Origin of the sequence: Novosphingobium sediminicola (assembly GCF_014196525.1) — a bacterium.
GTDB classification, from domain to species: Bacteria; Pseudomonadota; Alphaproteobacteria; order Sphingomonadales; family Sphingomonadaceae; genus Novosphingobium; species Novosphingobium sediminicola.
Window position 1 is genome coordinate 1 of record NZ_JACIDX010000006.1, and the last position, 230,686, is coordinate 230,686.

Annotated in this window: 194 protein-coding genes, 1 tRNA gene, 1 other RNA gene and 1 pseudogene; 103 read left to right on the forward strand and 94 right to left on the reverse strand. The window is 63.7% G+C overall.

Annotated elements, in window-relative coordinates; all coding sequences use genetic code 11:
• Positions 1–52 precede the first annotated feature (52 nt).
• On the reverse strand, positions 53–637 hold the full coding sequence (locus tag GGR38_RS08710) for a recombinase family protein (RefSeq protein WP_183624610.1): 585 nt from the start codon (positions 635–637) through the stop codon (positions 53–55).
• Positions 638–685: 48 nt separating this feature from the next.
• On the opposite strand from GGR38_RS08710, the pseudogene GGR38_RS08715 reads away from it, so the two are divergent.
• The 3 genes and pseudogenes from GGR38_RS08715 to GGR38_RS08725 form a co-directional block, all read left to right on the forward strand.
• Positions 686–1,294, forward strand: a pseudogene (locus GGR38_RS08715) (NAD-dependent deacylase); the annotation flags it as partial.
• Positions 1,294–1,950 carry an Eco57I restriction-modification methylase domain-containing protein gene (locus GGR38_RS08720; protein WP_183624612.1) on the forward strand — a complete coding sequence of 219 codons (657 nt, stop codon included), beginning with the start codon at positions 1,294–1,296 and terminating at the stop codon, positions 1,948–1,950. The pseudogene GGR38_RS08715 and the gene GGR38_RS08720, both read left to right, overlap by 1 nt.
• Positions 1,947–2,816: a hypothetical protein gene (locus GGR38_RS08725; protein WP_183624613.1), complete on the forward strand. Its 870-nt coding sequence runs from the start codon at positions 1,947–1,949 to the stop codon at positions 2,814–2,816. Before GGR38_RS08720 ends, GGR38_RS08725 begins: the two co-directional genes overlap by 4 nt.
• Here GGR38_RS08725 and GGR38_RS08730 read toward each other — a convergent pair.
• Positions 2,813–5,245 carry a zinc-dependent metalloprotease gene (locus tag GGR38_RS08730; RefSeq protein ID WP_183624615.1) on the reverse strand — a complete coding sequence of 811 codons (2,433 nt, stop codon included), beginning with the start codon at positions 5,243–5,245 and terminating at the stop codon, positions 2,813–2,815. The genes GGR38_RS08725 and GGR38_RS08730 overlap by 4 nt on opposite strands.
• A 171-nt stretch (positions 5,246–5,416) precedes the next feature.
• Between GGR38_RS08730 and GGR38_RS08735 the strand changes: the two genes are divergently transcribed.
• The 4 genes from GGR38_RS08735 to GGR38_RS08750 all read left to right on the forward strand — a co-directional run bounded on the left by GGR38_RS08735 (position 5,417) and on the right by GGR38_RS08750 (position 10,879).
• Positions 5,417–5,911, forward strand: a complete 495-nt coding sequence (locus GGR38_RS08735; protein WP_168605029.1) for an Lrp/AsnC family transcriptional regulator — start codon at positions 5,417–5,419, stop codon at positions 5,909–5,911.
• 97 nt (positions 5,912–6,008) lie between these two features.
• Positions 6,009–6,218 carry a hypothetical protein gene (locus GGR38_RS08740; protein WP_183624617.1) on the forward strand — a complete coding sequence of 70 codons (210 nt, stop codon included), beginning with the start codon at positions 6,009–6,011 and terminating at the stop codon, positions 6,216–6,218.
• Between the two features lie 83 nt (positions 6,219–6,301).
• Entirely contained in the window at positions 6,302–9,274 is a 2,973-nt protein-coding gene (locus GGR38_RS08745) for a TonB-dependent receptor plug domain-containing protein (protein WP_343059047.1), read from the forward strand.
• A gap of 18 nt (positions 9,275–9,292) precedes the next feature.
• The gene (locus tag GGR38_RS08750; protein ID WP_172341758.1) at positions 9,293–10,879 is read left to right on the forward strand and encodes an amidohydrolase; all 1,587 of its coding nucleotides are present in this window, start codon (positions 9,293–9,295) and stop codon (positions 10,877–10,879) included.
• 97 nt (positions 10,880–10,976) lie between these two features.
• Here the strand turns inward: GGR38_RS08750 and GGR38_RS08755 are convergent, their stop codons facing one another.
• The 4 genes from GGR38_RS08755 to mutM all read right to left on the reverse strand — a co-directional run bounded on the left by GGR38_RS08755 (position 10,977) and on the right by mutM (position 15,383).
• A complete protein-coding gene (locus GGR38_RS08755) occupies positions 10,977–11,741 on the reverse strand; it encodes a HesA/MoeB/ThiF family protein (RefSeq protein WP_183624618.1) in 765 nt (254 codons plus the stop codon).
• A gap of 408 nt (positions 11,742–12,149) precedes the next feature.
• Positions 12,150–13,694: a chromosomal replication initiator protein DnaA gene (gene dnaA / locus GGR38_RS08760; RefSeq protein ID WP_183624620.1), complete on the reverse strand. Its 1,545-nt coding sequence runs from the start codon at positions 13,692–13,694 to the stop codon at positions 12,150–12,152.
• A gap of 443 nt (positions 13,695–14,137) precedes the next feature.
• Positions 14,138–14,398 carry a 30S ribosomal protein S20 gene (gene rpsT, locus GGR38_RS08765; RefSeq protein WP_172341756.1) on the reverse strand — a complete coding sequence of 87 codons (261 nt, stop codon included), beginning with the start codon at positions 14,396–14,398 and terminating at the stop codon, positions 14,138–14,140.
• Positions 14,399–14,567: 169 nt separating this feature from the next.
• Positions 14,568–15,383: a bifunctional DNA-formamidopyrimidine glycosylase/DNA-(apurinic or apyrimidinic site) lyase gene (gene mutM, locus GGR38_RS08770; RefSeq protein ID WP_183624622.1), complete on the reverse strand. Its 816-nt coding sequence runs from the start codon at positions 15,381–15,383 to the stop codon at positions 14,568–14,570.
• Between the two features lie 174 nt (positions 15,384–15,557).
• Here mutM and GGR38_RS08775 point away from each other — a divergent pair, with 174 nt between their 5' ends.
• From GGR38_RS08775 to dut, 5 genes are all read left to right on the forward strand, one after another.
• Entirely contained in the window at positions 15,558–16,307 is a 750-nt protein-coding gene (locus tag GGR38_RS08775) for a class I SAM-dependent methyltransferase (protein ID WP_183624624.1), read from the forward strand.
• A 5-nt stretch (positions 16,308–16,312) separates the two neighbouring features.
• On the forward strand, positions 16,313–17,869 hold the full coding sequence (gene ubiB, locus GGR38_RS08780; protein ID WP_183624626.1) for a 2-polyprenylphenol 6-hydroxylase: 1,557 nt from the start codon (positions 16,313–16,315) through the stop codon (positions 17,867–17,869).
• Positions 17,836–19,002, forward strand: coding sequence for a hypothetical protein (locus GGR38_RS08785; RefSeq protein WP_425497048.1), 1,167 nt, complete (start codon positions 17,836–17,838; stop codon positions 19,000–19,002). Before ubiB ends, GGR38_RS08785 begins: the two co-directional genes overlap by 34 nt.
• Before the next feature lie 260 nt (positions 19,003–19,262).
• Positions 19,263–20,450, forward strand: coding sequence for a bifunctional phosphopantothenoylcysteine decarboxylase/phosphopantothenate--cysteine ligase CoaBC (gene coaBC / locus GGR38_RS08790; protein ID WP_183624628.1), 1,188 nt, complete (start codon positions 19,263–19,265; stop codon positions 20,448–20,450).
• Positions 20,431–20,907: a dUTP diphosphatase gene (dut, locus tag GGR38_RS08795; protein WP_425497049.1), complete on the forward strand. Its 477-nt coding sequence runs from the start codon at positions 20,431–20,433 to the stop codon at positions 20,905–20,907. Before coaBC ends, dut begins: the two co-directional genes overlap by 20 nt.
• 59 nt (positions 20,908–20,966) lie before the next feature.
• On the opposite strand, the gene GGR38_RS08800 is transcribed toward dut, so the two are convergent.
• The 4 genes from GGR38_RS08800 to secB all read right to left on the reverse strand — a co-directional run bounded on the left by GGR38_RS08800 (position 20,967) and on the right by secB (position 25,028).
• Positions 20,967–21,626, reverse strand: a complete 660-nt coding sequence (locus GGR38_RS08800) for a DUF4136 domain-containing protein (protein ID WP_246404389.1) — start codon at positions 21,624–21,626, stop codon at positions 20,967–20,969.
• Positions 21,627–21,840: 214 nt separating this feature from the next.
• Entirely contained in the window at positions 21,841–22,857 is a 1,017-nt protein-coding gene (gene trpS / locus GGR38_RS08805) for a tryptophan--tRNA ligase (protein ID WP_183624634.1), read from the reverse strand.
• A 5-nt stretch (positions 22,858–22,862) separates the two neighbouring features.
• On the reverse strand, positions 22,863–24,440 hold the full coding sequence (gene murJ, locus GGR38_RS08810) for a murein biosynthesis integral membrane protein MurJ (protein WP_183624635.1): 1,578 nt from the start codon (positions 24,438–24,440) through the stop codon (positions 22,863–22,865).
• Positions 24,441–24,509: 69 nt separating this feature from the next.
• Positions 24,510–25,028 (reverse strand): protein-export chaperone SecB, encoded by a 519-nt coding sequence (secB, locus tag GGR38_RS08815; RefSeq protein ID WP_172341748.1) that lies wholly within the window; start codon positions 25,026–25,028, stop codon positions 24,510–24,512.
• Positions 25,029–25,311: 283 nt separating this feature from the next.
• On the opposite strand from secB, the gene GGR38_RS08820 reads away from it, so the two are divergent.
• The 3 genes from GGR38_RS08820 to GGR38_RS08830 all read left to right on the forward strand — a co-directional run bounded on the left by GGR38_RS08820 (position 25,312) and on the right by GGR38_RS08830 (position 27,896).
• The gene (locus GGR38_RS08820; protein ID WP_183624637.1) at positions 25,312–25,971 is read left to right on the forward strand and encodes a Tim44/TimA family putative adaptor protein; all 660 of its coding nucleotides are present in this window, start codon (positions 25,312–25,314) and stop codon (positions 25,969–25,971) included.
• 102 nt (positions 25,972–26,073) lie between these two features.
• Positions 26,074–27,312: a murein transglycosylase A gene (mltA, locus tag GGR38_RS08825; RefSeq protein WP_183624639.1), complete on the forward strand. Its 1,239-nt coding sequence runs from the start codon at positions 26,074–26,076 to the stop codon at positions 27,310–27,312.
• Positions 27,309–27,896: a Smr/MutS family protein gene (locus tag GGR38_RS08830; RefSeq protein ID WP_183624641.1), complete on the forward strand. Its 588-nt coding sequence runs from the start codon at positions 27,309–27,311 to the stop codon at positions 27,894–27,896. Before mltA ends, GGR38_RS08830 begins: the two co-directional genes overlap by 4 nt.
• Before the next feature lie 256 nt (positions 27,897–28,152).
• Here the strand turns inward: GGR38_RS08830 and ahpF are convergent, their stop codons facing one another.
• The 4 genes from ahpF to aroC all read right to left on the reverse strand — a co-directional run bounded on the left by ahpF (position 28,153) and on the right by aroC (position 32,432).
• Positions 28,153–29,736, reverse strand: a complete 1,584-nt coding sequence (gene ahpF, locus GGR38_RS08835) for an alkyl hydroperoxide reductase subunit F (RefSeq protein ID WP_183624643.1) — start codon at positions 29,734–29,736, stop codon at positions 28,153–28,155.
• Positions 29,737–29,984: 248 nt separating this feature from the next.
• Positions 29,985–30,548, reverse strand: a complete 564-nt coding sequence (gene ahpC, locus GGR38_RS08840; protein ID WP_183624645.1) for an alkyl hydroperoxide reductase subunit C — start codon at positions 30,546–30,548, stop codon at positions 29,985–29,987.
• A gap of 167 nt (positions 30,549–30,715) precedes the next feature.
• The gene (locus GGR38_RS08845) at positions 30,716–31,294 is read right to left on the reverse strand and encodes a hypothetical protein (protein ID WP_183624647.1); all 579 of its coding nucleotides are present in this window, start codon (positions 31,292–31,294) and stop codon (positions 30,716–30,718) included.
• 55 nt (positions 31,295–31,349) lie between these two features.
• The gene (gene aroC / locus GGR38_RS08850; protein WP_183624649.1) at positions 31,350–32,432 is read right to left on the reverse strand and encodes a chorismate synthase; all 1,083 of its coding nucleotides are present in this window, start codon (positions 32,430–32,432) and stop codon (positions 31,350–31,352) included.
• 60 nt (positions 32,433–32,492) lie between these two features.
• Here aroC and GGR38_RS08855 point away from each other — a divergent pair, with 60 nt between their 5' ends.
• The 5 genes from GGR38_RS08855 to GGR38_RS08875 are packed head-to-tail and all read left to right on the forward strand — an operon-like array spanning position 32,493 to position 34,869.
• Positions 32,493–32,786, forward strand: coding sequence for an antibiotic biosynthesis monooxygenase family protein (locus tag GGR38_RS08855; protein ID WP_343059049.1), 294 nt, complete (start codon positions 32,493–32,495; stop codon positions 32,784–32,786).
• The gene (locus tag GGR38_RS08860) at positions 32,783–33,418 is read left to right on the forward strand and encodes a hypothetical protein (protein WP_183624653.1); all 636 of its coding nucleotides are present in this window, start codon (positions 32,783–32,785) and stop codon (positions 33,416–33,418) included. Before GGR38_RS08855 ends, GGR38_RS08860 begins: the two co-directional genes overlap by 4 nt.
• Positions 33,415–33,762 (forward strand): arsenate reductase, encoded by a 348-nt coding sequence (locus tag GGR38_RS08865; RefSeq protein ID WP_183624655.1) that lies wholly within the window; start codon positions 33,415–33,417, stop codon positions 33,760–33,762. The genes GGR38_RS08860 and GGR38_RS08865 overlap by 4 nt, the downstream gene beginning before the upstream one ends.
• A gap of 19 nt (positions 33,763–33,781) precedes the next feature.
• Entirely contained in the window at positions 33,782–34,354 is a 573-nt protein-coding gene (pnuC, locus tag GGR38_RS08870) for a nicotinamide riboside transporter PnuC (RefSeq protein ID WP_183624657.1), read from the forward strand.
• Complete coding sequence (locus GGR38_RS08875) at positions 34,351–34,869, forward strand: AAA family ATPase (protein ID WP_183624659.1); 519 nt, start codon at positions 34,351–34,353, stop codon at positions 34,867–34,869. The genes pnuC and GGR38_RS08875 overlap by 4 nt, the downstream gene beginning before the upstream one ends.
• A gap of 185 nt (positions 34,870–35,054) precedes the next feature.
• Here the strand turns inward: GGR38_RS08875 and ubiG are convergent, their stop codons facing one another.
• A complete protein-coding gene (ubiG, locus tag GGR38_RS08880) occupies positions 35,055–35,783 on the reverse strand; it encodes a bifunctional 2-polyprenyl-6-hydroxyphenol methylase/3-demethylubiquinol 3-O-methyltransferase UbiG (protein WP_183624661.1) in 729 nt (242 codons plus the stop codon).
• A 79-nt stretch (positions 35,784–35,862) separates the two neighbouring features.
• Here ubiG and GGR38_RS08885 point away from each other — a divergent pair, with 79 nt between their 5' ends.
• Positions 35,863–37,116 carry an aspartate kinase gene (locus tag GGR38_RS08885; RefSeq protein WP_425497050.1) on the forward strand — a complete coding sequence of 418 codons (1,254 nt, stop codon included), beginning with the start codon at positions 35,863–35,865 and terminating at the stop codon, positions 37,114–37,116.
• A 245-nt stretch (positions 37,117–37,361) separates the two neighbouring features.
• Here GGR38_RS08885 and rnhA read toward each other — a convergent pair whose 3' ends face one another.
• The 3 genes from rnhA to ispH are packed head-to-tail and all read right to left on the reverse strand — an operon-like array spanning position 37,362 to position 39,777.
• A complete protein-coding gene (rnhA, locus tag GGR38_RS08890; protein WP_183624663.1) occupies positions 37,362–37,805 on the reverse strand; it encodes a ribonuclease HI in 444 nt (147 codons plus the stop codon).
• 10 nt (positions 37,806–37,815) lie between these two features.
• Entirely contained in the window at positions 37,816–38,790 is a 975-nt protein-coding gene (gene thrB / locus GGR38_RS08895) for a homoserine kinase (protein ID WP_183624665.1), read from the reverse strand.
• A gap of 12 nt (positions 38,791–38,802) precedes the next feature.
• Entirely contained in the window at positions 38,803–39,777 is a 975-nt protein-coding gene (gene ispH / locus GGR38_RS08900) for a 4-hydroxy-3-methylbut-2-enyl diphosphate reductase (RefSeq protein ID WP_172341733.1), read from the reverse strand.
• Positions 39,778–39,850: 73 nt separating this feature from the next.
• Here ispH and GGR38_RS08905 point away from each other — a divergent pair, with 73 nt between their 5' ends.
• The 9 genes from GGR38_RS08905 (at position 39,851) to tatC (ending at position 47,437) form a co-directional block, all read left to right on the forward strand.
• Entirely contained in the window at positions 39,851–40,525 is a 675-nt protein-coding gene (locus tag GGR38_RS08905; RefSeq protein WP_246404390.1) for a hypothetical protein, read from the forward strand.
• Positions 40,526–40,586: 61 nt separating this feature from the next.
• The gene (gene argS, locus GGR38_RS08910; RefSeq protein ID WP_183624667.1) at positions 40,587–42,344 is read left to right on the forward strand and encodes an arginine--tRNA ligase; all 1,758 of its coding nucleotides are present in this window, start codon (positions 40,587–40,589) and stop codon (positions 42,342–42,344) included.
• Positions 42,345–42,347: 3 nt separating this feature from the next.
• A complete protein-coding gene (locus GGR38_RS08915) occupies positions 42,348–43,379 on the forward strand; it encodes an SPOR domain-containing protein (protein WP_183624669.1) in 1,032 nt (343 codons plus the stop codon).
• 63 nt (positions 43,380–43,442) lie between these two features.
• On the forward strand, positions 43,443–44,459 hold the full coding sequence (gene nagZ / locus GGR38_RS08920; RefSeq protein ID WP_183624671.1) for a beta-N-acetylhexosaminidase: 1,017 nt from the start codon (positions 43,443–43,445) through the stop codon (positions 44,457–44,459).
• Positions 44,420–45,265: a segregation and condensation protein A gene (locus tag GGR38_RS08925; RefSeq protein ID WP_183624673.1), complete on the forward strand. Its 846-nt coding sequence runs from the start codon at positions 44,420–44,422 to the stop codon at positions 45,263–45,265. Before nagZ ends, GGR38_RS08925 begins: the two co-directional genes overlap by 40 nt.
• Positions 45,262–45,867: an SMC-Scp complex subunit ScpB gene (scpB, locus tag GGR38_RS08930; RefSeq protein ID WP_183624675.1), complete on the forward strand. Its 606-nt coding sequence runs from the start codon at positions 45,262–45,264 to the stop codon at positions 45,865–45,867. Before GGR38_RS08925 ends, scpB begins: the two co-directional genes overlap by 4 nt.
• A gap of 78 nt (positions 45,868–45,945) precedes the next feature.
• The gene (locus tag GGR38_RS08935) at positions 45,946–46,179 is read left to right on the forward strand and encodes a twin-arginine translocase TatA/TatE family subunit (protein WP_172341726.1); all 234 of its coding nucleotides are present in this window, start codon (positions 45,946–45,948) and stop codon (positions 46,177–46,179) included.
• Positions 46,180–46,220: 41 nt separating this feature from the next.
• Positions 46,221–46,643 (forward strand): Sec-independent protein translocase protein TatB, encoded by a 423-nt coding sequence (gene tatB / locus GGR38_RS08940; RefSeq protein WP_425497051.1) that lies wholly within the window; start codon positions 46,221–46,223, stop codon positions 46,641–46,643.
• 2 nt (positions 46,644–46,645) lie between these two features.
• Complete coding sequence (gene tatC / locus GGR38_RS08945) at positions 46,646–47,437, forward strand: twin-arginine translocase subunit TatC (protein ID WP_183624677.1); 792 nt, start codon at positions 46,646–46,648, stop codon at positions 47,435–47,437.
• Positions 47,438–47,662: 225 nt separating this feature from the next.
• On the opposite strand, the gene GGR38_RS08950 is transcribed toward tatC, so the two are convergent.
• Together GGR38_RS08950 and GGR38_RS08955 are read right to left on the reverse strand one after the other, a co-directional pair.
• Positions 47,663–49,381, reverse strand: a complete 1,719-nt coding sequence (locus GGR38_RS08950) for an amidohydrolase (protein ID WP_183624679.1) — start codon at positions 49,379–49,381, stop codon at positions 47,663–47,665.
• Positions 49,378–50,286: an NAD(P)-dependent oxidoreductase gene (locus GGR38_RS08955; RefSeq protein ID WP_183624680.1), complete on the reverse strand. Its 909-nt coding sequence runs from the start codon at positions 50,284–50,286 to the stop codon at positions 49,378–49,380. Before GGR38_RS08955 ends, GGR38_RS08950 begins: the two co-directional genes overlap by 4 nt.
• Positions 50,287–50,423: 137 nt before the next feature.
• On the opposite strand from GGR38_RS08955, the gene GGR38_RS08960 reads away from it, so the two are divergent.
• From GGR38_RS08960 to GGR38_RS08975, 4 genes are all read left to right on the forward strand, one after another.
• Complete coding sequence (locus tag GGR38_RS08960) at positions 50,424–51,674, forward strand: threonine ammonia-lyase (RefSeq protein ID WP_183624682.1); 1,251 nt, start codon at positions 50,424–50,426, stop codon at positions 51,672–51,674.
• Between the two features lie 227 nt (positions 51,675–51,901).
• The gene (locus GGR38_RS08965) at positions 51,902–52,801 is read left to right on the forward strand and encodes an arginyltransferase (protein ID WP_183624684.1); all 900 of its coding nucleotides are present in this window, start codon (positions 51,902–51,904) and stop codon (positions 52,799–52,801) included.
• Complete coding sequence (locus tag GGR38_RS08970; RefSeq protein WP_183624686.1) at positions 52,695–55,052, forward strand: autotransporter assembly complex protein TamA; 2,358 nt, start codon at positions 52,695–52,697, stop codon at positions 55,050–55,052. Before GGR38_RS08965 ends, GGR38_RS08970 begins: the two co-directional genes overlap by 107 nt.
• Entirely contained in the window at positions 55,052–59,263 is a 4,212-nt protein-coding gene (locus GGR38_RS08975) for a translocation/assembly module TamB domain-containing protein (RefSeq protein ID WP_183624688.1), read from the forward strand. Before GGR38_RS08970 ends, GGR38_RS08975 begins: the two co-directional genes overlap by 1 nt.
• Before the next feature lie 331 nt (positions 59,264–59,594).
• Here GGR38_RS08975 and glnA read toward each other — a convergent pair whose 3' ends face one another.
• From glnA to GGR38_RS09000, 5 genes are all read right to left on the reverse strand, one after another.
• Positions 59,595–61,004: a type I glutamate--ammonia ligase gene (gene glnA, locus GGR38_RS08980; RefSeq protein ID WP_183624690.1), complete on the reverse strand. Its 1,410-nt coding sequence runs from the start codon at positions 61,002–61,004 to the stop codon at positions 59,595–59,597.
• 141 nt (positions 61,005–61,145) lie between these two features.
• Complete coding sequence (locus tag GGR38_RS08985; protein WP_168605132.1) at positions 61,146–61,484, reverse strand: P-II family nitrogen regulator; 339 nt, start codon at positions 61,482–61,484, stop codon at positions 61,146–61,148.
• 340 nt (positions 61,485–61,824) lie between these two features.
• Complete coding sequence (gene argC / locus GGR38_RS08990; RefSeq protein ID WP_183624692.1) at positions 61,825–62,751, reverse strand: N-acetyl-gamma-glutamyl-phosphate reductase; 927 nt, start codon at positions 62,749–62,751, stop codon at positions 61,825–61,827.
• Entirely contained in the window at positions 62,748–63,080 is a 333-nt protein-coding gene (locus GGR38_RS08995; protein WP_183624694.1) for an SH3 domain-containing protein, read from the reverse strand. Before GGR38_RS08995 ends, argC begins: the two co-directional genes overlap by 4 nt.
• 81 nt (positions 63,081–63,161) lie before the next feature.
• Complete coding sequence (locus GGR38_RS09000; RefSeq protein WP_183624696.1) at positions 63,162–64,592, reverse strand: leucyl aminopeptidase family protein; 1,431 nt, start codon at positions 64,590–64,592, stop codon at positions 63,162–63,164.
• Positions 64,593–64,705: 113 nt separating this feature from the next.
• On the opposite strand from GGR38_RS09000, the gene GGR38_RS09005 reads away from it, so the two are divergent.
• Positions 64,706–65,533 carry a DUF4163 domain-containing protein gene (locus GGR38_RS09005; RefSeq protein ID WP_246404393.1) on the forward strand — a complete coding sequence of 276 codons (828 nt, stop codon included), beginning with the start codon at positions 64,706–64,708 and terminating at the stop codon, positions 65,531–65,533.
• A gap of 60 nt (positions 65,534–65,593) precedes the next feature.
• Complete coding sequence (map, locus tag GGR38_RS09010) at positions 65,594–66,418, forward strand: type I methionyl aminopeptidase (protein ID WP_183624698.1); 825 nt, start codon at positions 65,594–65,596, stop codon at positions 66,416–66,418.
• A 42-nt stretch (positions 66,419–66,460) separates the two neighbouring features.
• Here map and GGR38_RS09015 read toward each other — a convergent pair whose 3' ends face one another.
• Positions 66,461–67,285 carry a sulfite exporter TauE/SafE family protein gene (locus GGR38_RS09015; protein ID WP_183624700.1) on the reverse strand — a complete coding sequence of 275 codons (825 nt, stop codon included), beginning with the start codon at positions 67,283–67,285 and terminating at the stop codon, positions 66,461–66,463.
• Positions 67,286–67,443: 158 nt separating this feature from the next.
• A complete protein-coding gene (gene katG, locus GGR38_RS09020; protein ID WP_183624702.1) occupies positions 67,444–69,630 on the reverse strand; it encodes a catalase/peroxidase HPI in 2,187 nt (728 codons plus the stop codon).
• Positions 69,631–69,826: 196 nt separating this feature from the next.
• Here katG and GGR38_RS09025 point away from each other — a divergent pair, with 196 nt between their 5' ends.
• The gene (locus GGR38_RS09025) at positions 69,827–70,831 is read left to right on the forward strand and encodes an NAD(P)H-dependent flavin oxidoreductase (RefSeq protein ID WP_246404395.1); all 1,005 of its coding nucleotides are present in this window, start codon (positions 69,827–69,829) and stop codon (positions 70,829–70,831) included.
• Positions 70,831–71,166, forward strand: a complete 336-nt coding sequence (locus GGR38_RS09030) for a hypothetical protein (protein ID WP_183624704.1) — start codon at positions 70,831–70,833, stop codon at positions 71,164–71,166. Before GGR38_RS09025 ends, GGR38_RS09030 begins: the two co-directional genes overlap by 1 nt.
• Here the strand turns inward: GGR38_RS09030 and GGR38_RS09035 are convergent.
• From GGR38_RS09035 to GGR38_RS09060, 6 genes are all read right to left on the reverse strand, one after another.
• Positions 71,163–71,948 (reverse strand): glutathione S-transferase family protein, encoded by a 786-nt coding sequence (locus GGR38_RS09035; protein WP_246404397.1) that lies wholly within the window; start codon positions 71,946–71,948, stop codon positions 71,163–71,165. The genes GGR38_RS09030 and GGR38_RS09035 overlap by 4 nt on opposite strands.
• On the reverse strand, positions 71,948–72,712 hold the full coding sequence (locus tag GGR38_RS09040) for a glutathione S-transferase family protein (protein ID WP_183624706.1): 765 nt from the start codon (positions 72,710–72,712) through the stop codon (positions 71,948–71,950). The genes GGR38_RS09035 and GGR38_RS09040 overlap by 1 nt, the downstream gene beginning before the upstream one ends.
• Entirely contained in the window at positions 72,709–73,068 is a 360-nt protein-coding gene (locus GGR38_RS09045) for a hypothetical protein (RefSeq protein WP_183624708.1), read from the reverse strand. The genes GGR38_RS09040 and GGR38_RS09045 overlap by 4 nt, the downstream gene beginning before the upstream one ends.
• Positions 73,068–73,472, reverse strand: a complete 405-nt coding sequence (locus GGR38_RS09050; RefSeq protein WP_183624710.1) for a c-type cytochrome — start codon at positions 73,470–73,472, stop codon at positions 73,068–73,070. The genes GGR38_RS09045 and GGR38_RS09050 overlap by 1 nt, the downstream gene beginning before the upstream one ends.
• Entirely contained in the window at positions 73,469–75,046 is a 1,578-nt protein-coding gene (locus tag GGR38_RS09055) for an FAD-binding protein (protein ID WP_183624712.1), read from the reverse strand. Before GGR38_RS09055 ends, GGR38_RS09050 begins: the two co-directional genes overlap by 4 nt.
• Before the next feature lie 164 nt (positions 75,047–75,210).
• Positions 75,211–77,610: a TonB-dependent receptor gene (locus GGR38_RS09060; RefSeq protein ID WP_183624714.1), complete on the reverse strand. Its 2,400-nt coding sequence runs from the start codon at positions 77,608–77,610 to the stop codon at positions 75,211–75,213.
• A 220-nt stretch (positions 77,611–77,830) separates the two neighbouring features.
• On the opposite strand from GGR38_RS09060, the gene GGR38_RS09065 reads away from it, so the two are divergent.
• Positions 77,831–78,358, forward strand: a complete 528-nt coding sequence (locus GGR38_RS09065) for a MarR family winged helix-turn-helix transcriptional regulator (RefSeq protein ID WP_183624716.1) — start codon at positions 77,831–77,833, stop codon at positions 78,356–78,358.
• Here the strand turns inward: GGR38_RS09065 and GGR38_RS09070 are convergent.
• On the reverse strand, positions 78,343–79,044 hold the full coding sequence (locus tag GGR38_RS09070; RefSeq protein WP_183624718.1) for a nuclear transport factor 2 family protein: 702 nt from the start codon (positions 79,042–79,044) through the stop codon (positions 78,343–78,345). The genes GGR38_RS09065 and GGR38_RS09070 overlap by 16 nt on opposite strands.
• A gap of 89 nt (positions 79,045–79,133) precedes the next feature.
• Here GGR38_RS09070 and GGR38_RS09075 point away from each other — a divergent pair, with 89 nt between their 5' ends.
• Positions 79,134–80,063, forward strand: a complete 930-nt coding sequence (locus tag GGR38_RS09075; protein ID WP_183624720.1) for an SDR family oxidoreductase — start codon at positions 79,134–79,136, stop codon at positions 80,061–80,063.
• Positions 80,064–80,317: 254 nt separating this feature from the next.
• Here GGR38_RS09075 and GGR38_RS09080 read toward each other — a convergent pair whose 3' ends face one another.
• Genes GGR38_RS09080 through GGR38_RS09095 form a run of 4 tightly spaced genes read right to left on the reverse strand, consistent with a single transcriptional unit; the run spans position 80,318 to position 84,672 of the window.
• Positions 80,318–81,109 (reverse strand): CmcJ/NvfI family oxidoreductase, encoded by a 792-nt coding sequence (locus GGR38_RS09080; protein WP_183624722.1) that lies wholly within the window; start codon positions 81,107–81,109, stop codon positions 80,318–80,320.
• Positions 81,110–81,121: 12 nt separating this feature from the next.
• Positions 81,122–81,619, reverse strand: coding sequence for a DUF3237 domain-containing protein (locus GGR38_RS09085; protein WP_183624724.1), 498 nt, complete (start codon positions 81,617–81,619; stop codon positions 81,122–81,124).
• Positions 81,620–81,631: 12 nt separating this feature from the next.
• Positions 81,632–83,809, reverse strand: coding sequence for an outer membrane protein assembly factor BamB family protein (locus GGR38_RS09090; protein ID WP_183624731.1), 2,178 nt, complete (start codon positions 83,807–83,809; stop codon positions 81,632–81,634).
• On the reverse strand, positions 83,806–84,672 hold the full coding sequence (locus GGR38_RS09095; RefSeq protein ID WP_183624733.1) for a DUF8021 domain-containing protein: 867 nt from the start codon (positions 84,670–84,672) through the stop codon (positions 83,806–83,808). The genes GGR38_RS09090 and GGR38_RS09095 overlap by 4 nt, the downstream gene beginning before the upstream one ends.
• A gap of 153 nt (positions 84,673–84,825) precedes the next feature.
• Between GGR38_RS09095 and GGR38_RS09100 the strand changes: the two genes are divergently transcribed.
• The 3 genes from GGR38_RS09100 to GGR38_RS09110 are packed head-to-tail and all read left to right on the forward strand — an operon-like array spanning position 84,826 to position 86,439.
• Positions 84,826–85,215, forward strand: a complete 390-nt coding sequence (locus GGR38_RS09100; RefSeq protein ID WP_183624735.1) for a nuclear transport factor 2 family protein — start codon at positions 84,826–84,828, stop codon at positions 85,213–85,215.
• A 19-nt stretch (positions 85,216–85,234) separates the two neighbouring features.
• Positions 85,235–85,669 (forward strand): nuclear transport factor 2 family protein, encoded by a 435-nt coding sequence (locus tag GGR38_RS09105; protein WP_183624737.1) that lies wholly within the window; start codon positions 85,235–85,237, stop codon positions 85,667–85,669.
• A gap of 14 nt (positions 85,670–85,683) precedes the next feature.
• Complete coding sequence (locus tag GGR38_RS09110; protein WP_183624739.1) at positions 85,684–86,439, forward strand: SDR family NAD(P)-dependent oxidoreductase; 756 nt, start codon at positions 85,684–85,686, stop codon at positions 86,437–86,439.
• 64 nt (positions 86,440–86,503) lie between these two features.
• On the opposite strand, the gene GGR38_RS09115 is transcribed toward GGR38_RS09110, so the two are convergent.
• The 3 genes from GGR38_RS09115 to nov2 are packed head-to-tail and all read right to left on the reverse strand — an operon-like array spanning position 86,504 to position 90,465.
• Positions 86,504–87,973 carry an aldehyde dehydrogenase gene (locus GGR38_RS09115; RefSeq protein ID WP_425497053.1) on the reverse strand — a complete coding sequence of 490 codons (1,470 nt, stop codon included), beginning with the start codon at positions 87,971–87,973 and terminating at the stop codon, positions 86,504–86,506.
• Between the two features lie 17 nt (positions 87,974–87,990).
• A complete protein-coding gene (locus tag GGR38_RS09120) occupies positions 87,991–88,947 on the reverse strand; it encodes an SDR family oxidoreductase (protein WP_183624743.1) in 957 nt (318 codons plus the stop codon).
• A gap of 3 nt (positions 88,948–88,950) precedes the next feature.
• The gene (nov2, locus tag GGR38_RS09125) at positions 88,951–90,465 is read right to left on the reverse strand and encodes a lignostilbene-alpha,beta-dioxygenase NOV2 (protein ID WP_183624745.1); all 1,515 of its coding nucleotides are present in this window, start codon (positions 90,463–90,465) and stop codon (positions 88,951–88,953) included.
• 196 nt (positions 90,466–90,661) lie between these two features.
• On the opposite strand from nov2, the gene GGR38_RS09130 reads away from it, so the two are divergent.
• Positions 90,662–91,537: a dienelactone hydrolase family protein gene (locus tag GGR38_RS09130; protein ID WP_183624747.1), complete on the forward strand. Its 876-nt coding sequence runs from the start codon at positions 90,662–90,664 to the stop codon at positions 91,535–91,537.
• A 39-nt stretch (positions 91,538–91,576) separates the two neighbouring features.
• Here the strand turns inward: GGR38_RS09130 and GGR38_RS09135 are convergent, their stop codons facing one another.
• Complete coding sequence (locus tag GGR38_RS09135; RefSeq protein ID WP_183624749.1) at positions 91,577–94,087, reverse strand: TonB-dependent receptor; 2,511 nt, start codon at positions 94,085–94,087, stop codon at positions 91,577–91,579.
• A gap of 205 nt (positions 94,088–94,292) precedes the next feature.
• On the opposite strand from GGR38_RS09135, the gene msrB reads away from it, so the two are divergent.
• Both msrB and GGR38_RS09145 read left to right on the forward strand, forming a co-directional pair.
• Entirely contained in the window at positions 94,293–94,709 is a 417-nt protein-coding gene (msrB, locus tag GGR38_RS09140; RefSeq protein ID WP_183624751.1) for a peptide-methionine (R)-S-oxide reductase MsrB, read from the forward strand.
• A 169-nt stretch (positions 94,710–94,878) separates the two neighbouring features.
• A complete protein-coding gene (locus GGR38_RS09145; RefSeq protein ID WP_183624753.1) occupies positions 94,879–96,933 on the forward strand; it encodes a transglycosylase domain-containing protein in 2,055 nt (684 codons plus the stop codon).
• 322 nt (positions 96,934–97,255) lie between these two features.
• Here GGR38_RS09145 and GGR38_RS09150 read toward each other — a convergent pair whose 3' ends face one another.
• The 3 genes from GGR38_RS09150 to hflK all read right to left on the reverse strand — a co-directional run bounded on the left by GGR38_RS09150 (position 97,256) and on the right by hflK (position 101,000).
• The gene (locus tag GGR38_RS09150) at positions 97,256–98,788 is read right to left on the reverse strand and encodes a Do family serine endopeptidase (RefSeq protein WP_183624755.1); all 1,533 of its coding nucleotides are present in this window, start codon (positions 98,786–98,788) and stop codon (positions 97,256–97,258) included.
• A 146-nt stretch (positions 98,789–98,934) separates the two neighbouring features.
• The gene (gene hflC / locus GGR38_RS09155; protein ID WP_183624757.1) at positions 98,935–99,807 is read right to left on the reverse strand and encodes a protease modulator HflC; all 873 of its coding nucleotides are present in this window, start codon (positions 99,805–99,807) and stop codon (positions 98,935–98,937) included.
• Positions 99,804–101,000 (reverse strand): protease modulator HflK, encoded by a 1,197-nt coding sequence (hflK, locus tag GGR38_RS09160; protein WP_183624759.1) that lies wholly within the window; start codon positions 100,998–101,000, stop codon positions 99,804–99,806. Before hflK ends, hflC begins: the two co-directional genes overlap by 4 nt.
• A gap of 155 nt (positions 101,001–101,155) precedes the next feature.
• Between hflK and GGR38_RS09165 the strand changes: the two genes are divergently transcribed.
• From GGR38_RS09165 to hemH, 3 genes are read left to right on the forward strand one after another with little or no spacing between them, the layout of a single operon-like run.
• Positions 101,156–102,166 carry an Mrp/NBP35 family ATP-binding protein gene (locus tag GGR38_RS09165; RefSeq protein WP_183624761.1) on the forward strand — a complete coding sequence of 337 codons (1,011 nt, stop codon included), beginning with the start codon at positions 101,156–101,158 and terminating at the stop codon, positions 102,164–102,166.
• 7 nt (positions 102,167–102,173) lie between these two features.
• Complete coding sequence (locus GGR38_RS09170) at positions 102,174–104,441, forward strand: molybdopterin cofactor-binding domain-containing protein (RefSeq protein WP_183624763.1); 2,268 nt, start codon at positions 102,174–102,176, stop codon at positions 104,439–104,441.
• Positions 104,442–104,449: 8 nt separating this feature from the next.
• Entirely contained in the window at positions 104,450–105,463 is a 1,014-nt protein-coding gene (gene hemH, locus GGR38_RS09175; RefSeq protein ID WP_183624765.1) for a ferrochelatase, read from the forward strand.
• An 18-nt stretch (positions 105,464–105,481) separates the two neighbouring features.
• On the opposite strand, the gene GGR38_RS09180 is transcribed toward hemH, so the two are convergent.
• Positions 105,482–105,673 (reverse strand): DUF1674 domain-containing protein, encoded by a 192-nt coding sequence (locus GGR38_RS09180; RefSeq protein WP_183624767.1) that lies wholly within the window; start codon positions 105,671–105,673, stop codon positions 105,482–105,484.
• A gap of 54 nt (positions 105,674–105,727) precedes the next feature.
• Between GGR38_RS09180 and GGR38_RS09185 the strand changes: the two genes are divergently transcribed.
• Complete coding sequence (locus GGR38_RS09185; protein WP_183624769.1) at positions 105,728–106,966, forward strand: RsmB/NOP family class I SAM-dependent RNA methyltransferase; 1,239 nt, start codon at positions 105,728–105,730, stop codon at positions 106,964–106,966.
• Between the two features lie 9 nt (positions 106,967–106,975).
• Here the strand turns inward: GGR38_RS09185 and GGR38_RS09190 are convergent, their stop codons facing one another.
• Positions 106,976–107,281 (reverse strand): hypothetical protein, encoded by a 306-nt coding sequence (locus tag GGR38_RS09190; protein WP_183624771.1) that lies wholly within the window; start codon positions 107,279–107,281, stop codon positions 106,976–106,978.
• 98 nt (positions 107,282–107,379) lie between these two features.
• Positions 107,380–107,910, reverse strand: coding sequence for a peptide-methionine (S)-S-oxide reductase MsrA (gene msrA, locus GGR38_RS09195; protein WP_183624773.1), 531 nt, complete (start codon positions 107,908–107,910; stop codon positions 107,380–107,382).
• A 97-nt stretch (positions 107,911–108,007) separates the two neighbouring features.
• Here msrA and aguB point away from each other — a divergent pair, with 97 nt between their 5' ends.
• The 3 genes from aguB to GGR38_RS09210 all read left to right on the forward strand — a co-directional run bounded on the left by aguB (position 108,008) and on the right by GGR38_RS09210 (position 109,484).
• The gene (gene aguB, locus GGR38_RS09200) at positions 108,008–108,880 is read left to right on the forward strand and encodes an N-carbamoylputrescine amidase (protein WP_183624775.1); all 873 of its coding nucleotides are present in this window, start codon (positions 108,008–108,010) and stop codon (positions 108,878–108,880) included.
• Complete coding sequence (folK, locus tag GGR38_RS09205) at positions 108,864–109,382, forward strand: 2-amino-4-hydroxy-6-hydroxymethyldihydropteridine diphosphokinase (protein ID WP_246404399.1); 519 nt, start codon at positions 108,864–108,866, stop codon at positions 109,380–109,382. The genes aguB and folK overlap by 17 nt, the downstream gene beginning before the upstream one ends.
• A gap of 26 nt (positions 109,383–109,408) precedes the next feature.
• Positions 109,409–109,484, forward strand: a tRNA-Lys gene (locus GGR38_RS09210).
• Positions 109,485–109,632: 148 nt separating this feature from the next.
• On the opposite strand, the gene GGR38_RS09215 is transcribed toward GGR38_RS09210, so the two are convergent.
• From GGR38_RS09215 to GGR38_RS09240, 6 genes are all read right to left on the reverse strand, one after another.
• The gene (locus GGR38_RS09215; protein WP_183624779.1) at positions 109,633–111,930 is read right to left on the reverse strand and encodes a TonB-dependent receptor; all 2,298 of its coding nucleotides are present in this window, start codon (positions 111,928–111,930) and stop codon (positions 109,633–109,635) included.
• 277 nt (positions 111,931–112,207) lie between these two features.
• The gene (locus GGR38_RS09220; RefSeq protein WP_183624781.1) at positions 112,208–113,680 is read right to left on the reverse strand and encodes a hypothetical protein; all 1,473 of its coding nucleotides are present in this window, start codon (positions 113,678–113,680) and stop codon (positions 112,208–112,210) included.
• Positions 113,681–113,759: 79 nt separating this feature from the next.
• Positions 113,760–115,670 (reverse strand): putative bifunctional diguanylate cyclase/phosphodiesterase, encoded by a 1,911-nt coding sequence (locus GGR38_RS09225; RefSeq protein ID WP_183624783.1) that lies wholly within the window; start codon positions 115,668–115,670, stop codon positions 113,760–113,762.
• 314 nt (positions 115,671–115,984) lie between these two features.
• Complete coding sequence (locus GGR38_RS09230) at positions 115,985–118,483, reverse strand: TonB-dependent receptor (protein WP_183624785.1); 2,499 nt, start codon at positions 118,481–118,483, stop codon at positions 115,985–115,987.
• A 228-nt stretch (positions 118,484–118,711) separates the two neighbouring features.
• A complete protein-coding gene (locus GGR38_RS09235; protein WP_246404401.1) occupies positions 118,712–120,070 on the reverse strand; it encodes a HAMP domain-containing sensor histidine kinase in 1,359 nt (452 codons plus the stop codon).
• Positions 120,067–120,753 (reverse strand): response regulator transcription factor, encoded by a 687-nt coding sequence (locus tag GGR38_RS09240; RefSeq protein ID WP_183624789.1) that lies wholly within the window; start codon positions 120,751–120,753, stop codon positions 120,067–120,069. The genes GGR38_RS09235 and GGR38_RS09240 overlap by 4 nt, the downstream gene beginning before the upstream one ends.
• A 165-nt stretch (positions 120,754–120,918) precedes the next feature.
• On the opposite strand from GGR38_RS09240, the gene GGR38_RS09245 reads away from it, so the two are divergent.
• Entirely contained in the window at positions 120,919–121,920 is a 1,002-nt protein-coding gene (locus GGR38_RS09245; RefSeq protein WP_183624791.1) for a LacI family DNA-binding transcriptional regulator, read from the forward strand.
• 267 nt (positions 121,921–122,187) lie between these two features.
• Here GGR38_RS09245 and GGR38_RS09250 read toward each other — a convergent pair whose 3' ends face one another.
• The 3 genes from GGR38_RS09250 to GGR38_RS09260 are packed head-to-tail and all read right to left on the reverse strand — an operon-like array spanning position 122,188 to position 125,317.
• A complete protein-coding gene (locus GGR38_RS09250) occupies positions 122,188–122,811 on the reverse strand; it encodes a TadE/TadG family type IV pilus assembly protein (RefSeq protein WP_183624793.1) in 624 nt (207 codons plus the stop codon).
• The gene (locus GGR38_RS09255) at positions 122,808–123,395 is read right to left on the reverse strand and encodes a TadE/TadG family type IV pilus assembly protein (protein WP_183624795.1); all 588 of its coding nucleotides are present in this window, start codon (positions 123,393–123,395) and stop codon (positions 122,808–122,810) included. The genes GGR38_RS09250 and GGR38_RS09255 overlap by 4 nt, the downstream gene beginning before the upstream one ends.
• A complete protein-coding gene (locus GGR38_RS09260) occupies positions 123,395–125,317 on the reverse strand; it encodes a pilus assembly protein (RefSeq protein WP_183624796.1) in 1,923 nt (640 codons plus the stop codon). Before GGR38_RS09260 ends, GGR38_RS09255 begins: the two co-directional genes overlap by 1 nt.
• A 280-nt stretch (positions 125,318–125,597) precedes the next feature.
• On the opposite strand from GGR38_RS09260, the gene GGR38_RS09265 reads away from it, so the two are divergent.
• Entirely contained in the window at positions 125,598–125,969 is a 372-nt protein-coding gene (locus GGR38_RS09265; protein WP_183624798.1) for a hypothetical protein, read from the forward strand.
• A 114-nt stretch (positions 125,970–126,083) separates the two neighbouring features.
• Here GGR38_RS09265 and GGR38_RS09270 read toward each other — a convergent pair whose 3' ends face one another.
• From GGR38_RS09270 to GGR38_RS09280, 3 genes are all read right to left on the reverse strand, one after another.
• The gene (locus tag GGR38_RS09270) at positions 126,084–127,280 is read right to left on the reverse strand and encodes a patatin-like phospholipase family protein (protein ID WP_221227054.1); all 1,197 of its coding nucleotides are present in this window, start codon (positions 127,278–127,280) and stop codon (positions 126,084–126,086) included.
• A 55-nt stretch (positions 127,281–127,335) separates the two neighbouring features.
• Positions 127,336–128,820 carry an MFS transporter gene (locus GGR38_RS09275; RefSeq protein ID WP_183624800.1) on the reverse strand — a complete coding sequence of 495 codons (1,485 nt, stop codon included), beginning with the start codon at positions 128,818–128,820 and terminating at the stop codon, positions 127,336–127,338.
• Between the two features lie 183 nt (positions 128,821–129,003).
• Complete coding sequence (locus GGR38_RS09280) at positions 129,004–130,038, reverse strand: LacI family DNA-binding transcriptional regulator (protein WP_183624802.1); 1,035 nt, start codon at positions 130,036–130,038, stop codon at positions 129,004–129,006.
• A 229-nt stretch (positions 130,039–130,267) separates the two neighbouring features.
• Here GGR38_RS09280 and GGR38_RS09285 point away from each other — a divergent pair, with 229 nt between their 5' ends.
• From GGR38_RS09285 to GGR38_RS09365, 17 genes are all read left to right on the forward strand, one after another.
• Positions 130,268–133,054, forward strand: a complete 2,787-nt coding sequence (locus GGR38_RS09285; protein WP_183624804.1) for a TonB-dependent receptor — start codon at positions 130,268–130,270, stop codon at positions 133,052–133,054.
• A gap of 71 nt (positions 133,055–133,125) precedes the next feature.
• Positions 133,126–134,934 carry an alpha-amylase family glycosyl hydrolase gene (locus tag GGR38_RS09290; protein WP_183624806.1) on the forward strand — a complete coding sequence of 603 codons (1,809 nt, stop codon included), beginning with the start codon at positions 133,126–133,128 and terminating at the stop codon, positions 134,932–134,934.
• Positions 134,935–134,946: 12 nt separating this feature from the next.
• Positions 134,947–136,551, forward strand: a complete 1,605-nt coding sequence (locus tag GGR38_RS09295) for an alpha-glucosidase (RefSeq protein ID WP_183624808.1) — start codon at positions 134,947–134,949, stop codon at positions 136,549–136,551.
• Between the two features lie 31 nt (positions 136,552–136,582).
• Entirely contained in the window at positions 136,583–138,643 is a 2,061-nt protein-coding gene (locus GGR38_RS09300) for a glycoside hydrolase family 97 protein (RefSeq protein WP_183624810.1), read from the forward strand.
• 46 nt (positions 138,644–138,689) lie between these two features.
• Complete coding sequence (locus GGR38_RS09305) at positions 138,690–139,766, forward strand: PLP-dependent cysteine synthase family protein (RefSeq protein ID WP_183624812.1); 1,077 nt, start codon at positions 138,690–138,692, stop codon at positions 139,764–139,766.
• A gap of 34 nt (positions 139,767–139,800) precedes the next feature.
• A complete protein-coding gene (locus GGR38_RS09310; protein ID WP_183624814.1) occupies positions 139,801–141,807 on the forward strand; it encodes a M3 family metallopeptidase in 2,007 nt (668 codons plus the stop codon).
• A gap of 5 nt (positions 141,808–141,812) precedes the next feature.
• Entirely contained in the window at positions 141,813–142,886 is a 1,074-nt protein-coding gene (locus GGR38_RS09315) for an alpha-hydroxy-acid oxidizing protein (protein ID WP_183624816.1), read from the forward strand.
• A 1-nt stretch (position 142,887) separates the two neighbouring features.
• Positions 142,888–143,583, forward strand: a complete 696-nt coding sequence (locus tag GGR38_RS09320) for a Fe2+-dependent dioxygenase (protein WP_183624818.1) — start codon at positions 142,888–142,890, stop codon at positions 143,581–143,583.
• Between the two features lie 21 nt (positions 143,584–143,604).
• Positions 143,605–144,246, forward strand: coding sequence for a heme-binding beta-barrel domain-containing protein (locus GGR38_RS09325; RefSeq protein WP_183624820.1), 642 nt, complete (start codon positions 143,605–143,607; stop codon positions 144,244–144,246).
• Between the two features lie 98 nt (positions 144,247–144,344).
• On the forward strand, positions 144,345–145,514 hold the full coding sequence (locus GGR38_RS09330; protein WP_183624822.1) for a urate hydroxylase PuuD: 1,170 nt from the start codon (positions 144,345–144,347) through the stop codon (positions 145,512–145,514).
• A gap of 110 nt (positions 145,515–145,624) precedes the next feature.
• Positions 145,625–147,565 carry a potassium transporter Kup gene (locus GGR38_RS09335; protein WP_183624824.1) on the forward strand — a complete coding sequence of 647 codons (1,941 nt, stop codon included), beginning with the start codon at positions 145,625–145,627 and terminating at the stop codon, positions 147,563–147,565.
• A gap of 18 nt (positions 147,566–147,583) precedes the next feature.
• On the forward strand, positions 147,584–148,981 hold the full coding sequence (locus tag GGR38_RS09340; RefSeq protein WP_183624826.1) for a sensor histidine kinase: 1,398 nt from the start codon (positions 147,584–147,586) through the stop codon (positions 148,979–148,981).
• Positions 148,978–149,658 (forward strand): response regulator transcription factor, encoded by a 681-nt coding sequence (locus GGR38_RS09345; protein ID WP_183624828.1) that lies wholly within the window; start codon positions 148,978–148,980, stop codon positions 149,656–149,658. Before GGR38_RS09340 ends, GGR38_RS09345 begins: the two co-directional genes overlap by 4 nt.
• Positions 149,659–149,710: 52 nt before the next feature.
• Positions 149,711–151,720 (forward strand): acyltransferase family protein, encoded by a 2,010-nt coding sequence (locus tag GGR38_RS09350; RefSeq protein ID WP_183624830.1) that lies wholly within the window; start codon positions 149,711–149,713, stop codon positions 151,718–151,720.
• Between the two features lie 55 nt (positions 151,721–151,775).
• Positions 151,776–152,543 carry a molybdate ABC transporter substrate-binding protein gene (modA, locus tag GGR38_RS09355; RefSeq protein WP_183624832.1) on the forward strand — a complete coding sequence of 256 codons (768 nt, stop codon included), beginning with the start codon at positions 151,776–151,778 and terminating at the stop codon, positions 152,541–152,543.
• Positions 152,524–153,228, forward strand: coding sequence for a molybdate ABC transporter permease subunit (modB, locus tag GGR38_RS09360; RefSeq protein ID WP_183624834.1), 705 nt, complete (start codon positions 152,524–152,526; stop codon positions 153,226–153,228). Before modA ends, modB begins: the two co-directional genes overlap by 20 nt.
• Positions 153,218–153,841 (forward strand): molybdenum ABC transporter ATP-binding protein, encoded by a 624-nt coding sequence (locus GGR38_RS09365; RefSeq protein ID WP_183624836.1) that lies wholly within the window; start codon positions 153,218–153,220, stop codon positions 153,839–153,841. The genes modB and GGR38_RS09365 overlap by 11 nt, the downstream gene beginning before the upstream one ends.
• On the opposite strand, the gene GGR38_RS09370 is transcribed toward GGR38_RS09365, so the two are convergent.
• Positions 153,842–155,170 carry an amidohydrolase gene (locus GGR38_RS09370; protein ID WP_183624838.1) on the reverse strand — a complete coding sequence of 443 codons (1,329 nt, stop codon included), beginning with the start codon at positions 155,168–155,170 and terminating at the stop codon, positions 153,842–153,844.
• Positions 155,171–155,301: 131 nt separating this feature from the next.
• On the opposite strand from GGR38_RS09370, the gene GGR38_RS09375 reads away from it, so the two are divergent.
• Both GGR38_RS09375 and GGR38_RS09380 read left to right on the forward strand, forming a co-directional pair.
• On the forward strand, positions 155,302–156,669 hold the full coding sequence (locus GGR38_RS09375; protein ID WP_183624840.1) for an L-serine ammonia-lyase: 1,368 nt from the start codon (positions 155,302–155,304) through the stop codon (positions 156,667–156,669).
• A 105-nt stretch (positions 156,670–156,774) separates the two neighbouring features.
• Positions 156,775–157,506, forward strand: coding sequence for a hypothetical protein (locus GGR38_RS09380; RefSeq protein WP_183624842.1), 732 nt, complete (start codon positions 156,775–156,777; stop codon positions 157,504–157,506).
• A gap of 30 nt (positions 157,507–157,536) precedes the next feature.
• On the opposite strand, the gene GGR38_RS09385 is transcribed toward GGR38_RS09380, so the two are convergent.
• Positions 157,537–159,597, reverse strand: a complete 2,061-nt coding sequence (locus GGR38_RS09385; RefSeq protein WP_183624844.1) for a tetratricopeptide repeat-containing sulfotransferase family protein — start codon at positions 159,595–159,597, stop codon at positions 157,537–157,539.
• A gap of 348 nt (positions 159,598–159,945) precedes the next feature.
• On the opposite strand from GGR38_RS09385, the gene GGR38_RS09390 reads away from it, so the two are divergent.
• Complete coding sequence (locus tag GGR38_RS09390; protein WP_246404403.1) at positions 159,946–162,639, forward strand: TonB-dependent receptor; 2,694 nt, start codon at positions 159,946–159,948, stop codon at positions 162,637–162,639.
• Between the two features lie 69 nt (positions 162,640–162,708).
• Here the strand turns inward: GGR38_RS09390 and qhpE are convergent, their stop codons facing one another.
• The 9 genes from qhpE to GGR38_RS09435 form a co-directional block, all read right to left on the reverse strand.
• A complete protein-coding gene (gene qhpE / locus GGR38_RS09395) occupies positions 162,709–163,380 on the reverse strand; it encodes a subtilisin-like serine protease QhpE (protein WP_183624846.1) in 672 nt (223 codons plus the stop codon).
• Entirely contained in the window at positions 163,373–165,049 is a 1,677-nt protein-coding gene (locus GGR38_RS09400; RefSeq protein WP_246404405.1) for an ABC transporter ATP-binding protein, read from the reverse strand. The genes qhpE and GGR38_RS09400 overlap by 8 nt, the downstream gene beginning before the upstream one ends.
• Positions 165,050–165,066: 17 nt before the next feature.
• Entirely contained in the window at positions 165,067–166,062 is a 996-nt protein-coding gene (locus tag GGR38_RS09405; RefSeq protein WP_183624850.1) for a hypothetical protein, read from the reverse strand.
• 5 nt (positions 166,063–166,067) lie between these two features.
• The gene (locus GGR38_RS09410) at positions 166,068–167,168 is read right to left on the reverse strand and encodes a YncE family protein (RefSeq protein WP_183624852.1); all 1,101 of its coding nucleotides are present in this window, start codon (positions 167,166–167,168) and stop codon (positions 166,068–166,070) included.
• A gap of 40 nt (positions 167,169–167,208) precedes the next feature.
• Positions 167,209–167,550 carry a quinohemoprotein amine dehydrogenase subunit gamma gene (gene qhpC / locus GGR38_RS09415; RefSeq protein ID WP_183624854.1) on the reverse strand — a complete coding sequence of 114 codons (342 nt, stop codon included), beginning with the start codon at positions 167,548–167,550 and terminating at the stop codon, positions 167,209–167,211.
• A complete protein-coding gene (peaB, locus tag GGR38_RS09420; RefSeq protein ID WP_183624856.1) occupies positions 167,547–168,998 on the reverse strand; it encodes a quinohemoprotein amine dehydrogenase maturation protein in 1,452 nt (483 codons plus the stop codon). The genes qhpC and peaB overlap by 4 nt, the downstream gene beginning before the upstream one ends.
• On the reverse strand, positions 168,995–170,797 hold the full coding sequence (gene peaA / locus GGR38_RS09425; protein WP_246404407.1) for a quinohemoprotein amine dehydrogenase subunit alpha: 1,803 nt from the start codon (positions 170,795–170,797) through the stop codon (positions 168,995–168,997). Before peaA ends, peaB begins: the two co-directional genes overlap by 4 nt.
• A gap of 213 nt (positions 170,798–171,010) precedes the next feature.
• Entirely contained in the window at positions 171,011–173,194 is a 2,184-nt protein-coding gene (locus GGR38_RS09430) for a xanthine dehydrogenase family protein molybdopterin-binding subunit (protein ID WP_183624857.1), read from the reverse strand.
• Positions 173,191–173,679: a (2Fe-2S)-binding protein gene (locus GGR38_RS09435; RefSeq protein ID WP_343059057.1), complete on the reverse strand. Its 489-nt coding sequence runs from the start codon at positions 173,677–173,679 to the stop codon at positions 173,191–173,193. The genes GGR38_RS09430 and GGR38_RS09435 overlap by 4 nt, the downstream gene beginning before the upstream one ends.
• A gap of 127 nt (positions 173,680–173,806) precedes the next feature.
• Between GGR38_RS09435 and GGR38_RS09440 the strand changes: the two genes are divergently transcribed.
• The 7 genes from GGR38_RS09440 to GGR38_RS09470 all read left to right on the forward strand — a co-directional run bounded on the left by GGR38_RS09440 (position 173,807) and on the right by GGR38_RS09470 (position 179,306).
• On the forward strand, positions 173,807–174,475 hold the full coding sequence (locus GGR38_RS09440) for a TetR/AcrR family transcriptional regulator (RefSeq protein ID WP_183624859.1): 669 nt from the start codon (positions 173,807–173,809) through the stop codon (positions 174,473–174,475).
• Between the two features lie 69 nt (positions 174,476–174,544).
• Positions 174,545–175,762: an MFS transporter gene (locus GGR38_RS09445; RefSeq protein WP_183624860.1), complete on the forward strand. Its 1,218-nt coding sequence runs from the start codon at positions 174,545–174,547 to the stop codon at positions 175,760–175,762.
• 121 nt (positions 175,763–175,883) lie between these two features.
• The gene (locus tag GGR38_RS09450; RefSeq protein WP_183624861.1) at positions 175,884–177,047 is read left to right on the forward strand and encodes an amine dehydrogenase large subunit; all 1,164 of its coding nucleotides are present in this window, start codon (positions 175,884–175,886) and stop codon (positions 177,045–177,047) included.
• A complete protein-coding gene (locus tag GGR38_RS09455; RefSeq protein ID WP_183624862.1) occupies positions 177,047–177,610 on the forward strand; it encodes a MauE/DoxX family redox-associated membrane protein in 564 nt (187 codons plus the stop codon). The genes GGR38_RS09450 and GGR38_RS09455 overlap by 1 nt, the downstream gene beginning before the upstream one ends.
• Positions 177,611–177,614: 4 nt before the next feature.
• Complete coding sequence (locus GGR38_RS09460; protein ID WP_183624864.1) at positions 177,615–178,214, forward strand: thioredoxin domain-containing protein; 600 nt, start codon at positions 177,615–177,617, stop codon at positions 178,212–178,214.
• Positions 178,215–178,248: 34 nt separating this feature from the next.
• Positions 178,249–178,791, forward strand: a complete 543-nt coding sequence (locus GGR38_RS09465; protein WP_172339027.1) for a methylamine dehydrogenase light chain — start codon at positions 178,249–178,251, stop codon at positions 178,789–178,791.
• A gap of 95 nt (positions 178,792–178,886) precedes the next feature.
• Complete coding sequence (locus GGR38_RS09470) at positions 178,887–179,306, forward strand: cytochrome C (protein WP_246404409.1); 420 nt, start codon at positions 178,887–178,889, stop codon at positions 179,304–179,306.
• A 230-nt stretch (positions 179,307–179,536) separates the two neighbouring features.
• Here the strand turns inward: GGR38_RS09470 and GGR38_RS09475 are convergent, their stop codons facing one another.
• From GGR38_RS09475 to GGR38_RS09490, 4 genes are all read right to left on the reverse strand, one after another.
• Entirely contained in the window at positions 179,537–180,553 is a 1,017-nt protein-coding gene (locus GGR38_RS09475; RefSeq protein WP_183624868.1) for an inorganic phosphate transporter, read from the reverse strand.
• A gap of 15 nt (positions 180,554–180,568) precedes the next feature.
• A complete protein-coding gene (locus GGR38_RS09480; RefSeq protein ID WP_425497052.1) occupies positions 180,569–181,573 on the reverse strand; it encodes a DUF47 family protein in 1,005 nt (334 codons plus the stop codon).
• A 208-nt stretch (positions 181,574–181,781) separates the two neighbouring features.
• Entirely contained in the window at positions 181,782–182,159 is a 378-nt protein-coding gene (locus tag GGR38_RS09485) for a winged helix-turn-helix domain-containing protein (protein ID WP_183624872.1), read from the reverse strand.
• Positions 182,160–182,195: 36 nt separating this feature from the next.
• Complete coding sequence (locus tag GGR38_RS09490) at positions 182,196–183,782, reverse strand: CYTH and CHAD domain-containing protein (RefSeq protein ID WP_183624874.1); 1,587 nt, start codon at positions 183,780–183,782, stop codon at positions 182,196–182,198.
• 147 nt (positions 183,783–183,929) lie between these two features.
• Between GGR38_RS09490 and GGR38_RS09495 the strand changes: the two genes are divergently transcribed.
• Together GGR38_RS09495 and GGR38_RS09500 are read left to right on the forward strand one after the other, a co-directional pair.
• A complete protein-coding gene (locus tag GGR38_RS09495) occupies positions 183,930–185,477 on the forward strand; it encodes a bifunctional aminoglycoside phosphotransferase/ATP-binding protein (RefSeq protein WP_183624876.1) in 1,548 nt (515 codons plus the stop codon).
• Positions 185,478–185,528: 51 nt separating this feature from the next.
• Entirely contained in the window at positions 185,529–186,380 is an 852-nt protein-coding gene (locus tag GGR38_RS09500) for a tetratricopeptide repeat protein (protein WP_183624877.1), read from the forward strand.
• 12 nt (positions 186,381–186,392) lie between these two features.
• Here the strand turns inward: GGR38_RS09500 and GGR38_RS09505 are convergent, their stop codons facing one another.
• The 4 genes from GGR38_RS09505 to GGR38_RS09520 form a co-directional block, all read right to left on the reverse strand.
• The gene (locus tag GGR38_RS09505; protein WP_183624879.1) at positions 186,393–187,430 is read right to left on the reverse strand and encodes a sigma 54-interacting transcriptional regulator; all 1,038 of its coding nucleotides are present in this window, start codon (positions 187,428–187,430) and stop codon (positions 186,393–186,395) included.
• Between the two features lie 154 nt (positions 187,431–187,584).
• A complete protein-coding gene (locus tag GGR38_RS09510; RefSeq protein ID WP_183624881.1) occupies positions 187,585–188,442 on the reverse strand; it encodes a hypothetical protein in 858 nt (285 codons plus the stop codon).
• A gap of 110 nt (positions 188,443–188,552) precedes the next feature.
• Positions 188,553–189,458, reverse strand: a complete 906-nt coding sequence (rpoH, locus tag GGR38_RS09515) for an RNA polymerase sigma factor RpoH (RefSeq protein WP_183624883.1) — start codon at positions 189,456–189,458, stop codon at positions 188,553–188,555.
• Positions 189,459–189,504: 46 nt separating this feature from the next.
• Positions 189,505–190,605: an RluA family pseudouridine synthase gene (locus tag GGR38_RS09520; RefSeq protein WP_183624885.1), complete on the reverse strand. Its 1,101-nt coding sequence runs from the start codon at positions 190,603–190,605 to the stop codon at positions 189,505–189,507.
• Between the two features lie 28 nt (positions 190,606–190,633).
• Here GGR38_RS09520 and GGR38_RS09525 point away from each other — a divergent pair, with 28 nt between their 5' ends.
• The 3 genes from GGR38_RS09525 to GGR38_RS09535 all read left to right on the forward strand — a co-directional run bounded on the left by GGR38_RS09525 (position 190,634) and on the right by GGR38_RS09535 (position 192,499).
• Entirely contained in the window at positions 190,634–191,017 is a 384-nt protein-coding gene (locus GGR38_RS09525; RefSeq protein WP_246404411.1) for a M67 family metallopeptidase, read from the forward strand.
• 68 nt (positions 191,018–191,085) lie between these two features.
• Positions 191,086–191,739 (forward strand): histidine phosphotransferase family protein, encoded by a 654-nt coding sequence (locus GGR38_RS09530; RefSeq protein ID WP_183624889.1) that lies wholly within the window; start codon positions 191,086–191,088, stop codon positions 191,737–191,739.
• Between the two features lie 22 nt (positions 191,740–191,761).
• On the forward strand, positions 191,762–192,499 hold the full coding sequence (locus tag GGR38_RS09535; protein ID WP_183624891.1) for an N-acetylmuramoyl-L-alanine amidase: 738 nt from the start codon (positions 191,762–191,764) through the stop codon (positions 192,497–192,499).
• A gap of 333 nt (positions 192,500–192,832) precedes the next feature.
• On the opposite strand, the gene GGR38_RS09540 is transcribed toward GGR38_RS09535, so the two are convergent.
• Positions 192,833–195,796 carry a TonB-dependent receptor plug domain-containing protein gene (locus tag GGR38_RS09540; protein ID WP_183624894.1) on the reverse strand — a complete coding sequence of 988 codons (2,964 nt, stop codon included), beginning with the start codon at positions 195,794–195,796 and terminating at the stop codon, positions 192,833–192,835.
• 309 nt (positions 195,797–196,105) lie between these two features.
• Here GGR38_RS09540 and rnpB point away from each other — a divergent pair.
• An RNA gene (gene rnpB / locus GGR38_RS09545) (RNase P RNA component class A) lies at positions 196,106–196,519 on the forward strand.
• A gap of 412 nt (positions 196,520–196,931) precedes the next feature.
• Here the strand turns inward: rnpB and infC are convergent.
• On the reverse strand, positions 196,932–197,450 hold the full coding sequence (gene infC, locus GGR38_RS09550) for a translation initiation factor IF-3 (protein WP_168602223.1): 519 nt from the start codon (positions 197,448–197,450) through the stop codon (positions 196,932–196,934).
• A 131-nt stretch (positions 197,451–197,581) separates the two neighbouring features.
• A complete protein-coding gene (gene pdeM / locus GGR38_RS09555; RefSeq protein ID WP_183624896.1) occupies positions 197,582–198,268 on the reverse strand; it encodes a ligase-associated DNA damage response endonuclease PdeM in 687 nt (228 codons plus the stop codon).
• Positions 198,269–198,339: 71 nt separating this feature from the next.
• Between pdeM and hemF the strand changes: the two genes are divergently transcribed.
• From hemF to GGR38_RS09570, 3 genes are all read left to right on the forward strand, one after another.
• Positions 198,340–199,200: an oxygen-dependent coproporphyrinogen oxidase gene (gene hemF / locus GGR38_RS09560; RefSeq protein WP_183624898.1), complete on the forward strand. Its 861-nt coding sequence runs from the start codon at positions 198,340–198,342 to the stop codon at positions 199,198–199,200.
• 59 nt (positions 199,201–199,259) lie between these two features.
• Positions 199,260–199,793: a superoxide dismutase family protein gene (locus tag GGR38_RS09565; RefSeq protein ID WP_183624900.1), complete on the forward strand. Its 534-nt coding sequence runs from the start codon at positions 199,260–199,262 to the stop codon at positions 199,791–199,793.
• A 321-nt stretch (positions 199,794–200,114) separates the two neighbouring features.
• Positions 200,115–202,208 carry a RelA/SpoT family protein gene (locus GGR38_RS09570; RefSeq protein WP_183624902.1) on the forward strand — a complete coding sequence of 698 codons (2,094 nt, stop codon included), beginning with the start codon at positions 200,115–200,117 and terminating at the stop codon, positions 202,206–202,208.
• A gap of 83 nt (positions 202,209–202,291) precedes the next feature.
• Here the strand turns inward: GGR38_RS09570 and GGR38_RS09575 are convergent, their stop codons facing one another.
• Positions 202,292–203,137, reverse strand: a complete 846-nt coding sequence (locus GGR38_RS09575) for an XdhC family protein (protein WP_183624904.1) — start codon at positions 203,135–203,137, stop codon at positions 202,292–202,294.
• Between the two features lie 10 nt (positions 203,138–203,147).
• Positions 203,148–204,746, reverse strand: coding sequence for an alpha-glucosidase (locus GGR38_RS09580; RefSeq protein WP_183624906.1), 1,599 nt, complete (start codon positions 204,744–204,746; stop codon positions 203,148–203,150).
• A gap of 324 nt (positions 204,747–205,070) precedes the next feature.
• On the opposite strand from GGR38_RS09580, the gene GGR38_RS09585 reads away from it, so the two are divergent.
• From GGR38_RS09585 to GGR38_RS09630, 10 genes are all read left to right on the forward strand, one after another.
• Positions 205,071–207,485, forward strand: a complete 2,415-nt coding sequence (locus GGR38_RS09585) for a glycogen/starch/alpha-glucan phosphorylase (RefSeq protein WP_183624908.1) — start codon at positions 205,071–205,073, stop codon at positions 207,483–207,485.
• A gap of 13 nt (positions 207,486–207,498) precedes the next feature.
• Complete coding sequence (gene glgB, locus GGR38_RS09590; protein ID WP_183624910.1) at positions 207,499–209,670, forward strand: 1,4-alpha-glucan branching protein GlgB; 2,172 nt, start codon at positions 207,499–207,501, stop codon at positions 209,668–209,670.
• Positions 209,671–209,683: 13 nt separating this feature from the next.
• A complete protein-coding gene (gene glgC / locus GGR38_RS09595; protein ID WP_183624911.1) occupies positions 209,684–210,949 on the forward strand; it encodes a glucose-1-phosphate adenylyltransferase in 1,266 nt (421 codons plus the stop codon).
• Between the two features lie 14 nt (positions 210,950–210,963).
• Positions 210,964–212,478 carry a glycogen synthase GlgA gene (gene glgA / locus GGR38_RS09600; protein ID WP_183624912.1) on the forward strand — a complete coding sequence of 505 codons (1,515 nt, stop codon included), beginning with the start codon at positions 210,964–210,966 and terminating at the stop codon, positions 212,476–212,478.
• On the forward strand, positions 212,475–214,127 hold the full coding sequence (locus tag GGR38_RS09605) for an alpha-D-glucose phosphate-specific phosphoglucomutase (protein WP_183624913.1): 1,653 nt from the start codon (positions 212,475–212,477) through the stop codon (positions 214,125–214,127). Before glgA ends, GGR38_RS09605 begins: the two co-directional genes overlap by 4 nt.
• Positions 214,127–215,920 carry a glycogen debranching protein GlgX gene (gene glgX / locus GGR38_RS09610; RefSeq protein WP_183624914.1) on the forward strand — a complete coding sequence of 598 codons (1,794 nt, stop codon included), beginning with the start codon at positions 214,127–214,129 and terminating at the stop codon, positions 215,918–215,920. Before GGR38_RS09605 ends, glgX begins: the two co-directional genes overlap by 1 nt.
• A 68-nt stretch (positions 215,921–215,988) precedes the next feature.
• Positions 215,989–216,711, forward strand: a complete 723-nt coding sequence (locus GGR38_RS09615) for a PadR family transcriptional regulator (RefSeq protein ID WP_183624915.1) — start codon at positions 215,989–215,991, stop codon at positions 216,709–216,711.
• A 250-nt stretch (positions 216,712–216,961) separates the two neighbouring features.
• The gene (locus GGR38_RS09620; protein ID WP_246404413.1) at positions 216,962–217,360 is read left to right on the forward strand and encodes a c-type cytochrome; all 399 of its coding nucleotides are present in this window, start codon (positions 216,962–216,964) and stop codon (positions 217,358–217,360) included.
• 78 nt (positions 217,361–217,438) lie between these two features.
• A complete protein-coding gene (locus GGR38_RS09625; protein WP_183624916.1) occupies positions 217,439–218,125 on the forward strand; it encodes a TonB family protein in 687 nt (228 codons plus the stop codon).
• Positions 218,126–218,178: 53 nt separating this feature from the next.
• Complete coding sequence (locus GGR38_RS09630) at positions 218,179–218,619, forward strand: DUF2721 domain-containing protein (RefSeq protein WP_183624918.1); 441 nt, start codon at positions 218,179–218,181, stop codon at positions 218,617–218,619.
• A 388-nt stretch (positions 218,620–219,007) separates the two neighbouring features.
• Here GGR38_RS09630 and GGR38_RS09635 read toward each other — a convergent pair whose 3' ends face one another.
• The 7 genes from GGR38_RS09635 to GGR38_RS09665 form a co-directional block, all read right to left on the reverse strand.
• Positions 219,008–220,024, reverse strand: a complete 1,017-nt coding sequence (locus tag GGR38_RS09635) for a type II secretion system F family protein (RefSeq protein ID WP_172339056.1) — start codon at positions 220,022–220,024, stop codon at positions 219,008–219,010.
• 12 nt (positions 220,025–220,036) lie between these two features.
• Entirely contained in the window at positions 220,037–221,008 is a 972-nt protein-coding gene (locus GGR38_RS09640) for a type II secretion system F family protein (protein WP_183624920.1), read from the reverse strand.
• 1 nt (position 221,009) lies between these two features.
• The gene (locus GGR38_RS09645) at positions 221,010–222,296 is read right to left on the reverse strand and encodes a CpaE/TadZ family protein (RefSeq protein ID WP_183624922.1); all 1,287 of its coding nucleotides are present in this window, start codon (positions 222,294–222,296) and stop codon (positions 221,010–221,012) included.
• Between the two features lie 3 nt (positions 222,297–222,299).
• Positions 222,300–222,962 carry a CpaD family pilus assembly protein gene (locus tag GGR38_RS09650; protein WP_246404415.1) on the reverse strand — a complete coding sequence of 221 codons (663 nt, stop codon included), beginning with the start codon at positions 222,960–222,962 and terminating at the stop codon, positions 222,300–222,302.
• 12 nt (positions 222,963–222,974) lie between these two features.
• Entirely contained in the window at positions 222,975–224,684 is a 1,710-nt protein-coding gene (locus GGR38_RS09655; RefSeq protein WP_183624924.1) for a type II and III secretion system protein family protein, read from the reverse strand.
• Positions 224,685–224,700: 16 nt separating this feature from the next.
• Positions 224,701–225,819 (reverse strand): Flp pilus assembly protein CpaB, encoded by a 1,119-nt coding sequence (gene cpaB / locus GGR38_RS09660; protein WP_183624926.1) that lies wholly within the window; start codon positions 225,817–225,819, stop codon positions 224,701–224,703.
• Between the two features lie 70 nt (positions 225,820–225,889).
• Positions 225,890–226,378, reverse strand: a complete 489-nt coding sequence (locus tag GGR38_RS09665; RefSeq protein WP_183624928.1) for an A24 family peptidase — start codon at positions 226,376–226,378, stop codon at positions 225,890–225,892.
• Between the two features lie 125 nt (positions 226,379–226,503).
• Here GGR38_RS09665 and GGR38_RS09670 point away from each other — a divergent pair, with 125 nt between their 5' ends.
• Together GGR38_RS09670 and GGR38_RS09675 are read left to right on the forward strand one after the other, a co-directional pair.
• Positions 226,504–227,457 carry an alpha/beta fold hydrolase gene (locus tag GGR38_RS09670; RefSeq protein ID WP_183624930.1) on the forward strand — a complete coding sequence of 318 codons (954 nt, stop codon included), beginning with the start codon at positions 226,504–226,506 and terminating at the stop codon, positions 227,455–227,457.
• Positions 227,458–227,474: 17 nt separating this feature from the next.
• Positions 227,475–228,563 (forward strand): NAD(P)/FAD-dependent oxidoreductase, encoded by a 1,089-nt coding sequence (locus GGR38_RS09675; protein WP_183624932.1) that lies wholly within the window; start codon positions 227,475–227,477, stop codon positions 228,561–228,563.
• Between the two features lie 154 nt (positions 228,564–228,717).
• Here the strand turns inward: GGR38_RS09675 and GGR38_RS09680 are convergent, their stop codons facing one another.
• The 3 genes from GGR38_RS09680 to ccmA all read right to left on the reverse strand — a co-directional run bounded on the left by GGR38_RS09680 (position 228,718) and on the right by ccmA (position 230,456).
• Positions 228,718–228,987: a hypothetical protein gene (locus GGR38_RS09680; RefSeq protein ID WP_183624934.1), complete on the reverse strand. Its 270-nt coding sequence runs from the start codon at positions 228,985–228,987 to the stop codon at positions 228,718–228,720.
• Between the two features lie 207 nt (positions 228,988–229,194).
• A complete protein-coding gene (locus GGR38_RS09685) occupies positions 229,195–229,857 on the reverse strand; it encodes a heme exporter protein CcmB (RefSeq protein WP_183624936.1) in 663 nt (220 codons plus the stop codon).
• Entirely contained in the window at positions 229,854–230,456 is a 603-nt protein-coding gene (gene ccmA, locus GGR38_RS09690; RefSeq protein WP_183624938.1) for a heme ABC exporter ATP-binding protein CcmA, read from the reverse strand. The genes GGR38_RS09685 and ccmA overlap by 4 nt, the downstream gene beginning before the upstream one ends.
• Positions 230,457–230,686: the final 230 nt, after the last annotated feature.

Below are 230,686 nucleotides of genomic sequence, written 5' to 3' on the forward strand. Positions count from 1 at the left end.
AGGTCATCGGGGATCGAAGGGGCTTTGCGTCGTGCCATAATTGGGGATCTTTCTACCCATTATGCCGCCCCGTACACGGAATTCCTGACACTCCCACCGACAGCCATTGCGGAATGCTGTTGCTCATGGCCATCTTCGACCCTTGGCGTATGTTTTCCTTCTTTTTTGCCCATGATGCCAGTGAGCGCTTGCTCTTTTTAACGCTTTCCTCGTTGGCGACCTGTGCCTTGATGACGATGGAGAAAATGTCCATCATGTCGCCGTCGTCGCCGGATCGATAGATGTGCCGGTCATGCCAAGTGGCGACAGAAACTCCGTGCTCGTTTAGCATCCATATGAGTTGGGCAGCAGCTTTTGCCCCCTGTCGGCTTAAGCGGTCAATATTTTCGACACACAAGATCACGCCGTGGTTGAATTGACCTGAGCGTGCCTTGCGTTCGAAATCAAAAAGAGCCGCGCCTTCTTCTCGGTTTGAGCCGTCAAAGGCCGATCTGCCTTCATCCTTGATGGTCCGGCCTGCGCTGTGTTGCCAGCCCATGCTTTCAACGAAGGCGCGCCCTTCGGTAAGCTGGCGCTCCAACGAATAGCCGTCTGCTTGCTTGTCAGATGAAAAACGCGCATAAATCCAAGCTTCCATGGTGGTTAGTGTATCCGAAGGGTCCTAAAAATTCCTTTTACAACTCTACATGCGGTGGAGGATGTCGCCACCCCGGAAGCCTTCGAACGCGATCCCGCGCTGGTTCAGCGCTTTTACGACATGCGCCGCGCTGCGATCCAGACCAAGGCGCCCAATGCCGCCCATCACGCGCTGGCTCGGCTGGAGCGCGAATGGGATCGCGGTACGGTCACGCTGGTGACGCAGAATGTCGATGACCTGCATGACCGGGCGGGATCGAAAAACCTCATTCACATGCATGGCGAACATCTCTCGGCATGGTGCACCGCCTGCGATACGCGCATGGGCTGGACAGCAACGCTGATCGAGGGGCCGCCCTGTTCGTCATGCGGGGCGGCGGCGCTGCGGCCTGACATCGTGTGGTTTGGCGAAATGCCCTATCGCATGGAGGAGATCCATGACGCGCTGCGCGATTGCGATATCTTCGTGTCCATCGGCACCTCTGGCGCGGTCTATCCGGCGGCGGGCTTTGTGCGGCTGGCGCGGGAAATGGGCGCGCATTGCCTCGAACTCAATCTTGAGCGCAGCCAGGGTTCGGCATGGTTCCATGAAACGCGGCTTGGCCCGGCGGGCGATATCGTGCCTGCCTGGGTGGAGGAACTGGTCGGGCCGGATTGATGGCGTCGCTTATCCCCGATGCGCAGGCGGAGGTCGATTATGCGGCCCTCGCTGAGCCGTACCATCGCAAGGCTTTGGGGCAATTTTTCACGCCGCCGCGTCTGGCCGCGCTGATGGCCGATTGGGTGGCGGGGGCTGATCCGGCGCTGATCCTCGATCCGGCGATGGGGGCGGGGGTGTTGACCCGCGCGGCGCTGGCAAGGTGTCCGGATGCGCGCATGGTGGCCTATGAATGCGACCCGGCGATTTTGCGCGCGGCTGATGCCGGGGGTGCTGAGGTCCGGCAGGAAGATTTCCTGCGCGCCGGGTGGGAGGATTATGACGGCGTGGTGATGAACCCGCCCTATATCCGCCACCGCGAGTTGCGCGATCATGGCGCCTTGCGCGCAGAGATTGGCGCGATGGCGGGCTATGCCATTCCCAAATCGGCCAATCTCTATGTCGATTTCGTGGTTAAGGCGGCGTGTCAGTTGCGGCGGGGCGGGCGCGGCGCTTTCCTGATCCCCGGCGAATGGATGGGGGCCAATTTCGCGCGCGGGTTCAAACAATTCCTGCTGGGGCCGGGGGGTTTGCAACAGGTGGTGCTGTTTTCGCAGCGGCATGTGTTTGACGATGCGCTGACCACGGCCTCGATCCTGCTGGTTCAGCGGCCATGATTACCGGCTGGCATTGGCAGGGGCGGGGGCAGGGGGAGGGCGATTGGCCCGCCTCGCTCGACGAACTGGCGGCGGGCGCGCGGCGGGTGGAGCTGGCGCGGGCGGAACTGGCCGGGGCGGATAAATGGGAGCCGCTGTTGCAAGGCCATCGCGGCGAGGCGAGGGCCGGGTTTGTGCCTCTGGCGCAACTGGCGCAATTCCGGCGTGGGATTGCCACGGGGGCCAACGGGTTCTTCCTGCTCAATGCGCAGAAGGTGGCGGATCTGGGCATCGACCCCGCGCGCTGCCTGCCCTGTGTCGGACGGGCGACGGCGGTGCGCGGGCTGATCTGGCGGGGCGGGGGTGATGGGCTGCTGCTCAACCTTTCCGATCCGCTGACGCCGCCTGAGGCCGCCTATGTCGCGCAGGGGGAGGCAGACGGGCTGCCCTCGCGCTATATCCTTGCCCATCGCCGCCCGTGGTATGCGATGGAGCAGCGGGCGGTGGCGCCGATCTGGGGTGCGGTCTTTGCGCGGGGGGCCTTGCGCTTTATCCATAATGCGGCGGGGTGGAGCAGCCTGACCTGCTTCCATGGCATCTATCCCTTTTCGGATGATCCGCTGCTGCATCAGGCGCTGGTGCTGTGCCTCAATTGCGATTCGGTGCGTGCGGCCTCGCGGCTGCACGGGCGGGTCTATGGCGGGGGGCTCAACAAGTTTGAACCCAATGATCTCAAAGGGCTGATGGTGCCCGATCTGCGCCTGGCGGATCGCGCTTTGCTGGAGGAAATGGCCGCGCATCTGGCGCTTCTCGACGCCGCGCCTGAGGATGAGGCGCGGCGCCGAAAGGCCGATGAACTGGCCGAGGAAGCAGCCAGTCGCGGTTAGTTGTCAAACCAGCCGGTATCGCCGCCGATAGGCATGCCGGGCGGGATGGCGGGCGCCTTGCGGCCCATCTTGCCGATTTCCGCCTCCAGCGCGGGGCCGTTTTTCAGCAGCGCCGCCACCGTCTTGCCCCAGCCGGTGCCTTCGCCCAGCTTGGCGGCGGCTCCATCCAGCTTTTCCTGAAGCAGGGCGGCCACATCGACCGGCGTTGCCGCATCGCGCCGCGCTCGCGCAACCGAGAGCAGCGCGCGCAGGGCAATGCGCCGCTCCACCGGCGTGGCATTATGCTCCCACGTTGCCGCGCCCAGCGCGTCGATCATTTCGGCAAGGCCCAGTTGGCCCGGATCGCGCGCCTGCTGCAGATGAACGCGGGTCAGGCGCGTGGGGGCCAGCAGGCTGTCGAGCGTGACCTGTGCGGCTACATCGGTGGCGACCAGCGGATCGAAGGCAGCGGCCCCGGCATTGTCGAACACCTCGGTATCGAATTGCGCGTCATTGCGCCCGTTCACGCCGGAGGACAGCCAGCCCACCAAAGCATCCGGCACGGTCAGTTCGGCGGGCGAGAGGGTTTTGAGCATCGCCGCCAAAGCCGCGCGCTGCTTGGCCGCCGTCACGGGCTGGGCGGCTTTGTTGGCGTCGCCCGCCACCGCATAGGCATAATCGACCCCGCCCACCCATTTGCCGGTCGCGGCCACCTCATAACGAGCCAAGAGCCAGACCGGCACGAATTTGCGCCGCAGGTTGGACAAAGCCTCGCCCTTGCGCAGGACGCCGGGGCCGAAATTGCCCAGCGCAACGCGCCGCACGGCCAGCATATGCGCCAGCTCGGCAGGCTTGTCCTCGCCATTGTCCCACATGCTGTCATGCGGGGCGGGGCCATCGTCGGCGCGACCGTCAATGTCGGTCATATAGCGCGTGCCCTTGGCAAATTCCGCGTCCGCCAACGCGAAGGCCCATTTGTCGGCGTCCGCACCCGGTTTGGGCTGGCCATAGAGCCATTGCACGGTGAATTTGTCCCACGAACCGATGCCCTTGGCATAGGCGTCCGACAGGTCGATCTTGCCGCCTTTGAGGCCGATCAGGGGGCCGGGATAATCCATCACCGAAGTGCGGCCCTGCGTCGATCCGGCAAAGTTGTGAACGAAGCCGATGGCATGGCCGACCTCATGCGCGCCCAACTGGCTGATGCGGTCGAGTGAGACCTTGACCGGATCATTGCCGGTGCCGGTGTTGTCTTGCGCCGCGCCGACCAGCGCCTCGAAAATCTGCATATCCTGCCGCACGCGCAGCGCGCCCAGCACGACATTGCCCTTGATGATCTCACCCGTGCGCGGGTCGATGATGCCCCCGCCATAGGACCAACTGCGCGTCAAACGGTCGCCCCAGTTGACGATGGAATAGCGCGCGTCCTGCGGGTCGATGTCAGGGGTGAGGGGCTTGACCTGAAAGGCGTCGATATAGCCCGCCGTCTCGAACGCCTGATTCCACCATGCCACGCCCTTGGCCAGAGCGCCGCGAATCGGCTCTGGCGCCGCATTGTCGATGTAGAAGGTGATCGGCTTTTTGACGCGCGACTTGGCCGCCGTCGGGTCCACCTTGTCCAGCCGGAAATGGTTGGCCAGTTGGTACTGCACATCATCGCCCAGTGCCGTGCCGAAGTCATAGACCTGCGTGCCATGGCTGCCCGAGCGGATGTCGAATTTGCGCACCGCAAAGCCGGGGCCGGGCAGGCGGATCAGCGAATGGCGGATGGTAAAACTGATCTGGCGCGGATCGGCGGCGATATTGCCCACCTCGCGCCCCGGCGTGTCCGAGGCGAAGGTCTGCACCGCCTCCATCTCGATATTGTCGGGGAAGACCTTGACCGAGGTCGGGTCGGCGGCGGAGAGATTATCCGCCAGTCGGAACCCCTTGGCCTCCTGATTGAGCGCATCGGCCAGATGCATCGTGTCGCGGGTCAGGAAAGGGCTGATGTCCACCACCGTGCCCTTGGCGTCGGAGGAGATCACGTCGAGCATGGCAATGGTGCTGAAGGGGAAACTGGTCTTGGCGCCATATTGCACGGAGGCTTCGCCGGTGGCGCGAAAGCGGGGGTTTTCATAGACCACGGCCACCTTGCGCCCAAAGCGGCGAAAGGCGAGGATCTGCGTGGGGCCGAGCATCCCCCGGTCGATGCGGATCGGGGCCGAGCCAAGCCCGCTGCGGATCGCGGTGGCATAGATGAAGCGGCCCATCACCCCTTCGGCATCGGCTTTGGGCAGGGTAATCAGAATCTTGCCCGCATCGGCATCGACCCGCACCGGCAAGAGATCGCCGTCTTTGGTATTCGATACGCCGACGAGTTCGGCCATGGCCAATTGCGGCGCCAGCAACGCGATCAGCGCTGCACCTGCCAGCTTTTGGCCCAGATTCCGGCCCCTTGCCTGCTTCATGTGATGACCCTTTTCGCTTGAGATGAACGTCTTCTAGCTGGTCATGCCCCCCCGCAAAGGTGCCAGTTTGACGTATTTCCAAAGCTACCACACTCGTCGCACTCTATCTGACGAAATACGGAGCAGTTTTGCCTGCTTCTTGACGGAAATCCGTTGCAACAAGGGGCCCGCGTGACGGAAAACACTCTCACCGAATTTGATGCCACAGACTTTCGCATCATGAACGCACTGGTCGAAGATGGCCGGATGTCGGACGTGATGCTGGGGGAAAGGGTGCATCTTTCCGCAACGGCTGCGGCCCGGCGGCGCAAGCTGCTGGAGGAGCAGGGCGCGATCAAGGGCTATACGGCCGAGCTTGATCTGCCGATGCTGGGGCTTGGCATTGTGGTCATCGTGGCCATCGAATTGCGCTCTCAGGCCGATTCCGTGCTGACCGAATTTGAGGAGGCGGTCGTGCGCTGCCCCTCGGTCACCTTTTGCAGCTTTGTCTCGGGCGACACGGACTTTTTGATGATGGTCCATGTCAAAAGCTTTGAGGATTACGACCGGATCTATCGCAGCGAATTGGCCACGCTGCCCCATGTCGCGAAAATCCGCTCCAGCTTTGTCATGCGCCGCGTGACCCAGCGCAACGTGCCGCCTGCGGTCTTTGCGCGGGGCAAGTGAGGGGCGATTCGGGGTGCTGTGAATTCGGGCAAGATCAGGTGGGCATGGTTGGGAATCGGAAGTAATAATTTTAAAATGTGATGAAATGCTCGAATAATTGTCAAAAACATACCGATGTTTCGCGGAAAAAATTGAAAACTATCGTGTAGCATTTGCTGCGTCGCAAAAGGCGGATGGCCATGAATGCGGCGATAGCGAGATAAAAGGGGTCGCACCCTTTTTGGATATTCAACAGGGGGCCGATGATCCGGCCATGAAAGGGGCGAATTTGGCGCAGGACCGGCCTGGCGTCATCGCCCAATCATAAAAACGCGGCACCGGGCAATCGGGCAGCCACGACAAGGGAACAGGATCGCCGGGGAATAAACAGATAACCAATAGGGGGTTTTCATGGCGATTGATCGAACGATGAGGGAATGGACGCAATCGGCCGGCCGTAAGGCATGGCTGGGTGGAGCCGCCGTTTCGGTGCTGGCCATGATGGTGGCCACGCCTGCTCTGGCCGCAGAGGCCCCGGCGCCTGCCGCCGAAGCCGAGCCTGCCGCAGAACCGGCCAATGACATTGTGGTGACCGGCACGCGCATCGTGAAGGACGGCTTTGCCGCGCCCACGCCCGTCGCGGTACTCTCCTCGGTGGACATCAAGGCGCAGGCGCCCGCCAACCTGTCGAACTTCGTCAACCAATTGCCCGCCGTGACGCAGGGCTCCACCTCTGCCAATTCCTCGGGCAGCCTTTCGAACGGCCTTGCCGGGATCAACAGCGTCAACCTGCGCGGTCTTGGCGCCTCGCGCACGCTGGTGCTGGTCGATGGCCAGCGTTCGGTGTCGAGCGCCATGAACGGCGTGGTCGATGTCAACACCGTGCCGCAGGATCTGGTCGAGCGCGTTGAAGTCGTCACCGGCGGCGCATCGGCGCAATATGGTTCGGACGCCGTGGGCGGCGTGGTCAATTTCATCCTGAACAAGAAGTACAAGGGCTTCAAGATCGGGGTGGATCAGGGCATCACCACCTATGGCGACGCGCGCAACTACAAGGTCACTGCCTCGGCAGGCTTTGGCGCTTTTGACGATCGCCTCCATGTCCTGCTCAACACCGAATATGCCAAGCAGGACGGCGTTTCGACCATCGCGCGCGATTGGAATAATTCGGGCTATTTCACTGTCGCCAATCCCAATACGGCGGCGGGCCAGCCCAGCTGGATCGTGGGCAGCGGTATCGGCCCCTCGGGCTACACGGCGGGCGGTCTGATCACCGGGTCCACCGTCAGCTCGCTGGTCGGCAAATATTTCATGGGCGCCGGACAAGTCGGCACGCTCAATTTCGGGTCCAAGAGCAGCTCGGGCTATATGGTCGGCGGGGATTATCAGACCACGCTGGCGGGCCATGTCGGCACCAATTCGCTGATGCCTGATGAAGCGCGCTTCAGCGCCTTTGGCCGGGCCAGCTATGACCTGACCAATGACATCGAGATCTTCGCCCAGTTCGGCTGGAACCGCTATATCGGCGAAAGCTATTATCAGCAGACCCCCAGCACCGGTGTGTCGATCAAGGGCGACAATGCCTATCTGCAATCGCTTTATCCCACGGTGGCGGCCGCGCTTGGCAATTCCTCGGCCAACACGATCACCATCGGCACCAGCAATGCCGGTTATCCGGTGCCGGGCAGCCATAACACCCGCGACGTCTATCGCTATGTCATCGGCACCAAGGGCAAGTTCGACGCGCTGGGCCGCGAATGGAAATTCGACGCCTATTTCCAGCATGGCGAAACCAAGTCGCATGAACAGCTGACCAACACCTGGAACCTGACCCGCATGTCGCTGGCGCAGGATGCGGTCTATGCGCCGGTAGGCAATGCGATGGGCGTGGCGGCAGGCACGATCGTGTGCCGTTCCAGCCTGACCGCGCCGACCAATGGCTGCGTTCCCATCAACCGCCTTGGCACGACCGGGCCTTCGGCGGCGGGCCTTGCCTATATCTACGGCAATCAGCCCTGGCGCGATCAGACGTTGAAGCAGGACGTGGCCTCGGTGGCCTTGAACGGCGATCTGTTCAAGCTGCCGGGCGGCACGGCGGCGATTGCGTTCGGCGGCGAATGGCGGCGCGAAGGCATCACCGGCTATGTGCCCACCGAATTCCAGCCCACCATCAACGCCAACGGCACCACCACCAGCAACTGGCTCTATGGCAATTATCTGGCCAATACCGGCCATTACTATGTGAAGGAAGGCTTCGTCGAAATCGACCTGCCGATGTTCAAGGGCTTCAACGTCAATGCGGCGGCCCGCGGCACCGATTATTCGACCAGCGGCAGCGTGGTGACCTATAAGGCGGGCGCCACATGGCAGGTCGGTTCCATGCTCAAGCTGCGCGGCACCTATTCGCGCGACATCCGCGCGCCCAACCTTCAGGAGCTGTTCGCCTCGCCCACCGCGCGCACCAATTCGGTGGTGGTTGCCTCGGGTCAGGCCAACCAGTTCCTGCCGGGCGGCACTTATGGCTTTGTCGAAAGCACGATCGGCAACACCAGCCTGACCCCGGAAAAGGCCAATACATGGACTGTGGGCGCGGTGATTACGCCGCCCTTCATCCCCGGCTTTACCGCCAGCTTTGACTATTACGACATCAACATCAAGGATGCGATCGGCTCGATCACCTCGCAGAACACGATCGATTTCTGTTCGGCGGGCCTGACGGCCTATTGCAAGAACATCGCCTATTCGGGCGGGGCGATTTCCTCGATCACCGTCCAGCCGTATAATTTCGCCAGCCAGCACGCCAAGGGCTTTGACATCGAGGCCAGCTATCGCGCGCCGCTCTCGAAAATCAGCAGCAGCCTGCCCGGCACGCTGACGCTGCGCGGCACGACGACGCATTACATCGCCAACGTGGTCGACAACAAGATCTTCCCGGTGGACTATGCGGGCGTCAACGGCGGCAGCCTCTCGGGCAGCTATAGCTCGCCCAGCTGGGTCTATCGCATCAGCGCCTTTTATGAGGTCGGTCAGGTCAATTTCAACCTGGTCTATCGCGGCTTCTCGGACGGCGTTTACGGCAACGACTATATCGAATGCACCACCTCTTGCCCGACCGTGTCGAACCTCAATCAATATCGCACGATCAACAACAACCAGATTAAGGGCACCAGCTATCTTGACGCCTCGGTCCAGTTCAAGATCCTGACCCAGAAGGTGAAGGATGCTTCGATCACCTTTGTGGTCAACAATCTGACCAACCGCGATCCGGTCCTGATCGGCAATGGGCCCAGCGGCAATAACGTTCCGGCTTATGCCCAGACCAACCGCAGCATTTACGATGTGATGGGGCGCACGTTCCGCGTCTCGGCAAAAATCGGCTTCTGATACGGAGAAGGATCAGTCATGGATTTTGTGAAACGCAGCACTCTGGCCCTGATGGCCACGGCCGCTCTGATGGCCGGCACGCAGGCCCATGCCGCCGCCAGCCCCAAGCTGAAGGCCGAGGCCGTGGCCGGGGTGGAAGCGCAGAAGAAGGATATTCAGGTGATGGTGGATACCGTGTTCAGCTATGCTGAACCCGGTTTCCAGGAATTCCGCACGATGGAATATCTGACTGGCATTCTGGAAAAGAACGGCTTCAAGGTGACCAAGGGCGTGGCGGGCATCCCCACCGCGTTCACCGCCACCTGGGGTGAGGGCGGTCCTTTGCTGGCGTTGGGCAGCGACGTGGACAATCTGCTGGGTACCTCGCAGACGCCGGGCCTGCCCTATGTGAAGCCGATGGTCGAGGGCGCGCCGGGCCATGGCGAGGGGCATAATTCAGGTATGCCGCTGGTCGTGGCCGCCGCGATTGCCGCCAAGCAGGTGATGGAAAAGAACCACATCCCCGGCCGCCTGATGATCTGGCCGGGCATTGCCGAGGAACTGCTGGCCACCAAGGCCTATTATGTGCGCGAGGGGATGTTCAAGGGCGTCGATCTTTGCATCTTCAACCATGTCAGCTCTGATTTCGGCACCGCCTATGGCGAATTGGGCATGAACGGCATGGTGTCGGTCGAATATACGTTCAAGGGCAAGACTGCCCATGCCGCGGGCGATCCGTGGGATGGTTTCTCGGCGCTGGACGGCGTGGAGATCATGGATTCGGCGTGGAATTTCCGCCGCGAACATCTGCCCATCACCCAGCGTTCGCATTACGTCATCACCAATGGCGGGGGCCAGCCCAACGTCGTGCCCGACAAGGCCAGCGTGTGGTACTATTTCCGCGAGCGCAGCTTTGGCGCGGTGCGCAACCTGTACAACACCGGCAATGAAATCGCGCAGGCCGCCGCCAAGGCGACCGGCACCACCGTGACCTCGCAGATCCTTGGCTATGCCGCGCCCAATTTCGGCAACAAGCCGCTGGCCGAGGCCGCCTATGCCAATATCAAGACGGTGGGCATGCCCAAGTGGACCGCCGACGATCAGGCCTTCACCAAGGCGGTGCAGACGATCAACCACCGCACGGTCAAGCCTTTGTCCGACACGGTGGGCGAATTGTCATCGCCCGAAAACCGCCCGCGTTCGATCGGCGGCGGTTCGGATGACATTGGCGATATCATGTGGACCGTGCCGACCATCACGATCCGCTATCCGGCCAATATCCCGAACATGATCGGCCACAATGTGCTCTCGGCCATGGCGATGGCCACGCCGATCGCGCATAAGGGCGTCGAGGCCGGAGCCAAGGCGCTGGCCATGACGATCCTTGACGTGATGACCACGCCCAAGCTGGTGGCCGATGCCAAGGCCTATTTCACCGATGTGCAGCAGAAAACCGACAAGTACGACCCGATTCTGGGGCCGAAGGCGGCGACCTGGCTGAATGAAAAGACGATGAAGGAATATCGTCCGCAGATGGAGAAATATTACTACGACGCGGCGAAATATCCGACCTACCTCGATCAGCTCGGGATCAAATATCCCACGCTGGAGGCGCCCAAGTCGTAAATTTGTAAGTTTGTGAAAGGGACCGGATGGGCATCGACCCATCCGGACTTTTCGCGCAGGAGGAAGCAGGGTCGTCCGGCTGGGGCGGCCCTGCTTTTTAGTGAGAGGGGCAGGCCGGATCGGCGGGGATGGTGATCGTGCGCAGCGATGGCGCGAGGCCGTCGAGCAGATGCAGCCGCCCCCATTGCGGATCGGCCAGCGGCCCCGGCACGCCTGCGCCATGCAGGATCACACGAATGGCCGATTGCGCCGCCATTGTGCCAACCATGCCGACAAAGGCCCCCAACACGCCGTCGGCCGCGCATGTGTCGCAATCACTGGCATCAAACGCATCGCCGACAAAGCAGCGGTAGCAGGCATGGCCCGGCAGGTGTCCCGCGAAATTGGCGATCTGGCCCTGAAACCGGCCCACGGCGGCGGTGGTCAGAGGGATTTGCGCCGCGACGCAGGCATCGGACACGGCAAGGCGAGTGGCGAAATTGTCGCAGCCGTCGAGGACCAACGTGGCCCCGGCGATCAGCGCGGGGGCATTGTCGGCCGAGATGCGGGTCTGATGGTGGGTGACGGCGATCTCGGGGTCAAAGCGCGCAACCCAATCGGCGGCGGCCTGCGCCTTGGGCGTGCCAATATCCGCTTCGGCAAAGATCGTCTGGCGTTGCAGATTGCTGGCATCAACGCTGTCATCGTCGATCAGCGTCAGGCGGCCTACTCCGGCGGCGGCCAGATATTGCAAGGCCGGACTGCCGATCCCGCCGCAGCCGATCATCACTACATGGGCGCTGGCCAGCGCCATCTGCCCCACTCCGCCTACCTCGGGCAAAACGATATGGCGGGCAAAGCGGGAGAGGCGTTCGGGGTTCATGCGGGGGATTTAGGGGAGGTGAGGGGGGATGACAAGCAGGGGAAGGGGGCCTCCGGCGGGTTAAGGGCGGGGGCCCTTAACAATCCCAGTTTGGGGGTGGTGTGTGGTTGGCGGAGGTTTTATAGCCTGCGGCGCCTGAGCCTTGCGCTAATTGGCGCCGCAGGCTTTTCAATTCGCTGGTCGCGTCCGATGCTAAGCGCCGAACCCATCGTGCAGTGCAAACAATAACGGGATTGCAAAGGGATAAGTCCCTTTGCCCGCCGGAGGCATTTTCAGGCACCCGCCGAAGGCATAAAGCCTCATTCACCGCCTGTGCACAGCTTATCCACAGGTAGGCCAACAGGCAATGCACAGGCTTCTCTAGCCTTTATGCACCGCCCGTCAACAGCTTGTACCGGGGTTTTGAGATCAGCTTTCCAGCTGACGCAGCAGCGAGCGCACGTCGCCGTCAATGTCGGCATCGCGCGTACGCAGATCCTCGATCAGGCGCACCGCGTGGATCACCGTCGAGTGATCGCGCCCGCCGAACTTGCGCCCGATTTCCGGGTAGGAGCGCGGCGTCAGCACCTTGGAGAGGTACATGGCGACCTGACGCGGACGCACCACGGCGCGCGCGCGACGCTTGGACGACATTTCCTGACGGTCCACGCGATAGAACTGGCAGACCGTGCGTTGGATCTCGTCGATGGTGATGCGCTTGCGGTTGGCCGAAAGGATATCGGTCAACTGTTCCTCGGCCAATTGCAGGCAGACGGCCTGACCGGTCAATTGCGCATAGGCGATCAGCTTGTTGAGACCGCCCACCAGCTCGCGCACATTGCGGTTGATCGTGCGGGCGAGGAATTCGATCACATCGCCCGGCACATCGACCGAGGTGAAGCGCGCAAGGCGATGTTCGAGCACCGAGCGGCGCAGTTCAATGTCGGCCGGGATGATATCGGCCACCAGGCCCATCGACAGGCGCGAGAGCAGGCGCTGTTCAACACCGTCCAGCGCCTGAGGACTGCGGTCGGCGGCAAACACCAGCCGCTTGCCTTCGGCCAGCAGCGCGTCGATCGTGTAGAGCAGTTCTTCCTGCGCCGAAGCCTTGCCGATGATGAACTGGATATCGTCCACCAGCAGCAGATCGAAACCACGCAGGCGCGATTTGAACTCGATCATCTGGTTCTGGCGCAGAGCCTGAACGAACTCGACCATGAAGCGCTCGGCGCTGCAATAGAAGATGCGCGCGCGCGGATGGTTGGCCAGAAACGCATGGCCGATGGCATGCATCAGGTGGGTCTTGCCCTGACCCGTTGCGGCCTTGAGATAAAGCGGCGAGAACTGCGGCGCTTCAAGGGCTGCCATACGCTGGGCCGCGTTGAAGGCCAGCACATTGCTGGTGCCGGTGACAAAGGTGGGGAAGGTCAGCGAGGGGTCGAGCCCGATCGAGGCCAGCGCCAGCGTATCGGTCGCCGCGCTTGCGCCTTCGGTGGCATGGCCATGCACGCGGCCCGAATCACCCAGCACCGGGGCAGGGCGCGTGGGCGTATTGTCGCGGGCCAGACGCAGGTCGGGCATCGCGCGGCGGCCGGGCTGGGCGCTGATGCGCACATGGCGCACATCGCGCGCGATCTTCCACGCCAGCGTCAACCGGTCGGCAAAGCGATCGGCCACCCAGTTGGCCGAAAATTCGGTGGGCAGGAACAATTCGAGCGTGCCCGAATCCTTGTTGAACGCGCCGAGCTGAATCGGGCGAATCCATTGATTGAATAACTGCGGCCCAAGGTCCTTCTTCAGGCCCTGACAGATGTCAGCCCAATCAGCGGCCAGGTCGAGTGCATCCTGATCTTCGGCGGCATGCCCGGACTTACCCTTTGCAGGGCTAGCCTCGGCGCGCTTGCCGCCCCAAACGGTTCCCGTCACCCCAAATGCTCCTGATCCGCCATTAAGCCCCAACCCGCCGACAGACATGCCAACGGCCTCACCTTGCACACGGAAAACGACTCCTGCCCTGCGAAACCGGAAAGTTTCGCGAGTGTGACAGAGTGCCATATTTCTGTGAAGTTCAGCAGGCGCGAAACGCCTCGAACCCCTTCGTTTTAGGGATGATCGCGGGCGCTGCGCAAGGGCGTTATCTGCAAAAATTTTGAAATAATTGGCTTGACAGCATAACCCCAGCAAATCCGCCAAAATCGAAAAAGTCATTGAATTTTAAAGCTAAAATATCATGACAATTTGCGAATCGTTGGAATTGCAGGATTTCTTGAAGCTGTCACTTTTGCCCGGCAAAGGGCAAAACTAAAGCCAACGAGGGGCAAAGCAAAAGCCGACGGGAATCCCCATCGGCTTTGCTTACGCGCTCTTGCTTATCGCTATGCCGTGCAACCGTTTCGCACGGCCGCACGAGTCGCGAATCAGAGAGCGGCGACCGCCTTGGTCAGGCGCGAGAACTTGCGCGAGGCAGTGTTCTTGTGCAGCACGCCACGAGCAACGCCGCGAGCCAGTTCAGGCTGGGCTTCGTGCAGGGCGGCCGCAGCAGCGGTCTTGTCACCGCCGGCGATCGCAGCTTCGACCTTCTTGACGAAGGTGCGGATGCGGCTGATGCGGGCGCCATTGATTTCGGCGCGACGCTCGTTACGGCGGATGCGCTTGCGGGCTTGCGGCGTATTGGCCATGTGTGTCCTCGTATCGGGCCGATGCGGCCGGAAATTGCTAGCGAAAATCGGTATAGCAGAACCATCGGTTCCGCCAGAAGCGGCGCCCTTAACCAGCGTGAGCCGAATCGTCAAGGGAATAGGAGTCTTTATTGTTCCGCCCCGGACCTTCGGGAGCGAAGAATTTGCCTTATTTCTGACAGGCCGGACACCAGAAACTCGACCTTCCGCCCTGCGTTACGCGGGCAATCGGTGCGGCGCAGGCGTGGCATGGCTCGCCCTCGCGGCCATAGACGCGCCAGTTGGCCGCGAAATAGCCCAGCTCGCCATTGGGCTGGGCATAATCGCGGATCGTGCTGCCGCCTGCCGCGATGCTTTCGGACAGGACATCGACAATCGCGGGCACCAGCAGCGCCAGCTCGCGTTTCTTCACATCGCGCCCCAGTCGCAGCGGGCTGATTCCCGCCCGGTGCAGCGCCTCGCAGACATAGATATTGCCAAGTCCGGCCACCACCGCCTGATCGAGCAGCAATTGTTTGACCGGACTGAGGCGCCCTTTCATCCGCGCGGCCAGCAGGGCAGGGGTCAGTTCGGGCCCCAAAGGCTCCGGCCCCATCGCGGCAAAGGGCGCCCATCCGGCCAGCGCCTCATCGGCCACCAGATCGACCGAGCCGAATCGCCGCGCGTCATTCAACGCCAACCGGCTGCCCGCCTCGGTGGTCAGCACCAGATGGTCGTGCTTCTCCAAGGCATCAGGATCAATCCGCCACCGCCCCGACATGCCCAGATGGAACACCATCACAGCGCCCCGGTCGGTATGGATCAGCCCATATTTGGCCCGGCGCGACAGGGCCGTCACCGTGGCCCCCGTCATCACCTGCACAAGATCGGCGGGAAACGGGCGGCGCAGCCCCTCGCGACGGGTTTCGACACGCGCGATCCTTTGCCCGTCCAGATAGGTGGCAAGGCCGCGCAGGGTGGTTTCGACTTCGGGTAGCTCTGGCATGGGGGGGAGATAGGAGGTTTAAGCAAATAATGCGAGGGTCTCGGCCCTCGCGCTCCCATTACTGTCTTCGTCGCGCCAGGCTGGCGACGGGGCGGATTAGGGCGATGAATTTCTGCCTGCGGCGCTTGCATAAGCACCTTTTCGCAAGCGCGAAACCGTCCTAAAGCGGCGCCCATGACTCAGAGCGATCAACAGCCCGACACCGTCTCCTTTGGCTATGAGGAGGTCAGCCCCGAAGAAAAGACTGCCAAGGTTGGCGCGGTCTTTTCCGCCGTGGCCAAGAAATATGACATCATGAACGATGCCATGTCGGTCGGGCTGCATCGCTTGTGGAAGGATAAGTTCGTGCGCCGGGTCAAGCCCCAGCCGGGCGAGATGATCCTGGATATGGCGGGCGGCACGGGCGACATCGCCTTCCGCATGGCCGAACGCGGCGCCTCGATCACCGTGTCGGACATCAATCAGGACATGCTGGACGTGGGCATCGAACGCGCGATAGAGCGCGGCCTCGACGGTCTGGTCTGGAGCCGTCAGAACGCCGAGGAACTGAGTTTTCAGAGCCGGGTGTTCGACGCCTACACCATCGCTTTTGGCATCCGCAACGTCACGCGCATCGACAAGGCCCTGCGCGAGGCGCACCGCGTGCTGAAATTCGGCGGGCGCTTCTACTGCCTTGAATTTTCGACCACCGAATGGCCCGGTTTCAAGGAAGCCTATGACGCCTATTCGCACAAGCTGGTGCCGCAACTGGGCCAGATGATCGCGGGCGATGCCGATTCCTATCGCTATCTGATCGAATCGATCCGCCGTTTCCCGCCCATGCCCGAATTTGAAGGCATGATCCGCGAGGCGGGCTTCGTGAACACCCGCGTCGAACCGATCCTTGGCGGTCTGGTGGCGATCCATTCGGGCTGGAAGGTCTAAGCACCTTGTCACCCCGTAAGCATATCTGGCGCCTGCTGAGCTGGGGCCGCATTCTGGCGTCGCATGGCGCTCTGCGCGGGATCGAACAGGATCCCCATACGCCCGCCCCGGTGGCCCGCCTGTGCCGCATTGCGCGGTTTGGCGCGCGCATTCCCGATGTGCCCGATTATGCCGGAGCCTTCCGCGCGATTGGCCCCGCCGCGATCAAGCTGGGTCAGACTTTGGCCACCCGCCCCGATCTGGTGGGCGAGGAGGCGGCCAATAATCTGCTCGAATTGCAGGACAGCCTGCCGCCTGTGCCGTTTGCGGCGATCAAGGCGGAGGTGGAAAGCGCCTTTGGCCGCCCCTTAAGCGAACTCTATGCCGAATTTGAGGAGCAGCCGGTCGGCGCGGCCTCCATTGCGCAGGTCCACCGGGCGGTCACGCTCGACGGCCGCCGCGTGGCGGTCAAGGTGCTGCGCCCCGGCATTCGCGAGAAATTCGCGCAGGACATTGAGACTTACGAATGGGCTGCGGCCCATCTGGAGGCCCTTGGCGGCGAGGCCACGCGCCTGCGCCCGCGCCTCATCATCGCCAATTTCAAGCGCTGGTCGATGCGCGAACTCGACCTGCGCCGCGAGGCCGCCTCGGCCTCCGAACTGGCCGACATGATGAAGGGCACCCACGGCTATCGCATTCCCGCCATCGACTGGGACCGCACATGCGGGCGGGTGATGACGCTGGAATGGATCGACGGGATCAAGATCAGCGATACCGCTGCGCTTAAGGCTGCCGGGATCAATCTGGAATCGCTGGCCAAGCGTCTGGTGATCGCTTTCCTGACTCAGGCGGTGCATCTGGGCTATTTCCATGCCGACATGCATCAGGGCAACCTGTTCATCGAGCCCGACGGCACCATCGTCGCCATCGACTTTGGCATCATGGGCCGCATCAACCGTCAGGCGCGCATCTGGCTGGGCGAGATCCTGCATGGGCTGACCACGGGCAATTACCGCCGCGTGGCCGAGATCCATTTCGAGGCGCAATATGTGCCTTCCTATCACTCGGTTGATGAATTCACGACCGCGCTGCGGGCCGTTGGCGAACCGATGCGGGGGCGTCCGGTCAAGGATCTCTCGGTTGGGCAGATGCTCGACGGGCTTTTTGCCATCACCCGCGATTTCGACATGTCGACCCAGCCGCATCTGCTGCTGCTGCAAAAGACGATGGTGATGGTCGAGGGTCTGGCCACGCAGCTCTATCCCGACATCAATATGTGGGATGTGTCGGGGCCTTTCGTCTCCGAATGGATGCGCGACGAGCTGGGCCCCGAGGCCGCCATCGCGCGCGGTATCCATCGCGGCCTGCGCCGTCTGATCCGCATGCCCGACCTGATCGAGCGGATCGAGGAGAAGTTCCCGTTAAAGGGCGCCGCCCCCGAACAGCCGCCTTTGCCCGATATTCCCCTCATCTGGGACCGGGGGGGTAAACCGAATGCTAACCGCTGGCCCGGATATATCGGAGCCTTCCTGTTGGGGGGTATAAGCGTATGGGCGGCGTGGCATATCGGCTGGATGGGGTGAACGGGCGGGCGCCTGCGCCCTACGACCGTTTCGCCGCATGGGGCCGGTGGCCCGCGCGGTTGGCGCTGGCGGTGCTGGCGTTGTTGCTGGCGGCTTCGGCATGGGTGCCGCTGACGGTCGGGCGGGGCGAGGAGGCCAAGGCGCCCAACCTCGTCATCGCGCATAACAAGGCCGCTGAGCGTCCGCGCGACGAGGATCTCAAGCTCTATGACCGCGCCATTGCCCGCATCCTGCACGGCGAGAATTATTACGACTTCATCGTGAGCGAGCATCGCCGCGCCGATTATCCGGTGCGGCCGGGTGCTGCGGTGCGCCTGCCCACGCTGGCCTATCTGGATGCGGCGATGGGGGTGGACGGCGACCGGGCCGCGCCCATCGCCATGGCGGCGGCGGTGGCGTTGATGATTGGCGTGATTGCGGCATGGTGGGGGCGGCTGGGCGATCTGGGCGTTGATCCTTCGCTGCGGCGGATCGGCACGGCATTGGTGTTTTTCGGCGCCTCGCTTGGGCTGAACCGCTATTATTTCGTGCTGCATGAACTCTGGGCCGGGATGCTGGTGGCGCTCTCGCTGGGGCTGCATCGGCCATCTGACCGCAAGGTTTCCGGGCGATGGGTCGGTGCGGTGCTGGCCGCCGCGCTGGCGCTGTCTATCCGCGAGCATGTGTTGCCCTACGTCCTGCTGATGGGGGCGATGGCGGGATGGCGTGGGGCGTGGCGCGAGGCGGCGGCGTGGGGCGTTTTGGTGGCGCTGTTCGCGGTGGGCTATGCCTGGCATCTCCACCTGATCGCGCTGCAAACTCTGCCCACCGACCGCGTCGGGCCAAGCTGGCTGGCGCTGCGCGGGCTGGGGGGCTTTCTGTCGAACACGGTGCTATCCTCCAACCTGCGCTTTCTGCCCCACCAGATCGCCGGGCCGCTGACCATCCTGATGATCTTTGGCTGGGCCTCGTGGCGATCCAGCGCAGGGCTGACGGGGCTGTTGCTGTTTTCCGGCTATGCGCTGCTGTTCTCCATCGCGGGGCGGAATGACAATTTCTACTGGGGCGCAGTGATTACGCCGGTCATGGCTTTGGGGCTGGCGTTTGTGCCGATGGGGGTGGGAGCGTTGGTGCGGGGGGCTTTCAAGAAGTAAGTTTGCCTCCGGCGGGCAAAGGGCGGGGGCCCTTTGCAATCCCGTTAATGGGTGGTGCCAGAGTTCATTGAGTGTGTTTGGGGCTGCGTTTTAAAGCCTGCGGCGCAGTGAGGCCATTCCTGTCCGCGCCGCAGGCCTTCATATTTCTAACATCGCGTCCGACACAAAACGCCGAACCATAAGCGCCCACCCAGACAGTAACGGGAGCGCGAAGGTCTAGACCCTCGCATTATCCCTTTTCTTCCTCTAAACCCCGCCCCATGCTTGGCAAACGCATCCTTCTCATCATCGGCGGCGGCATCGCGGCCTATAAGTCCTGCGAACTGATCCGCCTGATCCGCAAGGCGGGGGGCGAGGTCACCTGCGTTCTCACGAAAGGCGGGGCGCAGTTTGTGACGCCGATGACGCTGGCGGCGCTTTCGGAAAATCCGGTGCATACGAGCCTGTTCGACCTGAAGAACGAGGTCGAGATGGGCCATATTCAGCTCTCCCGTCAGGCCGATCTGGTGGTGGTATGTCCGGCGACGGCGGATCTGATGGCCAAGATGGCCTGCGGCATTGCCGATGATCTGGCCACCACGCTGCTGCTGGCCACGGACAAGCCGGTGCTGGCGGTGCCTGCGATGAATGTGCGGATGTGGCAGCATGAGGCGACGGTGGCCAATGTCGCCACGCTGCGCGCGCGGGGGGTAACGGTGGTGGACCCGGACGAGGGCGTGATGGCCTGCGGCGAATATGGGCCGGGGCGCCTGCCCGAACCCGAAGCCGTGATGGGGGCGATTAGCGCTGCCTTGGCGGGCGAGAAGCCACTGGCGGGCCGTCATGTGCTGATCACCGCCGGCCCCACGCATGAGCCTATCGACCCGGTGCGCTATATCGCCAATCGGTCGAGCGGGCGTCAGGGCTTTGCCATCGCGCAGGTTGCCGCGCAGGCCGGGGCATCGGTGACGTTGATCGCAGGCCCGGTCGATCTGCCCACGCCCTATGGCGTTGCCCGCGTCAATGTTGAAACCGCGCGCGAAATGGCGGCGGCGGTAGAGGCTGCTCTGCCCGCCGATATTGCGGTGATGGTGGCCGCTGTAGCTGATTGGCGCGTGGCTGACGCCGGTGCGCAAAAGATCAAGAAGGATGGCAGCGGGACCGTTCCCCCGCTCGCCTTGGTCGAGAACCCCGATATTCTGGCGGGCCTGTGCGCCTCGCCCTGCCGCCCGCGCCTTGTCGTGGGCTTTGCCGCCGAGACGCAGGATGTCATCGGCCATGCGCAGGCCAAATTGGCGCGCAAGGGGGCGGACTGGATCGTGGGCAATGACGTTTCCGGTGATGTCATGGGCGGATTGCGCAACAGCGTTCATATTGTCAGCGCCGATGGGGTGGACAGCCTGCCCGATCTGCCGAAAGAAGCGGTGGCTGCCGCTCTGGTTGAAAGGATTGCCCGTGTCTTTGTCTGAACATATCCCCGTCCGTCTCAAGCGTCTGCCCAATGGGCAGGATCTGCCCTTGCCCGCCTATGCCACCAGCGGGGCGGCGGGTATGGATGTGGTCTCGGCCGAGGATGTGGTGATTGCGCCGGGCGCGCGCCATGCGGTGGCCACGGGCCTTGCCATGGCGATCCCGCATGGCTTTGAAATTCAGGTCCGTCCGCGCAGTGGTCTGGCGCTCAAGCATGGCATCACCGTGCCCAACACGCCCGGCACCATCGATTCGGACTATCGCGGCGAATTGAAGGTCATCCTCATCAACCATGGCACGCAGGATTTCGCCATCGCGCGCGGTGATCGCGTGGCGCAGCTCGTGCTGGCCCCGGTGGTGCAGGGCGGCTGGATCGAGGTTGACGAACTGGACGAAACCGCGCGCGGCGAGGGCGGGTTTGGCAGCACCGGCGGCGTGGTCGCGCTGGGCAATTAAGGCCACGAAAAAACCCGCCGCTGATGAAGGCGGCGGGTTTTTACAGAAAGTTCCGGTTCTTACTTCGCCGGCCCCTTCACCGTGGTCTTTTCAGGGGCCACCGTGATACGCAGGGTTTCGCCCGAATTGCCGGGGAAGCCGGTGAAGAAGGCTTCGACCAGATTGGGCACCAGCCAGGTCAGCTTGTTCGAGGCCGAGGCGGCTTCGGCCTTGCCTTCGAACACGCGCTTGTTGGCGCTCTTGTCGTCGATCTTCACGCTGATGCCGCTGGTGTAAACGGTATAGCTTTCGACGCCCTGATCGAACCAGGGATCATACCAGCCGTAGCCCCAGCCGCCCATCATATAGGGACGACCATAGAAGCCGCCGCCATAGAAACCACCGCGACGGAAGCCCGGCCCGTACCACGGACCCCAGAACGGATCGCGCATACCGGTCGAGCGGACATGAACGCGGCCCTTGTCCACGCCATAGGAAAAGCGCACGATCAGGTTGGCTGCATCCGGGGTGACCGCCTCGGTATAGCCCTTCTTGGTCAGTTCACCGGCGACGATTTTGGCATATTGGCCAAATTCGATCCCGCCCGCCAGCGACGGATCATCGGCCACGACCGCAAAGGTCTGGCCCTGGGGCGCGGGCAATTGCGATTGAAAGCGGGTGACCCGCGTGTCGAGCGTATCGGCACAGGCGGAAAGGCCCAGCATCAGGAGGCCAGCCATGGCTCCCTTTATGCCGCGCGAGATCCATTGAGAATTAGCGCCACTCATTCGTTTTTCTCCTCTGCATGCCGCTCTGGCCGACTATCCCTCCCCGGTTAGGGCGCAGCAGTGGTATGGTGGCGACAGGCTAGGCTGGCAAGGCTGAATGCTGGTTGAATGGTATGGGAAAAGAGACGGGCGCAAAAGGGTTTAACCCCCTTTGCGCCCGGATTTGTCAACGCACCAGACCCAGCGCGTCATAGGTGGCGGCCAGCGTCGGGGCCGAGGCGGCGCGAGCCTTTTCGGCACCCTTGCGCAGGATGGCGTTCAACGCCTCGCGGTCCTGACGCAGCGTGTTGAAACGCTCGTTGATGGGGCTGAGCTTTTCCACCAGCAATTCGCCCAGCGCAGGCTTGAACGCGCCAAAGCCCTTGCCGCCAAAATCACCAAGGATCTGCGCCACCGATTGCCCCGACATGGCCGAATAGATGCCCACCAGATTGCGCGCCTCGGGGCGGCCTTCCAGCCCTTCGGCCTCGCTGGGCAAGGCGTCGGCGTCGCTCTTGGCCTTCTTGATTTTGCTCATGATCGCGTCTGCATCGTCGGTCAGGTTGATGCGGCTCATGTCGCTGGGGTCGGACTTGCTCATCTTGGCTGAACCATCGCGCAGGGACATGATGCGCGCGGCGGCGGGCGGGATGATCGGTTCGGGCAGGACGAACAGCGGAGCGTCCTCGGCGCAGAAGTCATTGTTGAACTTCTGCGCAATGTCGCGCGCCAGTTCGAGATGCTGCTTCTGATCCTCGCCCACGGGAACGTGGGTGGCCTGATAGATCAGTACGTCGGCGGCCTGAAGCACGGGATAGGTGAAAAGCGCGACCGACTGGCCGTCCCGGTTCTTGCCCGCCTTGTCCTTCCACTGGGTCATGCGGTTCAACCAGCCCACGCGCGCCGTGCCGTTGAGCAGCCATTGCAGCTCGGCATGGGCTGGCACCTGCGTCTGGTTGAACAGGGTCGAGCGATCAGGATCGACCCCGCAGGCCACCAGTGCGGCGGTCATCTCGCGCGTGTTCTCGCCCAGAGCCTTGGGATCATGCGGCATCGAAATCGCGTGAAGGTCGGCGAGGAAGTAGAAACATTCCCCGCCCTTGGCCGTCCACTCGTCCTGCATCGCCACCCAGTTGCGGATCGCACCAAGGTAATTGCCAAGGTGAAGATTGCCGGTGGGCTGAATGCCAGAAACGATACGCATGTGTTTCACTTCTCTGCTGAAACGCGGCGACGCCGCAAAAGTTTAAGATCCTCAACGCCAAAGGCGCCAAGGGCAAAGCTGGCGAGGCCATAGACAAAAACGCCCCCGCCCACCAGCGCCCCCATCGCGGTCAGACGCACAAACCACGAGCCATGCGTATAGGGCATCAGCCAGGGCTGGCTGATCCACAGCACCGCGCCCATGGTCAGCGCCGCCACGCCCAGCCGCCATGCCCGGTGGCGCAGGCGCGAATCGAGCGCGAAATGCCCGCGCTTGACCAGCGTGGCATAGAGCAGCCAGACATTGACCGTGGAAGCAATCGCCGTGGCCAGCGGCGGCCCCATGTGGCGCAGCGGCAGGATCAGGATCAGGTTGAGCGCAAGGTTGACCCCCATGCTGATCGTGGCGAAACGCACCGGGGTTTTGGTGTCGTGGCGAGCGTAATAGCCGGGCGTCAGCACCTTCACCAGAATATAGCTGGGCAGGCCGATCGAGAAGGCGGCCAGCGCCTGCGCGGTATGGGTGGTGTCGAGCGCGGTATAGCGGCCATAGCCGAACAGCGCGGCGGCAATCGGCTCGCCGCAGAACACCAAGCCGACCGTCGCGGGCAGGGTGAGCAGCAGGGCAATTTCGAGGCCCCTGTTCTGCGTCTCCATCGCGCCCGCCTCATCGCCCGCGCCCAGCAGGCGGCTGATCGTGGGCAGCAGCACCGTGCCCAGCGCAATGCCGATCAGGCCCAGCGGCAATTGGTTTAGCCGGTCGGCCATGTAGATATAGGTCACGCTGCCATGGTCGAGCAGGCTGGCGGCAAGGGCGGTCGAGATGACAAGGTTGATCTGCACCGCGCCTGCGCCCGCCGCCGCCGGCCAGATCAGCGCCATCAACCGCTTCACCTCCGGCGTGAAACGCGGCCAGTGGGGGCGCAGCGAAACGCCGTTGCGATAGGCCGCATGGGCCAGCCATGCCAGTTGCAGCGCGCCAGACACCGTGACCGCCAGCGCCTGATTGCGCGCGGTTTCAAACGGATCGGGCGAATGGAAAAACAGCAGCGCACCGATCAGCGTCAGATTGAGCAGGATGGGCGCGGCGGCATTGACCCAGAATTTGTGCAGCGAATTGAGGATGCCGCCCAGCAAGGACACCAGCGAGATCAGCATCAGATAGGGGATCGTCAGCCGCGAAAGCTTGACCGCAAAGGCAAACTGATCGGGCGAAACCCCGTGGAAACGGCCCGACAGCGCCCATGTCACGGGCCATGCGAAAATTTCCAGCAGCACCGTCATTGCGATCAGCACCGGCAACAGCACCGAGAGCGCGGCCTCGGCAAAGGCGATGCCATCGGGCAGGCCGCGCCCCTGCGCATCGGCCACTTTCTGATTGAACATGGGCACAAAGGCACTGGCAAAGGCGCCTTCGGCAAACAGGGCGCGGAACATGTTGGGCAGGCGGAAGGCCACCAGAAAGGCGTCCGAGGCAAAGCCTGCGCCCACCATGCGCGCAAAGAGCGAATCGCGCACCAGTCCCAGCACGCGACTCATCAGGGTGAGGCCGCCGATCGTCCCCGTGGCTTTAAGAAGGTTCATGGGAAGATGGTCTTGGCTCTGGCACCCGTGGGGTAGTTGCCCGGCCCCCAACGGAGGCCGGGCGGGACATTATGCGTGGCCGGCAGGCTCGTCGCTGGCCGAGGGGCCCTGCTGGGCTTCGGCCTGCGCGGCGAGCTGCTGGATGTAGAGGCCATTGAAATCAATGGGTTCCAGCATTACCGGGGTAAAGCCTGCATCGCGCGTGGCGTCGGCGATCACGCGGCGGGCAAACGGGAAGAGGATGCGCGGCGCCTCGGCAAACATGAAGGCGTGCATCTGGGCTTCTTCCAGATTGCGCATGCCGATCAGGCCCGCATAGGTCAGATCGACGATATAGGCCACGCCCGCTTCGCTGCGCGCGTTGATCTGGATCTTCAGCTCGACCTCATGCACGTCGCCTTCGATAGCGCGGGCCTGAATGTTGAACTGGATGTCCAGCTGGGGCGAATCCTGCCACGAAAAGCTTTCGGGCGCATTGGGATTTTCGACCGACAAGTCCTTCACATATTGCGAAATCACGCCTGCGCTGGGCAGGGTGTCCTCGCCATCCAGACGCAGCGAGGAAGTGACGGTGCCATCATCGGCCATGTTTGATACTTTCCCTGTGTGGCCCGGACTGCGGGCGCATGTGGTGGTCATGGTTTGGGCAAAGCGCCTAGCATCACGGCCAGCACCGCACAAGGATCTGGGCGGACCGACAAACAGTTGCCGCGCCAGACAGTTGCGACGATTGTGTCGCACCGGGGGATTTTTTCGGGATTATATCCCCATCCATGCGTTGTTCATTTGTCAATCGTCACTATGTAAGGCACTATGAAGGGTGAAGTCTGCATGTTGCAAGACTCGCTCACAGGGATGAAAGCAAACGCAAGTGACCGTCTCGATCGTCATTCTGGCCATGATCGCAGCCTTTCTGGGCATGCGTCTCTATTCGGTGCTGGGGCGCCGCGCCGAACATGGCGAGGAGCCGGTACAGAGCCGTCTGGACGCCCAGCCCGCCGCTGCGACCCCCGCTTTGCCGCTGCCCGAACGGGCCGTGGCCGGTGCGGTTCGACCGCGCGAACTGGGCGCTGTGCTGCCGGGCGTAGAGCGCGGATTGCGCGAAATCATCGCGGTTGATCGCCGCTTTGACCCCGTGACCTTTGTCGAAGGCGCGCGTTCGGCCTATCGTATGGTGCTTGAGGCTTACTGGCGCGGTGATCGTGGGCAATTGGGCCATCTGTGCGATGCCGATGTCGCGCGCAGCTTCATTGCCGCGATTGATGAGCGCGAGGCCGCCGGCGAGACTTTCAACAACAGCCTTGTGCGTGTTGAGGAAATCCAGATCGTGGGCGCCAGCTATTCGGCTCCCTTCGCCCGCGTGGCGGTCCGCTTTGTTGCCGATATTGCCGCCGTCACGCGCGACCGCGATGGCAAGGTGATCGCAGGCTCGCTTAACGATGCGGTCGAGGTGCGCGATGTCTGGACATTCCGCCGCGATATCCACTCGGCCGATCCCGATTGGCTTCTCGAAGAGACCGACGAAGGCTAAGACCTTGTCGAAGCGGGGCGGCGCCAAGGCGTTCGCCCCGTTTGCCTGCGCCGTGGGGCGGGGCATGACATGCGCCGACAGGCGCTTCTGGTGGGGACGATTATGAATTTGAGGCAGTCGCGAATCGGCGCGGCGCTGATGGGCTTGCTGTTGCTTGAGGCTTGCGCCCGCATCATTCCCGGCCCCCGTCCCCCCGTTACGCGCCCTCCGCGTCCGGTTCCCACCACCCCCGTTCCTCCGCCAAAGCCGGTGGTGACCGCGATGGATGTCGGCGTTCATCGCGGGCCGGATCTGGCGGCCTTCCCGCTGAGCGATGGTACGGCGCAGAGCGCGCTTGCCTCCTTCCGTGAGAGCTGCCCCAAATTGCTGGCGCGCACGGATACCAGCGGGTTGACCCAGCGCGCCGATTGGCAGGATGTGTGCGCGGCGGCCTCGGGCTGGACCTCGGCCGATGCGGGGCGGTTCTTCCGCTCGCGCTTCGAACTGGCGCAGGTCAGCGACGGGGCCACCTATGTCACCGGCTATTACGAGCCCGAAATCGCGGGCAGTCGCACCCGTCAACCCGGCTATGATGTGCCGGTCTATGGCGTGCCGCGCGATCTGGTCCATGCGCGCCCCGGCGATGCGCCGATCAAGCCCAATGGCCAGACGCCCTTTGGCCGCTATGACGAAAATGGGGTGTTTCAGCCCTATTTCGAGCGGGGCGAGATCGACGATGGCAAGCTGGTCGGCAAAGGGCTGGAGATTGCTTGGACGGCCGATCCGGTCGAATTCTTTTTCCTGCAAATTCAGGGTTCCGGGCGGCTGCGCGGACCGGATGGGCGAGTGATTCGCATCGGTTATGCCGCCGATAACGGCCAAAATTACACTGGCATCGGCACGGTAATGCGCCAGCAGGGCCTGTTGGGCAATGCGCCGGGGCAATATGCCGGCTCGATGCAGGGCATCATGCAATATATCCGCGAACATCCGCAGGATGGCATGTCCTTAATGCGCCAGAACAAGAGCTGGGTGTTCTTCCGCGAATTGACCGGCGATGGACCGATCGGGGCGATGGGCGTGCCGGTGCGGCCCCATGTCAGCGTGGCGGCCGATCCGCTGTTTGTCCCACTGGGCGCGCCGGTGCTGATCGCGGCCGATCCGGCGCTGGCCAATGCGAACAAGGTCAACGGCCTGTGGGTGGCGCAGGACACCGGCGGGGCGATCAAGGGCGCTAACCGCTTTGACAGCTTCTGGGGTGCGGGCGATGAGGCGCGGCGCATCGCGGGCGGTATGCTGGCGCGTGGGCGGGCCTATATCCTGCTGCCCAAGGGGACGCTGGCGCGGCTTGGCGTGCGATGAGGGCGCCATTCGCCCTGCGCGGCGGGCGCAGGCTGACGCCGGAAGAAGAGGATCTGTGGCGCCGCGTGGCCGATACGATCGAGCCGCTGGAGCCGCGTCGCAGGGTTGAACCCACGGTGCCGCCGCCCCCTGTGGCCGAGCCGCCGCCTATGCCGCCCAAGCGTATCAAAGGCCGGGTTCCGGCGCCTTTGCCGCCGCCCGCGCCGCCGCCTGCGCCCACGCGTCCGCTGGATCGGCATGGGCTGGACGGCGGATGGGACAAAAGGCTGGGCAAGGGACAGGTGGCCCCCGATTTTACGCTCGATCTCCACGGGGCCAATCTGGAAGGGGCCTATCAGCGTCTCGATCACGGCCTTGCGCTGGCCCTGGCGCAGGGCGCGCGGGTGGTACTGCTGATTACTGGCCGTGCGCGTCCGGCCCCCGGCCCGGCGGATCGCGGATCGCATCGCGGGGTGATCCGGGCCAAGTTCCTCGACTGGCTGGTCCATGGCTCGCATGCTTCGCGCATCGCCGCCGTGCGCGCCGCGCATCCCCGGCATGGGGGCGCGGGGGCGGTGTATATTATTTTGAAGCGGGGGAAGTAAGGTTTGCCTCCGGCGGGTTAAGGGCGGGGCCCTTAACAATCCCGATAATGGGGTGGCGCTAGGTTTGCTTCGATGCGCTCATCCGCGAAGCGGTTTATATAGCCTGCGGCGCGGCAACGTAGGGCCGATTGGCGCCGCAGGCTTTCAATTTCAGACATTGCGTCCGACCCACGAGGCCGAACCCTATACTCAACAAAGACAGTCCTGGGATTGTTAAGGGACCAAGTCCCTTAACCCGCCGGAGGCATAAAACCTCTTAGGCCACCCCTTCCAGCACCGGCGCAGGTGTCCGGATCAGATAATCAAACGCCGACAGCCCCGCCGTTGCGCCCGCGCCCATGGCGATGACGATCTGCTTATAGGGCACGGTGGTGCAGTCGCCCGCCGCGAACACCCCCGGCACGCTGGTGGCGCCCTTGGCGTCGATCTCGATTTCACCGCGCGGCGACAGGGCGAGGGCGCCCTTGAGCCATTCGGTGTTGGGGACGAGGCCGATCTGGACGAAGATACCTTCGAGCTCGACCGTGTGGACCGCGTCAGTGTTGCGGTCCTTATAGGTCAGGCCCGTCACCTTGGCGCCATCGCCCAGCACTTCGGTCGTCAGCGCGCTGGTGATGATCGTCACGTTGGGCAAGGACCGCAGCTTGTCCTGAAGCACGGCATCGGCCCGCATCGCGCTGTCAAATTCGATCAGCGTGACATGGGCGACGAGGCCCGCAAGGTCGATGGCCGCCTCTACGCCCGAATTGCCGCCGCCGATCACGGCCACGCGCTTGCCCTTGAACAGCGGGCCGTCGCAGTGCGGGCAATAGGCCACGCCCTTGTTGGCATAGTCCTTTTCGCCCGGCACATTCATGTTGCGCCAGCGTGCGCCGGTGGAGAGCACGATGGAGCGCGCGCGCAGCACGCCGCCATTGGCCAGCTCGATCTGGTGATAGTCGCCTTCACGCTCCGCCGGGATCAGCTTTTGCGCGGTGGCAAGGTTCATGATGTCGACATCATAGTCCTTCACATGGCTTTCGAGCGCGGCGGCCAGTTTCGGGCCTTCGGTGTGGGAAACCGAGATGAAATTCTCGATCCCCAGCGTGTCGAGCACCTGCCCGCCGAAACGCTGCGCGGCGACACCCGTGCGGATGCCCTTGCGCGCGGTATAGATGGCCGAGGCCGCGCCAGCGGGGCCGCCGCCGACGACCAGCACTTCGAACGGCGCCTTGGCGTTGATCGCATCGGCGGCCTTGGCCTCGGCGCCTTCGTCCAGATCGGCGACGATTTCCTCCAGCGTCTTCTTGCCCGACAGCCACATCGCGCCATCCTTGAACACGGCGGGTACAGCCATCACGCCGCGCTCATCGACTTCGGCCTGATAGGTGCCGCCCTCGATCAGGGTCGCGCGGAAATTGGGGTTCTTCAGCGCGATCAGCGTCATGGCCTGAACCACATCGGGGCAGTTGTGGCAGGTCAGCGAGAAATACATCTCGAAATTGTGGGTGCTGGCCAGGCTTGTTACCTGATCCAGCACCTGTTGCGACACCTTGGGCGGGTGGCCACCGGCCCACAGCAATGCCAGGACCAGAGAAGTAAATTCGTGCCCCATCGGCAGGCCAGCAAAGCGCACACGGTCATGCGCATTGGCCACGGGGCTGATGGTGAAAGAAGGGACACGCGCGTTTGTTCCATCGAAACGCGCCGAAACTTTGTCGGACAGCGCAGCAATCGCTTCGATCAATTCGCGGGTCTGGGCCGATTTCGCATCGTCGCCAAGGCTGGCGACAAGCTCAATCGGTTCACGCAGCATGGCGAGATATTGTTTGAGTTGGGCGGACAGGTTGGCGTCGAGCATCGGATGATCCTTCGGATTTAGATATGCGAGGGGCGCGGCCCCTCATGCTCCCATAACGTCTTCCGACGAAAGGGCAGCTTATCAGGCAGCGCTATGTATAAAAGGCCCTGCGGTGCAGCAGCTATAAAAGCCTCCGGCAGTGCGATCCAAGCGCTCGGGGGCCGCGGATCGCTCATCTCTCGCCGGGAGGCGTATTGGGGGCGCAGGGGGACGAGTCCCCCTGCGGGTATTTCCAAACTTCAAACCAATCAGATCTTGCCGACCAGATCGATCGAGGGAGCCAGCGTTTCGGCGCCTTCTTCCCACTTGGCGGGGCAGACCTGACCGGGGTGTTCCTGCCAGTACTTGGCGGCCTTGATCTTGCGCACCAGTTCGGCAGCGTTGCGGCCCACGCCTTCGGGAGTCACTTCGACCAGCTGCACCACGCCTTCGGGATCGGTCACGAAGGTGCCGCGGTCGGCCAGGCCAACGCCTTCGCGCAGGTTGTTGAACTGCTTGGTCAGGTCATGGTTCTGGTCGCCGACCAGGAAATATTCGATCTTGCCGATGGCGGGCGAGGTGTCGGCCCATGCCTTGTGGCTGAAGTGGGTGTCGGTCGACACGCCGTACACTTCAACGCCCATGGCCTTGAGAGCAGCATATTCGTTCTGGAGGTCTTCCAGTTCGGTCGGGCACACGAAGGTGAAGTCGGCCGGATAGAAGAAGAACACCGACCACTTGCCCTTGATGTCGGCGTCGGTGACGTCGACGAATGCGCCGGCTTTATAGGCGGTGGCGGTGAAGGGCTGGATCGAATAGCCGATAAGCGACATGGGATAGACTCCGTCGTTTGCCCAGTTTGTATCTGGGGGTGTTGAAACTGTTGAAGCCGAGATAGGCACTGATGGCGCAAATGCGAAGTGCGGATTCCCGATTAATCATATTGGTATTCACGATAAGTCGGGGGTGATAGCTCCGGTTTGATCGATTTATCCGATCATCAATCCTGCCTGCGGATGTTCAGATCCCATGGCTTGTCGTCGCCCGATGCGCATTGCCCGGTCACCTTGCGCGCATCGCCCGACAATGTGCCGGAGCAATCGCCGCTCTGGCCACTGGCATCGACGGTATAGTGCCATGAGACATGCTGACCTTCGATCCGGCCCTTGCCCGATCCGGTCTTGGCGCCATTCTCTATCGTGTCATAGGCGATGGACTGGCCCGTCTGGGTGAAGCGAAAGCTGAAACCGTCTCCGCTGCTCCACAGGCCGGTCATCGAGGCGCCGGCATTTGGGGATGAGGCCAGCAGCGATGCGGGCGTGGGGACGGTTTCCGGGGCGGCAGAACTGTCCGGTTTGGGCGCATCGCTGGCTGAGGATTGCCCCGCCATCATCGTCGCCGCGCCAAACCCCACCGCCGAGAGCAGCAGCCCGCCAAACACCACCAGCTTTACCGAATCGCCCGAGCGGCGAAAGAAGCTGAGCGCGATCATGGCGATCACCAGCACCAGCAGCGAGAGCACGCCCAGCGGGCTGACCGCCGCTGCCGCAATCACTTTGGGAAAATCGAGATTGCCCATGGCGCATACCCCCGGCCCAAGACCGGGGGCAAGCTAACCCAAGCAGAAGCCCGGCTCAAGCGCGGGGAGCGGAAACCTGTCCACGGTCGATCAGCTTCTGATCGGCCAGAACCAGCGCCATCATCGCCTCGACCACGGGCACGCCGCGAATGCCCACGCAAGGGTCATGGCGGCCCTTGGTGCGGATTTCGGCGGCCTCGCCTTCGTTGTTGATGGTGGGCACCGGGATCAGGATCGAACTGGTCGGCTTGAAGGCCACGCGCACCACCACCGGCTGGCCGGTGGAAATGCCGCCCGCGATGCCGCCCGCATGGTTGGCCTCGAACAGGGGCCGTCCATCGGGACCGGGGCGCATCGCATCGGCGTTCTGCTCGCCGCGCAATGTGGCGGCGGCAAAGCCATCGCCGATTTCCACGCCCTTGACCGCATTGATGCTCATCATCGCGGCGGCCAGTTCGGAATCGAGCTTGGCATAAAGCGGCGCGCCCCATCCGGCGGGCACGCCATAGGCCACGCATTCGACCACAGCGCCGATGGAGGAACCATCAAGGCGCGCCTGATCCACAATCGCTTCCCAGCGCTTCGCCGCTTCGGCATCGGGGCAGAAGAAGGGGTTGGCCCGGATCTGCGCCTCGTCGAAATTAGCCATGTCGATGCGGTCATCGCCGATCTGGCTGACATAGCCCACAATCCGCACCTCGGGGATCACCAGCCGCGCCACGCCGCCCGCCGCCACGCGCGCCGCCGTTTCACGGGCCGAAGACCGCCCGCCGCCGCGATAGTCGCGGAAACCATATTTGGCGTCATAGGCATAATCGGCATGGCCGGGGCGATAGGACTTGGCGACCTCGGAATAATCCTTGGACCGCTGATCGGTGTTCTCGATCATCAGGCTGATCGGGGTGCCGGTCGTGCGCCCTTCAAACACGCCCGAGAGGATCTTGACCAGATCGGCCTCATTGCGCTGAGTGGTGAACTTGCTCTGCCCCGGACGGCGCGCGTCGAGGAAGGGCTGGATCATCTCCTCGCTGATCTCCAGCCCCGGAGGGCAGCCGTCAACAACCGCGCCCAGCGCGGGCCCGTGGCTTTCGCCCCAGGTGGTGAATCGGAAAAGGCGGCCAAATGTGTTCCAGCTCATGGCCGCGCTCTTTGGCGATTGTGGGCGGGAAAGTCCACTGTTACCCATGCGCCCATGTATATGAACGTGTTCCGCAGCCGGAAACGGGCTGATTACGATGCCGCCGCCTATGCCGCCGACGCTGCGCGCATGGACGAGCTGGCGCGGGCGCAGCCGGGCTTTCTCGATTACAAAAGCTTTGCCGCCCCCGATGGCGAGACGGTGACCATCTCGGTCTGGGAAAGCGTCGAGGCCGCGCGGGCATGGGCGCGCCACCCCGAACACCGCGAGGCGCAGGCGAGGGGGAGGGAGAAGTATTACGAGCAATTCACGATGTATGCGTGTGACGATGCGCGGGTGAGGGTGTTTCCGTGAAACGGCCCGCGCCCAAGTGGTTTTGCGCTGGGGCGCTGTTTGCCGTGACTTTGGCGGCGCCTTTGGTCGGGGCGGTCGGCGCTCTGTTCTGGACAAGGCAGGATAACCTGTCTGACGCTTTTGCCGATGACACGCTGGCCGCGCGCCGCGTTGTTCAAGGCGTATCGGAGGGCTGGGGCATACCGGATTTTGCCGGATGGCCCGCTTATAGGCTGAAAGTATGGACCCGCCCGGATACTGGCGACAAGCGTGATTGCGACAATATCCTGCGTGCGAAATATCTCGCGGGCACAGATCAGGCCGCGCGCACATTCCAGCGAATCTATGGTGCGATGCTTCATGAAGAGCAGCGCCTCGGCAAAATGGATGCCGATCTGATCGCCGAAGGGGCCTTTCGCGGCCTGCCCACGCCCGTGCTTGGCGCTTTGGCCCAATGTATAGAACACAGTCTGCTTTCGGGCGCCTGCACGATCTGGGCGCGCCATCACCTGGCGGGCGATGGCGCGGTCCGTGCCCGCATCGACGCCCAACTGCTGATCCATGCCAGATCGGGGGATGATCAGGCCTGTCTCTTGCTGGATTGGGTAAAGCCGTCTAGCGCGGGGCAAACTTTGATTGGAACCCTAAAATGACCATCACCCTCTACGGCATCCCCAATTGCGATACCGTCAAAAAGGCGCGCAAGTGGCTGGAGGGTAATGGCGTCAGCTATGCTTTCCATGATTACAAGAAGGCAGGCGCCGACAAGGACAAGCTGACCAACTGGATCATCGAGGCCGGGCTGGAAAAGATCCTGAACCGTTCGGGCACGACGTTCAAAAAGCTGCCGGAAGAAATCCGCGCGATGGTTGATGAAAATCTGGCCGTGTCGCTGATGGTCGAGAACCCCTCGATGATTAAGCGGCCTATCGTGGAATATAAGGGCGGCCTGCTGGTGGGCTTCAAGGCCAGCGAGTGGGAAACGGCGCTGCGGTAAACGCCACGGAAGGCAAGCGATGGACGAGAGCTGGTATTCGCTCCTTGAATGGGTGGCCGCCGCGCTGGGGCTGGTCAATATCGTGCTGCTCGTCCGGCGCTCGATCTGGAACTATGCCTTTGGCATGGCGATGGTCGCGATCTACGTCTTTGTTTTCTTTGAAAAGCGCCTCTATGCTGAAAGCGGGCTTCAGGTGTTTTTCTTTGCTGCCCAAGGCTGGGGCTGGTGGCTCTGGGCCAAAAGCAAGGGCGCGGCCGACAGCATCCCTGTCGGCTGGCTCAGCCCGTTCAGCCGTATCGTCTGGGCGCTGGTCACGGCCGCGCTCAGCCTCAACCTCGGCTGGGCGCTGGCGCGCTTTACCAATGCGGCGATGCCTTTTGCCGATTCGGCGGTGACGGGGGCCAGCGTTGCCGCGCAGATCCTGCTGGGCCTGCGCCGGACCGAGAACTGGGTGCTGTGGATCGCGATCGATGTGGCCTCGGTGGCGCTCTACATCAATCGCGGGCTTTATCCCACGGCGGCGCTTTATGTCGGCTTTCTCGTCCTTTCAGTGCTGGGCCTGCGCGAATGGATGAAAGCAGGGCGGGCATGATCCGCATCTGTTTCCACGGCGCGGAAAGTACCGGCAAATCGGTGCTTGCCGAGAGGTTGCGCCAAAGGTTCGGCTGGCCATGGGTGGCCGAATATGGCCGGGAATATGCCGAGACCCATGGTACGGACTTCACCATGGACGACCTGCTGGCCATGGCGCGGGGTCAGAACGAGGCGATGCTGCGCGCCGGCGAGGCGCAGCCCCCGGTGCTGATCCTCGACACCGATCCGTTGATGACCGCCGCTTGGGCGCAAATGCTTTTCGGTCGCGCTCCGCAAGAACTCTTCGCCTATCCCAAGGCCGACCTCTACCTCCTCTTCTCGCCCGATGTGCCATGGGTGGCCGACGGCACGCGCTTTTTCGGCACCGATGAGGCGAGGGCGCGTTTCGCCGCCGTTGCGGAGGAGATGCTGGTGCGGGCGGGGGTGGCCTATACGCGCATCGATGGGGATTGGGAGGAGCGTGAGGCGCAGGTGGTGGAGGCGGTGAAGGACAAGATGCCTCCGGCGGGTTAAGGGCGGGGGCCCTTAACAATCCCGATTTTGTCTATGTGGCGCCAAGGGTTCGGCCCCGCGCAACATCGCCGCGCCGCAGGCTATTAAACCGCTTCGCGGATTGGCGCTTTACCTGCGATCCCATCGCCACCCCAGTAATGGGATTGCAAAGGGACGAGTCCCTTTGCCCGCCGGAGGCCCCCCCCTTAAACCGCCTTCTTCGCCGTCAGAATATAATTCAACGCCATATCATTCGACAGATGCAGGCCCTTAAAAGGATTCCACGCGATCCCCATCGGCTGGCCCACCTGCATCCCCAGATCTTCGAGGATCAGCGCCAGCTCGGGGGGCGTGATGAAGTCTTCCCAATGGTGCGTCCCGCGCGGTACCATGCCTACGCGCTCGGCGGCCTCAATCATCAGCCATTTCGATTGCGGCGTGCGGTTGGGGGTGGAAAGGATCATCAGCCCGTCGTCCGCCATCGCCCCGATCAGCGCGCGCAGGAAGGCGGGCTTATCGGCGACATGCTCGATCACCTCCATGCTGGTGACCAGATCATAGCCGGACAGGCCCAGCGCCCCGACATCGCCGCAGACGTATTCGATGGACAGGCCGCCGCCTGCCGCATGCGCGCCGGCCGCCGCGATATTTTCCGCCGCCGCGTCCACGCCCGTCACGGCCGCGCCCAGCCTTGCCAGCGGCTCGCACAAAAGCCCCGCGCCACAGCCGACATCGACCGCCCGCCGCCCCGCCAGAGGCCGCACAGAGCGCGAATCGGCCCCGAAATGCGCATCAACCGCATCGCGGATAAATTTCAGACGCACCGGGTTCAAACGATGCAGCATGGCCGAGGAACCCTTCGGATCCCACCATTCTGCGGCCAATTTGCCAAAATGGGCGGCTTCTTCCGGGCGAATTGTCGTTGCATTGCTCATAGGACCTACCTAAAGCGCCAGCCCCAAGCGGGGCAAGTGTCTCGCGTGTAATTTTGTTTCAATTAAGGAGCCTGTGACCGTGGCCCGGATCGTCATGAAATTCGGCGGCACCTCCATGGCCGGCACCGAGCGCATCCGGCGCGTGGCGGGCATTGTGCGCCGCCAGCAAGAAGCCGGGCACGAGGTGGCGGTGGTGGTGTCGGCCATGTCGGGTGAAACCGACCGACTGGTAAACTTCTGCCGTGAAGCCAACGCGCTGTATGACCCCGCCGAATATGACGTGGTGGTGGCCAGCGGCGAACAGGTGACCAGCGGCCTTTTGGCGCTGACGCTGCAATCCATCGGCGCCAAGGCGCGTTCGTGGCTGGGCTGGCAATTGCCGATCCGCACCGATGACGCCCATGCCAAGGCGCGAATCGAAGCCATCGACACCGACGAGATCCTGGCCAGCATGGCGCGCGGCGAAATCGCCGTGATCCCGGGCTTCCAGGGCCTGACGGCGGATAATCGCATCACCACGCTGGGTCGTGGCGGTTCGGACACTTCGGCTGTGGCCGTGGCGGCGGCGCTGAAAGCGGATCGCTGCGACATCTACACCGACGTGGACGGCGTTTACACCACCGATCCGCGTATCGTCGCCAAGGCGCGCAAGCTCAAGAATGTCACCTATGAGGAAATGCTGGAACTGGCCAGCGTCGGCTCCAAGGTGCTTCAGACCCGCTCGGTCAGCCTTGCCATGAAGGAAAAGGTGCGCGTTCAGGTGCTCTCGTCCTTCATCGACGAAAACGCTCCTGCTGCTGATACACTGCCCGGCACGATGATCGTGTCCGACGAAGAACTTGAGGGCCTGGATATGGAACGCCAACTCATCACCGGCATCGCCGCCGACAAGAATGACGCCAAGGTTATCCTGACCGCCGTGCCGGACCGTCCGGGCGCCGTGTCGTCGATCTTTGGCCCGCTGGCCGCCGCCAACATCAACGTGGATATGATTATCCAGAACGTTGGCCGCGCCGATACGGACACGGACGTTACCTTCACGGTGCCCGCCGCCGACCTCGACCGCACGGTGGCCGTGCTGGAAGAAAACCGCGAAACCATCCGCTACGAAAAGCTCTCGACCGACCCCAAGGTCGCCAAGATCTCGGTCGTGGGCGTGGGCATGCGCAGCCACGCGGGCGTCGCAGCCATGATGTTCAAGGCTCTGGCTGACCGCGGGATCAACATCCAGGCGATCTCGACCTCGGAAATCAAGGTTTCGGTGCTGATCGATTCGGACGAAACCGAACTGGCCGTGCGTTTGCTGCATACGGCTTATGGGCTGGATGGGTAATCGTTTGGGGTTTTGATGCCTCCGGCGGGCAAAGGGACTTGGTCCCTTTGCAATCCCGTTACTAAAAAGCGCTCCTGCGGAAACGTGGGGGCGTTTTTTGTTGGGGGGTAAGCCGCTTCGCGGGAAGAAAAGAGGCGCCGCAGGCTTTAAAATCCCAACGCTGCGCACGACACAAAACGCCGAACCTGATGCACCCACGCAGACAGTAACGGGAGCGCGAGGGTCTAGACCCTCGCATTCATCCCTTACTTCTTCTTAGCTACCTCAACCGCCGCATCGCTGGCCAGCTTGTCCACGCGCTCATTCTCCGCGTGTCCATTATGCCCGCGCACCCATTGCCAGTCGATCTTGTGCTGCTTGGACACCAAAAGCATCTCGCGCCACAGGTCCTCGTTGGCCACGGGTTCTTTCTTGGCATTGACCCAGCCACGCTTTTGCCAACCAAACACCCACTGCGTGATCCCGTCGATCACATATTTGCTGTCGGTGCAGAGTTTGACCTCGCATGGCTGGTTCAACGCCGCCAGCGCGCGGATCACGGCGGTCATTTCCATGCGGTTGTTGGTGGTCTGCGCCTCGGCGCCTACCAGTTCCTTTTCCCGCGCGCCCATGCGCAGCAAGGCCGCCCAGCCGCCGGGGCCGGGGTTGCCCTTGCAGGCCCCGTCGGTGAAAATCTCGACCTGTTTCATGCCAGCAAACTCAAGCCCCGAACACGCCTGGATTGGCGGCATAGAATTCCAGACGGCGGGCAAAGGCCATCGGGTCTTTTTTCACCACCAGCGCATCGGGCGGGGTGTTGATCCAGTCATAGGCGCGGGTGGAGAGGAAGCGCATCGCCGCCCCGCGCGCCAGCACCGGCAGCGCGGCGGTTTCGGCATAGGAAAGCGGGCGCACCGATTCGTAGCCGCCCAGCAGCGCCTCGGAGATCTCCGAGTTGAACTCCCGCCCGTCGGACGAGAAGCACCATGCCGCATGGGTCACGGCCACGTCATAGGCGGTGATGTCATGGCAGGCGAAATAGAAGTCGATCAGGCCCGTCACCTGATCCCCCAGCATCAGCACATTGTCGGGGAACAGATCGGCATGGATAATCGAGTGGGGCAGGTCGGTGGGCCACTCGGCCTCGATGACCGCCATTTCGCGCGCCACAAGGCTCGCCAGAGAGGGATCGATGGAGGCCAGACCCTCGGCTCCGCAACCGTCGATCAGGCCCCGCCATCCGGCAAGGCTGAGGTCATTGGCGCGGCTTTGCGGGAAATCATTGGCGGCCAGATGGAGGCCCGCCAGCGCCGCGCCCACCGAGCGCGCCTGTCCGGGCGTAGGCTCGGACACCGAAACGCCGGGCAGGAATTCGATCAGCGTCACCGCCTTGTCGTCGATCCAGCGGAAGCTGGCGCCAGTGCGATCATGGATCGTGCGCGGCACCGGGCATTTCTTGTCGGCCAGATGGTCGAGCAGCCCAAGAAAGAAGGGCAGTTCGGCCACTTCGGTCCGGCCCTCGAACATGGTCAGGATAAAGCGCTGCGGCCCCGATCCGGTCCCGGTGGTTTCGATCAGCCAGTTTGAATTGGACACGCCCTCGGCAATGCCCTTGGCCGAAACCAGATCGCCCACAGAAAATTCACCGATCAGCGCAGCCAGCGCTTCGGCACCCAATTGTGTATAAACCGCCATTGCCGCCTCTATTCAGCCAGCCAGTTGGCGCGGCAGTTTGAAGATCATGTTTTCTTCGGTGGTGACCACCGTTTCTTCTTCGACCTGACGCCATTGGCCAATGCGGGCGATCACCTCGCGCACCAGTTCTTCGGGCGCGCTGGCGCCCGCCGTCAGGCCCAGCGTGTTCACCCCGTCGAGCCACGAGACGTCGATCTCATCGGCGCGCTGGACCAGCCGCGAAGGCGTGCCGCTGCGGTCGGAAACCTCGACCAGACGCATCGAATTGGACGAATTGGGCGCGCCGATCACCAGCACCAGATCGCATTGCGGGGCAATCGCCTTGACCGCCGCCTGACGGTTCGATGTGGCGTAGCAGATATCTTCGGCGCGGGGCGCGTGGATTTGGGGATAGCGGGCTTTCAGTGCCTCGATGATCTCATGCGTATCATCGACCGAAAGCGTGGTTTGCGTGAGGAAACCCAGCGCATCATCGGTGGTGAAGGGCAGGGTGGCCACGTCCTCGACCGTTTCGACCAGCGTCATATGGCCATCGGGCACCTGACCGAATGTGCCGATCACCTCGGGGTGGCCCTTGTGGCCGATGAAGAGGATATGGCGGCCCGCCTCGATCTGGCGCTCGGCCTGACGGTGGACCTTGGACACCAGCGGGCAGGTGGCATCAAGCCATTCCAGCCCGCGCGCATCCGCGGCCGCAGGCACCGCCTTGGGCACGCCGTGGGCCGAAAAGATCACCGGCACGCCATCGGGCACTTCGTCGAGTTCCTCGACAAAGATCGCGCCTTTGGCCTTCAGCCCGTCGACCACATAACGGTTATGGACGATTTCATGGCGCACATAGACCGGCGCGCCATATTTGCGAATCGCCCTTTCGACAATTTCGATTGCGCGATCAACACCGGCGCAAAATCCGCGCGGCGCGGCAATCAACAGCTTGAGCGGCTGCAAAGAAATGGAATCGGCGGGGGCGGGAAAGGCGGTGTTCATACTCCCGCCTCTAGCGCTTTGCGCCGCGCGCCGCTAGGGCAGCGAACAGGAATGTTGAAGGAACGAGTCTGTCATGCCCTTTCGTACACGCCGAATGAATGCCAAAGTCGCTTGCGGGGCGGGGCTGCTGGGCGCCATGGCTTTGCTGGCCGGGTGCAAGACGACCGGTGAACTGGTGGTGCAGGACGGCGTGGGCATCACGGCGGTGCGCTCGACCTGCCCGGCGGTGGGCATTGCCGATTATACGGGCGATATCACCACGTTCCGTCTGGGCGGCGAACAGAATGCGAGCGCCATCGACCTGACCGGCGCGATCACCAATGTGCGCAGCGCCTGCGATCCCAAGAGCAATCCGGTGCAGGCCAATGTGACCTTCAAGGTGTTGGCCACGCGTGCCGATGGCCGGGGCGAGCGGGTGGTGAACCTGCCCTATTTCATCACCGTGGTGCGCGGCGGCAATGTCGTGATCGCCAAGCGCCTTGGCACCGCCACGGTGCATTTCGCCGATGGTCAGACGCGCGGCGAGGTGATGGCCTCGGGCGGGGCGACGATCAACAAGGCCGACGCCACGCTGGACCGCGCGGTGCGCGACCGCCTGCTCAAACAGCGCAAGGCAGGCGAGGCGGACGCCGCCATCGACCCGCTGACCGATCCTGAAGTGCGCGCGGCGGTGGCCAAGGCCTCGTTCGAGGTGCTGGTAGGTTTCCAGCTCACGCCCGAACAGTTGCAGTATAACGGCACGCGTTGATTTCCGGGGGGCTTAGCGGCCCCCCTTTCGTTTCGGGCGTAAATTCGCTAGGCGCGCTGGCATGACACAGCAAGCCGATAACCAAGCCCCGATCTTTCACGCCTTTGCAGGCCATGTTGCCGCTGCGCTCGACGCGCTGGTGGCTGCTGGGCATTTGCCCGAGGGGCTGAACCGAGGCGCGGTGACGGTGGAAAGCCCGCGCGATCCTTCGCATGGCGATCTGGCCACCAATGCCGCGATGGTGCTGGCCAAGCCTGCGGGCACCAATCCGCGCGCGCTGGCGACCTTGCTGGTGGCCGAGCTGGAAAAGCTGGATCAGGTGAAAAGCGCCGAGATCGCCGGGCCGGGGTTCATCAACCTGCGCCTGTCGGATGCGGCATGGTTGGGCGAACTTGCGCTGATCGGGGCGCAGGGCGGCGATTATGGCCGCTCGGCCGTGGGCGCGGGCACGACGGTCAATGTCGAATATGTCTCGGCCAACCCGACTGGTCCCATGCATATGGGCCATTGCCGCGGCGCGGTGGTGGGCGATGCGCTGGCCAGCTTGCTGGAATGGGCCGGGCATAAGGTCATCCGCGAATATTACGTCAATGACGCGGGCGCGCAGGTGCAGGTTTTGGGCCGCAGCGCTCATGTCCGCTATCGTGAAGCGCTGGGCCATGACGTGGGTGCGATCCCTGAAGGTCTGTATCCGGGCGATTATCTGGTGCCGGTGGGTCAGGCCTTGGCCGCCGAATTTGGCGAGCAATATGTCGATGCGCCTGAGGCGGAATGGCTGGCGTTGTTCCGCGTGCGTGCGGTTGCCAAGATGATGGACATGATCCGTGACGATCTGGCGCTGCTGGGCATCGAGCATGACCTGTTCTCCTCGGAAGCCGAATTGCAGGCGGCGGGCAAGCCCGAGGAAGCCGAAGCGTGGCTGCGGTCTGTTGATCTGGTCTATGACGGCGAGCTGGAAGCGCCCAAGGGCAAGCTGCCCGACGATTGGGAGCCGGTGGCGTTGCCGCTGTTCCGCAGCACCAGGTTTGGCGACGATCAGGACCGCCCGATCAAGAAGTCGGACGGCACCTGGACCTATTTCGGCGCCGATCTGGCCTATCACTACCAGAAGGCCCAGACCTCTGACGCGCTGGTCGATATCTGGGGCGCGGACCATGCCGGTACGGTCAAGCGCATCAAGGCCGCCGTGGCCGCGATGACCGGGCGCGATGGCGCGGCGAAGCCTTTCGAGGTCAAGCTGGTGCAGATGGTGCAATTGCTGCGCGATGGCGAACCGGTGAAAATGTCCAAGCGTTCGGGCAATTTCGTCACTCTGCGCGAAGTGGTCGAGGAAGTCGGCAAGGAAGTCGTGCGCTTCACCATGCTGACCCGCAAGCCCGAGGCGATGATGGATTTCGACTTTGCCAAGGTGGTCGAGGCCAGCAAGGACAATCCGGTGTTCTATCTGCAATATGCCCATGCGCGCATCTGTTCGACGCTGCGCAAGGGGGCGGCTGAAGGCTTTGGCCCCTCGAACGAAGGGCTGGAACTGCTGGGCGAGGAAGAGCTGGCGCTGGTGCGTACCGGCGCGCAGTTCCCGCGTCTGGTCGAGGCGGCTGCCGCCGCGCGCGAACCCCATCGCATCGCCTTTTTCCTGGCCGATCTGGCCGCCGCCTTCCACGCTTATTGGAATGTTGGCAATGATCGACCCGACAAGCGTTTTATTGTGTCCGAAAACGGTACGCTTACTGGCGCGAGGCTTTTCTTGGCCTCGCAAATCGGGCAGATCATCCGCAACGGGCTTGCCATCCTTGGCGTGACCGCTGTCGAGGAGATGTAAGTCATGTCGAACGGTCAGGATGGGTTTGGTGGCGAAGGCGGCGGCCTTACCCAACCGTGGACCGATGCGACAGATGCGCAGGCGCGGGCAAGGGATCTAATCGGGCGTGCGCGCGATGCGGTTGCGGGTGGCGCTGCGCTGGGTGATGGGGCTACGCTGGCGGATAAGGCCAGCGTGCTCTCGCAAGAAGCCAGCGCGCATATGCAGGGCGCCGAGGAGCGCGCCCAGCAATGGTATCATGACGCGCGCGAGGCCTTGCCCGGCCATGACGATGCCGCGCTGCATGGCGTGGACGATGCGCTGGGCAGCACGCGCTTTGATGACCATGATCGCCTGCCCTGGCTCGAATCGGATGATGACGAGGAATATGAGGGCGTCGACAGCAAGCGTGTTGCCGTGGCGGTGGCGGCCGGTCTGGCGCTGACGGCGGCGGCGGTCGGGGGCTTTTGGTATTTCACCCATCGCCCTGACAATGGCGTGCCCGTGGCCGATGGCAGCATGATCGCCGCGCCCGCAGAAAGCTATAAGGAAGCGCCCAAGGACCCGGGCGGCAAGCAATTTGCCGGGACCGGAGATTCCAGCTTTGCCGTTTCGCAGGGGCAGGAACGCCCCGCGCAACTGGCAGCCGGCGATGCGGCAGCGACAGCCGCCAATGCAGCCGAGGCGGCGGCCTCGACGGCGGCGGCGGCAGGGGCCAGCTTTGCGGGCGGCGCGCCCGTGGCGGCTAAACCTGAAGCCGTGGCGGCGGCGGCCAAGCCCGTGGCCGCGCCCAAGCCTGCGGCGGCGGCTGATAATGGCCCAAGCGGCGGCGTGGTCCAGATCGCGGCCTATACCAGCGAGAGCGCGGCGGTGGCCGGGTGGAACCGGCTGGTGCAGGCGCATGAGATCCTGAAGGGCATGAACCACCGCGTGGTTTCGGCCAAGATCGATCTGGGCACGGTCTATCGCCTGCAACTGGTGACCAATGCCGGGGGCGGGGCTGGCCTGTGCGAGCGGCTGAAGGCTGATGGTCTGTCCTGTCAGGTTAAACATTAAGCCTCAGGTCAAGCATTAAGCGGATCTTGCGCGCAGGCACCGTTACGTGCAACGGATGGCCGCATGATACCGGCGATTTTCGGCCTTTCCGGCCTGACCCTGACTGATGATGAGCGTGCTTTCTTTCGGGATTGCGATCCGGCGGGATACATCCTGTTTGGCCGCAATGTGGAAAGCCGCGCGCAATTGCGGGCGCTGACCGATGAATTGCGCGCTCTGCATGGGCGCGATGATCTGTTCATCAGCGTGGATCAGGAAGGCGGGCGGGTCGCGCGGATGAAGCCGCCGGTCTGGGCCAAATATCCGGGCGGTGAGCCTTTTGCCCGGCTCTATGAATTGGCGCCCTCCAGCGCGATTGCCGCCGCGCGCGCCAATGCCGAGGCGCTGGGGCTCGATCTGGCCGAGGCGGGGATTACGGTCGATTGCTGGCCCTGCGTCGATGTGCGCGAGCCGGGCGCGCATGATGTGATCGGCGACCGCGCCTTGGGTGAGGAGCCGATGCGGGTGGCCGCCTTGGGCCGCGCCATCCTGGAAGGTCTGGAGGCGGCGGGCGTGGCGGGCGTCATCAAACATATGCCCGGCCATGGCCGCGCCGGGGCCGACAGCCACAAGGAATTGCCCACCGTCCATGCCGATGTCGAGGCGCTGGGGCGGGACATTGCGCCCTTCCGCGCTCTGGCCGCGCGGGCGAAGATCGGGATGACGGGGCATATCCTGTTTCCCGCATGGGACGCCGAGGCGCCCGCCACGCAATCGCCGCGCATCATTTCCGAGATCATCCGGGGGGCGATTGGTTTCGATGGTTTGCTGTTGACCGACGACATCGACATGCAGGCGCTCTCGGGCACGATCCCTGAGCGTTCGGCGCGGGCGCTGGCGGCGGGCTGCGATCTGGTGCTCAATTGCTGGGCGCGGATGGATGATATGGTGGGGATTGCGCAGGCTTGCCCGACCATGGGCGAGCAAGGCGCGGCGCGTCTGGCGCGGGCAATGGCGGGGACGTTCCTTTCGCCCGCTTTGGCGCAGGAGCGGCAGGCGGAATGCATCGCCACGCGCGATGCATTGCTGGGGCTGGTGTGAAAGAAATCCCGCTCCCGCCGGGCGAGGGCGCGGTTCTGTTCACAGCAAACGCTCTCTCGGCCTCGGGGCGAGACGCGCTGATGCTGGAAATCGAGGGGTGGGAAGGGCCGCTCGATCTGCTGCTTGATCTGGCGCGGCGGCAAAAGGTCGATCTGCGGCGGATTTCGATCCTCGAACTGGTCGATCAATATATCGCCTATGTCGAGGCCGCCGAGGCGCTCAAGCTGGAACTGGCCGCCGATTATCTGGTGATGGCGGCATGGCTTGCCTATCTCAAATCCGCGCTGCTGCTGCCCAAAGAGGAGCAGGAGGAGCCGAGCCCCGAAGAACTGGCGCTGCGCCTGCAATTGCGGCTGCAACGACTGGCCGCGATGCGTGAGGCGGCGGCGCGGCTTTTGGCGCGCGACCGGATCGGGCGCGATGTGTTTCTGCGTGGCGCGCCGGAGGGGCTGCGCATCGGCAAGAAGGCGGTGTGGCAGGCCGATCTCTATGACCTCATCGCCGCCTATGGTCAGGTCAAGGCCCGCAACGCCCCGGTGGTTCATATCGTGCGCGACCGCAAGGTGATGACGCTGGATTCGGCGCTGGCGCGTATGTCGGCCATGCTGGGGGTGACGCTGGACTGGGTGGAGCTGCGCGAATTTCTGCCCCCCGCGACGCAGGCGGAATGGAGCGATGAGCGCTTGCGCCGCTCGGCTCTGGCCTCCAGTTTTGTCGCCGCACTCGAATTGGCGCGACAGGGGCGGGTGGAGATCGTGCAGGACCATGTGTTCGGCCCCTTGCGCTTGCGGAGTTTGAACGCATGAGCCCGCTGATTCGCGCGCTGGAGGCCGCGCTCTTTGCCGCGACCCAGCCGATGAGCGTCGAGGCCATTGCCCGCCACTTGGGGCAGGGGGAGGCGGCGGTGCGTGAAGCTTTGCGCGAATTATCCGCCCATTATGCCGGGCGCGGGGTCGAACTGGTTGAGCGCGGCGGGCGCTGGCATTTCCAGACTGCGCCCGATCTGGCCCATTTGCTGCGCCCCATGCATGAGGAGCCGCGCCGCCTGACCCGCGCGGCCACCGAATGTCTGGCCATCATCGCCTATCACGAACCGGTCAGCCGCGCCGAGATCGAGGCGATTCGCGGCGTGCAGACCGCCAAGGGCACGGTGGACGTGTTGATGGAGGCCGGATGGGTGCGCATTGCCGGCCGGCGCGAGGTTCCGGGCCGCCCGGTGATCTATGCCACCACGCCCGCCTTCCTTGCCGAGTTCGGTTTGAGCAGCCGCCGCGACTTGCCCGGAATCGAGGAATTGCGGGCTACGGGCCTGCTCGATCCGGTTGATGAGGCCTATGATGCGCTGATAGGTGATCCGAAGAGTGAGGAAGCGCTACGTCAATCAGCGGATGGGCTGGCGCAGCCGTAAGAAAGTGCCTAGATAGGATCAAAATGCCCGCGCCTAGCCATGAATCTTGGCTCGGCGGGGCCACAAGGAGTTGGTATCATGGGTTTTGGGTCTGTCTGGCACTGGGTCATCGTTCTGCTGGTCGTGCTGGTGCTGTTTGGTCGTGGCCGCGTGTCCGACATCATGGGCGATTTCGGCAAGGGTATCAAAAGCTTCAAGGAAGGCATGGCGGACGAAACCACCGACCGCCCGGTAACGCCGCCTGCCCAGATCGAAGGTAAGGGCGAGCCGGTCAAGCCTGCTGCCACTGAAGAAAAGACCGGCCAGAATTGAGCCTTTCTTACCCATTCCTCGCAAGATTGGCCTGACGCACTGTGCTGTTTGATATTGCCCCTTCGGAATTTCTGCTGACGGCGGTGGTCGCCGTGGTGGTGATCGGCCCCAAGGATATGCCCCGCGCCATGCGGACCATGGGCAAATGGATGGGGACGGTGCGCCGTGTCTCGGGCCATTTCCGCTCTGGCATCGAAACCATGATCCGCGAGGCGGAAATGGAGGAGATGGAAAAGAAATGGCGCGAGCAGAATGAGGCGATCATGAAGGCCAGCCCGCCAGAGGCTTTGCCCTTGGCGGAATTGGCCGAACATGCGCCTACTGAGCCTTTGGTTGCGGGCGAATTGTCGGGTACTGAACTGCCCGTCGATCCGCATTCGGCCAGCGCGCAGGAACATGCAGCCCACCATCAGGCCCAAGCGCATGAAGGCCATGAACAGGCCGCCAAGGCCAAGGGCGAATAAAGATGGCGTTTGAAATCAAGGATATCGACGAATCGCAGGCCCCGCTGCTTGAGCATCTGGTGGAACTGCGCGGGCGCCTGCTCAAATCCATCGCTGCGCTCTTTGTGGCCTTTGGCATCTGCCTCTATTTCGTGAACCCGATTCTGGCTTTTCTGGTGCAGCCTCTGCGCGATGCGGCGGGGACCGGGGGCAAGCTGATCTATACCAAGCTTTATGAGGCCTTCTTCGTTGACCTCAAGGTGGCGTTGTTCGCCGCCTTTATGCTGGCATTTCCGGTCATCTCGAACCAGATTTGGGCCTTTATCGCACCGGGCCTCTATGCCAAGGAAAAGAAGGCGTTTCTGCCCTTTCTGATCGCCACGCCGGTGCTGTTCCTGTCGGGCGCATCGCTGGCCTATTACGTGGTGATGCCCACCGCCTTCCGCTGGATGCTGGGTTTTCAGGGCAATCGTGGCGGGATTCAGATGGAGGCGCTGCCCAGCGTCGGCGACTACCTTGGTCTGGTGATGCAATTCATCCTCGCCTTCGGGATCAGCTTCCTGTTGCCCGTCCTGCTCCTGTTGCTCAACCGCGCGGGGATCGTGACGCGCCAGCAGCTCTCGAGCGCGCGGCGTTATGTGATTGTCGGGATCACCGTGCTGGCCGCTGTGCTGACGCCGCCCGATGTGGGGTCGCAGTTGATGCTGGCCGTGCCGCTGATGATCCTGTTCGAAGGGTCGCTGATCGTGATGTGGTTTGGCGAAAAGCGTGCGGCCAAGGCTGAGGGGCAGGCAGAGGTTGAGGTTGCGGGGTAAGAAGGTTTGCCTCCGGCGGGCAAAGGGCGGGGGCCCTTTGCAATCCCGTTAATGGGGTAGTGCTCGGGGTTGGATGGTTTGAAAGCCTGCGGCGCGGAGATGGCATTCCCATCTGCGCCGCAGGCTTTATCATTTCAACGCTGCGTCCGACACTCACCGCCGAACCCATGGTGCAACGCAGACAGTAACGGGAGCGCGAGGGTCTGGACCCTCGCATCCATCCCTTCACTTCTTCCCCAACTCCCAAACCGGCTTCCCCGCCACCCAAGTCTGCAACACTCTGGTCCGCCGGATACGGTCCGCACTGTCGGTCATAGGGTCAACATCGACCAGTACGAAATCCGCCCGCCAGCCCGGCTTCAATTGCCCCAGCTTTGCCTCGGCTTGCCCGGCAAAGGCCGCGCCGGTGGTATAGGCGGCCAGCGCCTGCGTGCGGGTCAGCTTTTCCTGCGGCTGCCATCCCCCGGCGGGCTGACCATCGGCCCCTTCGCGGGTGATGGCGGCGGCGATACCGGCAAAGGGGTCGGACACTTCGACCGGCGCGTCCGAGCCAAAGGCCAGACGCGCGCCCGCTCGCAGCATCGAGGCCCAAGCATAGGCACCGTTCAGCCGGTTTGGCCCCAGCCGCGCCTCGGCCATGGTCCGGTCGCTGGTCTGGTGGATGGGCTGCATGCTGGCGATGATGCCGTTCTGGCCAAAGCGGGGAATGTCGGCCGGATCGACGATCTGGGCGTGTTCGATGCGCCAGCGCCGGTCGCCCTGATAGGTCTGCGCCACATCCTCGATGGCCGAGAGCAGCGTGGCATTGGCCGCATCGCCGATCGCATGGACGGCCACTTGAAAGTGATCCATCGCCGCGCGGCTGATCAGGTTTTTAAGCTGGGTTTCGGACAGAAACGGCAGGCCGGTGGTCGCAGCATCGGCATAGGGCGCCTTGAGCCAAGCCCCTCGCGACCCCAGCGCGCCATCGAGATAGAGCTTGACCCCATTCAGGCGCAGCCGGTCCTCATAGAGCCATGGCGTCGGCCCCGGCCCGCCGATCAGCACCGTGTTGGCGATGCCATCGCCATAGGCCATGACGCGCATCTTCAACCGGCCATAATCGCCCGCGCGGCGCATCGCCTGCCAGTCCTCGATGGAGGTGCCCATATCGGCCGCCGCCGTCACCCCGCGCGACAGGAAAAGCTCCTGCGCCTTGGCCAACGCCGCATCGCGGTCTTCCGGGCGCGGGGGAGGCACGATCTTGCCCACCAGCGCCATCGCCCCATCGACCAGCACGCCGGCGGGCGCCCCCAAAGCGGCGGGGGCCGCTGGAGCTTTCCCCGTCGCTTTGCCTGCGACCTTGCTCACCACTCTTGGCGCGGGCAGGCGTTCGATCCGCCCGCCTGTGGGGTCCTTGGTGGCCGCCGTCAAGCCAGCGGCCGCCAGCGCCTTGGAATTGGCCCAGCCCGCATGGCCATCCACGCGCTCCAGCCAGACCGGGCGATCATCCACCGCCACATCCAGTTCCCCCGCTGTGGGGAAGCGGCCCAATTGCCACAATTCCTGATTCCACCCGCGCCCGATGATCCACGGGCGGCCGGGAAATTGCGCGGCATAGGCGCGGATCTTGCCCTGCGCCTGCGCCAGCGAGGTGGTGTCGGACAGGTCCAGCGTCAGCGCCGCAAGCCCCACACCCATCACATGCGCATGGGCGTCGATCAATCCGGGCAGCAGCACCGCTCCGCGCCCATCGGCGGCAAAATCCAGCCGGGACGGGCGGGGATCATCCTCATGCAGCAATTGCAGCACGCGGCCGTCACGGTCGATCACGATGCCGTTGAAGCGCTCGACATTGCCCGCCGCATTGAGCGTCATGCCGCGAACATGGTCGACCAGCGTATCGGCATAGGCCGACCCGGAGCACAGCAATCCCGCGACCAGCGCGGCAAAAGATAATTTCATCGAACCCCTCGTTTGGGCAGGCGACGAAGAATGGCGCTGGTGTCCTGACGCCCGCCGCCCATGGCCTGAATATCGGCGTAAAGCTGGTCGATCAGCGCGGCCACCGGAAAGGACAGGCCCAGCCCGCGTCCTTCATCCAGCGCCAGCCCCAGATCCTTGCGCATCCAGTCGATGGCAAAGCCGAAGTCGAACCGCTCCTGCGCCATCGTGTGCCAGCGATTGTCCATCTGCCAGCTTTGCGCCGCGCCCCCGCTGATCGCCTCATAGACCTTGTCGAGATCGAGATGCTCGGCCTGCGCCAGACGGAAGGCTTCGGCCAGAGCCGCCGTAACGCCCGCCAGCGCGATCTGGTTGACCATCTTGGTGGCCTGGCCGGTGCCTGCCTTGCCGATATGCACGATGCGCCGCGCATAGGCGCGCATCACCGGCGTTGCTGCCTCAACAGCATCGGCCCGCCCGCCGCACATCAGCGTCAGCGTGCCCGCCTCGGCGCCCGCCTGCGCCCCGGTCATCGGCGCATCGACACAGCGGATTTCCTTGTCGCGCGCCTCCACCCCGATCTGCCGGGCGATGCGCGCCGACACGGTGGTGTGGTCGATGAACAATCCGCCCGGATGAAGCGTGGTAAACACGCCCTGCGGCCCCAGCACCACCTCGGCCAGATCATCGTCATTGCCCACGCAGGTGATGACCACATCCGATCCTTCGGCGGCATCGGCGGCATTATTGGCCTCGCGCACCGCAATGTCGGGGTTGGCCGTGCGCCACTGTTCGATCCGTTTGGGCGTGCGGTTATACAGGGTCAGACTGTGTCCGGCATGGCCCAGATGGCGGGCGATCGGCCCTCCCATCACACCAAGTCCGATGACGGCAACGCGGCGAGGAGCAGAAGCAGGGTCGGTCATGAAGGCCGTATTAGCCGGTTTATGCGCGAAGGGAATAAGGGAAGTGTAGTGCGGCACGATAAAGCCGGGGGGTGAGGTAAAATCCTCGCATAATCGCGGTTTCTTGGGAAAGGTTTTTCCGCTAGGGGCGCAGGATTATGACTGAGGCAAACATCACGCAAATCGGCGCCGCTGCGCCCCTGCTCACCATCGATGATATCCGCGCCGCCGCAGGGCGAATTGCGGGCCATGTGGTGCGCACCGACATGGACCATTCGCGGACCCTGTCGAAGATTTGCGGCTGCGAAGTCTATCTCAAGTTTGAAAACCTTCAATTTACCGCCGCCTATAAGGAACGCGGCGCGCTCAATGCCCTTTTGCATCTGACCCAGGAACAGCGCGACCGGGGCGTTATCGCCGCCAGCGCGGGCAATCATGCCCAGGGCCTGTCCTATCACGGCAGCCGCCTTGGCGTGCCCGTGACGATTGTCATGCCCAAGACCACGCCCACCGTGAAGGTGATGCAGACCGAGAGCGTGGGCGGCAAGGTGGTGCTGGAAGGCGAGACGTTCGACGAAGCCTATGCCTATGCCCGCAGCATGGAAAAGCAGTTGGGCCTGACTTTCGTCCATCCCTTCGACGATCCGCTGGTCGCCGCAGGGCAGGGGACGGTTGCGCTCGAAATGCTGGAGGATCAGCCTGATCTCGACATGCTGGTGATCCCGGTGGGCGGGGGCGGATTGTCTACCGGCATGGGCACGGCGGCGCGCGCGATCAAGCCGAGCATCGGCCTGATCGGGGTTGAGGCCGAGCTGTATCCTTCGATGTACAACCTGCTTAAAGGCACCAACTACCCCATCGGCGGCGACACGCTGGCCGAGGGCATTGCGGTGAAAGAGCCGGGCGAGTTCACCTCGAAGATGCTGGCGCAGTTGCTCGACGATTTCGTGCTGGTGTCGGAAAGCGAGCTGGAGCACGCGCTGTGCCTGTTGCTCAACATCGAAAAGACGGTGGTTGAGGGTGCGGGCGCGGCGGGTCTGGCCGCGCTGATGGCGCATCGCCATCTGTTCAAGGGCAAGAAGGTGGGCATCGTCCTGTCGGGCGGCAATATCGACCAGCGTCTGCTGGCCAATGTGCTGCTGCGCGATCTGGCGCGTTCGGGCCGTCTGGCGCGTCTGAAGCTGACGCTTCAGGATCGCCCCGGCGCTTTGTTCAAGGTGGTCGAGGAATTCAACCGCCATCAGGTCAACATCATCGAGGTCTATCACCAGCGCATCTTCACCCATCTGCCCGCCAAGGGGCTGACGGCGGACATCGAATGCGAGGCGCGCGACGGCGAACAGATCGACGCTTTGGTTAACGCCTTGCGCGCCAAGGGCTATGAGGTGGTGCAGGCCGAAGTAAGCTGAGGAAATCCACAGGGGGCCGGTTAACGCGATTGCGGCCCCCTGTGTCTATATGGGGCAATGGATGAATTTGGCGCCTATTTGCGCCGAAATCACGGTTAAAACGCTTTGACGGCGCAAACCAGCGAGGCATAAAGTTTGCCAACGGCGCGAGAGGGCCGACATGCGGGATGCAACCCGCAAGGTTAATACGCAAAGCCCCTGAGCCAGCTTTAAGGATCGCAAAAACAGTGACCGCCCCCGTTCGTTTTCCCCGGTTTTTCGTAACGGCGCCCGCGCCTTGCCCCTATCTGGCGGGCCGAACCGAACGCAAGGTGTTCACCGAACTCAAAGGCCCCCATGCCGATGCTCTGAACGATGCGCTGGGCCGGATCGGTTTCCGGCGCAGCCAGACGGTGGCCTATCGCCCCTCCTGTGTGGATTGCGCCGCCTGCGTTTCGGTGCGTGTGGTCACGGGCGAATTCGTGCCCAATTCGGCGCAGAAGAAGAATCTTAAGCGCAACAGCGATCTGGTGGCCTCGGTTTGCCATCCATGGTCCACCGCCGAACAGTTCGCCTTGCTCCAGCGCTATCTTGCCGCACGCCACCCCGGCGGGGGCATGGCCACAATGGACGAGGTGGATTATGCGGATATGGTGGAACATACGCCGGTCACCAGCTATGTGATCGAATATAGGGAGCCCTCGACCGGTTCTCAGCCGGGCCGCCTTGTGGGGGCCTGTCTGACGGATCGGCAGGGCGATGGGTTGTCGATGATCTATTCGTTCTATGACCCAGAACATGCGACACGGACCGGGCTTGGCAATTATATCATCCTTGATCACATCCGCAGGGCGGCCGGCGAGGGCATGCCCTACGTGTATCTCGGCTATTGGGTCGATGGGTCCGAGCGGATGCAGTATAAAGTCCGCTATCGTCCGCTGGAAAAGCTTGGGCGCGAAGGATGGATGCGCCTGTCTGATGAGGAACAGGACGCCCTTATCCGCAGCACTGCCGGGCGCGGCGGGGCCGAACGGGGCGCTGTTGCCGAACCTGCGGGCGCTGGATTGCGCGATGCGTCCGGGGGCGATGCAGGCAAGTTCATTGAGCGCGATCCGCAGGATTTATGGGGCCGCGGCAACCGCTTCTAAAGCCGAATGGCTGAATGGGGCCGCGCTGGCGCTGGCGTTGACGGGCGCTCTGGCGGGCGCGCCTCTGGCCGCGCAGCAGCGCCAGACCGATGATGACCTGCGCGCACTGATCCCTGATTCTGCGCTTGGCGACCCGGAAGGCTGGGCCAAGACGCAGGCGGCGAAAAAGCAGGCGGTGAAACCGGCGGCCTCTGCCGCGCGTGCCGCCTCGGCGGCTGCGCCTTTGGGCGATCTGAGCGTGCTGATTCCCGATTCGCCGATGGATGAAATCGCCGGGCTCGACCTGCCCTGGCCCGAACCGGGCAAGGAGGAGGCGACGATCCCGATCCCCCCCGCTTTGGCCGCGCAGGAGGATGGCGAAATGCTGGCCGCCGCGATGGAGCGTGTGCCGCCGCCCGGCGCCACACGCACGGCCGCGCGCAATCCGGTGGCGGAGGGCACCAAGACGCAGGAGCGCGAGACTATAATGGCTTCGGGGCGGGCGCGGCTGGTCTGGCCGGCCGATCCGGCCGCCATGCCTGAGCGCGAGGCGTTCGAGCGCCGTTTTCGCGACCTGTCCGCGCTCCAGGGTCTGGGGCCGCATGATGCCGATGCGCTGGCCCAATTGGTGGTGCGCGGCAGCAGCGACCGCAAGCTGCTGGAAAAGCTGTTCAAGGTCTATGGCTATTACGATGGCGAGGTGACGCAATCGCTGATCGGGCCGGAGCCGGGAGCGGACGGCAACAGCGCTCCGCCCAGCGGGGTGCGCTTTGATATGGACCCGGGGGCGCGCTATCACATCGGCGTGGTCACCACCGGGCGGCTGGATGAAACCGGCAAGGATTTCGACAAATTGCGCGCCGCTTTGGCGATCAAGACCGGCGATCCGCTCGATCAGGACACGATCACCGCGCGCACGAGTGATCTGGCCAAGCTGCTGGGCGAGGCAGGCTATCCCTTTGCCAAGGTGCCTGCTGCCTCGCTCACCATCGACCATGCCAGCGATGAGGGCGACGTTGATGTGGCGGTCCAACCGGGCGGGCAATATCGTTACGGGGCGATCACATCGGCGCTGCCGCGGGTGATGTCGCCAAACCATCTGGGTGATATTGCGCGGTTCAAGCCGGGACAGGTGTGGAACCAGAAGGACGTTGAGGACCTGCGCCGCGCGGTGCTGGCCACGGGCCTTGTCGCGGGGGTCAATGTCACCCCGCGCGAAACCACACCGCCCAAGGATGGCCAGCCCGGCGTGGTGGCGCTGGACGTGGCGATGAGCAAGGCGCCGGTGCGCACGGTGGCGGGCGAAGTGGGCTATGACACCGGGCAGGGCGCGCGGGTCGGGGCAAGCTGGGAAAACCGCAATCTGTTCCCGCCCGAAGGCTCGCTGAAACTGCGCGGCGTGGTGGGCACGAATGAGCAATTGGCCGGGGCCACGTTCCGCCGTGCCAATTTCCTGGGCCGCGACCGGCAATTGACGGTCGATCTTTATGCCACGAACACCACGCTGACCTCTTATGCCGCGCGAAAGGTGGCCTTTGCCACCAGCTATGAACGGCTCACCAACCTGCTGTTTCAAAAGCCGTGGACATGGTCGATGGGGCTGGAAGTCGAAGCCTCGGAGGAGCGCGAGGGCGTGCCCAGCGGCGTGACCACTGGGCGCATCCTGTATATCACCACCGCGCTGCCGCTGCGCGCGGGGATCGACAGCACGGACAATCTGCTCGATCCGACCAAGGGTCATCGCGCTTCGCTGCGCATTTCGCCGGAACAGAGCTGGGCGCGTGAGACGCAGTCGCGCTATGCCCGCATTCAGGCCGATGCCAGCTTCTATCGTTCGCTCGACAAGGTGGTGCTGGCCACGCGGGTGCGGCTGGGCACGATGCCGGGGACGGACATTGATTATGTCGCCCCCTCGCGGCGGTTTTATGCGGGCGGCGGGGCCTCGATCCGGGGCTTTGGCTATAATCTTGTCGGCCCGCGCAACGCTCTGGGCGAACCCAAGGGGGGCCGCTCGCTTTATGAATTTTCGATCGAGGCGCGGGTGAACACGCGCTTCTTTGGCGGGGCGCTGCAATTGGTGCCCTTCCTCGATGCGGGCGGGGTTGAGGCGGGTACTGTGCCCAAATTCAACGACTGGCGTTATGGCGCGGGTCTGGGTATCCGCTATCGCACCGGCTTTGGCCCGATCCGCATTGACGTGGGCACCCCGCTCAATCCAAGGGCGGGGGACAGCCGGATCGGCGTCTATGTCGCGCTGGGACAGGCATTCTGATGACGCAGGGGGCGGACATTCAGGATCAGGAACAGCCAAAGCAAGAGATGCCCCGCGCGCGCAGCGGTCTGGGCTGGCGTAAATATGCGCTGGGCCTGCCGCTGGGGATTGTGGGCGCTGCGGCGGCGCTGCTGGTCGGGCTGGATACGCCGGTGGGCCATCGGCTGATTGCCGATGTGATCGCGGCCAATGAACTGGACAATGGGCTGCGCGTTTCGATCGGGCGGATCGAAGGGTCGATCTATGGCCGGGCGCGGCTGTCGGGCATTGTGCTGCGCGACACGCACGGCATTTTCCTGCGCGCGGGCGAGGGCGTGTTCGACTGGCGCCCGATCAACTGGTTCTCCTCGGGGCTGGATATTCGCGAGGTGGTGCTGCGCCGCGCCACGTTGCAGCGCGTGCCCGAATTTCGCGCCACGGCGGCCGATGCCAAATTATGGCCGGATTTCGATGTGCGGCTCGACCGGGTGGCGCTGGAAAAGCTGGTGATCGCCAAGCCGGTGCTGGGGGCCGAGCGGCGGATTGATGCGCAGGGCAGCCTGCGGGTGGCCAAGGGCCTTGCCGCGATCCGGCTGGACGGGCGGCTGGGGGGCGAGGATCGGCTCTCGCTGGTGCTGGACGCGCATAAGGCGGGCGACCGGTTCAACCTTTCGCTGGATTACAATGCCCCCAAGAATGGCCTGCTGGCCGCGCTGACCCGCAGCCGTGCCGCGCGCGAGGTCAAGGCGCAGGGCAAGGGCAGTTGGAAGGTCTGGTCGGGCTGGGTCAAGGCGCGGCAGGACGGGCATAATGCCGTGGCGGTGGATTTCGCCAATAGCGACGGCGCGGTCCGGTTCGACGGCAAATTGTGGAGCGATCCGGCGCTGCCAGAGGGGCTGCGCCATACGCTGGGCGGCGGGGTGGTGGCGCTGGCGGGCAAGGGCGTGGTGGCCGAGCGGCGCTTTACGGGCGACCTGTCGGCCCGCGCGGCCAATATAAGCGCGCAAGGCAAGGGCGTGCTGGATCTGAAACAGCAGAGCTTTGTCGATTGGGCGCTTCATCTCAAGGGCGGGTCGAGCCTGCCGCTGGGCAAGGATGACGAATTTGCCGGGCTGACGGCGCAGGTGTTGATGAACGGCGCCTTTGCCGCCCCGCGCGCGCATATCGTCGCCCAGACCGCCCGCTGGCGCAGCCAGAAGACGATGTTTGAGGGCATGACGGCCGATGGCAACCTGCGTCGCGAGGGTGGGCGCTGGGTGTTGCCGGTGCAATTGACCGCCGCGCAGATCCGCACGCAGGATGGCACTTTTGACCCCGAATTGCACCATGTTCGCGCGGCGGGCACGCTGGCGCTGGACGGCATGCGGCTGACCAGCCCGGACGTGGCGCTGGCGATCCCCCATGGCACCGCGCGCGCCAGTCTGAGCGCCGATCTGGCGCGGGGCGACTGGGTGGTGCAGGGCAAGGCGGGGCTGCATGGCTGGCCCCTTTCGGTCGGGGCCGCCGATGCGCAGGGACAGGTGCGGGTCAGCGGGGCACGGGGTGCACCATGGCGCGTCAACGCCGATGTCACGGGCAGCATCCCGCAACTGACCAGCCACAGTCTGGAAAATCTGACCGGCGGGGTCTTGCGCTTTGCGGGCCATGTCGATGTGGCGCAGGGCAATCAACTGGCCGTTACCCGCGGGCGGATTGATGCGCCGTCTTTGCAGATGGTGCTGGAAGGCGGGCGCGGTGGCGATGGCCGGATCGCGTTGAACGCGCGGGGACAGCAGGAGCGCTATGGCAGCTTTGCCGGTGAATTGAGCATAGGCGAGGACGGTCCGCGCGGTCAGGTCCGGTTGCAGGACCCGTTGCCCACGCTGGGCGTCAAGGATGTGTTGGTGGTGCTGACGCCCGAGGCCGAAGCCTTGCGGATTGAGGCGCGGGGCAATTCGAACGTTGGCCCCTTTGTCGGGACGGCCGGGTTGATCATCCCCAAGGGTGATGGCAGGACAAGGCTGGAATTGCGCGATTTTCTGCTGTCCAGCACGCATGTCACCGGCTCGGTGATGCTCGATGATGATGGGGCCGACGGGCATCTGGCGGTGTCGGGCGGCGGGGTGTCGGGGCTGATCGCTCTGGCCCCGCGCGGGGGCGGACAGAGCGTGGATGCGGCCATCGAGGCGCGCAATGCCCATTTCGAAGGCGATCGCCCGCTGACCATCGCTGCCGGGCGGTTGAAAGTCAGCGGCCAGTTGCTGAAGCAGCATACGACCCTGTCGGCCGACCTGTTCGCGCAGGGGATCGGCAAGGGCAAGCTGTTTATCGGGCGGCTGGGGCTGGCGGCGCGGCTCAACGACGGCAATGGCACGATCAATGCCACGATGGGCGGGCGCAAGGGCAGCCGGTTCGACCTTCAGGTGAGCAGCGATATTGCGCCCGGCAAGGTCTCGCTGCTGGCCGGGGGCAGCTTTGCCGGGCAGAAGATCGCCATGCCGCGCCGCGCAACATTCACCGTGGAAAGCCGCGATGGCGCGCCGGGCGTGTGGCGTCTGGCGCCTAGCCAGATCGATTTTGGCGGCGGGCGCGTGGTGGCGCAGGGGTTGATCGGCAATGGCTCGACCGAGCTGGACCTTGGGCTGGTGTCGATGCCGCTGTCGCTGGCCGATGTTGTGGTGCCAGATATTGGGCTGGGCGGCAAAGTGTCGGGCAAGCTGACCTATGTGCAGCGTCGCGAGGCTTTGCCCGAGGGTGAGGCGCGGGTGATCGTCAAGGGGCTGACGCGTTCGGGGCTGATGCTGACCTCGCGGCCGGTCGATGTGGCGGTGGTTTCGCGGCTGGGTGCGCGTGCGCTCGATCTGCGCGCGGTGGCCAGCGAGGGGGGCGCGGCGCGCGGGCGTTTGCAGGCGCGGATCGACCAGTTGAGCGATACGGGCGGGGTCAGCGAAAGGCTGGGCGCGGGGCGGCTGGCGGCGCAGATGCGCTATGCCGGGCCTGCGGATGCGCTGTGGCGGTTGATGGCGCTCGATGCGTTCGACCTGTCCGGGCCGGTGGAGATTGCAGCGGATATGAGCGGGACGCTTGATGATCCCAGTATCCGCGGGTCGCTGGCGGGCAAGGGGATGCGGTTGCAGAGCGCGGCCTCGGGCACGGATATTACCAATGTCGATGTCAAAGGCGATTTTGATGGCTCGGCGCTCAGCCTTGGCACCCTGTCGGGGGTGGCGCCGGGCGGCGGGCTGGTGACGGGCAGCGGGCGAGTTGATTTCGCCCAGATGGGGCCGGGACGCGGGCCGTCCATCGATGTGGCGCTGGCCGCGCGGCGGGCGCAATTGATCTCGCGGCCCGATATGGCGCTGAGCGCGACCGGGCCGATCCGCATCATTTCCGACGGCATGACCGGCACGATTGCCGGGCGGCTGAACATCGACGCGGCGCGCTGGCGGCTGGGTCAGGCCAGTTCGGCGGCCGATCTGCCCAACCTGCCCACGCGCGAGATCAACCGGCGGGCTGATATTGCCCCGGCCACCGAGCGCAACATGCCATGGCGATTGATGGTGGACGCCTCGGGTGGGAATATTCGCCTGTCCGGGCTGGGGCTGAACAGTTTGTGGAATGCCGATCTGAAATTGCGCGGGGCGTTGCAGGAACCCTCCATCAGCGGGGCAGCCACGCTGGTCGAGGGCAGTTATGACTTTGCCAGCAAGCATTTCGACCTGACGCGCGGACGGATCAGTTTTGACGGATCGACCCCGGTGGACCCGAGGCTGGATATGGCCGCGACCGCGACGGTCAACAATCTGACTGCGACGGTGACGGTGCGGGGCACGTCGCTGCGGCCGGAAATCGCCTTTTCCTCGGTGCCTGCTTTGCCGGAGGAGGAATTGCTTTCACGCATCCTGTTCGGCGATTCGATCACCCAGATTTCGGCGCCTGAGGCCCTGCAACTGGGGGCTGCGCTGGCCGCGCTGCATGGCGGGGGCGGGCTTGACCCGATCAACAAGCTGCGCAGCGTGATCGGGCTGGACCGGTTGCGGTTCGTGTCCGCCGATGCGACCATCGGGCGGCAGACGGGCGTGGCTGTGGGCAAATACCTCGGGCGGCACATCTATGCCGAGATCGTCACCGACGGGCGCGGCTATTCGGCCACCAATGTCGAGTTTCGTCTGACCAGTTGGCTGGCGTTGCTGGGGACGGTGGCGAGTACGGGGCGGCAGAGTGTGAATGCCAAGGTGTCGAAGGATTATTGATTTCGGGGGAGATTTTGCCTCCGGCGGGCAAAGGGCGGGGGCCCTTTGCAATCCCGTTACTGTCGGCGTGGTGTGATGAGGGCGACCTCTGGTTTTGTGGTGGCGTTTGAATGATAAAGCCTGCGGCGCCCAGCGCTACTTCGCCGCGCCGCATGCTTTCTGACCCACTGCCTTTACCACCCGGCTGTCGACCATGTGCAACCCCATAATGGGATTGCAAAGGGACTGAGTCCCTTTGCCCGCCGGAGGCACAAACTTCCTGTAAACCTCAAAAGAAAAGGCGCCCGGTTTCCCGGACGCCCTTCTTGTACCTTGCAGCAGACCTGAAAGATCAGGCGCTGTAGTACATGTCGAACTCGACGGCCGACGGCGTGGTTTCCCAGCGCAGCACTTCGGGCCACTTGAGTTCGAGGTAGGAGTCGATCTGGTCCTTGGTGAACACGCCGCCTTCGAGGAGGTAGTCGTGGTCAGCAGCCAGCGAGTCCAGAGCTTCGCGCAGCGAACCGCAAACGGTGGGGACTTCGGCCAGCTCTTCAGGCGGCAGATCGTACAGGTTCTTGTCCATGGCTTCGCCGGGGTGGATCTTGTTCTTGATACCGTCAAGACCAGCCATCAGCAGAGCGGCATAGCACAGGTAGGGGTTGGCCATCGCGTCGGGGAAGCGGAATTCGACGCGCTTCGCCTTGGTGCCGGCACCGTAAGGGATGCGGCACGAGGCCGAACGGTTACGGGCCGAGTAAGCCAGCAGAACGGGGGCTTCATAGCCCGGCACCAGACGCTTGTAGCTGTTGGTGGTCGGGTTGGTGAAGGCGTTCAGCGACTTGGCGTGCTTGATGACGCCGCCGATGAAGTACAGGCAGGTTTCCGACAGACCGGCGTAGCCGTTGCCGGCGAACGTGTTCGCACCCTTATCCCAGATCGAGATGTGGGTGTGCATGCCGCTGCCGTTGTCCTTCATGATCGGCTTGGGCATGAACGTGGCGGTCTTGCCATAGGCATTGGCGACCTGATGCACGACATACTTGTAAACCTGCATGCGGTCGGCGGTGGTCACCAGCGTACCGAAGGTCAGGCCCAGTTCGTGCTGCGCTGCGGCCACTTCGTGGTGGTGCTTGTCGCAGGGCAGGCCCATGTCGAGCATGGTCGAAACCATTTCGCCGCGGATGTCGACCAGGCTGTCGACCGGAGCCACGGGGAAATAGCCGCCCTTGGCGCGCGGGCGATGGCCCAGGTTGCCGCCTTCATACGACTTGTTGGTGTTGGTCGGCAGTTCGATATCGTCGATCGAGAAGCCGTTGCCATTGTAGCCGTCGTAGAACTTCACGTCGTCAAACACGAAGAATTCGGCTTCGGGGCCGACATAGACGGTGTCGCCAAGGCCGGTCGACTGCACGAAACCTTCGGCGCGCTTGGCGGTCGAACGGGGGTCGCGGGCATAGAGTTCGCCGGTCGAGGGTTCGACGATGTCGCAGACCAGGATCAGCATCGGGGTGGCCGAGAACGGATCGACATAGATGGCATCGAGGTCGGGCTTGAGGATCATGTCCGATTCGTTGATGGCCTTCCAGCCTTCGATCGACGAACCGTCGAACATCAGGCCGTCTTCCAGCTCGCTTTCACCCAGGACCGAGGCGACCATGGTGAGGTGCTGCCACTTGCCCTTGGGGTCGGTGAAGCGCAGGTCGACCCACTCGATTTCCTCATCCTTGATCCGCGCAAGGATGTCTGCTGCAGTTGCCATTCCGATAGTTCTCCGCATTGTGGCCGGGGTCGACAGGTTCGAACCTCCGGCAAAGATTTCAAATTCAGCTATGTAAGGCGGCCCGCCTTGAATGCCTGCGCCCTGCGCCCGATCCCTGACGGGGCAGGGACGGGCAAGGGATCAGACCGCGTCGTTGTCGCGTTCGCCGGTGCGGATACGCAGGGCGTTGTCGACGGGGATCACAAAGATCTTGCCGTCGCCAATGCGGCCGGTCTGGGCCGCGCCTGCGATGGCTTCGACCACGCGGGCGGCCAGATCGTCGGCCACAACCACCTCAAGCTTAACCTTGGGCAGGAAATCGACGACATATTCCGCGCCGCGATACAGTTCGGTGTGACCCTTCTGGCGGCCAAAACCCTTGGCCTCGGTTACGGTGATACCGGACACGCCCACTTCGTGCAGCGCTTCCTTCACCTCATCCAGCTTAAACGGCTTGATGATCGCCTCGATCTTTTTCACGCCTGCACCATCCCTCATTGGCGGGGCCAGAGTGACCACCGCAGTGCGCACTTACGCCAGCATCCGGACCGCGATGGCCGGACCTGATACGGTTGACGCTGGTAAGGATCTAACAAGATTCGTGCCAGAGTCGATTGGAAGGGGATAGGACAAAGGAAGCCTGAGGAAAACCTCTGAAATGCGGCTTTGTGCGAAAGATTTTCCGGAAAACCGGGGGTGTGCGGGCAGGATAATGACTCAAACTGCCAATTTCGCGATCATTTTTTAGGCAGCGCTGCCTACATTTTGGGCATAGGCGCTCAAGAGGCTCTTTCCCGCCGGAAAGAGCCCCCAAACAGGATCAGAGCGCGAGGCCCGCCGTTTCGGGCAGACCCGCCATCAGGTTGAGGCTCTGGACCGCAGCGCCGCTTGCGCCCTTGCCCAGATTGTCGAGCACGGCGACAAGGCGCGCCTGCGTGCCATCGGCGCTGCCGAAAACATGCAGCGTGAGCGCATCGGAAGGCGCCATCGAGGCGCGCAGCAGCATTTCGGCAGGCGTTCCCGCCTCGGCCACGCGCACGATCAAGCCATCGGCATAAAACGCCGCCAGCCCTTCGCGCAGCGCATCGACCGAAGCCGCGCCGGGGATCGCGGCCAGAGGCAGCGGTACCTCGACCCACATGCCGCGATGGGCCGGAATCACGCTGGGGGCAAAGACCGGGGCATGGGCAAGCCCGGCATAGCGCGTCATTTCGGGCACATGCTTATGCCCCATGCCCAGACCATAGGCGCGGAAAGCGATGTCGCGGTCTTCTTCAAACCGCTCGATCAACGCCTTGCCGCCGCCCGAATAGCCCGACACGGCATTGACGGTATAAGGCCAGTCGGCAGGCAGAAGTCCGGCGCGCACCAGCGGCGCGACCAGCGCGATAAAGCCGGTGGGATAGCAGCCCGGATTGGCGATCCGGTCCGCGCCCGCCACTGCCTCACGCCCGACGATCTCGGGGAAGCCATAGGTCCAGCCCGGCGTTACGCGATGGGCGGTGCTGGCGTCGATGATGCGCACCTTGGACCCTTGCGCCATCTCGACGGCTTCACGCGCGGCATCGTCATGCAGGCACAGGATCGCGAAATCGGCGGCGTGCAGCGCTTCCTTGCGCGCGCTGCTGTCCTTGCGGCGCGTGTCATCCAGAATGATCAGGTCGAATTCCGACCGTCCGCCCAGCCGGTCGGCGATTTCCAGGCCCGTGGTGCCCGCGGCACCATCGATGAACACGCTCAGGCTCATGCCAGTTTCTCCAGTTGATCGGCGGCGATATAGCCGACCATGCCGCCGGGAATCTCGCCCCACGCATGGCCGCCTGCCAGATCGAGCACATCAAATTGCGCGCCCGAACTCAGGCTGGCGATGGCCTCGCCCCCCGGAGCACGCAAAACCTTGGTTTCGCCCATGGCGCGATGCGGCATAGGCACCACATAGTGGGGCACAAACACCTGTCCCGCCAAGCGAATATGCGCAACATCGCCGCGCACCGGGACATGGGCCGGATCGGGTTTGGCCGCAGGGCCGCTCAACGCGAAAGAAGCGCCCAAAGCCGGAACCTGATTTTCAAACATAGACAAACTCGCCTGCCCCCCGGAACGGAAAGGCGCGCGCTTAGCGGGAAGGCGAGAATTCTGCAAGTTTTGCGGGAAAATTCACCCAAAACGCGCCCGCAGCATCGCCCATGCCGCGCGCAGGCCCAGCGCGTCGCCGCCCTTGGGGCGTCCCGGCTTGGCGGCGGGGCGCCATGCGAATGTGTCGAAATGCGCCCAGTCGATCCCTTCGCCCACGAAACGGTCGAGGAACAGCGCGGCCACGCTGGCGCCGGCAAAACCGCCGGCGGGGGCGTTGTTCATGTCGGCAATGTCGGATTTGAGCCATTCGCGATAGCCATCATACAAAGGCAGCCGCCAGACCGGATCATCGCAGGCCAGTCCGGCGTCCAGCAAAGCCTGCGCCGTATCGTCGGCCCTGGCAAACATAGCGGGCAGATCCGGCCCCAGCGCCACCCGCGCCGCGCCCGTCAGCGTGGCGAAATCGAGGATCAGGTCGGGCTTGCCCTCGCTGGCCCGCGTCAGAGCGTCGCCAAGGATCAGGCGCCCTTCGGCATCGGTATTGCCGATTTCCACCGAGAGGCCTGCCCGGCTGCGCAGCACGTCGCCGGGGCGGAACGATCCGCCCGATACCGCATTCTCCACCGCCGGGATCAGCAGGTGCAGCCGCACCTTCAGCCCGCTCTCCATCACCAGCCGCGCCAGCGCGAGGGCATGGGCCGCCCCGCCCATATCCTTCTTCATGATGAGCATCGCGCTGGACGGCTTGATGTCCAGCCCGCCCGAATCGAAACACACACCCTTGCCGACAATGGCGAGGCGAGGGGCTTTCTCATCGCCCCATTCGATCTCGATCATGCGCGGGGCGTGGCTGCGCGCGGCGGCGCGGCCCACCATATGGACCATCGGAAAATCATGCTCCAGCGCCTCGCCGCGCGTCACGCGGATTGTGGCGCGATGGGCCTTGGCGATCAATTCAGCCTCATGCTCCAATTCGGCGGGGCCAAGATGTTCAGCGGGCGTGTTGACCAGATCGCGCACCAGCGCCACCGCCGCCGCCTCGGCCATAGCGGGCGCGATGGCCTTGACTTCGCCGGTCAGCAGGATGCGCGGCGTCTCGCTGTTGCCATCCTGACGATAGCGGTCATAGCGATATTGGCCAAGCGCCCAGCCGATGAAGGCGGCCCCGGCGCGGCATTTGCCGAAAGGCGCGAGGCGATAGAACCCACCGGGCAGAACATCGCCCAGTTTGCCAAGGCACCAACTGCCCAGCACCTCGACCTTGGCCACGCCCGCCGCCACGGCAAAGCCGTCGCCATCTGGGATGATCGCATGGCTGCCCGCCTCGCCCTTGAACTTTTGCCCGGCCAGAGCGGCGCGCTGCATCGGCGTGCGGGCTTTGAGCCATTCCTCGTAAGAAGCCTTGTCCACCAGATGGATGGGCGTTGCGGCCTGCTGGCGGTCGGGCTGGACCAGATCAGCCTGATTCTGGCCTGAATGCGAAGGGTCGGCGGTGTTGTGGGTCTTGGACATGGCCCCCTTATGGCCCCAAGCGGGGGGCGGCTTCAATCCAGATAATCATCCAGCTTGCATGGGGGCGAGGGGGCTTTATCCTTGGCCGTGAATGACATTTGGAGTTGGCAGGTATGATAAAGGCACGGGCGATTTTGATGGCAGGCATGGCCCTGTCCTTGCCCCTGTCTCTGGCCGGCTGCGGCGGGGCGGGCGATGCGCCCTCGCAAGGCGCCAGTGCGGTCCCTGGAACAGCGCCTACCCATGCCGCCACCCCGGCGCCCACCCCCGGTGAGGCGCGCAAGGTCAAGATCGCCAATGACTTCTTCGAATTCGACTATAGCTATCCTGCCGCGGCGGCGGGCATACCGGGCCTGAAGAGCTGGCTGGAGGCGGACATCGGCAAGCAGCAGTCGCGGTTGGCCAAGGAGGCGCGGGCGGCGGCGAAGGAAGCCAAGACCGACAATTTCCCCTTCCGCCCATGGGCCGTTGGCGTGGACTGGAAAGTGGTCACCGATCTGCCCGGCTGGCTCAGCCTTTCGGCCACGCTTTATGAAGATTCGGGCGGGGCGCATCCCAACCATGGCTATGCTGCACTGCTGTGGGACAAGAGCGCGGGGCAGCAGCGCAAGGCCGAGGATCTGTTCACCGACAAGGCGGCCCTGTCGGCGGCAATCCGTGAGCCGTTTTGCGCCTTGCTGGATAAAGAGCGGACCAAGCGGCGCGGCGAGACGGTGGTGCGTTCGGGCGAATGGCCCAACAATTGTATCGACCCGGTTGCCTCCACCGTCATTCTGGGCAGCAGCGACCGCGCGCATTTCAACCGCATCGGCATTCTGGTCGGGCCTTATGAGGCCGGGGCTTATGCCGAGGGGGATTATGAGATCACGCTGCCGGTGGATGCGCGGGTGATGGCGGCGGTGCGCCCGGAATATCGCGGTGCCTTTGCTGCGGGCAAATGAAGCGGCGCCCCCAATAAGCACACCCCTGTCATTTTTTGTACGCTTTGCTATATGAGAGTCATGACACAATATCAGATCGTCGCCGATGGCGACACCGTGCTGCGCGACGGCACGATCAAGCTGCATGGTCCCGCCGCGTTTGAAGGGATGCGCCGCGCCGGTCGTCTGGCCGCCGAGATCCTTGATGCGCTGACCGAGGTGGTCAAGCCGGGCGTTACAACGGGCGAAATCGACGACATCGTGCGCCAGATGACGCTGGATGGCGGGGCGGTTCCGGCAACGCTGGGCTATCGCGGCTTTGCGCATAGCTGCTGCACGTCGATCAACCATGTGATCTGTCACGGCATTCCGGGCGACAAGGTGTTGAAGGACGGCGACATCGTCAACATCGACGTGACCCCGCTGCTCGACGGCTGGCATGGTGATTCCAGCCGGATGTATCTGGTGGGCGATGTGCCGTTAAAGGCCCGGCGTCTGGTGGATGTGACCTATGAATGCCTGATGATCGGCGTGGAAATGGCGCGTCCGGGTGTTCGCCTTGGCGATATTGGCCATGCGATCCAGCGTCATGCCGAGGCGCATCGTTACGGTGTGGTGCGCGATTTCTGCGGCCATGGCGTGGGCCGCCTGTTTCATGATTCGCCCGAGGTGGTGCATGTCGGCACGCCGGGCACCGGGCCGGAATTGAAGCCGGGCATGTTCTTCACCATCGAGCCGATGATCAATCTGGGCAAGGCCGGGGTCAAGATGCTCGACGATGGCTGGACGGCGGTGACGCGCGACCGTTCGCTCTCGGCGCAGTTCGAGCATTCGATCGGCATCACCGAGGATGGCTGCGAAATCTTTACGCTCAGCCCCAAGGGCTTGCACAAGCCGCCCTATTGAGCAGTTTAACAAGGGGCGGTGCCAAATGGCGCCGTCTCTTTTTTACGCCAGCGCCTTGTAGATCGCAAAGGAACTGGTGGCCATCAGCACGATGCTGACCATGATGAGCAGATGCTTGGGCGCGATGCGCTTGGCAAACCATGCGCCAAAGGGCGCGGCCAGCAGGCCGCCCACGAGCAGGCCGCTGGTGACGGTGGTGAAGGCCGAGAAGCCCGAATTATAGATAAAGGTGGCCGACACCGCGAAGGTCAGCACGAATTCGGCGGTGTTGACCGTGCCCACGGTCTTGCGCGGATCGGTGCCTTGCAACAGCAGGTTGGACGTCACCACCGGCCCCCAGCCGCCCCCGCCTGACGCATCGAGAAAACCGCCGACAAGGCCCAGCGGCATGGTGATGCGCGCCTCGTCATGCAGCTTTTCCGAAGGGTAGTGGAAGGCCTTGTAGAACAGATAAAGCCCGATGGCCGCCAGATAGGCCATCACCAGCGGCCGCGCCACCGAGGCATCGACATGCGACAAGACCGTGGCCCCCGCCACCCCGCCGATCACGCCGGGCACAGCAAGCCGCCCGAACAGCTTCCAGTCCACATTGCGATGCAGGATATGGCTCAGCCCCGAAGCGCCGGTGGTGAAGAACTCGACCAGATGCACCCCCGCGCTGGCCCGCGCGGGCGGTACGCCCATCGCGCTGACCAGCAGCGTGGAGGAGATCACGCCAAAGGCCATGCCCAGCGCGCCATCGACCAGTTGCGCGGCAAAACCGATGCCGATGTAGGGCAGAAGCGCTTCAAGGCTGAAAGAGGCGAGGCTGAGGGACACGAAAGGCTCTCTTCTGTCTGAAAGGCGCCCGGTTTGGCGCTGGGCCATATGGAAACCAGATTAGCGCAGGTCTTGCAGCAAAGAAATTCTATCGAAGTGGTGGAGATTGCGATTTTCAAGGAAAACCCCTCTTCCGAACTTGCCGAAAGAGGGGCCGTGGGGGCCGGAGGTGAGGGGATCAAGCCAGCCCCTTGATGACGAATTTATCAGAGATCGAAGCGGTCGGCTTCCATCACTTTGGTCCATGTTTTCGCGAAATCGGCAACGAATCGTTCCATCGCATCATCGGTGGCGTAATATTCGGCGATAGCCCGCAATTGCGAGTTGGAGCCGAAGACCAGGTCGGTGCGGCTGCCATGCAGAGCAGCCTCTCCGGTGGCGCGATCATGGCCGGTGAAGCTGCCATCCTCATTCTGCTTCCACACCAGTGCCGTGGTCGCACCCAGCAGGTTGCGGAAGAAGTCATTGGTCAGCACGCCGGGGCGATCCGTGAACACGCCCAGCTTCGAACTCGCGCTGTTGGCGCCCAGCACGCGCAATCCACCCACCAGCACGGTCATTTCCGGCGCGGTCAGGCCGAGCAATTGCGCGCGGTCCACCAGCAATTCCTCCTCGGAACGCGCCAGTTCGCCTGAGCGGAAATTGCGGAAACCATCGACCTTCGGCTCCAGCACGGCAAAGCTCTCGGCATCGGTCTGCTCCGCCGTGGCGTCGGTGCGGCCCGGATGGAACGGGATCGAGAGCGCAACGCCCGCCGCCTTGGCTGCTGCCTCGACCGCCGCATCGCCGCCCATCACGATGAGGTCGGCAAGGCTGACCTTCTTGGGCGCATGGGCTGCGTCAAAGTCCGCCTTGATCGCGGCGTAAACCGTCAGCGCCTTGGCCAGTTCCTCCGGATCGTTCACCGCCCAGTCGCGCTGGGGCGCCAGAGCGATGCGCGCGCCATTGGCCCCGCCGCGCCGGTCCGATCCGCGATAGGTGCTGGCCGAGGCCCAAGCCGTGGTCACCAGCCGCCCGATGGACAGGCCCGAACCAAGGATCGCAACCTTGAGCGCCGCCACATCGCCCGCATCCACCAGCGGGTGATCGACCGCCGGCACCGGGTCCATCCAGATGCGCGGCTCGGCCGGAACCTCTGCACCAACATAGCGCGCGATCGGCCCCATATCGCGGTGGGTCAGCTTGAACCACGCCTCGGCAAAGGCCTTGGCCAGTTGGTCGGGGTTCCGGTGGAAATTCTCGCTGATGGCGCGATAGGCCGGATCGGTGATGAGCGCCAGATCGCTGGTGAACATGATCGGGGCGTAACGCTTGGCCGGATCATGCGCATCGGGCACGGTGCCTGCGCCCGCATCGCCCTTGGGCTTCCATTGATGCGCGCCCGCCGGGCTCTTGGTCAGTTCCCATTCAAAGCCGAAAAGCGTGTCGAAATAGCCATTGTCCCAGCGGATCGGGTTGGGTGTCCAGGCGCCTTCCAGACCGCTGGTGATGGCATCGACGCCGCGTCCGGTACCATGGCTGCTGATCCAGCCCAGACCCTGTGCGGTAATATCGGCGGCTTCGGGATCGGGGCCGACGAGGGCCGCATCGCCCGCGCCATGCGCCTTGCCGAAAGTGTGGCCGCCCGCGATCAGTGCCACGGTTTCCACGTCATCCATCGCCATGCGGGCGAAGGTTTCGCGGATGTCGCGTGCACTGGCCAGCGGATCGGGCGTCCCATTGGGCCCTTCCGGGTTCACATAAATGAGACCCATCTGCACTGCGGCCAGCGGGCTTTCCAGCTCACGGTCGCCCGAATAGCGTTCGTCATCCAGCCATTTGGCCTCGCGGCCCCAATAAACATCGTCTTCCGGCTCCCAGATATCCTCGCGCCCGCCGCCGAAACCGACCGTGGGCAGGCCCATCGATTCCAGCGCGCAATTGCCGGTCAGGATCATCAGATCCGCCCAGCTCAGCGCTTCGCCATATTTCTGCTTGATCGGCCAGAGCAGCAGGCGCGCCTTGTCGAGGTTCACATTGTCGGGCCATGCGTTGAGCGGGGCAAAGCGCTGATTGCCGGTCGAGCCGCCGCCGCGCCCGTCAAAGGTGCGATAGGTGCCCGCGCTGTGCCATGCCATGCGGATGAAGAGCGGGCCGTAATGGCCGTAATCAGCCGGCCACCAGTCCTGAGATTGGGTCATCAGGGCGAAAATGTCGGCCTTGACCGCCGCCAGATCGAGCGTGGCGAAAGCCTTGGCATAATCGCTCCGGCCGTTGGGCGCGACCTTTTCGCTGTGCTGCGAGAGGACTTTCAGGTTCAGCCGGTTGGGCCACCACATATCATTGGTGAGCGCGGCCACAACGGCGGTGCGGCTGGCTTTTGCGTGAAACGGGCATTGGCTTTGGGCGGTCATGGTGCATCCCCTTTTGGTGTGCCGAATGGGTGAAGACTAATCCATGTTAATGTGCCGGTGAAGCTGTCTCATCGGGACAGTGTGATCGGGTTTGCCGATCATCGCGCGCAAGGCAGCTTGCCTGATCCGCGCGGGGGCCTTAAGGGCGCGCATCAGATTTCGCGCAGGCCGCGCCATGATGCAGGAGGAATTGCCCATGCCCACCAAGACCGAAACCCTGATGGCGCGCGGCAAGGCATTTCTGGGCAGTGAATATGCGATCCTGTGCGGCGCGATGAGCTGGGTTTCGGAACGCAATCTGGTCTCGGCGATCAGCAATGCGGGCGGGTTCGGCGTCATTGCCTGCGGGGCGATGACGCCTGAACTGCTGGATGCTGAAATCGAGGCGACCAAGGCGCTGACCTCCAAGCCTTTTGGCGTCAATCTGATCACCATGCATCCCAAGCTGTTCGAGCTGATCGAGGTTTGCCATAAGCATGGCGTGACCCATGTCGTGCTGGCCGGGGGCATTCCGCCCAAGGGCAGCGTCGAGGCGATCAAGGCTTTCGGCGCCAAGGTGCTGGTGTTTGCTCCCACGCTGGCGCTGGCCAAGAAGCTGCTCCGCTCGGGCGCGGATGCGCTGGTGATCGAGGGTTCGGAGGCGGGCGGTCATATCGGGCCGGTGTCGACGTCTGTGCTGGCCCAGGAATTCCTGCCTGCCCTGGCCGAAGATCATCTGGTTTTTGTGGCGGGCGGCATTGGTCGGGGCGAGGCGATTGCCTCCTATCTGGAAATGGGCGCGGCGGGCGTGCAATTGGGCACCCGTTTTGCGGCCGCCGCTGAATCCATTGCCCATCCCGATTTCAAGAAGGCTTTCTTCCGCGCCGCCGCGCGTGAGGCTGTGGCCAGCGTGCAGGTTGATCCGCGCCTGCCGGTGATCCCGGTGCGCGCGCTGAAGAACAAGGGCACCGAAGAGTTCACCGCCAAGCAGCGCGAAGTGGCCGCCAAGCTGGATGCGGGCGAGGTGGACATGCATGACGCGCAATTGCTGATCGAGCGCTATTGGGCGGGTGCGCTGCGCCGGGCGGTGATTGATGGCGACGTGGAAAACGGCTCGCTGATGGCCGGGCAGTCGGTGGGCATGGTCAGCAAGGAAGAGCCGGTGGCCGATATCATGGCATCGCTGATCGCGGAATGCGAAGCCGCGCTGAATAAGCGCTGATGGCACGCGCCGATCGTCTGGAGCGGCTGGAGGCCCAGCGCGAGGAGGCCGAGGCCGATTATCGCGCGGCGCTGATCGCCGCGCTCCGGGTGACGGCGGCGGGCCAATGGGGCCTGTTCGATCATCAGCAGGACCGCCATGCGCGGGCCAAGGCCGCTCCGATGCTGGCCGAGCTGAACGATCTGGCGGACAACATCAACGATATGCGCGAAAAACTCGGCATGGAGGAATTTGACCTCCACGCCGAGTTTTTGGCCGCGCGCGGGCCAGTGCGCTCCGACGCGGTAGGCGAGCCGAAAAAGGCCGCCGCCTGGTTGCAACGGCTGGGGGCCTAACCCCAGCGGTTGATTTCCGGCCCCGGCGCCCAGACCCTTTCAGGATGGGTTACGCCCGCGCGGGCAAGGGCCGATTGCACGCTGGGGCGGGCCGCCATGCGCGCCATCCATGCCCGCGTCAGCGATTTTTCGGCAAAGGTGTCCGGCATCAGATCGACCATGCCGACCAGCCAGCCATAGGTTTCGAAATCGGCAATCGTCAGCGGCCCGATCAGCCATTCGCGGCCATCGGCCAGTTGTGTTTCAACCAGAGCGGCGGCATCCGCAATCTTGGCGCGGCTGTCGGTCCGGGCGGCGTCGGGAAAGGCGCCGCTGCGCGTGTCGGCCCAGCGCTGGTGCAGATCAGCCGAGGCGATGGGGGCGATGATCGCGTCAAACGCAGCATCGTCCATGGCCGCCAGAACCGGCGCGGCATAGGCCTGATTGCCCAGAAAGGCGGCGGCGGGCGCGCATCTTTCGGTGATCCGGCGGCACCACATCATCATCTGCCAATGGGTATAGGCGTCCTTGGGCTGCAAACCGGCGCCCGCCACTTCGTCGAGATATTGGGCCAGGAACACCGATTCCTGACAAGCCTCGCCATCGACCACCAGCAGCGGCCCTTCGCCCTCGACGCCGATGTCGCGCGCCAGAGGTTCGGCAATGCCGGGAATCGTGTGCCGCTCACCCGCCAGCAGGTTGATGGGGCGCGTCTCGATTTGCCCTTCCAGCCCGCATTCGGCCAGCATCGCCAGCACCGACAGGCTCGGCCCGTTAGGCTCTCCATGATACAGCACGAGCATCAGTCGATCCCTTCCATAATCAGGCTGTAGCGATGCGCCAGATCGGTGCGCCCCATCGCCCATGTGCGTTTGACCGCCTCGCGCTGATAGACGCGTTTGAGCCAGCGCATGATGTTGGGCGTCTTGTCCCGCCCGGCCAGATCGGGCTGGGACAGGGGCAGCGAATAGGTGGAGTTGAAGATGTTGATGTCGGCCAAACTATAGCCGTTCGAGCCGACATAATCGCGCTTGCCCAATTCCTCCTCCAGCAGGGCGATGCCAAAGGCGACGCGGCGGCGGCTCTCGGCCAGTTCGGCCTCGCCAAATTGCCCGCTGATCGCCTTGCGCCATGCCACGCGCCGTTCGGGCAGGGGGATGCGCTCGATGGCGGCTTCCAGTTCCGCCGGATCGCGTTTGCGCACCATCGGGCCGACGAACACGCTCCACCCGATCATCGAAAAGCTGGGGCCAAGCCATTGGTCCATGAATTTCATCCACCAGCGGATGCGCCAGCGTTCGAGCGGATTGTCGGGCATCAGCACGGGGCCGTCGAAAGCCTCGTTGACATATTCCATGATCGCGGTGGATTCGACCAGCACCCGCCCGTCATGCACCATGGCCGGGATCGTGCCCTGCGGATTGATCGCAAGATATTCGGGCTTGTGCTGATCGAAGGCCAGCATGTCGATGTAATGGCTCTCGAACGCCACGCCCTTTTCCATCAGCGCCAGCATGGGCTTGCCCGAATTGGCGTTGGGTTCCCAGTGATAGAGGGTGACGCTCATGCGCTTGCTCCTTTGCTCAGCGACCAGCGGAACAGATGGTCGCGGGTGGAGAGACGTCGCTCGTCCTTGCTGCGCATCCCGTGCAGGCGCAGCGCGAGCGAGAGGGCGACATAATCGCTGCGCCGGGTCAGGCCCTCGATGCGCGAGACAAGGCCGATCCGGCGCGGGTCGAGGCGGCCCTGCGCCAGATCGTGGCGCAGGGGGGTGGAGGATGCCGCAGCAAAAGCCGCGCTTTCAGGAAGGCGGCTGTCATAGACCAGCAGAGCAGGGGCGGCGGCGGCCAGCGCGGGCCGCGCCGCGATCAGGCCCGCCGCGCCCGCACCCTGCATCATCCGGCGGCGGGAGAGGCGCAGCATCACTTCTTCCCCTTTTGCGCCAGATAGGCGGCCACCGCGTTCAATTCCGCATCGGTCAGATCGACGCGGGTTTGCGCGGGCATCGCGCCCTTGCCATTGCGCACCACCGCCTTGACATAGTCCGCGCTCAGATCGCGCCGATTGGACAAGATCCCGTCCGAAGGCGGGCGCTTCATCATCATCATCTGCTTGGTCAGCAGATTGGTGCCCATGCCGCCGGGGAAGTGGCAATAGCCGCAGGAATGTTCAAACACCGCCTTGGGATCGCGCCCCGGTTGCAGACGGTCGCCCGCAGGCTGAGCGGTGCGGACCTGATAGGGCGGCAATTCGGGGACGCCGCCGGGCGCGGCCGCGATGGCCGGGACCGGAGCGAGCAAGGCGACAGCCAGCAGGAAACGGTTCATTCCGCGCCCTCCTTCTGCAAGGCGCGATAGGCGGCGGGCCAGATGCCCTGTTTGCCCGGCGCGATGATGCCATTGGGGTCCAGCGCGTCCTTCACCTTCTCGCCAAAGCGGCGCAGCGCGTGGTCGTTGAAATCGAACGTGTCCATCACCCGGTCCATCCAGCCCAGATGGGTGCGATATTCGCCATACCCCGCCTTGGCCGTTTCGCTGATCAGCGCGTTGAACAGCTTTTTCATATTGTCCACCTGCGCCGCATTGTCGCGGTCATACATCAGCATGTTGACATTATTGGCAAAACGCCCGCCGATGGTGAAGCTGGCATAGAAGTCGACATCGTGATCGGCGATGATCTTGCGGCTGCGTTTCAACTGTCCCATCACATGTTCGGACGTGGCGGGCACCACGGGCGAGAAGCCCAGATGCGCCCCGCGTCCGCCCACCCAGTCCGACATCTGCAACGGTACCGCCGAGGGTGTGCCCAGCGCCAGATCGAGCGGTGGCTTGGGATCGCCCTGACGCCACCATACTTCCATCGCGGGGGCGGCGAGGTGGCGCTTGAAGGCGGCCTTGATGACCTCGGCCTTGGCCTTGTTGACGCTCTCGTCGCCATAGAGGCGGATCGAGACGCGCCAGTAGCCAAGCTGATATTGCTTGAGCAATTCCTTGACGCGCCATTCGGGCATCGCGGTGGGTTTATCCCAGAAATCCTTGCGATTGCCCAGCACGACGATCTTGCCCAGCCAGCTGGGGATGAACACGTTCTGGTCGATCACGCCCGCGATTTTCAGCGGCGTCACCGTGTCGATCACCCAGCCGATGTCCTCTTCTTCCGGGATGTCCCAGGTCAGTTCAAGGCTGGTTTCGGGCGCGGGCTGCATCCACAGGCCTGCTTTGGTGACGACACCCAGGTTCGACTGGCTGAAGGCCAGATCCCATGTCGGACCGTAATTCATCGGAAACAGATGCCAGGCCGGATTGTCCTTCATCGCGCCCATGCCGGTGCGCAGCAAATCGCCATCGGGCAGCACCGCCTCGATCCCGCACAGGTTGCGCGCGTGCAGGCCGTAAGGCGTATAGCCGATGCCATGCTCCAGCGCATTGCCGATCACGCTGCCCCAGCCATTGCCGGGGACGGACAGCCAGAGCGGGGCCTTTTGCCGGGCCACTTCGTCATGCAGGTCGAAAAAGCCCACGCCCGGTTCAACCACCGCATAGGCCAGTTTGGGATCGAGTTCGAGGATGCGGTTCATCCGCCCCATGTCCAGCACGACGGACCCGGCCATGCGCGGCGCGGCGGTGCCATAGCCAAGGTTCTTGCCCCGCGCGACCGGCCAGAGCGGCACCTTATATTCATTCGCAATGCGCACGATGGCGCGCACTTCCTCGACCGATGCGGGCGCCACGGCGGCCGAAGCTGGCCAGCGCTCGGCCGAGCCGGGGGCATAGGCGTCGGCATAGGCATCGCGGTCGGCATCGGATGACATCACCCATCCGGCCCCCACGACCCCGGCAAAAGCCTTGAGCGCGGCATCAAAGGTTTGCGGGCTAACCCGCGGCGGCAGGGTCAGTTTCACGGACCTTTTCCTCTCCAATTTTTATAACAATTGTTATTGATGATGCGCATCGCGCAGGCCCCTGTCAACCGGGAAAACGCCCCGGATGATAAAGAAAAGGGCGCAAAAAAAGGGGCGGACCTTTCGATCCACCCCCCCCAATAGTCGGGTCAAAAAAGCATCGATCAGAAAGACTTGCGCACCGAGATCGCCCATTCACGCGGACGGCCCACATTGCTGTAAACCGTGCCTGCCGAGGCATAGAGCGCCTGGAAGCGCAGCGGCAGATAGTAGTATTTGTCAAACAGGTTCGACACTTCAAAGCTGATCGCCAGATCCTGCTTGGGGTTCTTCCAGGTCACGCGCGCATTGGCGATGGCGATGACCGGGTTGTATTCCAGTGGGCCGGTCACCGTCAGGCGGCCGATCTGCTGCTTGCCGGTATAGGCCAGATCGAAACGCGGGGTCAGCGTGCCGTTGCTGCCGCCAAGATCGGCCTTGTACTGGATGCCGAAGCTGCCGCGCCAGTTGGGCGAGGTGATCGGATCGGTCAGCTTGATCGAGGTGACCTGCGCGCTGATCCGGCTCCATTCGCCATCGATCCAGCTCAGGCTGGCGTCAATGTCCAGACCGTCGACCGGGCTGGCGCTCAATTCGCCTTCAAGGCCCCACATCTTGCCATCGCCCGCATTCTGGATTGCGGCGCAAGGATAAGGATCGGTGCCCGCCGCAAAACCGTCGAGCAGCGAGCAATCCGAGATCGGCAACTGGATGTTCTTGTAGTCATTGACGAAACCGGCAAGGTTCAGGCGCAGACGGCGGTCGAACAGGTCGCTCTTGAGGCCCAGTTCATAGGAAGTGAGCGTTTCGGGGCGGAAAGTGCCGTTGGTGGCCTGCGTCTTGGTGAAGGGACGCGCGGTGACGCCGCCGCCCTTAAAGCCGGTGCTGACCGTGGCATAGGCCATCAGCTGCGGGCTGAAGCGATAGTCCGCCGAAATGCGCCAGTCGAGCTTCTCGCCGTCGTAATTAGCCTTGCTGCCATTGAGCGCGCCCACGCCAAAGGCATCGACCAGCGTGCCGCCCGACCAGTTCTGGCGAACAAAGGTGTAGTCCTTATGCTCGCTGGTATAGCGCAGGCCGCCCGTCACGTTCAGCTTGTCGGTGGGGTGCAGGATGACCGTGGCGAAACCGGCCTTGGAATTGGCCTTGACCGGGTCATTGCCCTGGAATTGCAGATAGAAGCTGGGCACGCCCGGCACGATGTAGCGGATGTCCTGACGGGTGAAATAGACCGAGGTCTGGTCATTGTAGAAACCGCCCACGGTCCATTCGGCCAGGCTGCCGATCTTGCCGTTCAGGCGCAGTTCCTGGCTGAAGAACTTGAAGGTCAGATCGTTGTAACCGGCGCCCGCCACCAGCGCGTAGGGGGTGAAATCGTCGTCAGTGCCAAAGGTCTGATGATACTTGCGATAGGCGGTGATCGACTGAATGTTGAGATTGTCGCTGATCGTGTACTTCAGATTGCTCGACGTGCCCCAACCGGTGAACATCGTGTTCGTCGGCATTGTATAGGCCTGACCTGCCTGGCCGCCGGCGGGCATGTAGAAGTTGGCATAGGTGCAGTAATTGCCGCAGCGGAAGTCGATGCCGCCGGTCTTGACCGTGTTGTCCACGGTCAGCACGCTGGCGGCGTTGCTGCGGTTTTCATAGGTATAATCGCCCGAGATGATCCAGTCGATCTTGTCATTCGGGTTGTACCGGATCGAGGCGCGCGCGCCGGTGTAATTCTTTTCGCCCAGCTTGCCGATCACGCAGCCCTTGCCGGTGTTGGCATTGGCGGTGATGCCCAGCGAGTTGCCGGGGTTGGCGCAGCCATAGTCGATCATGTTCACATAGCCGTCCTGGCGCTTGTGAACGCCCGAAACGCGCACGAACAGCGAATCGGTCAGCGCGAAATTCATGCTGCCGCGCAGGTCCAGACGGTTGCGCGCGCCATAGGCCGCTTCAATGCTGCCCGAATTTTCCGCGCTCGGCTTGGTCGAGAACATCTTGATCGCGCCGCCGATCGAGTTACGCCCCGTCAGCGTGCCCTGCGGCCCGCGCAGAACTTCGACACGGTCAAGGTCGAGCAGATCCATCACCGAGCCGGTGAGCGAGGCGTAATAGACGTCGTCGATATAGATGCCCACGCCCGGTTCATAGGCGGGGTTGAAGTCATACTGGCCCACGCCGCGGATATAGGCCGCCATCGAGGAGCCGAAAGCGCCGCCCATTTGCGTGAGCTGGACGTTGGGGGCTTGGGCTGCGATCTGGCTGATGTCGGTCTGGTTGCGCGACTTCAAAAGGTCGGAATTGACCGCCGTGATCGAGAGCGGCGTGTCCTGAAGCTTTTGCGAACGGAACTGGGCCGTCACGACGATTTCTTTCAGCCCATGCTCTGCGGCGGCGGCCGGTGCATCGGCGGGCGGAGCGTCGGCGGCTTCGGCGGCAAAGGCCGGGGCGGCGCTCAGTGCGCAGGCCAGCGCGGCCGTGGCGGCGGCCTGAGCGAGGCGCGCACGAGTAAAGATGCCAAAAGTCTTGGCCATGATTCCCTCTCCTATATCGGGCTTTTCCGCCCTGATGTTTGTGAGTGATACATACGATTTTGAACTTGGCAAGCAGGCTTCGGGGATTTTCTTGGGCCCAGCCCGCTTGATAAGGTTACTGATGCGAAAAGGTCACATTCGTTAATGTGGAAAAGGGAAAAAACTTGCCTTTTGTCCCCCGAATGTGGTTAGTTTCACCACCATGAACAGCAGTAACAGCATGTCCTCTTCCCAGCCCGAAGACCTCGCCCCTGAACCGGGTGCCGCCCCGTCCGAAGACGGTCTGACCGAGTTGCTTATCGGTCTGCTCAAATTGTGCAGCCTGATCGGCGATCCGATGAAGGTGGGCGTGTGCGATCCGGTCGGCGCATCGACCAATGAGGTTAAGGTGGTGATGGCGCTGGCGGGCGAAGGGCCGCTGGCCGGGCATGATCTGGTGCATATTACCGCCATGTCTGCGATGAATGTCAGCCGCGCGATTGCCGGGGCCAAGGCGCGCGGCTGGGTGGAGGATTTCAACGACCCGGAAAATCGCCGCCGCCGCCCCGTCCGCCTGACTTCTGCTGGCGAGGGCGCCTATCGCCAGATGCAGCCGATGCTGCATGATGTGGCGCAAAGCCTGCTGGGCAAGCTGACGGTGAGACAGCGGCGGGAAATGGGGCATTTGACCGATCTGGTTCTGCGCCGCATCGCCGAATGGAATGCGGCGCAACCCCAGGATCACAGCGGCGATCAGGCCGGTTCCTGAACCTGCGTAGCCAGAGCTGCGCCGAAACGCGGATGGGCAAAATGCATCGGCACATCATGGCGATGGGGCCAAGTCTGGCGCAATTCTTCAGTGCGGATTTCGTCCGGGCCGATGGGGTTGGCCGGATAGCATTCGGTCAGCGGCTGAAGATGCGCGGTGGTCTTTGACCAGCCCGCCTCATAGTCGCCCTGCCACTGCATCATATAATCGAGGCGCTTGATCTTCCAGACGCCGTTTTCCTTCACGTAATCATTCTCATAGATGCCCGCTTCCATGAATTGCAGCGGCAGGCCCTGCGGCTTGAACTCGCGGCTTTCATGGCTGCCGCCAAACAGCATGCCGCGGAAACGGCCCTTGGCGGTCTGGCCATCGGGCGCGATGGTGATGATATCCTGCATCTGGAAATGGTCGAGCAGGAAGCCATAGGCGGGGCCTTCCTCGCCCGGCGCCAGAAACAGCGATTTGAACCATGTGCCATAGAGGCGATAGGCGCCTTCGCGGCCCTTGTAGATGCCGGAAAGAAAGATAACCTCGCCGTCTTCGGCAAACAGATTGGCGACATCTTCGGCCCGGTTAAAGTCGATATAGTAACCATAGGCCCAGTGCAGGCGGCGGATCGCGTTGATATCCTCCAGCTCCTGCACGCGCCGCTCCAGCGCGGCCAGACGGGCGTCTGTATCTGCCATGTCACTCTCCCATATTGCCAGCCCGATTCCTTGGGGCTATTTGTATGCTATACTAACAATCATAATGCTCTTGGCGAGAGGAAAAATGCATGGGCGAGGAAACGAAAGACTGGGCGAGCAGAGTGGCCTTTATCAGCGGGGGCGTATCCGGGCTGGGCTTTGGCATAGCGCGGGCCTTTGCGCTGGCGCGGATGCGTCTGGCGCTGTCCTATCGCAATGAGGATTACCGCAGCAAAGCCGCCGCATGGTTCGCGCAAAACGGTCTGGAGGAGCCATTGTGGGTGCGCCTCGACGTGACGGACCGCGAGGGATTTGCGCGGGCCGCAGAGCAGGTAGAGGCCCATTTCGGCGCGGTGCATGTGGTGGTCAACAATGCGGGCGTCTCGGTTTTCGGCAATACGGCCGAGGCGTCCCATGCCGATTATGACTGGATCATGGGGGTGAATTTTGGCGGGGTGGTCAATGGCGTGGTCTCCTTCCTGCCCGCGCTGCGCCGCGCAACCGGCCGCCGCCATGTCGTCAACATCGCCAGCATGGCCGCCTATCTCTCCGGCCCCCAAGCAGGGATCTATACGGCCAGCAAATTCGCCGTCCGGGGTCTGACCGAAAGCTTGCGTTATAATCTCGTGCCGCTGGGCATCGGCTGCTCGCTGGTCTGCCCGGCACTGGTGGCGACGAACGCGTGGGATTCCGCCTTTCGCCGCCCCGCCGAATTTGCCGACAGTGGCTTTGGTGAGGTGAACCGCAGTGCGCTCGAACATTTCGGCAAGGCTTTCTCGGCGGGCATGGACCCGCTGGAGGCAGGCCAGCGTATCCTGTCCGGCATGAGCGAGGAGAAAGGCCTGATCTTTACCCACCCCGAATTCGCCGAAGATTTCAAGGCGATCTATGAGGATAGTCTGGCCGCCCTGCCTTTGGATGAAGCGCCCCCGGAGCGTCTGGAAGTCGAGCGGATGCGCCGGGCGGCGAACAAGGCGGCGCTCGAAGGGCGGGAGATTACGATTGGGGATTTGAATTAAGGGGAAGGGATCCCTCCGGCGGGCAAAGGGCGGGGCCCCTTTGCAATCCCATTTGGGGGTTGCGCTTTGTTTGGCCGAGGGGCGTTTGAGGTATCGTTTGTAAAGCCTGCGGCGCGGCGGGGTTGGGCTTTAGGCGCCGCAGGCTTTCAAATTCTAACCTTGCGCCCAATACCCAAAGCCGAACCCATCGCGCAATGCAGACAGTAACGGGATTGCAAAGGGACTGAGTCCCTTTGCCCGCCGGAGGCAAACTCCTATTCCCACCAATAAGCCGTCGCCCGCATCTCAATGCTTGACCGAGGCGGCGCATCGCCCGGCGCGCTGGGGTCATTAAACGCGACATGGGGAATATGCCGCGCGGCATCATCATCACTGTCCTTGGTCTTGAACAGGATGGCCTCGCCCGCGTGCATGTCGGGATAATAGAACCAGCGATGCCCCGGATTATGCGCGACGACCAGCCCTTCAAAGCCCCATTCGCGCCCATCGGGCTCGTCGAATATCGCGTCGGCCACGATCAGATCGCCCGCCGCCACGCTGCGCGCATCGCACAGGGCGAGGGGTACGTCCTGCGGCGCGGGGGAGAGGGCGCGCCAGATGTTGATCGCGGCATAGCGGCGAAAGGGCCGCCCGCCCGCGCCGCGCTCGGCCATCATGCGCGATGATCCATCGGCCACATCGATATGGGCAAAGCGGGCGGGGTGGGAATTGTTGCCGCTGCCCGCGAGGCCTGATTTTTCCGAAAAGCGCAGGATGCCGTGGGGCGTGACTTTCACCTCGTCAGCCCCGGTGACGCGCTGGACCAGAGCGGCGATCTCGGTAGCATAAACGCCCGCAATCTGCGCCGGATCGCGCCAGTCCGACACCGCGCTATTGTGCAGCGCCAGCGTGAACCCCTCGCGGTCGATGTCTGCATTCAGCCCCCGCGCGCTGTTCACCTGCATCGGGTGCTCAACAATTTCCAGCACATCGCGGTGATGCGCATTGGCGTAATAGCGGGGCCGTTCCACCCCGCGTCCGGAATAGGCGATCTGGGCGATGGGCATGGGCGGCCTCCTTTACGTCAGCGCGTAATAGCGCACATGGTTGCCATCCGGGCGGCGCTCGCCGATGCCGATGAAAATGTGGCGGGTCAGCCAGTCATGCTTGCCCTTGCTGGTTTCAAAGCTGGGCTGGGCGCGCAGGTAATAGTCGGCGTGCGGCACCGGATCGCCGCCTGCAAAGGCCCATTGGCGCAGCCGGTCCATCACGCCGGGTTCGCGGCCCCAAAGGAAGCCCTTGTTCTGCATATAGATCAGCGTGCCGTCTTCCTCCTCCAGCATATAGCGGGCGTCGAAACAGGCGGTGTCGTCGGGGCGGAACAGCGCATAATCGCCCCCCGAATTGGGCACGGCGCGCCCCTTTAAGCGCGGCCCTTCAAACGTGCCCTCGTCCACATAGACCGCGCTGCGCATCCCGCCTGATGGGATGTCGGGCACCATCTGCACACGCGTGAAGCGCAAGGTGCAGGCAAAGGCGAATTCGAGGCGTGGGTTTTCGAGTGTGGAAAATTCCATGGGGATCGGCCCTCAATAATTGGAAAGAATGGTCAGCGCCGGTCCGTCGAGCGGCTTCTTCGCCTTCACCTTGGCCAGTTCCTCAACGCGGGTCTTGGCCTGCAGGTCGATCAGATAGGCGTGGATCGCATCGGCATCGGCGGGCGTCAGGATGTCATTCCAGCGCGGCATCCCGCCGGGCACCAGCAAGCCGTCGAGCAGGATCTGGCGGAAGGCATCATGCGTGCCCGGTTGCATCCGGCGCAGGTCGGGCGTGATCGAGCGGTGGCGGTTGGCGTGGCAGATCGCGCAATTGGCGAAGAACAGGCCTTGCCCCCGCGCGATGACCTCAGGCGTGACACCCGGCGCCTGCGCAGGCGGGGCGGGCGCCACGGTCAGCGCGGGCAGGCGGGGCGGGGGCGTCAGTTTGCCCTTGCCCTCCAGCTTGAACACCAGCAGTCGATTGGCATTCACGCGCGTGTAGGCAGCCCCATAGCGCGGCACAAAGGGAAAGCCCCCGCCGCCCCAGCCAGCCGCCACGGCGATATATTGGGTATTGCCGATCGTATAGGTCATGGGCGCGGCAAGGATGCTGGTGCCGGTCTCGATGGTTTTCACGATGCGGCCATTGGCGGCATTGCGCACCACCAGTTGCCCCGCCACATTGCCATGCACCATGATCCCGCTGGCGGTTACCAAGGCGCCGCTGCGGTCCTGCCAGCCCTTCATGTCGGCGGCCCAGACGGTCTTGCCGGTAATGGGATCGAGCGCGCGCATCTGCGCCGTGCCGGGGTTCTTCACCGCCTCGGCAAAGGAGGGCAGGGCTTTGACTTGCGCGGCCAGCGGTGGGGGCAGCGTATCGACCGCATCGCCCACATCGGTGGTAAAGATCAGCGCGGCGTCATTGTTCAACCCCCGCGCCTTCAAAGGCTTCTGCCCCGGCGTCATAAAGATCAGATTGCCGATATCCAGCACCGCGCCATAATAGAGCCCCGTCTTGGGACTATAGGCCGCGCCATGCCAGTTGCGCGCGCCCGGCGTGCCGGGAAACACGATCTTGGGCCCGGTGGTATAGTCCGAGCTTTCCGGCGTCAGATTGGGCCGACCGGTTTTCATGTCCACCCCGCTGGCCCAATTGACCCGCGCAATCGCATTGGCGCGCAGCAATTGGCCAGTCCGCCGGTCTATCACATACATGAACCCGTTCTTGGGCGCATGGAGGACCACCGGGCGATCCTCGCCATCCAGCTTCACATGGGTCAGCACCATCGGCTGGGTGCTGGTGAAATCCCAATTGTCGCCGGGCGTTTCCTGATAATGCCATTTCATCGCGCCAGTCTTGGGATCAAGCGCGACCACAGAGCCGATATAGAGATTGTCGCCCCCCGAAGGGCTGCGCTTGGATGTGGCATAAGGCCCGCCATTGCCGGTGCCGATCAGCACCAGCCCGGTTTCGGGATCATAATTGATCGCATCCCATGGCGCCCCGCCGCCGCCAATGTCCCAGCGGCTTTTCGGGTCCCATGTTTTCAGCGCGGCGTCGAGTTCGGGGCGCTCCTGCGGACCCAAGGCCGGATCGCGCGGCACGACATGCCAGCGCCAGCGGATTTTGCCGGTCTTCAGGTCCAGCGCCGTGACATAGCCGCGCACGTCATATTCCGCGCCTGCCATGCCGATGATGACAACATCGCCTGCGACTTCAGGCGCGCCGGTGGAATTGTCGCCCTTGGCGCGGTTTTCGATAAAGTCGGTCTTCCACGCTACCTTGCCGGTCTTGGCGTCAAGCGCGTACATCCAGCCATCGAGCGCAGCGATGAACACCTTGCCATCGGCCACGGCCAGCCCGCGATTGACCATATCGCAGCAGGCGGTGCGGTTGAGCTGCATATCCACCTGCGGCTCAAACGCCCAGAGCAGGCGCCCGGTGGCGGCGTCATGGGCATAGGCCCGGCCCGCTACGCCCGCGGTATAGAGCACGCCGCCCACCATCACCGGCGTCGCCTCCATGCCGCGCGTGGTGCCAAGTTCAGCCATCCATGCAAGGCCGAGGCGCGGTGCATTGGCGGGGGTGATTTGCGAAAGGCGGCTGTAATGGGTCTTGCCCGCATCGCCGCCGGGGTTGGTCCATTGCGCGCCTGCGCCTTCCGGCTGGCCCGCAGCCAGCTGGGTGGCGACGGCGGCGATGGCCAAAGCGCCGATCAGCCGCTTCATGGCAGTTCCTCCTGCGGCCAGGGGCTGGGCATGCGATAGGGCACGGTGATGAAATTGGCTTCGATCTGACAGATCATGCCGTGGTCGATCTTGAACAGTTCGGAGATGTAGAAGGAATGCGGGCGGCGCACCGGGCTGTTGACCCAGCGGCCATCGGTTAATTGATAGCGTTCCAGTTTGCCCGAATGGTCGATGAAACCGAAGGCCAGCACGAGGCCGCGCTCCTCATCCACCAAGGGGAAGCGGCGGGCGCGCAATTCATCGTCATAGCGGTAATTGCCCATGCGGAACTGCTCTTCGCAGCCCAGCGCGGAGACGGGGACGATCTTGGCGAAATCGGGGTTGCGCGTGGTCTGGACGCCATTTTCCACCCGGTTGCAATCGGGGTGAAAGCGCGTGTGGATCGTGCCGTCGTTCAATTGAAGTGTGTCGAAATAGCCGTTGGGCAGGCGCACCATTTCGGCGCGATCCACCGGGGCCTCGGCATCCGTTTCAAGGATGGGTTTGGTCCAATAGCGCGGGTTTTCGAATTTGATGCCCGAGTCGCTCTGCCGCACGATGCACATTTCGCATTGCGTGATCTGGCCCGCATCATTGACGGCAAGGCGCAGGGTGAAGCCCGATTCCTCAATCGCCTCGATGATCGTGCCGAAATAGCCGACCTGGCCGGTGCGCGTGTCGGCAAAGCGCAACTGGTATTCGCCGATGCCCTGAATGGTGTTCCACACGCCATCGCCGGGGTCCAGCATGACGTTGTTTTCGGAAAATTCTGCACCTGGCGCCCAGTCGACGGCCTGTGCATCGCGCGCCGCCAAAGCCGCCAGAAACGTGTCGAGCACGCGATAAAGCGCGGTCCGATCCATAACCTCTCCCCGATTTTTGGCGCAAGGGTGGGTGGGGTATGGTCCCTCGCGCATGGTTGCATCCTGTCTGGCATATGCTATCAATTGTTACAATAGCCATTGCGCGGCAACACAGGTTCATCGCGCAAAAACAACAGGCAGGGGAGAGAGGCGATGGCGCGAAATGCGCAGGAAGAGGCGAATCTCGCGCTGGTGATCGAGATGTATCACAAGGTTTTGATCGCGATGGATTCGTCGGCCGTCGACCAATTTATTGCGCCTGATTATGTGCAGCATTCCTCGCTGGCTGAGCCGGGCGTGGCGGCGCTCAAAAGCTTTCTCGACAAGGTGCGCGCCGAAAGTCCGGATGCGCGCCAGACCATCCATCGCGCGATGGTCGATGGCGATATGGTGGCGGTGCATGTCCATGTCGAAAGGTTCCCCGGCGATCCGGGCCTTGCCGTGGTGGATATTTTCCGTGTGGCGGGCGGCATGATTGCCGAGCATTGGGATGTGTTGCAGGAAGTGCCTGCCCATCCGGTCAACCCGCTGCCCATGTTCTGAAAAAACAGGAGAGTTTCCGATGCTGTCTCTGGCTGCTTTACTCTTGCTCTCCGCCGCGCCCGCCAAGGCGCCGGTGTGCAAACTGACCCCCAAACAGGTCGTCACCCGTTTCATGGATGAATTCTATATCAAGGGCGAGGTGCGCCACGCCTTTGAAACATGGGTTGATCCCACCTATATCCAGCACAATCCCTATGCCGCCACCGGGCGCGATGCGGCGATTGCTTTCCTCGAACCCTTTATGAAGGCCAACCCCGGCCATAAGGCGGAAATCAAGCGCATTCTGGCCGATGGCAATATGGTGATGGTGCATACGCACAGCCGGATGAAGCCGGAGGAGCGCGGATCGGCGGTGGTCGATATTTTCCGCGTGGAGGGGTGCCGCGTGATGGAGCACTGGGATGTGTTGCAGCCGGTGCCGGAGCAATCGGCCAATTCTAACACGATGTTTTGACAGGGGCCTGCGCGATGGTGTCGATTTCGGGTGAATTTGTCGACCGCTGCGTGGTGGTGCTGGGCGGGACGGCGGGGATCGGTCTTGCCGCCGCGCGCCGCTTTCGTGAGGAAGGCGCGAAGCTGGCGGTGACCGGGCGAAACATGGATGCGCTGCGCGATGTAGCCGAGGATCTCGACGCCCTGGCCATCCGCAGCGATATCGCCGATCCGCAGCAAAGCGCGGGCGCGATGGCCGAAATCGAGGAGACGCTGGGCGGGATCGACGTCTTGTTCGTCAATGCGGGCGTGGGCGGTTTTGCCCCGGTCGAGCAGGTTACCGAGGAATTCTGGGACCAGATCCATGACGTGAACCTGCGCGGCGCGTTCTTTGCGATTCAGCGCGCCCTGCCGCTGATGCGCGATGGGGGCGGCATTGTCATCACCGGCTCGATCGGTTCGCTGGCTGCGGTGCCCGGCAATGTCGTCTATGCCGCCGCCAAGGCGGGGCTGCGGGCAATGGCGCGCATTCTGGCCAAGGAATTGTTGCCCCGCCGCATCCGCGTCAACATGGTCAGCCCCGGCCCGACCGATACGGAAATCTTCAAACGCGACGCCACGCCCGAAATTATCGCCGAAATGAAGGCAATGATGGCAGGAGTGGTGCCAATTGGTCGCATGGGAAGCTCAGAAGAGCTTGCCGAGGCTGTGTTGTTTCTTGCCAGCGCGCGCGCATCGTTTATCAATGGCGTCGACCTATTCGTCGATGGCGGCTGTATCGAGCTGCGTTGACACCCGCTCTGTGAGAGGGGAAGGGGGCGTCGCCGTAATCTGGCCGGCGCCCCCTTTCGGGTTTTTAGAGGCCCGTAGGCATCCCGTCGAGCAGGATGGTTTTCAGTTCCGTATAGCCCAGCAGACCCTCGATCCCGCCTTCGCGGCCAAGGCCCGATTGCTTGAAGCCGCCAAAGGGCAGGCCGAAATCCATCCGCAGCCCGTTTTGCCCCACCGCGCCCGTGCGCACCGCCCGCGCGATGTGATAGGCCGCGTCGACATCCTGCGTCAGCACCGAACCATTCAGGCCGAAGCTGGAAGCATTGGCGATGCGGATCGCGTCGGCCTCATCCTCATACGGGATCAGCGCGAGGACCGGGCCGAAGATTTCCTCCTGCGCGATGCGGCTGGCATTATCGACATTGGCGAACAGCGTCGGCTCGATGAAATAGCCCTTGGGCAGATGCGCCGGACGAGCGCCGCCATGCACCAGACGCGCGGTGCGCTTGCCTTCCTCGATATAGCTCTCGATCCGTTCCAACTGCCGCTTCATCGCCACTGGCCCAAGCTGGGTCGTCGGATCATCGCTAGGTCCGATCTTCACCTGCGCCATTTCGGCGGCAATCGCGGCGGCCAGTTCGTCATGACGCGCCTTGCTCACCAACACCCGGCTGAGCATTGCGCAGACCTGTCCGCTCATCATGCAGATGGTTCCGGCAAAGATCTTGGCCGCGACCTCAATCGGGAAATCGTCCAGCACAATCGCCGCCGATTTCCCGCCTAATTCCAGCGTGCATCGCGCAATCCGCTCGCCGCAGACCTGCGCGATGCGTTTGCCCGCCACGGTCGATCCGGTGAAGCTGACCTTGTCCACGCCCGGATTGCAGACCAGATGGTCCGAAGCCTCGCGGTGGCCCGTGACCAGATTGACCACGCCCGCAGGAACGCCTGCCTCCTGCGCCGCCTCGGCAATGATATAGGCCTCCAGAGGGGTTTCGGGGCTGGGCTTCATAATCACGCAGCACCCGGCGGCCAGCGCATAGGCCACCTTGTTGAGCATGATGCCATAAGGCCCGTTCCATGGCGCAATCGCGGCCACCAAGCCCACCGGCTCATAGGCGACAAGGCCCACCGCCGCGCCGACCGTGGGGCGCTTTTCGACCCAGTCGAACCCCTCGGCCATGGCGATGATGCCGTCAAACGTGGCGTTCGATCCGCCCTGCATGATGCCGGAAAAGCTGGCGAGGCCGCCCATCTGCATCGACCATGCCCGCGCCGTTTCGCCCACGCGGGCGTGTAGGATGGCGGACATTTTCTTCATCACCGCCAAACGCTCGCCCGGCTGCATCCGGGGCCATGGCCCATGGTCAAAGGCATGGCGCGCGGCGGCCACGGCGGCGTCCATATCGGCCTCATCGGCCTCGGCCACGGCGGAGACGACTTTCTCGGTATCGGGGCTGACCTGTTCGATCATCCGGCCCGAATGGGCGGCCACCCATGCGCCGCCGATGAACAGGCGGTCCTTGTGCGCGATATTGGGTTCAACCGGGGTAATCTGGGGGAAGGGGGCGTTCATTTCGCATGTTCCATCGGTTTGGCCGCCGCGCGCAGCATATCCACATGCGCCTCGATCAAGGTGCGCACGCTGCGGGCCGGGCGGCCGGTGAGTTTTTCGACATCATCGCTGCAAATCGCGAGGAAGCCCTCGCGGATTGCGGCGCCGAAGGTGACCATGTCGTCGCTGTTCCACGGAATGCCGTTGATGCTTTGATCGTCGACGGGGCGGCGCGGGATGCCCATCGCGTCAAAGATCGCATATTGCGCCTCGTCCGAAACGGGCGTGTAGGTCAGCGGCACGCCGGTGATCTGCGAGAGGATCGCCGTCACTTCGGCAAATGTCTGCAACTCCGGTCCGGTGATGTTATAGATCCGGCCCGCATGGTCGCGTGATCCGGCGGCAATGTCGCACAGCACCGCCACCGCGCTGGCCACGCAATCCTCGCGCCAGACCATGGCCTCGCGCCCGTCGCCCGCGTTCGAGATCCATTGGCCGCTGCTCATCACGCCGGGTCCTGCCATCACGATCATCGCATCGGCATAATGCGCATCGCGCAGCATGGTCCAATCCATGCCGCTTTCGCGGATCAGGCGCTCGGTTTCGATATGGTCGTGACGCACTTCGGCGGGGTTGGCCGGATCGTCGATGCCGATGAAGCTGGTGTAGAGGATATGGCGAACCCTCTGCGCGGCGGCGGCGTCAATCGCGGCCTTGTGCTGCGCCACGCGCGCGCCCACTCGCGTGCCGGAAATCAGCAGTATGGTGTCCGCCCCCGCCACCGCATCGCCCAGCGTTTCGGGCCGGTCGAAATCGCCATAGCGGATGGCGCAGCCCTGCGCCTCGCGCTCGGCCAGTTTGGCGGGGGTGCGCGAGATCAGCACCAGCCGATCCCCCAGACCCGCCGCGATCAGCCGGTCGGTGACGCCGCGACCATATTGGCCGCTGGCGCCGGTTATCACGATCTTGCCCATGGCTTACTCCGCCGCGTCCAGAGCGCCCTGCGGCACCCACCAGCCATGGACCTGCGGTCGCAGGCGGGCGGGGATGGCGACCTTGGCCACAGGGCCTTTGTGCAGCGCGCCCGCATCCAGCACCCATGCGGCATGTTCGAACTGGTTATCGCCGGTCTGATGATCGACAATGGTGACGATATAGCCCAGATGGTCGGGATCATTCGACGGCACATGGACCGGCTCGTTCAGGCTCCACCCCACCGGCAGCGCCAGCGCATCGAGCACCTGACCGGCCGCGCCCGCGACATCGAGGCGGATGATCGTGTTGAACATCGCCCCCACCGGACCACCGGCCAGCGGCGGCCCCTTCATCTGCGGGTCCATGGTCAGCATCCAGCCATAGGGATTGGGCCGCCCCTGCATCCGCGCCGGGATCAGGGGGAAATCGCCCGGAGGCCCGACCACGCTTTGCGTCACGTCTGTCGCATCGCCCTTGGGGTCCACGCTCCAGCGGGTCAGCGCGCCTTGCACCTCCCACGGGGCCATATGGATGCCCGAAGCCTCGCGGATGAAGGGGAAGGCGTTGGTGTTCGACAGGCACTGGTCGAAATGGATGATGCCGTTGGCATCTTCAAAGGCGTTCATGAAGTGATAGGCCGAAACCCCCTTCGGTCCCTTGAACCAGCGCATGTCCGAGACATTGCCATAGCGCGGCATGATGCCCAGCCAGCTGTCGGTTTCCTGTTCATGCACCCAGTGATCGCCGCCCGCTTTCAGGCGTTCGAGCGAACAGGTGGTGGGATAGATCGGAAAAAGCGCGTAATTTTCGGTGATCGCGAAATCATGCATCATCGCGCAATAGGGCGCATCGAACCACTGCTCGCTGGTCAGATGGCCGTCCTTGTCGACGATCAGATAGGCGATCTTGGTGCTGGCCTCGCCATCGGCCTCATAGCCATAGAGGAACATCTCGCTGGTCGCGGCATCGATGCGGACATGGGCGGTGACGGTCTTTGATTTCAATTTGCCGCCAAAGTCATAGGAGCCGCGCGTTTCCAGCGTGACCGGGTCGATTGCGTAGGGGCGGCCATCCTCCTTGGTCATCAACAGGCGCCCGGCGTGCCACACTGGCGTGGTGTTGGCCACGGTGCGATCGATGCCCGCCACATCGGCATCATCGGTGAAAGGGTTGCGATAGCGGCCAAAGCGCGCGTGGCCCTTGTCCTCCTCGGCCAGCCAGCGCGCGGTGCGGACATAGCGGATCGCGTAATCCACGGTGTTGTCGGCGTTGAAGGACACCCGGCTGATCATGCCATCGCCCGACAATACGTTGTCATCGTCGAACTTGGGCGCGAAATGCGGATCGGGCACGGCGCGATAAAAGCTGCCCAGCACCTCGGGCGGCAGAGTGCCTTCGACCGACAGGCCGGTGAGCGAAAGCTCCTGTCCGACCGGCTGATTAAGGCCGACAAAATGCGACGTTTGCGGGAATTGCTTTGCGGTTGCGGGCGCGTCGGCCCCTGCGATTGTTGCCATGATCCTCACCCTTTTATCGTAACGTTTGTTAGCATCTTATGCGCTTTGCCGCGTCATGCAATCCCCTTTCGATGGCGCGGGTCGCAAATTGTATCGCCCCCTCCGGCACGGTTGAATTATCCCCGTTTCTGCGCCAGCTTGGCATACGAAAAAGGGCGGGCCGCGCGGGTCTGCGCAATATCAGGAGAGCATTTCCATGTGCGACGAACTCACCATCGCCGATGAAGACGCCAGCGCCATCGGGCAGGGCCTGTCGCGCCGCCAGTTTGCCGCCTTGAGCGCAGCAGGCGCCGCCGCCGCCTTGGCCGGGGCCGAGCAGGCGATTGCCGCAGGCGCGGCGCTGAAAGAAAGCGCGGTGGCCATCACCACGCCCGATGGCACATGCGATGCCTTTTTCGTCCACCCCGCCAACGGCAAGCATCCCGGCATCATCGTCTGGCCCGACATTGCCGGTTCGCGCGATGCCTATAAGGTGATGGCACGGCGTCTGGCCTCGGATGGCTATGCGGTCTTGCTGGTCAACCATTACTATCGCACGGCCAAGGCGCCGCTTCTGGCCACGATGGCCGAATGGCGCACGCCCGCCGGCGGCGAGAAGCTGAAGCCCGCCATCGCCGCGATCACCACGCCGGGCATTATCAGCGATTCCAAGGCTTTCGTGGGCTGGCTGGACAAGCAGGCTGCGGTCGATGCCAAGCGCAAGATCGGCTCGGCGGGCTATTGCATGACGGGCAGCTATACGGTGCGCACGGCGGCGGCCAATCCCGACCGCGTGACGGCCTGCGCCAGCTTTCATGGCGGCGGTCTGGTCAGCGAGGCGCCAGACAGCCCGCACAAGCTGATCGCGGCGACCAAGGCGGGTTTCCTCTTTGCCATCGGCAAGAATGACGATGCGCGCAGTCCCGGCGACAAGGATGCGCTCAAGGCCGCCGCTGCGGCCGCCGGTCGCCCGGCCGAGGTCGAAGTCTATAATGCCGATCATGGCTGGTGCACGCTGGACGGCGCGACCTATAATAAGGAAGAGGCCGACAGAGCCTATGCGCGCCAATTGGCGCTGTTTGCCAAGCTGTAAAGAAAGAGGGGGAGGTTTGCGGCCTCCCCCTTTTCATCCTCAGAAGTCCTTCTTCAGCGTGACGGCCCATGTGCGCGGCAGGCCGGGCGCGCCCGACACGGTGCCGATCGACACGTAATTCGCGGTCATCGAGGTGAAGTAGTACTTGTTGAAGATGTTGCGCACTTCGACGCTGGCGGTCCAGCCATCGGCGGCGCTCTTCCATGTGATCCGGCCATTGCCCAGGAAATAGCCGTCGATCTTGTTGGTCGCCACCTGAGTGGCCAGCGATCCGCCGCCGCCATTGGTGGTCGTGCTGGTGGAAACCACCGCACTGTCGACATTGGTGGGGTCGACATAGATGTGCGACTGGTAATTGCCATCCGCGCGCAGCGAGAGCGTGCCCTTCAGGACATCGGGGATGTCGTATTGCACGCCCGCGTTCCATTTCCACTGAGGCGTATAGGGCGGGATCATATTGGGCCCCACCCCGGTGCTGGCGGTGTCCACGGTGGTGTATTTGAAGTCGAGATAGGACACCGAAGCATCAATGCTCAGCCCGGCGGTCGGGCGGATCGTGGTCTCAACTTCGATGCCCTTCACATGGGCCGAGCCGACATTCTTGGGTTGCAGGCAAGGCGTGGCTGGGAAGCCGAGCGTGTTGGGGCAATTCAGCACCGTCAGGATGATATTCTTGTAATCATTATAGAAGGCCGAAACGTTGACGCGCAATTTGCGGTCAAACAGGTCGGATTTGAAGCCCGCCTCATAGGCCACGATGGTCTCGGGCTGGAAGGACTGGGCCTGGTTGATATAGAACGGACGCGGATTGACGCCGCCCGCGCGGTATCCGGTCGAAACCTGCGCATAGGCCATCAGTTGCGGGCTAAAGCGATAGTCGCCCGCGATGCGCCAGTCGGTGCGCTGCTTTTCGAAATGGGCGTTCAGGCCGTTGAGAGCGGCGATGGCGCAGTTCGAAGGCTGGCCCACGACAAAGGGATAGCCGGTGCAGGGCAGGATCGGCGAACCATCGGGATTATGCCGCGAATAGGTGTAATCCTTGGTGTCCCAACTGGCGCGGATGCCGCCCGTGATGGTCAGCGCTTCGGTCAGCTTGCCCGAGACATTGGCGAAGATCGCCTTGTTGGTGGCAGGCGTGGTGTCGGGCCCGTGCAGGAAGTCGATGCCCGCATAGTTCAGGTCGATGCGCCCGGTATAGGTGCCCTTGGCGTGGAAATAGAAGCCGCCCACCGTGTAATCCAGACGGCGGTTGAGCGCCTTGCCGGACAGGCGGATTTCCTCGCTCCACTGGGTGTTGGCCTGCGCCTGTTCCAGCATCGATGGCTGGACCGGGGCGCCTTCGGCAAAGGCCCAAGAGGAATTGTAATGGCGATAGGCGCTGATGGATTTGAGCGCCAGATCATCGGCAATCGTCCAGTCGATGGTTCCGGCAAAGCCATAATTGTCGAGGTTCGAATGCGGGTTCAGCGTCAGCGGCTTATAGGGCATCTGGCTGTCGGATGCCGCATTGTCGAAGAAGGTGGCATAGGAGACATAGCGCCCGTCATATCCGGCGGGCACCGTGTCGCAGCTGTTCACGCCGCTGGTGACAAAGGCGCAGTTCAAGGGAATCGAGGCGCCATTGGTGCCGCGCAGCCATGGGCGGGCGGGCGATTTGCTGACCGGAGAACCGGCGAATTGCGCGATGGAATTGCCATAGACCAGCACGGTCGCGCCGGGCTCATCACGCTGGCGGGTATAGTCGCCCGAGACATTGATCTCGACATTGGTGGCCGGTTGCCAGCGCAGCGCGACCTTGCCCGCGGTAAAGCTGGTGCCGCCCAGCGTGCCCAGCACCGGACTGTCGCCGGTGGCCTGCGTGGGCACATTCGATCCGGGGTGGGTCTTGGCGTAATCCAGCCGCTTGACATAGCCGTCGCGGTTCTTGGTCGCGCCCGACACGCGCAGGAACAGATTGTCGGCCAGCTTCAGGTCGAAGAAGGCGCGCATGTCGATGCGGTTGAACGAGCCATAGGTGCCCTCGACCATGCCCTTGCCATTGCCCTGCGGCTTGACCGAATAGAGCTTGATCGACCCGCCCAGCGAGTTGCGCCCCGAAAGCGTGCCCTGCGGCCCGCGCAGAACCTCGACCCGGTCAAGGTCCATCAGGTCGAGCAGCGAGCCGGTGAGGGTGGGCAGATAGACATCGTCAATATACATGCCCACGCCCGGTTCGAGCGCAAAGTTCGGGTCGGTCTGGCCCACGCCGCGGATAAAGGCGATGATGCCCGGCCCGAGATAGGCGTTTTGCGGGGTCAGCGTGACATTGGGCGTTTGCGCGGCCACTTCGGCCACATTGGTCTGCCCCCGCGCGGCCAGCGATGCCCCGGTCATCGCGGTGATGGCCAGCGGCGTGTCCTGCAACTTCTGGCTGCGGAATTGTGCGGTGACGACGATTTCGCCGGTGGTGACGTCCTTTTTGGCCTGCTCGGTTTGAGCATGGGCGGTGGTGGCGGTTGCGATCATCGCAACGCAGGCGCCAGACAGGTAAAGCCCCCTGATACCGATCATGATGCATCCTCTCATAGGTGCGCGGCGAATCCCTAGCACGCCGCGTCAACACCTGCTTATCGCGTTTGTGAAAATTTCAGCAATGTGATTGTTATTTCCAATCCCATTTTCCCCACCACCGCGACATTCTTGCCGCAGTCGCGGATCGCCTTGCGCGTGTGCGGGCCGCCCCCCATATATTCGGGCAATAAAGGAGAACTCCCCTATGTCCGATTCTCAAAGGGCTGACCCCGATATGCCCCACACCGAGGAAGAATGGCGCGCCCGTCTTACCCCGATGCAATATCACGTCCTGCGCGAAGGCGGCACCGAACGCGCCTTTACCGGCGAGTATGAGGGCAACAAGGCGACGGGCGAATATCTGTGCGCGGGCTGCGGTGCGCCGCTGTTTTCATCCGACACCAAGTATAATTCCGGCTCCGGCTGGCCCAGCTTCTATGCCCCCGAGGGCAGCGATGCGATCCTTGAACACCGCGATATGTCCCACGGCATGATCCGCACCGAGGTGCGCTGTGCGCGCTGTGACGGGCATCTGGGCCATGTCTTTCCCGATGGTCCGCAACCCACCGGCCTGCGCTATTGCATCAACAGCGCCAGTCTGGATTTCGAGCCACGGGACTGACCGCCCTGTTTTTGCGATAACCCCAGCAATTTCAGGTTAACCAAGGGCGCTCTATCGCCTATGCGGATTTGTCAGGCGGCGCGCGGATCCATTTCGCGCGCCCGTGGTTTGTGCATGATTGGCGCGTCGTCGGCTCTGTTCCGCGCGCGCAGCAGGGGTTGGCGTTTCGATGGCAAGGCAGAATAGGCGCGGTTCGGGCGATTCCGAGAGAGAGTCGAGTACGGGCCTGCGCGGGTTTTTGAAAAAGGTCGCGATCTGGACCGGGGCCGTGGGCCTGCTGGTGCTGATCACCGCTTTTGCGGCCGTGTGGTTCGAAGCCCAGCAATTGCCCGATTTCGACACGATGAAGACCAGCCAGAACGGCCAGACCATTCTGGTGCGCGCGCGCGACGGCAGCGAATTGTTCGCGATGGGCCCCAGCTATGGCAAATGGCTGTCCTATCAGGACATTCCCTCGGAAATGAAGGCCGCCATCGTCGCCACCGAGGATCGCCGTTTCCGCGACCATATCGGCATTGACCCGATCGGCGTGCTGCGCAGCTTTTACGTTCGCGCGCAAAAGGGCAAATGGCGTCAGGGCGGCTCGACTCTGACCCAGCAATTGGCGCGCACGATCTTCCTCAACAATGACCGCACGTGGAACCGCAAGGCCCGCGAGGCGCTGATCGCGCTGGCGCTGGAGTTCAAGTTTTCCAAGGATGAGATCCTCGAACTCTATCTGAACAAGGTCTATTTCGGCGGCGGCGCCTATGGCGTGGATGCGGCGGCGCGCAAGTTCTTCGGCCACGAAGGCAAGCAATTGAGCCTTGGCGAAGCCGCGATCATCGCCGGGTTGGTCAAGGCGCCCAGCCATTATTCGCCCACCGCCGACCAGCAGGCCGCGATCGACCGCGCCAAGGTCGTGCTGGAGGTGATGGTGGACGCCGGCGCGATCACCCCGGCGCAGGCCGATGGCGTCGATCTGCAATCGGTCAAACTGGCCGCCGAAGCCTCGCAAAGCACGGTGCGTTATTTCACCGATTGGGCGCTGCCCCAGCTTGACGTGCTGCTGCCCGAAACGCGCGACCCCAACAATCATGACAATCTGGAGGTCTGGACAACGCTGGACCCCAAGCTCCAGAATGCGGCGACCTCGGCGATCAAGGGCTATACGCCCAAGGATGCGCAGGGCGCGCTGGTCAGCATGGACCGCGATGGCGCGGTGCTGGCAATGGTGGGCGGTCAGGATTACGTGGCCAGCAATTACAACCGCGCGACCAATGCGCTGCGCCAGCCCGGCTCGGCGTGGAAGCTGTTCGTCTATATGGCGGCGCTGGAAGCGGGCGTGAAGCCGGATGATCCAGTGGTTGACCAGCCCGTCACCATCGACGGGTGGAGCCCGCGCAATTCGGGCGGCACCTATGCGGGCCAGATCGACGTGCGCACCGCCTTTGCCTATTCGAAAAACACCGTGGCCGCGCAATTGGGCCAGCAGGTGACGTTTGACGCCGTGGCCGCGATGGCGCGCCGTTTCGGCATCAGCACGCCGATCTCGACCAATCCTTCGATGGTGCTGGGCAGCAATGACGTGCGCGTGATCGACATGGTGAAGGCCTTTGCCGCCGTTTCGGCGCGGGGCACTTCGGTCGAGCCCTATGGCATCGTCAAGGTCGTCGCCAGCGATGGCCGCGTGCTGTATGAACATGCCCAGAAGCAGGGGCAGACGCTGGTGGCCCCCTTCGTTTCGGCCGGGATCACCGATCTGCTCCAGACAGCGGTCAACATCGGCACGGGCCGGGCGGCCCAGATCGGCCGCCCGGTTGCTGGCAAGACCGGCACCACCAGCAGCAACAAGGACGGCTGGTTCCTCGGCTTTTCCAGCGGCGTGACCACCGGCGTGTGGATGGGCCGCGATGATGCCAAGGCTGTCCCCGGCCTGCAGGGCGGCACCGCCCCGGCGCGCGCCTTTGCCCAATATATGAAGGTTGCCGTGGCCCAGCGCCCGATCGAGCCCTTCGAAACCCAACTGACCCTGCCCGACTGGCAGCTTGAGCCGGACGATATGGCGAACCTTAGCGGGCCGGATGCCTATGTGCCGACCGATGAGGGCGCCAGCCCCGATGGCAATAACCCCACCGACAATCAGCCTGCGCCTGCGGCCAATCCGGACTTTCTGGACAATGCCACCGGGCGGCAGGGGGATAATAATACCCGCAAGCGGGCGCAGCCGAGTGTGGGGATTTAAGAGGTAAGGGATAGGTGCGAGGGTCTCGACCCTCGCGCTCCCGTTACTGTCTGCGTGGCGCGATGGGTTCGGCCGCAAGGTATCGGACGCAGCGTTTGAAATTGAAAGCCTGCGGCGCGGCGAGCGATGAGCTTACCGCGCCGCAGGCTTTATTCATATTTACGCAAACCGGGCCAACCAGCCACCACCCATTAATGGGATTGCAAAGGGACCGAGTCCCTTTGCCCGCCGGAGGCATAAAACCCTTAAAACCCGCCCAAAACAAAAACCCCCGCCAGCCTGACGCTGACGGGGGCCTTTGTTCATGCCCTATGCGCAAAGATTAACGCAGGCGGATGCCCACATAGATCGGCGGCTGACCGGGGCGCATCCATTGCACGCCGATGGCGGTGCGGCCTGCGGACTGCGCTGCGCGGATGCCGTTTTCGACCTCGCCCACGGAGGTGATCGGGGCGTTATTGACCGAGAGCAGCACGTCGCCGCGTTCAAAGCCCTTGGCGCCCGCGTCCGAGGAGGAATCGACGCCCGCCACGACCACGCCCTTGGTATCCTCGGGCAGGCCAAGCTGGCGCGCGATCTGCGGGTTGAGCGTCAGCAGCGAAAGGCCGAGCGACTTTTCTGCAAGGCCGGTGCCCTTGGTGGGGGCCTTTTCAAAGTCGTCGCCGCCCTTCTTGCGGTCAAAGGTCTGCTGGGCCAGTTCCTCGTCGGTCGGGCGCTTGGAGACGGCCACGTTGAGCGTCATGCGCTGGCCGCCGCGCAGCACTTCGAGCGGGATCTTGGTGCCGGGCTTTACGTTCGAAACGAGGAACGACAGCGTCTGGTCGCGGGTCACGTCTTTGCCGTTGACCTTGAGCACCACGTCGCCCGCCTTGACGCCGCCCTGATCGGCGCCCTTGCCGGGCTCGACCGCCTGGATCAGTTCGCCGCGATTGTGGGGCAGGCCCATCGAATCGGCATAGTCGGTGGTGACGGGCTGGATACGCACGCCCAGATAGCCGCGCTCGATGGTCTGGCCCTTGATGAGCTGATCGACGATGGGCGCGGCGGTTTCGGCCGGGATGGCAAAGCCGATGCCCACGCTGCCGCCCGAGGGCGAGAAGATCGCGCGGTTGATGCCGATCACCTGCCCCTTCATGTCGAACATCGGGCCGCCGGAGTTGCCCTGATTGATCGCCGCGTCGGTCTGCAGATAGCGGTCATAGGCGCCGCCCTGACCCGTGTTGCGATAGACCGCCGAGATGATGCCCGCCGTCACCGTGCCGCCAAGGCCGAAGGGGTTGCCGATGGCCACCACCCAGTCGCCCACGCGCGAGGCGCGGCTGTCGCCGAACTTCACAAACGGCAGCGGCTTGCCCGCGGTAATTTTCAGAACGGCAAGGTCGGAGGCCGCATCCTTGCCGATCAGCTTGGCCGGATATTCGCTGCCGTCGGGCAGGGTGACGGTGATCGATTCGACCACGCCCTGTCCTTCGGGCGTCACCACATGGTTGTTGGTGACCAGATAGCCGTCGGCAGAAACGATGAAGCCGGAACCCAGCGACTGCGCCTCGCGGGTCTGAGGGGCTTGGCCCTGACCTTCGCCGCCGCCAAAGAAGCCTTCAAAGGGCGTGCCGGCAAAGGGATTGGCCCCGCCTGCCACGCGCACCTTCTGGCGGGTGGAAATGTTCACCACCGCCGGCTGCAACTGACTGGTAAGATCGGCAAAACTGGAAGGCGCACCCACGCGGGGCGTGATCGCCTGAATGTTCTGCGCATCGTTTTGCGCCACCTGCGCCCCGGCGGGAAGTCCGGTGAGGAGCGAGAGGGTCGCACCCCCAAGAAGCAGCGCACTGGTCACTCCATAAGCGTATCGCACTGGGCATAGTCCTTGTTGTGTTGCCCGGACCCGGTTGCACCGGGGGCGGGGGCCGGTCTCCGTCCGGCCATGGGTTATTCACGCGGGATATTTACGCGCCCTTGTCCTGAATGGAAATTGAATAGGCGCGTGCCGGTTCCATCGCCTTACTGGCCCTTCTGGCTGCGGAACTGGCGCAGATAGTCGTTGTCCGGCGTCAGCACGATCGTGGTCGACGACTTGTTGGCCGGGTTGGCGAAGGTGGTGCGATAGCTCTCCATCGCGCGATAGAAATCGTAGAACGACGGGTCCTTGCCATAGGCCTCGGCATAGGTCTTGGCGGCGGTGGCTTCGGCATCGGCGCGGATGATCTGGGCCTGTTTCTGGCCCATGGCGCGGATGGTGGTGGCCTCCTGCTCGCGGGCTGCCTCCATGCGGGCATAGGCGCGTTCCAGCGGCGTGCCATCGGGCAGATCGGCGCGTTTGATGCGCACGTCGATGATCTGGGCGCCATATTCGCGCGCCTCGACATCCAGCGCCTTGCGGATCTGTTCCATCATCACCCCGCGCTCGGGCGTCAACAGCGACTGGAACGTATAGCTGGCCAGCCCCTGACGCAGCACGCTGGTCAGGATCGGCTGCAACTGTTCCTGCACCCGCTCGCTGGTGCCCGCCGTGCGGACCATTTTCACCGGGTCGATGATGCGGAAACGGGCATAGGCGTCCACCTCCAGCCGCTGCTGGTCGGAGGAGTTAACCTGCTGGCGCTCCATATCCAGATTGAGCACGCGCCGGTCCACCCGCACCAGCGTTTCAAAGAAAGGCACCCGCAGCGAAAGCCCGGCGCCGGTGTTGCCGTAATCCACGCCCGGCTTGTAACGGTTGATGACGCGCACCGGATCACCCAGCCACATCACCACCGCCTGCTGGCTTTCGGGCACTTCGACGATGGCCGAAAAACCCACCAGCGCCGCGGCGATCAGCCCCGCCACCGCCAGTTTGGCGCGCGGAGCAATGCCGTCCTGAAACAGCCCGCTCATGGCTTCACCACCGTGGTGTCCTCAGTGGGCTTCTTCTGGATTGCGGGCAAAGGCATATAGGAATTGAAGCCGCCGCTGGGGGCGATCACCTTGTCATTTTGCGACAGAACCTGCTCCATCGTGGCGTAATACATGCGGCGGCGCGTAACTTCGGGCGCCAGCTTGTACTGGTCGTAAACCTTGTTGAAGGCGGTGGCGTCGCCCTCGGCACGCTGGGTCACCTGTTCGGCATAGGCGCGCGCGTTCGACATATCGCGGTTGGCGTCCTGTTGCGCTGCCTGCACGCGCTGAAAGGCGTCATTGACCTTGGCGGGCGGATCGGCCTTCTTGATGTCCACGCCCTGCACCAGAATGCCCGAATGATAGGCGTCCAGCACCGCCTGCATGCGCTGGCGCACATTGCTCTCGATCTCGGCGCGGCGCGTGCCCAGCATCACATCATTGAGCTTCACCTCGGCCACGCTGGCGCGCATCGCAGCCTCGGCCACTTCGCGCACGGTGCCCTTGGGGTCTTCCAGCTGATAGGTGAACTGTTTGAGATCGCGGATATTCCAGCGGATGATATAGCTAAGGTCCACCAGGCTCTGATCGCCGGTCAGCATCAGCTTTTCCGCCTCGCCATCGGGCACATTGTCGCGCCGGATCGAGGTCACATCCTCCACCCGCACGCGCTGGATCGGCCAAGGCGCGGTGAAATTCATCCCCGGCCCGATCGTGGTGGTATATTTGCCAAAGGTGGTGACGATGCCCTGTTCGTTCGAGGAGAGCTGATGCCCGGTGGAAAAGACCAGCCAGACCAGCGCTACCCCGCCCAGCACCATCGGCGTCCAGCTTTTGCCGTCGGGGCGCTGGGGGATGCGGAAATTGGGGCCGGGGGGCGGAGAACTGGGGCCGCCGGGGCCGCCCGATCCGCCGTTTTCACGGCGAGCGCGGAAAATGTCCTCAAGGCTGCTGGCCCGGCGGGGGCCGCCGCTCTTGCCGGGGCCGGTGTTGGGCGGTTGCCATGGGTTGCGGGGCCCCTGCGGCCCCTGATTGCCCGGCTTTGGCGCGCCTTCATCGGGGCCTGATCCATCGTCCTGATCGGCGTTGAATACCGGGAACAGGGCATGGGAATTATCCCGTGCCCCGCTTTGAATCCGGCCCTGAAACCGGCGTTGAATTTCCTGCGCTATACGCTCGGCCAATTGCTTCATGGCCTTATCTATAGGTGGCTCCTTGCGAATTAACAGGGGGCGATTGAAGCCTCACCCGCAAATTTCCCCAAGCGGCCCCACTTTCGGGTGTTTCCCCTTGGGGGCAAAATGCTCTAGGGCGCGGGGCAAGCCTGTTTTGCTACGAGGAAGCCGTGATGACTGCCCAGCCTGCCGATGATCTGCGCCAACTTCTGCCTGCCGATATGGCCGCGCGGGTGCAATCGCTGCGTCTGGCCGATGGGGTGGTGACGCTGGTGCTGGACGGGGCGGGGCTGGACGGCGATGGCCGTGCCGCGCTGGAGGCGGGGGCCAAGGCGGCGCTGCTGGCCGCGCCCGGCGTGTCCGAGGTGCGCGTGGGCATCGTGGCCGACCGCGATGCGCCTCCTCCGGCGCCCAAGGGGCCGCTGATCCTTGCCGTGGGTTCGGGCAAGGGGGGCGTGGGCAAATCCACCCTCTCGGCCAATCTGGCGGTGGCGTTGGCGCGGTTGGGGGTGCGGGTCGGATTGGTCGATGCCGACATCTATGGCCCTTCGCAGCCGCGCCTGCTGGCCAATGAGGGCAAGAAGCCCGAAGCCAAGGACAGCAAGATGTTCCCCGTCCCCAGCCGCTATGGCGTGCCGGTGCTTTCTATGGGCCATCTGATCGAGGACGGGCGCGCGATTGCCTGGCGCGGGCCGATGGTGTCGGGCGCGCTGAACCAATTGATCGACGCATGGTGGGGCGATACGCAGGTGCTGGTGATCGACCTGCCCCCCGGCACGGGCGATGTGCAATTGACCATGGTGCAGAAGCACAAGCCTGCAGGCGCCGTCATTGTCTCGACCCCGCAGGATCTGGCGCTGATGGATGCCAGTCGCGCGCTCAACCTGTTCGAGGCGGCCCATGTGCCGGTGCTGGGGCTGGTGGAAAATATGGCGGGCTATGTCTGCCCCCATTGCGGCAATGTGTCGGACCCCTTCGGCTGTGGCGCGGTTGAGGATGCGGCCAAGCGGCTGGAGATGCCTTTCCTTGGTCGCGTGCCGCTGGATATGGCGATCCGCCTTGGCTCGGACGCGGGCGAGCCCCCGGCAGCGGGCGAGGGGCCGCAGGCCGAGGCTTTTGCCGCCATCGCGCGCAAGCTGTTGCCATGGCTGGCGACGCAGGGTGTGACCCCGGAAAAGGGCTAAGCCCGACATGGCCATCACCCGGCGGCAATGGTTGATCGGCGCGGCGGCGGGCGGTGGCCTTGTGGTCGGGTGGAGCCTGTTGCCCCGGCATTATGCCTATCCCTTCCCGCCCGAGGAGGGGGAATATCCCTTCGACGCATGGCTGCGCATCGGCAAGGACGGCGTGGTCAATGTGGCGATCCCCCAATTGGAAATGGGGCAGGGGGTGATGACCGTGCTGGCTCAGATCGCGGCGGTCGAACTGGGGGCGGACTGGCGGCAGGTAGCGGTGACGCCCGCGCCGATCAGCGCGCTGTTCCCCAATCTGCCGCTGGCCGCGAGCTGGGCGCCGCTCTGGGCGCCGATTGTCGCGCCGCTGGTCGCGGACCGGCATAGCTGGATGGTCCGCCGCTGGGCTGAGGATCATCGCTTTATGGCCACAGGCGGGGGTACGTCGGTCACGGCCTATGAGGAGCCCCTGCGCAAGGCGGCAGCGGGCGCGCGGGCGGTGCTGGCCATGGCGGCGGCGGCGCGCTGGGGCGTGAAGTGGGAAGAATGCGAGGTGTCGGGCGGGGCGGTGCGCCATGGCGGGCGCTCGTTTGGCTTTGGCGCGCTGGTTCAGGATGCGGCGGGGCTGACCCCGCCCGATCCGCCGGTGCTACGCCCTGCGCCGCCTGCGGAAAGCCCGGCGGCGCTGCCGGGGGGAGCGGAACTGGCCTTTCCTCGGCTTGATGCTCCGGCCAAGGTCGATGGATCATGGCCCTTTGCGGGCGATATTCGCTTGCCAGACATGCTCTATGCCGCGATCCGCCATGCTCCGCGCGGGGAAAATATTGCTTTGGGCGCGCATGATGCGGGGCGGGCGCACGGGGTTTCGGGTTTTGTCCGCATGGTCGAAGGGCCGCGCTGGGTGGCCGCGGTAGCCACTGACTGGTGGGCGGCGGAACAGGCGCTGGCCAAAATCGCGCCCGGCTTTGCGGTGGAAAAGCCGCTGGAAAGCGCCGACATAACCAAGGCGCTGGACGAGGCGTTGAAGGGCGATGACGCGCATCGCATGGTTGCGCAGGCCGATGCCGATGGCATTCTGGGCGCGCATCCGCAATTTTCCGCGCGCTATGACATTGCCCCGGCAGTCCATGCCACGCTGGAAACCGCGACGGCTACGGCGCGGCTGCGCGAGGGCATGGTCGAGGTCTGGGCGGCGACACATACGCCTGAACGCGCCAGACTGGCCATCGCGCGCGAGCTGGCGGTGCCCGCGCATCAGGTGACGCTCTATCCGGCGGCGGCCGGGGGCAGTTTCGATGCGCGTTTCGATGCCCGCTTTGCCATTCAGGCCGCCGCCATCGCGCAGGCGGTGGGCAAGCCGGTGCAACTGATCTGGAGCCGGTGGCAGGAGCATGTCGCCGGATTGCCCCGCGCGTCGATGGCCGTTCATGTCGAGGCGCGGGCCGATACGGCGGGCCATGTTGCCGCGTGGCGCGCGAAAATCGCCATGCCCGCCACGATGCGTGAATTCGGCCTGCGCATGTTGTCCGGCGCCAGCCCGACCAAGGCGGCCAAGATGCAGGACCGCAAGGACATTATGGCGATGGAGGGGGCCAATCCGCCCTATGCCATTGCCCATGTTGCGGTTGATCATGCGCCCGTCGCGACCGGATTGCCCACCGGCCTGATGCGCGGGGGGCCGCATGGGTTGCATGCCTTTGTCTCGGAAAGTTTCCTTGACGAGATCGCCGCCGCGCTGGGACGTGAGCCTTTGTCCTTTCGCATGGGGATGCTGGCGGGCGATCCGCGCATGGCGGCGTGTCTTCAGCGGGTATCGGCGCTGGCCGAATGGAATGGCGGCAAGGATGGCAGCGGGGCGGGGCTGGCCTGTCATCGCATGGGGGCGGTGGGTGATGGCGGTTGCATCGCGGCCATCGCCACCGCGCGGCGCAGCGACGCGGGCGTCCGCGTGGACCGCATCACCGCCGTGGCCGACATTGGCCGCATCATCAACGCCGACATCGCCCGCCAGCAGATCGAGGGCGGCCTGATCTTTGGCATCGGCCTTGCCCTTGGCGCCAGCACGGGCTGGGAGAAGGGGCTGCCGGTTTTATCGCGACTGGGTCAATTGGGCTTGCCCTTGCTGGCCGATTGCCCCGAAGTCGAGGTTGAATTGATCGCCAGCGGGGCCGATCCCTTCGATCCGGGCGAACTGGGCGTGGCGGTGGCCGCGCCTGCGATTGCCAATGCGTTGTTTTCCGCCACAGGCATCAGGCTTCGCCGCTTGCCTCTGGCCTCTGACGATTAGGAATGATGATGAAGCGCCCTTCCGATCACCCGCCTGTGGCCGCCCCGCGCGTGGGGGTGATGCTGGTCAATCTGGGCACGCCGCAGGCGCCCACGGCATCGGCGGTGCGCACCTATCTGGCCGAATTCCTGTCGGACCGGCGCGTGGTCGAAATCCCGCGCGCGGTGTGGCTGCCGATCCTGCACGGCATCATCCTGCGTACGCGCCCGGCCAAATCGGCCCATGCCTATGCGCAGGTGTGGACCAAGGATGGCTCGCCTTTGGCCGCGATCACGCAGGCGCAGGCTCAGGATCTGCAGGTGCGGATGGGCGATGGCGTGATGGTCGATTGGGCGATGCGCTATGGCGCGCCCTCGATCCCTGATGTGCTGGCGCGGATGAAGGCGGCGGGGTGCGAGCGCATTCTGGTCGCCCCGCTCTATCCGCAATATTCGGGCGCGACTACGGCCAGCGTGATCGACCGGCTGGGCGAGGGGCTGGGCGCGATGCGCTGGCAACCGGCGATCCGCACCCTGCCGCCCTATTACGATGATCCGGCGCATGTCGAGGCGCTGCGGGCGGATCTCTCGGCGCAATTGCAAGCGCTGGCCTTTGTGCCGCAGGTCCTGCTGCTCTCGTTCCACGGCATGCCGGAACGCACGCTGAATCTTGGCGACCCCTATCATTGTCAGTGCCGCAAGACCGCGCGCCTGTTGAGCGAGGCGCTGGCGGGGGAATTTCCGGGGTTGAAGGTGGAAACCTCGTTCCAGTCGCGCTTTGGCCGGGCCAAATGGCTGGAGCCTTCGACCGAGGATACGCTGGCCCGTCTGGCGCACGAGGGCGTGGGGCGGGTGGCGATTGCCGCGCCCGGATTTTCCGCCGATTGCGTCGAAACGCTGGAGGAACTGGCCATCCGCGGGCGCGAGGTGTTCGAGGAAGTAGGCGGAAAGGACTATGCCGTGCTGGAATGCCTCAACGCGGGCGCCGATGGCATGGGGATGCTGGAGGCGTTGGTGCGGCGCGAATTGATGGGCTGGGTCTAAACCCTCAAAAGTCCGCCTTTAAAAATCCCATGCAATCCCCTTGCGGGTGAAATCGCCATAGCGGGTTGGGGACAGGCCCTCGGGGTCTTCTTCGTCTTTCGGCGCGGCCGGGGCGGGCACGGGATCGTTGGTCCAATGCTGCGGCTTGGTGAAAGTGCCGGGGCGCTGGGTGGCGCGCTGGATCGGCCGGGGGTTGGCATCGTCGGTCATGGCCTTGCCATGCGCCCGCTGGCGCTGGAATGCAATATCCCCTAAGGGCCGCCGATGAACCAACGCAACAATCGACCCGAGACTGGTGAAATCGTCCCCGGACTTGCCCCCCGCCGTGCCGCTTTGCGCCTGATGGATGCGGTGCTGCGCCGGGGTGAAACGCTTGATAATGCGGCCCATGCCGCCACGCAGGGCCTGCCCCAGAATGACAAGGCGCTGGCCCGCGCGCTGGCGGGCGAGGCGATGCGCTGGATGGTGGATCTCGACGCGCTGATCGATTCGGCCACCCAGCAGATCCTGCCCGAAGATGCCAAACCGCGCAGCGTGTTGCGCCTGATGCTGGCGGGTTGGCTGCGGCTGGAAACGCCGCCCCATGCGGTGGTGGCCACCGGGCTGGAACTGCTTCAGGGTGGGCCGCGCCGGTTGGCACATGGCGTGTTTTCCGCGCTGGTGAAGCAAGGCGTGACCCTGCCCGAAATCCCGACCCTGCCCGAGGCCGTGGCGGAGCGCTGGGGCGAGCATGGCGAGGCCATTGCGGCGGGTCTGGCCGTGCCGCCGCCGCTGGATCTGAGCGTGAAGGCGGGCAAGGATGCGCCCGAGGGCCTCTCGCTGATGCCCGGCCATGTGCGCCTCTCGCGCGGGGATGCGGTGGAAAGCCTGCCCGGTTTTGCCGATGGCGACTGGTGGGTGCAGGATCTGGCCGCCTCGATCCCGGCGCGCCTGATCGGCGCGGGAACGGGCCGCGTGCTGGACGTTTGCGCCGCGCCGGGGGGCAAGACGATGCAACTGGCCGCCGCCGGTTGGGATGTGACCGCGCTGGACAGCAGCCCCAAGCGGATCGAGCGGATGCGGGCCAATCTGGCGCGCACCGGGCTGTCGGCCGATCTGATCGCGGCCGATGCGCTGAAATATGAGCCGGAGGACTTGTTCGACGCGGTTTTGCTGGATGCACCCTGCACGGCGACCGGCACATGCCGCCGCCATCCCGATGTGCTGCACCGCATCGGTTCGCGCCAGATTGCCGAGATGGCCGAATTGCAGGAGGCTTTGCTCGCCCGTGCGGCAGGGTGGCTCAAGCCCGGCGGTGTGCTGGTCTATGCAGTCTGCTCGCTGGAGCGCGAGGAGGGCGAGGAGCAGGCAGTGAAAGTGGGCCTGACCCCCGATCCGATCCGGGCCGAGGAATTGCCCGCAGGCTTAGCGCCTACGCAGCAAGGCTGGCTGCGCACCGACCCGGGGATGCTGGGCGAGGCCGGCGGGCTTGATGGGTTTTTCATCGCGCGCTGGCGGAAATAAGGCGGGCCGTCAAAGGATCAGCGTGGCGGATTTATCCGCCGCCTGCGCCATCAGGCTCAGCGCCTGATGGCCGCGCCCGGTCAGGCAATAGCGGCCCTCGACTATCTGTTCGACCAACCCTTCGGAGCATAGCGCCGAGAGCCAGAGCAGCGCCGTGGCCATGCCCTCCGGCCCCAGATCGGCCAGATCGCCGGGGCCAAGCCCTTCATAGCCGACCACATCAAGCCGCATCAGCAGGTCGATCCCGTCAACCGGGAACATCCGGTTATGCAGGATGCGCGCTGCGGTAATGATATGATGCAGGATGGCGAACATGGAACCGGCCTCTCATTGGGGTGAGGCCTGGTCCCATGGATCGATAAATCGGGAAATTGATCAAAGATGGTTTTTGCAATCGGTTTTACTGATTGACCTTACCCCTTCAACCTGTCCGCAAATCCCTTCTTCAGCTTGGCCAGCTTGGGCGGGATCACGGCAAGGCAATAGGGATTGCGCTGGCCTTCGCCCACCCAGTAATCCTGATGATAGTCCTCGGCCGGATACCATGGCGCGATGGGCTCGATCGAGGTGACGATGGGGGCGGGCCAGTCCTTTTGCGCGCGCAGTTTGGCGGTTTCGGCCTCGGCGCTTTGTACGGCATCCAGGGGGAAGATCGCGCTGCGATACTGTGTGCCCACGTCATTGCCCTGCCGGTTGAGCTGCGTCGGGTCATGGGTTGCAAAAAACACGTCGAGCAGCGCGCCATAGGACAGAACCGCCGGATCGAACGTGATACGGATCGCCTCGGCATGGCCGGTCGCCCCGCCGCATACCTGTTTGTAGGTGGGATTTTCCACCGCGCCGCCGATATAGCCGCTTTCCACGTTCCTGACCCCGGCCAGTTGTCGAAACACCGCTTCGACGCACCAGAAACAGCCGCCTGCGACAATTGCCTGCTGGGCCATGCCTATTCTCCAATCTTTCGCGAATGGGCCCTAGATAGGAACGATCGCGCCGCCTGCAATGGTGGACATATTTCCGTCCCCGACATAGGAAGCCGCCATGACCGAACGCAAGATCACCGTCGCCGCGCTGCAACTGGCGCTGGGCAGCCAGGATGAGGCGCAAAATATCGCGGCCACCGTCGCGTTGGTGGAGCAGGCCGCAAAGCACGGCGCGCAGATCATCCTGCCGCCGGAACTGTTTTCCTCGCCCTATTTCTGCACGATTGAGGATGAGGCGCTGTTCGCCCTTGCCCGCCCGGCGGCGGAGCATCCCAGCGTGATCGCGATGCAGGAACTGGCGCGGGCGCTGAAAGTGGCGATCCCGACCAGCTTCTTTGAGCGCGACGGACATCACTATTACAACACGCTGGCCATGATCGACGCCGATGGGCAAATCATGGGCACCTATCGCAAGAGCCACATTCCCGATGGGCCGGGTTACGAGGAAAAATACTATTTCCGCCCCGGCAATACCGGTTTCAAAGTGTGGGACGTATTCGGCACGCGTATCGGCGTGGGCATCTGCTGGGACCAGTGGTATCCCGAATGCGCGCGGGCGATGGCCTTGATGGGGGCAGAGGTGTTGTTCTATCCCACCGCCATCGGCACCGAGCCTTATAATGCCGATCTGGACACCAGCCGCATGTGGCGCCGCGCGATGCAGGGCCATGCGGTATCGAACTGCATGCCCGTGATCGCCGCCAACCGCATCGGCGCCGAGGCGGCCTTTGGCGGGCCGGAACAATCCTATTACGGCCACAGTTTCATCAGCGACGAATGGGGCGATCTGACGGCGCAGTTCGGTGCGGGCGAAACCGGCGTGCTGGTCGAAACGCTCGACCTTGCGCGGGCGGCGACGCACCGGGCCGGGATGGGCTTTTTCCGCGACCGCAGGCCCCAACTCTATGGCCGCCTTGCCCAGGACATCTGACCTCTATGTGATCGCACTTGGCTCGAACGTTCGCCATGCGCGCCATGGCGGGCCAGAGCGTGTGTTGCAGGCCGCCGTTGCCGCGCTGGCGCAGGCGGGGCTGGGGGTCGAGGCGATGGCGCCGGTGATTCGCAGCGCGCCGCTGGGGCCGTCCTTGCGGCGCTATGCCAATGGGGCGGTGCTGGTGCGTTCGGATCTGTTGCCGCCTGCGATGCTGGGCCTGCTTAAATCCATCGAGCGCGAATTTGGGCGGCGGGGCGGAAAACGCTGGGGTTCGCGGGTGCTCGACCTTGATATCGTGCTGTGGGGCGGGGGAGAATGGCGCTCTGTCGGGCTTTGCGTGCCCCATGCCTCGTTCCGGCTGCGCGACTTTGTTTTGCGCCCGGTGGCCGCACTTGTCCCCAACTGGCGCGATCCGCGCACAGGTTTTAGCATCAAACAGTTACACAGCCGCTTGACCCGGAGCCTCCGCGCCCCTAGGGAACCGCGACCCGGCGCCTGAAGCTTCCCTTTCAGCCGCACTTATGGGGGCCCATAGCTCAGTCGGTAGAGCAACTGACTTTTAATCAGTAGGTCTCTGGTTCGAATCCAGATGGGCTCACCACCAATCCCACGATTTTGAAACTGGTTTGATCTTCCCCTTCCGGGGAGCGCCGAGCCATGTCTGGCGCGCGCATCGGCCCGATGTCGCAAAAAAAAGCCGGGGCAGGCCCAAACCCACCCCGGCTTTCCTATGGCTTTAGCGCCGGATCTCAGCGCAGGCTTAGCGCCACGCCGAAGATGCGCGGTTCGTTGTACACGCCCGCCATGTAGTTCTCGATCACGCCGATCAGATTGTGCTTGTTGAGCAGATTGCGGGCAAAGGCCGCGATCTCGTAATGCGGGGTGGCATAGCCGATGCGCGCGCCCAGTTCATTGTTGCCGTTGGCGGTGAATTCCGCCGAACGGTAAAGGACAAAGCTGGTCTTGCCTTGAATGTTCCAGTCACCCGCCGCATAGAGCTTGGCCCCATTGCCCAGCGGCACGTCATAGCGGGCCGACAGGTTCAGGTTATAGGTCGGCGCATTGGGCAGGGGATTGCCGTTGATCGGCACGAAATAGGACGTGCCGGTGCCCGTACCCTTGGTGAAGCCGCCGGTGTTATACACGGTGCAGACCTGCACCCCGTTCAGCCCGCAGGTCTGGGCATAGACGTTGCTGTCCTTGATTTCGGTATGCAGCAGCGACAGGCCAGAGCTGAGCGTCAGGTTGCCGGCCTTCAGGCTGAGATCGGCCTCGCCGCCATAGCCCACCGCCTTGTTGGCGTTGAACAGCACGCCGTTGCCGTTGCTGTCATTGCCGTTCAACTGGATGTTGTTGACGGTGTAGTAGAAGCCGGTGAGGTTGAAGTGCAGCGCGCCGCCAAGACCGGTGGTCTTGATGCCCGCTTCCCAACTGGTGTTGGTTTCGCTGTTGGCGGTGGTGAAATCGCTGTTGAACACGGCCGAGCGGCCCTGAATCGTCGGCCCGCGGAAACCGCGCGCCACGCGGGCATAGAGGTTCACGTCCGCGCTGGCCTTATACAGCAGGCTCAGATCCCAGCTCGGCTGGGTGTCGGCCAGGCGCACATAGGTGCGGCCTGTATAGGTCGAGACGCCCGCCGCCGTATTGGCGGTTTTCAGCAGCGCGGTCTTCTTCGTGTCATTGGTCACGCGGATGCCGCCCGTCACCGTCAGACGGTCGTCCAGCTTGTACGAAGCCTGACCGAACACGCCCCAGCTGGTGTTGATATTGTGCAGCAGCACCCAGTTGTTCGGATTATAGGCCGCCGTGGTCAGGAAATAGCCGCGCTGGTCGAATTCGGTGTCATCGCGCGCATCGAAATAGATGCCGCCCACCTGCCACTTGAAGCGCGCATTGTCCTTGCTGGCCAGACGCACTTCCTGCGTCCACTGGTCAAGCCCGCGCAGGCGGCCCTGCGACTGGCCATAGCCGTTGGCCGCGCCGTTGAAGGGGAAGTTGACCGCAGCGCCGCCATCGGTATCGCCGCGCGACCAGCCATCGGCGCCCTGATAGGACGTGATCGAGGTCAGCGTGACATTGCCGTAATCGTGGCGCACGCGCAGCGTCTGGCCATAGGTGGAATAGTTCTGCGGGTTGTTCTGCGCCTCGTCATAGGCAACCTGCTTCTGGTTCCATCCCGCCACGGTCTTGTTGCTGCCCTTGGCCAGCGAGCCGCGATAGAACAGGGTCGAGGTGCCCTGATAGGCGCGGTAATTGGTGGTCAGGTTAATGCTGGTGTCGGAGCTGGGGTCGAATTGCAGCTGAAACCGGGTGTCGTTTTCAGTAAAGCGGCCCAGCGTTTTGCCGCCGCCCACGGTGCCATCGGCGCTGACGCCGGTATAGGTGTTGGTCACCCAGTTGTCGCGGTGTTGATAAAGCGAGGAGAGGCGGAAGGTGACCGTGCCGTCCTTGGCGATCGGGCCGGACAGGGCGGCCTCTACGCTCTGCGTGTTATAGCTGCCCCAGCTGGCGTCGATATGGCTGGTCCAGTCCTTGGTGGGCTTGGCATTGTCGAACTTGATGATGCCTGCCGTGGTGTTGCGGCCAAACAGCGAGCCCTGCGGCCCGCGCAGCACTTCGACCTGCGCCACGTCATAGGCCGGGTTCGATTTGAGCACGACATGCTCAAGCACCACATCGTCCTGGATGATCGACACAGGCTGGCTGGCGCCGAGGTAGAAGTCGACATTGCCAAGGCCGCGAATGTAGAAACGCGGGAAGATGCGGCCGGTGGTCGATTCCACATAGAGGCTGGGCACTTTGCCCGACAGGCTGAGCAGGGAATCGCCACCGCCCGCGCGCGGGCCGGTCAGATCGTCGCTGCGCAGCACGGCCACGCTGAGCGGCACGTTCTGGAGATTTTCGCTGCGGCGCTGGGCGGTCACGGTGATGACGTTGGCGTCATTGGCTGCCTCAGCGGCCTGCGCATGGGTCGGGGCCAGCGCGATCAGACCGGCCAGAGCCAGAGCCCGGCGCGAGATCGCGGCTGTTTGAAGCGACGTTTTCATGGATTGCTCCCTCAACAAATTTGAAAACCTGACAGGGCGCGTCGCCAGTTTGCATCGGCGCCCTTGGGTGAAATGACACAATGGTTCCAGCGGCCCGTCCGCCATGGCGTCGGCAGGCTTGACCCAGAATTGTGACATTCCTGTCGCGAACTAGGCGCATTGACTGGATTTGCCGCGATATTTTGGCGAGATTGCATCGCTTTGCTGCAACAGCGTATCATTTGTGCAACGGAATAGGGGGTTTTGAGGGTTAACGAAACAACCCTTCGCGGACCTTCTATCCGCGTCCGGGATGGGTCTGTGCGTCATGTCCGGTGACCGCGTCAGGCCATGGGCCTTGCCAGCAGGAAGCGGGATCGCGGGGGCGGCGCAAAACCGCGCCGGGCCGGATCATGGCCGGGAAACGCGCCAGCGGGGCGACATAGGTGGCCGCGCCCGATGGCACCACGCCGTAATAGCCGCAAGCCACGTCAGGCGCACGCGGCCATGCGATGGCGCGGGCGATTTCGCCTATCGGGGTGGCCAATCCAATGGTTAATGCGACAAGCGCGACCCCTTTCGCCGGGCCCCAAGCGGATTCTTGTTTGGGTTGCACCAGAAGGTCCGCGATCAGCACCGCCAGAACGGCCAGCGCCGGAATGCTGGCGCGCATGGCGAAATCCATGCCGCCGCCCACCCGGCCAAAGGGGATCAGCAAGAGCGAGGCAACCATGATCCATACCGTGGCCGCGCCATAGGCCCCGGACGAGGGCCGCAGCCGCAGAGCCAACAGATAGGCGCCAATCTCCAGCAGGATGAAGATCGGATAGGAGTGCAAAGGCAAAGGCATGGCCAAGGCGCCGACCGTATCGCCCGCCACCACCAGATAGGCCAGCCCCGGCAGCGCGGCCCCTGCCGCCAATCCTGCCCAGATGACATCGCGCGAAAACAGCGACCGGGCATAGGCATGGAGCGCAAAGGGCAGGCATCCTATCGCCGCCAGCGGCGAGAGCAGAGGCAGAAACGGGACCATCACCGCCATCACGACGCGCGGCGCCTTGCCCCGCCGCCATGCCAGATAGGCCGCGGCAAAGATCCAGCCCGCCAGCCCATGTTGCGGCACCCAGAACATCTGCGTGATATGGGCGCTGAACTGAAACCCGGCCCATTGCTCCAGATGCAGGGTCAGGGGCTGGCCTGCCAGCGCCTGACCGACAATGTCCATGCCGCTGAAACCCAGAAAGACCGCAAGACCGATAGCCTTGGCCCGCCCGCCGTCGAACAGCGTTGATCCGGCGCCCAGCACCAGCGTCAGCAACAGGCTGTTTTGCGCCCACAAGGCCCATTCGGCGGCATGGACATTACCCGTCAGCGCAGGCCCCAGATACATGCCCAGCGGCGCGCGCAGCACCATCGGCCCGCCCGCGACGTCATAGGCAAACGGCCATGGATTGAGCGTCAGATCGCGCAACACCGCCAGTCGCACCTGCCAGTCGGTGTTGGCATAGGTCAGCCGCCCTTCGCCCCCCACCAGCAGCACCGCCATGGCCACCACCGCGCAGACGGCCAGATCGCGCCATGCAATATATCCGCCCCAGCCCGGCGCGCGGGCCACACCCGCAATGGCCGCCAGACCCATCGCGCCGCCCGCCAGCCACCACCACAGCGGCAAGCCCAGAAAAGCCCACAGACCCGCCTGCATCAGGCCAAGCAGCCCCAGCAGGGTCAGCATCAGCCAGCGCAGCGAAAGCCCGCCATTCCGTTCCGCCAAGGCATCATTCCCGTCCATGGCGCCAGCATAGGGCAGGGCTTACCCAAATAAGGTTAATGGGTGTGAGTGGCGCAAGTCATCAGGCGACGGCGGTCCGGCGGTCGGAATCCAGCCATGAGGCCTGCGCATCGGCGCAGCGCAGCAGGAGTTCGGCCAGCGGCAGGGGTTTGCTGAAAAGATAGCCCTGCGCATGTTCGCAGCCCGCCTCGGCCAGCGTCTGGCGCTGGGCCTCGGTTTCGACGCCTTCGGCCACGCAGGTCAGGCCGATGGTGTGGCAAAGGGTGATGACCGCCGAGGTGATCGTGCTGCCCTCTTCGGTGTCCAGCGCGCCGACAAAGCTGCGGTCGATCTTGACCTTGTCGAGCGGCAGGCGCTGAACATAACCGAGGCTGGAATAGCCGGTGCCGAAATCATCCAGCGCGATGCCCACGCCAAGGTCGCGGAACGCCTGAAGGGCTTGCGCGGCGGCATCGGCATTGCGCATCACGGCGGTTTCGGTCACCTCGATCCAGATGCGGTGCGGGGCGATGCCCGCCGATGCGATCTCGTCGCGGATAAAGGCCAGCGTGCTGGCCGAGGTGAGGTCGCAGGCCGAAATGTTGAAGGACACGGCCACGCAATCGGGCAATTGCCGCGCGGCCTTCAGCCCCTTTTTGAACACCGCGCGGGTGATTGAATGGATCGCGGTCGAGCGTTCGGCAATGGCGATGAATTCCATCGCGGAAATCTCGCCCAGCATCGGATTGGACCATCGGGCCAGCACCTCGACCGCGCTCAGCCGCCCGCTGGCCAATTCGACGATGGGCTGGAGCACGATGGACAATTCCTCCTCGAAGGAACTGGCCTGAAGCGCGGCCTCGATGGCGCGGTCGGCGCGCACGGCGGTTTCAAGGCTGGGGGTGAACAGGCAGACGCCGCCGCCATGGACATGTTTGGCATGATAGAGCGCATAATCGGCCCGGTCGAACAGATCGGCCGCCTTGGTCCCGGCATCGGGATATTGTGCCACGCCCAGCGAGCCGCCCACCGAGAGCACGATCTCGCCGATCCGCAGCGGCGCGCGGACCTGTTGCAGCAGGCGTTCGCAGGTGCGTGCGAAATCAGCGACCTGTGTGTCGATCAGCCCGAATTCATCCCCGCCCAGCCGATAGACCTGCACCGAAGGTCCGGCGGTGGCCCGCAACCGTCGCCCGATGGCTTCGAGCAGCCGGTCGCCGACCTGATGGCCATAGGTGTCGTTGATCGGCTTAAACCGGTCCAGATCGAGCACTCCCACTGCAAAGGGCAGGCCGGTGTTCTGATCGGTCCATGCATCCAGATCGGCATAGAACTGGCGCCGGTTGGGCAGGCCGGTCAGGCTGTCGGTCATCGCCAGCTTGCGGTTTTCCTCGTTCAGCCGCTGCAATTCATGATGCTGGGTTGCCAGCAGGCTGCTCGATTTCACCTGTTTGCGGAAATGTTCAAACCCGTTGAACAGCACCCGCAGCAGCACCGCCAGCACCAGCGCGACATTGATGCCGATGGTGGCAAAGGTGAGCAGGCGTTTGCTGAAACAGAAGATGATGAAGGCGGGCAGCACCGAAAGCGCCACCAGCAGCGCGGCTTGCGGCAGGACCACCAGACAGAAGATGCAGCCGATGACCGTGGTGGAAATATAGAGCGCCACATGGGCCTGTTCAAACGGCCCGCCATAGGGGGCAAGAGACAGCGACCATCCGGCATAGGCCGCCGCAATCGGCGCCGCCACCATCGTCACCAGACGCAACTGGCGCTTGGCCTCTTCGGGGCTGGGCAGGCCGGTGCGCGATGAGCGCAGCCAGTGGATCATCCGAATGATGGTGATGGTGAACAGCACCCCCGGCGCGCTCAGCGTCAGCGACAGGGGGGCCTGTGCGCGATGGGTGATGGCCACGGCCAGCGAGTTGATAAGCAACAGGCCATAAAGGAGCGGAACCTGCCTTTGCAGATTCGCAGCCTGAGAAACAGCCATGTCCGGATCGGTTCCGACATTCGCGAACCACCGGATCAGACGCGAAAACCCCAAGCGCCCTTCCCTTTCCATGCGAGCCAGCCAGATTGAACGCATCATGGGCCCCCATGAGTGAAAAGGCCTATAGTGCAGGCCTAGGTTAAAGCGCGGATGACATTGGATGAAGATGGGTAAGGTGTCCAGTAAAGCCCCCGTGTAAAACGCAGGTTCCACAATACAAAACCCCTGCGCCGTTACCGGCGCAGGGGTTTGGTTTTTCCGATGGTCGTCACCGGCGGGCTATGGCCTTAACCGGCCCCGCCGTGCCGCTTTCATCAATATTTCACGCGGACATCGACCATGAACGAGCGCGGCGGCAGGAAGCTGAACTGGTCAGCCGTGCCATAGCTGGTCTGATAGGTGGTCGCGCCCTGGGTGGTCGTGCTGGCCCCGCCCGAAGCGTTCGAGACCGCCGTGATCGCGCGGCTGTTGAATACGTTCGATACGGTGGCGCCGATGCGGAAATGGGTGCCGATTTCCTGGCTGATCGCAAATTCGCCGGTCGAATAGGGGCTGATGCGATAGAGGCGCACGCCGTCCAGCGTCGAATATTGCGTGACGGCGGTGGGCACGCCGTTGACCGAGGTCTTCACGCTGAACAGTTCGGTGGCGAACTGCGGGCCGGTGAACTTCTGGCTGAAGGAGACGCGCAGGCCCTTGTGCTTATAGATGAAGCCGGCGGCCGCCGTGCTGAAGGGCGCCTTGGCGACCTGAGCATTGGTAGTGCCGGAATGGGCATAGTTATACGAACCATTGCCGAACACGGTCAGGCCTTCGATCGGCATATAGGCGATCTGACCTTCGACACCCTTGTAATGTACGGTGCCGATGTTGACCAAGGTGCCCGAGAAGGCGGTCGTGTCGGTGGCGCTGGCGATCTTGTTGTTCACATTGATGATATAGCCATCCAGATCGATCGAGACCTTGCGGCCATGCCACACGGTGCCGACCTGATAATTGGTGCTGGTCTGCGGCTTGACGGTGGCGGCAACGCTGCTCGACTGGGCGGCGGTGGCCGCGTCATACGAAGGCGTATAGAAGCTCGACAGATCGGGCACATACATGCCCTGCGCATACTGGCCATAGAAGGACCAGTTGGTCTTGGGCTGCCAGTTGATCGTGCCGAAGGGCAGCGCCTTTGTCCATGTGGCCGAGGTGTTGGCGGGCGAGCGATAGGAGTCGGCATTGACCAGTGCATTAACGCCGCGCTTGAAATTCACATATTTCACGCCGGGCGTGATCGCCAGATTGCTGACCGGGCGCAGTTCGAGTTCGCCGAAAAGCTGGAACTGATCCCAGCTCGAATTCTGCTCATACTTGATGTTGGCCAGCGCGGTCGAAGGATAGCCCAGCGTGCTGGTGGCGCCGCTGTAGAACTTCTGGTCATAGCTGGGCAGGCCGGTGGTCCAGCTGAAATCCCAGGTGTGACGCCAGGTGTTGGCATGCTCGTACCAGCCGCCGACCTTGGCCTTGCCGAAGCCGAAGGTGTAATCCGCCTGACCGATATAGCCGATCACGCGATACTTGTTCATCTTGTTATAGCCGGGGATCTGGCTGGCGTCGGTAACCGCCTTATAGGGCGAGGTGGCCGTGCCCGCGCCGGAGAAACCGGTGACGACCGTGCTGGTGTTCCCGCTCATCGTGTTGTTGGTATAGCCATACATATAGACGCGGTTGTCGAGGCTCAGATGCTCGGACAGATCGCTTTGCAGGCGCAGATACGAGAAGTCGGTGGTCTTGTCGGTGCGGTTATACTTCCAGTAATCCTGCTTGGTCGGATCGCCGCCCATGCCATAGTTCAGGCCATACATGCCGATGTTCGAGCCTGCCGAGCAATTGACCGCCTTGAGCGTGGCATAGCCCGATTGCGCATAGCCGCAGGTCGAACCCTTGAGCACGTCCGACTGATAGTAATAGTTGCGGTTCCACGTCGACATGACGGTCAACTTGTTCGAGTCGCCGATGGGGATAACGCCCTTGAAGAACAGGTTCTTCGACATCACCGGCGAATTGGTCAGCGCGCCGTTCGACTTCAGATACTGGCCCGCCAGCACGAACTTGGCGCCGTTCCACTTGTCGATCTTGCCGGTCTGGATTTCGGCGCGGCCGATAAAGCTGTTCCAGTTGCCCAGCAAAGCCTCGCCCATCACGCCCTGCTTGTCAGAAACGGCGCGCGAATACATGTTGATGTTGCCGCCATAGGTGGCCTGACCCAGCTGGCTGGCATTGCCCGGACCGCGGTCCACCACCACGGTTTCAATCGTGGTCGAGGGGAAGAACGAGGTCGAGTGGTGGGTGGGGTTGTTGGTGTCGGCAAAGGGGATGCTGTCATAGGTGACGTTATATTCGCCATCCTGAAAACCGCGGATCACCGCCTTGGTTTCGGAAAAGCCCTGACCGTTGCCGGTGCCCGAAATCGACACGCCCGGCGTCAGCGCGATCAGCTCGTTAAAGTCCGAAGCGGCATTGGCATTGTCGATGAATTCGCGGCTGATCGCGGCCTGCGGCTGGGTGGTGGTCAGCGAGGCGGTGAGCGGGGCGGCCTCGGCGGTGCGCGAGCCGGTGACGATGATGTCCGAGGTGGTCAGCGACTGGCGGTCATTGGCTTGCCCGGCCTGATTGGCGGAGGTGGACTGGTCATCGGCGGTCCCGGCGGCGGCCGGGACTTCGGCGGCGGGCACTTCGGCAGCCACGGCATAGCCCACGTTGGCGATCAGGCAGACGGCAAGCGCGGTGCTGGTCGCCAGCAGCGTCTGGATGGAATGTTTGCTCATGTTTGGCCCCTTGAACGATATGATCTCGATTTCGGCGGCGGGCTCACAGACCGAACAGGCAGCCGCCATCGCCGCCCGAAATGAGACGGGCGCGAGGGGGGATGATCCATGCTGTCTTTTTGCCCGATCCTTAGAACCCGCCGGACACGAGCGGCGGTTAGGTGCGGGCGATGACGGATATGTGACGAAGCGCCGGGGCAGGGGGCCAAAGCGGGCAAGATTGCAAATTTAGAATGTTGTCATGCCCGCGGTCAGCAGCGGAAAACGCAGGCGCACCGCCAGCCCCGGCCCATTGTCGGCCAGTTCGAGCGATCCGTCATGAAAACGCATGATCGCATCCGCAATTGCCAGCCCCAACCCGCTGCCCGGCCGATTCGAGGCCGTGCCCCGTTCAAAGGGCTGCATGACCCGGTCGCGCTGGGCCTCGGCGATGCCGGGGCCATTGTCGGCGATGGTGATGATCGCCTCGTCTCCGGCGATGCTCAGCCCGATGGTGGCGCAGGTCTGTGCGGGCGTGTGCAGCGCCACATTGTCGAGCAGATTGACCAGCAATTGATGCACCAGCCCGACATCGCCCCGGACCGTGGCGGGAAACAGCGTGCCCATTTCCAGCCTGCTGCCTGCATCCGCAATCACCGGTTCCATGGTTTCGGCCACATCCTCGATGATCGGGGCCAGCGGCAGCGGGGCCATGGCGGTGGGATGGCGCCCCGCCTCGATTTCGGACAGGCGCAGCAGCGCGTCGAAAATGGCGATGATCGAGCGGCACTCGCGCTCGGCCCGGTCGAGCAATTGCCGCCCGGCCTCGTCCGTATGCGCCATATCGGCCTGCAGCAGAGCGCGCAGGCGCGTCAGCGGCGTGCGCAGGTCATGGGCCAGATGGCTGGCGAACTGGCGCTGGCTGTGGACCATATCGGCCATGCGTTCGATCATGCGGTTCAGCCCCGCCACCTGTTGTGCAAACACGCCGTCAAGGCCCGCATCGGGAATGCGTTGGCTGAGGTCTCCGCGCGCCAGCGCATCGGCGGCGGCCATCGTGCGAGCCAGTCGCTGGGCGATCAGCGCGGAAAACAGCCATGCCGCCCCGCTGCCCACGACGATGCTGATGATGACCAGAATGAGCGCGGTGCGGGGCAGCATGGCGTGGATATTCTCCACCGCCTCGGAATGCTCGATGATGACCAGCCGCGCGCCATCGGACAGCCGCGCGGTCAGCGCATGGCCCTCGCGCCAGTCGGGGCGGCCATCGCGGAAGCTCACATCGGCAAAGCCGGGGGGAGGCGGGGCCATCTCGATCCGGCCCCAGATCGTGCGGCCATCGGCGGCCAGCAGCATATGCCCTTTGTCGCTGATGACGCGCCCGCCGGTCAGCGCGCTCAGGCGGCGGGCGATGCTGGCGGTGTCCTGCGGCGCGCCGGGCACCAGAATACGCGCCTGTTCGCGGCGCAGCGAGGTTTCGACCTCATCGTCGATCTGCGCGCGGGCCTGCCAGTAGAGCAGGGCGCCCGCCCCCGCCATCGCCAGCGCAAAGGCCAGCCCGAATTGCCCCGCCAGCCGCCCGATGCGCGGCTGGGCCAGAAATGTCATGCCCCGCATTTGGCCGAACGCAATACATAGCCTTCGCCGCGCAGCGTTTCGACCGCATCGCAGCCCAGCGCCTGAAGCCGCCCACGCAGGCGCGACAGGTTGCTTTCCACGATATTGGTGGCCGGATCAAAGGCATAGCCCCAGACATTTTCGAGCAGCATGGCGCGCGTGACCACCCGGTCGGCATGGCGCATCAGATAGGCCAGCATCGAAAACTGTTTGCGGTTGAGATCAATGCCCGCATCGCCCAGAAAGGCCCGGTGCGCGGCATTGTCCAGCCGCAGCCGCCCCACGGCCAGATCATCGCCCTTGCGCTGGTTGCGCCGACAGATGGCGGCAAGGCGGGCTTCCAGTTCGGCATCGTCAAAGGGCTTGGTCAGATAATCGTCGGCCCCGGCTTTGAGCCCCTCGACCCGGTCCTGCACCGAGCCGAGCGCGGAAAGCATCAGCACCGGTGTGTTGCACCCCGATGCGCGCCACTGCGACAGGATCTCGATCCCGCCGATATCGGGCAGCATCCGGTCCAGAATGATTGCCCCCACCGCGCCCTCGCGCTCAAGTGCCAGCGCCTCACGCCCGGTCAGCGCATGGAGCGAGGGATGGCCCCATGCCGCCAGATTGCGGCAGATGACGCCCGCGATGATCGGATCATCCTCGACAACAAGAACAGGTTTTTGAGTCATGGCCCCTGATGCGACGGTTTTATGACATTTTCGCGGATACGCCCGGCCATAGGGTCGCAGGCGCGCATTTTCTTTACATATGCCGCGCGGCGCAAAACCCCGCTTTTGCTTGCCAAGGGGCCGATTTACTGATGAGTTGGCGTTGGGGACAGGGTGGGAAAAGCCATGCAGAGGGTTAGGAACATCAAGGAGCTGGCCGATCTGGCCGGGGTGTCGGCTGGTACGGTGTCGCGCGCACTGGCCGGGTCCGAACTGATCAGCCGCGCCACCCGCGAACGCGTTCAGGCATTGGCACGCGAATATGGCTTTCGGCCCAATGTGATGGCGCGCAATCTGCGCATTCAGAAGACCGGGGCGATCGGTGTGCTGATCCCGCTGGGCCATGAGGCGGGACAGCCGATTTCCGATCCCTTCTTCATCACCATGCTGGGGATGCTGGCCGATACATTGACCGCGCGGGGCTATGACCTGCTGCTCAGCCGGGTGATTCCACAGGATACCGGCTGGTTGGAAAGGGTGGCGACATCGGGCCGGGTCGATGGCCTGATCGTGCTGGGCCAGTCCGATCAGGCAGCGACCCTTGATGAAGTGGCGCGCGATTATCGCCCGCTGGTGGTCTGGGGCGGGCATGATGAAGCGCAGGTCCATTGCAGCGTGGGCAGTGACAACCATCTGGGCGGGCAGATGGCGGCGCGGCATCTGATCGAGCAAGGGTGCCGCAAGATCGCCTTTTTCGGTGATCCGCGCGCGCTGGAAATGACCCAGCGTCTCGATGGGGTACAGGCTGCCCTGGCGCAGGCGGGGCTTGCACCCGCCGAGGTGGTGCCGGCTCATCTGGTGGCCGAACTGGCCTATGCCGATATCGCGCGCTATCTGCGCAAGGCGGCGCACCGGCCCGATGGGATCGTGGCGGCCTCGGATGTCATTGCGATGACGGCGTTGCGGGCGCTTTCCGAAGTGGGCCTGTCGGTGCCGGGCGATGTGCGCGTGGTGGGCTATGACAACCTCCCGCTCTCCGAACATACCGTGCCCAGCCTGACCACGATCAGCCAGGATCTGGTCGCGGGGGCCGAGCATCTGGTGGACATGCTGATGCGCCGGGTCGCGGGCGAAGATACGCAGAGTGTGATTATGGCGCCCGAATTGGTGGTGCGGATGTCGGCTTGATGGGGGTTTTATGCCTCCGGCGGGCAAAGGGACTTGTCCCTTTGCAATCCTATTAATTGGGTGGTGTGTGGTTTGCGATGGCGGGGAAAGCCTGCGGCGCGGTAAGGTGGTGTCTTAAGCGCCGCAGGCTTTCATATCTCAACCTTGCCTATGTCAGCCGTTGCCAAACCCATAGCGCAACAAAGACAGTATCGGGATTGCAAAGGGACAAGTCCCTTTGCCCGCCGGAGGCAAAACCTCAAAACCCCAAAAACCCCAAAACCCCGATCAGCAAGTCGCCGTCTTAGTCCCCGACAGCCCAGCCGTCAGATTGCGCGAATCGCGGATGAGGAAGGCGGCTTCCTGATGCAGCGTCATGGGTTTGACGAACATGGATCCGAACAGGCCTGATTGCTGGTAATAGACCTCGACGAACATGACGGCCATGCCGCTGGCGGCTGTCACCTGATTGCCGGTGGGCCCCATGCCGGTCACGACCGCGCTTTCGACGCCATAGGCCGATGCGGCGGTCATGCTGCCGGTGCATCGTTGCCAATGGATATATTGCTTGCTGGTGGAAGAATTGAGTTCGAGGCTGGAGACGATCACCTTGCCTTTGGTGCTCAGGTTGATGCTCTTGCCTTCCTGCACTGCGCCGGTCAGCACCGAATTGATCTCGGTTTCGCTAACGGTGGGGCTGACGCTGGATGTGCTGCTTTGTTCAAGGCGCGAGGCATTGTCGGCGGTGGACATGGCGATCTGGCTGACCTGAAGGCTCACGATCGTCATATTGGCCATTTCGATGCCATAGAGCCCGATGAGCAGCAGCACGGGCATGGTGGCGCCCAGTTCGATGATCGAGACGCCCGAACGGTCGCGCCACAGGCGGCCAAGCAGCGCGCGCAGCCTCATGTGCAGGTCCTCGTGGCCGAACCATAGGCGACCTGTGCGGCCCATGGCTGGTTGCGGCGCACTGCTGTCGCGTTCAGCGTGACCTTGCCCCACATGCTTTTCATAAAGGGCACGCTGAACATCGGGGAATAGCTGGCCGTGGCGGTATAGACGATGATGTCGCCCGCCGCGCCATTGCCCGATGCGCCAATGTCCGAATTCCACGATCCGTCGCCATTTTCGTCGGTATAGGGTTCGCCATTGTCACAGCGGCCATTGGCGTTGGAATCGGTCCATTTTTCCGCGCGGCCAATATCTGTGAAATCGTAATAGGACTTGCGGGTCGAGGTGACCGTCACCCCCGGCAGCGCGGGGGCCAGCACCTTGGCCACATTCTGGTCGAGCGTTGTGGTGTTGGCATTTTCCAGCGTGGCATCGCGCGCGGCCTGACGCACCGCGCCGTTGAGCAGCGCGCGGCCATAGAACATCTGGCCATAGTAACCCATGCCCATCAGCAAGAGCATCAGGATCGGCAGGACGAAGGCATATTCCACCGCCGTGGCCCCGCGTCGGTCGCGCCACAGATGGCAAAGCGCCCGCGCCATCAACTGGCCACCCGCAAGGCGCTGGCGGTCTTGGCGATCTGCTGAAACGCGCTGTTCAGCTCGCTGGCGCTGTTGGCCGTAAAGCCGCTGTCGGGCGAGGCGCAATAGGACAGGTCGGTTGAGAGGCTGGTGGAATAGCCGATCACCCAGATTCGCACCCCGCGCCCCTTGATTGCATCACAGACCGCGCGAAAACGGGCGATATGGCGGTTGTCATCGTTGCTGTAGCCATCATCGGTGATGCGCCGGTCGTGATATTCGATGCCATAGGCCTGCTGAATGCTGTAGGCGGCATTGGGCTCGCCGTCGGTCATATAGATGATGTGGCGCGTGACATTGCCGCCATTGGTGGGCACCTCGGTCACATTGCTGGAAAAGATGCCGGTCGATGAGATCAGCCGCGCGCCCCACAACATGCCGATGTCGTGATAGGTGCTGCCCGCCGGGGTCAGCGAATTGACATAGGTGGTGAAATCGGTCTGCGTCATGGTGGCCAGCGTGCGCGCCGCCGCCGGGCAATAGGAATTGGCCAGCGAACCCGATGTGCTCAGGATCGAGTTGCTGCTGCTGGTGCCGCGATAATAGGCGATGTCGGGCCACATCGGCGCCCATTTGGTCGCATCGTCGCTGGTGGGCGCCATGTCGATGTTGAGGTCGGTAGCGGTCGTGGGCGAAATGCGGTCGGTCAGCGAACTGTAGCTGAAGGCTGAGTCCGAGACGGTGAAGCGTTCCTCGATACAGCCATTCCATGTCGAGCTTTGCGAAGCACCACTGCTGCCGGTGCTGGTGGTGGCGGCGGCAAAGGTCTTGAACGTGCTGGTATCCACATTGGCCAGCACATAGTCGAAATGGTCGAAGGCGGTCCCGCTGGTGGGCGAGGAGGCCGTGCCCAGGCCGCTGTATGTATAGGATTTCAGGCTGAGATAGGCATAATAGCGATACTGGTAATAGCTGTCGCCCGAACGGGTGCAGGTATAGAGCGAGCGCACCTTGGGCTGGGTCACGATGCTGGCGCTGTAGGTGTAGGAGCCGGTCGTGACATTGCCGGTGCTGTTGCTGGACGAGCCGTTGTTGGTCCATGCCGATGTCGCGGGCAGGGCGGCAAAGCACGCGCTCTGGCTGGCATAGGCGGTGCTGGAATAAAGCGCGGGGGTCGAGTTGGGGGTTGAGTTATAGACCTCTTCGGAGGTTTTCAGCGTGCGCGAATTATACACTGCATAGGTGATCGCCTCGAACTGGGGCACGCGGGTCTGCAGCGCATAGGTGCTGGCCAGATAGGACGGGCTGAGATTGTAGAGCAGGCGCCCGACATTGACCGAGCTGCTGTAGGGCACGAAGCCATAGCGCACGCGGGCATTGGTGCCGGCCGTTGCGTTGATGATGGTCGTGTTGAAATTCTTGAGCGCGGTTTGCAGGCCGGTGATCTTGACCGTGCCGTTATACGAATCCGACATCGACCCGGTGGTGTCCAGTACGAAGACGATATCGGAATTGCCGATGCTCTGCGTCGAGGCGCAGGTCAGGCTGAGATCATAGGTATAGCGGCCAAAGAGCGCCATGATCCGCAGCGGCACGGTAGTGGTGGCGGTGCCGTTGACGGTGACGCCATTGTCGGTGCTCGACAGGGTGAAGGCGGTGCTTTTGGTGCCTTGCTGGGCATCGGTATAGTTGACGTTGAAATAGGACTTGCCCTGGGCAATCGCGGTGGCGTCCAGCCCGTTCGTGGTCACCGCGCGCCGTGCGGCCAGAGCGCCCGCATCACATGCGCCCTGAAGCCGGTTTTGCGCGCGATAGACAAGGCTCAGATCCACCGCCCCGCCGATAAGGGCCGTCAGCACGAACATGATCGAGGCGGCCAGCATCAGCACATTGCCGCGCCGGTCGTGGGCCAATCGGCGCAAGAAGGGCTGGGATCGCGGCATGATGATCGGGCCTTGTATCAGCGGACAAGATGCGCGCCCGATGGGGCGCCTAATGGTTTCCCCTAGTGGTTAACGCTTAAAGATTCATAAATTCTCAGGACTTGGCCTTGCCCCGACAGTATTGCGAGCCTGTCTGTATCCCCGCAAATGCACCACTTTTGCAACTGCGGATGCAGGAATCGAGTTTGAGTGTGCCGGAAATAGGCGTAAATCGGCGCCACCCCGATTGGCCGCCACCTCCGCATATCGTCGGAGTCGGCTTCCTTACATGGAGATCATCATGAAGAACCTTTTGGCTTGGGCTTTTGCCGTGTCGCTGCTGTCTGGCGCGCCTGTGCAGGCGGCCGCGCCGGGTCTCGATTTCCACCTCTTTGAAAATGCCTATGTGCGCAATGGTGCGCCCGAAGCAGGTTATGACGCGGTGCGCCGCGCGGTGCCGGTGGGCGCGGATGCGCGCGGCGGCGTGGCGATGCTGCGTCAGGCGGGCGCGCATTGCGGCGCGGCGCGTGACGGCCAGGTCGATTGCTTTTACCGCCAACGCATTTCGGTCGACGATGTGGTGGACACTTACGCAACCTGGGACATGCAGCTCAACCTGAGCGGCGACAAGGTGGCCGCCGTTAACGTCGAGCGCAGCGTCGAACAGCGCTAAACCTCTGCCGCGAAGCGGGTTTCAATCCTCTAGCACCCAACGCTGCCGTCAAAGCGCAACAAGGACAGTCATGGGATTGCAAAGGGACGAGTCCCTTTGCCCGCCGGAGGCCCCTTAACTCTTACCCCCGCCCGGACTGGTGAAATCATACACCGCCAGCCCGGAAGGGTCGGTCGGCAATTCCAGCACCTCGCGCTGGGCCAGCGTATGGGCGGCGTCCTCATAGCCGCTGCGCCAATGGTCCTCCATCGTCTGGCGGCTGAATTCATAGTCCTTGTAATCGCCTTCGTAATTGGGCGACTGATAGACCATCTGCACGATATTATAGCGCGCCGGATCGGTGGCCTCCATCAACAGCTTGCCCTCGGCGCTGGCCAGTTGCTCGGGCGTCATCGTTGCGGCCAGCTTGCGAAAGGCGTTGCGCAATTCCTGCCGCTCGCGAAACATGTCGGTGGCGGCGCGGGTGCGGCTGGAATACTGGATTTCCTTAATGCGCGAGGCGACGGCCGCCATGTCGCCGGGCATATGGCCGCGCGCGCTCCACAGATCGACCTGAAACACCAGCGTGTCGAGCCGCGAGTCGGAGGACAAAACCCAATCGAGCGGCGTGTTCGACACCAGCCCGCCGTCCCAGTAATATTCGCCATCGACTTCCACCGCCGGAAAACCGGGCGGCAGCGCGCCCGAGGCGATGATATGTTCGGGCCGGATCGTGCATTGGGCATTGTCGAAATATTTGAAATTACCGGTACGCACATTGACCGCGCCCACGCTGAACCGGGTTTGGCGTGCGTTGATGCGGTCGAAATCGACCAGACTTTCCAGCGTCGAATGCAGATGGCTGGTGTCATACCAACTGGTCGCCTCGGCGGTCTTGTCGGGCTGGAAAAAGGGTGGGATCAGGCGGGGGCTGAAGAAGCCCGGCGCGCCCTGCATCAACACTTGCCCCGCCGCCATCTGGTTGATCGCGCCGCGCAGATGCGGGTTCACCGCCAGATGCGACAGGCCAAGCGTTGCCAGCCATGGCGCCCATGCGGTTGAGCGGCCCGACACGCCTTCCCAAAAGCGGCGCAATTGGCCCACGCGCGCCTCGGGGGCATTGCCCGCGATGATCGCGCTGTTGATCGCGCCGATGGAAATGCCCGCGATCCAGCCCGGCTCGATGTCCCGTTCGGCCAATGCCTCGTAAACGCCCGCCTGATAGGCCCCCAAGGCGCCCCCGCCTTGCAGCAGCAGCGCCACGGTTTCAAAGGGCGTGCCATTGCCTCTGGCATGGGTGACGGGGGCTTTCCAGCGGCGCATTCGGGGCATGGATGGACGGCTCCTTGATGATCGCATATTCAAGGTAGCGGTTAATGGCCGCTATTCAATCTACTCCGCGCAAGGTGAGGGTAGCCAGTGCGGCCAGCACCAGGGTGGCGGCGGCAAAAGCCATGGTCCACACCGGCGCGCCGGGGAAAAACGCGTTCATCACCGTATGCATCACCGTTGCCACCAGCAATTGCGGCACCACGACAAAGACATTGAACAGGCCCATCGACACGCCCAGCTTGGACTGCGGCAGGCTGGAGGCCAGCATCGCATAGGGCATCGCCAGAATAGAAGCCCATGCCAGACCGATGGCCACTTCGCTGACCTGCAACCACGCCGGATCGCGCAGGACCAGATAGGAGCCAAAGCCCGCCGCCCCGGCGATCAGGCTGACCGCATGGGTGCGCGCCTTGCCGATGCGCCGGGCGAGCCATGGCAGCACGATCAGCGCGGCGGGCGCGGCCACGCCATTATAGATCGAGAACAAGCGCCCGACATAATTAGCCGCCGCCTGATAGGCTGGGCTGGCCGGATCGGTGGCGCCGAAGTGATATTGGGCGACGATGGGCGTGGTATAGATCCACATGATGAACAGCGCCGACCAGCTGAAGAACTGCACCAGCGCGAGGCGTTTCATCAGCGGCGGCATACCGGCAAAATCGCCCACTACGCTGGAGAGCAAAGTGGTGCGCCCAGCGCGCGCCAGCATGATCGCGGCGATCAGCGCGACGCCATAGGCCGCCATCAGCCCGGCCAGCAGATAAAGCTCCTTGGCCAGCGCCCAATGTGCGACGCAGGCTGCCAGTACGCCCCCGGCGCCGATCCACGGCAAAGCGCCCAGCGGCGAACGCGCCGCCAGCGCGAGGTCGGGGCCGGTTTCGGGGGACGCGGCCTCGCCGAACTCCTCCATCTGTGTGGGCGAATATTCCTGCGTGTTCAGCACCGTCCACAACACCGCCGCCAGCAGGATCGCGCCGCCCGCCCAGAAACTGTAGCGCACCGTGTCGGGGATCTGCCCCGTGGGCGCGACATTGGCCACGCCCAGCGCGTCGAGCAGCGAGGGAAACAGTGAGCCCACCACCGCCCCCGCGCCGATAAAGGCGGTCTGCACCGCATAGCCCGCCGTATGCTGGCTCTTGTCCAGCATATCGCCGACAAAGGCGCGGAACGGCTCCATCGCCACATTCAAACTGGCGTCGAGCAGCCAGAGCAGCATAGCCGCGCCCAGCAATATGCCTTGCAGCGGCATGACCAGCAGCGCCAGACAGGCCAGCACCGCGCCCGCCAGAAAATAGGGCCGCCGCCGCCCCAGCCGCCCCAGCCATGTGCGGTCCGACAGATGCCCGATCACCGGCTGCACCAGCAGGCCCGTCAAAGGCGCGGCGATCCACAGCGCGGGCAGATCGTCGATCGAGGAACCAAGCGACTGGAAAACGCGGCTCATATTGGCATTTTGCAGGGCAAAGCCGATCTGGATGCCGAAAAAGCCAAAGCTGACATTGCACAGCCCGGCCCAGCCAAGTTTGGGCTTGCCCGACATGATTTCCCCTTCCGCGTGACGGTATGTTTGTTGCGCCCGGCGTTGCATGGACCGGGGCGCGGGGCAATCACGTATACGAATACCTTATGCGCGATTTGCCCGGCACCGGCCCTCTTCCCTGGCCCTGCCACCCATTGAGTGTTCCATAAGGATGGCAGGGCCGGAGGAGAGGGCCGGTGCCGTTTACCCCCCGCAACTCTTCCGCCGCACCAATCGGGTGGGCAGAACCGGCGAGGGCAGGGCGCGGTCCTCGATCTGGGCCAGCAGCGTTTCGATCAGCAACACGCCCGCCGCTTTCAGATCCTGCATCATCGTGGTCAGCGGGGGATTGGTCATGCCCGCCGCCGGAATATCGTCAAAGCCCATCAGCGCCACATCGGCCGGCACCGACAGGCCCGCTTCGGAGAGTGCGCGCATCGCACCGATGGCGATCAGGTCCGATCCGGCAAAGATCGCATCGAAATGCGCGCCCTGCGCAATCAGCGTGCGCGCGGCCAGATAGCCCGATTCCTCGGTGGTCAGCGCGTCGATCTGCAAATCGGGATTCACCGCCAGACCGCCTTGCGCCAGCGCCGCCTGAAGCCCGCGATAACGGTCGGAAAATTCGGGGTAATGCTCGTCCGCCTGCCCCAGAAAGGCGATGTCGCGGCGGCCCTGCGCGATCAGATGTTCGCCCGCCATTTGCCCTGCGCCGAAATTGTCGCTGCCCACGGTCGCGCCGATGTTGTCGGGCCGCACCGAACCCCAGCGGACAAAGCGCGTGCCCTGCGCCACAAGGCCCGTCAGGCGCTGTTCGTATTGCGTGTAATCGCCATAGCCCAGCAGGATCAGCCCGTCCGCGCGGTGGCTGTCCTGATAGCGGGTGTGCCAGTCATCCTCCATTTTCTGAAACGAAATCAACAGGTCGAACCCGCGATTGGCGCATTGCCGGGTGATCGAGCCGAGCATGGCCAGAAAAAACGGATTGATGCGCGAATCATCCTCGCTGGGTTCTTCAAAGAACAGCAGCGCAATCGTGTTGGCGCGTTGTGAGCGCAGCGAGGAGGCGTTTTTGTCGACCGTGTAATTCAGTTCGCGGGCAATCGCCTCGATCCTCGCGCGCGTTTCGGCGCTGACCGAACGCGACCCGCGCAGGGCGCGGCTGACCGTAGGCTGGGACACGCCTGCGCGATAGGCGATGTCGAAACTGGTGGGCCTGTTCGACCGTTTTTGCCCCATGATTGCGCGTGTCCCTTGGCTGGCTCTTGCGTGGCCTTAGCGCAACATTACCCGATTGCGCATAATATGGGTATACGTATGCCATCTTTTGTTCACGCCCATCGCCATTGTAAGCGGGCTTCACGTTGACCGGAACCAAGGGGCAGGGGTGCCCTATGCCGGGACGAAGCCGGCGCGCATGGACCGTGTGTCATCCATGCGCAGCCGGTGTGATCAGGAGAGGAATATCATGAGCTTCCGCAGCTTCAAGGCGGGGCGCCTTGGTGCGTCCGCCGCATGCATTGCCGTGTCTGCTTTCATCTTTCCGGCGCTGGCCGTGGCTCAGGAAGCTGCGCCCGCGGCCAATGATCAGGCCATCGTGGTGACGGGCATCCGTGCCTCGCTCGATGCCTCGGCCTCGCTCAAGCGCCGTTCGCCGGTGATCGTGGAATCCATTTCGGCCGAAGATATCGGCAAATTGCCCGATGTTTCCATCGCGGATTCACTGGCCCGTCTGCCCGGCGTCACGGCCCAGCGTCTGGAAGGGCGCGACCAGCGCCTCTCGATCCGCGGCCTTGGCCCCGATTTCGGCACCACGCTGCTCAATGGCCGCGAACAGGTGACCGTGGGCGACAATCGCGGCGTGGAATATGACCAGTATCCGTCGGAATTCTTCAAGAATGTGGTGGTTTACAAGGCCGCCAATGCCGCGCTGATCTCGGCGGGCGTGTCGGGCACGGTGGATCTGCGTATGCTGCGCCCGCTGGCGCAGAAGGACCGCATCGTCGCGGTGCAATTGCGCGGGCAGATGAACGGCATGAAGGCGCTGAACCCGGACAGCGACAACAAGGGCTTCCGCGCCTCGGCTGCCTATGTCGACAAATTCGCCAATGACACCTTTGGCATCGCCATCGGCCTGTCGGCCACCCATGCCCCTTCGCAGAACGAGCGCTATAACGCATGGGGTTTCCCCAATGAGGCAGCGGCGGGCGGCGCGCTGTTCCTTGGCGGGGCCAAGCCCTATGTGCAATCGAACATGCTCAAGCGCTATGGCGGCGTGGTGACGCTGGAATGGGCGCCCAGCGACAATTTCCACTCCACGCTCGACCTGCTCTATTCCAAGTTCAAGGAAACCCAGCACCTGCGCGGCATCGAATTCCCGATTGCCCCGACATGGGGTTCGGCCGCGACCATCCAGCCGGGCTATACCACCACCAACGGTCTGGTCACCGACGCCACGCTGACCAATGTCCATGCGGTGCAGCGCAATGACCTGAACGAGCGCACTGCGGACAATTTTTCGGCCGGGTGGAACGGCGTGTGGACCGTGGCCGAGGACACCCACATCACGCTCGACGCCAGCTACAGCACGGCCAAGCGCACCGACTTCCTGCTCGAAACCTATACCGGCACGGGATACAATACGACGGGTGCCTCCGACACGATCCACATCAGCGCCAATCCCAATGGCGCCTTTTCGATCGTTCCCACGCTGGACTATTCGAACACCGGCCTTTTCGGCATCACCGACCCGCGCGGATGGGGCTATAATGGCACGAGTGCCGTGGTTCAGGCGGGCTTCCTCAACAAGCCCAGCTTCAAGGACGATCTGCTGGCCCTGCGCGCCGGGGTTGACGGCAAATTTGGCGGCCACTCGATCTTTTCGGGCTGGGAAGTGGGCGTGAATTATTCGCGCCGCAAGAAGACCTCTAACTTCCTGTCCTATTTCCTCTGCCCCAAGGGCGCGGGCACCAATTGCACCGTGTCGAGCGGCACCACCACCTTTGCCCCCGTGCCCAGCGCGGCGGTGATCGGCACGGTGGCGCTGGACTATCTGGGCGTGCCCAAGATGCTCGCGCTTGATCCGATGTATCTGTATAATAACAGCCTGAACGCGGCCTATGACAATCGGCCCGTCTCGCTGGTGCGCGACAATTCGGTGACGGAAAATGTCATCACCGGCTATGCGATGCTGAAGATCGACGGCGATGTTGCGGGCAAAAAGCTGACCGGCAGCATTGGCGCGCAGGTGGTGCATACCAACCAAAGCTCGAACGGTTCGATCTCGAACTTCTCGAATGGTGCGGTCTCGCTCTATCCGGCCACGGGCGGGGCGAAATACACCAATGTCCTGCCCAGCCTGAACCTGTCGCTGGAAATGGACCCCTCGATGTTCGTGAAATTCTCGGCCTCGCACACGATGGTGCGCGCGCGCCTTGACCAGATCCGCGTCAATCAGGAATTCAACATCGACCCCACCCGTCTGGGCTCGACCACGCCGGGCATGTCGGTGTTCAGCTCGACCGGGGGCAATCCGCAACTGCGCCCCTATCATTCCACCAACATCGACCTCTCGCTGGAGCGCTATTTCCGCAAGGGCGGCTATGTCTCGGTGGCGGGCTATTACAAGAAGCTGACCCAGTTCGTCGATCCGTCGAACAATTTCCTCTATGACTTCTCCTCCGCGCTCAGCAGCCTGACGCCCGCCCAGCGCGCGGCGGTGGGCACCACGCTGGGGACGGTGAACGCGCCGGCCAACACCGGGCATGGCGATGTGAAGGGTGTGGAAGGCACGCTCTCGCTGCCCTTCTCGCTGCTGACGCCCAAGCTCGACGGCTTCGGCTTCTATGGCAGCCTGTCCTATACCGACAGCACGATCTATCTGGCCAGCAATCCGGGGCAGGCGATCACGCTGCCGGGCCTGTCGGACTGGGTGCAGAACGCGGCGCTTTATTACGAAAAGCACGGGTTCCAGGCGCGGGTGAACTATCGCTTCCGCTCGACCTTCCTGGCCGAAGTGGCGGGTCTTTCGGCCAATCCCACCTATCGTCAGGCCAAGGCCGAAGCGATTGTGGACGCCCAGATCGGCTATGAATTCCAGCCCGGTTCCAAGCTCTACGGCCTCTCGGTCATGCTTCAGGCCAAGAACCTGACCGACCGTCCCTTCATCACCTATCAGAACAACGATCCGCGCCAGTTGATCGACTATCAGCGCTATGGCCGCGACTATTACTTGAGCGTCAGCTACAAGTTCTGATCGCTTGAGAAGAATGCGGGCGGGGTTTTGCAGCCCCGCCCGCGCATAAGAGAGACCGGGGGAAGAGCAGGATGAAGCAGAACACCATCGCGGGCCTTTGTCTGGCCGGGGCGATGATCGGCGGCGCGGGCCATGCTACGCCCATCTCCGACCTGCGCGCCCGCACGCCTGAACAGGAAGTGATCTATTTCGTCCTGCCCGACCGTTTCGCCAATGGCGATCCGGCCAATGATACGGGCGGCATCGCGGGCGATCGGCTGTCCCATGGCTTCGACCCTGCGGACAAGGGCTTCTATCATGGCGGCGACCTTAAAGGGCTGACCGCGCGGCTCGATTATATTCAGGGGCTGGGTGCCAGCGCGATCTGGGTCGGGCCGATTTTCAAAAACAAGCCGGTGCAGGGGGCCAAGGGCCATGAAAGCGCGGGCTATCACGGCTATTGGATCACCGATTTCCTCCATGTCGATCCGCATTTCGGCACTGACGCGGATTTCGCCGCTCTGGTAAAGGCGGCCCATGCGCGGGGGATGAAGGTCTATATGGACATCATCGTCAACCACACCGCCGATGTCATCCAATACCGCGAGGCAGGCGATGCCGCCGCGCCCTATCGTTCGAAGGCCGACTATCCCTTTTCGCGCCGAGGCGGAGTGGCGGGCGCGCCGATCAATGCCGGGTTCGCGGGCGATGATGATGCCCGCCCCGCCAACTGGGCGCATATGACCGATCCGGGTTTTGCCTATACGCCCTATGTGCCGCGCGGCGAGGAGAAGGCCAAGAACCCGGCGTGGCTCAACAATCCCATCTGGTATCACAATCGCGGCGACACCGACTGGAAGGGCGAGAGCGCGCAATATGGCGATTTCGTCGGGCTGGACGATCTGGCCACGGAAAACCCGCGCGTGGTCAAAGGGTTCATCGAGATCTACGGCAACTGGATCGACCGTTTCGGCATTGACGGCTATCGCATCGACACGGCCAAGCATGTGAACCCGCAATTCTGGCGCGCCTTTGTGCCCGCCATGCAGGCGCGGGCCAAGGCGCGCGGCATTCCCAATTTCCACATCTTTGGCGAGGTGGCGACCGGCGATTATGATCCGGCGCTGTTGGCCGGATGGGTGCATCGCGCGGGGCTGCCTGCGGTGCTGGACTTTGCCTTCATGCGTGCGGCGACCGATGCGGCCGGCGGCAAAACCGGCACGCAGGAACTGGCCCGCATGGTCGAGGATGATGCGCTCTATGGGCCAAAGGGCGCGCTGCGCCTGCCGACCTTCCTGGGCAATCACGACAATGGCCGTTTCGCCATGGCCCTGCGCGAGGCCAGGCCGGGGATCGGCGCGCAGGAATGGCTGGCGCGCGACCTGCTGGGCCATGCGATGCTGCTGACGCTGCGCGGTGTGCCGACGATCTATTATGGCGACGAACAGGGCTTTGCCGGGCGCGGGGGCGATCAATCCTCGCGGCAGGATATGTTCGCCAGCAAGGTGGCGGAATATAATCAAGATACACTGGTGGGCACTTCCTCCACAACCGCCGCCGCCAATTTCACACCCACTCATCCGCTCTATCAGGCCATCGCGCGCCTTTCCCAGATCCGCCGGTCCACCCCGGCGCTCTGGGGCGGGCGGACGATCCTGCGCGCCTCGGGCGAGGGGCCGGGGCTGTTTGCCGTCTCGCGCCTCGATCCCAAGACCGGGGCCGAAGTGCTGCTGGCCTTCAACACCTCTGACCGGCCCATCACCGCGCAGCTTTCCGTAGAGACCGCCACCCAGCGTTTCACACCGCTGTCCGGCCCATGCCCCGCCGCGCCCATCGCACCGGGCAGCGCGACGATCAGCCTGCCCGCTTTCGGCTATGCCATCTGCGCCGCCACCAAGTAAGGACCCCCGATAATGACCCTCTCGCAAGGCCCATGGTGGCGCGGCGCCACCATCTATCAGATCTATCCGCGCAGCTTTGCCGACAGCAATGGCGACGGCATCGGCGATCTTCCGGGCATCACCGCGCATCTCGATCATGTGGCCAGCCTTGGCGTCGATGCGATCTGGATCAGCCCTTTCTTCACCAGCCCGATGGCCGATTTCGGCTATGACGTGGCCGATTACCGCGATGTCGATCCGATCTTTGGCACGCTCGTTGATTTCGACGCTTTGGTGGCCCGCGCCCATGGATTGGGCCTGAAGGTGATGATCGACATGGTCTTCGCCCATACCAGCGATGCCCATGCATGGTTTGCGCAAAGCCGCACTGACAAGGCAACCCCTTATGCCGACTGGTATGTCTGGCGCGACGCCAACCCTGACGGCACGCCGCCCAACAACTGGCAATCGGTGTTCGGCGGCCCGGCATGGACATGGGACGCACGCCGCCAGCAATATTACATGCACCAGTTCCTGAAAGAACAGCCGCAGTTGAACGGCCATAATCCGGCGGTGCAGGAGGCCTGCCTTGATGTGCTGCGTTTCTGGCTGGATCGCGGGGTGGATGGGTTCCGGCTCGATGCGCTCAACCATGCGATGTTCGATCCCGGATTTGCCGACAATCCCATTGCGCCCGCGAATGGCAAACCCCGCACCCGCCCCTATGATTTTCAGGCCAAGGTCAACAGCATGAACCACCCCGATGTGGTCGGCTTTGTCGAGCGCATTGCGGCCGTGTGTCAGGCGGCGGGCGCGACCTTTACCGTGGCCGAAATCGGGGGCGATGATGCCGATCCCCTGATGAAGGCCTATACGGCGGGCGAGGCGCGCCTTTCGAGCGCCTACAGTTTCGACTTCCTCTATGCTGATCGCCTGACCGCCGATCTGGTGGCGCGGACGCAGGCGCTGTGGGACGGCGCGCCGGACGCCGATGGCCGCGCGCAGGGCTGGCCAAGCTGGGCCTTTGAAAACCACGATGCGCCGCGCCATGTCTCGCGCTGGGTGGGGGGCGAACATCGCGATGCCTATGCCCGGATGACCATGGCGCTGCTGATGGCGCTGCGCGGCAATGCGTTTCTGTATCAGGGGCAGGAGCTGGGCCTGACGCAGGATGATATCCCGTTCCACCTGCTTCAGGACCCCGAAGCCATCGCCAACTGGCCGCTGACCCTGAGCCGCGACGGCGTGCGCACGCCGATGCCGTGGCAGGTACAGGACGAGCAGGGCGGCTTTACCAAGGGTTCGCCGTGGCTGCCGCTCTCGCCGGAAAACATCGCCCGCGCGGTGGACCGGCAAGAGGCCGACCCGCAAAGCCAATTGGCCATCACCCGCCAAATCATCGCCCTGCGCCGCGCGCATCGGGCGCTGGCGGTGGGGGCGATGGAGGATCTGCGCGTGGATGGCGATCTGCTCACCTTTACCCGGCGCGAGGGGGGCGAGGCGATTGCCTGCGCCTTTAACCTTGGCGGCGAAACCATCGCCCAGGCCGCGCCGGATGGACAGACCCTGCTGGCGCTGAACGGCGCGGATAGCGGGCAATTGCCGCCCTATGCCGCCCATTTCATCCTGTCTGCCTAAACCCCGATCCTTCCCCCGGAGAGAGACCATCATGGCCCGCTCGCTTGCTCCCCTTGCCGCCTTTTTTCTGACCGCTACCTCTGCCCCAATCGCAGCCTATGCCCAGACCGCACCCGCCAGCTATTCGGCCACCTCGCCCGATGGCAGTATCGCCATTGCCATCACCACCGACAGCGATCACCGCGTCCGCTATGGCATCACCCGGCGGGGCAAGGCGCTGATCGCGCCCTCGCTGATGGGCTTTATCCTGACCGATGGCGTCAATATGGTGCGTGGATGGGACATCACCGGCGCCGACACCGGCAAGGGCGATGATACATGGGAGCAGCCATGGGGCGAGCGCCGCTATGTGCGCGACCATTATAACGAGATCACCGTCCACCTGCGCCAGTCCAAGGAGCAGGGCGAGCGGTTGATGGATGTGCATTTCCGCATCTTCGACAATGGCGTGGGCTTTCGCTATGAAATCCCCAAGCAGGCCGCGATGACGACGATGCGGATCGTGGACGAAGTGACCGAATTCGACATCGCGCCGCGCGGCATCGCATGGTGGATCCCCGGCGGCGAATGGAACCGCTATGAGCAGGTCTATCAAAAGACCCCGATCGATGCGGTTTCCACCGCCCATACGCCCATCACCATGCGCCTTGATGATGGCACGCATCTCTCCTTCCACGAGGCCGCGCTGGTCGATTATTCGGCCATGTGGTTCAAGCGGGCCGATGGGCAGAAGTTCCGCACCACCCTTTCGCCTTCGGGGCAGGGCGCGCGCGTGGTGCGCGATCTGCCCTTCAATACGCCATGGCGCGCGATCCGCATTGCTGACGATGCCGCGGGGCTGGTGGAAAACGACCTTGAGCTGAACCTCAACGAGCCGAACAAGATTGGCGATGTGAGTTGGTTCAAGCCGCAAAAGTACATCGGCATCTGGTGGGGCATGATCCGGGGCGACTGGACATGGGCCGAAGGGCCAAAGCATGGCGCCACCACCGAGCGGGCCAAGCAATATATCGACTTTGCCGCCAAGAACGGCTTTTCCAGCGTGCTGATCGAGGGCTGGGACAAGGGCTGGAACGGCAATTGGCTGGGCACGGGGGGCGATTTCAGCTTTACCAAGTCCGCCGATGGTTTTGATCTGGAGGCTGTCACCGCCTATGGCCACAAGAAGGGCGTCAACCTGATCGGCCATCACGAAACGGGCGGCAATATCGCCAATTATGAGGCCCAGCTTGAGGATGCGATGAAGCTGTATAGCCGCCTTGGCGTGCCGGCGGTCAAGACGGGCTATGTGGCCGATGCGGGTGGCATTCAGGCGCCCTGCGGGAATGATCCTGCGAAAATCTGCATGGAATATCACGATGGCCAGCGTCAGGTGCAGCATCACCTGCGCGTGGTGCAGGTGGCGGCGAAATATCACATTGCCGTCAACGCGCATGAGCCGGTGAAGGACACCGGCCTGCGCCGCACCTATCCCAACTGGATCGCGCGGGAAGGCGCGCGCGGCATGGAATATAACGCATGGGGTCAATTCGCCAACGGGCCGAGCCATGAGCCGACCCTCGTTTACACCCGTATGCTGTCCGGCCCGATGGATTTCACCCCCGGCATCCTCAGCCTTGAGGGCGCCAACCATGCGCCCTTGGCCTCGACGCTGGCCAAGCAATTGGGGCTTTATCTGGCGCTTTATTCCCCGATCCAGATGGCGGCCGATTTCATCGAGAGCCTTGAGGCACACCCGCGCGAACTGGCTTTCATCCGCCAAGTCCCCGCCGATTGGGCGCAGAGCCATCTGATCGCGGGCGCGGTGGGCGAATATGCGATCTTTGCCCGTCAGGATCGCAACAGCCCCGACTGGTATGTCGGCGGGGTCAATGACGCCACGGCGCGCGATGTCGACCTGAAGCTCGACTTCCTTGATCCCGGCAAGACCTATACCGCCACCATCTACAAGGATGGCGAGGGCGCGACCTACCTGACCGAGGCGCGGCACAGGATCGCCTATGAGACGCGCAAAGTGGCCAAGGGCGACACTATCAAACTGTGGCTGGCGCCGGGCGGAGGCGGGGCAATTCGTCTCACCCCCGGCAAATAAGCGGCACACCGGTTGACGCGGGCGCATCACGGGATAGGGAAGGGCGATGAGCCAAAAACCCTGTCCCAACTGGGTCAGCTGGGCCATCGGGCGCATCGACGCGGATTATACCCGCAGCGCCGATACCCATCTGATCCCGGTGCCGCTGCCCGCCCTGCCGCATATCGCGATTTATCTGAAGGATGAATCGAGCCACCCCACCGGCAGCCTGAAGCATCGCCTCGCGCGTTCGCTCTTCCTCTATGCGCTGTGCAATGGCTGGATCGCGCAGGGGATGGTGATTGTCGAGGCCTCCTCCGGCTCGACCGCCGTGTCCGAGGCCTATTTTGCGCGGATGCTGGGCCTGCCCTTCATCGCGGTGGTGCCGCGCAGCACCGCGCCTGAAAAAATTGCGGCCATCGAGGCGCTGGGCGGGCAATGCCACAAGGTGGACAGCGCAGGCGCGGTTTACGGCGAGGCCTCGCGTCTGGCGGCGGAATTGAACGGCCATTACATGGACCAGTTCACCTATGCCGAACGCGCCACCGACTGGCGCGGCAATAATAATATCGCCGACAGCATCTTCAGCCAGATGGCCCGCGAACCCCATCCCATCCCGGCATGGATCGTTACCGGCGCGGGCACGGGTGGCACCTCGGCCACGATTGGCCGCTATGTCCATTACAACCGCCACGCCACACAGGTCTGCGTGGCGGACCCTGCGGCCTCTGTATTCCATCGCCATTGGGCCGACCGCAGCATCGCCACCACCGATGGCCCCACCAGCCGCATCGAAGGCATTGGCCGCCCCCGCGTTGAGCCAAGCTTCATCCCCACCGTGATCGACCGGATGGAGGTGGTCGAGGACCGCGCCTCCATCGCCGCCGCGCGGGCGCTCTCGCGCTATCTGGGGCGGCGCGTGGGCGGGTCGACGGGCACCAATCTGGTGGCCATCGCGCGCATTGCCACGCAAATGGCCGATGCGGGCGAGAAAGGCTCGATCGTCTCGATCCTGTGCGACAGCGGCGAGCGCTATGGCTCGACCTATTACAATGACGAATGGCTGATCGCGCAGGGGCTGGCGGACGAGGCCGAGGAAGAACGCATGGCCGCCTTCCTTGCCAGCGGGCGTTACGCTTCCTAAATTGACTGAATACAATTATCATTTGCAGGATCCTATGTCGAACAATCCGCTGCTGGCCGCTGATGCTTTGCCCGATTTTGCCGCGATCCGGCCCGAACATGTCGTGCCTGCGGTTGAGGCCGCGATTGCCGATCATGCCGATGCGATGAAGGCGCTGGCTGCGCGGCCCGGCGATCCGGCGCTGTTGGCCGACAAGGATGCGGCTGATGTGGCCATTTCGCGCGTCTGGGGCGTGGTCAGCCATCTGGTGATGGTGGCCACCACGCCGGAACTGCGCGAGGCCCATGGTCAGGCCCAACCCCTGATCGACGCGCATTTCAGCGCCGTGGGTCAGGACAAGGCGTTGTATCAGGCGTTGAAGGCGATTGATCCGCTTGCCTTGCCTGAAAATGAGCGCCGCGCGCTGACGCTTGCCTTGCAGGATTTCGAACTGTCGGGCGTGGCGCTCGACGGCGAGGCGGCGCAGGATTTTGCCGCCAACCGGATCGAGATGGGTCGCCTTTCGACCGAATTTTCCAATGCCGTGCTGGATGCCACCGAGGCATGGACGCTGGAAATCACCGATGAGGCGCGTCTTGCCGGTATCCCTGAGGCCGACCGGGCCGGGATGCGCGCGGCGGCCCAGCGCGCGGGCAAGGAAGGCTGGCTGATTACGCTCCACGCGCCCAGCGTGATGGCAGTCCTTTCGCATGCCGAGGACCGGGAATTGCGCGAGGAAGCCTATCGCGCATGGAACACCCGCGCATCGGATCAGGGGCCGAATGCGGGCCAGTTCGACAATGGCCCGCGCATCGCTGAAATCCTGTCGCGCCGGGGCAAGGCCGCGCTGGCGCTGGGGTTTGAGGATCCGGTGGCGGTGTCGCTGGCCGCGAAAATGGCGCGGGACGGGGCCGAAGTGGATGCGTTCCTCTCCAGCCTTGGCGCGGCGGCGCGGCCTCAGGCGGCGCGCGATCTGGCCTCGCTGGCGGAATTTGCGCGGGACGAATTGAACATCGCCGATCTGCGCCCATGGGATGTCGGCTTTGCCAGCGAGCGGATGCGGCGCAAGCTGCACGATCTCGATACGTCGGAAATCCGCCGCTATCTGCCGTTGCCCCGCGTGACGGAGGCTTTGTTCGGCCTGGTGCGCGAACTCTTCGGCGTTGAATTTCGCGCTGCGCAGGGCGTGCCGGTGTGGCATCCCGATGTGCGCTATTTCACCCTGCACCGCGATGGGCATGAGGTGGCCTCGCTCTATGCCGATTTCTTTGCGCGCGAGGGCAAGCGCGGCGGGGCATGGATGGATTCGGCCCGCCCGCGCCAGCATGGCGTCACGCCGGTCGCCTATCTGGTAACGAATTTCGCGCCGCCGGTGGGCGATGCGCCCGCCTATATCACGCATAATGACATGGTGACGCTGTTCCATGAAATGGGCCATTGCCTGCATCATCTGCTGGGTGAGGTTGACCTGCCCAGCATTGGCGGGATCGCCGGGGTGGAATGGGATGCGGTCGAATTGCCCAGCCAGTTCCTCGAGAATTTTGCCTGGGAACCGGCCACGCTGAAGGCCGCCAGCGCGCATGAGGAAAGCGGCGATCCCTTGCCCGATGCGATGATCACGCGGATGCTGGGGGCGCAGAAGTTCCTTGGCGCGATGGGACTGGTGCGGCAGGCCGAATTTGCGCTCTTCGACCTGCGGCTGCACCGGGCGGCGGGCGGCGACAATGCGCCCGATTACCGCGACGTTCTGGCGCAGGTGCGCAGCGAAGTAGCCGTCATCGACTATCCCGAATGGCACCGTTTCCCCACCAGCTTCAGCCATATTTTCGCCGGTGGCTATGCGGCGGGCTATTACTCCTATCTCTGGGCCGAGCGCCTTTCGGCCGATGCCTATGCCGCGTTTGAGGAGGGCGATGTATCGCGCGCCGAATTGGGCGAACGTTTCCGCGCCGAGGTCCTCTCGCGCGGCGGTACGCGCCCGGCGATCGAAAACTTCACCGCCTTCCGCGGGCGTGAGCCGGAGAATGAGCCGCTGCTGGAAAGCTGGGGCATCGCGGCGTAAGCCGGGTGCCTCTGCCGCCGCATCTCTACACGCTGGCCGATTATGCCCGCGCTGCGCAGGCGCGGATTGATCCGGCGGTCTGGGCATGGCTCGAAGGGGCCAGCGGCGATGGCGCGGCGCGGCGGCGCGAGGAGGCGAGCTTTGCCGCCCATGCGCTGCTCAACCGCCCGCTGGCCGATCTGCGCGGGGGGCATACGCGGCGGCGCCTGTTGGGGCTGGAACTGGCGCATCCGGTGATGCTCTCGCCGCTGGGCTATCATGGATTGGTGCATCCCGAAGGCGAGTTGGCCACCGCGCGCGGCTGCCTTGAAACGGTGATGACCGTTTCGACCATGGCCAGCCAGCCCATCGAGGCTATCGCGCAGGTGGCCGCCGGGCCGTTGTGGTTCCAGCTCTATGTCCAGCCCCGGCGCGAGGATACGCTGCGCCTGATCCGCCGGGCCGAGGCGGCGGAGGCAAGGGCGATCATCGTGACGCTGGACACACCCGCCCAGCCTGCCAGCCCGCAGGCCCTGCGCGCCGGTTTCGCTATCCCGCGCGGTGTCGAGGCGGTGCATCTCTCCGGTTTCGCGCCCGCGCCTGAGGCATCGGGCGGTTGGTACAATCCCGCGCTGTCCCGTCTGACCGCCGCCGCGCCGGGGTGGGATGATATGGCATGGCTGCGCGATCAGACTGACCTGCCGCTGCTGGCCAAGGGCATGTCGCGGGTCGATGATGCGGCGCGGCTGATGGCGCTGGGCTGGGATGGGCTGGTGCTGTCCACTCATGGCGGGCGGGCGATGGAGGGGGCGGCGGCGCCCCTGACGCTGTTGCCCGCGATGCGCGCGGCGCTGGGCGCGGACAGGGCGATCCTGCTCGATGGCTCGGTGCGGACCGGGGCGGATGTGTTTCGGGCGCTGGCGCTGGGGGCCGACGCGGTGATGATCGGGCGACCGCAATTGCACGGTCTGGGCGTGGGGGGCGCTCTGGGCGTGGCCCATATGCTGAAAATTCTGCGCGAGGAGCTGGAACTGGCGATGGTGCTGGCGGGATGCGCCACATTGGACGCCATCGGGCCGGATGCTTTGATTGGGGGGTAATATGCTGATCGTGATCGAGAAACTCTTTGCCCCCGGCGAGATTGCTGCGCTGCGCGAACGCCTGCTCTGCGCCCCATGGGCCGATGGCGCGGCCACGGCTGGGAATCGCGCCGTGCAGGTAAAGCAAAACCTGCAAGTGCCGATGGACGATCCTGTGGCCAAGGAAATCGGGCAGGTGATCCTGACCCGTCTGGGGCAAAATCCGCAATTCCTCGCCGCCGCCCTGCCGGTGACGATCCATCCGCCGCGTTTCAACCTTTACCGCGATGGCGGCCATTATGGCGCGCATGTCGATGGCGCCTTGATGCGTCTGCCCGGTGAGGACCGCCTGCTGCGCACCGACCTGTCGGCCACTTTGTTCCTGAACGATCCGGCGGATTACGAGGGCGGCGAATTGACCATCGAGGGCCAGTTCGGCGGCCAGAGCATCAAACTGCCCGCGGGCGACATGGTGCTTTATTCCAGCTCCAGCCTGCACAAGGTGACGCCGGTGACGCGGGGGATGCGGATCGCCAGCTTCTTCTGGATGCAGAGCGCGGTGCCGGACGAAGGCGCGCGGACCATGCTCTATGACCTTGACCGCTCGATCCAAGGCCTGTCAGTTCAGACGCCGCCGGGACGGGGCAAGGATGATGCGGATATTGACCGTTTGATGCAGGTCTATCACAACCTGCTGCGCCGATGGGCGCAGATTTGAAGTCAAAGGGTCTGAAAACCAATGTCGAAATTCCCCGCTCACCTGTTTGCCGAACCCGAACCCGATGTCGATACGCTGGCCAATCTTGGCCCCTTGGCGCCGATGGCGGGCGTATGGGAAGGCATCAAGGGCCGCGATGTGAAGCCCACCGAGGATGGCGCCGAGGAGCAGGCCTATATCGAGCGGATGACCATCCAGCCCATCGACCCGCAGATGAACGGGCCGCAATTGCTCTATGGCCTGCGCTATCACACGGCGATCACCAAGCCGGGCGAGGTCGAGATGTATCACGATCAGGTCGGCTACTGGCTGTGGGAACCGGCTACCGGACGTATCCTCCACACGCTGACCATCCCGCGCGGACAGGCGGCGCTGGCCAAGGGCGAGGCGGCGGCGGATGCCACCAGCTTTACTCTGCGGGCTGAGCGGGGCAGCACGGAGAATGGCATCATCTCGGGCATTTTCCTTGAGGACAATTTCCGCACCGACAGTTTCTCCATCACCGTCACCGTGAACGGCCCGGATCAGTGGAGCTATGAGCAGACCACGATGCTGCAAATCCGCGGGGTGGAGCAGCCGTTTGAGCATACCGACCGCAATACGCTGCACCGGGTCGGTCCGGCGGTGCCCAATCCTTTGGCGCGCGAGAATGCCGAGGCTTAAGGCGTTCTGATTTTTGCGACAGGATAAGCGAAATTTTGCGCTTTATCGAACGCACGGCCAATCGCATGGAGAGATCAGGCTAAGATAGGGGACGCGCCTTGGACATCACCGAATGGCTCAATCTGGGGCTGCGCTGGCTGCATCTGATCACCGGCATCGCGTGGATCGGCTCGTCCTTCTATTTCGTCTGGCTGGATAACCATCTGAAACCGCCCAAGGAAGGTGAGGCCTCGGGCGAGGTCTGGTCGGTCCATGGCGGGGGCTTTTACCACAAGCAGAAGTATCAGGTCGCCCCGTCCAAAATGCCGGACGAGCTGCACTGGTTCAAATGGGAGGCCTATTTCACCTGGGTCAGCGGGTTCTCGCTGCTGGTGCTGGTCTATTATGTCGGCGCGCGGGCTTTCCTGATCGATACGGCCAAGGCGGCGCTGGAGCCGTGGCAGGCGGCAGGCATCGGCATGGGCGCGATTGTTCTGGGCTGGGTGGTTTATGACGGGCTGTGCCGGTCGGCGTTGGGGCGCAACAATCGCCTGCTGGGCCTGATCTGGTATGGGTTTCTGGTGGCGATGGCTTATGGCCTCAACAGCGTGTTCAGCGCGCGCGGGGCCTATCTGCATATTGGCGCGATTGTCGGCACGGTGATGGCGGCCAATGTGTTCATGATCATCATTCCGGGCCAGCGCAAGGTGGTGAACGCGTTGATTGAGGGGCGCGAGCCGGATCCGATGCTGGGGGCGCGGGGCAAGCAAAGGTCGCTGCATAACAATTACATGACGCTGCCGGTGCTGTTCATCATGATCAGCCACCATTATCCGATGACCTTTGGCGCGGATCGGCCATGGCTGGTGCTGGCGATGATGTCGGCCATGGGTGTGGCCATCCGCCATGTGTTCAACCTGCGCCACAAGGGGGCTGATCCGCGCCCCACCATGGCCGTCGCGGCGGCAATCGGCATCGCCACGATCACCTATGTTGCCCTGGAAAAATCCGGCGCGAAGCCGGTGGGTGAGGCGACCTATGCCGAGATCCAGCCCATTCTGGAGCGGCATTGCGTGACATGCCACGCGCCCCATCCCACCAATCCCGCCTTTGCCGCGCCGCCTCTGGGCGTACTGCTCGACAATGGCGAACATGCCTCGGCCGTCGCGCCGCGCATCAAAAAGGTGGCGGTGGATGCGCAGGTCATGCCTTTGGGCAATATGACGCATATGACATTGGAAGAACGCGCAAAACTGGGCGCATGGATCGCCAGCGGCGCGCGGCCATAGGGGGCGATTTTACGCGGACTTTACGCGCGGCCCCCGCCTTGCCCATGGCGATTTAATGCCGATCTGTCCGATGCGTCCGGCCTGTATTTCCTCAGGCGAACCGACGCATCATGTTGATGAACGCATCCTCCACCAGCGAAAACTCCGCTCATAATCCCGGCCATCACGGCCCATCCTCGCTTTTCGCGCTCACGCTGGGCGCGATTGGCGTGGTCTATGGCGATATCGGCACCAGCCCGCTCTATGCCTTCCGCGAGGCGCTGGCCCAGACCGCGCAGGGCGGCATCGACCGGGGCGAGATCCTTGGCGTGCTGGCGCTGGCGCTGTGGGCGCTGATTATCGTGGTGACGATGAAATATGTGATATTTCTCAGCCGGATGGACAATCATGGCGAGGGCGGCGTGCTGTCACTCATGGCGCTGGCGCGGCGGGCGACCGGGGGCAAGTGGCTGATCGTGCTGCTGCTGGGCGCGACCGGCGCGGCGCTGTTTTACGGCGATGCGATCATCACGCCCGCGCTTTCGGTGCTTTCGGCCATCGAAGGGATGAAGACCGTCCCCGGCCTTGAGAGCATGAGCGAGCCGGTCATCCTTGGCCTCTCGCTCACCATCCTGATCGGCCTGTTTGCGTTGCAGGTGCGCGGCACGGCCAGCGTGGCGGGCTTGTTCGGGCCGGTCTGCGCGTTCTGGTTTGTGGCCATCGGCGCGCTTGGCCTGTGGCATATTGTCGAGGCGCCCGATGTGCTTTCCGCCTTTAACCCGATGTGGGCGGTCAATTTCATGCTGGGGCATGGCGTGGCGGGCCTGTTCGTGCTGGGCGCGGTGTTCCTGACCGTGACCGGGGCCGAGGCGCTGATTGCCGACATGGGCCATTTCGGGCGGCAGCCGATTCAACTTGGCTGGCTGACCTTCGTCTGGCCGGCGCTGACGCTCAATTATCTGGGACAGGGCGCGTTGGCGCTCAAGGCTCTGGCGCAGGCGCAGGCCCATGGGCAATTGCTGCAAAATGCCGACTGGTTCTTCCTGATGGCGCCGGATTCGCTGCGCGCTCCGCTGGTGGTTTTGGCCACGATGGCCACGATCATCGCCAGCCAGGCGGTCATCACCGGGGCCTATTCGCTGACCCAGCAGGCCATCGCGCTGGGCCTGATGCCGCGCCTTGTCATCCGCCAGACCTCGGCGGCCCAGATCGGCCAGATCTATATGCCCGGCGTCAACTGGATGTTGTTGCTGGGCGTCATCTGCCTCGTCTTTGCCTTTCGCAGCAGCAGCGCGATGGCGGCGGCCTATGGCATTGCCGTGACCGGCACGATGGTCGTCACCACCTGCCTTGCCTTTATCATAGCGTGGAAATTCTGGGGCTGGAACCCGCTGGGCAGCGCATTGCTGATCGCGCCCTTCCTTGCGCTCGATATCTTCTTCTTCGGCGCCAATGTGCTGCGCGTGGCCGAGGGGGGCTGGGTGCCGCTGATGGTGGCGGGGATCATCGGGGTGGTCATCGCCACATGGCTGCGCGGGCGCAAGATGGCGCTGCAACGCGCCAGCGAACAGGGCGTGGCGCTCGATGAATTGGTTAAGGCGCTGACCGCCCGTCCGCCATTGGTGGTCGAGGGGACGGCGGTGTTCCTGACGCAGGACGCCAGCGTGGCCCCTTCGGCGCTGCTGCACAATCTCAAGCACAACAAGGCGCTGCACCGCACCAACATCATGCTGACCGTGGAAACCCAGACCACGCCCTATGTGGACCCGGAAAACCGCCTGTGTCTGGAACGGCTCGATGAACGCTTTCTGCGTGCCAAATTGCGCTATGGTTATATGGACAAGATCGACGTACCCAGCGATCTGGCGCGTGAAAAGGGCCTGTTGACGGGCACGGGCGGCACATCCTTCTTCGTGGGCCGCAGCGCGATCCGCTTTGGCTCGCGCCCTTGCATGCCGCGCATCATGGTGCTGCTCTATCAGTTCCTGCATCGCAACGCTTCCGACCCCACCGCCTTTTTTGCCATTCCCCCCAACCGCGTGGTCGAATTGGGCACACAGATCGAGCTTTGACCGCTATAGATACCGCCTATGTGGCGCGTGCTGACTTCTTATGCGGTCCCCTTGCTGGGCGTCGCGCTGGTGACATGGATCACCAGCACGATGCTGGCGCAATGGGGGCTGGCGTCTGCGGCGCTGCTGTTCCTGCTGCCGGTGCTGCTGGGCGCGGCGCGGGGAGGGCTGGGGCCGGGGCTGGTGGCGGCGCTGGCCGGGGCGGGGGCGTATAATTTCTTCCTGCTGCCGCCCTATTTCAGCTTTCGCGTGCATGGGCCGGAAAATGCGGTGTCGGTCCTCGTGCTGGTGCTAGTGGCCTTTGTCACCAGCCGCCTGGCCACCCGCCTGCGCGCGCGCGAGGAGGAGGCCAATGCCCGCGCGGCGATCAGCGAGGAGCTGGCGCAGATTTCGCGCCTGCTGGCCAAGGGCGCCCCGGTCGAGGCGCTGGAGCGGGCGCGGTCCTATGTGGCCGGGATCTATGGCCCTGTGCGGATCGACGGGGCGCAGGACGGCTTTTCCTCGCTCGATCAGGCCGCCGCGGCATGGGCGATGCATAATGGCGACGCCACCGGCCATGGCACAGGCGTGATGGCGGCGGCGGAATGGACCTTTCTGCCGCTCTCTCCTAAAGGCCGGGGTGCCCACGCGCTGATGGCTCTGGCGCGGCCCGCTGATGGCCATACGCGCCCGATGGTCCAGATCGAACATATGCAGCAGGTTGCGCTGCTGCTGGGGCAGGGCTGCGACCGTATCGCGCTGGAGGAGGAGCGCCGCGCGCGAGAGACTTTGGCCGAGAGCGACCGGCTGCGGCGGACTTTCCTTGCCAGCCTCGCCCATGATTTCCGCACGCCCTTGACCGTCATCACCGGACAGCTTGAGGCGCTGGCCACGCGCAGCCCCGAGGCGGGCGAGGCGCTGAACGCCGCGCGCAGGCTGGAGCGCACGATGAGCGATCTGATCGCGGCGGCGCGGATCGAGGAAGGCTCGCTGCGCCCGCAGGCTGAGAGCCTCGATCTGATCGACGCGGCCGATGCCGCCTTTGGCGCGGTGGCGGTGCCGGCGGGCCTCTCACTGGGCCATGCGATCCCGGCTGATCTGCCCTTTGTGCAGGCCGATGCGGTGCTGTTGCATCATGTGCTGATCAATCTGATCGACAATGCGCTGGGCCATGCGGCCTCGCGGGTGATGCTCGGCGCGGCTCTGTCGGATGGACAGGTCGCGCTGTGGGTCGAGGATGACGGGCCGGGCGTGCCCCTCGATCAACGCGCGCGGATCTTTGAACGTTTCGCCCGGATCGAGGGCGGCGACCGCGCGCAGGGCAGCGGGCTTGGCCTTGCCATCGTGCGCGGTTTTGCCGAAGCGATGGGGATGCAGGTGAGCATTGAGGGCAGCCCGCTGGGCGGGGCGCGTTTCATATTGAGGATGGCGGCATGAACCGGGTTCTGGTGGTGGATGATGAACCGGCGATCCTGCGCCTGCTGGGCGCGGTGTTGGCGCGTGGAGGCTATGAGGCGGCGGGGGCGGCCACGGCATCGGCGGCGCTGGCCACCTTGCGCGGGGGCGGGCTGTCGGCGGCGATCCTCGATCTGGGCCTGCCGGACCGGGATGGGCTGGAACTGATCCCGCTGTTGCGGGCCGCCCATGTGCCCGTGATCGTGCTTTCCGCGCGTGAGGATGTGGGTGAGAAGGTGGCAGCGCTCGATCTGGGTGCATCGGATTATATCACCAAGCCCTTCGACGGCGAGGAATTGCTGGCCCGCCTGCGCGTGGCGCTGCGGCAATCGGGGCATCCATCGGGCGCGACGCAGGAGGTGCTGGCCTATGGCCCCTTGCGCATCGACACTGCCCGCCATGAGGCCAGCATCGAGGGCCGCGCGCTGACCCTGCCACCCAAGGAATTTGCCCTGCTGCAGGCTCTGGTCGAGGCGGGGGGGCGTATCCTGACTCATGCCGCCTTGCTGGAAAAAGTGTGGGGGCGGGCGCATGTGGGCGATGTGGAATATTTGCGCGTGGCGATCCGGGCCTTGCGGCTGAAGGTCGAGGAGGATCCGGCCCACCCCCGCCTGATCCGCAACGAACCGGGCATCGGCTATCGTTTGATGGAGGCCTGAACCCCTTACCGGGCTTGACCGCCCCCGCGCGATCAGTGCAAGGCCGCGCGGCATGGCATCCCACCCCAAACCCTTTCACCGCGCCGATATTGACGGCCTGCGTGCGATCAGCGTGGGCGTGGTCGTCGCCTTTCATGCATGGTGGCGTCAGGGTTTCGGCGGCTTTGTCGGGGTGGACATCTTCTTCGTCATCTCGGGCTATCTGATCTCGGGCGCGATTTTCGACGATGTGCGGGCTGGGCGCTTTTCGCTGGCGGCGTTTTACGGGCGACGGGTGCGGCGGATCTATCCTGCGCTGATCACCGTGCTGCTGGCCACTTTCGCCATCGGCTGGGTGCAATTGTTCGATGACCGGTTTCAGCAATTGGGCGCACATCTGGCGGGCGCGGCGGTCTTTGCCTCCAACCTCGTCCTCTATGCCGAGAGCGGTTATTTCGACGCCTCTTCCGATGCCAAACCTCTGCTCCATCTCTGGAGCCTTGGGGTGGAGGAGCAGTTCTACATCCTCTGGCCTCTGGCGGTGATGCTGGCGTGGCGGTTCCGGCGCGCGCGGGGTGTGGTCTGGACGCTTGGGCTGGGTTTCGTGGCCAGCATGGCCCACGAACAATTCCTGATGCGGATCGACACTTCGGCGGCGTTTTACATCCCCACCGCGCGCTTCTGGGAAATGCTGGCGGGTGCCGCGCTGGCCTGGGTAGAGCGCCGCCGGGTCGGGGCCATACCTTTGCGCATGGCGCATGGGTTCAGCCTGATCGGCCTTGCCCTGCTCCTGGGCAGTTTCCGCTATATCATCGAGGGCAAGGTGCCTTTTCCCGGCTGGGCGGCGCTGGCGCCGGTGGGCGGGGCGGTGCTGCTGCTGGCGGCGGGGCCGAGGGCGCTGGTCAATGCGCGGCTGCTCTCGCTTTTGCCGATGCGCTGGCTGGGTCAGATCTCCTATCCGCTCTATCTGTGGCACTGGCCGGTGCTGGTGCTGGCGCGGACATCGGGCTGGGTCGATGGCTGGGCGATGCTGGTCTGCGTGGGCGTTGCCGTTGCGCTGTCATGGGTCACGGCGCGCTGGATCGAGCCGCCCCTGCGTTATGGCGGAGACAATGCGCGCAAGGTCAAGGGCCTGTTGGCGGCGATGGCTGTGCTGGGGCTGGGCGGGCTGGCGGTGGCATGGGCGCATCTCCCCTCGGCCAGCCATGCGCGGGTTGAGCCGCTGACGCGTCAGATCGGCTGGGATATTCCGGTGGGCAGCGAGGCGCAGGGACGGGCCTGTGTGGCGTTGATGCCGGGGCGAGGCGCGCTGGTGCCGGGCGTGGCGGGCAACGATTTCTGCTATCTGGCCCGTCCCGGCGCGCCCGATGTGGCGCTGATCGGCGACTCGCTCAATCTCAGCCTGTTTCCGGGTCTGGCCTCCTATCCTGACCTCAACGTGCTGATCGCCTCGGCCAGCGAGGCCGCGCCTTTCTATGACACGACCACCACCGAGAGTTTCGACCGCACCCGTCTGAACAACTGGAAGCTGACCAATCAGGCGCTGGACTATGCGGCGGCCAGCCCCTCGATCCGCGTGGTGGTGCTGTCCTATGCCAATGGCGACCAATTGCTGCGGCGCAGTTCGGCCCATGATATGACCGACCGCGCCGACCCCACGCCCGCCCCGCCCGAGGCGCGCCTCGAACGCGCGCTGCGCCGGACGGTGGCGCGGCTGAGCGCGGCGGGGAAAGGCGTGATTATCACGCTGCCCAACCGGCGGATGGGGTTTGATCCGCCCGATTGTCTGACCGACCTGCGGCCTCTGCATGGCCCCGCCTATCGCCACCCCTGCGGCGAGCCGCGTGGCGGCGTGTTGGAGGATGCGCAGGACGCCTATGCCGCGCAGGTGCGCCGCGTGGCGAAGGACTTCCCCGGCGTGGTGCTGGTCGATCTGGCCGCGCCTCTGTGCGATGCGCGTTTGTGCTATGCGATGCGGGGGGGGCAGATGTATTATCGCGACCGGCTGCACTTGTCGGATGCCGGATCGCGGGCGGTGGCGCCGGTGTTGCATGACGCGATCCGGGCGATGATGCATCGGTAAACCGCTTGCTCGGCGCCAGTTTCGATATACATAGCGATATTGAAAGGGGCGCCTCATGTTTCGCAAGATGATCTTTGCTGCGCTGGCTTTATGCGCCACCTCAGCCATGGCGCAGGTGCCGCGCGGGCCGCTGGTTCTTGCCGCGGCCAGCCTTCAGGAATCGCTCAATGCCGCCGCCGATACATGGGCGGCGCAGGGCCATCCGCGTCCGGTGCTGTCCTTTGCCGCCTCCTCGGCGCTGGCGCGCCAGATCGAGAATGGCGCGCCCGCCGATCTGTTCCTATCCGCCGATGAGGAATGGATGGACCATGTGGTCAAGGCCCCCGGCGGCCGCATCAAGCCCGGCACGCGGATCAGCCTGCTGACCAATTCTCTGGCCCTGATCGCGCCTGCGCAGAGCAGCATCCGCCTGACCATCGCACCCGGTTTTCCGTTGGCCGCCGCGTTGGGGCTTAATGGCCGTCTGGCGATGGGGCAGGTGGCCTCGGTCCCGGCGGGCAAGTATGGGCGCGAGGCGCTGATCGCCTTACGCGTCTGGTCAAGCGTTGAGGGCCGCGTGGCGGGCGCCGACAGCGTGCGTTCGGCCATGGCGCTGGTCTCGCGCGGCGAGGCGCCGCTGGGCATTGTTTACGCCACCGATGCGCGTGCGGATAGAAAGGTGCGCGTGGTCGGCATCTTCCCCGCCAATTCGCATAAACCTATCACCTATCCGCTGGCCCGCCTGTCGGCCTCGACCAACCCGGATGCCGAAGGCTTCCGCCGCTTCCTTGCATCGCCGCAGGGCAAGGCGATATTCCGCGCCTATGGCTTTGGCACCCGATAATATCAGCCCCGAGGAATGGGGCATCATCTGGCTTTCGCTCAAGGTCAGCGCAGCGGCGATGGTCGCCACGCTGCCGGTGGGCTTTGCGCTGGCATGGGCGCTGGCGAGGGGGCGGTTTCCGGGGCGGGTGCTGCTCGATGGGCTGGTGCATCTGCCGCTGGTGCTGCCGCCGGTGGTGACGGGCTGGCTGTTGCTGATCGTGTTTGGCGGAACGGGCGTGGCGGGGCGCTGGCTGGCGGCGATGGGGATGCCGGTGATGTTTCGCTGGACCGGGGCGGCGCTGGCGGCCTCGGTCATGGCGCTGCCGCTGATGGTGCGGGCGATCCGGCTTTCGCTCGAAAGTGTGGATCGACGGCTGGAGGCGGCGGCGCGCACGCTGGGGGCCTCGCCCATGCGGGTTTTCGTCACGATCACCCTGCCGCTGGCGTTGCCCGGCGTGCTGGCGGGCATGGTGCTGGGCTTTGCGCGTAGCCTTGGCGAATTTGGCGCGACGATCACCTTCGTCTCGAACATTCCGGGCGAGACGCAGACCCTGCCGCTGGCGATCTATGCCGCGTTACAGGTGCCGGGGCAGGAGGGGATCGTGACGCGACTGGCGCTGATTTCGGTTGGCCTGTCGCTGGTGGCGCTGGTGGCGTCCGAGGTGTTGACGCGGCGGATGGGGATGCGCGCCCATGTCCTTTGAGGTCGATGTAAGCATCACGCGCGGCAGCCGCCGGATCGCGGCAAGGTTTGAGGCCGGGCCGGGGATCACCGCGCTGTTTGGCCGTTCAGGCGCGGGCAAGACCAGCGTGCTGGACATGATCGCCGGGCTGGCGCGGCCCGATGAGGGGCGGATCGCGGTCGATGGGCGGGCGTTGTTCGACGCAGCGGCGGGGATCGACCTGCGGCCCGAGGCGCGCGGATGCGGCTATGTGTTTCAGGATTACCGCCTGTTTCCACATATGAGCGTCGAGGGCAATCTGCGCTATGGCTGGCGTCTGGCCGCGCCCGATGCGCGCTGGATCGATTTTGAACAGGTGGTGGAGTTTCTCGGCCTTGCGGGCCTGCTCGCTGCCCGCCCGCGTCGATTGTCGGGGGGCGAGGCGCAAAGGGTGGCGATCGGCCGCGCGTTGCTCTCAGGCGCGCGTTTTCTGTTGATGGACGAGCCGCTCTCCTCGCTGGATGCGGCCCGCCGTGAGGAAATCATGCGCGTTATCGAGCGCATCCGTGACGAACTGGCCCTGCCGATCCTCTATGTCAGCCATGACCGGCGCGAGGTGGAGCGCCTCGCGGGCCAGATCGTCGAGATGGACTGATTACTTCCCCGCCACCGACAGCACCGAGAGCGTAAGCACTTCAACCCCGGCCCGGATCGCGGGCTGGGCCACCGGGGCAAAGAAGGGCGAGTGGTTGACCGGCACCGGCTTGCCTTCAGCTTTCAGCTTTTCCAGCATCGCCGGATCGCTGCCGCCGATGGAAAAGAACACCGATTTGGTCACGCCCGCCATGACGAATTCGGAATAATCCTCGCTGGCGGTCCAGCCGGGCTTATAGGCTGGCTCCAGTTTGACCGCGCCGGGCAGGCCCGCCTTGGACAGCACCGCATAGGTGCTGGCGCCCAGCGCCTCGTCATTGACCACGCTGGAAATGCCATGGCGGCGGCTGATCTCGGGCGCGGGCGCGCGCGACATGGCGGCCACGGATTGGGCGGTGATATCAACGCCGCTGTTGAGCAGCTTGCGCGTTTCATCGTCAAAGGAGCGCAGCGAGAGGCCCAGTTCGGCGGTGTCGGGGATGATGTTCGCCACCGTGCCCGAGCGGAAATAGCCCACCGTGACGACGCCGAATTTCTGCGGGTCCTTCTGGCGACTGATGACGGTCTGCACGTCCTCAACGAAGCGGGCGCCCATGACGATGGGGTCGATGCTCATATTGGGCATCGAACCATGCGCGCCTTGTCCGTGAAAGATCACGCGAACTGAATCGGAATTGCTCGTGGCCACGCCCTGTTTGACTTCGACATCGCCCGCCCGCGCCGCGCCGACATGGGCGGCAAAGGCATAATCGGGCTTGGGAAAGCGGGTGAACAGGCCATCGTCGATCATCGCGCGCGCGCCTTCGCCGATTTCCTCCGAAGGCTGGCCGATCATGATCAGCGTGCCCTTCCACTGATCCTTCATCGCCACCAGCGCCTGCGCCGTGCCCAGCCACCATGCCATGTGGATGTCATGGCCGCAGGCGTGCATGACATAGGTGGTCTTGCCATCCGCCCCGGTCTGCTGCGCCTTGCTGGCCCATGCAAGGCCGGTCTTTTCCTCCATAGGCAGCGCGTCCATTTCCACGCGCACCATCACCACCGGGCCGGGGCCGTTCTTCAACACGCCGACAAGGCCGGTCTTGCCGACATGCTCGGTCACCTCAAAACCCAGCTTGCGCAGCTTTTCAGAGAGGATGCCCGCCGTGCGCGTCTCGGTAAAACCGATCTCCGGGTGGCTGTGCAGATCCTTGTAGAGCGCTTCCAGTTCGGGCCAGTTCTTGGTGGTCTGGGCATCGATCCGGGCGGCGGTGCCGGGCTTGACCGGGGCGGCAAGGGCGGGAACAGCGGCCATCATCAAGGGCAGGCAAAGCAGCATCGCGCGGCGCATCGGGATCTCCTGAGGTGAATGTGTTATGTTGCATAAGGCTTTACTGGCCGCGCTGCGTCAAGGAGCGTATTGTGCGCAAGGCTGGGTGCGGCAGGAAAGCGCGCAACAAGGCGAGCGGGAAGAGAAGCCAGATGGCGGTCAGCATATTCGAACTGTTCAAGATTGGCGTGGGGCCATCGTCCAGCCACACGATGGGGCCGATGACGGCGGCGTGCCGGTTTGTTGCGGCGCTGGGCGAGGGCATTGCCCGCGTGGCGCGGGTTGAGGTGGCGCTTTATGCCAGCCTTGCGCTGACCGGGCGGGGCCATGCGACGGATACGGCCACCATCGTGGGCCTGCATGGCATCGCGCCGGAGGAGGCCGATCCCGATGCCGCCGTGGCGCTGATCCAGCGGGTGCGGGAGAGCGGGCGGATGATGCTGGGCGGGGTGCAGGACATCGCCTTTGACGAGCGCGCCGATATCCTGTGGCTGGGGCGTGAGAGTCTGCCGTTTCATCCCAACGGCATCAGGTTTACCGGCTTTGATACGGCGGGCGAACCGGTTTCGACCCGCACCTATTTCTCTATCGGCGGCGGCTTTGTGGTGGACGAGGATCAGACCACCGCCAACGCGCCGGTCGAGGATCATGACGAACCCTATCCCTTCACCACGGCAGCCGAATTGCTGGAAATGGCGCAGCAGGGTGGTTTGACGATTGCGGGCCTTGCGCTGGCCAATGAGGATGCGCGGCGGCCGCGCGATGAAACCGAGGCCGGGATCGCCCGGATTGCGGCGGCCATGGATGCCTGCATCGAGCGCGGCATGAGCCAGCGCGGCGAATTGCCCGGCGGGTTGAAGGTCCAGCGCCGTGCCGCCCATCTGCGCGAGCGTTTCTATGCGCGGGTCGAGCGGGTGCTGGCCGATCCTTTGGCCACGCTCGATCTGGTCAATCTCTGGGCCATTGCGGTCAATGAGGAGAATGCGGCGGGCGGCAAGGTGGTGACTTCGCCCACCAATGGCGCGGCGGGGATCATCCCGGCGGTGCTGCGCTATGCCGAGCGATACCATGGCGCCGATGATGCGGCCAAGGCGACCTTCCTGCTGACCGCCACCGCGATTGGCGGGCTTTATAAACGCAACGCCAGCATCTCGGCGGCCGAGGTTGGCTGTCAGGGCGAGGTGGGCGTGGCTTGTTCGATGGCGGCGGCGGGGCTGACGGCGATCATGGGCGGCAGCAATGGCCAGATCGAGAATGCCGCCGAAATCGCCATGGAGCATAATCTGGGCCTGACCTGCGACCCTATCGGCGGGCTGGTGCAGATTCCCTGTATCGAGCGCAATGCGATGGGCGCGGTCAAAGCGATTGACGCGGCCCGTCTGGCGCTGGGCGGGGATGGTACGCATCTGGTCAGTCTGGATCAGGTGATCGAGACCATGCGCCGCACCGGGGCCGATATGATGAGCCAGTACAAGGAAACCTCGCTGGGCGGATTGGCGGTTTGCGTTCCGGCGTGTTGATCGCACGGCTGGCGGTTCCGTTATGGGATTGTTACAAAAACGCGCTTGCCTATAGCCATCGACTATCTATCACCACGCGCCACGGGTTCGCAGGAGTTTGTTTCGATGAAGAGATTGGTGTTGGCGGTTGCGGCGATGCTGATGGTGGCCGCGCCGGCGCAGGCCCGGCATCATAAGGCCTCGCATACGGTGACCAAGGTGACGAAGAAGAAAGCCGTTGCCACGCATGCCAAGGGGCGCAAGGCCGAGAAGGCGGTTCACGGCAAGGTGGCGGCCAAGAAGCTGAGCCGGGCGGAAAAGCGCGCGCTTGCAAGGGCCGAGGCCAAGGCGCAGCCCAAGCTGACGCGGGCGCAGAAGCGCGCCCAACAGCGCGAACTGGCCCGCGGCAAGCACAAGGTCGAGCCCAAGCTGACCCGCGCGCAGAAGCGGGCGCAGCAGCGCGAACTGGTGCGGGCGGCAAAGGCGGAAAAGCAGGCTGCACCCAAGCTGACGCGGGCGCAGAAGCGCGCGATGGCCAAGGCTGAAAAGCACGGCAAGCTGACCCGCGCGGAAAAGCGGGCTTTGGCCCAGGCGCAGAAGGCGACTGCTAAGGCGGCCCCGGCGCATCGCATGACCCGCGCCGAACGCCGCGCCGCCGCGCGTGAGGCTCGCCAGTCGCGCCATAGCTCGCGCTATGCTTCGCGCCGTTCGTCAGGTCGTGGTTCTTCTGGGCGCAGCGCCGCGCGCACGGCCTACACACCGCCGCATTATAACGCCCCGCCGCCGGTGCCCAGCGCCAGCGGGCCGAGCAGCGGGTTCAACGCAGCCTTCCGGGATATTCATCCCAACGGGCAATAAGCAAAAGGGCGCCGCAACCGGCGCCCTTTTTCATGAGGCAAGATGCGCGGCCCAATCCTGCGGCGGATCGGGATAGGCCTCGGTCACCGGCCCCAACGCCTGCCGCAGCGGGTCGAGCCAATCGGCGTAATGGGTCCATTGCTCCAGCCCGTCACGATAGATCGGGCGGCGGACCTGTTCGCTGCTGGCGGTGCGTACCGCGCGCTTGTTTTCCCAGAAGGACAGGCAGGCCTCTTCAAAATCGACGCCGACATAGGCGAGCAGGCGCGCGACCTCGGCCTGGGTATCGGCCACCATCCGTTCATAGATGACGCGGTGGACGGCGCCGGGTGTGGCCTCGTCGAAATGGGCCATTTGGGCGACATAATCGCGATAATAGGCGCCGATTTCGGCCAGATCATAGGTAAACACCTGACCACGCGCGAAATGCTGTTTCCAGCCCGAAAAGCAGCAGGCCATCGGATGACGCCGCGCATCAATGATTTTGGCGCGCGGCAGGATCAGGCGGATAAGCCCCGCATTCTGCCAATTGTTGGGCATCTTGTCGATGAACAGCGGCCGGTCGGTCTGGCGATGCACCCGCGTCAGCTCGATGTATTCCTCGCCCAGTCGCGTCCGGTCGGCGGGTGACAGCGAGCGCAGTAGATCGCCATAAGAGGCGAACTCGCCCTGTTCTGCACGTGATTTGAGCCGCCCCGCGATCATCATCATCTCGGGCAATTCATGCGTGCCCTCGATCATCGAATGGCTCGACAGGATCTGTTCCACCAGCGTCGAGCCGGAGCGCGGCAGGCCGAGGATGAAGATCGGATCGGGGGCCATGCAGCCGCCTTCGCGGGTGGCATAAAACGGCGCGGTAAAGGTCACGGCATGTTCGACGGCCGCCTCATGGGTGCCCTGCGTGCTATAGGTGATCTCGGCGCGGCGCAGGCGGTTGGCGGTAGTGTAATGTTTGAAGGAGGCGGCGTAATCGCCCGCATCCTCCAACGCCTTGCCCAGCGCGAAATGGAGGTGAAACAGGTCCTCGCCGGTGGGGCCTGTGGCAATCGCGGCCTGCATCGCGGCGCGGTCCTGCGCGGTGAATTTCGCGGTCTTCAGATTGGCCAGCGACCACCATGCCTCGCCCATTGTGGCGGTGATGCCAATGGCGCGGCGATAGGCCTCAACCGCGCCACCCTGATCGCCCAAAGTCTTGCGCACATGGCCCAGATTTTGCCAGACGTGAGCATTGTCGGGCGCATCGGCCAGCAGCGCTTCATAGATCCCCCCCGCGCCCTCCTGATCGCCCAGCCGCACCAGCACCGAGGCCCGCAGCAGTCGGTGCGCCGGGCTTTGCATCGGCGAGGCGCAGAGTGTTTCGGCATGGGCCTGCGCCTCGGGCAAGCGGTTGGTCTGCAGCAGCAGACGGATCAGGAAATCGCGCGCCAGATCGAAACCGGGCGCCATGTCCAGCGCCTTTTCCACCCATGCCATCGCCTCGGCCAGATCGCCCCGGCGCCAGTGGATTTCCCCGATCAGCCGGGTGGCCGAGGCGTCTTCGGGAATGCGCGTGAGGCGGGCCGTCAGCATCGCCTCGGCCGCGTCCAATTCGCCTGCGTTCATCGCCAGGGCGGCCTTGACCAGTTCGGGGTCTGAGGAGGACGCGTGGATCGCCGACAGATCCGCGCGCCACGCCTTGTCCGCTTCGCCCAGCCGCCGCCATTCGCGCGCCAGCAGATACCATCCGCTGGCCACCTGCGGCTGCGCGCGGGTCAGGGCTTCGAGCGCGGCCACGGCGCGGCGGCCATCGCCCATCTCGCCTGCTGCCTGCGCCAGTTCCCACAAGATCGGCGGCACGCCCGGCTGCGCCCGGTCCAGCGCGATCAGGCGGGTCAGCGCCGATTGCCCCTTGCCCATCCGGCGCAAGGCCTGCGCCGCGATCAGTTCGGCGGGCGGAAGGCTGCGATGGGCCTTGATCAGCGTTTCGGCCCGCGCCAACGCCATGGCCGGATCGCTCTCCAGCAACCGCGCCGCCTCGGCCAGCGCCGCGCCCGGCACAGCCTGCGCAGATGGGCGCGGCGAAGGTCGCGCAGCGATGGTCCCAAGAGCCATGGATGTCCTTTCAGCAGGCCGGTCTGGCTTGCTGTTGTCGCGCGCTGCACCTGCGTAAACATATACGTCAGACGACGTAACCCCTCGGGACATCTTGCGTTGTTTGCCACCTTGACTCGCGGGGCACCTATGACATTCTTGCGAAACCGGACGACCGTACTAATTGCTGCAATTGCGTAAGGGGCACCAGACGCAGCGCAGCCAAGCGGGTCGCCAGGGGGTTCAATGACGTTTCGGCATCCGGCGGGTGCATCGGCGCAAATCTGTGTTTTCGCCGGGCGATCCCGCTTGTCTGGCGAACATGGCCTGAGCCCGTTGCGGGAAGAACAGGGCTGAGGATTTCGGGGCATGATGGCCAGTAATGGGGGAAGCATTACGATGATTGCAGAGTTTTCCAAGAGATCGCGCCGGGTGATCGCGCTGAGCGCGGCGACATTCCTGACGCCCTTCGCGCTGGTTGGGGCCGCCCATGCTGCGGGCGCTGATGCTGCGGCTGATCCTGCGCCGGCGGCGGCCGATGGCGGCGGTCTGGGCGACATCGTGGTGACTGCCACCCGCCGTTCGGAAAGCGTCCAGAAAGTGCCGATCTCGATGCAGGCGCTGAGCATGGAAAAGCTGGCCGAGCGCAATGTGAAAGGTTTGTCCGACTTTGCTTTGCTGATGCCCTCGGTCTCTTTCGCCGGGCTTGGGCCGGGGCGCCAGACCGCTTATTTCCGCGGCATTGTTCCGGCGGGCGGCACTTACGCCTCGGTCGGCTATTACCTTGATGATATTCCCATCACCGGCACCGGCGTTCCCGACATATTCGTCTATGATATGGAGCGTGTTGAGGGCCTGTCGGGACCGCAAGGCACCCTGTATGGCGCAGGTTCGCTGGCAGGCACCATCCGCATGATCACGAACAAGCCCAAGCTGGGCAAGTTCGAATGGGGTTATGACACCGAAGCCAACAAATACGGCAAGGGCGCTTTTGGCGGCCAGTTGGCCACTTATGCCAACATCCCCTTTGGCGACAACCTGGCCGCGCGCGTGGTGGGTTTTTATCGCAAAGAGGGCGGCTATGTTGATAACACGCCCAACAATGGCAAGTTCAACGATGGCAAGACTTCGACCCTGACGCTGGGCGATAAAAATCCGGCGACCAATTATACGCTCAGCAACGCAGCCATTGCCAAGAAGGATTACAACCCCGTCTATATGTATGGCGGGCGCCTTTCGGTGCTGTGGGAACCGGCGCCGGGATGGCAGATTACCCCCGAACTGGCGGGCCAATCGCAGACGGCCTATGGCTATTTCGGCTATGACCCGCGCGTGGGCGATCTTCAGGTGCATGACTATGACCTGACGCGTCGTCAGGATTCATGGTATCAGGGCGCGCTGTCGGTGCATGGCCATATTGGCGATTTCGATGTGGTGTCCTCGACCGGTTACTTTGGGCGCAAGGTTCACCTGCAAAACGACTATACCTATTACACCGTGACCTATGACAATTTTGGCGCGGGCAACGAAAACTATCTGCAATTCTTCAGCAAGGATGGTTGCACCGGTTCGGGCGCTTCTATGAAGTGCAACAAGCTGATCAACCCGACCCAATATTTCGAAGGCTGGACCTATTCGGAAAAGCTGACCCAGGAATTGCGTCTCTCCACCCCCAAGAGCTGGCCGTTTGAAGCCACTTTTGGCGGTTTTTATCAATGGCAGAAGACCGAAAACAACAATTACTATGGCATCCATGGCCTTGCCGATGTCGCCGGTTATACCATGTCGGGCGGCGGAGACAGCAATCCGGCCGGTTTCGGCATCCCCACCACGGCGGGCGGCACGATGGTGCTTGGTTCGCCCGCGGTGAAGGGCGATGGGTTTTATATCAACGAAAACAACCAATACACGCATGATACGGCGGTGTTTGTCGAAGGCCATTACAACATCACGCCCAAGTTGAAGATCACGGGCGGGTTGCGCTATTTCTGGACCGATTACTGGACCACCGGTTTTGCCGGTGTGGCAGCTTCCGCCCGAAGCACGACGACATCGAAGAACATGCTGACCGGCACGATGGGCTGTACGCTCCCGCTGCCGACCGAGCGCCTGACCTGCCGCAATACCAACATGCTCGATCCAAATCAGATCGGTCGGTATAGCGAGCAGGGCGAGACTCATAAGGTCGCGGTCAATTATCAGTTGACGCCCAGCAAGATGGTCTATGCCAATTATTCCACCGGCTTCCGTCCCGGCGGCTATAACCGTCCGCTGCGTGTCAGCGGGGTGGGCGTGTTCAGGGTCGATCCCTTTAAGTCGGAAACGCTGACCAATTACGAAATCGGCATCAAGACCCAATGGGGCAATAATTTCCGCTTCAACACCGCCATCTACATGGAAGAATGGAACAATATCCAATATTCCGTTGTGGTGGCCGGCACCCAGGGCGCGGGCATGACCGGCAATGCCGGCAAGGCCAAGGTCTATGGCATGGAATATGAAGCCGACCTCAAGCTGGGCAAGGTGACGGTTTCCAGTTCGGGCGCCTATAACCGCGCGCGGCTTGACGGCAATTTCTGCAACTTCAAGGCCGACAAGACCAACTTGACGATTGCCGCCGACCCCACCTGTTCGTCGGGCATCGCCGCGGCCAGCGGCAGCCGCCTGCCGCGTCAGCCGGAGTTCAAGGGCAATGTTTCGGTACGCTATGACACCGAATTTGGTGACTATAAGGCCTATCTGCTCGGCTCTGCGCTGTATCAGAGCAGCGCCACGCAGGACCTTAAGTTGTCCAATAACAACCTGCTGAACTGTCAGGACATTGCAGCGGCCGAAACGGCGGCCGGGCGTCAATGCACGACGAAGGGCTTTACCACCTTCGATTTCTCGGCCGGTTTGAAAAAGGATAACTGGGCCTTTGATATCTATATCCAGAACGCCTTCGACGGTCGGGGCGTCCTGACCACCAACACGTTCTGTTCGATTGATTTCTGCGCCGGTTCTTCGCGCAACTTCACCGTGCGCCCGCAGATCTTCGGCATCAAGTTTGGTCAGAAATTCTGACCTGACTCATTCTCTTCACCCTGCGAAGGACAACTCAAGCCCCCATGGTTCGCGCCATGGGGGCGCTTTTTATGCGGTGGCTGGGGGTGAGGAGAGCGCGGCGCGCAGGGCGGCGGGCGTCTTATGCACCTGCGCCAAAGCTGCGGCAAAACCGCTGGCCTGGGCTACGGCAAAGCTGATGCCATAGAGATTGCGCCTTTGCGGCACACCGGGGATCGGGCGTGGATAGCCGCTGGCGATCATCTGTCCATCGCGCCACTGGAATGTCTCGCGCGGGATGTCCCAATCCAGCCCCACGCCCAGCACGCCGGGCAGCGAGCCGGGCAGGCAGGGCACGCCATCGGCCTGCGCGGCGGCCAGCACGAGCGCATCGGGCGCTCCGGCGATGGCATCGGCAAACAGTGGGGCATGAGCGGCGTTGGTGGTGCCAAGGCTGAGGTTGATGATATGCGCGCCCTGCTGGGCGGCGATGCCGATGGCGCTGGCCAAGGCCATGGCGCTGCCGCGCAGGGCATCGTGAAAAACGCGGATAGGCAGGATGTTGGCCTCGGGGGCCTTTTCCTGAATCGCGGCGGTGACGGCGGTGCCATGGCCAAGCCGGTCGAGCGGGATCGCGCCTTGTTCGATCACCATGCCATCCGTGCCGATGGCGAAACCGGGGCGCAGGCGGGCGGCGTTAATATGCGGGTGATCGGGATGCACGCCGCTGTCGATCACCGCGACCAGAATGCGTTCAGCCATAAGTCGTCATGCCATCTTTCAGGGTAATCACCCGATCCGCCATCGCGGCCAGCGCGGGCTTATGCGTGATGACGATCAGCGTGGCATGGGGCAGGGCGCGGCGCAGGCTGGCGGCGATCAGCGCCTCGGTATCGCTATCGAGCGCGGCGGTGGGCTCATCCAGGATCAGGGCCTCTGGCCGCCGCAACAGCGCGCGGGCCAGCGCAACCCGCTGCCGCTCGCCCGCCGATAGGGCAAGGCCGCGTTCGCCCACCGGCGTATCCAGGCCTTGCGGCAGGCGTGATAGCAAAGCTTCCAGTCCGGCGTCATGCGCGGCGGCGATCACCGCATCGCGCCCCGGATCGTTCAGGCCAAAGGCGATATTGGCATAAAGCGTGGCGTTGAACAGAAAGGGCGTCTGTTCGACCAGCAGCACCGCGCGCCGCAGATCATCCAGCGCCACCTCGCGCAGGTCCGTATCGCCCAGCATCACCCGCCCGCCATCGGGGTCGATCATCCGCACCATCAGATCGGCCATCGTCGATTTGCCCGCCCCGCTGGGGCCGAGGATCGCGCAGAAAGAGCCCGCCGGAATGGTGAAATCCGCATCACGCAGCACCGGCGCGCGGCCATGCGAGAGGCGCACGTGGTCGAAGTGGATGCTGCAAGGACCGGCGGGCAGGGGCAGGGGGCTGGCGGCCTCCTCCACCTCCGGCGCGGTGTCCATCAATTCAAAGATCCGCGCCAGCGCCACGCGCGTCTGGGCCAATGTGGCGGACAGGCCGAGCAGGCCCTGAATGGGCGCGAACAGGCGCTGCTGATAGGCAAGGAAGGCGACCAGCGTGCCGATCGTCATCCGTCCGGCGGTGATCTCATAGCCGCCCCACAGCATGGCCCCGGCGGTCGAGGCCGAGAGCAAGGTGCCCGGCACCGCGCCCGAGAGAAAGGACGTCACCTGCATCCGCAACATGGCGCGCACAAAGCCGTCATTGGCGGCGGCAAAACGCTCCCGCTCGCGCGTCTGCGCACCCAGCGCGACAACGGTTCGCATTCCCATGATCGTATCGACCAGCATACTACCAATATCCGCGCCTGCCTCGCGCATTTGCCGGGACAGTTCGGTCAGGCGTTTCTGCGCGCGCAGGAAAGCCCCCACCGCCAGCGGCACCAGCACCACGCCCACCACAAACAGCCGCCAGTCGAGCCAGAGCATCAGCGCGATGCTGCCCGCCAGAAACAGCAGATTGGCCAGCGCGGCCAGCAGAGTGTCGCCCGCAACCCGCTGAATATCGGATACATCGCTGTTCAAGCGGCTCATCAGATCGCCAAGGCGAAAGCGGCCGAAGAAGCGCGGCGAGAGCTTTTGCAAATGCGAAAGCACCGCGACGCGAATGTCGAACAGCATTGCGGCCGAGAGCGAGACATGCAGCCAAGAGGCCGCAATATTGAGCACGTAGGAGCCGACCGTGGCCCCCAGCATCAGCCCCGCCACGCGCCACAGCACGCCCATATCATGGCGCATCAACGCGCCATCGATCATCAGCTTGGAAATATAAGGCTGGGCCAGACTGAGCGCGGTGGCCATCAGGCTGACCAGCATCACGGCGGGCAGGCGCGGCAGATATGGGCGCAGATAGGGCCAGAGCCGCCGATAGGCCGCCCATGGCGCAGGGGGAGGGGAAGCATGCAAAGCGTTATGCGGCGCGTTCAGGTCGCGGCCTCCCGTTCGATCAGTTGAAACCCGCGCAGCAGATAGCGCGGCTCCGGCATATGCGCGAGCTGCGCGGTGGTCCATGCGTAACCTTGCGCAAGGGCTGCCACCTGTTCGCGCCACCAGGGTGTGTCGCCGCCGGTGGCATAGAACTGGCCCGAGATCTGGATATGGCGGCGCAAGGATGCGGTCAGCATGGAGTGGTAATGCGTGGCCAGCGCTTGCCGGTTGCCGCGATGGGCGATGACGGCGGCGGCGAGGATCGCCTCGCGCACCGATTGCGCGCTGCCATCGCCGCAAATGGGGTCAAACGCGATGGCCGACATGCCGCAGGCCAGCCAGTCCGGCCCAGCCAGACGCGCCAATTGACGCGGCGCGGTTTCAAACCCCGGCGAGCTTTCGCCAAGACCCGCAATCAGGGGCGCGATCAGCAGGCTGCCCTCCAGCAGGCGCTCCAAGGGCGCGCCCACGCCCAGCAGCCAGCATTGCGCCGGGCCGGAGGGGATCAGAAACAGCCAGCCCTGCGCCACCGCCTCAATATGGCATGTGGCATGATCGGCCTCGGCGCGCAGCATCACGCGCGCGGCCATCGCCCGCCGCTGGCCGAAGCGCATCAATTCGCCATCGGGAAAGGGGAGCGCGCAATGGAGCGTGGCGACAGGCGCAAGGGCATCGGCATCGCCCGCCAGTTCTTCGCCCAATGCCGTGATCAGGTCATCCTCGGACACCACCACCGCGCCATGGGGCATGGACAGTGCATCGCCGCCCCAGCGCACCACGCGCCGCGCGATCCGGTGGGCATCGGCAAACAGATCATCCCGCCCAAAAGCATCGCGGATCAGCCCCAGCGCGGCATCAGACAGCATGATGACCGGCACGGGCGAGCGCCGCACCGGTTCATGCGCGATGGCAAACCCCGCGCCGCGCAGCAAATACGCCGCGCAAGCCCCCGCCAGCCCGCCCCCACGGATCAGCACGGACTGGCGCGGCATTATGCTCACTGGGCGTAAACCAGCCCGGCCATGGTGGCGTCGGCGTCAAGGTTCCACGTCTTGTCCCATTTCAGCGTCTTGGCGTCATAGACTTCGATGTCATAGCTGGCGCCATAGATGTAGAGCTTCTTGCCGTCGCTCGACATGCCGAACTGGAAACGCGAGCGGCAGGGGAACTCGGCCTTGTCCACCACCTTGTTTGTGCCAAGGTCGAAGTGCCAGATTTCGCAGCGCTTGTTGCCGGTCGTGCCCTGCGTGGTGACGGTATAGCCATCCTTGCTGTCGGGCGTGATCTGCAGGCCCGCCATCTGATAGGGCGCGGGACCGATGGGGGTGAAATCGAAGGTTTTCGACGCCAGCTTGAAGCGGCCGATGCCAAAGATCTTGTTGTGAATATAGGGATCGGCAGCCGTAAACAGCGAGACATATTCGTCATTGTTGCGCAGCAATTCCACCCCGCCGCCAAAGCTGGTGTTTTCCAGCCCCGCGCCTTCGGGCTTTGCCATGTCGATCTTGTCCACCACCTTGAAGTCGGAGGTGTTGAGGATCACCACCTTGTCGCGGAACAGATAGAGCAGCTTGCCATCGGGCGAGATCATCATGTTGGCCCGCGCGGCGTTGAGCGCATTGTCCTCGTCGGGCAGATCGACGGTCTTGACCACCTTCTTGAGCGTCAGGTCGATGGTGGCATATTGCCACTTGCTGACCTTGTAGCGATCAACGGATTTGTCGATCGTCATCATGATCGTATAGAAATATTTGCCCGTCGGATCGGGTACGCCGCCGGTAAAGCGATATTTGGTGGTCGGCGTGTTCAGGCTGAACTTGTTCAGCACCTTGCGCGTGGCGGTGTCCAGCACCTCGATCCCGCCGGTGGTGATGGTGGTGACATAGATCCGCTTGTGATCGTTCGACAGGCGCAAGGATGTCGGAAGACCCGTGTCGAGCTTGATATGCTCGGCGATCTTGCCGGTGGTTTCCTCCACCACGAACAGCTTGTCCGGGTATGTGCCCATCACGATGGGCGCGGCGCTTGCGGCCACGGGAGCTGCGGCCAGCAACAGGCCGGCAAGGCGGAGAGATTTGCCAGAGCGAGAATGCGTCATGTGGCAGGCTCTTTCATAAGAAAGGTCGCAAGATCCGCGATCAGGGAAAGATGATGTCCAGGCTGCGCCAGTCCTTGGCCGCCGCCGAGCAATTGCTGGCCCAGTCGGGCGAGTAATTGACGTGGTCGGGCACCTGCACCGGCCAGAAGCAGGTGACATAGCAGTCATAGATGTCGCGCTCGACAGGCTGGCACAGGCCCGCAGTGCCGCCGCTGGCGTCCACTTCCCAGCCGGGCGAGAAGGACAGGGTGCAGCCCATCGGCACATGCGGGCGCACTTGCTGTTGCAGGGCCACGACATCGTCCTGCATGGCGGCGGTTTGCGCCTCCACGCTTGCGTCAATCGCCTTGGCCTTCTGGTTGATGGGGCGCAAATGCTTCATGACAGGCCCTTTCTTTCAGCAAATTTTTCTAGGAATTCGGGGTTCTGCACCGCCAGCGTGCCCTGAATTTTCAGGCAGGTGTCGGTCCATTCGCGGATCCAGTCGCAATAATGCAGATTGGCGTGGCCGGTGTCGCCATAGCGGACAAAGGCCTCATGATGGCATCCGCCCGCGCATAATGGCCGCGCCCAGCAGGACTGGCAGGCATATTTGGCGCCGACATGGCCCTTGGTCAGGAATTCGCCCTGCGCCTTGCGGTCGATGCCGCTGGAGACATGGCCCATCACATGGCTGTCGGCATCGGTGAAGCGGTGGCAGGGCGAGAGATCGCCCGAAGGCGACACGCCCAGCAGGCCCAGACCCGCCCCGCAAGGGTGGCTCTTGTTGGTGCCCTGAACCAGCTCGCCAATGGTTTCCGAGACGTTGGAGAAGCCGTGCATCCGGCCCTTCAACGCATAGGCCAGCCATTCATCCGCCAGTTGGTGGAACTGCTCCAGCACGGTGACCATGCCTTCCTCGCCCAGCGCATAAGCTTGTTCGCCCGATTCCGTCACCGGTGCAAAGCCGACCTCGTGAAAGCCGATATCCTCGCGCAGGTGGCGGAAGATGCTCACCACATCGGTCACGCCCTTGCTCAGCGTCACGCGCGCGGTGATCGCGCGCGTGCGGTGGCGGGCGATCAGCTTGCGCAGCTTGGGCTCGATCACATCATAGCTGCCCTTCCCGCTCTTATAGACGCGGCGCTTGTCCTGCATCTCCTTGGGGCCGTCGATGCTGACGGTGACGCCGATCTGCTGTTCGGCCAAAAATTCGATGATGGGATCGGTCAGCAGCGTGGCATTGGTGGTCAGGCTGAAGGTTATGGTGCGACCCTGGGCCGTGGCCTGATCCGTGGCATAGGCGACGACCTGCCGCAGCAGCGGAAAGTTCATCAAGGTTTCGCCGCCGAAGAAGGTGATATGCACCGCAGGCCGCCCGCCCGACTGCGCCAGCAGCAGGTCGACCGAGGCCTTGGCGGTGTCGATGGTCATATATTTGGGCTTACCGTTTGGCGTGGCGATCTTGTCCGCGCCAAACTCATAGCAATAGGTGCAGGCCAGATTGCACTGGTTGGTGATGTTGAGCACCAGCGCCTGAAGCGGATAATCGCCCTCCGGCTTGGCCGGGGCGGGGGCCGCCACGGTCTGATCCGAGACGATCACGCGGGCAAGGCGCAATTCGCGCACCAGATCCTCGGCGTCCGCAGGGCTATAGCCGCCGTTGGTCAGCGCCGTGATCAAATCGCCATGGGCCATTTCCGCGCCGTCCAGCATGGACAGCACCTCGCCCACCGCCCCGTCGAGCGCGAAGATGGCGCCCGCCGAAACGAGGTAGATGAAATCCTGTCCCTGTGCGTCAAAGCGATGAACCTCGCCGCTGCGATAGGTGTGGGTCAAAGGCGCGCTCATTGATTCACCTCCGGCTGATCCCAGCGCTTGTAGGCAGGCACGGTCACGACCATGAAAGCCTTGGCGGTCAGGGGCTTGCCATCGGCGCCCTTTTCCGCCTTGGCGGTGGCGGTCACCCAGACCTCGCCGTAATTGTTGCGGTTCCATTTGCGCTGGGGGTTCGGCCCGTCGATGTTGGGGGTGAAGAAGCCGGCGGTGGAGAGTTTGCCGACGAAATTCACGTCATCATCGTAATAGACCGAGGGGAATTCACCCATCGAGAAGGTTGCGTCGATCGGGCCGATGGCCACGTCATCGGCGGTGCCCGCTTTGCCGTCGGCGCCCTTGTCATAGCCAATGGCCTCGAACTGCAGGTATCCCTTGGGGTGCTTCTCGCTGCCGCCAAGGCGGGCCAGCGAGGTTTCGGGCGTGACCTTGATGTAATCGACCTTTTTATAGATCGGCAGCGCCTTTTCCAGCACCGCCCCGCCAATGGCCACGTCATGCGCCCCCACGGTTGCATCGGCGGCCACATCGACGCTCAGCACGATCTCATCATCGCTGGCCGAGACGATCTTCCTGGCCACCACACCCTTGCCCAGCGTGATGTCGGAGAGGGCGAATTTGGTCGGCAGCTTGTCGCCGATGATGTGAAGCTGCGCGCCCATCGTGCCGGTCTTGACCGCATCAGGGGTGACGCTGGCGATGGTGGGTTCGGCGCTGGCCTTGGTCAATTTGACGTCAAAGCCGAACTCCTCATAGGCGCCCCAATACCAGCGGCCCGCCGCCGACTTCTGATCGGGGGCAAACCACATGGTTTCGCGCGCCTCATGCGCCGGAGCATCCGGGGCGGCCATATCGCCCGCGCCCTTCGACTTGCCGCGCCAGGAATAGCCCGAATAGACGATGCCGCTGCCGGTGCGGGTGATCGTGGTGCCGTCCTTCAGGGATTTGAGCGTGATCGTGGTGGTGAAATCATCGCCCTTGGGCGCGATCACCATCGAGCCTGCATAGCGGCCCTTGCCGGGCAGATCGGCCGAAACCAGCCATTTACCCGCCAGAGCGGCCGGGCGCATACGCGCGCTCCACGAGGCCCATTCGGCCGAATGCAGCGGGGCAACCTTGCGCATATATTCCAGCGCAACCTCGCCCGGCGTCGGGCCCTTGGCGGCCGGTGCGCCATAGCCCTGCGGAATGCCATGTTCGTCCACGCCGCGGCGATATTGCACTTCGGCCTGCGAATAGAGCGCGATGTGGAATTCCTGCAGCAGCTTCCACTCATTGGCCGACCGGCGCCAGCTCAGCGGCTGGGCAAAGGCGTGGCACGAGGCGCAGGCCGCGCGCACCGTTTCATTGGGAATGTTGGTTTCATCCAGCACGCGCTTTTCGGTCAGATACATGACCGGCTTGGCCTCATCGGGCGCAAGGCCATGGCTGGCCGAAAGCGAGCGGATGACCTTCTTGGCATCCTCGGCGGTGATGACCAGCCCGTTGAGCTTGACCATGCGGTGGATCGCCTGCGCCCAGCCTTCGGGCGTGGTGCGCATCCATGAAATGCGCGACAGGTTGCCCTTGCCGTCATTGGTGTGGCACGCGCCGCATTTGTCGATGACCAGCTTGTCGGTGACGGGAATGCCCGCTTCCTTTTCGCCGGCCTGTTCGTCGGCCTGCGCCACGGCGGGGGCCGCGCCATGCAGCACCGCCATGCCCAGCGCCGTGGCGGTCAGGCCCAGCAGCGCCAGACGGCGCCGATGCCTTGATGGCGTGTGTTTCAATGACGCAGGCGCGCCAATATCCGAAGGATCGGACGGGAAGGTCATAGTATCAAATTCCCCCCAAGCTGGAACTCGCTGGCTCAAACTGTGGCGCCATGAATCGGCGGCTTCGGAGGGAAGATTGGACAGTCGTCAAAAATCCTTCAAGCGCCTTTTTGCCTTATACGCAGTTTGGCGCAAACCATGCCGGGCTTTGCAGCAAAAACCCGCCCCCTACTGCGCAAAGGGCGGGCTTTTCTTAGCCATTTCGGGCGTTTTTCAGGCCAGCTTCAGCGGCAATTGGCGCAGCCTCTGCCCGGTTGCGGCAAAGATCGCATTGGCCAGCGCCGGGATCACCGGGGGCAGCGAGGGTTCGCCAAGCCCGGTGGGCGGATAATCGGTTTTCAGGAATTGCACCGCGATCTCGCGCGGCACCTGTTCGATGCGGATCAGGGGGAAGTCGCCAAAGCTTTCGGCCTGCACCACACCCTTCACCTGCTCGATCTTCTGCTCGACCATGCCTTGGCCGAGCCCCTCGTTGACCGCGCCCTGCACCTGATGGCGCGCGTTGATCGGGTTGATGATCTGGCTGCCAATGTCGCCACAGGCCCAGACCTTGTCCACCCGCACATTCGCGCCATCGGTGATGGTGATGTCGACCACTTCGGCAAAATAGCCGCGATGGCTGAAATAAAAGCCAAAGCCGCGCCCGCGTTTCTCGCCCTTGGGGCCGGGGGCCAGTTTGCCGCCCTGCCAACCTGCCATCTTGCACACGCCATCAATGACCGCGCGCGCCCGGCCCGAATGGAGCACAGGCCGCCCCGGCACCACCGCCAGATCGCGCGGGGCCCCCAGCGTGCGGCGCATCAGTTCGGGCAGGTCGATCCCGGCCGCCTGCGCGATCTCGTCCATAAAGCTCTGATAGACAAAGGACACCGCGTTGGATGTGGGCGCACGCAGCCAACCTGTCGCCAGATTGGTGGGCAGATAGGTGATGCCGATTTCGGAATCGGCCAGCACATTGACCGGAAATTCGAACGGACTCATCTCCGCCGCGCGGATCGGCTTGCCATCCTTGCCAAAGCTGACGAAATGATCGCGGAAGGCCACCAGATCGCCCTTGGCGTCCAGCCCTGCGGTGAAGCGGTGCCAGCCTGCGGGGCGGTAATAATCGTGGCGCAGATCATCGGTGCGGTCGAACAGGATCTTGACCGGACGCCCCGGCAGAGCCTTGGCCACTTGCCCTGCCATCACCATGTAATCATTGATCAGTCGCCGCCCAAAGCCGCCACCGATGCGGGTCTGGTGGATGGTGATGTCCTCGCCCTTGATGCCCAGCATGGCGGCGGTGTCGCTGCGACCATTGTTCGGCGCCTGACTTGGCGCCCAGATCTCCAGCTTGCCATCGACCCAGCGGCCCGTGCAATTCTGCGGCTCCAGCGTGCCATGCGCGAGGAATGGGTAGGAGTAATCCGCCGTGATGGTCTTGGCCGCGCCTGCCAGCGCCTTGGCCACATCGCCATTCTTGGCATGGGCAATCTGCGGCCCGGCGGCCAAGGCTTCGGCTGCGCCCTTATCATAGGCCTGCGTGGAAAAGCCCTGCTGTGCGGCATCGTTCCACGTTACCTTGACGGCCTCGCGCGCGTTCTTAGCGGTCCACCAACTGTCGGCCACCACGACCAGCGTGTCGAATTTGCCCGGCGCGACCGAATTGCTGTTCACCGGCACCACCGCGATCACGCCCTTGCGCTTCAGCGCCGCACCGGCATCATGGGATGCGATGGTGGCGCCATGGGCCGGGGCCTTGATGATCGCGCCATGGATCAGGCCGGGCATATCCACATCAATGCCGAACAGGGGCTTGCCCCGCGTGATCGCCACCGTATCGACGCCGATCTTGGACTGGCCGATGATGGTAAAGCGCGAGGGATCCTTGAGCGCGACCTTGGCCAGATCGGGGGCCGTTTCCGTCGCCGCGCCGCGCGCAAAGGCGGCATAGGGCGCGCTCCGCCCCGAAGCCGCGTGGGAAACCTTGCCCACCGCCGTGGTCAGGCTGGATGCATCCACGCCCCATTCTTTTGCCGCCGCGCTCAGGATCATCGCCCGCGCCGCCGCACCCACCTGCCGCATGGGCAACCAGTTGTTGGGCGTCGAATTCGACCCGCCCGCGCTTTGCACGCCATAGATCTTGTCATTGGCCAGCGTGGGCTCGATCACCACCTGATCCCAGCTCAGATCCAGCTCCTCGGCGATCAACATGGGCAGCATGGTGCGGATGCCTTGACCGATCTCGGGGTTCTTGGAGCCGATGGTCACCTTATTATCCGCGCCGATGCGGATGAAGGCGTTGAGCGGCACCGCGCCGGGATCTTGCGCCAAGGCAATCCGCGCCTCAAACGCCAGCGCGCCAGCCCCCACCAGCGAGGCGGCCATAAAACCGCGACGGTCGATAACAGCGCTCATGCGGCGTCTCCCGTCACATCGGCCATTCCGGCCGCTTTCCTGATCGCGCGGCGGATGCGCAGGTATGTGGCGCAGCGGCACAGATTGCCGTTCATGCCTGCATCAATCTCCTCATCGCTGGGTTTCGGATTGGCCAGCAACAGGGCCGTGGCTGAGAGGATCTGGCCAGCCTGACAATAACCGCATTGCGGCACGTCGATCTCGCGCCACATTTCCACCAGCTTCGCCCCCTGCGGCACGGCGCTCGCACCCTCAATGGTGGTGACTTTATGCCCTGCCGCCGCCGACACCGGCGTCTGGCACGAGCGCACCGCCTGTCCATCCAGCAGCACCGTGCAGGCCCCGCAAAGCCCTTGTCCGCAGCCGAACTTGGTGCCCGGCATCTTCAGTTCTTCGCGTAGCACCCAGAGCAGGGGCTTGTCCGCATCGGCCGTCACGCTGACCGGTTTGCGGTTGATGGTCAGGGCGAATTTTCCTTGGCTCACGTTTGCGGGCTCCTGATGGGATGTCGGGCGATACTGGACGTGCTTCAAGATTCCGTCAAGCCGGGTGCCGGGGAAGGTTGCAAGACGGGCAAGCCGATGGCATGGCGCCCCAAGGAGAAGAAGCCCCATGGATCTATCGGAAGACATCGTCACCACCGCGCGCCCCGGCACCTATTCGCGCGGGACAGAGACGGTGGACGCGATTTTGAAAGCCGCGCTGGGTGTGCTGATCGACGAGGGCGCGGCGGCCTTTACCATCCGGCGAATCGCGGCGGCCTGCGGGATGAAGGTTGGCAATGTCTCGTACCATTTCCCGCGCAAGGAAATGCTGGTTCAGGTGCTGCTCGATGAATTGCTGGCCTCCTATGAAAAGGTGCTGGAGGATCGCGTGCGCCTGCCCGATCTGACCACCGAGGAGCGGTTGCGTTTGTTGATCGTGATTTGCCTTGACGATATTGCGGGCAAACGCACGACCCGGCTGTTCACCGAACTGTGGGCGTTGGCCAATCACAATGATTTCATCGCTGATCGCGTGCGCGGATTTTACCAGCGGGTGCATGATTTCATTGGTGAATATGTCGCCGTGCTCAATCCCGCCCTCTCGGCGGACGAGGTGCGCACCGTGGCCCTTTATATCAGCGCCAGCATGGAAGGTTCGACCCCGTTTCTGGGCTTTGAAAAGCCATGGGCCGACCGGATGTCCGCCTATACGTCAATTGCCGCTCATGCGCTTGTATCGCTTGCCAAAACGATCACTTCGCGAGAGATTACCGGAATGACAAGCCAGACGGCCTGAGCCGTCGGCGCCTTCTGACGCAGGACACCGGTCCGTCGCGATGGTCGCGGCGGGCGAAGGGGGCTGTTTATGCGTCGGATTTTGCTTGCAGAGCAGGATAGCTGGGCATCGGGGCTGGGCTGGGGGCGTGCGCGAGGTTGCGCTTTGCCGGCGGCGGCGGTGCTGGGTTGTCTGCAACCGGCGATTGACCCGGTGTTCCTCACGCTGCTCTCGCTGGCCACGCCTCTGCGCGCCGCCGATCATGGCTGGGTGGTGGGCATGACGCAAACCGCCTCGGCGCTGGCGGCGACGATGGTGTGGTGGCTGGGGCCAAGGATGTCGATGCGCGCGGCGCTGGCGCTGGCGCTGGGGGCAATGGTGGCGGGTCTGCTGACGCCGCTGGCGCAGGGCTTTGGCGGATTGCTGATGCTGCGCGCGATCTATGGGCTGGGGATGGGGGCGGTCTATGCCCGCGCCATGGGGGGCTTTGCCGCGGCGCGGCCCACGGGCGCCTATGCCATTGTCCTGCTGGTGCAATTGATGCTGGCCACGCTGGTCTCGCTTGCGCTCCCCGATCTAGCCGCAAGGATCGGGGCAGGGCGGGCGCTGGGGCTGTTGGCGCTTGTCCCGCTGGCGGCGGCGGTGGCTCTGCATTTTGCGCGCGAAGGGGGCGGGCATCGCGCCACGCCGGTGGGCAATGGCGCCACGCCGCGTGCGGGCTGGGCGCTGGCGCTGGCCAATTTCTGGTTCATTTGCGCGACGATGATGGTGTGGAGCCTGTGTGGCGCGCTGGCGGTGCAGGCCGGGCACAGCGAAGGGCTGATCGGGCGCGCTGTGGCGATCGGCTCGCTGGCCGGGGCGGCCACGGCGATTGCGGTGATGCGCGAGCGGCTGCGCGTGCCCTTGCCGGTTACGGCCTGTCTGGTGGGGGCGGCCTTGCTGGCCCCGCTGGTGCTGACGAGGCCGGGCGCTGGGGCGGGTTTCGTGCTGGCGATGGTCCTGCTCAATATCGGATCGACCGCGATCATCATCCGCTGCTCGGGTCTGGCCAGCGCCTTGGGGCTGGGGCCGCGCTTTCGTGTCTTTGTGGCGGCCACGCATAATCTGGGGATGAGCGCGGGCCCCGCGCTGGGTTCAGGGATGCTCTGGGTGATGCCGGATGGGGGATTGCTGCTGGGCGCGGGGCTGGCGGTGCTGGCCGGGGTGGGCGCGGTTGTGATAGGTTGGCGCGGTTTACGCCATTGTGCGCATTGGCCATTGTCGCGCCCGGTTTTCGCAAGATCGGGCCGTCAGAAGGGGCTTGATTAATTCTGGACACTCGTCCAGCCTTGGCCGGTCTGAACGCATGATCGGTTCCGCAGGGGGATGGACCATCGCCTTGGCCTGTTTTTGCCGCCATTATGCCGCTTTCAAGGAGGGTTCCGGCCAGATGTCTCGCCACACTTCGCAAGCTTTCACCCTTCGCGCCGCTGCTGTGCTGATTGGGACCGTGCTGGCCTCTGGCGCGCAGGCCGCCGTGCCCACCGAGCCGGAAACCCCCAATGTCGCTACGCTGGCCTCGCCCAATCCGGGCTGGTTCTATGTGCGCGGAGGTTTTGATACGGCGGGCACCCAGATCGTGGACAGCGCCACCGGCAAGATGGTGGGCATGGTCGATACCAGCCGCACATCGGATATGGCGGTCGATCCGGCGGGCAAGTTCTATTACGTTTCCGAAACGATCTGGAGCAAGGGCAACCGGGGGACGCGGCAGGATCTGCTGAGCATCTATGATGCCAACAGTCTGAAACTGCAGACCGAGGTATCGTTTCCGGGCCGTCTGATCATTGGCGCGCAGGTCAATAATTTCGCGATCTCGCCCGATGGCAAGAGCGCCTATATCTTCAACCTTACGCCCGCCGCCTCGGTCAATATTGTCGATCTGGGCAAGCGGAAATTTGCGCGCAATGTCGAATTGCCGGGCTGCGCCGGGCTGATGCCGATTGCCGAAGGGCTGGTGTCGGTCTGTTCGGATGGCTCGCTGGCCTCGCTCAACCTGTCGGGCGGCAAGGCGGAGATCACCCGCAGCGTGCCCTTCTTTTCGGCCACCAATGACCCGGTGTTTGACGCCTATAACTATTCTGTGCGGCGCAAGGAGGCGGTGTTCCTCAGCTATACCGGGCTGATCTATATGGCGAAAATTGGACTGAAGCCCGAAGTAGCCGCGCCCTTTTCCATTCAGGCCGCCGCAGGTCTGCGCCCCGGTGATACCAAGCCGCTCGATGTCAACTGGCTGCCCGGCGGGCGGCAATTGACCGCATGGCATCATGCCAGCAACCATCTCTATGTGCTGATGCATATCGGCGAATTCTGGACCCAGAAGGATCCGGGCGAGGAAATCTGGGACGTGGACCTGTCGGCCAAGAAGGTGGTCAAGCGCTTCCCGCTGGAAGATCACATCGACAATATCGAGGTGACGCAGGGGGACAAGCCCAAGCTCTTCGTCAATACCGGCAAGAATGACGGCTATATCCTCGATCTGGCGACATGGACGCTGGGGCCGAAGATCGGCGCGATCGGCGGCGGCATCATCGCCACGGTCGAGGCGCCGTGATGGGGGCGCTGCTGGCGACATTGTTGTCGGGCTTTGGCATCGGGGCGGGGTTGATCTTTGCCTTTGCCGGGCTGAGCCATTGGCGGCATCGGCGCTTGCTGGTCGGGGTTGTCGGCAATTATCGCCTGTTGCCTGATGGGCTGGTTGCTCCGGTGGCGGGGCTGTTGCCTTGGGGGGAAATGGCGGTCGGGCTGGCGCTTTTTGTGCCGGGGTTTGGGCGCGCTGGGGCGCTGGCGGGGGGCGGTTTGCTGCTGGTCTTCGGCTGGGCAATGGCGGTCAATCTGCGGCGCGGGCGCGGCTTTATTGACTGCGGCTGCGGCCATGCGGAATTGCGCCAACCTTTGAGCTGGCTGCTGGTGGCGCGTAATCTGGTGCTGGCGCTGCCCTTGCTGGCTTTGGCCGCGCTTGGCCCGGTTCTGCCCGATGGCATGGCGCTGATCGCCGCGATGGTTGCGGGGCTGGCGGTATGGCTGGGTTATCATCTGTTCAATGCCCTGGCGGCGCTGCAATCCAGCCCGCTTTCGGCCAGTCTGCATCCCATTCGGCTTCCCACTCGGAGATAGAGGCATGATCCTTTCGCTGGTCATTTCACAGTTTGTTTCTTGGCTGGTCATTGCCGGGCTGGTGGTGGCGCTGTTGGCGCTGGCGCGGCAGGTGGGCGTTTTGCATATGCGGGTGGCGCCCGCGGGGGCGCTGACCACGGCGGGCGGGCCTGCGGTGGGTTCAGGCAGCCCGGTGATCGAGGCTAATGACCTTAACGGTCGCCATGTCCATATCGGTGGCCCGGCCAAGGACAAGCCGCTGCGCCTGCTGATGTTCGTTTCGGCCATGTGCCCTTTGTGCAAGGGGCTGATTCCGGTGGCCAAGAGCTTTGCCAAGGATGAGCGGCTCGACCTGACCTTCATCGGCGACGATGATGTGGCGACCCAGCGCAAGCTGATCGCGCAGCAGGGGCTGGAGGCCTATACTTTCGTTAATGGCCCGGATGTGGGTCAGGCCTTCGCCGTGGGCAAGCTGCCCTATGCGGTGCTGATGGATGCCGATGGGGTCGTGCTTTCCAAGGGGCTGGTCAACAGCCGCGAGCATCTCGAAAGCCTGATTATCGCTCATGAAATGGGCGTGAAGAGCGTTCAGGACTATATCGCCTCGCTCAAGGTCGTCGGCTGAAGGCCGTATTCCATTTTTCTACGGGGGTTTGCCGATGAAACTGTTCAATCCCGATGCCGCCGCTGAAAAGCTGCTGCGCCGCTTTGCCGGGGGCACCTCGCGCCGGGGCATGCTGGCGCGGCTGGGCGGGGCGCTGGTGGCCGCGCCTGTGTTCCCGCTGCTGCCGGTCAGCCGCGCCGGGGCCGCCAAGCCCGACCGCAGCCCCGAGGCCAAGACCGCCTTTGCCCGCAAGGCGCAGACGGTGGATGACACCAAATGCGATTACTGGCGCTATTGCGCGATCGACGGGGCGCTGTGCTCATGCTGCGGCGGGGGCATTCACACCTGTCCGCCGGGGGCGGAATCCTCGCCGGTGTCATGGGTGGGCACCTGTATGAACCCGGAGGACGGCAAGGCCTATATGATCGCCTATCGCGATTGCTGCGGCAAGCCGATGTGCACCCAGTGCATGTGCGACAATCAGGACCGCGAGACGCCGCTCTATGTGCCGCAGCTCAACAACAACATCATCTGGTGTTTCGGCACGCAGAGCATGGAATATCACTGCTCGACCGCGGTGATGGTGGGACCGGCCTGAGGATGAAAGCGGCGCGGTGGATTGGGGCCGGCGCTTTGCTGGCGCTGCCTTGGCTGGCGGCGTCAGTGTCGGCTCAACCTGACTCTGTGAAAGGCATGAGCGATCCCGAACTGGCTCGCTCTGATTTTATCGAGCATTGCGGCGGTTGCCATGGGCCGGATGGGCGTTCGGCGCCCGCGGCTTTGCCCGAATCGCAGGGCAGGGTGGGCTGGTTGATGTGTACGTCCGCCTCGCGCGCCTATCTGCTGCGCCTGCCCAATATCGCGCACAGCCGGATCAGCGATAATGCCGAACTGGCCGATATGCTGAACTATATGGTGTTCGTGGTGGGCGGGAATAGTGCGCCGGTGGGAACCCGGCCCTTTACCGCCGAGGAAGTGACGCGCGAGAGGGCGCATCCTTTGGTGTCAGGGTCCCTGACAGCGGAGCGGGCGCGGCATGTGGGCGATGCGATCCGGCAGTGTCATGCGCCGGTTTCGCTGCGGTTGAATTATCCCGGTGAGAAGAAGGGGTAGGGTTTGCCTCCGGCGGGCAAAGGGACTTGTCCCTTTGCAATCCCGGTAATGGGCCCTGTAATGGGGTGCTGCCTTGGTTCGAGGGGCTGAATATATAAAGCCTGCGGCGCTCTTGATTAGCGCCGCAGGCTTTAAAATTTTGGACGTTGCGTCCGACACGAAAGGCTGAACCTGATCCACAACGAAGACAGTAAAGGGAGCGCGAGGGTCTGGACCCTCGCATAAATCCCTTAAAGCGCCCGGTCGATCACCACGGCCAGTTCATAGAAGGCAGCGCCCACCAGAGCGGCGGCCGGAATGGTCACCAGCCATGCCACGACCAGACGCTGTGCCACGCCCCAGCGTACCGCGCTGGTCCGCTTGGCGGCGCCCACGCCCATGATACAGCCGGTGATCGTGTGCGTCGTCGAAACCGGGATACCGAAAGCGGTGGCGCCGAACAGCAGCAGCGAACCGCCCATCGAGGCGCAGAAGCCCTGATGATGCGACAGCTTGGTGATGCGGCTGCCCATGGTTTCAATGATCTTCCACCCGCCCGACAGCGTGCCAAGGCCCATGGCGACATAGCAGCCGATCACGACCCAGCCCGGCACCGCAAAGTCGCCCTTGAGCAGGCCCTGCGAATAGAGCAGCACCGTGATGATGCCCATGGTCTTTTGCGCGTCATTGGCGCCGTGGCCCAGCGAATAGGCCGCCGCCGAAACGATATGCAGCTTCTTGAACACGCCTTCCGCGCTCTTGGCGGTGGCCTTCATGAAGATCCACGAGGTGATCATCATCAGCATCATCGCCGCCATCATGCCCAGCAAAGGCGCCAGCGCGATGAAGGAGGTGGTCTTTATGATGCCCGACCACACGATGGCATTGGTGCCCGCATGCATCACGCCCGAGCCGACCAGCCCGCCCACCAGCGCATGGCTGGACGAGGAGGGGATGCCCTTGACCCAGGTAAACACATTCCACACCATCGCACCCACCAGGGCGCCGAAGATGACATGGGGCGTCACCAGATCCTTGTCGATGATGCCTTTGCCAACCGTTTCAGCCACTTTCAGGCCGAACAGCCAATAGGCGGCAAAGTTGAAGAAGGCGGCGAACAGCACCGCCTGCACCGGCGTCAACAGCTTGGTGGAAACCACCGTTGCGATGGAATTGGCCGCGTCATGCAGGCCGTTGATAAAGTCGAATGCCAGCGCCAGCGCCACAAGGGCGATGATCAAGGGCAGGGCCACGATAACATGGTCCATGATCTGTTCGCCCCCTTAGGCGTGGTCGATCACGAGACCGTCGATCTCGTTGGCGACGTCCTCGAAACGGTCCACCACCTTTTCGAGGTGAATGTAGATTTCGCGCTGGATAAAGAAGGTCAGCGGCTCGGCCTTGCCATAAAGCTTGAAGGTCTTCTTCAGGCCCTTGGCGTGGATTTCGTCCGAATGGCCTTCCATCTCGACGATGCGCCCGGTCAGCTCGTGCAGGCGGGCGGCATTGCCGTGAATGTCGCGCAGCAGCGGCATGGCTTCGGACAGCAGGCGCGAGCAATCGACGATGATCGCGGCCATATCGCGCATTTCCTGCTCGAATTCGGTCACTTCATACAGGCTGATCGCGCCGGCGGTCTTCTGCATCTGGTCGATCGAATCGTCGAGCGAGCCGATCAGGCTGGTGATCGCGCTGCGGTCAAAGGGGGTAAGGAAGGTCTTGCGCACGGTGGTCAGCACGTCGCGCGTGATACTGTCGGCCTCCTCCTCGCGCTCGACGATCTCGCGGACATGCTGATCCATGCCGGCACCGCCTTGAAGCAGGCGGGCCAAAGCGTCGCTGCCTGCGGTTACCGTGGCGACATGGGCTTCAAACAGCGCGAAGAAATTGCCCTGCTTGGGGAGCAGCGCCTGAAACCAGTGAAACATTCGAACAGTTTCCCTCATCAGTGCCAGACTGCGGCCCACGATTGGCTTGCCGGACGAATCGGCAAAGTCGGATGGCCGAAACCGGACCATCAGTGCGCGCAGTTCTGGCTCATCAACAAGGTCCGCCGCTGTTGCCAGCGGGAACCATTGCCGCGTCCGCTGCCCTGCTTCGGGCCATTCGTCAAGTTCGGTTGTTACGGCCAGCGGAAAAACCCTCACGTCCACAAGGAGTGAGGCGCCCGATTTTAACTGCTTGCGATAGCGGTAATCGCCCAGAGGAGTGGGACAAACCGCGCCTTCCAGCCCTGCTTCCTCATACGCTTCCTGCGCAGCGGCGGCATGGGCGGACAGGCCCTTCATCGCATTGCCTTTGGGCAAAACCCAACGTCCGGTTCCCCGCGAGGTAACCATAAGGACCTCAACAGGCGAATCGGGCGAATCACCAACACGTCGATAGGGCAGGCTGGCGATCTGACGAATTGTCACTATCCTTGTCATTAAAATGAAACAATAGGGAATTTGCTGGCATTCAGTTTAACCCGCAATCCTTGCCATACACAAGCGGTCGCTATTGGTGTTCGCGCGGGATGGGCAAAAGCTGGGCCTTCAGGCTTTGCCATTCCGCCCCGTTTTCCACCATGGCCGCGCCGCTCTGCAAGGCGCGATAGGCGTCGAGCACCTTGCGCCCGGCAAGGCTGAGCCGCGCGCCCGAACGCGCCGCGCCATTGGGCATGGTTTCCACCAAAGGCGAGGCCCAGCACCGGTTCATCGCATCGACCAGCAGCCATGCCCGGCGATAGCTCATGTCCATCGCGCGTCCGGCGGCCGAAATCGACCCGGTGGCATCAATCGCCTCAAGCAGATCGGCCTTGCCCGGCCCCATGGCGATTTCATCCCCGCTCATCACCCGGATCGCGATTTTCAGGCGCAGGCTGGTATCGCTCATGACTCTCCCTTTTTCCTTCCTGCCCCGGCTAGCGTCTTACAGCGCTTCCCACCAGCCCGCATGGGTCTTTTCCAGACTTAGACCGTCGCGGGCCCGGTCAATTGCCTGCGCGCGCGCCGCAGCGGGCAGGGCCATGGCCGCGTCGAGCTGCGATTGCAACGTCAGCGCCTCGCCGCGCGGCAGGTCGAGCAGGCGCGCGATCCCCACGCCCGCCTGCATCGCGCTGGCCTGATCCTGTATCCGCCCCAGCGCTTCCTGCACCTGCTCCAACGCGTCCTGATGCGCGCGTGCGGTCCTGCTCTTGTCGAGCGGCTGAAAGAAGCCCGCCGAATAGCGCAGCTTTTTCACATTCTTGCGCAGGTCATGCAGATCCCGGTCGCTCATTCCGGCCAGACGTTTGCGCATCCCTCGGATCGCGCTGCGCTGGCGCTCGATCATGGTGGTGGCCAAAGGCTCGACCGCCGCCCCGGCCAGCGGCGAGGCCAGATAGGCGCCTTCTTCCAGCCAGAGCGCCAGTTGCAGCCAGAAGCGCTGAAACCTTGCCTGCCCCAACCCATCGCGCGCGGCCTGGGTTGCGGCGGCCTGCGCGCGCAGCAGCGCTTCGGGCGGATGTTTGATCCCCTGCGCCAACACATAGAGATCGCGCGCCGGGGCCAGCAGCATCGCGGCCTCGCGCAATTCCTGCCGCCATTCCCGCGCCTGCGGGTCACCCGCCAGCAGATCCTTGCCAAACAGCGAAAGCGCCGCGCGCAGCCGCCGGATCGCCACGCGCAATTGATGGATCGCCCCCGGATCGCCCCGTGCGATCACCAGCCCCAGATTGCCCACCGCATGGGCCAGCGCATTCCACCCGATCGTCTGAAACGCGCGGCCCGCGCTCATGCCCCGCGTCAGGGCCACCGGGGCGGCGGATACGGCCTGCGGTGCGCGCCCCTTGGCCAGCGCCTGCGCCCGGTGCGCCTTGGTGCGGATCGACCAGCCCAGTTCCGGCCCCAGCGGCAATTCCAGCGCCAGCCGCAATAGGTCCGCCAGCCGCCCTTCGCATAATTCCAGCTCGATTTCGGCAATCGGCTGAGCGGGGCGTTCGCCTGCGCGGATCTCGCCCGTGTCAAAGGCGACCTCGATCAAAGCCTTGCCCCGGCGCAGCAATCTCGTTTCACGCTCCACGATCAGCTCGGCATAGGGCACGAGATGCGCGCCTTGCCGCATCTGATCCAGCGCCAGCGCCGCCGGGGCCGGAAAGGCGGCCGGGTCGGGGGCCTGCGCATCGGCGCGCAAGGGTTGGTTCCATTCGCTGCGCTGCATCTGGCTCTTGCGGCCCAGCGCGATTTTCAGCGTCTGTTCGCAGCCCTTGGCCCGCCGGCGGACGCGCAGGCTGGCCTTGCCCGCTGCCAGCGCGCCGTCCAGCGTGTCGAAATAGGTTGTACGCAGGCTTTCGCATTGGCTTTCGCCTTGCAAGGCGGGATGCTGGCGCAAGGCTTTGAGCATGGCCTCGCCGGTGGCCAGCTTGATCTCCACCTCCTCGGGCGCGGGATCTGGCCCGGAATCCGACTGCGCATCGGGCGCGGGCTTTCGCAAGGTTGTGTCGACAGCGCTCGTCTCGTTCATGCGCGTCTCGTTCATGCGTGGCTTTCTTCGCTGGGCGGGGCCATAAGGCGGTTTCCATAGCATCGCGTGCGCGCCTGATCCAGCCAGCCTTGTTGACGAGGCGCAACATGCGCCATGATCTGATATGCAATAGATTGAGCAGAAGGCATAAAGGCGCATCTCATGGCCATGGATCACAGCGAACAGGACCAGAGCGCGACCATCGCCTTTCTCTCCGCGCCCGGCGTTGAGCGGATCGACACCCACGGGGCGATGATCTTCCTTGGCCCGGACAGTGTTTATAAGCTGAAACGCGCGGTTGATCTGGGCTATCTCGATTTCTCGACGCTGGCCTTGCGAGAGGCCGCGTGCCGGGCCGAATTGGCGCTCAATCGGCGTACGGCGCCTGATCTCTATTGCGGGCTGCGGGCGATCCGGCGGGGGCCGGACGGGGCGCCGGGCTGGGGAGATGAGGGCGAGGTGATCGACTGGGTGGTCGTCATGCGCCGCTTTCCTGCGCAGGATCTGTTGACGCAGGTGGCCGCGCGCGGGGCGCTGACCCAGCCTTTGCTGATCTCTCTGGCCGATGGGGTGGCCGATTTCCATGCCGGGGCGCAGATCTTGCCTGAGGCCGATGGCGCGGCGCGGATGCGAGAGGTGATTGTCGGCAATGCCCGCTCCTTTGCCGCCATTTCCCCCGATCTGCTGCCCGCCGATAAGGTCGCCCATTTGCAGGCGCAAAGCCTTGAGGCGCTGGCGCAGGTGGCCGATCTGCTCGACGCGCGAGCGCGGGCGGGCAAGGTGCGCCATGGGCACGGTGATCTCCATCTGGCCAATATCTGCCTGTGGCAGGGGCGGCCCGTGCCTTTCGACTGCCTTGAATTCAGCGCCGAGCTGGCGACGACCGATCTGCTCTATGATCTTGCCTTTCTGCTGATGGACCTGTGGCACAAGGGCTATGCCCAAGCCGCCAATCTCATCGCCAATCGCTATGCCGACCGTATGGGCGAGGAGGATGGCTGGCCCGCGTTGCCGCTGTTCCTGTCGGTGCGCGCGGCGATCCGGGCGCATGTGGGGGCGGCCACGGCGGCGCGGCTGAGCGGCTCGGCGCGCGCGGAAAAGGCGGGCGAGGCGCTTGCCTATCTCGACGCGGCGCTGGAATTTCTACGGCCCGGCGTGGCAGGGCTGATCGCGGTGGGCGGGCTGTCGGGCACGGGAAAATCGACGCTGGCCGGGGCGCTGGCGCATCGGATCGGCGCGGCGCCGGGCGCGCGCTGGCTGCGGTCCGATGTGATCCGCAAGAGTTTGGCGGGCGTGGCCCCCGAAGATCGCCTGCCGGGCGAAACCTATACCAGAGAGGCCAGCGCGCTGGTCTATGCCGCGATGGTCGAGCGAGCAGGCGCAATGTTGGGACGGGGATGGCCGGTGGTGGCCGATGCCGTCTTTGCCGCGCCGGATGAGCGCGCGGCCATTGCGAGTGCGGCCGATGCTGCCAATGCGCCCTTCCTTGGCCTGTGGCTGGAGGCCGATGGCGCGATCATGCAGCAGCGGGTTACGGAACGCCGGGGTGATGCCTCGGATGCCGATGCTGCGGTGGTGGCGCGGCAAATGGCCTATGATTGCGGCGACCTGTCGGGCTGGTGCAAAATTGCGGCCAGCGGTTCGCGCGATGCGGCGGCCCAACAGGCGCTGGAGGCGGCACAGGGCCTGTTCATCTTGCAAAAGTCATAAGGCGCACCAGATCACGTTGCGGCGCGACTTGCGTCAAATGGAGTGAGGAAGATGAAGAAGTCTGCCCTGTGGCTTTTGGCCCCTGTGGCCCTGATGATGGTTTCGGCGCCGGTGATGGCCGCCGAACCAAGCGTGCGCGATGTCTATGCCACCGCCCGCGCGGGGCAGGTGGACAAGGCCGTGACCATGATGGACGAGGTGCTCAAGGCTCACCCGAACAGCGCCAAGGCCCATTATGTTCAGGCCGAACTGTTGGCCAAGCAGGGTAAGACGGCCGAAGCGCGGGCGCAATTGGCGCAGGCGGAAAAGCTGGCGCCGGGCCTGCCGGGTATTCAGCCGCAATCGGTGGCCGCGCTCAAGTCGCAGCTTAATGGCGGATCGGTGGGAAACGGCGCGGTCACGCGCAGTGAGGCCCCCCAGCCAGCGCAGTCGCGCGGCATCTCGTGGGTCGGCATTGTGCTGATCGGTGCGCTGGTGTTTGGTGTGCTTGCCTTCTTCCGCCGCCGCAGCCGTCAGGCCGAGGTCTATAATGCGCCTTATGGCGGGCAGGGCGGACAGGGTTTCGGCAATTCCGGCTATGGCGGCCCCGGTTATGGCAATCAGGGCTTTGGCGGCGGTTATCCGCAGCCGGGCTATCCGCCGCAGCAGGGCGGCGGCATGGGCTCCTCGATCCTTGGCGGTCTGGCCACGGGCGCGGCGGCGGGCGCGGGTTTCGCTGCCGGTGAGAAGATCATCGACGGCATGTTCGGCGACCATAAGGAAGAACAGCGCCGCCCTCTGCGTGAGGACAATTCGGGCTGGGATTCGAGCAATTCCAATCAGGATATGGGCGGCAATGACTTTGGCATTTCCGACGACAGTTCCTGGGATTCCTCGGATGACGGCAATGGCGGGGATTGGTAACCCCGCCTGACATCAGGCAGAACGCTGGGCATCGTTCCAGCGTTCGCGCTTGCGATACAGCGTCGAGGGGCTGACCCCCAGAATGCGCGCAGCCCCCGGCAGGCTGCCATGGGCGGCCTGAATGGCCCCCTCGATAGCCAGTCTTTCGATCTGATCCAGCGTCAACCCGGCCAGTGCCTCGAACAAAGCCTCGTGGCTGGTTTCGGTGGAGGCGGGGCGCTGGGCTGGGGCTTCGACCGTTTGCGGGGTCTGGCCCAGCGGTGCGGGCGGCACGGCGGGCAGCGCGCGCAACGGCAGATCCGGCCCGTCGAACAATAGGACGGCTCGGCGGATCACATTCTGCAATTCCTGAAGATTGCCCGGCCACGCATAGGCTTCGAGCGCGGCGATGTGATCCGGGCCAAGGGGATCGAATTTCTTGCCCTGTTCGCGGGCAAATCGGCGCAGGAAACTTTGCGCCAGCGCCTCAATATCGCCGCCGCGTTCGCGCAGGGGCGGCAGTTCGAGCGGCACCACCGCCAGACGGTAATAGAGATCCTCGCGGAATTTGCCCGAGGCCAGTTCGCTCAGCATCGGGCGGCTGCTCGAACAGATCAGACGGACATCGACCAGCGTGCGCCCCGCCATCCCGCTTTGCAAAAAGCGCAGCAGGCGCCCCTGAAGCGGTAAGGGGAGTACGCTGACCTCGTCAAGGAAGAGCGTGCCGCGATCGGCAGCGCGCAGCGCGCAAGGAGGCGCTGTCGGGGCGCTTTCGGACGGATCACCAAAGATCCGCCGTTCGATCAGCTCGGGCGGCATGGCATTGCATGACACCGTGACAAAGGGCGCGGCCGAGCGGGGTGATGCGCGATGGATAGCTTCGGCGCAGGCCTCCTTGCCGGTGCCGGTTTCGCCCGAAATAAAGATATTGGCCCGGCTCGCGGCCAGATATTTGATCTGGGAATAGACCTCGCGCATGGCCGGGGAGGCCCCGATCAGCCCATGCAGGCCCGAAGTGAAAGACACATCGGAAAGGTTTTCGCCATGCGAGGGGGGCGTCTCGACAGCCATGGAGTTGATCCTTGCCAGAATAAGCGGCGCAGGAATGATCCTAACGCCATACCTAGTAAGAATGCATAGTAACGGAAATATTCCTAAGAAATTACAAAGCCCGTCATCAAATCAACATATTAAATAGGACAAAGGGGCAGATTTTTTGGCCGGATTAGCCTGCCAGCGCTTTTGCGCGGGATAATCCGGCGGTCGATTCGGAAACCGGGAACCACGGCTCCAATGCGAATTCGTGCAACATGGCATTGGCCCATTGCCATTCGGTCTCGCCGGGGGCGCGGCGCGGATGGATAAGGCGGGTCAGCAAAGAGCGCCCGTCGGGCGGGCGATCGGTGGGCGAGCGTTCGACATAGGCCTGATGAAAGGCGGCCTCGGGCGCCTCGCATCCCATGATTTGCGCCACATTGCGGCGCGCGGCCTCCAACGGCGAGGGGTAGCGCACCACATGCAGGCGCGATGGTGCGATGTGCGACAGCAAAAACGCATGGGCCACACACCATGTCAGCACGTAACGCTGAAACGGGCTGCGCGCACGGGCGATCAGCCGAGGCAATTGCGGAAAAGCCGCCAGCAGCACTTCGTCGCGCGCCAGCATCTCAACCTGGCTGAACCATACCCAATCGGACAGCGCGCATTTCGACGCGGCCACCTCGCAAGGATGGCGCAGGATCACCACCGGGCGGAGCCAGGGCAGCAATTCGATCATGCGCGGAGCAACCATCAGGGCAAAGACATCGCGGATGATCAGCCCGCCATCGGCGCGCCGGTCGCTCTCGCCAAAGCGGGCGGTGCGGTGATGGCCCGCGCGGATCGCCTCGAACAAGGGCACCAGCTTGTTTTCAATCACCGGGTCGCAGGGCAGAGGCAATTGCGCCTCATCGGTCAGCGTCGGGGTGAAAAGCGGGTGAATGGGCTCATGTTCGATATGGCAGGGGCGCGCGGAGGCCAGCAGGCGCGAAAACCACGTGCTGCCACTGCGACCGTCAGAAATCAGCCAGATTGCCTCGTCCATCTTCACTCCCCGCGTTCGGGGAGCAGTTTGGGCAGGTGATGATTCGCGGCAAGATCGTTAACCGGACCTGTGCCGTAATGGGGCGGAAAACGTCCCGCCCCGGCGCTGCATCAGGCCGCAGCCACCAGCATCCTTTCGCGCGCGATGGACTGCATCGCTTTTTGCAGTTTTTCAAAAGCGCGCACCTCGATCTGGCGCACGCGTTCGCGGCTGACGTTATAGGTTTGCGAGAGTTCTTCCAGCGTCTTGGGATCGTCGGTCAGGCGCCGCTCGAACAGGATCGCGCGCTCGCGCTCGTTCAAACTCTCCATCGCCTCGGCCAGCAGCGCGTGGCGCCATTGGGCCTCCTCGGCATTGGCTACGGTTTCATCCTGCAACGGGCCCGAATCGGCCAGCATGTCCTGCCACTGGCCTTCGCCATCCTCGTTGAAGGATACGTTGAGCGAAGCATCGCCGCCCATCATCATCCGGCGGTTCATGTTGACCACCTCGGCCTCAGACACGCCAAGGTCGGTAGCAATCTTCTTCACATCGTCGGGATGCAGGTCAGTGTCTTCAAAGGCGTCGATGTTCTTCTTCATCCGGCGCAGGTTGAAAAACAGCTTCTTTTGCGCCGCCGTCGTGCCCATCTTGACCAAAGACCACGAACGCAGGATGAATTCCTGCATGCTGGCCTTGATCCACCACATTGCATAGGTGGCCAGACGGAAACCACGGTCGGGCTCGAATTTCTTGACGCCCTGCATCAACCCGATGTTGCCTTCGGAGATCAGCTCGCTCATCGGCAGGCCATAGCCGCGATAGCCCATCGCGATCTTGGCCACGAGGCGCAGATGGCTGGTGACCAGTTGGCGGGCGGCATCAGGGTCCTGATGCTCGGCATAGCGCTTGGCCAGCATATATTCCTGCTCCGCCGTCAGCACGGGGAACTTGCGGATTTGCGACATGTAGCGGTTCAGCCCGTCCTCGCCAGAGGCAAGCGCCGGGACGGCGGGCAGATTGCTGTCTTGGGTCATAGCAGTCATCGTCCTTCAACTTGTCAGCACGCGCATTGACGGACCCTTAACAGGCATCCCTCGGCGGCGGCCACGGTTGGCCCTCCTTGCCGCCCGGCCCAATGGCACCGGACAGCAGGGAAGAGACCGGCTGGTCGGCATCAGAACCGCCCAACCGGTGTAAAAGTTCCCGCATGTCAGCGGGCAACTGGCTGGCGAAACGGATGGTTTCGCCGGTAACCGGATGCGTAAAACCGAGAACCGCAGCATGCAACGCCTGCCGGGCAAAGCCAAGCTCTGTCAGGATTGGTTTTTGCGATTTCTGTGATCGGGCATAAACCGGATCGCCCAGCAGCGCGTGGCCGATCGAGGCCATATGCACGCGGACCTGATGGGTGCGCCCGGTTTCGAGTCGGCATTCGACCAGCGCGGCGCGATCAAGCGATTCGAGCAGGCGGAAATGGGTGACGGCATGTTTGCCGCGCTTTGGGCCGGTGTCATCGTCGGCATTGGCATCACCACCCGGTTTGATCAGAGTTTCGGGCATTAGGGCCATACGCTTGCGGTCGGTGGGATGGCGGGCGATCACGCCGCGTAATGTGCCGCGCGGGGGATTGGGAATGCCTTGGGTCAGCGCCAGATAGGCCCGTTCGATGGAATGGTCGGCGAATTGGCGCGCCAGACCCTCATGCGCGATGTCCGATTTGGCCACCACCAGCAGGCCCGAAGTGTCCTTGTCGATGCGATGGACGATGCCGGGGCGCGCCACCCCGCCAATGCCCGACAATTGCCCCGCGCAATGATGCAGCAGCGCATTGACCAGCGTGCCGTCGGGATTGCCCGCAGCCGGATGGACAACAAGGCCCGCGGGCTTGTCCACCACGATCAGATGGTCATCCTCGTAAACCACGTTGAGCGGAATATCCTGCGCCACCGCGTCCAGAGGCGAGGCTTCGGGCAGGTTGATGATGAATTGCGCACCCGCCGCCACTTTCATCGAGGCCTGCGACACAGTGCGGCCATCGATGGTTACCCGGCCTTCACCAATCAGCGCCTTGATTCGCTCACGCGAGAGGGCTGCGTCGGCCGGGCAGCTTTCCGCCAGCGCGCGGTCCAGCCGACCGCCGCTTGAAATTGCCCCTTGTACGATGCTTTCCCCCATGCTCATTCTTTTGCAAATGGGCATGGAAATTCACTTGGCAAGGGGAATAATCGCCGCGATCCGCGAAGAGGCCGCCCGGGCGCACCCGGATGAGGCCTGCGGATTGCTGCTGGGGCGGGGGCAGAATGTGGCGCAAATCCGACCCTGCGCCAATGTCGCGCCAGATCCTTCGCGCCATTTCGAGATCGATCCGGCGGCGCTTATCGCGGCTTTTCGTGCCGAAAGGGCGGGGGAGCAGCAGGTGCTGGGCTATTACCATTCCCACCCCACCGGCCATGCCGCGCCCAGCAAAACCGATGCCGCCATGGCCGCGCGCGATGGCCGGGTCTGGGCGATTTGTGGCGGCAAAACGGTCAGTTGGTGGCGCGATGGGGCCAATGGATTTGAAGTGCTTTTCACGCGCGAAGTTGAGGGTTAAGGGAAGCGTAAGGGCGCCCTGCGACAAACAGGCGCAACCATCAGGCGCCATCCGGGAAAATGCAGAATATGTCCGATACCATCGACCGTACGATTGCCCTTGAACTTGCCAGCCTGCTCTGTTCGCGCCTGTGCCATGATATGCTCAGCCCGGTGGGCGCGCTGTCTAACGGGCTGGAACTGCTGGCCGAGGAAAAAGATCCGGCGATGCGCGAGCGCTGTTTCGAACTGCTCGAACAATCGGCGCGGGTCAGCGCCAACAAGCTGAAATTCTACCGTCTGGCCTTTGGCGCGGCGGGTGGCTTTGGCGATCTGATTCCCGTGGCCGAACCGCGTGCGTTGATTGAGGCTTTGCTGGCGGGCAAGGATCGGGTGTCGGTCAATTTTGCCCTTGGCAATGATATGCTGCCCAAGTCGGCGGTGAAGACGCTGCTCAATTTTGCGCTGATCGCGATTGACGGGCTGGTACGCGGCGGCACAATCGACATTGCCGCCGAGGTGCGCGATGGCGCCGCCGAAATCGTCGTGCGCGCGGCGGGCCCGCGCATCGCTTTCGATCCGGCCATCGGGCTGGCGTTGGACGGCAAACTGGCGCCGGGCGAATTGTCGAGCAAGACCGCGCCAGCGGCCATGCTTCAGGTGATGGCGGCGGGCCTTGGCGGCAGCGTGCAATATGCGCTGAGCGAGGAAGCGCTGGTGATGGGCGCGGTCATTCCGGCCTGATGGCATTGGGGGAGAAGCAGGCATGAACGAACTGGTTCACCGCGAATGCCTCTCGCCCAATTGCAATGAGCGAAAATTGCCGATCAGCATGGTCGTGCTGCATTACACCGGCATGCAGACCATGCAGGAGGCGTTGGACCGCCTGTGCGATCCGGCCGCCGAGGTCTCGGCCCATTACCTGATCGACGAGGATGGTACCGTCATCCGCCTCGTGCCCGAGGAAAAGCGGGCGTGGCATGCGGGGCGATCCTATTGGCGCGGGATCACCGACGTCAACTCGGCCAGCATCGGCATCGAAATGGTCAACCCCGGTCACGAATTCGGCTATCGCCCCTTTACCGAGGCGCAGATGGAATCGCTGATCCCGCTGCTCTCCAGCATCATGGCGCGGCACAATATCGAACCGGCCAATGTGGTGGGCCATTCCGATGTCGCCCCCGCGCGCAAACAGGATCCGGGCGAGCTGTTCGACTGGGAACTGCTCGCGCGCTATGGGCTGGCGCTGCCTACGCCGCACCCGCGCATCAGGCTGTTGCATGAAAATCCGGGGGCGTTCTATTTGTCCCTCGAACGCTTCGGTTATGAAGTCACTGATGGCCGCGCCGCTGTCGCCGCTTTCCAGCGCCGGTTCCGCCCGCGCATCGTCGATGGCGAACTTGATGGCGAGGTGGGGGCTTTGCTGTTCGAGTTGCTGATCGCGCGCGATGCTTCGGAGGGCGAGGATTGGAAGGAATGTGGGGAGGAGGACTTTCCCTATTAAGGGGGAAGGTCTGCCTCCGGCGGGCAAAGGGCGGGGGCCCTTTGCAATCCCGATATTGTCGGTGTTGCGCGATGGGTTTGGCCCTTGGCATTGAACGCGGCGTTTGAATTTTAAAAGCCTGCGGCGCTTTTTGCCTGGGGTTGCTGCGCCGCAGGCTTTTAAACCCTCCGGCTAATACCCCCGCAAATCTCCCACTACCTCATTAATGGGATTGCAAAGGGACGAGTCCCTTTGCCCGCCGGAGGCATACAAAACCCTCTAAAAACAAAAAAAGGCGCCACCCTCCGCAATGGAAGGCAGCACCCATTTTCCCAACCCGCAGGCCGGAGGCGATTACATCTTGATGTTCACGCCCGCGCGGAATTCGCGGCCCACCAGACCGGCATAGTGCCAGGTGGTGAGGAAGTTCGGCGCGCTCGAGTAGGCGGCCGGAGCCACCGGAGCCTTGGCGTCGAACAGGTTCTTCACAATGCCATAGACGGTCATGCGATCATTGATCTTGAGCGTCGCGTTGAAGTCATTGTTGATGAACGGGCTGACATAGCAGAAGTTGTTGCCGGTCTTGTACAGGTTCTGCGAGCAGCTGGTGTCCGTGCTGGTCTGGTCGGCGGCCGTTTCCTTGATACGGCCCACATAGTAGGTCGTCAGACTGAGCGAGAGCTGGCCGATTTCCAGCGTGTTCTGCCAGTTGCCACGGATGCGCGGCGTGCCATTGCCCGACGACAGGTCGTAGGGGCCGAAGGTTCCGGCATAGCGCTGGAGCACACCGGCATTGTTCAGGTCATAACGGATGACATAAGTGGCTTCCAGACGGCTGGTCCACTTGATGTTACGCGGCAGATTGACCTTGGCCGTGGCTGAGAAGTCGAGGCCCGAGGTGACCGAGTAGTTTGCGTTCACATAAGGCACGTTGATGATCAGCACGCGCGGCAGGGCGTTCGGATAGAGCGGATCGATCGAATCGACCGAGTTCACCGAATAGCCCGGCCCAACGGCGGCCACGGCGGCCTTGGCGGCGTCGAGGCTGGTCGAGTTGTAATAGGCCTTGACCGCATCGCCGATCAGCGGCCCGGAGACGATCAGGTTCGACTTCTTGATGTTGTAATAGTCAACCGTGAAGCTGAACCAGCGGGTCGGCTGCGAGATTACGCCCAGCGTAAAGCTGCGCGAGTTTTCCGGCTTCAGGTTGGGGTTGCCCACCACGCCGCGGCCAAGGTTATAGACCGTGTTATAGGCATTGCCATTGGCATCACAGCCGTTGGCCGTGGAGGTGCCGCCATGGGCCAGCTGGAAGACGCAGGGCGGCGTGGTCGAGACGAAACCGGCATACTGGCTGCGCGGACCCGCTTCGGCGAAGGTCGGAGCACGGAAGCCTTCCGAATAGGTGCCGCGCAGAGCGAGCGCCTTGATCGGGGTGAACTTGACGCCAACCTTGGGCGAGAACTTCGAATAGCCTTCCGAATAATGGTCGAAACGGCCCGAGAAGTTGGTGTCGAGCATACGCGAGATCGGCGCATCGACTTCGAAATAGGCCGCCGACACGGTGTGTTGGCCATAGGCCGAAGCCGTGGTCAGGCCATAGGTGTCGAGCGCGACGTTCTGGTTGCGGTTTTCCAGCTTTTCAGCGCGGATCTGGCCGCCGACGGCCAACTGAGCCTTACCGCCGGGCAGTTCGAACAGCGAGCGCGTCATCGAAGCGTCAACGCCATACATTTCCGAATAAGACGGCGTGGTCTTGTCGGGAGCGATGAAGTTGCGCACCGCGTCGGTGTTGGCCGACGGGTTGAGGAAGTTATACGCGCCGGTGTTGATCGCCTGCATCAGGTTGTTGATGTTGAGCAGGCCATGCTGGGTCAGCTTCAGGTTATCGCGGGCATAGACGCCCTCGACGCGCCAGTCGGTGCTTTCGCCGATCTTGCCGTTGAAGCCCGACGTGAAGCGGTACACGTCATTGGTGCGCTCGCTGCCTGCGGCAATGTCGCCGAACAGATAGTAGATGCGGGCCGCGCCATTGGCCGGATCGTTGGCATAGGCCGAAGCATAGGGGTTGTTCGAGTTGAGCGTGCGGTCAGCCGCCGTTGCGCAGTTCACGCCCGACGAGCAGACGTAGACCGGCAGCACAATGCCCGGAGCCGTCGAGGCCAGCGTGGGCGAGCCGCCGAAGGGCTGGGTCTGGCGGATGGCCGAAGGCGTGCCGTTGATCGACACATAGCTGCGGCTGAAGCTGCCTGTGATATAGCCTTCGATGCTGTCCGAAACACGGAAGCTCAGGCGGCCATTGATCGAATAGCGCTCCTGCTTCGGGGCGATCTGGCGATACTGGTTGACCAGATCGTACTTGCAGCCCGTGCCGTTCGAGGCGGTGAAAGTGCCGCCCGCGCAATTGGCCAGACCCAGCGCGGTATATCGGGCGCTGGTGCCATCTGCGGCAGTCACCCCGCCCGACAGCGGATTGTTGAGATCGCTCTGCGAAGTGCGCACGACATAAGCGGTCGGCACATTGACAGTCATCGATTCGTCGCCGGTATTCTTGTCCAGACCGCCGATCGCACGCAGATCCTGCGTGTTATAGGGGAAGCCGCGGCTCTTGTTCGAGATGCGGCCGTTGTACTGGTATTCACCGTTCAGGTAGAAGTTCCAGCCCTGGTTCTCATAATCGCCGAAACCGGCGGTGAGGCTCAGGCGGTTGTTGCGACCATCGCCGCGCTCGGAGATGCCGCTTTCGGCATTGCCGGCCACGCCGACGAAATTCTTCTTCAGCTTAAGGTTGACCACGCCGCCGATCGCGTCCGCGCCATAGCTCGACGAAGCGCCGTCCTTGAGGACTTCGATCTTGTCGATCAGGCTGAAGGGGATCGAGTTGAGGTCGACATAGGCATTATGGCCATCGTCGTTCAGCGGGAAGTTGGCCGAACGCAGGCCGTCGACCAGCACGAGGGTCGAGGACACGCCAAGGCCGCGCAGCGACACGGCCGAACCGCCCGCCGAGAAGCCCGACTGGAAGCCCGAACCGATCGAACCGGCGCCATCGGCCGAAATCGAGCGAATCGCGTCCGAGGCGTTGGTGATGCCAGCCTTGATCAGCGATTCGGAGGTCAGCACGGTGACCGGCGAAGGCGTTTCGGTGTTGGTGCGACGGAACAGCGTGCCGGTGACGACGATGGTCTCGGGTTCGCTGGCGGTGGCGGCTGTGGCGCTCTGGGCAAAGGCCGGGGCCGATGCGAGCGTGGTGACCAGCGACAGAGCTGCAACGCCATGGCGCAGCCACGCGCCACGAAGGTGCTTGTGGTTATTCATAACTGGAATGTCCCCCTGAAAGCGCCTGTGGGAAGAGCCCGCACCTGCACTTTACTTACAGTGATGAAAGTCTATTGGGGGCGATCCGGCATGATGCAATCGCGTTTTGACACATTCATCCAAAATTCAGCAATAGTGTGACGCAACTGCAACATAAGTGAAATGTTCGATTTTGCGAATATGTCCGACTCTGGATGCTTGGCCGGGATGCTCTCATGGCATCGCCTGCGCCGCCTGCCTTGATCAGGCGCAAAAATCCCCGCCTTAATCGCTTTTCTCCCCTGCCAAAGCCTGCTAGCGCTCCGCATGTCAGGGGGCGGGGCAGCCGCGTCAGGGTTCGTCCCTGCCGAGGAAAGTCCGGGCTCCACGAAACGAGGGTGGCGGGTAACGCCCGCCGGGGGGAAGGCTTTTGGCCGACCTTCAAGGGAAAGTGCCACAGAGAGCAAACCGCCGGACGGATGCAAATCCCAAGGTAAGGGTGAAAGGGTGCGGTAAGAGCGCACCGCAATTCTGGCGACAGAATTGGCAAGGCAAACCCCACCCGGAGCAAGACCGAATAGGGGCAACGCGTCCATCAGGACAGGCGGGTTTCGCGCCAGTTGCCCGGGTTGGTTGCTGGAGCGCACTGGCAACAGGGCGCCGAGAGGAATGGCTGCCGCTGGCCGCCGCGTCGGATGATACGAGCGGCCTTCACAGAACCCGGCTTACAGGCCTCCTGACATTTTGCTAAAATTCGCGCCGACCGGATGGGCGGATTGGGGGTCGCGCTCCTGATCGGCTGGGCTGTCGGGCATGCCGGATTGGGCGGAAGGGTTGGGCGGCTCTTCAGGCCGGGCTGTTTTTCATGCCCAATGGCGGCTTTGCTGCCGCGTTTTGGCTTTTCGAACATGTGTTGGGCGTTTCGGCCTGGGCCTTGCTTCATGGCGATTTGACCGGCGTTCTGGCGCTTGGCTTTGTGTTCAATATAGGCTGGTGGTTCGCCTTGCTCAGAGTGTGGCGCGTGCTGCGATCTCGCCGGTAAAACGTAAAAGGCGCCGGTCCCGCATTCGGGGCCAGCGCCTCTTCGTAGATCCTGCCGGTCAGCCTGTTTGGCCGGAAATGGCCGCCAAACCAGCGAGGCAGGGCCTTTGTAGCCTTATTTGGGCGAAAGCACCATCAGCATCTGACGGCCTTCCATGCGCGGATAGGCTTCGACCTTGGCCAGTTCGGCTGCATCTTCCTGCACACGCTTGAGCAGGTTCATGCCCAGCTGCTGGTGCGAAAGCTCGCGACCGCGGAAGCGCAGTGTCACCTTCACCTTGTCACCTTCGCCGATGAACTTGTGAATAGCGCGCATCTTCACGTCATAGTCGTGATCGTCGATATTGGGACGCATCTTGATCTCTTTGATCTCCTGCGTCTTTTGCGACTTGCGGGCCAGGTTGGCCTTTTTCTGCGCCTCATAGCGGAACTTGCCCACGTCGAGGAATTTGCAGACCGGCGGGTCGGCATTGGGCGACACTTCGACAAGGTCAAGCCCAAGTTCGAACGCACGCTCGATCGCTTCGCGCGTGTACAGGATGCCGAGGTTTTCGCCCTCGTCATCGATCACGCGCACCTTGGGCACGTTAATCATCTCGTTATAGCGAGGCCCGCTTTTGACGGGGGGCGCCATGCTGCGCCGGGGAGGGGGGGCTATAATCTACTCTCCATAGAACATTTCTGGATGAGCGCCTTTAGATCGAAACACACATGCATGAAAGCGCAATTTCGCCACAGTGGGGGCAAAATCGCGAAACTTGTGTCTCAGGCGGTCCAGACGGGCATGATGACGGCTTTTGCCGCCGCGCACAAGATCGCCTCGGCGCGTTTTGCGGGCCGCATGGCGGCGATCAGCGCCGGGTCGGCGGCATCCATCCCCCCGGTCAACGCACCAAATGCGGGTAAAATCAGCCGATTCTCGCTGCGCAGCGCACAGGGGCGGCTGATCGCGCGTCCGCGGACCCGCAGCCGCAATTTGGGGTGGTAATGGCCCGAGATCTCCGGCCCTGCTTCTCCGGCCAGAGCCTCGTGACGCAAGGCGATGCCGTTCAGCCTCATCTCCTCGACCACATCGCCGGTCATTTCTGCGGCCAGCCCCGCATCGTGATTGCCCACGATCCATACCACATCGAGTCGCCGCGCCAGATCGCGCAGCATCCGGGCCGCTTCCGGCTCCATGCGCGCCGGGCCGCCGTCGTCGTGGAAATTGTCGCCAAGGCACAGCATCCGCCGCGCGCCCGTCGCCATGGCCGCTGCGCTCAACCGCTCCAGCGTTTCGCGGCTGTCATAAGGGGGCAGCATCTGGCCGGTCTGGGCATACCAACTGGCCTTTTCCAGATGCAGGTCGGCCACCAGCAGCGCTTGCTGCGCGGGCCAATAGACCGCGCGGCTGTCCGAGATCAGCCATTCCTGATCGGCAAAGGAAAAAGGGGCAAACTGCATCGCGGCCATCCGGCCCCCTTGCCGCGCCCGCCCGGCGGTGGCAAGCGGGAGCGCAACAATCCCCGCAAGAGAGGCGATAAGTGACCGACTGGACCCCCTATACTCAGCGCGCCAAGACATGGTTCGAAGCTCTGCGCGATGGCATTTGCGCCGAATTTGAAAAGATCGAGCGCGAGGCGGGTTCGGACGCCGGTTTCCAATATACGCCCTGGACCCGCGATGCGGTGGCGGGCGAGGTGGACACCGGAGGCGGCGTGCAGGGCCTGATGAAGGGCAAGGTGTTTGAAAAGGTGGGGGTCAATGTCTCGACCGTCCATGGCGCCTTTTCGCCCCAATTCGCCGCCAGCATCAACGGGGCCAGCGTGGAAAACCCCGGCTTTACCGCCACGGGCATCAGCCTTGTCGCGCATATGGCCAATCCGCATGTGCCCGCCGTGCATATGAACACGCGGTTTTTGACCACGACCAAGGCGTGGTTCGGCGGCGGGGCGGATCTCAATCCGCCGCTGCCCTATGATGAGGACGCCGCAGATTTCCACGCGGCGTTCAAGACCGCCTGCGACGCGCATGGCGAGGGCTATTACGAGCGCTATAAGGCATGGGCGGACGACTATTTCTACATCCCCCATCGCAAGGTACATCGCGGGGTGGGCGGCATTTTCTATGACCATCTGGAATGCGCTGATGAGGCGGCTTGGGAGGCGAACTTTGCCTTTACCAAGGCGGTGGGCGAGACCTTCCTGTCGATCTTCCCGCAACTGGTGCGCCGCCGGATGGGCATCGCCTTTGATGCGGCCCAAAAGCAGCAGCAGCTTGAATGGCGCGGGCGCTATGCCGAATTCAATCTGGTTTATGACCGTGGCACTTTGTTCGGGCTGAAAACCGGCGGCAATATTGATGCGATCCTGATGAGCCTGCCGCCCGAAGCGGTTTGGAGTTGATGCGGGAGCAAAATCCGCGATGAAGCGTTGTGGGTGAGGATTTCGGAAAGGATCGGAAGATGGGTAAGGTTTGGACGGCGCTGGCTGTGGCCGGGCTGATGGTGCCGGGCATGGCGGTTGCGAAGGCGGCACCCAAGGATAAGGTGCTGGCCAGCGCGGCGTTGATGAAGGGCGATACGATGCCTGCGGGCCTTGCCTCGATTGTCGAGAGCAAGGGCAAGCTAGGCTTGAAGCTCTCGCTCTCGGGCCTGCCGGCGGGCGTCCATGCGGTCCATCTGCATATGCGCGGCGTTTGCGAGGTTCCGGCCTTTACCTCGGCGGGCGGACACCTGAACCCGGCGGGCCATCAGCATGGCCGCGACAACCCGATGGGCGCGCATATGGGCGACATGCCCAACATCACCGTGGGCGATGACGGCACGGCCAATGTCACACTGCCGCTGGAATATAAGGCGGATGAACTGCTCACCGCGCTGTTCGACAAGGATGGCGGGGCGGTGGTCGTCCATGCCGCGCCCGATGATTACAAGACCGACCCCACCGGCAATGCGGGCGGGCGGATTGCTTGCGGGGCGTTTGTTCGGGGGTCGTGATCGGGGTTTTATGCCTCCGGCGGGCAAAGGGACTGGCCCCTTTGCAATCCCGGTAATGGGGTGGCGCTTGGTTGGCGGGGTTGATTGGGTTTGAAAGCCTGCGGCGCGGCGAATTTACGCTTAAAAGTGCCGCAGGCTTTACCTCCATGACGCTGCCTCTTTGCGCAACGCAGATCCGGATGCGCAACGATGGCAGTAACGGGATTGCAAAGGGCCGCCGCCCTTTGCCCGCCGGGGGCATTTAACTCCCGCCAAAACCCGCTCTAAAATCCCATAAACCCCCTTGCCCTTCTGCGCCCATCCCCCCAAAGTCGTATAACGATGTTGCGCCAATACGAACTTGTCGAGAGGGTTAAGGCTTACGCGCCTGATGCGGATGAGCAGATGCTCAACCGCGCCTATGTTTATACCGTCCAGAAGCATGGCAGCCAGAAGCGCGCCAGCGGCGACCCTTATTTCAGCCATCCGGTCGAGGTGGCCGGGTTGATGACCGAGCTGAAGCTGGATCAGGACACGATCATCACCGCTTTGCTGCATGATACGGTTGAGGACACGCTGGCCACCATTGATGAGGTGGAGAAGCTGTTCGGGCCGGACGTGGCGCGGATGGTCGACGGCGTGACCAAGCTATCCAAGATCGAGGCGATGAGCGAGAAGGAGCGCGCGGCCGAAAACCTGCGCAAGTTCCTGCTGGCGATGAGCGAGGATCTGCGCGTTCTGCTGGTCAAGCTGGCCGACCGTCTGCACAATATGCGCACGCTCCATTACATCAAGAGCGAGGACAAGCGTCGCCGCATCGCCAAGGAAACCATGGATATCTATGCCCCGCTGGCCGAGCGTGTGGGCATGTATGAATATATGCGTGAGATGCAGTTGCTGGCGTTTCAGCAGCTTGAGCCCGAGGCCTATGCCACGATCACCGGTCGCCTGGCGCAGATCCGCAGCCAGGACCACGGGCAGGTCGACGCCATTGCGCTTTCGATCAGCCAGGCGCTGACCGAGGCGGGGGTGAAGTGCAAGGTCTGGGGCCGGGAAAAGCACCCCTATTCGATCTGGCGCAAAATGGCCGAACGCCATGTCAATTTCGACCAGATCACCGACATCATGGCCTTCCGCGTGCTGGTGGGCAATGTCGAGGATTGCTATCGCGCCATCGGCGTGCTGCACACCACATGGCAGGCGCTGCCCGGCCGGTTCAAGGATTACATCTCGACCCCCAAGGTCAACGGCTATCAAAGCCTGCACACATCGATGATCTATGAAAAGGCCATGCGGATGGAGGTGCAGATCCGCACATGGGATATGCACGAAACCAACGAATATGGCCTTGCCGCGCATTGGAGTTATAAGCAGGGCGGGGTGGTGCCTGATACGCAGGTGGGCTGGCTGCGCGATCTGGTCGAGGTGCTGGAGGCCAGCAACGATCCCGAAGAACTGCTCGAAAACACGCGGATGGCGATCTATCAGGACCGCATCTTCGCCTTTACCCCCAAGGGCAAATTGTTCCAGTTGCCCAAGGGTGCGACGCCTATCGACTTTGCCTATGCGGTGCATAGCGATCTGGGCAGCATGGCCGTGGGCGCCAAGCTCAACGGGCGCCATGTGCCTTTGCGCACGGCGCTGAGCAATGGCGATGTGGTGGAAATTATCAAAAACCGGTCGGCCAGCCCGCAACTGGCATGGCTGGGCTTTTGCGTGACGGGCAAGGCGCGCGCCGCCATCCGCCGCGCGGTGCGCATCAAGGAGCGCTCCGAACTGGCCGCCATCGGGCGCAAGCTGTTTGACGAGATTATCGAGCGCCTGCCCACCAAGGTCGGCAAAAAGGCCACCGCCGAGGCGGTCAAGCGGCTGGGGCTGAAGAACGAGGACGAGCTGATGGCCGCTATCGGCACGGCCAAGCTGGACGACCGGCAGGTGATGGAGGCGCTGGTCCCCGGTTCGGCGCGCGATTTGCCCGAGCCCGAGGCATGGCCCAAGCAGGAGCGCGCGATCTCGATCAAGGGGCTCACCCCCGGCATGGCCTTCCACCTGGCCGAATGCTGCCACCCGGTGCCGGGCGACCGCATCGTGGGCCTGCGTAAACCGGGCGTCGGGGTTGAGGTTCACTCGATCGCCTGCGACGTGCTGATCGAGGGCGGGGACCATGACTGGATCGACCTGTCATGGGGCGATCGCAGCGTCGGCGCCGTCGGCCGCCTGCGCTGTATCCTCTATAACCGCCCCGGCACGCTGGCCGAAGTCACCGGCATCTTCGCCGCCAACAAGGCCAACATCACCCAGCTCCAGAATGTCCACCGCGACGAACTCTTCGGCACGTACGAGGTCGATCTGGAGGTCACCGATCTGGCCCATTTAACGCGGATCGTGTCCTCGCTGCGCGCCAGTGATGCGGTGTCGCAGGCGGATCGGTTGTAGGGTTGGTTTAGGGGATTAAGGTGACTCCGGCGGGCAAAGGGCAGGGGCCCTTTGCCCGCCGGAGTCACACCTTCCTTAAATCCCTATCCCAACAACCCCTCATAAGCCCCCACCACCTCGGCCAGCACGGATAGCGCCAACACCGAGGGCGTCCGAGTGGCCGGGATAAGCCCGATGGGTGAATGCAGCCGCGCCAACGCCGCGCCATCGAACCCTAGCGAGGAAAGCAATTCCACCCGGTTCGCCCGCGTTTTCGCGCCGCCCTGCGCGCCTATATAGAAGGCATCGGTCCCCATCGCCCATGGGATCAGCGTGCGCTCCCATTCATGGTCGTGGAACAGGACGGCCACGGCGGTCCATGGATCGGGCGTCCAGCCATCGGGCAGGGCGGGGGGCTGGCCCAGCGACATGATGGCGTCTCCGGCCTGCCCATGGGGTGTGACCAGCAGCACTTCGATCCCTTGTGCGCGGCCCATGGCGGCAAGGGTGCTGGCCTCAGGCCCGCTGCCCAGCACCAGCAGGCGCAGGCGGGGCAGGTAGCGCCGGGTAAAGCCTTCGCCCAGCGGCAGATGCACTACCTCGCGCCGCTCCAGCGCCGCCACCGCGCCCTTTAGCGCATCGGCATCGGGGGCCGGATCGACCATTACCTCGACCCCTGAACCGCAGGGCAGGCGGATGTCGATAAAGGGCGAACCCGCGCCGTAGCGCAGCACGCGCGGGTGCCCGCCCGCCATCGCCTCGCGCATCAGCGCGGCTTCGAGGCAGCCATCGGCCAGCGATCCGACCATCGTCTTTTCGCCCAGCACCGCCAGTTGCGCGCCCCAGCGCCGCGACCAACTGCCGTCGATCCCCACGACTGTGCAAAGCGCGCCGCCATGGGCGGCCACCGCGGCCAGCGCGGCATGATCGTCATCAATGGGCAATGTCATAAGGGGCGTGTTAGCCCAATGTCTGGCGAATGAAAACTGCGCCGAATGGCGGCAATTGCGCTGCCCCGCCGCCATTGACCGACAGCATCAGCGCGCCCGCCGGACAGGCATGGCGCATCGGCGCGGCGCCAAGGTTGAAGGCGCAATGCACCCGTTCATCGCCCCAATGCCGGGCGAAATGCAGCAACATGCCATGGGTATGCACATCCTCCATCGCGCCGATGCGCAAGGCCGTGCTGCCCCGGCGCAGGGCCAGCATCGCGCGGGTCCAGTGCAGCGGGCTGGCCGGGTCGGCCTCCTGCGTGGCGGCGGCGCGAGCGATGTTGGCCTCGGACAAAGGCAACCACGGCTCGCCATCGGTAAAGCCGCCATGCGGCGCGTCCGATTGCCATGGCATGGGCGTGCGCACTCCGTCGCGCGATAGCGTCAGCGGCCAGTTGGCGATGGCCTCGGGGTCTTTGAGCAGGTGGAAGGGGATCTCGTCCTGTGTCAGCGCCAGTTCCTGACCCTGATAGAGGAAGATATTGCCCCGCAGCGCGATCAGCAGCGCCATGGTCAGCCGGGCATAGGCGGTCAGATCCGCGCCATTAGCCCAGCGCGAGATATGGCGCGGCGCATCGTGGTTCTCAAAGGCCCAGCTCGGCCAGCCTTCATCTCCGCCATGCCATTGGCCCAGCGAGGTCTTGATCCGCTGCGGGGTCAGTTCGGGGGCATAGAGGAAGTCGAAGCTGTAGGCGCTCGACAGCCGCGCATCGCCCGCCGTGTAATCCTTCATCAGCCCCACCGCGCCATCGCCGCCCACCTCGGCCACGGTGAAGATCGCGCCATATTCCCCGCACAGCGCCCCGATCCGCTCGATGAAGGGGATGGCGGCGGGGTGGTTCTGGCTGTGGATCTTGTCCTGAAAATCGAAAGGGCGGGTGCGGACGTGATGCCCCCGCGACACGGGATTGTCGCGCAGGTCGGGGTCGAAAAAGGCGTGGTTCAAAGCATCGAGCCGGAACCCGTCCACCCCGCGATCCAGCCAGAAGCGCATCACATCAAGGCAGGCCTCCTGCACCATCGGGTTATGCGCGTTGAGCTGGGGCTGCTCCTTCAGGAACTGGTGATAGTAATATTGCTGTCGGCGCGCATCCCATGTCCATGCCGGGCCGCCAAACACCGATTGCCAGTTGTTGGGCGGGGTGCCATCCGGATTGGCGTCGCACCAGACGTACCAGTCGGCATGATCGCCCTTTTTCGATGTGCGGCTGGCGGCGAACCATGGGTGGGCATCGCTGGTATGGGCGAAGACCAGGTCGATGGTAACCTTGATCCCCAATTCATGCGCGCGGGCGATCAGCGCGTCGAAATCGGTCAGCGTGCCGAAGATCGGATCGACATCGCGATAGTCCGCCACGTCATAGCCGTAATCGGCCATCGGGCTGGTAAAGAAGGGGCTGATCCATATCGCCTCGACGCCAAGGGAGGCGATATGGGGCAGGCGGGCGGTGATGCCCGGCAGGTCGCCGATGCCGTCGCCATTGCTGTCGGCAAAGCTGCGCGGATAGATCTGATAGATCGCCGCCCCGCGCCACCAGAGCGTCTGTTCCGAAAGGGTATCATTCATCGCGCGGCTCCGCAGCATGGGGCGCGGGAAGGCCCCGATGAGGCGCATTCTGGCATTGCTGCGCCGCAGCGCCAAGAGTGCTGCACCGCGATGGCATACGTATTGCCAAAGGAGCCGCATCGACAGGGCAGGAAATTGCGACAATAGATTGCATCACACCTTGTCGGGCCGGGCAAAGCTGTCCTAGTCTCCTGCAGAGGAAGCGACGCGAAATCGCCTATGCGCTCATCAAGAGGCAAGGCGCGAAGTCGGTTGGGGGAGGACAGGACATCAGCGTCTCGGGCGGCCATTGGGCGCTTCGGGCATCATGGGGAGTATCGTTGCATGAGCCAGTCCCAGACAGATTCCCAGCCCTCGATCAGCGATCTCATCGTCGATGTTCTGCGCCACCGCGTGGGCAAGGACGAACGCGCCGCCAAGCCGCATGACTGGTTTCACGCCGCCGTGCTTTCGGTGCGCGACCGGATCATCGACCGCTGGTTTGAATCGACCCGCCGCACCTATGAGGAAGAGGGCAAGCGGGTTTACTATCTCAGCCTTGAATTCCTGATCGGGCGGCTGATGCGCGACGCGCTCTCCAATCTGGATGTGACGCGCGAGATGGAGGCGGCGCTGCGCGAACATGGGTTCGATCTGGCGCAGCTTGAGGAACTGGAACCTGATGCGGCGCTGGGCAATGGCGGTCTTGGGCGGCTTGCGGCCTGCTTTATGGAGAGTTTGGCCAGCCTGGATATCCCGGCCTATGGCTATGGCATCCGCTATGTAAACGGCATGTTCCGTCAGCGGATCGACGATGGCTGGCAGGTCGAACTGCCCGAAACGTGGCTGGCCCATGGCAATCCGTGGGAGTTTGATCGCCGCGAAAGCGCCTATCGCGTCGGCTTTGGCGGCGAGGTGATCGAGGGCAATGGCGGCGTAGTGTGGCACCCGGCCGAGCAGGTCGAGGCCAGCGCGGTCGATACGCCGGTGGTGGGCTGGCGCGGGGCGCGGGTGAACACCTTGCGCCTGTGGACGGCATGGGCGCTTGATCCGCTGCGTCTGGATGCGTTTAACGCGGGCGATCATGCGGGAGCTCTGGCCGAACAGGTCAAGGCCGACTCTCTGGTGCGCGTGCTCTATCCGGCCGACAATACGCCTGCGGGTCAGGAATTGCGGCTGCGGCAGGAGTATTTCTTCTCCAGCGCCTCCATTCAGGACATCCTGCGCCGCCATCTTCAGGCCGACAAGGATGTGCGCAACCTGCCGAAAATGGCCGCGATCCAGCTCAACGACACCCACCCCAGCGTGGCCGTGGCCGAATTGATGCGCCTGCTGATCGACGTCCATCATCTGGAGTTTGACGAGGCGTGGGAGGTGACCAAGGGCACCATCGGCTATACCAACCACACGCTCCTGCCCGAGGCGCTGGAAAGCTGGCCGCTGCCTTTGTTCGAACGGCTTTTGCCGCGCCATATGCAGATCGTCTATGCCATCAACAGCCGTGTGCTGCGCGAGGCGCGCAAGGCCGGGATGACCGGCGAGCAGATCGCCGCCATCAGCCTGATCGACGAGCATGGCGAGCGGCGAGTGCGCATGGCCAATCTGGCCTTTGTCGGCGCGCATTCGGTCAATGGCGTGGCCGCGCTGCACACTGATCTGATGAAAAGCACGGTCTTTTCCGATCTGCACAAACTGTATCCTGCGCGGATCAACAACAAGACCAATGGCGTCACCCCGCGCCGCTGGCTGCAGCAATGCAATCCGGGCCTGACCAAGGTGATCCGCGAGGGGATCGGGGATGGCTTCCTTGACGATGCGGAAAAGCTGGCCGGGCTCAATGCTCTGGCGGGCGACGCGCAATTTGGCGAGCGCATTGCTGAGGTCAAGCGCGCGAACAAGGTGGCGCTGTCCAACCATATCAAGCAATTGATGGGCGTGCGGCTCGACCCCGATGCGCTGTTTGACGTTCAGATCAAGCGCATCCACGAATATAAGCGCCAGTTGCTCAATCTGGTCGAGACGGTCGCGCTTTATGATCAGATCCGCAGCCATCCCGAGCGCGACTGGGTGCCGCGCGTCAAGATCTTCGGCGGCAAGGCGGCATCCAGCTATCACAATGCCAAGCTGACCATCAAATTGGCCAATGACATCGCCCGTCGCGTCAATTCCGACCCCAGCGTGGGCGGGTTGCTCAAGGTGGTCTTCGTGCCCAATTACAACGTCAGCTTTGCCGAACGGATCATCCCGGCCGCCGACCTGTCGGAACAGATCAGCACGGCGGGGATGGAGGCGTCGGGCACCGGCAACATGAAATTCGCCCTCAACGGCGCGCTGACCATCGGCACGCTGGACGGGGCAAATATCGAAATCAAGGACCGGGTGGGCGATGATAACATCGTAATCTTCGGCATGACCGCCGATGAGGTCAACGAGACGCGCAGCGGCGGATACAATCCCCGCGCCATCATCGAAGGCAACCGCGAATTGCGTCAGGCGGTGCAGGCCATCGCTAGCGGCGTGTTCAGCCCCGATGACCGCGACCGCTACAAGGGGCTGATGGGCGGTCTCTATGATAGCGACTGGTTCCTTGTGGCCGCCGATTTCGACTCCTATGCTCAGGCCCAGCGCGCCGTCGATGCGCGCTGGATGGACGAAGCGGGCTGGCGCAAGGCGGCCATTCATAACATTGCCAATGTCGGCTGGTTCTCGTCCGATCGCACGATTGGCGAATATGCGCGCGACATCTGGGGCGTGAAATAAGGATAATGTTTCAGTGAAGCCCGACCCGACCGCTATTGCCGCCCTGCTCGATGGATCCCATGGTGATCCCTTCTCCCTGTTGGGGCCGCATGAGGGGCCGGGGGGCACTTTCGTCCGGGCGGTTTTGCCCGGAGCGCAGGTCGCGGTGGCCTGCGCGCTGGACGGGACGGAGCTGGGCGAACTGGAGCGGGTCGATGACCGGGGCCTGTTCGAGGGCGTGATCGCCGGGGCGCCGCAGCCTTTACGCTATCGCGTGGGGGCGCTGGGCGCGCATTGGTTTGTCGAGGATGCCTTTTCCTATGGTCCGGTGCTGGGGCCTCTGGATGATTACCTCATCAACGAGGGCCATCACCTGCGCCTGTTCGACAAGCTGGGCGCGCATTGCATCCATCATGAGGGCAGCGACGGCGTCCATTTCGCGGTCTGGGCGCCCAATGCCGCGCTGGTCAGCGTGGTGGGCGATTTCAACGATTGGGACCATCGCCGCCATCCGATGCGCCGCCGCGCCGACATCGGCGTGTGGGAAATCTTCGTTCCCGGCGTAGGCACCGAGGCGGCGTATAAATATCGCATCGTCGGGGCCGACGGCACGGTCCTGCCTCTGAAGGCTGATCCGTGGGGTCAGGCGGGCGAATTGCGCCCCTCGACCGCCAGCCTGACGGCGCATCCGGTCAAGCAGGACTGGGGCGATGAAGGGCACCGCGACTATTGGGCCAAGGTCGACCCGCGCCGCGCGCCGATCAGCATCTATGAGGTCCACGCCGGATCATGGATGCGCGATGACAAGGACTGGTTCCTCGACTGGGACGCCATGGCGGAAAAGCTGATCCCCTATGTGGTGGAAATGGGCTTTACCCATATCGAGTTTCTGCCGATTGCCGAACATCCCTATGATCCGTCATGGGGCTATCAGACGCTGGGCCTGTTTGCCCCCTCCGCGCGGTTTGGCCCGCCCGAAGGTTTTGCCCGTTTTGTCGATGGGGCGCACCGGGCCGGGATCGGCGTGCTGGTCGATTGGGTGCCCGCCCATTTCCCCACCGACGCGCATGGGCTGGCGCGGTTTGACGGCACGGCGCTCTATGAACATGACGATCCGCGTCTGGGCTTTCACCCCGACTGGAACACCGCGATCTATAATTTCGGGCGGCGGGAAGTGTCCTCCTTCCTCGTCAATAACGCGCTGTTCTGGGCCGAGCGCTATCATGTGGACGGGCTGCGCGTCGATGCGGTGGCCTCGATGCTGTACCGCGATTACAGCCGCAAGGCGGGCGAATGGATTCCCAATGAGGCGGGCGGGCGCGAGAATTGGGAAGCGGTGGATTTCCTGCGCGCGGTCAACCGGGCGGTCTATGGCCAGATCCCCGGCTTCTTTACCGTGGCCGAGGAATCGACCGCATGGCCGGGCGTGACCCTGCCGGCGGTGGATGACAATCGCAACGCGCTGGGCTTTGGGTTCAAGTGGAACATGGGCTTCATGCATGACACGCTGCGCTATATGGCGCGCGATCCCATCCACCGGCGCCACCATCATAACGACATCACCTTTGGCCTGATGTATGCCTTTGCCGAGAATTTCGTGCTGGCCATCAGCCATGACGAGGTGGTCCATGGCAAGGGCAGCCTGGTCAACAAGATGGCGGGCGATGAGTGGCAGAAATTCGCCAATCTGCGCGCCTATTACGGCCTCATGTGGGGCTATCCGGGCAAGAAGCTGCTGTTCATGGGGCAGGAATTTGCGCAACTTCGCGAATGGAGCGAGGAGCGCAGCCTCGACTGGGATCTGCTGAATCAGCCCGAGCATGAGGGGATGCGCAGCCTCGTGCGTGACCTCAACCGCGCCTATCGCGAGACGCCCGCACTCCACGCCCGCGATTGCGAGGGCGAGGGGTTCCAATGGCTGGTGGTCGATGATGCGCTGGCCAGCGTGTTTGCATGGGCGCGGCATTCCGGCGACGGGGCCTGCGTGGCGGTCATCAGCAATATGACGCCTCAGGTGCATGGCTCGTATCGCCTGCCTTTGCCGCGCGACGGCGTGTGGCGCGAAATCATCAACACCGATGCGGCTTGTTACGGCGGCACCGGCGCGGGAAATATGGGGCAGGTTGTGGCGCAGGATGGTGCGGCGTTGGTCACGCTGCCGCCACTGGCGACGATTATGCTGGAATGGATAGAAGCTGCGGCGTGAATGGGAGGGTATGATGCGCGATACGAATAGCCAGCCTCTGGCTCGCGAGGCGATGGCCTATGTCTTGGCCGGGGGGCGGGGCAGCAGGCTTAAGGAACTGACCGACAATCGCGCCAAGCCTGCGGTCTATTTCGGGGGGATGAGCCGGATCATCGACTTTGCCTTGTCGAATGCGATCAATTCAGGCATCCGCCGCATCGGCGTGGCGACGCAATACAAGGCCCACAGCCTGATCCGCCATATGAACCGCGCGTGGAATTTCATGCGGCCGGAACGTAACGAAAGCTTCGACATCCTGCCCGCATCGCAGCGCGTTTCCGAAACGCAGTGGTACGAAGGCACCGCCGACGCCGTCTATCAGAACATCGACATCATCGAGAGCTATGGTCCCAAATATATGGTCATCCTGGCGGGCGACCATATCTATAAGATGGACTATGAATTGATGCTGCGCCAGCATGTGAACAGCGGCGCGGATGTCACGATCGGCTGTCTGGTGGTCCCGCAAAAGGAGGCCAGCGGCTTTGGCGTGATGGCGGTGGACGGCAATGACGTCATCACCGATTTCGTCGAAAAGCCGATCAATCCGCCCGAAATTCCGGGCAAGCCGGGCTGGTCGCTGGCGTCGATGGGCATTTATGTGTTCGACACCAAATTCCTGTTCGAATTGCTGAAGGAAGATGCGGCCAACCCGATCAGCACGCATGATTTCGGCAATGATCTCATCCCCAAGATCGTCAAGGGCGGCAAGGCGGTGGCGCATCGCTTTACCGAAAGCTGTGTTCGCGCGGCGGACGAGATTGGCGAATATTGGCGCGATGTCGGCACGCTGGACGCTTATTTCGAGACCAATCTCGATCTGACCGATACCGTTCCGATGCTCAACATGTATGACCGCGACTGGCGCATCTGGACCGATCAGGTCGTGGCCGCGCCCGCCAAATTCGTCCATGACGAGGAAGGGCGCCGGGGCCATGCGATCCGCTCGCTGATTTCGCAGGATTGCATCGTGTCGGGGGCCACGGCCTATCGCTCGCTGCTGTTTACGGGCGTCAAGATGGGCAGTTGGTCCGAGGTGAATGAGGCGGTGATCCTGCCCTATTGCAACATCGGGCGTCATGCCAAACTCTCGCGCGTCATCATCGATTCGGGCGTGCGCATTCCTGAAGGTCTGGTGGTGGGCGAGGACCCCGAACTGGACGCCAAGCGTTTCCGCCGCACCGAGAATGGCGTCTGCCTCATCACCAAGCGGATGATACAGGCGCTGGATCTGGATTGAAGGGATTGGGAGCCATGACCCTGCGCGTCCTCAGCCTCGCCTCGGAGGCCGTGCCTTTCATCAAGACCGGCGGGCTGGCCGATGTGGCGGGCGCGCTGCCTGCTGCGGTCGCCCCGCATGGGGTGGCGATGACCACGATGCTGCCGGGTTATCCGGGGGTGCTGGCGCGGCTGAGCGCGCAATATCCGGTGCCCAAATCCAAGCGCGCAAAAGCGGCGGGGCCAAAGGTTCTTCATGAATGGGAGGCGATCTTTGGCCATCGCGCTCGCCTGTTGGCCGGAACGCTGGATGGCGCGGTTGATGGCGCGCCGGTACTGGTGCTCGATTGTCCGGCGCTGTTTGATCGCCCCGGCGGGCCTTATGGCAATGAGGCGGGGCAGGACTGGCCCGACAATGGGTTGCGCTTTGCCGTCTTTGCGCGGGCGGCGGCCGATGTGGCGGGGGGCATTGTCGAGGGGATGGAGTTCGATCTCCTCCATGCTCATGACTGGCAATCGGGTCTGGCCCCGGCCTATCTCAAATTCGCGCCCTATGGCGGGCGCTCTGTGCCCAGCGTGATGACCATCCACAATATGGCGTTTCAGGGCCATTTCCCCGCCGCGCTGTTTCACCAGATCGGATTGCCGCCACAGGCATGGGCGGTCAATGGCGTGGAATATCACGGCGGCGTCGGCATGTTGAAGGCCGGGCTTGAGGCGGCCCATGCGATCACCACCGTTTCTCCCACCTATGCGCTGGAAATCCGCGAGCCGCATTTCGGCATGGGGCTGGAAGGGCTGATCCGCAGCCGGGGCGCGCAGGTGCATGGCATCGTCAACGGCATCGATCCGGTGGAATGGAACCCGGCCACCGACCCTGCGATCAAGAGCCAGTTCACCGCGCGCAGCCTTGCCAAACGGCAGGCGAACAAGCGCGCGTTGGAAAAGGAATTCAGCCTCGAATCCGACGATGGCCCGCTGTTCATCGTGGTCAGCCGCCTGACATGGCAAAAGGGCATGGATGTGCTGGCCGGGTGCCTCGATCATCTGGCGGGGCTGGGCGGGCGTCTGGCGCTGCTGGGGTCGGGCGATGCGGGGCTGGTGGGCGAGCTTTCCGCCGCCGCCGCGCGCCATCCGGGGCGTATCGCCCTGCGCATCGGTTATGACGAGGCGCTTTCGCACCGGATGCAGGCGGGGGGCGATGCCATCCTCGTGCCCAGCCGGTTCGAGCCTTGCGGGCTGACGCAATTATACGGGCTGGCCTATGGCTGCGTGCCGGTGGTGGCGCGCACGGGGGGGCTGGCCGATACGGTGGTGGATGCCAATCTGGCCGCGGTCAAGGCCGGGGCGGCCACGGGCGTACAATTCGCCGAGGTCGATCACGACGCCTTGTGCGAGGCGATCACGCGGACAATTTCGCTTTATCATAAACAGGATGTCTGGCGCGCAATGCAGAAGGCGGGGATGCTTTCGGACTTTACGTGGACACAATCAGGCGGCACCTATGCTGCACTGTATCGTTCCATCGCTTTGGAGAATTCGCCAGCATGACCTCGACGATTGCGACCCCACAGGTCATCACTCAGGCCACCCAGCCGATTGCCGGGCAAAAGCCGGGCACTTCGGGCCTGCGCAAGAAGGTGAAGGTCTTTGCCCAGCCCAATTACGCTGAAAACTTTATCCAGAGCGTGTTTGACGTGGTGGAGCGGGGGGATGGCGCGACTTTGGTGATCGGCGGCGATGGCCGCTATCACAACCGCACCGTGATCCAGCAGGCGATCCGCATGGCCGCCGCCAATGGCTATGCGCGCGTGCTGGTGGGTCAGGGGGGCATTCTCTCGACGCCCGCGGCCTCCAACGTGATCCGCCAATATGGCGCGAGCGGCGGTCTTGTCCTGTCGGCCAGCCACAACCCGGGCGGGCCGGACGAGGATTTCGGCATCAAGTATAATATCGCCAATGGCGGCCCCGCGCCCGAGGGCGTGACCGAGGCGATTTATCAGCGCACGACCGAAATTACCGAGTGGCGCGCGGTGGATACGGCCGACATTGATCTCGATACGCTGGGCGTGGTCGATGTGGCGGGCATGGCGGTCGAGGTGATCGACAGCGTGGCCGATTATGCGGCGCTGATGGAAAAGCTGTTCGATTTCGGAGCGATCCGGGCTGCTGTCGCCGGCGGGCTGACGATGAGCTTTGATGCGATGCATGCCGTGACCGGCCCTTATGCGCATGAGATTCTGGAAAAGCGGCTTGGCTTTGCGCCGGGCACTGTCCGCAATGGCGTGCCGCTGGAGGATTTCGGCGGGCATCACCCGGACCCCAATATGGTCCATGCCCATGAATTGTTTGAAACGATGTTTGGGGCCGATGCTCCCGATTTCGGTGCGGCGTCGGATGGCGATGGCGACCGCAATCTGATCGTCGGGCGCGGGATTTTCGTGACGCCTTCGGATTCGCTGGCGATGCTGGCGGCCAACGCCCATCTGGCGCCCGCCTATGCCGGGGGCCTCAAGGGCATTGCGCGCTCCATGCCGACCAGCGCGGCGGCGGACCTTGTGGCGCAAAGCCTTGGCATTCCCGCCTTTGAAACGCCGACGGGGTGGAAATTCTTCGGCAATCTGCTCGATGCGGGCATGGCCACGATCTGCGGTGAGGAAAGCGCCGGGACCGGCAGCGACCATGTGCGCGAAAAGGACGGGCTGTGGGCGGTGCTGCTCTGGCTCAACATTCTGGCCGTGCGCAAGCAGCCGGTGGCGCAGATTGCCGCCGAGCATTGGGCCAAGTTCGGGCGCAATTACTATGCCCGCCACGATTATGAGGGCCTGCCGACCGAGGCGGCCAATGCGTTGATGGGTGAATTGAACGGCGCGCTGGCCACTTTGCCGGGGCAGGTTTTCGAAGGGCTGACCATCGAGACCGCAGACAATTTTGCCTATACCGATCCGGTGGATGGCTCGATCTCGACCAATCAGGGCGTGCGCATCCTGTTTGTGGGCGGAAGCCGCATCGTGTTCCGCCTGTCGGGCACGGGCACAGAAGGGGCGACCCTGCGCGTCTATCTGGAGCGGTATGAGCCGGTGGGCGGCGATCTGGCGGGCGAAACGCCGGTCAAGCTGGCCGATCTGATCGCAGCGGCTGATGGCATCGCGGGCATCGCGCGCCACACCGGGCGGACCGAGCCCAGCGTCATCACCTGATGGCGCGTTACGGCGCGTGGGCAGAGGCGGGCGCGACCCATTTCGCGGTGCGCGCTCCGTTGGCCGATGCGGTGTGGCTCTGCCTGTTTGAAGGGCAGGCCGAGGTGCGGATCGCGATGGTCCGCGATGGCGATCATGGGGGCGACGACTGGCGCGTCAGCCTGCCGGGAAACCGGGCAGGCGCGCGCTATGCCTATCGCGTCAATGGCACGTGGGACCCGCGTAATGGCCGCTGGTTCGACCCGGCCAAATTGCTGGTCGATCCCTATGCGGTGGAATTGGATCGCCGCTTTGTTCAGGACCCGAGGCTGGCGCTTTATGGCGCGGATACGGGCGCGATTGTGCCCCGTGCGATAGTGCCGGGCGAGATGCCGCCGGTTGCGCCTCTGCCGCCCTGTTTCGCGCCCGGCGGGCTGATCTATGAGGTCAATGTGCGCGGCTTTACCCTGCTGCACCCCGATGTGCCGCAGGCGCAGCGCGGGACGGTGGCGGCGCTGGCGCATCCCGCGATCATCGCGCATCTGAAAAAACTGGGCGTGGGCGCGGTGGAGCTGATGCCGATTGTGGCCTGGCTGGACGAGCGCCATTTGCCGCCCCTCGGCCTGCGCAATTTCTGGGGCTATAATCCGGTGGCGATGATGGCGCTGGACCCCGGCCTGTGCCCCGGCGGGGTGGCGGAATTGCGCGATACGGTGGCCGCGCTGCGGGCCGAAGGGATCGGGGTGATCCTCGATCTGGTGTTCAACCACAGCGGCGAGAGCGATGTGCTGGGCGGGGTGCTGTCGCTGCGCGGGCTGGATAATGCGGCCTATGCTCATGCGCCGGCGGGGGCGCTGATTAATGACACCGGATGCGGCAATACGCTGGATTTTGCCTATGCGCCGGTGCGCGAACTGACGCTGGCGGCATTGCGGCATTTTGTGGGCACATGCGGGGTGGATGGGTTCCGCTTTGATCTGGCGCCGGTGCTGGCGCGCGGGCCGGGGTTTGATCCGGCCGCGCCGATCTTTGCCGAGATCGCCGCCGATCCCGTTCTGGCCGATCGGGTGATGATTGCCGAGCCGTGGGATATTGGGCCGGGCGGTTATCAGTTGGGGCGCTTTCCGGCTGGCTGGCTGGAATGGAACGATGCGTTTCGCGATGATGTGCGGCGGTTCTGGAAAGGCGAGGGGGGGCTGGGCGCTCTGGCCACCCGACTTGCGGGCAGCGCCGATGTGTTTGGCGAGCAGCAATGCCGCAGCGTCAATTTTCTGGCCGCCCATGACGGTTTCACGCTGGCCGATATGGTGGCCTATGCGCATCGCCACAACCATGCCAATGGCGAGGGCAATCGCGACGGCCATGGCGAGAATCACAGCTGGAACTGCGGGGTGGAAGGGCCGAGCGATTCGCCTGAGGTGAACGCGCGGCGTGGGGCCGATATGCGCGCGCTGTTGGGCACTTTGTTTGCCTCGACCGGCACGATCATGCTGACCGCAGGCGATGAATTTGGCCGGACCCAACAGGGCAACAACAATGCCTATTGTCAGGACAGCGCGATCGGTTGGGTCGATTGGGCCGCGCGGGACGAGGCGCTGGAGGATTATGTCGCGGAGCTTTCGGCCCGACGGCGATCCGGGGATTTCGCGCAATTTCCGCGTGATGGGTGTTGGTTGCGGCGCGATGGCGCGGCGATGACGGCGGCGGATTGGGAGGCGCCGGGGGCGGGCTATGTCGCCCATGTTTCGCATGATCCCGACAGGCGGCAGGAGTGGCGGATCGACCGGGACAATCGGCGAGCGGAAATTTTTTAAAGATATATCTTGAAGGTTTTTAGAATTCTCCTACATTCGGCTTCATGACCGATATGAAGGAGTATGTAATGTTCGGATCGAACATCGGAAAACACGGGCGCAAGGGCGCCCACGGCTTTGGCCATCATGGTTTTGGCTATCACGGCCATCGCCACCACGGACACCACGGACACCACGGACACCATGGCCATCACGGCCATTTCGCCGCCGGATTTGACGGCGGCTTTGAAGGCGGCCCGTTCGGGCGCGGCGGCTTTGGCGGCGGCGGTTTCGGAGGTGGCGGCTTTGGCGGTGGCCGGGGCGGCGGGCGCGGCTTTGGCGGGCGCCGGGGCAAGCTGTATGACGGCGATGAATTGCGCCTGCTGGTCCTCGCGCTTTTGGCCGATGCGCCCCAGCACGGCTATCAGATCATCCGCGCCTTTGCCGAGCAATCGGGCGGCGCCTATCAGCCCAGCCCCGGCGTGCTTTACCCGCTGCTGGTGATGCTGAGCGAAATGGAGCTGGTGGTCGAGGTGGACACCGCAGGGGGCAAGCGCCGCCTGTTCGCCATCAGCGACCTTGGCCGCGCCGAAATCGAGGGCAAGGGTGAGCAGATCGAGGCGCTTTTTGCCCGGCTGAAGGCCTTGGCCGCGCAGGCCGAGCGGACCGATGGCGCCCCGGTGCGCCGCGCGGTCCACAATCTGCGCGCCGCGATCATGGAGCGGCTGGGCCGCGAAGGGGCGGGCGAGGATCTGCCTTTCGAAGTGGCGCGCATCATTGATGAGGCCACGCAAAAGATCGAAAGGCTCTAATTCCTATTCAGCGCGCCGACAGCCATTTTGTCCGATAAGCAGGCTACAGCGCAAAACTGCGCATTGTGGGACAAGGGGCGGCAAGGCCAGAGAAAACGCCTGAGGTTCGCGTTGTTTATGAACGCGATCGGGCCTTTCTCAACGCTTGCTTTCCCCGCCACTTTGCGGGCATGAGCGCCGATGAAAAGGACGGTCGGGATGATTCTTGATGAATCGCATATTCCGGGCCTTTCGCTTGAAAAGAGGATGAATGACGATGTCGCGACTGTTTACCCCCGCTGCCGCGCTGGTGGCTGCCGCCACGATGGCTCTCGGTTTTGCCGCTCCTGCTGCTGCTGCCGGTGATCCGGTCAAGGGCGCGGCCTCGTTCAAGACCAAGTGCCAGCTTTGCCACGTGATCGGCGCTGGTCAGAAGCCCACGATGGCCCCCAACCTGCTGGGCGTGGTTGGCCGCAAGGCCGGCACCACCGATTTTGCGATGTATTCGCCCCAGCTCAAGGCCTATGGCAAGGCCTGGACCCCGGCGCTGATCGATCAGTGGATCGCCGGCCCGACCAAGCTGGTGCCCGGCAGCCGCATGGCGATGGTGATCCCCGATGCGGCCGAACGCGCCAACATCGTGGCTTATCTGGGCACGCTGAAGAAGTAAGCCTGTTTCAGGTTTCGGATAAGGGGGCGGAAGGCTTAGGCTTTCCGCCCCTTTTGCGTTGGTGCTAAACTGGCCGTGATGGAGCAACCTTCCTATCGAGTGCGCCTTGGCGCCGCCGTGCTGGCGGGCGGGATACAGGGGCTGGTGCTGCTGGCCTTGCTGGGGCTGGGCCGCGGGGTGGATGGCCTGCGCGATGCCACGGCGGGGGCGATGGAAAGCGTCGATTTCACCCTGCCGCCGCCCGCGCCCAAACCTCAGGCGCAACCCAAACCGCAGGCCGCTGCGCCCAAAGGGGCCGCTGGCGAGAAGGCAGTGCCGCGTGCGGTGGTGGCGCCCAAGGCCGTGGCCCTGCGCCCCATCGTGGCGCCGCCCGTGGCAGGCACCGGGGCCGCGCAATCCTCGGGCGCCAGCACAGGGGCCGGAACCGGCGCATCGCAATCGGGCGAGGGCGGCGGTGCCGGTGGAACTGGCATGGGGCAGGGCGGAGGCGGCCCGGCCGTCAAGATCGCCGGAACCATCGCCGCCCGCGACTATCCGCGCGAGGGGCGCGAGGCGCGGATCGGCGATTATGTCATCGTGGCGATCACGGTGGGCGTCGATGGCCGCCCGGTTGCCTGCCGCATCCACCGGCCCAGCCGCGATTCCGCCGCCGACGCGCTGACATGCCGGATGGCGATGGAGCGCTTCCGCTTCAACCCCGCGCGCGATGGGGCGGGGCGGGCGGTCGAATCTGTTTTCGGGTGGAAGCAGAGCTGGTTCCTGTGAATAGGAATCGGGCCCTCTTGGGTTTGGCGCGCGCATGAATTAGGAACGAAGCCATGATCGCGCATACTATCCAGCTTGCCCTTGCCCCGGTTTTCGTTCTGGTGGCGATCGGCAATATCATGAACATCCTGTCCACGCGGCTGGGCCGGATTGTGGATCGCGCGCGCGCTTTGCAAAAGCTCTATGGCGAAACCTCCGGGGCGGCGCATGACATTGTCGTGCTGGAAATGCGTCAGGTCGATCTGCGTATCCAATTGAACACCAAGGCTATTCGCGTGCTGGTGATGTCGGGCCTGTGCATCGGGCTGACGGTGGCGATCCTGTTTCTGGAGGAAATGGTGTCAGTGCCGCTGGAGCGTGTGGCGGCTGGGGGCTTTCTGATCTCGGTGGCGCTGTTGATGTGGGGCCTGTGGCTTTTTCTGCGCGAGACGCAGATTGCCGCCGAGATCCTGCGCATCCCCGAGAAATACCTCGAATCGCATCGGGAAATTTGAGGCGACCATAGCGCCGCCTCCGCGGGCCAATGCGGATAATGGGCCGTGGACCGGCAGGCATGGCGGGCCGCCTTGGTGCGCAAGGGCGGCGGTGTGGCGCGTTTTGGCGAATGGCAGGGGAAACGCCGGTATCCCTGCTCGGCCCTCATCAGCCGGGTGGATGGCGGGCGGGCTCGCTGGCTTCCGTCCATCCTTTTGATCCCGCTGGCTTTTGGCGGTTGGGTGCGCGACGCTGTGATGCCGCCGCCTTTGCCCCGCAACGCCTGCCGGTCCTCCCTTGCCGGGGGCCGCTGGGGGCTGTCGACGGCCCCCGATGCGGATCACGGCGCGGGATGGTGGCGGCTTATAACCGGAATGGTTTGCTGTAGGACAGGGGTTTTTGCGCCGCTTATTTCTTGGTCGCCGCCGGGCCGCTGCTGAAGGCGTCGGCAATCGAACAGGCCGCCGGCCCAAGGATGACGATGAACAGCACGGGCAGAATGAACAGGATCAGCGGCACGGTCATGATCGCGGGCAGGCGGGCGGCCTTTTCCTCGGCGCGCATCATGCGTTCGTTGCGGAATTCGGCGGACAGCACGCGCAGCGCCGAGGCCAGCGGGGTGCCGTAGCGCTCGGTCTGGATCATCGTCGTCACCACCCCGCGCACAGAATCGAGCGCCACGCGATAGGCAAGATTTTCAAACGCTTGCCGTCGTTCGGACAGGAAGGACAATTCGATGGCCGTCAGCGCGAATTCATCGCCCAGTTCGGGATAGGCGCGACCCAGTTCCTTGGCCACGCGCGAAAAGGCCGCGTCCACCGTCAGGCCCGCCTCGGCGCAGATCACCAACAGGTCGAGCGCATCGGGCAGGCCCTTGCGGATCGCGGCGGTGCGTTTGGTGATCAGGTTCTGGACGTAAATGTCGGGGCCTTTGTAGCCGCCCACGACGGCGGCGGCAAAGCCCATGAATTTCTTGAAATCGGTCCACAGCGGGAAATAATTGATCCAATAGATCACGATTGCCGCCAGACCGCCCAGGATGATCGGCGCCACCATGCGGCCAAAGATGATCGCGACCGCCCATTCCTTGTTGCGGATGCCCGCCTGCGCCAGCTTTTGCTGGGCATCGGCCAACTGGCTGTCCTGCAACACTTTCAGCTTGTCGAGGATCATGCGGATCGCATCGGTCGTGTCGGACCGGCGCACGATATTGGCGCGCTTTTTGGGCGTGTGCGAGACGATGCCCGCCTTCAACTGCTCGCGCCTTTCGTTGAGCGCCTTGACCCGCTTCTGCATCGGATCGCGCACGGTCAGCGCGGCATAGATCGCCACCATCACCATGATCGCGGCCACGCCCGCCAGCAGCGTGCCGACGAAAAATACATCAAAGCCCAGAATATGGGGGTGCGCCGCTGTCTGGTCCATCGCCTTGCCCCTTTAGATCTCGAAGCTGACCATTTTGGCCATGATGAACACGCCGATGCCCATCCATGTCAGCCCGCCAAGGCCGGTGATGATCAGGCGATCATCCGAGAAAAACCCGGCCAGATATTGCGGGTTTACCCAGTTGATCATCAGAAACACCATGAAAGGCAGCGAACCGACGATATAGGCCGAGGCTTTCGATTCCGAACTCATCGCGCGGATCTTCAGCTTCATCTGGGCGCGTTTGCGCAGCACATCGGCCAGATTGCCCAGCGTTTCGGCCAGATTGCCGCCCGTTTCGCGCTGGATGGCGATGGTGATGCAGAAAAAGTTGAATTCGGCCATGTTGAGCCGGTCGGCCGTATCCTGCAGCGCTTCGTCCATGCCGCGCCCGATCTTGATGCGCTCGGTCACCAGCTTGAATTCCTGACCCACGGGGCCGGGCACTTCGGCCGAGACGATGCCCAGCGTTTCCGTCACGGGCAGGCCGGAGCGCAGGCCGCGCACCAGCAATTCGATGGCATCGGGAAATTTGGCGGTGAAATCGTCGTAGCGTTTGCGGATCAGATAGCCCACCACCATATGCGGCACGCCCGCCCCCACCAGCAGACCCACCATCAGCGCCAGCATCAGCGAGCCGGTTTTCAGCCACAGCAGCAGCGCCACGACCAGCGCCAGACCGCCCGATGCCTGCAGATATTGCTGGACGGTCCATGTCTTGCCCGCGCGGTGCAGGCGCAGCGCCAGCATCTCGATCTGTGAACGCGGGCCGCCATCATTGCTGATCATCGGGCGGCGCTGGGCCAGGGCGCGGCGCATCTGCGCCTCCACCTTGTCGGTCGCGCTTTCGGAATGGCGAAAACGCACCGATTGCAACCGGCGCGCGCCTTCCTTGGCCGGCGAAGGCCCGCCAAAGGCCAGCGCCAGCAGCATCAGCACGCCGCCCACGCCAAAAGTGATCAGCAGGATCTGGACCGTGTCCATATCAGCGCGCCTTTTCTTTCGCCCCGTCCTTCTTGCCGCTCAGCAGCGCCATGAAATCGATCTTGCCCAGCAGCGATTTGCGTTCCGGCTGGGCCGCGCCTTCCTTGGCCTCGACCGCGATCAGCGATTTGACCGAGAGCGCCAGATCGCGCAGCGCCGCGCCCGCTTTGGTGGCGCGGTTGGCCTCGGCAAAGGTCTGGCCCAGTTTCGCACAATGGACGGCGGCCTTGACGTCAAAGGGGATGGTGACGTTGATCTTGCGTTCGATGGAGGCTTCGAAATCGGCGCGGCTGATTTCGGCGATGCCGGTCTGGACGCGGTTGGCCACCACCATCACCTGGGCATGGGATGCATTGGCGCGCAGCCACGACAGGATGCGGATCGCATCGCGCGCGCCCGCCAGCGTCAGCTCGGTCACCAGCAGCATGACATTCACGTCCGCCAGCACATGCGGAAAATTGATCAGCATGTTGCGCGGCAGGTCGATGACCGTGTGTTCAAAGGCGTGGCGGAATTCCTCCTCCAGCCGGACAAAGGCCGAACCGTCGGTCAGCAGCGGATGGCTGATCGGCGCCTCGGCCGAGAGCAGCGAGAGATGTTCGCCCGCCCGGATCATCGCGCGTTCGATAAACAGTCCGTCGATGCGGCTGGGGTTCTCGATGGCGTCGGTCAGGCCGCGGCCCGGCTCCAGATCGAGGCTGAGCGCGCCGGTGCCGAAATGGATGTCCAGATCGAGCAGGGCGGTGGGCTGTTTGTGGTCGGTGGAAAACAGCCATGCGATCGAGCTGGCCACGGTCGAGGCGCCGACACCGCCGCGCGTGCCGATGACGGCGGTGCTCAGATGCGGCGTGTCCGATCCGGCCTCGCTGGCGCGCGGGGCGTTGAGCATGTTCTGCGCCTGAACCAGCGCGTCGCGCATCAGGCCCGAGGAGAGGGGCTTGAGCAGATAATCGTGAATGCCGCTGCCCAGCAGGTCGCGATAGAGGCGCACATCATTGACCTGGCCGATGGCGATCACCACCGTGCCGGGTTCGCATACCTCGGCCAAGGCGTTGATATCGCCCAGCGGGTCGCCGCTTTCCGACAGATCGACCACCAGAATCGAGGGCGACGAGCTGACCGAGAGCGCCTGAACCGCGCTGCGCAGGCCCCCGCGCGTGCATTTTTCCGGCGCCCAGCCGAAATCGGCGGCCAGCGGGCGCATCACGTCCAGCGTCGCCTCGTCGCAGACATAGGCGGCGAAACTGTCGCGATTTTGCGCCGATCCGGGTTTCCACGGTGCGTTCATGGCTTAATTGCTCCCCCCGGTGCCGACCTTCTTGACCGCATTGCCGCCATCGCCCGAAGGCTTGGCCGCGCGATAGGCGTCGATGGCCTTGTTGCTGGTCATCACCACGGTCTGGCCCTTGGTCCGCGCGCCCGAGAGCAGGTGGTCCGGGTCGGCCACCATCGCGGCCAGATTGCCGTTTACCGCGCAGCCGTAATTGTGGCTGGTGGCATTGTTGAAATTGCTTTCGCTGTTGTCCGACCAGTTGGGGCAATTGGGCACGCCGGCCACCGCGCGCGTCACCACGATGCGCGCCATGCCCGCATTCACGCTGCCTTCGCCCACGGGCACTTCGCGGCTGATCCGAAGCCCGCGCCGCGACACCAGTTCGGCAAGCGCGCCAAGGGTTGCCTCGCTTTTGAGCGGATCGTCAATCGCCACCCGGTCGCCATAGCGCAGGCCCAGCGCATCGAACCAGCCCGACACGCGCTGCGCCTCGGCGCGCGAGATGCCGCCCGGCCCGGTGATGACATCAAGGGCAAAGCTGTTGTGGCTGACCACGGGCTGATTGACGCTGGAGAGCATCCGGTTTTCCGCCACGCCGCCGCATCCCGCCAGCATCAGCGACAGGCCAAGCACCGCGCCGTTCATGATGCGCCCGGACAAAGGAGAAGAGATCCTGTTCATCGCTGCCTCGCTTTAATTCAGGCTGAAACCGGGTTGGGTTGCTTCGCTGGCCACGGCGCGTTTGCCCGCCTTGGTTTCGGGGGCGGCGCTCACCTTTTTGGGCGGCGCGTTCTCGCCTTCGGAGGGCTTGAGGGTCGGCTTGGGACGTTCCGCCCCGCTCTTGCCCTCGCTCAACATATTGGCGGCCACCTGCTGGATGTCATTGGCGGTCTGCATGCCGTCGGTGGGCAGTTTGATCTCGCCGTCATTGACCGGCTTGACCAGATAGGGGGTGATCACGATCACCAGTTCGGTCTCGCCCTTGGTAAAGCTGGTGGATTTGAACAAGGCGCCCAGCACCGGCAAGTCGCCCGCACCGGGCATTTTCTGGATCGTGTTGCTGGCCTTGTTCGACAACAGGCCGCCGATCATCATGCTTTGCCCCGAACCCAGTTCCACCGAGGTTTCGGTGCGGCGGGTGGAAAGCGCGGGGATCGAATAGCCGTTGAGCGTGACCGCGCCCTGACTGGAGAGTTCGGAAACCTCGGGGCGCACGCGCATGCTGATCCGCCCGTCGGACAGGACGGTGGGGGTAAAGCTCAGGCTGACGCCATATTTCTTATATTCGATCGAGACCGTGCCGAGGCCCGAGGAAATGGGGATCGGAAATTCGCCGCCCGCCAGAAACTCGCCCGTCTCGCCCGACAGCGCGGTCAGGTTGGGCTGGGCCAGCGTGGTGACCAGACCGATCTGTTCGCCCGCATCCAGCGCGCCCAGAATGTTCACGCCCAGCAGCGTGCCCGTACCGGCCAGCGTGGTGGCGGTGGAAAGGGTCGACAGCGATGTGGCGGCCTTTTCCTGGACGCCGTTGGGGGTGTTTGCATAATATGTTCCGGTACCCCCCACATTCAGCGGCGAACCGGGGGTGAAGGTGGTAACGGAGCGGCCCTGCGATACGCCGAACTGGAACCCGTTGCCGCCATTGCCTATGGTGGTCAGGTTGAACCCCAGCGTCTTGGTCAGCGAGCGCGAGACTTCGGCGATGCGGACCTGAAGGTTGACCTGAAGCGGGGTGGCCGTTTTCAGGCGGGTGATGACATTGGCTTCCTTGCCCAGATAGGCGGTGACAAGGCGCTGGGCCTCGGCCGCATCCTCGGGCGCGCCCACGGTGCCGGTCAGCAGATAGGTGCCAGCGCTCAGCGTTGCCACATTGATATGCGATTCGGGCATGGCGACTTTCAGCATCTGATCGACGCTGTCGATGTTGCTGGCCACGCGCACATTGGTGGACCAGATCACTTGCCCTGCCGCATTGCTGGCATAGATCGTCGTTTCGCCCGCGCTGCGGCCATAGACATAGAGCTGGTTGTTCGATTTGACCTGAACATCGGCGATCTTGTCATCGGCGACAAAGACATCCTTCATCGGGCCGGGCAGATTGACCAGTTGCCCGCGCCCCAGCGCGACCGCCATGGCCGCCGAAGGGCCGCTGATCGCCACGGGCGCATAGCCGCGCGTGCCAAAATCGCGCATCGTTTCGCGGCTGGGGCCGTTGGCGGGGGCCATAACCGGCTTTGCGGCGGGCCTGGCCGCAGTTTTGACGGCCGCCTTGGCAACGGGCTTTTTGACCGCATGGGCAGGCCCCGCGCTCAGCGTGGCAGGCGCAAGGCCTGCCAGACAGACCGAGGCCAGCGCGATGGCGGCCAGCGGGCCGGACAGTGGAAGGGTGAGGCGGTGTTGCATCTTGTGGCCTCTCATCTCAAGGTTGGGCCAGAGGGCCGGTTGCGCCCCCGCCAAAGGCATTGCCCGCCGCGCCCATGCCATTGGCAATCGCCTGAACCGGCTGGCCGTTGGCGCCCATGGAAACGGTCTGACTGTCGCGCCCGCGGATCACGCGCACGCCATTGTTGTTCACCCGCGCCACCACCGGCGCGCCCATCGAGGGGCCCCCTGCCGCAGGCATGACCGGGCCGCTGGCGGGCAGGGTGCGCTTTTGAAAACGCGAAACTTCGGCCCCGGTGGTCATCGATTCTCCGCCCGATCCGCTGTTGCTGAAGGAAGCGGGACGGCGCGCGGCGCTGGCCAGCAGGCGGGTTTCGTCGGCCTTGGATGCGCCCTCGGGCAGTTTGATCGCGCCATTGGCGATCGCGCGGTCCAGATCGCCCTGATTGTCAGCCAGAGAGCGCAGCGTCAGGCTGAGCGCACCCACGGCCTGGGCCACCTCGATCTTTTCGGCGATCTTGGGCGTGACCTCCAGCGTGACTGTGTGGAACGTGCGCACCACGGTCTTGCCCTCGTTGGTCTGGTTTTCGGTCGATTGGTCGGTGGCCAGCACGCGCAGATTGCGCAGGACGGTTTCCGTCACGTTAAGTGATTGTGCGTCGCCGCCATTGCCGCGAATGGTTTGGGTCAGCATGATGTCCACCCGGTCGCCCGGAAAGATGAAGCCTGCAACGCCCGACTTTTCCGAGACGGTGATGGTGATCGCGCGCATCCCCGCGCCCAGCGCGGCGGCCAGGAAGCCCCGGTCACCCGGCGCCACCAGCGCGCCCTGCGTCAGCGGCTGGCCCGCGGTGATCGGATAGCGCACGACCGTGCCGATCAGCTTGTTCATGTCGATCTTGCCGTCGACGAAATAGGCTTCCTTCATCAGGTTGCCGGGCCAATCCTGAAAATTGACGGCATCGGCCGTGATGATCGTGCCGGGGGGCAGCGCGCGCTGGGCCACCAGCACCTTGGGGCCGGTGGGCGCCACGGGCAGGGCCGCCTGAACGACAGGGGCGACATTGCCGCCCGAGAGCATGCTGCGGGCAGCGAGCGCTGTGCCGATCGCGATGACCATCGCGCCAATCAACAGCATCAGCCTTCGTCTATCCATTGCCGAACAAGCCCCTTACGCTCTAACCGCAGTACGACCGGAAATATCCGATAGATTGGTTAACATTCGATCACCCCGCCAGAACGGTTCCGGCGGCCGGAAATAAATAGCCCGAAGCAATCACCCACAGCCCGCCAAGAGCTATCGCTATGCCATAGGGGATGGATGGTTTGCGCGGATGCCGCCGCGCCACATGCCACGCGGCCAGCGCCACCGTGAGCACGCCCCCCGACACCGCCATCACCATCAGCAACTGGGCAAACCAGACCGGCTTGATCCACAGTGCCAGCGCCACCAGCAGCTTGACATCGCCCCCGCCCATCGCGCCCAACGCAAACAATCCGGCCAGCACCACAAAGGCCCCCGCCGCCAGCGCCAGTTGCCAGCCGATTTCGGCCAGTCCCATATGGCTGGCCCACCAGAACAGCGGGGCGGCCAGAGCGATCCCGGCATTGAGCCAGTTGTCGATCTGGCGGCGGCGGATGTCGGTATAGGCCGCCACCAGCAGCGCGATTGCCAAGGCGATCAGCAGACCGTAGGAAAAGGAAGAACCAAGCATGCGGACCTCTGGTTGGATCAGGTTTCCGTTTTAGTGGTGATGACTTACCAAACAGTAACCAACGCAAGGCGCGCAAATGGCGCAATCGGGGGGCTGGCGGGCGGCAAGGCGTAAAAGAGGTGCTAATGGAACTTCCCGAGGGCGGCGTTGAACAATTCTGGATGGCGCCCGATGGCTGGCCGATCCGTCGAATCGATCTTTCCCCTCGCCATGTTCTGCGCGGCAGCCTGCTGTTCATGCCCGGACGGGGCGATTTCTATGAAAAATACCTCGAGTCGCTGGAGGAATGGCGCGATGCCGGATGGCATGTGACCAGCCTCGACTGGCGCGGTCAGGCCGGGTCGGGGCGGCTGGGGATGGATGACTCGACCGGGCACGTTGATGATTTTTCGGTGTGGATCGAGGATCTGGCCGCGTTCTGGCACGAATGGCGGGCCGAACGGCCGGGGCCGGTGGCGCTGATCGGCCATTCGATGGGCGGGCATCTGGCGCTGCGCGCGCTGGCGCAGGGGCGGGTCGATCCCGATGCGCTGGTGCTTTCCGCGCCGATGCTGGGCTTTGCGGCGGGCGGGGCGCCCTTCTGGTCGCAAAAGGCGCTGGGCTGGGCGATGCTCAAGCTGGGCGATGCGCGACGTCCGGCATGGAATGGCGGGGAAAAACCGGCCAGTTCGCTCCATGCGCGCAAAGGCCTGCTGACCCATGACGCGCGGCGCTATCAGCAGGAGATGGACTGGCGCGCGGCGCGGCCCGAACTGGCGATGGGGCCGGCCAGTTGGGGCTGGATGGCGGCGGGCTTGCGCTCGATGGAGACGTTCATGGCGCCCGGCGTGCTGGAACGGGTTCAGACGCCGGTGCTGATTCTGTCGACTGCCGCCGATGGGTTGGTGTGCCACCGGGCCAATCTGAAGGCGGCGCGGCGTTTGCCCCATGGCGAGATCATGAGCTTTGGCCCGGAGGCGGCCCATGAGATCCTGCGCGAGGTGGACGAGGTGCGCGAGCCCGCGATGGAGCGGATCGAGGCCTTTCTGAGCGAGCATGTGGCTCAGCCTGTGACACCGGACTTGACCCGCGCGCTCTGAGCGGCTTGGGTCGGGCGATGAGCCAGAGGTTTGATATAGCAATCGTGGGCGCCGGGATGGCGGGCGCCTCGCTGGGCGCGCAATTGCTGGCGCGGGGCGCGGGGTCGGTGGTCATGCTGGAGGGCGAGGACCGCCCCGGATACCATTCCACCGGGCGCAGCGCGGCCTTTTGGCAGGAAACCTATGGCGGGCCGCAGGTTCAGCCTTTGACGCTGGCCTCCGGGCCGGTGCTGGAGGAACTGGGCTTTCTGCATCCGCGCGGCGGGCTGCATCTGGCGCGGGCGCAGGATTTGCCCGAATTGCAGGCTTTTGCCGAGGAATTTTCGAACGTCGGCGTCGATCTGCCCGCCGTGGACCGCGCGGGGATGGAGGCGCAGGTGCCGGGCCTTGATCCACAATGGGTGGCGGGCCTTGCCGAGCCGTCATGCCGCGACATCGATGTAGCGGGGCTGCATCAGCATTACCTCGCGGCCTTTCGGCGCGGCGGGGGCGAGGTCTGGACGCGGGCGCGATTGGCGGCTGCGCGCTGCGATGGCGATTGGGCGCTGAGCCTTGAGGATGGGCGCGAGATCCGCGCTCGCGTGCTGGTCAATGCGGCGGGCGCCTGGGCCGACGAGGTGGCCGCGATGGCCGGGGCGCGGCCCGTGGGTATTCAGCCTTTAAGGCGCACCATGGCGCAAATCCGCGTTTCCCCGGAGGCGCAGGCCGCCATGCCGCTGGTGATGGACATGGCCGGTACGTTCTATTTCAAGCCCGAGGGCGGGCGGCTTTGGCTGACCCCTCACGATGAAACCCCCGTGCCGCCCTGCGACGCCGCGCCCGAGGAAATCGACGTGGCCGTGGCCATCGATCGGTTTGAAGGCGTGGTGGACTGGCGCGTCGAGGCGGTCGAGCATCGCTGGGCGGGCCTGCGCAGTTTCGCGCCGGATCGGTTGCCGGTCTATGGCTGGGATGTTTCGGTGCCGGGCTTTTTCTGGTGCGCGGGGCAAGGGGGCTTTGGCATCCAGACGGCTCCTGCGGCGGCGGACATGGCGGCGCGGTTGCTGTTGGGGCAGGAGGCAGGCGAGGTCGATCCGGGGGTGTTTGGGCCGGAGCGGTTTGTTTAGAGGGGTTTAGGTGCCTCCGGCGGGCAAAGGGCGGGGGCCCTTTGCGATCCCGGGACTGTCGGCGTTGCGGTTGAAGGGCGGCGGGGTGTTTTGGGGTTAGGTGACGGGTTTTCAAGGCCGCTGCGCGGCGGGGTATGGCGGAAGGGCGGGAACGTTAGTTTGTTTCAGGTCGTTTCCACCGTGAGTGGTTGAACAAAAACCATAAAACCATCCCGAGGGTTGCCAGTTCCAGCCCAATATTGACAGGGTGGCCGACATGCGACGGCATTTTGATCTCTAATGGTGTGACCCATTCCAGCGCCCTCAGAAAAATGAAGGCGCCGAATGCGAAGAACACTATAGACTTGTTCCAACGGTATCTGGTCGCAAGCAGCAGGCACAGCCAAAGACTGAAATTCAACGCGCTACTGAGTATATCGGTCATGGATACCACCATCTTGGCAACTCAGGCAAAATAGCAGTATCTCTAACGGCCGCAATGGCGCATGTGCGGCGCATCCCTTTTCTTCCCGCGAAGCGGTATAACCTCCCTCCACGACACTGCCCATAAACACCCCGCTTCCGGTAAGCCACAACGCAGACAGTATCGGGATTGCAAAGGGACAAGTCCCTTTGCCCGCCGGAGGCAAATTTACCGCCCAGCCCGCAGCGCCGCCGCCCCGGCAAAGGGTGTCAAGGCCACCAGCACCAGACTGGCCGCGCCCGCCAAAGCCAACCCGCTTTCGCCGCCGATGGCCAAGGCGCCTGCGCCGAAGATGAGCAGGGGGACGCAGAGGGGGATGAAGAGCAGGCCCGCCAGCGCTGCGCCGCCTTTGAGGCCTGCGGTGATGGTGGCCACCGCTACGCCCACGGCGGCAAGGCCGGGGGTTCCGGCCAGCAGGCCCAGTTCGACCAGCGCGATGGTGCGCCCGTCGAGGCCCAAAAGCGCGGCGGCGGGCAGGGTGGCCAGCATGAGGGGCGGAGCGAAGGAGAGCCAGTGAGCCAACAACCGCAGGGCGACGATGACTTCTTCGGAGATGCCGCGCAGAGCCCATTGCTCGAACAGGCCCGCCTCGCGGTCGGGCTCGATCAGGCGGTCGAGCGGCAGGATCGCGGCCAGCAGCGCGGCCAGCCAGATCACGCCGCCGCCCACGCGGGCGAGGAGCTTGGGGTCCGGCCCGACGGCGAAGGGGAAGATGATGGCCACCGCGAGGAAGAACAGGATGGGCAGCATGATGCCGCCTCCGCCCCCGCTGCCCAGCAGGAGCAGGCGCAGGTCGCGGCGCAGGATGGCGAGAAGTGCGGCCCCCTTCACAACGCATACTCGGCAAGGTCGAGGCGGGTGAGGCCGGGGATGCCAAGCGATTGATGCGAGGCGATAATGCAAGCGCCTCCGCCCGCGCAGTGGCGCTCGATCATGCGCTCGACCATCGCGCAGGCGGCGACATCAAGGCCGTTCAAAGGCTCGTCCAGCAGCCAGTTGGGCGCGTGCTGGCCGATCAGGCGGGCAAGGGCGGCGCGCTTTTTCTGGCCGGTGGAAAGATAGCGCACCGGCACATCGAGCAGATTGGCCAGACCCAGCCCCTTGATCGCTTCATCGGGCACCGGCCCATCGACCCGCGCCCAGAACGCCAGCGCCGCGCCCAGAGGCTGGCCCAGATCGAGGCCGTGGCGCTCGTCCATCAGGGCCAGCGGGCCGTCCCACGCGATCGCGCCGGTGATGCCGCTGACCGGATCGGGGCTGGGCGGGAGCAGGCCCGCGAGCATCCGCATCAGGCTGGATTTGCCCAAGCCGTTCGGCCCCAGAATATGCAGCGCTTGCCCCCGCGCAAGGCCCAGCGAAAGGCCCGAAAACAGCCAGCGGTCGCCGCGGCGGCAGCATAAGTCGGTGGCGGTGAGGGCGGTGGCGGTCATGGTGGGGTGGCGATAGGGAAAAGTGGGGGGGCTGCCAAGAAGAAGGTTTTGCCTCCGGCGGGCAAAGGGCGGGGGCCCTTTGCAATCCCGTTATGGGGGTGGGTTTGCGAAGGTGTGAGGATTTTTAAAGCCTGCGGCGTGGCGAGGTCAGCGGTGTCTGCGCCGCAGGCTTTAAAATTATAACATCGCGTCCGACACAAAACGCCGAACCTTGCGCGCAACATATACAG

What these genes read in the sequence shown, in the direction of transcription:
- GGR38_RS08710 (WP_183624610.1), bottom strand. Translation starts at nt 637, where the DNA reads ATGGAAGCTTGGATTTATGCGCGTTTTTCATCTGACAAGCAAGCAGAC.
- GGR38_RS08720 (WP_183624612.1), top strand. Translation starts at nt 1,294, where the DNA reads ATGGCGTCGCTTATCCCCGATGCGCAGGCGGAGGTCGATTATGCGGCC.
- GGR38_RS08725 (WP_183624613.1), top strand. Translation starts at nt 1,947, where the DNA reads ATGATTACCGGCTGGCATTGGCAGGGGCGGGGGCAGGGGGAGGGCGAT.
- GGR38_RS08730 (WP_183624615.1), bottom strand. Translation starts at nt 5,245, where the DNA reads ATGAAGCAGGCAAGGGGCCGGAATCTGGGCCAAAAGCTGGCAGGTGCA.
- GGR38_RS08745 (WP_343059047.1), top strand. Translation starts at nt 6,302, where the DNA reads ATGGCGATTGATCGAACGATGAGGGAATGGACGCAATCGGCCGGCCGT.
- GGR38_RS08750 (WP_172341758.1), top strand. Translation starts at nt 9,293, where the DNA reads ATGGATTTTGTGAAACGCAGCACTCTGGCCCTGATGGCCACGGCCGCT.
- GGR38_RS08755 (WP_183624618.1), bottom strand. Translation starts at nt 11,741, where the DNA reads ATGAACCCCGAACGCCTCTCCCGCTTTGCCCGCCATATCGTTTTGCCC.
- dnaA (WP_183624620.1), bottom strand. Translation starts at nt 13,694, where the DNA reads ATGTCTGTCGGCGGGTTGGGGCTTAATGGCGGATCAGGAGCATTTGGG.
- rpsT (WP_172341756.1), bottom strand. Translation starts at nt 14,398, where the DNA reads ATGGCCAATACGCCGCAAGCCCGCAAGCGCATCCGCCGTAACGAGCGT.
- mutM (WP_183624622.1), bottom strand. Translation starts at nt 15,383, where the DNA reads ATGCCAGAGCTACCCGAAGTCGAAACCACCCTGCGCGGCCTTGCCACC.
- GGR38_RS08775 (WP_183624624.1), top strand. Translation starts at nt 15,558, where the DNA reads ATGACTCAGAGCGATCAACAGCCCGACACCGTCTCCTTTGGCTATGAG.
- GGR38_RS08785 (WP_425497048.1), top strand. Translation starts at nt 17,836, where the DNA reads ATGGGCGGCGTGGCATATCGGCTGGATGGGGTGAACGGGCGGGCGCCT.
- coaBC (WP_183624628.1), top strand. Translation starts at nt 19,263, where the DNA reads ATGCTTGGCAAACGCATCCTTCTCATCATCGGCGGCGGCATCGCGGCC.
- GGR38_RS08800 (WP_246404389.1), bottom strand. Translation starts at nt 21,626, where the DNA reads ATGGCTGGCCTCCTGATGCTGGGCCTTTCCGCCTGTGCCGATACGCTC.
- trpS (WP_183624634.1), bottom strand. Translation starts at nt 22,857, where the DNA reads ATGCGTATCGTTTCTGGCATTCAGCCCACCGGCAATCTTCACCTTGGC.
- murJ (WP_183624635.1), bottom strand. Translation starts at nt 24,440, where the DNA reads ATGAACCTTCTTAAAGCCACGGGGACGATCGGCGGCCTCACCCTGATG.
- secB (WP_172341748.1), bottom strand. Translation starts at nt 25,028, where the DNA reads ATGGCCGATGATGGCACCGTCACTTCCTCGCTGCGTCTGGATGGCGAG.
- mltA (WP_183624639.1), top strand. Translation starts at nt 26,074, where the DNA reads ATGAATTTGAGGCAGTCGCGAATCGGCGCGGCGCTGATGGGCTTGCTG.
- GGR38_RS08830 (WP_183624641.1), top strand. Translation starts at nt 27,309, where the DNA reads ATGAGGGCGCCATTCGCCCTGCGCGGCGGGCGCAGGCTGACGCCGGAA.
- ahpF (WP_183624643.1), bottom strand. Translation starts at nt 29,736, where the DNA reads ATGCTCGACGCCAACCTGTCCGCCCAACTCAAACAATATCTCGCCATG.
- ahpC (WP_183624645.1), bottom strand. Translation starts at nt 30,548, where the DNA reads ATGTCGCTTATCGGCTATTCGATCCAGCCCTTCACCGCCACCGCCTAT.
- GGR38_RS08845 (WP_183624647.1), bottom strand. Translation starts at nt 31,294, where the DNA reads ATGGGCAATCTCGATTTTCCCAAAGTGATTGCGGCAGCGGCGGTCAGC.
- aroC (WP_183624649.1), bottom strand. Translation starts at nt 32,432, where the DNA reads ATGAGCTGGAACACATTTGGCCGCCTTTTCCGATTCACCACCTGGGGC.
- GGR38_RS08855 (WP_343059049.1), top strand. Translation starts at nt 32,493, where the DNA reads ATGAACGTGTTCCGCAGCCGGAAACGGGCTGATTACGATGCCGCCGCC.
- GGR38_RS08865 (WP_183624655.1), top strand. Translation starts at nt 33,415, where the DNA reads ATGACCATCACCCTCTACGGCATCCCCAATTGCGATACCGTCAAAAAG.
- pnuC (WP_183624657.1), top strand. Translation starts at nt 33,782, where the DNA reads ATGGACGAGAGCTGGTATTCGCTCCTTGAATGGGTGGCCGCCGCGCTG.
- GGR38_RS08875 (WP_183624659.1), top strand. Translation starts at nt 34,351, where the DNA reads ATGATCCGCATCTGTTTCCACGGCGCGGAAAGTACCGGCAAATCGGTG.
- ubiG (WP_183624661.1), bottom strand. Translation starts at nt 35,783, where the DNA reads ATGAGCAATGCAACGACAATTCGCCCGGAAGAAGCCGCCCATTTTGGC.
- rnhA (WP_183624663.1), bottom strand. Translation starts at nt 37,805, where the DNA reads ATGAAACAGGTCGAGATTTTCACCGACGGGGCCTGCAAGGGCAACCCC.
- thrB (WP_183624665.1), bottom strand. Translation starts at nt 38,790, where the DNA reads ATGGCGGTTTATACACAATTGGGTGCCGAAGCGCTGGCTGCGCTGATC.
- ispH (WP_172341733.1), bottom strand. Translation starts at nt 39,777, where the DNA reads ATGAACACCGCCTTTCCCGCCCCCGCCGATTCCATTTCTTTGCAGCCG.
- GGR38_RS08905 (WP_246404390.1), top strand. Translation starts at nt 39,851, where the DNA reads ATGCCCTTTCGTACACGCCGAATGAATGCCAAAGTCGCTTGCGGGGCG.
- argS (WP_183624667.1), top strand. Translation starts at nt 40,587, where the DNA reads ATGACACAGCAAGCCGATAACCAAGCCCCGATCTTTCACGCCTTTGCA.
- GGR38_RS08915 (WP_183624669.1), top strand. Translation starts at nt 42,348, where the DNA reads ATGTCGAACGGTCAGGATGGGTTTGGTGGCGAAGGCGGCGGCCTTACC.
- nagZ (WP_183624671.1), top strand. Translation starts at nt 43,443, where the DNA reads ATGATACCGGCGATTTTCGGCCTTTCCGGCCTGACCCTGACTGATGAT.
- GGR38_RS08925 (WP_183624673.1), top strand. Translation starts at nt 44,420, where the DNA reads ATGCATCGCCACGCGCGATGCATTGCTGGGGCTGGTGTGAAAGAAATC.
- scpB (WP_183624675.1), top strand. Translation starts at nt 45,262, where the DNA reads ATGAGCCCGCTGATTCGCGCGCTGGAGGCCGCGCTCTTTGCCGCGACC.
- GGR38_RS08935 (WP_172341726.1), top strand. Translation starts at nt 45,946, where the DNA reads ATGGGTTTTGGGTCTGTCTGGCACTGGGTCATCGTTCTGCTGGTCGTG.
- tatC (WP_183624677.1), top strand. Translation starts at nt 46,646, where the DNA reads ATGGCGTTTGAAATCAAGGATATCGACGAATCGCAGGCCCCGCTGCTT.
- GGR38_RS08950 (WP_183624679.1), bottom strand. Translation starts at nt 49,381, where the DNA reads ATGAAATTATCTTTTGCCGCGCTGGTCGCGGGATTGCTGTGCTCCGGG.
- GGR38_RS08955 (WP_183624680.1), bottom strand. Translation starts at nt 50,286, where the DNA reads ATGACCGACCCTGCTTCTGCTCCTCGCCGCGTTGCCGTCATCGGACTT.
- GGR38_RS08960 (WP_183624682.1), top strand. Translation starts at nt 50,424, where the DNA reads ATGACTGAGGCAAACATCACGCAAATCGGCGCCGCTGCGCCCCTGCTC.
- GGR38_RS08975 (WP_183624688.1), top strand. Translation starts at nt 55,052, where the DNA reads ATGACGCAGGGGGCGGACATTCAGGATCAGGAACAGCCAAAGCAAGAG.
- glnA (WP_183624690.1), bottom strand. Translation starts at nt 61,004, where the DNA reads ATGGCAACTGCAGCAGACATCCTTGCGCGGATCAAGGATGAGGAAATC.
- argC (WP_183624692.1), bottom strand. Translation starts at nt 62,751, where the DNA reads ATGAGCCTGAGCGTGTTCATCGATGGTGCCGCGGGCACCACGGGCCTG.
- GGR38_RS08995 (WP_183624694.1), bottom strand. Translation starts at nt 63,080, where the DNA reads ATGTTTGAAAATCAGGTTCCGGCTTTGGGCGCTTCTTTCGCGTTGAGC.
- GGR38_RS09000 (WP_183624696.1), bottom strand. Translation starts at nt 64,592, where the DNA reads ATGTCCAAGACCCACAACACCGCCGACCCTTCGCATTCAGGCCAGAAT.
- GGR38_RS09005 (WP_246404393.1), top strand. Translation starts at nt 64,706, where the DNA reads ATGATAAAGGCACGGGCGATTTTGATGGCAGGCATGGCCCTGTCCTTG.
- map (WP_183624698.1), top strand. Translation starts at nt 65,594, where the DNA reads ATGACACAATATCAGATCGTCGCCGATGGCGACACCGTGCTGCGCGAC.
- GGR38_RS09015 (WP_183624700.1), bottom strand. Translation starts at nt 67,285, where the DNA reads ATGGCCCAGCGCCAAACCGGGCGCCTTTCAGACAGAAGAGAGCCTTTC.
- katG (WP_183624702.1), bottom strand. Translation starts at nt 69,630, where the DNA reads ATGACCGCCCAAAGCCAATGCCCGTTTCACGCAAAAGCCAGCCGCACC.
- GGR38_RS09025 (WP_246404395.1), top strand. Translation starts at nt 69,827, where the DNA reads ATGCCCACCAAGACCGAAACCCTGATGGCGCGCGGCAAGGCATTTCTG.
- GGR38_RS09030 (WP_183624704.1), top strand. Translation starts at nt 70,831, where the DNA reads ATGGCACGCGCCGATCGTCTGGAGCGGCTGGAGGCCCAGCGCGAGGAG.
- GGR38_RS09035 (WP_246404397.1), bottom strand. Translation starts at nt 71,948, where the DNA reads ATGCTCGTGCTGTATCATGGAGAGCCTAACGGGCCGAGCCTGTCGGTG.
- GGR38_RS09040 (WP_183624706.1), bottom strand. Translation starts at nt 72,712, where the DNA reads ATGAGCGTCACCCTCTATCACTGGGAACCCAACGCCAATTCGGGCAAG.
- GGR38_RS09045 (WP_183624708.1), bottom strand. Translation starts at nt 73,068, where the DNA reads ATGCTGCGCCTCTCCCGCCGCCGGATGATGCAGGGTGCGGGCGCGGCG.
- GGR38_RS09050 (WP_183624710.1), bottom strand. Translation starts at nt 73,472, where the DNA reads ATGAACCGTTTCCTGCTGGCTGTCGCCTTGCTCGCTCCGGTCCCGGCC.
- GGR38_RS09060 (WP_183624714.1), bottom strand. Translation starts at nt 77,610, where the DNA reads ATGGCCAAGACTTTTGGCATCTTTACTCGTGCGCGCCTCGCTCAGGCC.
- GGR38_RS09065 (WP_183624716.1), top strand. Translation starts at nt 77,831, where the DNA reads ATGTCCTCTTCCCAGCCCGAAGACCTCGCCCCTGAACCGGGTGCCGCC.
- GGR38_RS09070 (WP_183624718.1), bottom strand. Translation starts at nt 79,044, where the DNA reads ATGGCAGATACAGACGCCCGTCTGGCCGCGCTGGAGCGGCGCGTGCAG.
- GGR38_RS09075 (WP_183624720.1), top strand. Translation starts at nt 79,134, where the DNA reads ATGGGCGAGGAAACGAAAGACTGGGCGAGCAGAGTGGCCTTTATCAGC.
- GGR38_RS09080 (WP_183624722.1), bottom strand. Translation starts at nt 81,109, where the DNA reads ATGCCCATCGCCCAGATCGCCTATTCCGGACGCGGGGTGGAACGGCCC.
- GGR38_RS09085 (WP_183624724.1), bottom strand. Translation starts at nt 81,619, where the DNA reads ATGGAATTTTCCACACTCGAAAACCCACGCCTCGAATTCGCCTTTGCC.
- GGR38_RS09090 (WP_183624731.1), bottom strand. Translation starts at nt 83,809, where the DNA reads ATGAAGCGGCTGATCGGCGCTTTGGCCATCGCCGCCGTCGCCACCCAG.
- GGR38_RS09095 (WP_183624733.1), bottom strand. Translation starts at nt 84,672, where the DNA reads ATGGATCGGACCGCGCTTTATCGCGTGCTCGACACGTTTCTGGCGGCT.
- GGR38_RS09100 (WP_183624735.1), top strand. Translation starts at nt 84,826, where the DNA reads ATGGCGCGAAATGCGCAGGAAGAGGCGAATCTCGCGCTGGTGATCGAG.
- GGR38_RS09105 (WP_183624737.1), top strand. Translation starts at nt 85,235, where the DNA reads ATGCTGTCTCTGGCTGCTTTACTCTTGCTCTCCGCCGCGCCCGCCAAG.
- GGR38_RS09110 (WP_183624739.1), top strand. Translation starts at nt 85,684, where the DNA reads ATGGTGTCGATTTCGGGTGAATTTGTCGACCGCTGCGTGGTGGTGCTG.
- GGR38_RS09120 (WP_183624743.1), bottom strand. Translation starts at nt 88,947, where the DNA reads ATGGGCAAGATCGTGATAACCGGCGCCAGCGGCCAATATGGTCGCGGC.
- nov2 (WP_183624745.1), bottom strand. Translation starts at nt 90,465, where the DNA reads ATGGCAACAATCGCAGGGGCCGACGCGCCCGCAACCGCAAAGCAATTC.
- GGR38_RS09130 (WP_183624747.1), top strand. Translation starts at nt 90,662, where the DNA reads ATGTGCGACGAACTCACCATCGCCGATGAAGACGCCAGCGCCATCGGG.
- GGR38_RS09135 (WP_183624749.1), bottom strand. Translation starts at nt 94,087, where the DNA reads ATGATCGGTATCAGGGGGCTTTACCTGTCTGGCGCCTGCGTTGCGATG.
- msrB (WP_183624751.1), top strand. Translation starts at nt 94,293, where the DNA reads ATGTCCGATTCTCAAAGGGCTGACCCCGATATGCCCCACACCGAGGAA.
- GGR38_RS09145 (WP_183624753.1), top strand. Translation starts at nt 94,879, where the DNA reads ATGGCAAGGCAGAATAGGCGCGGTTCGGGCGATTCCGAGAGAGAGTCG.
- hflC (WP_183624757.1), bottom strand. Translation starts at nt 99,807, where the DNA reads ATGAGCGGGCTGTTTCAGGACGGCATTGCTCCGCGCGCCAAACTGGCG.
- hflK (WP_183624759.1), bottom strand. Translation starts at nt 101,000, where the DNA reads ATGAAGCAATTGGCCGAGCGTATAGCGCAGGAAATTCAACGCCGGTTT.
- GGR38_RS09165 (WP_183624761.1), top strand. Translation starts at nt 101,156, where the DNA reads ATGACTGCCCAGCCTGCCGATGATCTGCGCCAACTTCTGCCTGCCGAT.
- GGR38_RS09170 (WP_183624763.1), top strand. Translation starts at nt 102,174, where the DNA reads ATGGCCATCACCCGGCGGCAATGGTTGATCGGCGCGGCGGCGGGCGGT.
- hemH (WP_183624765.1), top strand. Translation starts at nt 104,450, where the DNA reads ATGAAGCGCCCTTCCGATCACCCGCCTGTGGCCGCCCCGCGCGTGGGG.
- GGR38_RS09180 (WP_183624767.1), bottom strand. Translation starts at nt 105,673, where the DNA reads ATGACCGACGATGCCAACCCCCGGCCGATCCAGCGCGCCACCCAGCGC.
- GGR38_RS09185 (WP_183624769.1), top strand. Translation starts at nt 105,728, where the DNA reads ATGAACCAACGCAACAATCGACCCGAGACTGGTGAAATCGTCCCCGGA.
- GGR38_RS09190 (WP_183624771.1), bottom strand. Translation starts at nt 107,281, where the DNA reads ATGTTCGCCATCCTGCATCATATCATTACCGCAGCGCGCATCCTGCAT.
- msrA (WP_183624773.1), bottom strand. Translation starts at nt 107,910, where the DNA reads ATGGCCCAGCAGGCAATTGTCGCAGGCGGCTGTTTCTGGTGCGTCGAA.
- aguB (WP_183624775.1), top strand. Translation starts at nt 108,008, where the DNA reads ATGACCGAACGCAAGATCACCGTCGCCGCGCTGCAACTGGCGCTGGGC.
- GGR38_RS09215 (WP_183624779.1), bottom strand. Translation starts at nt 111,930, where the DNA reads ATGAAAACGTCGCTTCAAACAGCCGCGATCTCGCGCCGGGCTCTGGCT.
- GGR38_RS09225 (WP_183624783.1), bottom strand. Translation starts at nt 115,670, where the DNA reads ATGGCTGTTTCTCAGGCTGCGAATCTGCAAAGGCAGGTTCCGCTCCTT.
- GGR38_RS09230 (WP_183624785.1), bottom strand. Translation starts at nt 118,483, where the DNA reads ATGAGCAAACATTCCATCCAGACGCTGCTGGCGACCAGCACCGCGCTT.
- GGR38_RS09235 (WP_246404401.1), bottom strand. Translation starts at nt 120,070, where the DNA reads ATGACATTTCTGGCCCAGCCGCGCATCGGGCGGCTGGCGGGGCAATTC.
- GGR38_RS09240 (WP_183624789.1), bottom strand. Translation starts at nt 120,753, where the DNA reads ATGACTCAAAAACCTGTTCTTGTTGTCGAGGATGATCCGATCATCGCG.
- GGR38_RS09245 (WP_183624791.1), top strand. Translation starts at nt 120,919, where the DNA reads ATGCAGAGGGTTAGGAACATCAAGGAGCTGGCCGATCTGGCCGGGGTG.
- GGR38_RS09250 (WP_183624793.1), bottom strand. Translation starts at nt 122,811, where the DNA reads ATGAGGCTGCGCGCGCTGCTTGGCCGCCTGTGGCGCGACCGTTCGGGC.
- GGR38_RS09255 (WP_183624795.1), bottom strand. Translation starts at nt 123,395, where the DNA reads ATGGCGCGGGCGCTTTGCCATCTGTGGCGCGACCGACGCGGGGCCACG.
- GGR38_RS09260 (WP_183624796.1), bottom strand. Translation starts at nt 125,317, where the DNA reads ATGCCGCGATCCCAGCCCTTCTTGCGCCGATTGGCCCACGACCGGCGC.
- GGR38_RS09265 (WP_183624798.1), top strand. Translation starts at nt 125,598, where the DNA reads ATGAAGAACCTTTTGGCTTGGGCTTTTGCCGTGTCGCTGCTGTCTGGC.
- GGR38_RS09270 (WP_221227054.1), bottom strand. Translation starts at nt 127,280, where the DNA reads ATGCCCCGAATGCGCCGCTGGAAAGCCCCCGTCACCCATGCCAGAGGC.
- GGR38_RS09275 (WP_183624800.1), bottom strand. Translation starts at nt 128,820, where the DNA reads ATGTCGGGCAAGCCCAAACTTGGCTGGGCCGGGCTGTGCAATGTCAGC.
- GGR38_RS09280 (WP_183624802.1), bottom strand. Translation starts at nt 130,038, where the DNA reads ATGGGGCAAAAACGGTCGAACAGGCCCACCAGTTTCGACATCGCCTAT.
- GGR38_RS09285 (WP_183624804.1), top strand. Translation starts at nt 130,268, where the DNA reads ATGAGCTTCCGCAGCTTCAAGGCGGGGCGCCTTGGTGCGTCCGCCGCA.
- GGR38_RS09290 (WP_183624806.1), top strand. Translation starts at nt 133,126, where the DNA reads ATGAAGCAGAACACCATCGCGGGCCTTTGTCTGGCCGGGGCGATGATC.
- GGR38_RS09295 (WP_183624808.1), top strand. Translation starts at nt 134,947, where the DNA reads ATGACCCTCTCGCAAGGCCCATGGTGGCGCGGCGCCACCATCTATCAG.
- GGR38_RS09300 (WP_183624810.1), top strand. Translation starts at nt 136,583, where the DNA reads ATGGCCCGCTCGCTTGCTCCCCTTGCCGCCTTTTTTCTGACCGCTACC.
- GGR38_RS09305 (WP_183624812.1), top strand. Translation starts at nt 138,690, where the DNA reads ATGAGCCAAAAACCCTGTCCCAACTGGGTCAGCTGGGCCATCGGGCGC.
- GGR38_RS09310 (WP_183624814.1), top strand. Translation starts at nt 139,801, where the DNA reads ATGTCGAACAATCCGCTGCTGGCCGCTGATGCTTTGCCCGATTTTGCC.
- GGR38_RS09320 (WP_183624818.1), top strand. Translation starts at nt 142,888, where the DNA reads ATGCTGATCGTGATCGAGAAACTCTTTGCCCCCGGCGAGATTGCTGCG.
- GGR38_RS09325 (WP_183624820.1), top strand. Translation starts at nt 143,605, where the DNA reads ATGTCGAAATTCCCCGCTCACCTGTTTGCCGAACCCGAACCCGATGTC.
- GGR38_RS09335 (WP_183624824.1), top strand. Translation starts at nt 145,625, where the DNA reads ATGTTGATGAACGCATCCTCCACCAGCGAAAACTCCGCTCATAATCCC.
- GGR38_RS09340 (WP_183624826.1), top strand. Translation starts at nt 147,584, where the DNA reads ATGTGGCGCGTGCTGACTTCTTATGCGGTCCCCTTGCTGGGCGTCGCG.
- GGR38_RS09345 (WP_183624828.1), top strand. Translation starts at nt 148,978, where the DNA reads ATGAACCGGGTTCTGGTGGTGGATGATGAACCGGCGATCCTGCGCCTG.
- GGR38_RS09350 (WP_183624830.1), top strand. Translation starts at nt 149,711, where the DNA reads ATGGCATCCCACCCCAAACCCTTTCACCGCGCCGATATTGACGGCCTG.
- modA (WP_183624832.1), top strand. Translation starts at nt 151,776, where the DNA reads ATGTTTCGCAAGATGATCTTTGCTGCGCTGGCTTTATGCGCCACCTCA.
- modB (WP_183624834.1), top strand. Translation starts at nt 152,524, where the DNA reads ATGGCTTTGGCACCCGATAATATCAGCCCCGAGGAATGGGGCATCATC.
- GGR38_RS09365 (WP_183624836.1), top strand. Translation starts at nt 153,218, where the DNA reads ATGTCCTTTGAGGTCGATGTAAGCATCACGCGCGGCAGCCGCCGGATC.
- GGR38_RS09370 (WP_183624838.1), bottom strand. Translation starts at nt 155,170, where the DNA reads ATGCGCCGCGCGATGCTGCTTTGCCTGCCCTTGATGATGGCCGCTGTT.
- GGR38_RS09375 (WP_183624840.1), top strand. Translation starts at nt 155,302, where the DNA reads ATGGCGGTCAGCATATTCGAACTGTTCAAGATTGGCGTGGGGCCATCG.
- GGR38_RS09380 (WP_183624842.1), top strand. Translation starts at nt 156,775, where the DNA reads ATGAAGAGATTGGTGTTGGCGGTTGCGGCGATGCTGATGGTGGCCGCG.
- GGR38_RS09385 (WP_183624844.1), bottom strand. Translation starts at nt 159,597, where the DNA reads ATGGCTCTTGGGACCATCGCTGCGCGACCTTCGCCGCGCCCATCTGCG.
- GGR38_RS09390 (WP_246404403.1), top strand. Translation starts at nt 159,946, where the DNA reads ATGATGGCCAGTAATGGGGGAAGCATTACGATGATTGCAGAGTTTTCC.
- qhpE (WP_183624846.1), bottom strand. Translation starts at nt 163,380, where the DNA reads ATGGCTGAACGCATTCTGGTCGCGGTGATCGACAGCGGCGTGCATCCC.
- GGR38_RS09405 (WP_183624850.1), bottom strand. Translation starts at nt 166,062, where the DNA reads ATGCCGCGCCAGTCCGTGCTGATCCGTGGGGGCGGGCTGGCGGGGGCT.
- GGR38_RS09410 (WP_183624852.1), bottom strand. Translation starts at nt 167,168, where the DNA reads ATGACGCATTCTCGCTCTGGCAAATCTCTCCGCCTTGCCGGCCTGTTG.
- qhpC (WP_183624854.1), bottom strand. Translation starts at nt 167,550, where the DNA reads ATGAAGCATTTGCGCCCCATCAACCAGAAGGCCAAGGCGATTGACGCA.
- peaB (WP_183624856.1), bottom strand. Translation starts at nt 168,998, where the DNA reads ATGAGCGCGCCTTTGACCCACACCTATCGCAGCGGCGAGGTTCATCGC.
- peaA (WP_246404407.1), bottom strand. Translation starts at nt 170,797, where the DNA reads ATGACCTTCCCGTCCGATCCTTCGGATATTGGCGCGCCTGCGTCATTG.
- GGR38_RS09430 (WP_183624857.1), bottom strand. Translation starts at nt 173,194, where the DNA reads ATGAGCGCTGTTATCGACCGTCGCGGTTTTATGGCCGCCTCGCTGGTG.
- GGR38_RS09440 (WP_183624859.1), top strand. Translation starts at nt 173,807, where the DNA reads ATGGATCTATCGGAAGACATCGTCACCACCGCGCGCCCCGGCACCTAT.
- GGR38_RS09445 (WP_183624860.1), top strand. Translation starts at nt 174,545, where the DNA reads ATGCGTCGGATTTTGCTTGCAGAGCAGGATAGCTGGGCATCGGGGCTG.
- GGR38_RS09450 (WP_183624861.1), top strand. Translation starts at nt 175,884, where the DNA reads ATGTCTCGCCACACTTCGCAAGCTTTCACCCTTCGCGCCGCTGCTGTG.
- GGR38_RS09455 (WP_183624862.1), top strand. Translation starts at nt 177,047, where the DNA reads ATGGGGGCGCTGCTGGCGACATTGTTGTCGGGCTTTGGCATCGGGGCG.
- GGR38_RS09460 (WP_183624864.1), top strand. Translation starts at nt 177,615, where the DNA reads ATGATCCTTTCGCTGGTCATTTCACAGTTTGTTTCTTGGCTGGTCATT.
- GGR38_RS09465 (WP_172339027.1), top strand. Translation starts at nt 178,249, where the DNA reads ATGAAACTGTTCAATCCCGATGCCGCCGCTGAAAAGCTGCTGCGCCGC.
- GGR38_RS09470 (WP_246404409.1), top strand. Translation starts at nt 178,887, where the DNA reads ATGAGCGATCCCGAACTGGCTCGCTCTGATTTTATCGAGCATTGCGGC.
- GGR38_RS09475 (WP_183624868.1), bottom strand. Translation starts at nt 180,553, where the DNA reads ATGGACCATGTTATCGTGGCCCTGCCCTTGATCATCGCCCTTGTGGCG.
- GGR38_RS09480 (WP_425497052.1), bottom strand. Translation starts at nt 181,573, where the DNA reads ATGAAGGGCCTGTCCGCCCATGCCGCCGCTGCGCAGGAAGCGTATGAG.
- GGR38_RS09485 (WP_183624872.1), bottom strand. Translation starts at nt 182,159, where the DNA reads ATGAGCGATACCAGCCTGCGCCTGAAAATCGCGATCCGGGTGATGAGC.
- GGR38_RS09490 (WP_183624874.1), bottom strand. Translation starts at nt 183,782, where the DNA reads ATGAACGAGACGCGCATGAACGAGACGAGCGCTGTCGACACAACCTTG.
- GGR38_RS09495 (WP_183624876.1), top strand. Translation starts at nt 183,930, where the DNA reads ATGGCCATGGATCACAGCGAACAGGACCAGAGCGCGACCATCGCCTTT.
- GGR38_RS09500 (WP_183624877.1), top strand. Translation starts at nt 185,529, where the DNA reads ATGAAGAAGTCTGCCCTGTGGCTTTTGGCCCCTGTGGCCCTGATGATG.
- GGR38_RS09505 (WP_183624879.1), bottom strand. Translation starts at nt 187,430, where the DNA reads ATGGCTGTCGAGACGCCCCCCTCGCATGGCGAAAACCTTTCCGATGTG.
- GGR38_RS09510 (WP_183624881.1), bottom strand. Translation starts at nt 188,442, where the DNA reads ATGGACGAGGCAATCTGGCTGATTTCTGACGGTCGCAGTGGCAGCACG.
- rpoH (WP_183624883.1), bottom strand. Translation starts at nt 189,458, where the DNA reads ATGACCCAAGACAGCAATCTGCCCGCCGTCCCGGCGCTTGCCTCTGGC.
- GGR38_RS09520 (WP_183624885.1), bottom strand. Translation starts at nt 190,605, where the DNA reads ATGAGCATGGGGGAAAGCATCGTACAAGGGGCAATTTCAAGCGGCGGT.
- GGR38_RS09530 (WP_183624889.1), top strand. Translation starts at nt 191,086, where the DNA reads ATGTCCGATACCATCGACCGTACGATTGCCCTTGAACTTGCCAGCCTG.
- GGR38_RS09535 (WP_183624891.1), top strand. Translation starts at nt 191,762, where the DNA reads ATGAACGAACTGGTTCACCGCGAATGCCTCTCGCCCAATTGCAATGAG.
- GGR38_RS09540 (WP_183624894.1), bottom strand. Translation starts at nt 195,796, where the DNA reads ATGAATAACCACAAGCACCTTCGTGGCGCGTGGCTGCGCCATGGCGTT.
- infC (WP_168602223.1), bottom strand. Translation starts at nt 197,450, where the DNA reads ATGGCGCCCCCCGTCAAAAGCGGGCCTCGCTATAACGAGATGATTAAC.
- pdeM (WP_183624896.1), bottom strand. Translation starts at nt 198,268, where the DNA reads ATGGCCGCGATGCAGTTTGCCCCTTTTTCCTTTGCCGATCAGGAATGG.
- GGR38_RS09565 (WP_183624900.1), top strand. Translation starts at nt 199,260, where the DNA reads ATGGGTAAGGTTTGGACGGCGCTGGCTGTGGCCGGGCTGATGGTGCCG.
- GGR38_RS09570 (WP_183624902.1), top strand. Translation starts at nt 200,115, where the DNA reads ATGTTGCGCCAATACGAACTTGTCGAGAGGGTTAAGGCTTACGCGCCT.
- GGR38_RS09575 (WP_183624904.1), bottom strand. Translation starts at nt 203,137, where the DNA reads ATGACATTGCCCATTGATGACGATCATGCCGCGCTGGCCGCGGTGGCC.
- GGR38_RS09580 (WP_183624906.1), bottom strand. Translation starts at nt 204,746, where the DNA reads ATGAATGATACCCTTTCGGAACAGACGCTCTGGTGGCGCGGGGCGGCG.
- GGR38_RS09585 (WP_183624908.1), top strand. Translation starts at nt 205,071, where the DNA reads ATGAGCCAGTCCCAGACAGATTCCCAGCCCTCGATCAGCGATCTCATC.
- glgC (WP_183624911.1), top strand. Translation starts at nt 209,684, where the DNA reads ATGCGCGATACGAATAGCCAGCCTCTGGCTCGCGAGGCGATGGCCTAT.
- glgA (WP_183624912.1), top strand. Translation starts at nt 210,964, where the DNA reads ATGACCCTGCGCGTCCTCAGCCTCGCCTCGGAGGCCGTGCCTTTCATC.
- GGR38_RS09605 (WP_183624913.1), top strand. Translation starts at nt 212,475, where the DNA reads ATGACCTCGACGATTGCGACCCCACAGGTCATCACTCAGGCCACCCAG.
- glgX (WP_183624914.1), top strand. Translation starts at nt 214,127, where the DNA reads ATGGCGCGTTACGGCGCGTGGGCAGAGGCGGGCGCGACCCATTTCGCG.
- GGR38_RS09615 (WP_183624915.1), top strand. Translation starts at nt 215,989, where the DNA reads ATGTTCGGATCGAACATCGGAAAACACGGGCGCAAGGGCGCCCACGGC.
- GGR38_RS09620 (WP_246404413.1), top strand. Translation starts at nt 216,962, where the DNA reads ATGACGATGTCGCGACTGTTTACCCCCGCTGCCGCGCTGGTGGCTGCC.
- GGR38_RS09625 (WP_183624916.1), top strand. Translation starts at nt 217,439, where the DNA reads ATGGAGCAACCTTCCTATCGAGTGCGCCTTGGCGCCGCCGTGCTGGCG.
- GGR38_RS09630 (WP_183624918.1), top strand. Translation starts at nt 218,179, where the DNA reads ATGATCGCGCATACTATCCAGCTTGCCCTTGCCCCGGTTTTCGTTCTG.
- GGR38_RS09635 (WP_172339056.1), bottom strand. Translation starts at nt 220,024, where the DNA reads ATGGACCAGACAGCGGCGCACCCCCATATTCTGGGCTTTGATGTATTT.
- GGR38_RS09640 (WP_183624920.1), bottom strand. Translation starts at nt 221,008, where the DNA reads ATGGACACGGTCCAGATCCTGCTGATCACTTTTGGCGTGGGCGGCGTG.
- GGR38_RS09645 (WP_183624922.1), bottom strand. Translation starts at nt 222,296, where the DNA reads ATGAACGCACCGTGGAAACCCGGATCGGCGCAAAATCGCGACAGTTTC.
- GGR38_RS09650 (WP_246404415.1), bottom strand. Translation starts at nt 222,962, where the DNA reads ATGAACAGGATCTCTTCTCCTTTGTCCGGGCGCATCATGAACGGCGCG.
- GGR38_RS09655 (WP_183624924.1), bottom strand. Translation starts at nt 224,684, where the DNA reads ATGCAACACCGCCTCACCCTTCCACTGTCCGGCCCGCTGGCCGCCATC.
- cpaB (WP_183624926.1), bottom strand. Translation starts at nt 225,819, where the DNA reads ATGGATAGACGAAGGCTGATGCTGTTGATTGGCGCGATGGTCATCGCG.
- GGR38_RS09665 (WP_183624928.1), bottom strand. Translation starts at nt 226,378, where the DNA reads ATGCTTGGTTCTTCCTTTTCCTACGGTCTGCTGATCGCCTTGGCAATC.
- GGR38_RS09670 (WP_183624930.1), top strand. Translation starts at nt 226,504, where the DNA reads ATGGAACTTCCCGAGGGCGGCGTTGAACAATTCTGGATGGCGCCCGAT.
- GGR38_RS09675 (WP_183624932.1), top strand. Translation starts at nt 227,475, where the DNA reads ATGAGCCAGAGGTTTGATATAGCAATCGTGGGCGCCGGGATGGCGGGC.
- GGR38_RS09680 (WP_183624934.1), bottom strand. Translation starts at nt 228,987, where the DNA reads ATGACCGATATACTCAGTAGCGCGTTGAATTTCAGTCTTTGGCTGTGC.
- ccmA (WP_183624938.1), bottom strand. Translation starts at nt 230,456, where the DNA reads ATGACCGCCACCGCCCTCACCGCCACCGACTTATGCTGCCGCCGCGGC.